The organism is Brevundimonas sp. Marseille-Q4549 (assembly GCF_976940555.1).
This window is the reverse complement of sequence record NZ_CDRHXG010000001.1, coordinates 55,390-272,773: the sequence shown is the minus strand read 5'-3', so window position 1 is coordinate 272,773 and position 217,384 is coordinate 55,390. Positions and strand designations below refer to the sequence as shown.

The 217,384-nt window shown below is 67.7% G+C and carries 230 protein-coding genes, 3 tRNA genes, 1 other RNA gene, 3 pseudogenes and 1 riboswitch (1 of these 238 cut by a window edge); of the genes and pseudogenes, 108 read left to right on the top strand and 129 right to left on the bottom strand.

Annotated elements, in window-relative coordinates; genetic code table 11:
* The 3 genes from ACWPV3_RS01465 to ACWPV3_RS01455 form a co-directional block, all read left to right on the top strand.
* A protein-coding gene (locus ACWPV3_RS01465) for an acyltransferase family protein (RefSeq protein WP_453976553.1) crosses the window boundary here: on the top strand, positions 1-809 show its 3' portion. Its footprint begins 406 nt before the window's first position; only the last 809 of its 1,215 coding nucleotides appear in the window; its start codon lies beyond the left edge, outside the window; the stop codon is at positions 807-809.
* Positions 810-872: 63 nt separating this feature from the next.
* Positions 873-1,511, top strand: a complete 639-nt coding sequence (locus ACWPV3_RS01460; RefSeq protein ID WP_453976552.1) for a hypothetical protein — start codon at positions 873-875, stop codon at positions 1,509-1,511.
* Between the two features lie 3 nt (positions 1,512-1,514).
* Complete coding sequence (locus ACWPV3_RS01455) at positions 1,515-1,817, top strand: winged helix-turn-helix domain-containing protein (protein WP_292087021.1); 303 nt, start codon at positions 1,515-1,517, stop codon at positions 1,815-1,817.
* A gap of 12 nt (positions 1,818-1,829) precedes the next feature.
* Here the strand turns inward: ACWPV3_RS01455 and ACWPV3_RS01450 are convergent, their stop codons facing one another.
* Positions 1,830-2,216: a GreA/GreB family elongation factor gene (locus ACWPV3_RS01450; RefSeq protein ID WP_292087022.1), complete on the bottom strand. Its 387-nt coding sequence runs from the start codon at positions 2,214-2,216 to the stop codon at positions 1,830-1,832.
* A 197-nt stretch (positions 2,217-2,413) separates the two neighbouring features.
* Between ACWPV3_RS01450 and folP the strand changes: the two genes are divergently transcribed.
* From folP to ACWPV3_RS01425, 5 genes are all read left to right on the top strand, one after another.
* Positions 2,414-3,241, top strand: coding sequence for a dihydropteroate synthase (gene folP, locus ACWPV3_RS01445; protein WP_453976551.1), 828 nt, complete (start codon positions 2,414-2,416; stop codon positions 3,239-3,241).
* 65 nt (positions 3,242-3,306) lie between these two features.
* Positions 3,307-3,663 (top strand): DMT family protein, encoded by a 357-nt coding sequence (locus ACWPV3_RS01440; protein ID WP_292087031.1) that lies wholly within the window; start codon positions 3,307-3,309, stop codon positions 3,661-3,663.
* A 42-nt stretch (positions 3,664-3,705) separates the two neighbouring features.
* Positions 3,706-4,050, top strand: a complete 345-nt coding sequence (locus ACWPV3_RS01435) for a DMT family transporter (protein ID WP_292087025.1) — start codon at positions 3,706-3,708, stop codon at positions 4,048-4,050.
* The gene (gene thiD, locus ACWPV3_RS01430) at positions 4,047-4,847 is read left to right on the top strand and encodes a bifunctional hydroxymethylpyrimidine kinase/phosphomethylpyrimidine kinase (RefSeq protein WP_292180352.1); all 801 of its coding nucleotides are present in this window, start codon (positions 4,047-4,049) and stop codon (positions 4,845-4,847) included. The genes ACWPV3_RS01435 and thiD overlap by 4 nt, the downstream gene beginning before the upstream one ends.
* The gene (locus tag ACWPV3_RS01425) at positions 4,844-5,419 is read left to right on the top strand and encodes a nucleotidyltransferase family protein (protein WP_453976550.1); all 576 of its coding nucleotides are present in this window, start codon (positions 4,844-4,846) and stop codon (positions 5,417-5,419) included. The genes thiD and ACWPV3_RS01425 overlap by 4 nt, the downstream gene beginning before the upstream one ends.
* 15 nt (positions 5,420-5,434) lie before the next feature.
* Here ACWPV3_RS01425 and ACWPV3_RS01420 read toward each other — a convergent pair whose 3' ends face one another.
* On the bottom strand, positions 5,435-5,824 hold the full coding sequence (locus ACWPV3_RS01420) for a DUF983 domain-containing protein (protein ID WP_292089161.1): 390 nt from the start codon (positions 5,822-5,824) through the stop codon (positions 5,435-5,437).
* A gap of 122 nt (positions 5,825-5,946) precedes the next feature.
* Between ACWPV3_RS01420 and ACWPV3_RS01415 the strand changes: the two genes are divergently transcribed.
* Positions 5,947-8,787 (top strand): tetratricopeptide repeat protein, encoded by a 2,841-nt coding sequence (locus tag ACWPV3_RS01415; protein WP_453976549.1) that lies wholly within the window; start codon positions 5,947-5,949, stop codon positions 8,785-8,787.
* Between the two features lie 89 nt (positions 8,788-8,876).
* Here ACWPV3_RS01415 and ACWPV3_RS01410 read toward each other — a convergent pair whose 3' ends face one another.
* The 3 genes from ACWPV3_RS01410 to ACWPV3_RS01400 all read right to left on the bottom strand — a co-directional run bounded on the left by ACWPV3_RS01410 (position 8,877) and on the right by ACWPV3_RS01400 (position 10,354).
* Positions 8,877-9,155 carry an HU family DNA-binding protein gene (locus ACWPV3_RS01410; protein ID WP_292089163.1) on the bottom strand — a complete coding sequence of 93 codons (279 nt, stop codon included), beginning with the start codon at positions 9,153-9,155 and terminating at the stop codon, positions 8,877-8,879.
* Between the two features lie 114 nt (positions 9,156-9,269).
* Positions 9,270-10,082 carry a flagellar type III secretion system pore protein FliP gene (fliP, locus tag ACWPV3_RS01405; RefSeq protein ID WP_453976548.1) on the bottom strand — a complete coding sequence of 271 codons (813 nt, stop codon included), beginning with the start codon at positions 10,080-10,082 and terminating at the stop codon, positions 9,270-9,272.
* The gene (locus tag ACWPV3_RS01400; protein ID WP_292089165.1) at positions 10,079-10,354 is read right to left on the bottom strand and encodes a flagellar biosynthetic protein FliO; all 276 of its coding nucleotides are present in this window, start codon (positions 10,352-10,354) and stop codon (positions 10,079-10,081) included. Before ACWPV3_RS01400 ends, fliP begins: the two co-directional genes overlap by 4 nt.
* Before the next feature lie 143 nt (positions 10,355-10,497).
* Here ACWPV3_RS01400 and flgB point away from each other — a divergent pair, with 143 nt between their 5' ends.
* The 3 genes from flgB to ACWPV3_RS01385 are packed head-to-tail and all read left to right on the top strand — an operon-like array spanning position 10,498 to position 11,665.
* A complete protein-coding gene (gene flgB, locus ACWPV3_RS01395; RefSeq protein WP_292089166.1) occupies positions 10,498-10,905 on the top strand; it encodes a flagellar basal body rod protein FlgB in 408 nt (135 codons plus the stop codon).
* Positions 10,906-10,952: 47 nt separating this feature from the next.
* Positions 10,953-11,339, top strand: coding sequence for a flagellar basal body rod protein FlgC (gene flgC / locus ACWPV3_RS01390; RefSeq protein WP_292089235.1), 387 nt, complete (start codon positions 10,953-10,955; stop codon positions 11,337-11,339).
* A gap of 11 nt (positions 11,340-11,350) precedes the next feature.
* Entirely contained in the window at positions 11,351-11,665 is a 315-nt protein-coding gene (locus ACWPV3_RS01385) for a flagellar hook-basal body complex protein FliE (protein ID WP_312735795.1), read from the top strand.
* A 12-nt stretch (positions 11,666-11,677) separates the two neighbouring features.
* Here the strand turns inward: ACWPV3_RS01385 and ACWPV3_RS01380 are convergent, their stop codons facing one another.
* Both ACWPV3_RS01380 and ACWPV3_RS01375 read right to left on the bottom strand, forming a co-directional pair.
* Complete coding sequence (locus ACWPV3_RS01380) at positions 11,678-13,018, bottom strand: FAD/NAD(P)-binding protein (protein ID WP_453976547.1); 1,341 nt, start codon at positions 13,016-13,018, stop codon at positions 11,678-11,680.
* A 60-nt stretch (positions 13,019-13,078) separates the two neighbouring features.
* A complete protein-coding gene (locus ACWPV3_RS01375; protein ID WP_453976546.1) occupies positions 13,079-13,927 on the bottom strand; it encodes a WecB/TagA/CpsF family glycosyltransferase in 849 nt (282 codons plus the stop codon).
* Positions 13,928-14,116: 189 nt separating this feature from the next.
* Here ACWPV3_RS01375 and ACWPV3_RS01370 point away from each other — a divergent pair.
* From ACWPV3_RS01370 to ACWPV3_RS01335, 8 genes are all read left to right on the top strand, one after another.
* Positions 14,117-14,203, top strand: a tRNA-Leu gene (locus ACWPV3_RS01370).
* Between the two features lie 123 nt (positions 14,204-14,326).
* Positions 14,327-14,941: a ribonuclease D gene (locus tag ACWPV3_RS01365; protein WP_292180377.1), complete on the top strand. Its 615-nt coding sequence runs from the start codon at positions 14,327-14,329 to the stop codon at positions 14,939-14,941.
* Between the two features lie 7 nt (positions 14,942-14,948).
* Positions 14,949-15,608, top strand: coding sequence for an LPS export ABC transporter periplasmic protein LptC (gene lptC / locus ACWPV3_RS01360; RefSeq protein WP_312735788.1), 660 nt, complete (start codon positions 14,949-14,951; stop codon positions 15,606-15,608).
* Positions 15,605-16,108, top strand: a complete 504-nt coding sequence (locus tag ACWPV3_RS01355; RefSeq protein ID WP_292180384.1) for an LptA/OstA family protein — start codon at positions 15,605-15,607, stop codon at positions 16,106-16,108. Before lptC ends, ACWPV3_RS01355 begins: the two co-directional genes overlap by 4 nt.
* A 9-nt stretch (positions 16,109-16,117) precedes the next feature.
* A complete protein-coding gene (lptB, locus tag ACWPV3_RS01350) occupies positions 16,118-16,909 on the top strand; it encodes an LPS export ABC transporter ATP-binding protein (protein WP_312735784.1) in 792 nt (263 codons plus the stop codon).
* Positions 16,910-17,028: 119 nt separating this feature from the next.
* Positions 17,029-18,531 carry an RNA polymerase factor sigma-54 gene (gene rpoN / locus ACWPV3_RS01345; protein ID WP_453976545.1) on the top strand — a complete coding sequence of 501 codons (1,503 nt, stop codon included), beginning with the start codon at positions 17,029-17,031 and terminating at the stop codon, positions 18,529-18,531.
* Positions 18,532-18,594: 63 nt separating this feature from the next.
* Positions 18,595-19,251 (top strand): ribosome hibernation-promoting factor, HPF/YfiA family, encoded by a 657-nt coding sequence (gene hpf, locus ACWPV3_RS01340; protein ID WP_292089178.1) that lies wholly within the window; start codon positions 18,595-18,597, stop codon positions 19,249-19,251.
* A gap of 126 nt (positions 19,252-19,377) precedes the next feature.
* The gene (locus tag ACWPV3_RS01335) at positions 19,378-19,845 is read left to right on the top strand and encodes a PTS sugar transporter subunit IIA (RefSeq protein ID WP_292089180.1); all 468 of its coding nucleotides are present in this window, start codon (positions 19,378-19,380) and stop codon (positions 19,843-19,845) included.
* 12 nt (positions 19,846-19,857) lie between these two features.
* Here the strand turns inward: ACWPV3_RS01335 and ACWPV3_RS01330 are convergent, their stop codons facing one another.
* From ACWPV3_RS01330 to ACWPV3_RS01310, 5 genes are all read right to left on the bottom strand, one after another.
* Positions 19,858-20,115 carry a DUF1150 domain-containing protein gene (locus ACWPV3_RS01330; protein ID WP_292089182.1) on the bottom strand — a complete coding sequence of 86 codons (258 nt, stop codon included), beginning with the start codon at positions 20,113-20,115 and terminating at the stop codon, positions 19,858-19,860.
* Positions 20,116-20,174: 59 nt separating this feature from the next.
* Positions 20,175-20,597, bottom strand: a complete 423-nt coding sequence (locus tag ACWPV3_RS01325) for an Hsp20 family protein (RefSeq protein WP_292089183.1) — start codon at positions 20,595-20,597, stop codon at positions 20,175-20,177.
* Positions 20,598-20,900: 303 nt separating this feature from the next.
* On the bottom strand, positions 20,901-22,229 hold the full coding sequence (locus ACWPV3_RS01320) for an ammonium transporter (RefSeq protein ID WP_453976544.1): 1,329 nt from the start codon (positions 22,227-22,229) through the stop codon (positions 20,901-20,903).
* Positions 22,230-22,263: 34 nt separating this feature from the next.
* Positions 22,264-26,775, bottom strand: coding sequence for a glutamate synthase large subunit (gene gltB, locus ACWPV3_RS01315; protein WP_453976543.1), 4,512 nt, complete (start codon positions 26,773-26,775; stop codon positions 22,264-22,266).
* Positions 26,772-28,199 (bottom strand): NAD(P)-dependent oxidoreductase, encoded by a 1,428-nt coding sequence (locus ACWPV3_RS01310; protein ID WP_453976542.1) that lies wholly within the window; start codon positions 28,197-28,199, stop codon positions 26,772-26,774. The genes gltB and ACWPV3_RS01310 overlap by 4 nt, the downstream gene beginning before the upstream one ends.
* Positions 28,200-28,423: 224 nt before the next feature.
* On the opposite strand from ACWPV3_RS01310, the gene ACWPV3_RS01305 reads away from it, so the two are divergent.
* Positions 28,424-30,853: a membrane-bound PQQ-dependent dehydrogenase, glucose/quinate/shikimate family gene (locus tag ACWPV3_RS01305; RefSeq protein WP_453976541.1), complete on the top strand. Its 2,430-nt coding sequence runs from the start codon at positions 28,424-28,426 to the stop codon at positions 30,851-30,853.
* Between the two features lie 97 nt (positions 30,854-30,950).
* Here the strand turns inward: ACWPV3_RS01305 and ACWPV3_RS01300 are convergent, their stop codons facing one another.
* A complete protein-coding gene (locus ACWPV3_RS01300) occupies positions 30,951-32,213 on the bottom strand; it encodes a glutamate-5-semialdehyde dehydrogenase (protein ID WP_453976540.1) in 1,263 nt (420 codons plus the stop codon).
* Complete coding sequence (proB, locus tag ACWPV3_RS01295) at positions 32,210-33,343, bottom strand: glutamate 5-kinase (RefSeq protein WP_453978482.1); 1,134 nt, start codon at positions 33,341-33,343, stop codon at positions 32,210-32,212. Before proB ends, ACWPV3_RS01300 begins: the two co-directional genes overlap by 4 nt.
* A gap of 133 nt (positions 33,344-33,476) precedes the next feature.
* Here proB and ACWPV3_RS01290 point away from each other — a divergent pair, with 133 nt between their 5' ends.
* The 4 genes from ACWPV3_RS01290 to ACWPV3_RS01275 all read left to right on the top strand — a co-directional run bounded on the left by ACWPV3_RS01290 (position 33,477) and on the right by ACWPV3_RS01275 (position 38,908).
* Positions 33,477-34,235, top strand: coding sequence for a ZIP family metal transporter (locus tag ACWPV3_RS01290; protein WP_453976539.1), 759 nt, complete (start codon positions 33,477-33,479; stop codon positions 34,233-34,235).
* A gap of 231 nt (positions 34,236-34,466) precedes the next feature.
* Complete coding sequence (locus ACWPV3_RS01285; protein ID WP_453976538.1) at positions 34,467-36,704, top strand: glycoside hydrolase family 3 N-terminal domain-containing protein; 2,238 nt, start codon at positions 34,467-34,469, stop codon at positions 36,702-36,704.
* 94 nt (positions 36,705-36,798) lie between these two features.
* Entirely contained in the window at positions 36,799-37,959 is a 1,161-nt protein-coding gene (gene carA, locus ACWPV3_RS01280; protein ID WP_453976537.1) for a glutamine-hydrolyzing carbamoyl-phosphate synthase small subunit, read from the top strand.
* 4 nt (positions 37,960-37,963) lie between these two features.
* A complete protein-coding gene (locus ACWPV3_RS01275) occupies positions 37,964-38,908 on the top strand; it encodes a hypothetical protein (RefSeq protein ID WP_453976536.1) in 945 nt (314 codons plus the stop codon).
* A 13-nt stretch (positions 38,909-38,921) separates the two neighbouring features.
* On the opposite strand, the gene ACWPV3_RS01270 is transcribed toward ACWPV3_RS01275, so the two are convergent.
* The 4 genes from ACWPV3_RS01270 to metX all read right to left on the bottom strand — a co-directional run bounded on the left by ACWPV3_RS01270 (position 38,922) and on the right by metX (position 41,749).
* A complete protein-coding gene (locus ACWPV3_RS01270) occupies positions 38,922-39,188 on the bottom strand; it encodes a hypothetical protein (protein ID WP_453976535.1) in 267 nt (88 codons plus the stop codon).
* A 206-nt stretch (positions 39,189-39,394) separates the two neighbouring features.
* Positions 39,395-39,469 (bottom strand) — tRNA-Glu (locus tag ACWPV3_RS01265).
* Between the two features lie 52 nt (positions 39,470-39,521).
* Entirely contained in the window at positions 39,522-40,700 is a 1,179-nt protein-coding gene (metB, locus tag ACWPV3_RS01260; RefSeq protein ID WP_453976534.1) for a cystathionine gamma-synthase, read from the bottom strand.
* Positions 40,697-41,749, bottom strand: a complete 1,053-nt coding sequence (gene metX, locus ACWPV3_RS01255) for a homoserine O-succinyltransferase MetX (protein ID WP_453976533.1) — start codon at positions 41,747-41,749, stop codon at positions 40,697-40,699. Before metX ends, metB begins: the two co-directional genes overlap by 4 nt.
* 79 nt (positions 41,750-41,828) lie before the next feature.
* A riboswitch (SAM riboswitch) is annotated at positions 41,829-41,942 on the bottom strand.
* Between the two features lie 187 nt (positions 41,943-42,129).
* Here metX and ACWPV3_RS01250 point away from each other — a divergent pair.
* The 4 genes from ACWPV3_RS01250 to ACWPV3_RS01235 all read left to right on the top strand — a co-directional run bounded on the left by ACWPV3_RS01250 (position 42,130) and on the right by ACWPV3_RS01235 (position 45,525).
* Positions 42,130-42,276, top strand: coding sequence for a hypothetical protein (locus ACWPV3_RS01250; RefSeq protein WP_453976532.1), 147 nt, complete (start codon positions 42,130-42,132; stop codon positions 42,274-42,276).
* 104 nt (positions 42,277-42,380) lie between these two features.
* The gene (locus tag ACWPV3_RS01245) at positions 42,381-44,129 is read left to right on the top strand and encodes an amino acid kinase family protein (RefSeq protein ID WP_453976531.1); all 1,749 of its coding nucleotides are present in this window, start codon (positions 42,381-42,383) and stop codon (positions 44,127-44,129) included.
* Positions 44,130-44,133: 4 nt separating this feature from the next.
* On the top strand, positions 44,134-45,099 hold the full coding sequence (thrB, locus tag ACWPV3_RS01240) for a homoserine kinase (RefSeq protein ID WP_453976530.1): 966 nt from the start codon (positions 44,134-44,136) through the stop codon (positions 45,097-45,099).
* A 111-nt stretch (positions 45,100-45,210) separates the two neighbouring features.
* On the top strand, positions 45,211-45,525 hold the full coding sequence (locus ACWPV3_RS01235) for a CsbD family protein (RefSeq protein ID WP_292089212.1): 315 nt from the start codon (positions 45,211-45,213) through the stop codon (positions 45,523-45,525).
* Between the two features lie 8 nt (positions 45,526-45,533).
* Here ACWPV3_RS01235 and thrC read toward each other — a convergent pair whose 3' ends face one another.
* The gene (gene thrC / locus ACWPV3_RS01230; RefSeq protein ID WP_453976529.1) at positions 45,534-46,928 is read right to left on the bottom strand and encodes a threonine synthase; all 1,395 of its coding nucleotides are present in this window, start codon (positions 46,926-46,928) and stop codon (positions 45,534-45,536) included.
* A gap of 176 nt (positions 46,929-47,104) precedes the next feature.
* Between thrC and ACWPV3_RS01225 the strand changes: the two genes are divergently transcribed.
* On the top strand, positions 47,105-48,061 hold the full coding sequence (locus ACWPV3_RS01225; RefSeq protein WP_453976528.1) for an aspartyl protease family protein: 957 nt from the start codon (positions 47,105-47,107) through the stop codon (positions 48,059-48,061).
* Positions 48,062-48,067: 6 nt separating this feature from the next.
* On the opposite strand, the gene pgm is transcribed toward ACWPV3_RS01225, so the two are convergent.
* From pgm to ACWPV3_RS01200, 5 genes are all read right to left on the bottom strand, one after another.
* The gene (gene pgm, locus ACWPV3_RS01220; RefSeq protein WP_453976527.1) at positions 48,068-49,705 is read right to left on the bottom strand and encodes a phosphoglucomutase (alpha-D-glucose-1,6-bisphosphate-dependent); all 1,638 of its coding nucleotides are present in this window, start codon (positions 49,703-49,705) and stop codon (positions 48,068-48,070) included.
* Between the two features lie 29 nt (positions 49,706-49,734).
* The gene (ypfJ, locus tag ACWPV3_RS01215) at positions 49,735-50,586 is read right to left on the bottom strand and encodes a KPN_02809 family neutral zinc metallopeptidase (protein ID WP_292089216.1); all 852 of its coding nucleotides are present in this window, start codon (positions 50,584-50,586) and stop codon (positions 49,735-49,737) included.
* Between the two features lie 65 nt (positions 50,587-50,651).
* Positions 50,652-51,053: a hypothetical protein gene (locus ACWPV3_RS01210; RefSeq protein WP_453976526.1), complete on the bottom strand. Its 402-nt coding sequence runs from the start codon at positions 51,051-51,053 to the stop codon at positions 50,652-50,654.
* Positions 51,054-51,176: 123 nt separating this feature from the next.
* Positions 51,177-51,827 (bottom strand): class I SAM-dependent methyltransferase, encoded by a 651-nt coding sequence (locus ACWPV3_RS01205; RefSeq protein ID WP_453976525.1) that lies wholly within the window; start codon positions 51,825-51,827, stop codon positions 51,177-51,179.
* Positions 51,824-52,795 (bottom strand): fatty acid desaturase family protein, encoded by a 972-nt coding sequence (locus tag ACWPV3_RS01200; protein WP_453976524.1) that lies wholly within the window; start codon positions 52,793-52,795, stop codon positions 51,824-51,826. Before ACWPV3_RS01200 ends, ACWPV3_RS01205 begins: the two co-directional genes overlap by 4 nt.
* A 129-nt stretch (positions 52,796-52,924) precedes the next feature.
* Here ACWPV3_RS01200 and ACWPV3_RS01195 point away from each other — a divergent pair, with 129 nt between their 5' ends.
* The 3 genes from ACWPV3_RS01195 to ACWPV3_RS01185 are packed head-to-tail and all read left to right on the top strand — an operon-like array spanning position 52,925 to position 54,487.
* On the top strand, positions 52,925-53,329 hold the full coding sequence (locus ACWPV3_RS01195) for a hypothetical protein (protein ID WP_292089220.1): 405 nt from the start codon (positions 52,925-52,927) through the stop codon (positions 53,327-53,329).
* Positions 53,326-53,526: a helix-turn-helix transcriptional regulator gene (locus ACWPV3_RS01190; protein ID WP_292180460.1), complete on the top strand. Its 201-nt coding sequence runs from the start codon at positions 53,326-53,328 to the stop codon at positions 53,524-53,526. Before ACWPV3_RS01195 ends, ACWPV3_RS01190 begins: the two co-directional genes overlap by 4 nt.
* Before the next feature lie 37 nt (positions 53,527-53,563).
* A complete protein-coding gene (locus ACWPV3_RS01185) occupies positions 53,564-54,487 on the top strand; it encodes an alpha/beta fold hydrolase (RefSeq protein WP_453976523.1) in 924 nt (307 codons plus the stop codon).
* A 9-nt stretch (positions 54,488-54,496) separates the two neighbouring features.
* On the opposite strand, the gene ACWPV3_RS01180 is transcribed toward ACWPV3_RS01185, so the two are convergent.
* The 5 genes from ACWPV3_RS01180 to ACWPV3_RS01160 all read right to left on the bottom strand — a co-directional run bounded on the left by ACWPV3_RS01180 (position 54,497) and on the right by ACWPV3_RS01160 (position 58,258).
* Positions 54,497-55,321 (bottom strand): DUF3298 and DUF4163 domain-containing protein, encoded by an 825-nt coding sequence (locus tag ACWPV3_RS01180; protein ID WP_453976522.1) that lies wholly within the window; start codon positions 55,319-55,321, stop codon positions 54,497-54,499.
* 42 nt (positions 55,322-55,363) lie between these two features.
* Positions 55,364-56,398: a UbiA family prenyltransferase gene (locus ACWPV3_RS01175; protein WP_453976521.1), complete on the bottom strand. Its 1,035-nt coding sequence runs from the start codon at positions 56,396-56,398 to the stop codon at positions 55,364-55,366.
* Between the two features lie 116 nt (positions 56,399-56,514).
* On the bottom strand, positions 56,515-57,297 hold the full coding sequence (locus tag ACWPV3_RS01170) for a GIN domain-containing protein (RefSeq protein WP_292180470.1): 783 nt from the start codon (positions 57,295-57,297) through the stop codon (positions 56,515-56,517).
* Positions 57,294-57,887 (bottom strand): DUF1700 domain-containing protein, encoded by a 594-nt coding sequence (locus tag ACWPV3_RS01165; protein ID WP_453976520.1) that lies wholly within the window; start codon positions 57,885-57,887, stop codon positions 57,294-57,296. The genes ACWPV3_RS01170 and ACWPV3_RS01165 overlap by 4 nt, the downstream gene beginning before the upstream one ends.
* On the bottom strand, positions 57,884-58,258 hold the full coding sequence (locus tag ACWPV3_RS01160; protein WP_292180476.1) for a PadR family transcriptional regulator: 375 nt from the start codon (positions 58,256-58,258) through the stop codon (positions 57,884-57,886). The genes ACWPV3_RS01165 and ACWPV3_RS01160 overlap by 4 nt, the downstream gene beginning before the upstream one ends.
* A gap of 297 nt (positions 58,259-58,555) precedes the next feature.
* Here ACWPV3_RS01160 and coxB point away from each other — a divergent pair, with 297 nt between their 5' ends.
* The 11 genes from coxB (at position 58,556) to ACWPV3_RS01105 (ending at position 67,407) form a co-directional block, all read left to right on the top strand.
* Positions 58,556-59,524 carry a cytochrome c oxidase subunit II gene (coxB, locus tag ACWPV3_RS01155; protein ID WP_453976519.1) on the top strand — a complete coding sequence of 323 codons (969 nt, stop codon included), beginning with the start codon at positions 58,556-58,558 and terminating at the stop codon, positions 59,522-59,524.
* Between the two features lie 15 nt (positions 59,525-59,539).
* Entirely contained in the window at positions 59,540-61,222 is a 1,683-nt protein-coding gene (gene ctaD, locus ACWPV3_RS01150; protein WP_453976518.1) for a cytochrome c oxidase subunit I, read from the top strand.
* 85 nt (positions 61,223-61,307) lie between these two features.
* A complete protein-coding gene (gene cyoE / locus ACWPV3_RS01145; RefSeq protein ID WP_292086637.1) occupies positions 61,308-62,297 on the top strand; it encodes a heme o synthase in 990 nt (329 codons plus the stop codon).
* Positions 62,298-62,300: 3 nt separating this feature from the next.
* A complete protein-coding gene (locus ACWPV3_RS01140; protein ID WP_292180485.1) occupies positions 62,301-62,471 on the top strand; it encodes a hypothetical protein in 171 nt (56 codons plus the stop codon).
* Positions 62,468-63,004, top strand: a complete 537-nt coding sequence (locus tag ACWPV3_RS01135) for a cytochrome c oxidase assembly protein (protein ID WP_292180488.1) — start codon at positions 62,468-62,470, stop codon at positions 63,002-63,004. Before ACWPV3_RS01140 ends, ACWPV3_RS01135 begins: the two co-directional genes overlap by 4 nt.
* On the top strand, positions 63,004-63,462 hold the full coding sequence (locus tag ACWPV3_RS01130) for an NUDIX domain-containing protein (protein ID WP_453976517.1): 459 nt from the start codon (positions 63,004-63,006) through the stop codon (positions 63,460-63,462). The genes ACWPV3_RS01135 and ACWPV3_RS01130 overlap by 1 nt, the downstream gene beginning before the upstream one ends.
* A gap of 46 nt (positions 63,463-63,508) precedes the next feature.
* A complete protein-coding gene (locus ACWPV3_RS01125) occupies positions 63,509-64,417 on the top strand; it encodes a cytochrome c oxidase subunit 3 (protein ID WP_453976516.1) in 909 nt (302 codons plus the stop codon).
* On the top strand, positions 64,414-64,815 hold the full coding sequence (locus ACWPV3_RS01120) for a DUF983 domain-containing protein (RefSeq protein ID WP_453976515.1): 402 nt from the start codon (positions 64,414-64,416) through the stop codon (positions 64,813-64,815). The genes ACWPV3_RS01125 and ACWPV3_RS01120 overlap by 4 nt, the downstream gene beginning before the upstream one ends.
* Complete coding sequence (locus ACWPV3_RS01115) at positions 64,812-65,525, top strand: SURF1 family protein (RefSeq protein WP_453976514.1); 714 nt, start codon at positions 64,812-64,814, stop codon at positions 65,523-65,525. The genes ACWPV3_RS01120 and ACWPV3_RS01115 overlap by 4 nt, the downstream gene beginning before the upstream one ends.
* Before the next feature lie 50 nt (positions 65,526-65,575).
* On the top strand, positions 65,576-66,787 hold the full coding sequence (locus ACWPV3_RS01110; protein ID WP_453976513.1) for a M16 family metallopeptidase: 1,212 nt from the start codon (positions 65,576-65,578) through the stop codon (positions 66,785-66,787).
* Positions 66,788-66,852: 65 nt separating this feature from the next.
* Positions 66,853-67,407, top strand: coding sequence for an NADPH-dependent FMN reductase (locus tag ACWPV3_RS01105; RefSeq protein WP_453976512.1), 555 nt, complete (start codon positions 66,853-66,855; stop codon positions 67,405-67,407).
* A gap of 67 nt (positions 67,408-67,474) precedes the next feature.
* On the opposite strand, the gene ACWPV3_RS01100 is transcribed toward ACWPV3_RS01105, so the two are convergent.
* On the bottom strand, positions 67,475-67,987 hold the full coding sequence (locus ACWPV3_RS01100) for an SMI1/KNR4 family protein (RefSeq protein WP_313452454.1): 513 nt from the start codon (positions 67,985-67,987) through the stop codon (positions 67,475-67,477).
* Between the two features lie 152 nt (positions 67,988-68,139).
* A complete protein-coding gene (locus ACWPV3_RS01095; protein WP_166622634.1) occupies positions 68,140-68,352 on the bottom strand; it encodes a cold-shock protein in 213 nt (70 codons plus the stop codon).
* 236 nt (positions 68,353-68,588) lie between these two features.
* On the opposite strand from ACWPV3_RS01095, the gene ACWPV3_RS01090 reads away from it, so the two are divergent.
* Positions 68,589-68,780 carry a hypothetical protein gene (locus ACWPV3_RS01090; protein ID WP_292086649.1) on the top strand — a complete coding sequence of 64 codons (192 nt, stop codon included), beginning with the start codon at positions 68,589-68,591 and terminating at the stop codon, positions 68,778-68,780.
* Between the two features lie 7 nt (positions 68,781-68,787).
* Here the strand turns inward: ACWPV3_RS01090 and ACWPV3_RS01085 are convergent, their stop codons facing one another.
* The 3 genes from ACWPV3_RS01085 to ACWPV3_RS01075 all read right to left on the bottom strand — a co-directional run bounded on the left by ACWPV3_RS01085 (position 68,788) and on the right by ACWPV3_RS01075 (position 72,330).
* Positions 68,788-69,966, bottom strand: coding sequence for a DUF1501 domain-containing protein (locus ACWPV3_RS01085; protein WP_453976511.1), 1,179 nt, complete (start codon positions 69,964-69,966; stop codon positions 68,788-68,790).
* A complete protein-coding gene (locus ACWPV3_RS01080) occupies positions 69,963-71,375 on the bottom strand; it encodes a DUF1800 domain-containing protein (RefSeq protein WP_453976510.1) in 1,413 nt (470 codons plus the stop codon). The genes ACWPV3_RS01085 and ACWPV3_RS01080 overlap by 4 nt, the downstream gene beginning before the upstream one ends.
* Positions 71,376-71,493: 118 nt before the next feature.
* Complete coding sequence (locus ACWPV3_RS01075; protein WP_453976509.1) at positions 71,494-72,330, bottom strand: metal-dependent hydrolase; 837 nt, start codon at positions 72,328-72,330, stop codon at positions 71,494-71,496.
* 65 nt (positions 72,331-72,395) lie between these two features.
* On the opposite strand from ACWPV3_RS01075, the gene ACWPV3_RS01070 reads away from it, so the two are divergent.
* The 4 genes from ACWPV3_RS01070 to ACWPV3_RS01055 are packed head-to-tail and all read left to right on the top strand — an operon-like array spanning position 72,396 to position 77,021.
* Positions 72,396-72,971, top strand: a complete 576-nt coding sequence (locus ACWPV3_RS01070; RefSeq protein WP_453976508.1) for a TetR/AcrR family transcriptional regulator — start codon at positions 72,396-72,398, stop codon at positions 72,969-72,971.
* 35 nt (positions 72,972-73,006) lie between these two features.
* The gene (locus tag ACWPV3_RS01065) at positions 73,007-73,612 is read left to right on the top strand and encodes a GNAT family N-acetyltransferase (RefSeq protein ID WP_292086656.1); all 606 of its coding nucleotides are present in this window, start codon (positions 73,007-73,009) and stop codon (positions 73,610-73,612) included.
* A 15-nt stretch (positions 73,613-73,627) separates the two neighbouring features.
* Complete coding sequence (locus ACWPV3_RS01060; RefSeq protein WP_292086657.1) at positions 73,628-75,295, top strand: putative bifunctional diguanylate cyclase/phosphodiesterase; 1,668 nt, start codon at positions 73,628-73,630, stop codon at positions 75,293-75,295.
* A gap of 25 nt (positions 75,296-75,320) precedes the next feature.
* The gene (locus ACWPV3_RS01055) at positions 75,321-77,021 is read left to right on the top strand and encodes a bifunctional protein-serine/threonine kinase/phosphatase (protein ID WP_453976507.1); all 1,701 of its coding nucleotides are present in this window, start codon (positions 75,321-75,323) and stop codon (positions 77,019-77,021) included.
* A gap of 39 nt (positions 77,022-77,060) precedes the next feature.
* On the opposite strand, the gene ACWPV3_RS01050 is transcribed toward ACWPV3_RS01055, so the two are convergent.
* Positions 77,061-77,630: a YqgE/AlgH family protein gene (locus ACWPV3_RS01050; protein ID WP_453976506.1), complete on the bottom strand. Its 570-nt coding sequence runs from the start codon at positions 77,628-77,630 to the stop codon at positions 77,061-77,063.
* 147 nt (positions 77,631-77,777) lie between these two features.
* Here ACWPV3_RS01050 and ACWPV3_RS01045 point away from each other — a divergent pair, with 147 nt between their 5' ends.
* Complete coding sequence (locus tag ACWPV3_RS01045; protein ID WP_292180529.1) at positions 77,778-78,263, top strand: peroxiredoxin; 486 nt, start codon at positions 77,778-77,780, stop codon at positions 78,261-78,263.
* A 48-nt stretch (positions 78,264-78,311) separates the two neighbouring features.
* Complete coding sequence (locus tag ACWPV3_RS01040; protein ID WP_292086661.1) at positions 78,312-78,743, top strand: very short patch repair endonuclease; 432 nt, start codon at positions 78,312-78,314, stop codon at positions 78,741-78,743.
* Here ACWPV3_RS01040 and ACWPV3_RS01035 read toward each other — a convergent pair.
* The 5 genes from ACWPV3_RS01035 to ACWPV3_RS01015 all read right to left on the bottom strand — a co-directional run bounded on the left by ACWPV3_RS01035 (position 78,719) and on the right by ACWPV3_RS01015 (position 83,440).
* Positions 78,719-80,656, bottom strand: coding sequence for a hybrid sensor histidine kinase/response regulator (locus tag ACWPV3_RS01035; RefSeq protein ID WP_453976505.1), 1,938 nt, complete (start codon positions 80,654-80,656; stop codon positions 78,719-78,721). The two genes, ACWPV3_RS01040 and ACWPV3_RS01035, sit on opposite strands and share 25 nt — an antisense overlap.
* A gap of 69 nt (positions 80,657-80,725) precedes the next feature.
* Positions 80,726-81,772 (bottom strand): quinone-dependent dihydroorotate dehydrogenase, encoded by a 1,047-nt coding sequence (locus ACWPV3_RS01030; protein ID WP_453976504.1) that lies wholly within the window; start codon positions 81,770-81,772, stop codon positions 80,726-80,728.
* Positions 81,769-82,113 carry a DUF952 domain-containing protein gene (locus ACWPV3_RS01025; RefSeq protein ID WP_453976503.1) on the bottom strand — a complete coding sequence of 115 codons (345 nt, stop codon included), beginning with the start codon at positions 82,111-82,113 and terminating at the stop codon, positions 81,769-81,771. Before ACWPV3_RS01025 ends, ACWPV3_RS01030 begins: the two co-directional genes overlap by 4 nt.
* On the bottom strand, positions 82,110-82,631 hold the full coding sequence (locus tag ACWPV3_RS01020) for a SixA phosphatase family protein (RefSeq protein WP_453976502.1): 522 nt from the start codon (positions 82,629-82,631) through the stop codon (positions 82,110-82,112). The genes ACWPV3_RS01025 and ACWPV3_RS01020 overlap by 4 nt, the downstream gene beginning before the upstream one ends.
* 74 nt (positions 82,632-82,705) lie before the next feature.
* Positions 82,706-83,440, bottom strand: a complete 735-nt coding sequence (locus ACWPV3_RS01015) for a methyltransferase domain-containing protein (RefSeq protein ID WP_453976501.1) — start codon at positions 83,438-83,440, stop codon at positions 82,706-82,708.
* A 47-nt stretch (positions 83,441-83,487) separates the two neighbouring features.
* Here ACWPV3_RS01015 and gloB point away from each other — a divergent pair, with 47 nt between their 5' ends.
* Positions 83,488-84,216, top strand: a complete 729-nt coding sequence (gene gloB / locus ACWPV3_RS01010) for a hydroxyacylglutathione hydrolase (protein WP_453976500.1) — start codon at positions 83,488-83,490, stop codon at positions 84,214-84,216.
* On the opposite strand, the gene ACWPV3_RS01005 is transcribed toward gloB, so the two are convergent.
* The 11 genes and pseudogenes from ACWPV3_RS01005 to ACWPV3_RS00955 form a co-directional block, all read right to left on the bottom strand.
* The gene (locus tag ACWPV3_RS01005) at positions 84,206-84,928 is read right to left on the bottom strand and encodes a DUF4908 domain-containing protein (RefSeq protein ID WP_453976499.1); all 723 of its coding nucleotides are present in this window, start codon (positions 84,926-84,928) and stop codon (positions 84,206-84,208) included. The genes gloB and ACWPV3_RS01005 overlap by 11 nt on opposite strands.
* 100 nt (positions 84,929-85,028) lie before the next feature.
* Positions 85,029-85,754: an acetoacetyl-CoA reductase gene (gene phbB / locus ACWPV3_RS01000; RefSeq protein WP_292086670.1), complete on the bottom strand. Its 726-nt coding sequence runs from the start codon at positions 85,752-85,754 to the stop codon at positions 85,029-85,031.
* Between the two features lie 128 nt (positions 85,755-85,882).
* Positions 85,883-86,944 carry an NAD(P)-dependent alcohol dehydrogenase gene (locus ACWPV3_RS00995; protein WP_453976498.1) on the bottom strand — a complete coding sequence of 354 codons (1,062 nt, stop codon included), beginning with the start codon at positions 86,942-86,944 and terminating at the stop codon, positions 85,883-85,885.
* Positions 86,945-87,019: 75 nt separating this feature from the next.
* Positions 87,020-87,430: pseudogene (locus tag ACWPV3_RS00990) on the bottom strand (DUF72 domain-containing protein); the annotation flags it as partial.
* A 417-nt stretch (positions 87,431-87,847) separates the two neighbouring features.
* Positions 87,848-88,171, bottom strand: a complete 324-nt coding sequence (locus ACWPV3_RS00985) for a hypothetical protein (RefSeq protein ID WP_291539647.1) — start codon at positions 88,169-88,171, stop codon at positions 87,848-87,850.
* Positions 88,165-88,470 (bottom strand): hypothetical protein, encoded by a 306-nt coding sequence (locus ACWPV3_RS00980; protein WP_291539644.1) that lies wholly within the window; start codon positions 88,468-88,470, stop codon positions 88,165-88,167. The genes ACWPV3_RS00985 and ACWPV3_RS00980 overlap by 7 nt, the downstream gene beginning before the upstream one ends.
* Positions 88,471-88,477: 7 nt before the next feature.
* Positions 88,478-88,624 carry a hypothetical protein gene (locus ACWPV3_RS00975; RefSeq protein ID WP_291539642.1) on the bottom strand — a complete coding sequence of 49 codons (147 nt, stop codon included), beginning with the start codon at positions 88,622-88,624 and terminating at the stop codon, positions 88,478-88,480.
* The gene (locus ACWPV3_RS00970) at positions 88,624-88,941 is read right to left on the bottom strand and encodes a hypothetical protein (protein ID WP_453976497.1); all 318 of its coding nucleotides are present in this window, start codon (positions 88,939-88,941) and stop codon (positions 88,624-88,626) included. The genes ACWPV3_RS00975 and ACWPV3_RS00970 overlap by 1 nt, the downstream gene beginning before the upstream one ends.
* On the bottom strand, positions 88,938-89,432 hold the full coding sequence (locus ACWPV3_RS00965) for a hypothetical protein (protein ID WP_291539639.1): 495 nt from the start codon (positions 89,430-89,432) through the stop codon (positions 88,938-88,940). Before ACWPV3_RS00965 ends, ACWPV3_RS00970 begins: the two co-directional genes overlap by 4 nt.
* Positions 89,433-89,512: 80 nt before the next feature.
* Complete coding sequence (locus ACWPV3_RS00960; protein WP_291539636.1) at positions 89,513-89,878, bottom strand: hypothetical protein; 366 nt, start codon at positions 89,876-89,878, stop codon at positions 89,513-89,515.
* A gap of 341 nt (positions 89,879-90,219) precedes the next feature.
* The gene (locus ACWPV3_RS00955; protein ID WP_453976496.1) at positions 90,220-90,612 is read right to left on the bottom strand and encodes a hypothetical protein; all 393 of its coding nucleotides are present in this window, start codon (positions 90,610-90,612) and stop codon (positions 90,220-90,222) included.
* 177 nt (positions 90,613-90,789) lie between these two features.
* Between ACWPV3_RS00955 and ACWPV3_RS00950 the strand changes: the two genes are divergently transcribed.
* On the top strand, positions 90,790-91,482 hold the full coding sequence (locus tag ACWPV3_RS00950) for a hypothetical protein (RefSeq protein ID WP_291539632.1): 693 nt from the start codon (positions 90,790-90,792) through the stop codon (positions 91,480-91,482).
* Between the two features lie 131 nt (positions 91,483-91,613).
* Here the strand turns inward: ACWPV3_RS00950 and ACWPV3_RS00945 are convergent, their stop codons facing one another.
* Entirely contained in the window at positions 91,614-91,805 is a 192-nt protein-coding gene (locus ACWPV3_RS00945; RefSeq protein WP_453976495.1) for a hypothetical protein, read from the bottom strand.
* Positions 91,802-92,032, bottom strand: a complete 231-nt coding sequence (locus ACWPV3_RS00940) for a DUF6626 family protein (protein ID WP_453976494.1) — start codon at positions 92,030-92,032, stop codon at positions 91,802-91,804. Before ACWPV3_RS00940 ends, ACWPV3_RS00945 begins: the two co-directional genes overlap by 4 nt.
* Positions 92,033-92,147: 115 nt before the next feature.
* Between ACWPV3_RS00940 and ACWPV3_RS00935 the strand changes: the two genes are divergently transcribed.
* Positions 92,148-92,930 carry an HNH endonuclease gene (locus ACWPV3_RS00935; RefSeq protein ID WP_453976493.1) on the top strand — a complete coding sequence of 261 codons (783 nt, stop codon included), beginning with the start codon at positions 92,148-92,150 and terminating at the stop codon, positions 92,928-92,930.
* Here ACWPV3_RS00935 and ACWPV3_RS00930 read toward each other — a convergent pair.
* The 5 genes from ACWPV3_RS00930 to ACWPV3_RS00910 all read right to left on the bottom strand — a co-directional run bounded on the left by ACWPV3_RS00930 (position 92,927) and on the right by ACWPV3_RS00910 (position 97,578).
* Positions 92,927-93,883 (bottom strand): DNA cytosine methyltransferase, encoded by a 957-nt coding sequence (locus ACWPV3_RS00930; protein WP_453976492.1) that lies wholly within the window; start codon positions 93,881-93,883, stop codon positions 92,927-92,929. The two genes, ACWPV3_RS00935 and ACWPV3_RS00930, sit on opposite strands and share 4 nt — an antisense overlap.
* Before the next feature lie 87 nt (positions 93,884-93,970).
* Positions 93,971-94,966, bottom strand: coding sequence for a hypothetical protein (locus ACWPV3_RS00925; RefSeq protein ID WP_453976491.1), 996 nt, complete (start codon positions 94,964-94,966; stop codon positions 93,971-93,973).
* Positions 94,959-95,333, bottom strand: coding sequence for a hypothetical protein (locus ACWPV3_RS00920; RefSeq protein WP_453976490.1), 375 nt, complete (start codon positions 95,331-95,333; stop codon positions 94,959-94,961). Before ACWPV3_RS00920 ends, ACWPV3_RS00925 begins: the two co-directional genes overlap by 8 nt.
* A gap of 659 nt (positions 95,334-95,992) precedes the next feature.
* Complete coding sequence (locus tag ACWPV3_RS00915; RefSeq protein WP_453976489.1) at positions 95,993-96,265, bottom strand: hypothetical protein; 273 nt, start codon at positions 96,263-96,265, stop codon at positions 95,993-95,995.
* Positions 96,265-97,578, bottom strand: a complete 1,314-nt coding sequence (locus ACWPV3_RS00910) for a hypothetical protein (protein ID WP_453976488.1) — start codon at positions 97,576-97,578, stop codon at positions 96,265-96,267. The genes ACWPV3_RS00915 and ACWPV3_RS00910 overlap by 1 nt, the downstream gene beginning before the upstream one ends.
* 806 nt (positions 97,579-98,384) lie before the next feature.
* Here ACWPV3_RS00910 and ACWPV3_RS00905 point away from each other — a divergent pair.
* Positions 98,385-98,963, top strand: coding sequence for a recombinase family protein (locus tag ACWPV3_RS00905; RefSeq protein ID WP_453976487.1), 579 nt, complete (start codon positions 98,385-98,387; stop codon positions 98,961-98,963).
* Positions 98,964-99,038: 75 nt separating this feature from the next.
* On the opposite strand, the gene ACWPV3_RS00900 is transcribed toward ACWPV3_RS00905, so the two are convergent.
* Positions 99,039-99,263: a hypothetical protein gene (locus tag ACWPV3_RS00900; protein WP_162790550.1), complete on the bottom strand. Its 225-nt coding sequence runs from the start codon at positions 99,261-99,263 to the stop codon at positions 99,039-99,041.
* A gap of 136 nt (positions 99,264-99,399) precedes the next feature.
* Here ACWPV3_RS00900 and ACWPV3_RS00895 point away from each other — a divergent pair, with 136 nt between their 5' ends.
* Together ACWPV3_RS00895 and ACWPV3_RS00890 are read left to right on the top strand one after the other, a co-directional pair.
* Positions 99,400-99,774 (top strand): LexA family protein, encoded by a 375-nt coding sequence (locus tag ACWPV3_RS00895; protein WP_453976486.1) that lies wholly within the window; start codon positions 99,400-99,402, stop codon positions 99,772-99,774.
* Entirely contained in the window at positions 99,774-101,015 is a 1,242-nt protein-coding gene (locus ACWPV3_RS00890; RefSeq protein ID WP_453976485.1) for a Y-family DNA polymerase, read from the top strand. Before ACWPV3_RS00895 ends, ACWPV3_RS00890 begins: the two co-directional genes overlap by 1 nt.
* 4 nt (positions 101,016-101,019) lie before the next feature.
* Here the strand turns inward: ACWPV3_RS00890 and ACWPV3_RS00885 are convergent, their stop codons facing one another.
* The 8 genes and pseudogenes from ACWPV3_RS00885 to ACWPV3_RS00850 form a co-directional block, all read right to left on the bottom strand.
* On the bottom strand, positions 101,020-101,232 hold the full coding sequence (locus ACWPV3_RS00885) for a hypothetical protein (protein WP_114815859.1): 213 nt from the start codon (positions 101,230-101,232) through the stop codon (positions 101,020-101,022).
* A 326-nt stretch (positions 101,233-101,558) separates the two neighbouring features.
* The gene (locus tag ACWPV3_RS00880) at positions 101,559-101,774 is read right to left on the bottom strand and encodes a hypothetical protein (RefSeq protein ID WP_114815860.1); all 216 of its coding nucleotides are present in this window, start codon (positions 101,772-101,774) and stop codon (positions 101,559-101,561) included.
* A gap of 38 nt (positions 101,775-101,812) precedes the next feature.
* Positions 101,813-102,457, bottom strand: coding sequence for an SOS response-associated peptidase (locus ACWPV3_RS00875; protein WP_114815861.1), 645 nt, complete (start codon positions 102,455-102,457; stop codon positions 101,813-101,815).
* Positions 102,457-102,816: a helix-turn-helix domain-containing protein gene (locus ACWPV3_RS00870; RefSeq protein WP_211305941.1), complete on the bottom strand. Its 360-nt coding sequence runs from the start codon at positions 102,814-102,816 to the stop codon at positions 102,457-102,459. The genes ACWPV3_RS00875 and ACWPV3_RS00870 overlap by 1 nt, the downstream gene beginning before the upstream one ends.
* 42 nt (positions 102,817-102,858) lie before the next feature.
* Positions 102,859-103,593: a 3'-5' exonuclease gene (locus ACWPV3_RS00865; RefSeq protein WP_162790551.1), complete on the bottom strand. Its 735-nt coding sequence runs from the start codon at positions 103,591-103,593 to the stop codon at positions 102,859-102,861.
* 101 nt (positions 103,594-103,694) lie between these two features.
* Entirely contained in the window at positions 103,695-105,329 is a 1,635-nt protein-coding gene (locus ACWPV3_RS00860) for a recombinase family protein (RefSeq protein ID WP_114815864.1), read from the bottom strand.
* 39 nt (positions 105,330-105,368) lie between these two features.
* A pseudogene (locus tag ACWPV3_RS00855) lies at positions 105,369-105,710 on the bottom strand (DUF72 domain-containing protein); the annotation flags it as partial.
* Positions 105,711-105,813: 103 nt separating this feature from the next.
* Complete coding sequence (locus tag ACWPV3_RS00850; protein WP_312735673.1) at positions 105,814-106,464, bottom strand: hypothetical protein; 651 nt, start codon at positions 106,462-106,464, stop codon at positions 105,814-105,816.
* Between the two features lie 80 nt (positions 106,465-106,544).
* On the opposite strand from ACWPV3_RS00850, the gene ACWPV3_RS00845 reads away from it, so the two are divergent.
* Positions 106,545-107,300, top strand: coding sequence for a hypothetical protein (locus tag ACWPV3_RS00845; RefSeq protein ID WP_453976484.1), 756 nt, complete (start codon positions 106,545-106,547; stop codon positions 107,298-107,300).
* A 3-nt stretch (positions 107,301-107,303) separates the two neighbouring features.
* Here the strand turns inward: ACWPV3_RS00845 and ACWPV3_RS00840 are convergent, their stop codons facing one another.
* The 3 genes from ACWPV3_RS00840 to ACWPV3_RS00830 all read right to left on the bottom strand — a co-directional run bounded on the left by ACWPV3_RS00840 (position 107,304) and on the right by ACWPV3_RS00830 (position 109,799).
* Positions 107,304-108,665, bottom strand: coding sequence for a glutamate--cysteine ligase (locus tag ACWPV3_RS00840; protein WP_453976483.1), 1,362 nt, complete (start codon positions 108,663-108,665; stop codon positions 107,304-107,306).
* A 68-nt stretch (positions 108,666-108,733) separates the two neighbouring features.
* Positions 108,734-109,453, bottom strand: coding sequence for a 16S rRNA (uracil(1498)-N(3))-methyltransferase (locus tag ACWPV3_RS00835; protein ID WP_453976482.1), 720 nt, complete (start codon positions 109,451-109,453; stop codon positions 108,734-108,736).
* A gap of 55 nt (positions 109,454-109,508) precedes the next feature.
* Positions 109,509-109,799 (bottom strand): winged helix-turn-helix transcriptional regulator, encoded by a 291-nt coding sequence (locus ACWPV3_RS00830; protein WP_453976481.1) that lies wholly within the window; start codon positions 109,797-109,799, stop codon positions 109,509-109,511.
* A gap of 130 nt (positions 109,800-109,929) precedes the next feature.
* Between ACWPV3_RS00830 and ACWPV3_RS00825 the strand changes: the two genes are divergently transcribed.
* Together ACWPV3_RS00825 and ACWPV3_RS00820 are read left to right on the top strand one after the other, a co-directional pair.
* Positions 109,930-110,259, top strand: coding sequence for a nuclear transport factor 2 family protein (locus ACWPV3_RS00825; RefSeq protein WP_453976480.1), 330 nt, complete (start codon positions 109,930-109,932; stop codon positions 110,257-110,259).
* Positions 110,256-111,053 carry an SDR family oxidoreductase gene (locus ACWPV3_RS00820; protein WP_453976479.1) on the top strand — a complete coding sequence of 266 codons (798 nt, stop codon included), beginning with the start codon at positions 110,256-110,258 and terminating at the stop codon, positions 111,051-111,053. The genes ACWPV3_RS00825 and ACWPV3_RS00820 overlap by 4 nt, the downstream gene beginning before the upstream one ends.
* A gap of 7 nt (positions 111,054-111,060) precedes the next feature.
* Here the strand turns inward: ACWPV3_RS00820 and ACWPV3_RS00815 are convergent, their stop codons facing one another.
* The 8 genes from ACWPV3_RS00815 to ACWPV3_RS00780 form a co-directional block, all read right to left on the bottom strand.
* Positions 111,061-112,224 carry an acyl-CoA dehydrogenase family protein gene (locus ACWPV3_RS00815; protein ID WP_453976478.1) on the bottom strand — a complete coding sequence of 388 codons (1,164 nt, stop codon included), beginning with the start codon at positions 112,222-112,224 and terminating at the stop codon, positions 111,061-111,063.
* 177 nt (positions 112,225-112,401) lie between these two features.
* Positions 112,402-114,186, bottom strand: a complete 1,785-nt coding sequence (locus tag ACWPV3_RS00810; protein WP_453976477.1) for an acyl-CoA dehydrogenase C-terminal domain-containing protein — start codon at positions 114,184-114,186, stop codon at positions 112,402-112,404.
* A 3-nt stretch (positions 114,187-114,189) separates the two neighbouring features.
* Positions 114,190-114,669, bottom strand: a complete 480-nt coding sequence (locus ACWPV3_RS00805) for a MerR family transcriptional regulator (RefSeq protein ID WP_087120466.1) — start codon at positions 114,667-114,669, stop codon at positions 114,190-114,192.
* A gap of 172 nt (positions 114,670-114,841) precedes the next feature.
* Positions 114,842-115,270: a DoxX family protein gene (locus tag ACWPV3_RS00800; protein ID WP_313454008.1), complete on the bottom strand. Its 429-nt coding sequence runs from the start codon at positions 115,268-115,270 to the stop codon at positions 114,842-114,844.
* 193 nt (positions 115,271-115,463) lie between these two features.
* Complete coding sequence (locus ACWPV3_RS00795) at positions 115,464-116,423, bottom strand: TraB/GumN family protein (protein ID WP_453976476.1); 960 nt, start codon at positions 116,421-116,423, stop codon at positions 115,464-115,466.
* A 54-nt stretch (positions 116,424-116,477) separates the two neighbouring features.
* Complete coding sequence (locus tag ACWPV3_RS00790; protein ID WP_292086683.1) at positions 116,478-116,675, bottom strand: helix-turn-helix transcriptional regulator; 198 nt, start codon at positions 116,673-116,675, stop codon at positions 116,478-116,480.
* On the bottom strand, positions 116,672-117,115 hold the full coding sequence (locus ACWPV3_RS00785; RefSeq protein ID WP_453976475.1) for a hypothetical protein: 444 nt from the start codon (positions 117,113-117,115) through the stop codon (positions 116,672-116,674). Before ACWPV3_RS00785 ends, ACWPV3_RS00790 begins: the two co-directional genes overlap by 4 nt.
* Positions 117,116-117,237: 122 nt before the next feature.
* Complete coding sequence (locus ACWPV3_RS00780; protein WP_313454003.1) at positions 117,238-118,695, bottom strand: protein adenylyltransferase SelO; 1,458 nt, start codon at positions 118,693-118,695, stop codon at positions 117,238-117,240.
* A 331-nt stretch (positions 118,696-119,026) separates the two neighbouring features.
* On the opposite strand from ACWPV3_RS00780, the gene nhaA reads away from it, so the two are divergent.
* The 3 genes from nhaA to ACWPV3_RS00765 all read left to right on the top strand — a co-directional run bounded on the left by nhaA (position 119,027) and on the right by ACWPV3_RS00765 (position 123,638).
* The gene (gene nhaA / locus ACWPV3_RS00775; protein WP_292086686.1) at positions 119,027-120,208 is read left to right on the top strand and encodes a Na+/H+ antiporter NhaA; all 1,182 of its coding nucleotides are present in this window, start codon (positions 119,027-119,029) and stop codon (positions 120,206-120,208) included.
* Between the two features lie 240 nt (positions 120,209-120,448).
* Positions 120,449-123,070 carry a TonB-dependent receptor gene (locus tag ACWPV3_RS00770; RefSeq protein WP_453976474.1) on the top strand — a complete coding sequence of 874 codons (2,622 nt, stop codon included), beginning with the start codon at positions 120,449-120,451 and terminating at the stop codon, positions 123,068-123,070.
* Positions 123,071-123,305: 235 nt separating this feature from the next.
* Positions 123,306-123,638, top strand: a complete 333-nt coding sequence (locus tag ACWPV3_RS00765; RefSeq protein WP_453976473.1) for a DMT family transporter — start codon at positions 123,306-123,308, stop codon at positions 123,636-123,638.
* A gap of 58 nt (positions 123,639-123,696) precedes the next feature.
* Here the strand turns inward: ACWPV3_RS00765 and ACWPV3_RS00760 are convergent, their stop codons facing one another.
* Positions 123,697-126,789, bottom strand: coding sequence for an efflux RND transporter permease subunit (locus tag ACWPV3_RS00760; RefSeq protein ID WP_453976472.1), 3,093 nt, complete (start codon positions 126,787-126,789; stop codon positions 123,697-123,699).
* Between the two features lie 9 nt (positions 126,790-126,798).
* Entirely contained in the window at positions 126,799-127,938 is a 1,140-nt protein-coding gene (locus tag ACWPV3_RS00755; RefSeq protein WP_313454759.1) for an efflux RND transporter periplasmic adaptor subunit, read from the bottom strand.
* Positions 127,939-128,131: 193 nt separating this feature from the next.
* Here ACWPV3_RS00755 and lepA point away from each other — a divergent pair, with 193 nt between their 5' ends.
* Positions 128,132-129,940 (top strand): translation elongation factor 4, encoded by a 1,809-nt coding sequence (gene lepA, locus ACWPV3_RS00750; RefSeq protein WP_453976471.1) that lies wholly within the window; start codon positions 128,132-128,134, stop codon positions 129,938-129,940.
* Positions 129,941-130,000: 60 nt separating this feature from the next.
* Here lepA and ACWPV3_RS00745 read toward each other — a convergent pair whose 3' ends face one another.
* On the bottom strand, positions 130,001-130,543 hold the full coding sequence (locus ACWPV3_RS00745; RefSeq protein WP_453976470.1) for a hypothetical protein: 543 nt from the start codon (positions 130,541-130,543) through the stop codon (positions 130,001-130,003).
* 172 nt (positions 130,544-130,715) lie between these two features.
* On the opposite strand from ACWPV3_RS00745, the gene ACWPV3_RS00740 reads away from it, so the two are divergent.
* On the top strand, positions 130,716-131,492 hold the full coding sequence (locus tag ACWPV3_RS00740) for a hypothetical protein (RefSeq protein ID WP_453976469.1): 777 nt from the start codon (positions 130,716-130,718) through the stop codon (positions 131,490-131,492).
* Between the two features lie 8 nt (positions 131,493-131,500).
* Here the strand turns inward: ACWPV3_RS00740 and ACWPV3_RS00735 are convergent, their stop codons facing one another.
* The 4 genes from ACWPV3_RS00735 to uvrB are packed head-to-tail and all read right to left on the bottom strand — an operon-like array spanning position 131,501 to position 136,507.
* On the bottom strand, positions 131,501-132,286 hold the full coding sequence (locus ACWPV3_RS00735) for a DpnI domain-containing protein (RefSeq protein WP_453976468.1): 786 nt from the start codon (positions 132,284-132,286) through the stop codon (positions 131,501-131,503).
* 14 nt (positions 132,287-132,300) lie between these two features.
* On the bottom strand, positions 132,301-132,879 hold the full coding sequence (locus ACWPV3_RS00730; protein ID WP_453976467.1) for a hypothetical protein: 579 nt from the start codon (positions 132,877-132,879) through the stop codon (positions 132,301-132,303).
* A complete protein-coding gene (locus ACWPV3_RS00725) occupies positions 132,869-134,224 on the bottom strand; it encodes an AAA family ATPase (RefSeq protein ID WP_453976466.1) in 1,356 nt (451 codons plus the stop codon). Before ACWPV3_RS00725 ends, ACWPV3_RS00730 begins: the two co-directional genes overlap by 11 nt.
* A gap of 57 nt (positions 134,225-134,281) precedes the next feature.
* Positions 134,282-136,507, bottom strand: a complete 2,226-nt coding sequence (uvrB, locus tag ACWPV3_RS00720) for an excinuclease ABC subunit UvrB (protein WP_453978481.1) — start codon at positions 136,505-136,507, stop codon at positions 134,282-134,284.
* Between the two features lie 329 nt (positions 136,508-136,836).
* Here uvrB and ACWPV3_RS00715 point away from each other — a divergent pair, with 329 nt between their 5' ends.
* The 6 genes from ACWPV3_RS00715 (at position 136,837) to ACWPV3_RS00690 (ending at position 142,353) form a co-directional block, all read left to right on the top strand.
* The gene (locus ACWPV3_RS00715; protein WP_409411753.1) at positions 136,837-137,175 is read left to right on the top strand and encodes a PadR family transcriptional regulator; all 339 of its coding nucleotides are present in this window, start codon (positions 136,837-136,839) and stop codon (positions 137,173-137,175) included.
* Positions 137,176-137,201: 26 nt separating this feature from the next.
* Complete coding sequence (locus ACWPV3_RS00710; RefSeq protein WP_453976465.1) at positions 137,202-138,329, top strand: HAAS signaling domain-containing protein; 1,128 nt, start codon at positions 137,202-137,204, stop codon at positions 138,327-138,329.
* Positions 138,330-138,400: 71 nt separating this feature from the next.
* On the top strand, positions 138,401-140,176 hold the full coding sequence (locus tag ACWPV3_RS00705; protein WP_453976464.1) for an SLC13 family permease: 1,776 nt from the start codon (positions 138,401-138,403) through the stop codon (positions 140,174-140,176).
* Between the two features lie 81 nt (positions 140,177-140,257).
* A complete protein-coding gene (locus ACWPV3_RS00700; protein ID WP_453976463.1) occupies positions 140,258-141,361 on the top strand; it encodes a bifunctional transcriptional activator/DNA repair enzyme AdaA in 1,104 nt (367 codons plus the stop codon).
* The gene (locus tag ACWPV3_RS00695) at positions 141,345-141,875 is read left to right on the top strand and encodes a methylated-DNA--[protein]-cysteine S-methyltransferase (RefSeq protein WP_453976462.1); all 531 of its coding nucleotides are present in this window, start codon (positions 141,345-141,347) and stop codon (positions 141,873-141,875) included. Before ACWPV3_RS00700 ends, ACWPV3_RS00695 begins: the two co-directional genes overlap by 17 nt.
* Before the next feature lie 79 nt (positions 141,876-141,954).
* Positions 141,955-142,353: a host attachment family protein gene (locus ACWPV3_RS00690; RefSeq protein WP_292086701.1), complete on the top strand. Its 399-nt coding sequence runs from the start codon at positions 141,955-141,957 to the stop codon at positions 142,351-142,353.
* A 6-nt stretch (positions 142,354-142,359) separates the two neighbouring features.
* On the opposite strand, the gene ilvA is transcribed toward ACWPV3_RS00690, so the two are convergent.
* Both ilvA and ACWPV3_RS00680 read right to left on the bottom strand, forming a co-directional pair.
* Entirely contained in the window at positions 142,360-143,874 is a 1,515-nt protein-coding gene (ilvA, locus tag ACWPV3_RS00685) for a threonine ammonia-lyase, biosynthetic (RefSeq protein WP_453976461.1), read from the bottom strand.
* 95 nt (positions 143,875-143,969) lie between these two features.
* Complete coding sequence (locus ACWPV3_RS00680; RefSeq protein ID WP_313452157.1) at positions 143,970-144,305, bottom strand: GIY-YIG nuclease family protein; 336 nt, start codon at positions 144,303-144,305, stop codon at positions 143,970-143,972.
* Positions 144,306-144,454: 149 nt separating this feature from the next.
* On the opposite strand from ACWPV3_RS00680, the gene nadA reads away from it, so the two are divergent.
* The 5 genes from nadA (at position 144,455) to ACWPV3_RS00655 (ending at position 149,059) form a co-directional block, all read left to right on the top strand.
* Positions 144,455-145,534: a quinolinate synthase NadA gene (gene nadA / locus ACWPV3_RS00675; protein ID WP_312736687.1), complete on the top strand. Its 1,080-nt coding sequence runs from the start codon at positions 144,455-144,457 to the stop codon at positions 145,532-145,534.
* Between the two features lie 58 nt (positions 145,535-145,592).
* On the top strand, positions 145,593-146,435 hold the full coding sequence (locus ACWPV3_RS00670) for a metalloprotease (RefSeq protein ID WP_453976460.1): 843 nt from the start codon (positions 145,593-145,595) through the stop codon (positions 146,433-146,435).
* Complete coding sequence (locus ACWPV3_RS00665; RefSeq protein WP_453976459.1) at positions 146,432-147,958, top strand: L-aspartate oxidase; 1,527 nt, start codon at positions 146,432-146,434, stop codon at positions 147,956-147,958. The genes ACWPV3_RS00670 and ACWPV3_RS00665 overlap by 4 nt, the downstream gene beginning before the upstream one ends.
* On the top strand, positions 147,955-148,815 hold the full coding sequence (gene nadC, locus ACWPV3_RS00660) for a carboxylating nicotinate-nucleotide diphosphorylase (RefSeq protein ID WP_312736690.1): 861 nt from the start codon (positions 147,955-147,957) through the stop codon (positions 148,813-148,815). Before ACWPV3_RS00665 ends, nadC begins: the two co-directional genes overlap by 4 nt.
* 61 nt (positions 148,816-148,876) lie before the next feature.
* Complete coding sequence (locus tag ACWPV3_RS00655; RefSeq protein WP_292086709.1) at positions 148,877-149,059, top strand: hypothetical protein; 183 nt, start codon at positions 148,877-148,879, stop codon at positions 149,057-149,059.
* 4 nt (positions 149,060-149,063) lie between these two features.
* On the opposite strand, the gene ACWPV3_RS00650 is transcribed toward ACWPV3_RS00655, so the two are convergent.
* Positions 149,064-150,170 carry a cell wall hydrolase gene (locus ACWPV3_RS00650; RefSeq protein WP_453976458.1) on the bottom strand — a complete coding sequence of 369 codons (1,107 nt, stop codon included), beginning with the start codon at positions 150,168-150,170 and terminating at the stop codon, positions 149,064-149,066.
* A 443-nt stretch (positions 150,171-150,613) separates the two neighbouring features.
* Here ACWPV3_RS00650 and ACWPV3_RS00645 point away from each other — a divergent pair, with 443 nt between their 5' ends.
* The 3 genes from ACWPV3_RS00645 to ACWPV3_RS00635 all read left to right on the top strand — a co-directional run bounded on the left by ACWPV3_RS00645 (position 150,614) and on the right by ACWPV3_RS00635 (position 152,760).
* Positions 150,614-150,808 (top strand): hypothetical protein, encoded by a 195-nt coding sequence (locus ACWPV3_RS00645; RefSeq protein WP_292086712.1) that lies wholly within the window; start codon positions 150,614-150,616, stop codon positions 150,806-150,808.
* 239 nt (positions 150,809-151,047) lie between these two features.
* Positions 151,048-151,404 carry a DUF6481 family protein gene (locus ACWPV3_RS00640; protein WP_292086713.1) on the top strand — a complete coding sequence of 119 codons (357 nt, stop codon included), beginning with the start codon at positions 151,048-151,050 and terminating at the stop codon, positions 151,402-151,404.
* 180 nt (positions 151,405-151,584) lie between these two features.
* On the top strand, positions 151,585-152,760 hold the full coding sequence (locus ACWPV3_RS00635) for a cell wall hydrolase (RefSeq protein WP_453976457.1): 1,176 nt from the start codon (positions 151,585-151,587) through the stop codon (positions 152,758-152,760).
* 21 nt (positions 152,761-152,781) lie between these two features.
* Here the strand turns inward: ACWPV3_RS00635 and trxB are convergent, their stop codons facing one another.
* Positions 152,782-153,789 carry a thioredoxin-disulfide reductase gene (trxB, locus tag ACWPV3_RS00630; protein ID WP_292086715.1) on the bottom strand — a complete coding sequence of 336 codons (1,008 nt, stop codon included), beginning with the start codon at positions 153,787-153,789 and terminating at the stop codon, positions 152,782-152,784.
* Between the two features lie 69 nt (positions 153,790-153,858).
* Here trxB and ACWPV3_RS00625 point away from each other — a divergent pair, with 69 nt between their 5' ends.
* Complete coding sequence (locus ACWPV3_RS00625; protein ID WP_292086717.1) at positions 153,859-154,071, top strand: hypothetical protein; 213 nt, start codon at positions 153,859-153,861, stop codon at positions 154,069-154,071.
* Positions 154,072-154,203: 132 nt separating this feature from the next.
* On the opposite strand, the gene ACWPV3_RS00620 is transcribed toward ACWPV3_RS00625, so the two are convergent.
* From ACWPV3_RS00620 to ACWPV3_RS00600, 5 genes are all read right to left on the bottom strand, one after another.
* A complete protein-coding gene (locus tag ACWPV3_RS00620) occupies positions 154,204-155,175 on the bottom strand; it encodes a mitochondrial fission ELM1 family protein (RefSeq protein ID WP_453976456.1) in 972 nt (323 codons plus the stop codon).
* A gap of 51 nt (positions 155,176-155,226) precedes the next feature.
* Entirely contained in the window at positions 155,227-155,700 is a 474-nt protein-coding gene (greA, locus tag ACWPV3_RS00615) for a transcription elongation factor GreA (RefSeq protein ID WP_292180684.1), read from the bottom strand.
* Between the two features lie 156 nt (positions 155,701-155,856).
* Complete coding sequence (locus tag ACWPV3_RS00610; protein ID WP_453976455.1) at positions 155,857-156,057, bottom strand: hypothetical protein; 201 nt, start codon at positions 156,055-156,057, stop codon at positions 155,857-155,859.
* Between the two features lie 52 nt (positions 156,058-156,109).
* The gene (locus ACWPV3_RS00605; protein ID WP_453976454.1) at positions 156,110-156,775 is read right to left on the bottom strand and encodes a glutathione S-transferase family protein; all 666 of its coding nucleotides are present in this window, start codon (positions 156,773-156,775) and stop codon (positions 156,110-156,112) included.
* Positions 156,776-156,831: 56 nt separating this feature from the next.
* Positions 156,832-157,053 carry a cysteine protease gene (locus ACWPV3_RS00600; RefSeq protein WP_453976453.1) on the bottom strand — a complete coding sequence of 74 codons (222 nt, stop codon included), beginning with the start codon at positions 157,051-157,053 and terminating at the stop codon, positions 156,832-156,834.
* A 141-nt stretch (positions 157,054-157,194) separates the two neighbouring features.
* On the opposite strand from ACWPV3_RS00600, the gene ACWPV3_RS00595 reads away from it, so the two are divergent.
* Positions 157,195-158,487 (top strand): dicarboxylate/amino acid:cation symporter, encoded by a 1,293-nt coding sequence (locus ACWPV3_RS00595; protein ID WP_453976452.1) that lies wholly within the window; start codon positions 157,195-157,197, stop codon positions 158,485-158,487.
* On the opposite strand, the gene ACWPV3_RS00590 is transcribed toward ACWPV3_RS00595, so the two are convergent.
* From ACWPV3_RS00590 to ACWPV3_RS00580, 3 genes are all read right to left on the bottom strand, one after another.
* On the bottom strand, positions 158,458-159,075 hold the full coding sequence (locus ACWPV3_RS00590; protein WP_453976451.1) for an SLATT domain-containing protein: 618 nt from the start codon (positions 159,073-159,075) through the stop codon (positions 158,458-158,460). The two genes, ACWPV3_RS00595 and ACWPV3_RS00590, sit on opposite strands and share 30 nt — an antisense overlap.
* 88 nt (positions 159,076-159,163) lie before the next feature.
* Positions 159,164-162,463: a carbamoyl-phosphate synthase large subunit gene (gene carB, locus ACWPV3_RS00585; RefSeq protein WP_453976450.1), complete on the bottom strand. Its 3,300-nt coding sequence runs from the start codon at positions 162,461-162,463 to the stop codon at positions 159,164-159,166.
* 25 nt (positions 162,464-162,488) lie between these two features.
* Positions 162,489-162,806, bottom strand: a complete 318-nt coding sequence (locus ACWPV3_RS00580; RefSeq protein WP_453976449.1) for a hypothetical protein — start codon at positions 162,804-162,806, stop codon at positions 162,489-162,491.
* A 405-nt stretch (positions 162,807-163,211) separates the two neighbouring features.
* Between ACWPV3_RS00580 and ACWPV3_RS00575 the strand changes: the two genes are divergently transcribed.
* Positions 163,212-166,178 carry a TonB-dependent receptor plug domain-containing protein gene (locus ACWPV3_RS00575; protein WP_453976448.1) on the top strand — a complete coding sequence of 989 codons (2,967 nt, stop codon included), beginning with the start codon at positions 163,212-163,214 and terminating at the stop codon, positions 166,176-166,178.
* Positions 166,179-166,230: 52 nt separating this feature from the next.
* Here the strand turns inward: ACWPV3_RS00575 and ACWPV3_RS00570 are convergent, their stop codons facing one another.
* The gene (locus ACWPV3_RS00570) at positions 166,231-166,929 is read right to left on the bottom strand and encodes an HAD family hydrolase (RefSeq protein ID WP_453976447.1); all 699 of its coding nucleotides are present in this window, start codon (positions 166,927-166,929) and stop codon (positions 166,231-166,233) included.
* 111 nt (positions 166,930-167,040) lie between these two features.
* On the opposite strand from ACWPV3_RS00570, the gene ACWPV3_RS00565 reads away from it, so the two are divergent.
* A complete protein-coding gene (locus tag ACWPV3_RS00565; RefSeq protein WP_453976446.1) occupies positions 167,041-168,348 on the top strand; it encodes a S41 family peptidase in 1,308 nt (435 codons plus the stop codon).
* Positions 168,349-168,355: 7 nt separating this feature from the next.
* Here the strand turns inward: ACWPV3_RS00565 and ACWPV3_RS00560 are convergent, their stop codons facing one another.
* The 5 genes from ACWPV3_RS00560 to tkt form a co-directional block, all read right to left on the bottom strand.
* Positions 168,356-168,589, bottom strand: coding sequence for a YbdD/YjiX family protein (locus ACWPV3_RS00560; RefSeq protein WP_312736297.1), 234 nt, complete (start codon positions 168,587-168,589; stop codon positions 168,356-168,358).
* Positions 168,582-170,669 (bottom strand): carbon starvation CstA family protein, encoded by a 2,088-nt coding sequence (locus ACWPV3_RS00555; RefSeq protein WP_453976445.1) that lies wholly within the window; start codon positions 170,667-170,669, stop codon positions 168,582-168,584. The genes ACWPV3_RS00560 and ACWPV3_RS00555 overlap by 8 nt, the downstream gene beginning before the upstream one ends.
* Positions 170,670-170,780: 111 nt before the next feature.
* Entirely contained in the window at positions 170,781-171,977 is a 1,197-nt protein-coding gene (gene purT / locus ACWPV3_RS00550) for a formate-dependent phosphoribosylglycinamide formyltransferase (RefSeq protein WP_453976444.1), read from the bottom strand.
* On the bottom strand, positions 171,974-172,363 hold the full coding sequence (locus tag ACWPV3_RS00545) for a VOC family protein (protein WP_453976442.1): 390 nt from the start codon (positions 172,361-172,363) through the stop codon (positions 171,974-171,976). Before ACWPV3_RS00545 ends, purT begins: the two co-directional genes overlap by 4 nt.
* Positions 172,364-172,367: 4 nt before the next feature.
* A complete protein-coding gene (gene tkt, locus ACWPV3_RS00540; RefSeq protein WP_453976441.1) occupies positions 172,368-174,359 on the bottom strand; it encodes a transketolase in 1,992 nt (663 codons plus the stop codon).
* Positions 174,360-174,454: 95 nt separating this feature from the next.
* Between tkt and ACWPV3_RS00535 the strand changes: the two genes are divergently transcribed.
* The 5 genes from ACWPV3_RS00535 (at position 174,455) to ACWPV3_RS00515 (ending at position 176,780) form a co-directional block, all read left to right on the top strand.
* Positions 174,455-174,712: a hypothetical protein gene (locus tag ACWPV3_RS00535; protein WP_453976440.1), complete on the top strand. Its 258-nt coding sequence runs from the start codon at positions 174,455-174,457 to the stop codon at positions 174,710-174,712.
* Complete coding sequence (locus ACWPV3_RS00530) at positions 174,712-175,047, top strand: cell division protein ZapA (protein ID WP_312736306.1); 336 nt, start codon at positions 174,712-174,714, stop codon at positions 175,045-175,047. The genes ACWPV3_RS00535 and ACWPV3_RS00530 overlap by 1 nt, the downstream gene beginning before the upstream one ends.
* A gap of 52 nt (positions 175,048-175,099) precedes the next feature.
* Positions 175,100-175,260, top strand: a non-coding RNA gene (ssrS, locus tag ACWPV3_RS00525) — 6S RNA.
* Between the two features lie 139 nt (positions 175,261-175,399).
* A complete protein-coding gene (locus ACWPV3_RS00520) occupies positions 175,400-175,948 on the top strand; it encodes a 5-formyltetrahydrofolate cyclo-ligase (protein WP_453976439.1) in 549 nt (182 codons plus the stop codon).
* A gap of 10 nt (positions 175,949-175,958) precedes the next feature.
* Positions 175,959-176,780, top strand: coding sequence for a TIGR00282 family metallophosphoesterase (locus ACWPV3_RS00515; RefSeq protein ID WP_313452120.1), 822 nt, complete (start codon positions 175,959-175,961; stop codon positions 176,778-176,780).
* Here ACWPV3_RS00515 and ACWPV3_RS00510 read toward each other — a convergent pair.
* The 4 genes from ACWPV3_RS00510 to purL form a co-directional block, all read right to left on the bottom strand.
* Positions 176,759-177,769 (bottom strand): glycosyltransferase family 4 protein, encoded by a 1,011-nt coding sequence (locus ACWPV3_RS00510; protein ID WP_453978480.1) that lies wholly within the window; start codon positions 177,767-177,769, stop codon positions 176,759-176,761. The two genes, ACWPV3_RS00515 and ACWPV3_RS00510, sit on opposite strands and share 22 nt — an antisense overlap.
* Positions 177,770-177,924: 155 nt before the next feature.
* Positions 177,925-179,313 (bottom strand): cytochrome P450, encoded by a 1,389-nt coding sequence (locus ACWPV3_RS00505; RefSeq protein ID WP_453976438.1) that lies wholly within the window; start codon positions 179,311-179,313, stop codon positions 177,925-177,927.
* Between the two features lie 48 nt (positions 179,314-179,361).
* On the bottom strand, positions 179,362-179,694 hold the full coding sequence (locus tag ACWPV3_RS00500; protein ID WP_313452117.1) for a DUF305 domain-containing protein: 333 nt from the start codon (positions 179,692-179,694) through the stop codon (positions 179,362-179,364).
* The gene (gene purL, locus ACWPV3_RS00495; protein WP_453976437.1) at positions 179,691-181,907 is read right to left on the bottom strand and encodes a phosphoribosylformylglycinamidine synthase subunit PurL; all 2,217 of its coding nucleotides are present in this window, start codon (positions 181,905-181,907) and stop codon (positions 179,691-179,693) included. The genes ACWPV3_RS00500 and purL overlap by 4 nt, the downstream gene beginning before the upstream one ends.
* Positions 181,908-182,005: 98 nt before the next feature.
* On the opposite strand from purL, the gene ACWPV3_RS00490 reads away from it, so the two are divergent.
* On the top strand, positions 182,006-182,386 hold the full coding sequence (locus tag ACWPV3_RS00490) for a hypothetical protein (RefSeq protein WP_313453937.1): 381 nt from the start codon (positions 182,006-182,008) through the stop codon (positions 182,384-182,386).
* 131 nt (positions 182,387-182,517) lie between these two features.
* Here the strand turns inward: ACWPV3_RS00490 and ACWPV3_RS00485 are convergent, their stop codons facing one another.
* Complete coding sequence (locus tag ACWPV3_RS00485) at positions 182,518-183,312, bottom strand: hypothetical protein (RefSeq protein WP_313453936.1); 795 nt, start codon at positions 183,310-183,312, stop codon at positions 182,518-182,520.
* Positions 183,313-183,431: 119 nt separating this feature from the next.
* On the opposite strand from ACWPV3_RS00485, the gene ACWPV3_RS00480 reads away from it, so the two are divergent.
* Both ACWPV3_RS00480 and ACWPV3_RS00475 read left to right on the top strand, forming a co-directional pair.
* Positions 183,432-183,842: a hypothetical protein gene (locus ACWPV3_RS00480; protein ID WP_313453935.1), complete on the top strand. Its 411-nt coding sequence runs from the start codon at positions 183,432-183,434 to the stop codon at positions 183,840-183,842.
* Positions 183,843-183,895: 53 nt separating this feature from the next.
* Positions 183,896-184,099, top strand: a complete 204-nt coding sequence (locus tag ACWPV3_RS00475) for a hypothetical protein (protein ID WP_313453934.1) — start codon at positions 183,896-183,898, stop codon at positions 184,097-184,099.
* A 6-nt stretch (positions 184,100-184,105) separates the two neighbouring features.
* On the opposite strand, the gene purQ is transcribed toward ACWPV3_RS00475, so the two are convergent.
* From purQ to ACWPV3_RS00450, 5 genes are all read right to left on the bottom strand, one after another.
* Positions 184,106-184,768 carry a phosphoribosylformylglycinamidine synthase subunit PurQ gene (purQ, locus tag ACWPV3_RS00470; protein WP_292086746.1) on the bottom strand — a complete coding sequence of 221 codons (663 nt, stop codon included), beginning with the start codon at positions 184,766-184,768 and terminating at the stop codon, positions 184,106-184,108.
* A 47-nt stretch (positions 184,769-184,815) separates the two neighbouring features.
* Positions 184,816-184,998: a hypothetical protein gene (locus tag ACWPV3_RS00465; protein WP_292086747.1), complete on the bottom strand. Its 183-nt coding sequence runs from the start codon at positions 184,996-184,998 to the stop codon at positions 184,816-184,818.
* A 108-nt stretch (positions 184,999-185,106) separates the two neighbouring features.
* The gene (locus ACWPV3_RS00460) at positions 185,107-186,315 is read right to left on the bottom strand and encodes an MFS transporter (RefSeq protein ID WP_453976435.1); all 1,209 of its coding nucleotides are present in this window, start codon (positions 186,313-186,315) and stop codon (positions 185,107-185,109) included.
* 104 nt (positions 186,316-186,419) lie between these two features.
* Entirely contained in the window at positions 186,420-186,644 is a 225-nt protein-coding gene (locus tag ACWPV3_RS00455; protein WP_453976434.1) for a hypothetical protein, read from the bottom strand.
* A gap of 8 nt (positions 186,645-186,652) precedes the next feature.
* Positions 186,653-187,135, bottom strand: coding sequence for a YbhB/YbcL family Raf kinase inhibitor-like protein (locus ACWPV3_RS00450; protein WP_453976433.1), 483 nt, complete (start codon positions 187,133-187,135; stop codon positions 186,653-186,655).
* A 114-nt stretch (positions 187,136-187,249) separates the two neighbouring features.
* On the opposite strand from ACWPV3_RS00450, the gene ACWPV3_RS00445 reads away from it, so the two are divergent.
* On the top strand, positions 187,250-188,434 hold the full coding sequence (locus ACWPV3_RS00445) for a class I SAM-dependent methyltransferase (RefSeq protein ID WP_453976432.1): 1,185 nt from the start codon (positions 187,250-187,252) through the stop codon (positions 188,432-188,434).
* On the opposite strand, the gene ACWPV3_RS00440 is transcribed toward ACWPV3_RS00445, so the two are convergent.
* The 3 genes from ACWPV3_RS00440 to purC are packed head-to-tail and all read right to left on the bottom strand — an operon-like array spanning position 188,398 to position 189,884.
* Positions 188,398-188,871, bottom strand: a complete 474-nt coding sequence (locus ACWPV3_RS00440; protein ID WP_453976431.1) for a hypothetical protein — start codon at positions 188,869-188,871, stop codon at positions 188,398-188,400. The two genes, ACWPV3_RS00445 and ACWPV3_RS00440, sit on opposite strands and share 37 nt — an antisense overlap.
* Positions 188,872-188,874: 3 nt before the next feature.
* Positions 188,875-189,126: a phosphoribosylformylglycinamidine synthase subunit PurS gene (gene purS / locus ACWPV3_RS00435; protein WP_453976430.1), complete on the bottom strand. Its 252-nt coding sequence runs from the start codon at positions 189,124-189,126 to the stop codon at positions 188,875-188,877.
* Positions 189,126-189,884, bottom strand: coding sequence for a phosphoribosylaminoimidazolesuccinocarboxamide synthase (gene purC / locus ACWPV3_RS00430; protein WP_292180777.1), 759 nt, complete (start codon positions 189,882-189,884; stop codon positions 189,126-189,128). The genes purS and purC overlap by 1 nt, the downstream gene beginning before the upstream one ends.
* Before the next feature lie 273 nt (positions 189,885-190,157).
* On the opposite strand from purC, the gene ACWPV3_RS00425 reads away from it, so the two are divergent.
* Positions 190,158-190,481, top strand: coding sequence for a DUF1476 domain-containing protein (locus ACWPV3_RS00425; protein ID WP_453978479.1), 324 nt, complete (start codon positions 190,158-190,160; stop codon positions 190,479-190,481).
* 179 nt (positions 190,482-190,660) lie between these two features.
* On the opposite strand, the gene ACWPV3_RS00420 is transcribed toward ACWPV3_RS00425, so the two are convergent.
* Genes ACWPV3_RS00420 through purB form a run of 3 tightly spaced genes read right to left on the bottom strand, consistent with a single transcriptional unit; the run spans position 190,661 to position 193,219 of the window.
* Complete coding sequence (locus ACWPV3_RS00420) at positions 190,661-191,188, bottom strand: DNA-deoxyinosine glycosylase (RefSeq protein ID WP_453976428.1); 528 nt, start codon at positions 191,186-191,188, stop codon at positions 190,661-190,663.
* On the bottom strand, positions 191,185-191,916 hold the full coding sequence (locus tag ACWPV3_RS00415; protein WP_453976427.1) for a 2OG-Fe(II) oxygenase: 732 nt from the start codon (positions 191,914-191,916) through the stop codon (positions 191,185-191,187). Before ACWPV3_RS00415 ends, ACWPV3_RS00420 begins: the two co-directional genes overlap by 4 nt.
* A gap of 4 nt (positions 191,917-191,920) precedes the next feature.
* Complete coding sequence (purB, locus tag ACWPV3_RS00410) at positions 191,921-193,219, bottom strand: adenylosuccinate lyase (protein WP_453976425.1); 1,299 nt, start codon at positions 193,217-193,219, stop codon at positions 191,921-191,923.
* A 168-nt stretch (positions 193,220-193,387) separates the two neighbouring features.
* On the opposite strand from purB, the gene ACWPV3_RS00405 reads away from it, so the two are divergent.
* Entirely contained in the window at positions 193,388-193,708 is a 321-nt protein-coding gene (locus ACWPV3_RS00405; RefSeq protein WP_453976423.1) for a DMT family transporter, read from the top strand.
* Between the two features lie 120 nt (positions 193,709-193,828).
* Positions 193,829-193,975, top strand: coding sequence for a hypothetical protein (locus ACWPV3_RS00400; RefSeq protein WP_292180798.1), 147 nt, complete (start codon positions 193,829-193,831; stop codon positions 193,973-193,975).
* Positions 193,976-193,979: 4 nt separating this feature from the next.
* Here ACWPV3_RS00400 and ACWPV3_RS00395 read toward each other — a convergent pair whose 3' ends face one another.
* Together ACWPV3_RS00395 and ACWPV3_RS00390 are read right to left on the bottom strand one after the other, a co-directional pair.
* Positions 193,980-195,644 (bottom strand): lytic transglycosylase domain-containing protein, encoded by a 1,665-nt coding sequence (locus ACWPV3_RS00395; RefSeq protein WP_453976422.1) that lies wholly within the window; start codon positions 195,642-195,644, stop codon positions 193,980-193,982.
* 129 nt (positions 195,645-195,773) lie between these two features.
* Positions 195,774-196,586, bottom strand: a complete 813-nt coding sequence (locus ACWPV3_RS00390; protein WP_453976421.1) for a uracil-DNA glycosylase — start codon at positions 196,584-196,586, stop codon at positions 195,774-195,776.
* 195 nt (positions 196,587-196,781) lie between these two features.
* Between ACWPV3_RS00390 and ACWPV3_RS00385 the strand changes: the two genes are divergently transcribed.
* The 5 genes from ACWPV3_RS00385 to glyS all read left to right on the top strand — a co-directional run bounded on the left by ACWPV3_RS00385 (position 196,782) and on the right by glyS (position 204,341).
* Positions 196,782-198,437, top strand: coding sequence for an electron transfer flavoprotein-ubiquinone oxidoreductase (locus tag ACWPV3_RS00385; protein WP_453978478.1), 1,656 nt, complete (start codon positions 196,782-196,784; stop codon positions 198,435-198,437).
* Positions 198,438-198,503: 66 nt separating this feature from the next.
* Positions 198,504-200,321 (top strand): tetratricopeptide repeat protein, encoded by a 1,818-nt coding sequence (locus ACWPV3_RS00380; protein WP_453976420.1) that lies wholly within the window; start codon positions 198,504-198,506, stop codon positions 200,319-200,321.
* Between the two features lie 4 nt (positions 200,322-200,325).
* A complete protein-coding gene (locus ACWPV3_RS00375) occupies positions 200,326-201,228 on the top strand; it encodes a 4-(cytidine 5'-diphospho)-2-C-methyl-D-erythritol kinase (protein ID WP_453976419.1) in 903 nt (300 codons plus the stop codon).
* 39 nt (positions 201,229-201,267) lie between these two features.
* The gene (locus ACWPV3_RS00370; protein WP_453976418.1) at positions 201,268-202,161 is read left to right on the top strand and encodes a glycine--tRNA ligase subunit alpha; all 894 of its coding nucleotides are present in this window, start codon (positions 201,268-201,270) and stop codon (positions 202,159-202,161) included.
* Positions 202,161-204,341, top strand: coding sequence for a glycine--tRNA ligase subunit beta (gene glyS / locus ACWPV3_RS00365; RefSeq protein WP_453976416.1), 2,181 nt, complete (start codon positions 202,161-202,163; stop codon positions 204,339-204,341). Before ACWPV3_RS00370 ends, glyS begins: the two co-directional genes overlap by 1 nt.
* Positions 204,342-204,415: 74 nt before the next feature.
* Here the strand turns inward: glyS and prmC are convergent, their stop codons facing one another.
* Positions 204,416-205,330: a peptide chain release factor N(5)-glutamine methyltransferase gene (gene prmC, locus ACWPV3_RS00360; protein WP_453976415.1), complete on the bottom strand. Its 915-nt coding sequence runs from the start codon at positions 205,328-205,330 to the stop codon at positions 204,416-204,418.
* 87 nt (positions 205,331-205,417) lie between these two features.
* On the opposite strand from prmC, the gene ACWPV3_RS00355 reads away from it, so the two are divergent.
* The gene (locus ACWPV3_RS00355; RefSeq protein ID WP_453976413.1) at positions 205,418-206,707 is read left to right on the top strand and encodes a YihY/virulence factor BrkB family protein; all 1,290 of its coding nucleotides are present in this window, start codon (positions 205,418-205,420) and stop codon (positions 206,705-206,707) included.
* 12 nt (positions 206,708-206,719) lie between these two features.
* Here ACWPV3_RS00355 and hslU read toward each other — a convergent pair whose 3' ends face one another.
* Positions 206,720-208,021, bottom strand: coding sequence for an ATP-dependent protease ATPase subunit HslU (gene hslU / locus ACWPV3_RS00350; RefSeq protein WP_453976412.1), 1,302 nt, complete (start codon positions 208,019-208,021; stop codon positions 206,720-206,722).
* Between the two features lie 126 nt (positions 208,022-208,147).
* Positions 208,148-208,708, bottom strand: coding sequence for an inorganic diphosphatase (gene ppa, locus ACWPV3_RS00345; protein ID WP_453976410.1), 561 nt, complete (start codon positions 208,706-208,708; stop codon positions 208,148-208,150).
* 139 nt (positions 208,709-208,847) lie between these two features.
* Here ppa and ACWPV3_RS00340 point away from each other — a divergent pair.
* Together ACWPV3_RS00340 and ACWPV3_RS00335 are read left to right on the top strand one after the other, a co-directional pair.
* Positions 208,848-209,069, top strand: a pseudogene (locus ACWPV3_RS00340) (DUF599 family protein); the annotation flags it as partial.
* Between the two features lie 70 nt (positions 209,070-209,139).
* On the top strand, positions 209,140-209,529 hold the full coding sequence (locus ACWPV3_RS00335; RefSeq protein ID WP_453976409.1) for a DUF599 family protein: 390 nt from the start codon (positions 209,140-209,142) through the stop codon (positions 209,527-209,529).
* 245 nt (positions 209,530-209,774) lie between these two features.
* Here ACWPV3_RS00335 and ACWPV3_RS00330 read toward each other — a convergent pair whose 3' ends face one another.
* Entirely contained in the window at positions 209,775-210,599 is an 825-nt protein-coding gene (locus ACWPV3_RS00330) for an N-formylglutamate amidohydrolase (protein ID WP_453976408.1), read from the bottom strand.
* A 125-nt stretch (positions 210,600-210,724) separates the two neighbouring features.
* Between ACWPV3_RS00330 and cpdR the strand changes: the two genes are divergently transcribed.
* The 3 genes from cpdR (at position 210,725) to ACWPV3_RS00315 (ending at position 212,460) form a co-directional block, all read left to right on the top strand.
* Positions 210,725-211,081: a cell cycle two-component system response regulator CpdR gene (cpdR, locus tag ACWPV3_RS00325; protein WP_292086775.1), complete on the top strand. Its 357-nt coding sequence runs from the start codon at positions 210,725-210,727 to the stop codon at positions 211,079-211,081.
* A gap of 124 nt (positions 211,082-211,205) precedes the next feature.
* A tRNA-Val gene (locus ACWPV3_RS00320) sits at positions 211,206-211,280 on the top strand.
* A 220-nt stretch (positions 211,281-211,500) separates the two neighbouring features.
* Positions 211,501-212,460 carry a Dyp-type peroxidase gene (locus ACWPV3_RS00315; RefSeq protein WP_453976407.1) on the top strand — a complete coding sequence of 320 codons (960 nt, stop codon included), beginning with the start codon at positions 211,501-211,503 and terminating at the stop codon, positions 212,458-212,460.
* A gap of 31 nt (positions 212,461-212,491) precedes the next feature.
* Here the strand turns inward: ACWPV3_RS00315 and ACWPV3_RS00310 are convergent, their stop codons facing one another.
* A complete protein-coding gene (locus tag ACWPV3_RS00310; RefSeq protein WP_292086789.1) occupies positions 212,492-212,821 on the bottom strand; it encodes a DUF1491 family protein in 330 nt (109 codons plus the stop codon).
* A 55-nt stretch (positions 212,822-212,876) separates the two neighbouring features.
* On the opposite strand from ACWPV3_RS00310, the gene ACWPV3_RS00305 reads away from it, so the two are divergent.
* Positions 212,877-213,749 carry a hypothetical protein gene (locus ACWPV3_RS00305; RefSeq protein ID WP_453976406.1) on the top strand — a complete coding sequence of 291 codons (873 nt, stop codon included), beginning with the start codon at positions 212,877-212,879 and terminating at the stop codon, positions 213,747-213,749.
* Here ACWPV3_RS00305 and ACWPV3_RS00300 read toward each other — a convergent pair.
* Positions 213,746-215,482 carry a sensor histidine kinase gene (locus ACWPV3_RS00300; RefSeq protein WP_453976405.1) on the bottom strand — a complete coding sequence of 579 codons (1,737 nt, stop codon included), beginning with the start codon at positions 215,480-215,482 and terminating at the stop codon, positions 213,746-213,748. The two genes, ACWPV3_RS00305 and ACWPV3_RS00300, sit on opposite strands and share 4 nt — an antisense overlap.
* 161 nt (positions 215,483-215,643) lie before the next feature.
* Between ACWPV3_RS00300 and ACWPV3_RS00295 the strand changes: the two genes are divergently transcribed.
* Entirely contained in the window at positions 215,644-216,081 is a 438-nt protein-coding gene (locus ACWPV3_RS00295; protein ID WP_453978477.1) for a SufE family protein, read from the top strand.
* A 7-nt stretch (positions 216,082-216,088) separates the two neighbouring features.
* On the opposite strand, the gene ACWPV3_RS00290 is transcribed toward ACWPV3_RS00295, so the two are convergent.
* Entirely contained in the window at positions 216,089-216,811 is a 723-nt protein-coding gene (locus ACWPV3_RS00290) for a DUF6456 domain-containing protein (RefSeq protein ID WP_453976404.1), read from the bottom strand.
* Entirely contained in the window at positions 216,808-217,164 is a 357-nt protein-coding gene (locus tag ACWPV3_RS00285) for a chromosomal replication initiator DnaA (RefSeq protein WP_453976403.1), read from the bottom strand. The genes ACWPV3_RS00290 and ACWPV3_RS00285 overlap by 4 nt, the downstream gene beginning before the upstream one ends.
* Positions 217,165-217,384: the final 220 nt, after the last annotated feature.

Genomic DNA, 217,384 nt, shown 5'->3' with positions numbered 1-217,384 from the left:
GGACCGACGTTCCCCTGACCCATCTGTGGTTCCTCTGGGTGCTGCTGATCTTCTATGCGGCCTTGCTCATACTGCGCGCGGCCTTCGGGGCGCTGGACCGCAAGGGCGACGGCGCGCGGGCGCTGGATCGCCTGACCGCGGGACTGACCGGGCCATGGGGGCCGTTGGTGCTGGGCGCGCCCGTGGCGGTCGCCCTGTGGCTGGAGCCGAACTGGATCGCCTTCTTCGGCGTGCCGACGCCGGACCACGGCCTGATCCCCAACGCCGCCGCCCTGGTCGGCTTCGGCACGGCGTTCGGTTTCGGCGTGCTGCTGGACCGCCGGCGCGACCTGCTGGGCCGCATCCAGGCTTGGACGCCCGCCTGTCTGGGGCTGGCCCTGGTCGTGGGCGCGATGGCCCTGATGCTGGCGGGCGGACCCGATCCGCGCCTGACGCCCCTGACCGATCCGTCGATCAAGGCGGCTGCGGCGGCGGCTTTCGGCGTGGCGACCTTCGCCTCGGTCTTCGCCGCCGTGGGGCTGGCGATGCGGTTCGCCTCGGGCCGCAGCGCCGTGCGGCGCTATCTCTCGGACGCCTCCTACTGGGTCTATATCGTCCATCTGCCGCTGGTGCTGACGGGACAGGTCCTGGTGCAGGACTGGACCCTGCCGTGGGCCGTCAAGCTGATCCTGGTCGTCTCGGGCGTCCTGGCCGTCTCTATCGCCAGCTACGAACTGCTGATCCGTCACAGCTTCATGGGGCGCTGGCTGAACGGCCGCCGCGTGCCCTGGAGGAGGGCCCCACGACCCGTGTTCGCCCCCGCCGAATAGCTTGCCAACCCCGGCGGCTGCGTCCATCCGGAAAGGCAGCCGCGTCGCGCCAGGAATCACCCGATGACCGACAAGTCCCGCACGCCCGAAGCCGACCTCGCCTTCATGCGCTCCATCGTCGAGGGCAGCGGGCGACCGCCGATGACCCTGACCGTCTGCTATCTGGCGGGCGGGCTGCTGTACGGCCTTCAGTGCCTGTTTCACGTCGGGCAGGTGCTGGGACTGATCCGCTGGCCCGATCCGGCCAACCTGGCCTTCGTGGTCGGGATCAGCGTCGCCTTTCTGGCGGTCCTGACCTGGGCGATCCTGAGGGACCGCAAGGCCGGTCCGGCCAATCGAGGGCCGCTGGCCACGCGGGTGACGAGCGCGGCCTTCAGCGCCACCGGCATGGCCAACGCGGCCGTGGTGATCGTCTTCGCCGTGGGGGCGATCCGGGATCGGGACTTCGCCGTCTGGCTCTATTACGCCGCCATCGTCTTCGCCCTTCAGTCGGCGGCCTGGTATGTGGCCTGGGTGTTGAAGAAGAAGGGCTGGATGCTGGCGGTGTCGCTGGGCGGATGGGTCACGGCGGTGGCCCTGGGCCTGCTGGTGCGCCAGCCGGTCGCCTATCTGGGCGTCTGCACCGTGGCGCTGTTCCTGCTGTTCGCCCTGCCGGGGTGGGCCCTGTTCCGCGACGCCCGCGCGGGCGCCAAGGCGGCCTGAACCATGGGGTTGGCCGATTTCGGACGGATCGACGAGGTCATCCACGGCCGCATGCGGCTGGGGATCATGGTCTATCTGGCCGATGTCGAGGCGGCCGACTTCACCGAACTGAAGACGGTGCTGGAGGCGACCCAAGGCAATCTGTCGGTCCACATCAAGAAGCTGGAGGAGGCCGGCTATGTCGCCGTCGCCAAGAGCTTCGTGAACAATCGGCCCCTGACGCGCGTGTCGATCACCCCGGCCGGCCGCACGGCCTTCGCCGCCTATCTGGAGGCCCTGGGCGGCCTGATCGGCGGCAAGGGCTGAGGCCCGCGCGGCTCAACCGTCCTCGGGCTCCTCGATCCGCACCAGGGTCAGGCGGCGTTCGGCGCCGGACGGATCGGTCCAGGCGATGGTGCGCCCCTCGGCCAGGCCGATCAGGCCCGCCCCGACGTGCGACAGGATCGAGACCTTGCCGGCGTCGATGTCGGCGTCCTGGGGCATGACGATCTGGATGCGGCGCGGGGTTTCCGAGCGGCCGTCGACATAATGCAGCCAGCGATACAGCGGAGCGCCGCGCGCGGGGCGGCCCTCGGGTTCGACCACGGCGCGATCCAGTTCCTGTTGCAGCAGGCCGGCGACGCCGGCGCCGGGCATGTCGCCGACCAGACGGCTGAGACGGTCGTGATCGGCGGCGCCGATATAGATCTTGGGACGAGGGGACATGGGGATGCTCTGATGCGGACGGATGGACGCAGGCGCGGCGTCGCGGCCATCGGGAAGGGAAGGGGGGAAGAGGCGCCCGGAACGGGGCGAAGGGCGCGCGGCCGTTCCGGGTCAGTCGCCTGCGACGAGGCGTCCCGCGTGGGAAAGGCGTCGAGCCTGGCTGACGAAACGAGCGATCACGGCTAGAGGCTGGTCCCATGCGACGCGAAAGTCAAACCGACGGGCGACCCCTGGTCATGGGGATCGTCAACGTCACCCCCGACAGCTTTTCGGACGGGGGGCGGTTCACCTCGACGGGGGCGGCGGTCGAGCGGGCGATGCGGCTGGTCGCGGACGGGGCGGACGTGCTGGACGTCGGCGGGGAAAGCACCCGGCCGGGCGCGCTGCCGGTCGGCACGGCCGAGGAGATCGGCAGGACGGCGCCGGTGATCGCCGCCCTGCGCGCCCGCTGGGACGGACCGATCAGCATCGACACGATGAAGCCGGCCGTGGCGCGCGCCGCCGTCGCCGCCGGGGCGACGATGTGGAACGACGTGACCGCCCTGACGCACGCGCCGGACAGCGCGGCGGTCGCGGCCGAACTGGGCTGCGACCTGGTGCTGATGCACATGAAGGGCGAGCCCCGAACGATGCAGGCCGACCCGAGATACGACGATGTGGCGGGCGAGGTGCGGGACTATCTGGCCGTGCGCGCCCAGGCGGCGACGGCGGCGGGCGTGGCGCGCGAGCGGATCTGGCTGGACCCCGGCGTCGGCTTCGGCAAGACAGCGGCGCATAATCTGATCCTGACCGCGCGACTGGACGTTCTGGTCGATCTGGGCTTTCCGGTCCTGTACGCGGCCAGCCGCAAGCGGTTGATCCAGGCGGTCGATCCGACGGCGACGGAGGCCGGCGACCGGCTGGGCGGCTCCCTGGCCCTGGCGCTGGAAGCGGCGCGGCGCGGGGCGCGCATGGTGCGGGTCCACGACGTGCGCGAAACGGTGCAAGCCCTTAAGCTTCAGGCGGCGGTGACGGCGGCGGGGTGAAGACCCGCGACCTGGCGTCGCAGCTGGGCTATGGCGATGGAAGACCCTCGCAACAGTCCCGATCCATGCCCCTGAACCCCTATATCGCCCCCATCGTCATGCTGGTCCTGTCGAACGTCTTCATGACCTTCGCCTGGTACGGCCACCTGAAGTTCGACCACAAGCCGCTGTGGCTCCTGGTCATCGCCAGCTGGGGCATCGCCTTCTTCGAGTACTGGCTGGCGGTGCCGGCCAACCGGATCGGCCATCAGGTCTATTCGACGGCCGAGCTGAAGACGATGCAGGAGGTGATCACCCTGATCGTCTTCGCCGGGTTTTCGGTGCTGTATCTGGGCGAGAAGCTGACGGTGAACCATCTGGTCGGCTTCGCCTTCATCGCCCTGGGCGCCTTCTTCATCTTCAAGGGGCCGCTGGGCGGCTGATCGCGGCTTGCCCTGATCGACGGGCTGCGCCATCTGAGCCGCATGTCCTGGGTCATGTCGATCAATCCGTGGGCGACGCTGATGGTCGCCGGTCTGCTGGAGGTCCTGTGGGCTTCGGGCCTGAAGACCGTCGGCCTGAACCGGCCGCTGACGTCGCTGGGCGTCGGCGTGGCGCTGGCCGGCAGCATGATCCTGCTGTGGGTCGCCACGCAAAAGCTGCCCATCGGCACGGCCTATGCGGTGTGGACCGGCATCGGCGCGGTCGGGGCGGCGGTGGTGGGCGTGCTGGTCCATGGCGAGCCGGCGACGGTGGTCAGGGCCGTGTGCATCCTGCTGATCGTGGCGGGCATCGTCGGTTTGAAACTGTTTTCGGGAGCGGCGGCATGAGCGCGCTTCATCGAGGTCGGGTGTTGATCCTGGCGGGCTCCGACAGCGGCGGCGGCGCGGGGGTTCAGGCCGACATCAAGGCCGTGACGATGATGGGCGGGTTCGCCGCCACGGCCATCACCGCCATCACGGTGCAGAACACCCTGGGGGTCCATGGGGTCCATCCTCTGCCGCTGGATCTGATCGCGGCTCAGGCGCGGGCGGTGCTGGAGGATATCGGGACCGATGCGGTCAAGACCGGCATGCTGGGCTCGGTCGAGGTGGTGGAGACGGTCGCGGCCCTGCTGGACGAGGCGGACGCCCCCGCGGTGGTCGATCCCGTCATGATCGCCAAGGGCGGGGCGTCCCTGCTGCCGGATGCGGCGGTGGAGGCGGTGAAATCGCTGATGATCCCGCGCGCGGCCCTGCTGACGCCCAATGCGCCCGAGGCCGAGGCCCTGACGGGGCTGTCGGTGCGCGACCTGGATGGTCAGCGGCGGGCGGGGGAGGCCCTGTTGGCATTGGGCGCCCGGGCGGTGCTGATGAAGGGCGGCCATGTGGACGGACCGACGGTGATCGACCTGTTGATGACCCCGGACGGCGAGACGGCGCTGGAGGCCGAACGGATCGACACCCGCCACACCCACGGCACGGGCTGCACCCTGGCCAGCGCGTGCGCGGCGGGGCTGGCGCTGGGCCGGCCGCTGGAGGTCGCGGTCGCGGAAGCCTGGGCCTATGTCGGAGAGGCGATCCGCCGCGCGCCGGGCCTGGGCGGCGGTCACGGCCCGCTGGACCACGGCTGGCCGGTGCGGGGATGAGCGATCTGGAGACCGAACTGGTCGCCATCGTGCGCGCCGATCCGGGCCTGATGCAGGTGCTGACCACGGTGCGGGCGTTGGACCTGCCCGATTGGCGACTGGTGTCCGGCGCCGTCTATCAGGCAGTGTGGAACTCCAAGACGGGACGGCCGCACGGCTATGGCGTCAAGGACTACGACCTGGCCTATTTCGACGGCTCGGACCTGTCCTACGAGGCCGAGGACATGGTCATCCAACGCGTCGCCTCAGCCTTCGACGACCCGCTGCGCAGCCAGGTCGAGGTGCGGAACCAGGCGCGGGTGCATCTGTGGTTCCAGAGCCGCTTCGGCGAACCTTACGAGGCCCTGACCTCGACCGATCAGGCGCTGGAACGGTTCGTGGCGCCGACGTTTGCGGTGGGGGTGCGGCTGGAGGCGGACGACCGGATCACGGTCGCGGCGCCGTTCGGGCTGGAGGACGTCTTCGCCCTGACGATCCGGCCCAATCCGAACCGGCCGCGCGCCAGGGGCTGGGCCAAGGTCGTCGAAAGCGCCCGGGGCCGCTGGCCCGAACTGACGGTGATCGAAGCCTAGAGCCTGAATCAGGCTCTAGTAGGGGCCGTGCTTGCCGTTGGAGGAGAACTCGGGCGGGGCGGCCTTGTGGACGTATTGTTCGGCGACCAGCCAGGCCTTGAACGGGCGCAGGCAGCCCATGCACATCGCCACCAGGATCGGCAGGGTCACGACCGCATGGACCCAGATGGGCGGGTGGACGATGAAATCGAACGCCATCAACAGGATCATGCCGACCAGGCCGACCGCCGTCATGACGAAGAAGGCCGGGCCGTCCGCCGGATCGGCGAAGCCGTAGCTGAGGCCGCATTCGGGACATTCGGTCCTGAGCGTCAGATAGCCCTTGAACAGGGCGCCCTTGCCGCAACGCGGGCACCGGCAGGCCAGGCCGGTCTTCAGGGTGCTGAGGCGCGGATAGTCGGTCATGAGGGCACTATGCGCGTTCGAGGCGGGATTGTCGCGTGGGCGACTTGTCCAAGGCGAGGTCGGTTCGCGGGCGAACGCGGTTAACCGCGATTAAAGGGCTTTCGGGGCATGGGTCGCGGGATATGTCCGGGGCTCCGCACAGCAAGCGCATCCTGAAGACGACCGTGGCCGCCGCCGCGGCCGGCGCCGTCGCCTTTGCGCCCCTGGCCCCCCTGGCCCAGGAGGCCGGGCGCGGGCGCGACCCCCTGTCGATCAATATCGGCCAGAATGCGGAGTTCACCCGGGTCGAATTCGGCGGCGTCATCGGCGTGCGGTCGCGCGTCAGCCGCGACGGCGACAAGGTGGTGGTGCGGCTGGGCGTCAGCGCGGCGCCCGATGTTTCGCGCCTGAGGGTCGATCCGCCGCCGGCGGTGAAGGCGGTCGAGACGCGCATGGCGCGCGGCGGCGGCACGGATCTGGTCATCACCCTGGCGCCGGGCGCCGAGGCCCGCTCGGGCGTGGCGGACGGGGCGGTCTGGCTGAATCTCTATGCGCCGGGCAAGGCGCCCGAGACGACCGAGGCGGCAAGGCCCGCGACCCGGTCGGTCGTGCCGGTAAGCGCGGTCTCCAGCGCCGAGAAGACGGTCCTGACCTTCCAGTGGGGCGCGCCGGTCGGCGCCGCCGTCTTCCGCCGGGGCGAGGCGGTCTGGATCGTGTTCGACGCCGCCGCGCGGATGGACATGACGGGCGCCAAGGCCCTGGGCCCGGCCAAGGACGCGCGCTGGGCGGCGGGGCCGGACTACACCGCCGTGCGGGTCGCGGCGCCGGACGGTCTGGCGGTCTCGGCCCAGGGCCAGGGCGGGACCTGGACCGTGACCATCGGCGGGGCGACGCCCGAGGCCCAGGGGGTCGAGGTCGGCCGGGCCGACGACGGCTCTCCGGCCCTGGTGGCGCGCATGGCCGGAGCGACCAAGGCGATCTGGCTGACCGATCCGTTGGTCGGGGACCGATTCGCGGCGGTCACGGCCCTGGCACCCGGAAAAGGGTTCGCGGGCGAACGCTCCACCATCGATCTGACCCTGATCCCCACCGCCCAAGGCTTGGCCGTCGAGACGCCGACCGACGATCTGAAGGTGGAGGCCGCCGGCGATCTGGTCACGATCAGCCGGCCGAACGGCCTGACCCTGTCGCCGCCGTCCGCCGCTCTGGAGACGGGCGATCAGGGGGCGGACGCGCCCCGGCGGGCGTCGCATCCCGCCCTGATCCTGGACGAATGGGCCGCCCTGGGCGAGGCGGGCTTTTCCGACCGCTATCGCCGCCTTCAGGATGCGGCCGCGCAGGAGACCCTGGCGGCCGACGACAATCCCCGCGCGCCGATCGAGGCGCGACTGGCCCTGGCGCGCTTCCTGGTCGGATCGAACCTGAACTACGAGGCGATCGGCGTGCTGAACGCCCTGATCGCCAAGGCGCCGAACCTTCAGGGCGAGCCCGAGGTGCGGGGTCTGCGCGGCGCGGCCCGCGTCGGTGTCGGCCGGCTGGAGGAGGCCCAGGCCGACTTCGCCATCGGCGGCCTGTCCGACGATTCGTCCGCCCGCGTCTGGCAGGGCTATATCGCCGCCGAACAGGGCGACTGGGAGGGGGCGCGGCGCAACTTCGCCGCCGGCGCCACGGCCATCGACAGCTTTCCCAAGGTCTGGCGCGCGCGGTTCGGCACGGCCCACGCGCTGGCGGCGGTGGAGCTGGGCGACCTGCCCGCCGCGCAGAAACTGCTTGCTTATGTGTTCAGCCAGGACGCCCCGGCGGCCGACCAGTTGACGGCGCGGCTGGTGCAGGCGCGGCTGTTCGACCTGACGGGCGACAAGGATCGGGCGCTGGGAATCTACAAGGCCGTGTCGCGCGCCTCTCTGGACGGGATCGCCACCCCCGCCAAGCTGGGGGCCGTGACCCTGGAGCTGGACAAGGGGGCCATCAACCCCGACCAGGCGGCCCAGCGGCTGGAGCAGCTGAAGTGGCGCTGGCGCGGCGACGCCACCGAACTGGCGGTGATCCGCAAACTGTCAGACATCTATCTGAAACAGGGCCGCTATCGCGAGGCGCTGGACGCACTGCGCAGCGCCGGCAAGCGGATGGCGGGCGTGCCTGGCGCGACCGAGATCCAGGCGGACCAGTCCAACGCCTTCCGCGCCCTGTTCCTGGACGGCGCGGCCGACGGGCTTCAGCCGGTGCCGGCCCTGGCCCTGTTCTACGACTTCCGCGAACTGACGCCCATCGGGGCCGACGGGGACGAGATGGTGCGCCGCCTGTCGCGCCGCCTGATCGACGTCGATCTGCTGGACCAGGCCGCCGAGCTTCTGAAGCATCAGGTGGACGAGCGGCTGGACGGCGTGGCCAAGGCCCAGGTCGCCACCAACCTGGCCACCGTCTATCTGATGGACCGCCAGCCCGAGAAGGCGTTGCAGGCCATATGGGGGTCGCGCACCACCCTGCTGCCGGCGGCCATGAACAGCGAGCGGCGCGCGCTGGAGGCCCGCGCCCTGATGGACCTGGGCCGGTTCGACCATGCGCTGGAGGTGCTGGACAAGGACCAGTCGCCCCCGGCGCGCGAGGTGCGGGCCGACATCTTCTGGAAACAGCAGAAGTGGGGCGAGGCGGCCCCGATCTACGAGGCGCGGCTGGGCGACCGCTACAAGACCGCGACGCCGTTGACGCCGGCCGAGGAAAGCTGGCTGATCCGCACGGGCGTGGGCTATTCCCTGGCGGGCGACCGGGCCGCGCTGCAAAGGTTGAACGGACGTTATGCGTCCTTCGTCGCCGGGGCGCGGTCGGGCGCGGCGATCCGCGTGGCGCTGGACGACAATCTGTCGGGCGTGGCGGGCGCGGGCGACTTCGCCAATCTGTCCAGCCAGGCCGACACCTTCATCGGCTGGGTCAACAGCGCCAAACAGGCCTTCCGCCAGGACGCCCAGGCCAAGCCCGCCTCCTGATCCATCGCCGGAAACGAAAACGGGCGGAGACCGCGTCGCGATCTCCGCCCGTCATGCTTTGATCGATCCCGTCTGGGACCGAAAAAGGCTTAGCCGTTGACGGCGTCCTTCAGCGGCTTGGAGACGCGGAAGCGGACGGCCTTGGAGGCGGCGATCTTGATGGTCGCGCCGGTGGCCGGGTTGCGGCCTTCGCGCTCGGCGCGCTCGGCGGTGTCGAAGACGCCCAGGTTCGAGATGCGGACGTCGCCGCCCGACTTCAGGGACTTGTGGATGTTCTCGACGATGGCCGTCAGAACCTTGCCGGCGTCGGCCTGCGAGACACCGGCGTCCTTGGCGACGGCGGCGATCAGTTCGGCTTGAGTGGTCATAAGAAGCGTTTCCAGTGTTATTCGCCCGATTCAAGGCGAGGACCGGGGGATCAACACGGATTTTGCGCGGCATTGCAAGCGCCGATGCAGCGGAAACGCCAGCAGGGCCGGGGATTATCCGGTTCCGGACGCCCGCTGGAAGCTCTCGACCAGACTGCCCGCGACCAGTCTCCAGCCGTCCACCAGCACGAAGAAGATCAGCTTGAACGGCAGGGACACCACCACCGGCGGCAGCATCATCATGCCCATGGACATCAAGACGCTGGCCACCACCAGATCGATCACAAGGAACGGAACGAAAAGGAGAAATCCGATTTCGAAGGCCTTCTTCAGCTCGCTGATCATGAAGGCCGGGGTGACGACGCGCAGGGGCAATTCCTGCAGGTTCTGAGGGGGCTGAATCTTGCTGAGCCGGGTGAACAGGGCCAGGTCGCCGCGGTCCACCTGGGCCAGCATGAAAGTCTTCACAGGTTCGGACGCCGCATCGAACGCCTGAGGCAGTTCCATCTGCTGATCCATCAGCGGGCGGACGCCCGAATCATAGGCGTCCTGCCAGGTCGGGGCCATGACGATGGCGCTGAGGAACAGGGACAGGGAGATCAGCACGGCGTTCGGCGGCGACTGCTGAAGCCCCAGGGCGGTGCGCAGCAGCGACAGGACGACGACGATCCGCACGAAGCTGGTCGTCATGATGACGATGGACGGCGCCAGGGACAGCACGGTCATCAGCCCGACCAGCTGGACCACCCGCTGGGTCAGGCCCGCGCCGGAGCCCAGGTCGATGTTGATGGCCGATCCGCCCTGGGCCGCCTGCTGGGCCAGGGCGGCGACGGGCCAGGCCAGACAGACCAGGGTGGTGAACAGCGACAGGACCGCCGCGCGCTTCAGCTCGGGGCCGGTCGGTCTGACGAACAGGGCGGGTTTCATTGGCCGCCTCCGACCTGACGCGGTTCGATCAGTTCGCGCCCCTCGCCCAGCAGGATCAGCCGCTCCTCCTCGTCGACGCGCACCAGGACCAGGCGACGGGCGGGGTCCAGGACCAGGGTCTCCACCACCTGAAGACGGCGGGCGCCGCGCTCGGCGTTCAGACGGGCCAGAAGCTGAGGCGCGTAGCGGCGCGTGGCCCAGGCGACCAGGCCGATCAGCCCCAGGGTGAAGGCCAGGCCGAAGACGGCGCGGGCGAGATCGAGAAAATTCATACGCTGAGAGGCCCCGCGCAAATCGCGCCGATGGGCGAAGTCTTAACCACCACGGTTAACGAGGCGTTGAGATAAGGGCCTGTTAACCATGCAGGCGGCATTTTCTGCCCATCGCGCGCATCCGCGTCGCACGGGAGACCGCCATGGGCGTCGCCGACATACCGCTGCTGGGCCAGATCAAGGGCCGTCTGAACTGGCTGGACGCGCGCCAGCGGGTCATCGCCGAGAACGTGGCCAACGCCGACACGCCCGGCTTCGTCGGCCGCGACCTGAAGCAGCCGGCCGATTTCGCCGCCGCCCTGAGGAACGGCGGGGGCCTGCAGATGGCGCGCACCAATGCGGCCCATATCGCGCCCGCCAGGCCCTCGGTCCGGTTCGATCAGACCAAGGCGCCCGATTCGGAAACCACGCTGGACGGCAATTCGGTGGTGGTCGAAGAGCAGATGCTGAAGATGGCCGAGAGCCGCATGGCCTATGACGCCGCCATCGGCTTCTACCAGAAGTCCATGTCCATGATCCGCATGGCCGCCCGCAAGCCCGGCGCCAGCTGAGAAAGGCCTGACCCATGCCCGACACCGTCCCCCCGTCGAACAGCGCCATGGCCGTCGCCGCCTCCGCCCTCAAGGCGCAGCAGTCGCGGATGCGCGTCATCGCCGAGAACATCGCCAACGCCCAGTCGACCGCCCGCACGGCGGGGGGCGAGCCCTATCGCCGCCAGATCCCGGTGTTCCAGGCGCGCGAGGTGGACGGGGCGACGGGGGTGGCCCTGGCCGAGGTGCGGCCCGACCGCAGCGACTTCAAGATGGACTACGACCCGTCCCACCCGGCCGCGAACGCCCAAGGCTATGTGATGCGGCCCAATGTCGACACCCTGGTCGAGGCCATGGACATGCGCGAGGCCCAGCGCGCCTACGAGGCCAATCTGAACGTCATCGAGACTGCGCGGTCGATGGACAGCCGCACCCTCGACATCATCAAGCGCTGAGGGTCTAGGCCATGAATCCGATGATGGCCGCCAGGGCCTACGCCGCCGTTCAGGGCGGGGGCATGCCGACCGGGCTGTCGGGCGCGGCGCCGGCGCCCGGCGCGGGCGACGGCGGCTTCGCCGACCTGGTCAAGACCGCCATGACCGACATGGCCCAGCAGTCGCGCGCGGCCGAGACCCAGATGACCCGTTCGGTCCAGGGTCAGGGCAATCTGATCGACGTGGTGACGGCGCTGAGCTCGGCCGAGGCGTCGCTGGAGACGGTGATCTCGGTCCGCGACCAGGTGATCTCGGCCTACAAGGAAATCATGGCGATGCCGCTGTAGGGCGGCTCCCGCTCAGGCCGTCATGTCGGCCGTCACGCGACGGGCCAGGTCCAGGGCTGCGCCGCGTAGATCGGGCACGGCCGTGATCTCCCACGCCGCGCCGCGCGTCAGGGGGCCGATGGCGTAGAGGCCGGGGACCGGGCGGCCCGCGACGTCCAGCGGCCGACCCGCTTCGTCGACCGCCAGCCCCAGCCCCAGGGGATCGGGCTGGATCAGGCCCTTGGCCAGAAGATTGCGGATCAGGGGTCGGGTGCTGCGCTCCACCGCGCTGAGGGGGCCGGTGCAGTTGACGACCAGGTCGAAGCCTTCGCAGACCGCGTCCCGGCCGCCGCGCGGACGCCAGCAGACCTGAGCGCCCGTGTCCGTCAAATGGCTTTCGGTCAGGCGGCCGGCGTGGATCGTCAGGTCGCCTGTCGCCCGCAGGGCCTCGACCTGGGCGGCGATGGTCGGCGCCAGGCGATGGCGATGCACGTCCCACAGCGGGCGCAGATGGCGCAGGAAGCGGGACCGCTCGACCGGGGTCCAGCCCCGCCACAGGTCGCGGGCGACGCGTCGCAGCCGGTCGAACACGGCGCGCCAGTCCTGACGCGCCGAGGCCGCCCGCACCTGGGCCAGGACCTGCGACGGCCCGCCGGAAAAGACGTCGTCGGTGGGCGGATGAACCTCGACCGAATGGGCGCGTGGGACCAGGCCCCGGCGCGACAGGGCGACGAACCGGCGGCCGGGCGCGCGCAAGGAAAGGACTGTGTCCACCATGGTCAGGCCGGTCCCGATCACCAGGATGCGGCGGGCGTCGGCCATGCTGCGCGGGTTCAGCGCCCAGGGGTTCTCGACATAGAGGGCGGAGGTGCGCAGGGCCGGATCGATCCCCGGGGGCGTTCCCGGCTCCAGATTGCCCAAGGCCAGGACCACGGCGTCGGCGGCGACCGGCCCGTCCGAGGTCGAGACGATCCAGCCCTCGGCCGTGCGGTCCAGGGCCAGGGCTTCGGCCGGCGTCAGGGTCAGTCGGCCGTCTGCCTTAGCGAGGGCCCGGTCCCGGATCGCGGCCAGATAGTCGCCGTACAGGCCGCGACCGATGAAGTCGTGCGGCGCGGGGGCCTGATCGCGGGCGGCGACCCAGTCGGCCAGGTCGTCCGGCCGATCCGGAAAGGCGCTCATATTATCCAGGCGCACGTTCAGCAGATGGCCGGGAGCGCGGGTGTCATAGGCGACGCCGCGCCCGAAGACGGGGCGCCGCTCGATCAGGGTGACGCGCAGGTCCACCGACAGGGCCGTCAGGTGCACGGCCGTCATCAGGCCGCTGAAACCGGCGCCGATCACCGCGACGTGCGGGTGTTTCCGATCCGGCGTCATCCAGCCTCCGTCTTCGATCGGGCGCACAATGACGAAGCCGACGGCGGATGGCGAGAGGCGTCAGGCGCGGCGGCCTCGTCGGGCCGCGCGGATGTCGGCGACGATCAGGGGCAGCAGGAACCAGGGCTCGACGCAGTAGCGGACGAACAGGCGCTTCGGGTCGTGGAACAGGCGATAGGCCCATTCGATCCCTGCTCGGCCCATCCAGCGAGGCGCGGCCTTCTGCGCTCCGGCCTCATAGTCGAAGGCGGCGCCGACCGACAGGACCACACAAGGCGGCAGGGCGTCGAAATGGTCGGCGATCCACAACTCCTGGCGCGGCATGCCCATGCCGACGAACAGGACGTGGGGTCTGAACGCCGCGACCTGGGCCAGGACGGCCGCGTTGTCGGCCGAACCGGGCGCGGCGTCGAAATAGCCATGGCGGGTCTCGATCTCGGCGCCCGGATAGCGGGTCGCCAGCTTCGCCGCCGCCGCCTCGCCCACGCCGGGGGCGCCGCCGATCGACAGGACGCGCCAGCCCTTGCGGTCGGCCAGGCTCCAGAAATGATCGCGCCAGTCCAGATAGGTGCAGCGGTGAAAGGCGCGGCTGTGCAGGCCCAGGACGCGCGAGAACCACAGCAGGGGGGTGGAATCGACCTCCACCATGTCGGCGCGGTCGTAGAAGGCCTGAAGTTCGGGTCGCCGCGTCAGCAGATAGAGGCTGTGCAGATTGTGATTGGCGATCAGGCTCCTGCGCGCCTCCGCCACGGCCAGTTGGAGGTGGTGCATCACCTCCTCGGGCCTGACCAGATCCATCGCCTGACCCAGCAGACGCACGCGTTCGTGCGCCCGGCGCGCCTTGCGATAGGCCTGGCGCGGGGCGGCGCGGCGGTCGCGCGCGGCGGAAGACGGGGACGTCGACGACATGCGACGGGTCTAGCCGACAGCCCCTCAAGACGCGGTAAGGGAACAGGCTTAATCGACGTTCAGACGGCCAAAGGCGCCGCTTGCGGAAGAAATCGGCGTCCAGACGAAAATCCCTGTTGACCCCGCCCGGACCCTCCCTTAGAGGTCCGCGCCTTCCCGATGGAAACGCCGCAAGGCGGGGCCGACGGGGCCCAGATGGCGGAATTGGTAGACGCGCTGGCTTCAGGTGCCAGTGGCTTAACGGCCGTGGAGGTTCGAGTCCTCTTCTGGGCACCATCTTTCAGACGGCGCCGCATCGAACGATGCGGCGCCGTTGTTGTTTCGGCCTATCGAAACCCGCACGTCGCTCGACTGCTTGAGGCCGTTTCGCGCAGCGCCCTGGCCGTGTAAGAACCCCGCATGACTGTCTATCTGCATGAGGGCGACCTGCCCGACGATCTGGATCTGGGGCCCGAGGTCGCCGTCGATTCCGAGACCATGGGCCTGCGCTTCCGGCGCGATCCGCTGTGCGTGGTGCAGTTGTCGTCCGGCGACGGGAACGCCCATGTCGTGCGGATGCGCCGCCCCGGCTATGACTGTCCCAATCTGAAGCGGCTGCTGGCCGACCCCAAGGTGCTGAAGATCTTCCACTTCGGGCGTTTCGACATCGCCATGTTCCAGCTTCATCTGGGCGTCGAGACGCGGCCTGTCTATTGCACCAAGATCGCCTCCAGGCTGGCGCGCACCTATACCGACCGGCACGGCCTGAAGGACGTGGTGCGCGAGACCGTGGGGGTGGACCTGTCCAAGGCCCAGCAGTCGTCCGACTGGGGCGCGGCGGAACTGAGCCAGGCGCAGCTGGATTACGCGGCGTCGGACGTCCTTTATCTGCATGCGGCCAAGGCGCGGCTGGACCAGATGCTGGCGCGGGAAGGCCGCGCCGAACTGGCGGCCAAATGCTTCGACTTCCTGCCGACCCGGTCGGCCCTCGATCTCGCCGGTTGGGACGAGGTCGACATTTTCGCCCACAGCTGAGGCGCGCTTGACCGAACCCGGCGAACAGTCCCGCATCGAGGCCGACGAGGCCCGCGTCGCCCTGGCCGGCGAACGCTGGCGCGCGCGCTCGCGCCGGGTGAAGCTGTACCGCCGCGTGCTGCCCATCGTCATCCTGGTGCTGGCGGGCGGCGCCCTGACCTGGACGGTGTTCCGCACCGTCATGTCGGGGGTGGAGCGCAAGGCCAGCCAGAGCCAGGAGGTGCGGCTGGACAAGCCCCTGTTCCATGGCCAGGACGCGCAGGGCCGCGCCTTCACCGTCGGGGCGCAGGGGGCGATCCGCGATCCCAGGACCGGCCAGTTCCGCCTGATGGGGCCGGCGCTGAGGCTGAACCTGGGCGGGCGCAAGGTGACGGAACTGACCGCCGACGGCGGGACCTACAACGAGCAGGCGCGCACCGTGACCATCGGTCCGAACGTGAAGATTTCGGACGGCGGCAGCGGCTTCGTCCTCACCACGCCCGAGGCGGTGGTCGACACCAACACCGGAATCGTCACCGGTTCAAAGGGCGTTCAGGGTGTCGGCCCTATTGGAACCATCAACGCTTCGTCCTATGCGATCTATGATCAGGGACGGCGGGTGGTTTTCAACGGCTCCGGCGACACCAAGATAAGCGGGACCATCAATCCCTCGGGATCAGGCGAATGACGGCGATGACATCGAAAATCCTGGCGGGGGTCGCGGCCCTGACGGTCCTGGCCCTGCCGGCGGTGGGCGACGCCCAAAGCACGAGCCGCAGCATGGCTTCGAACCAGCCGATCGCCTTCGGCGCCGACAGCGGCGAACAGACCGCCGAGCGCATCACCCTGCGCGGTCGCGCCGAGGTGACGCAGGGTCAGAACCGCATCCGCGCCGACGCCATCACCCTGTACCGCAAGGCTTCGGGCGATCCGGACCGGGTGGAGGCGACGGGCAAGGTCTATTTCGTGACCCCGACCCAGTCGATGCGCGGCGACCGCGCCGTCTACGCCATCGGGACCGGAGAGGTGGTGGTCACGGGCGACGTCGTCCTGACCCAGGGGCAGAACGTGCTGACCGGCGGGCGACTGACCTACAATGTGAACACCGACGCCGCGACCATGGCCGGGGCGCCGCGCGGGGCGGCCGGCAACCGGATCCAGGGCGTCTTCTACCCCAGCAGCAACTGAGTTCCCGACTTGGCGCGCAAGGAGCTTTCCGCACTGAACAGGGACGAACCGGCGACCCCGCCGGTCGAGGTCCCGACGCGCGCCGAAAAGGGCCTGCGGGTGCGCAACATCGCCCGCGCCTTCGGACCGCGCCAGGTGGTGCGCGACGTCTCCCTGACCGTCCAGCGCGGCGAGGTGGCCGGTCTGCTGGGGCCGAACGGCGCCGGCAAGACCACCTGTTTCTACATGATCACCGGCCTGATCCCGCCGGATTCGGGCAGCATCTGGCTGGACGGCGAGGACATCACCGCCCAGCCCATGTATCAGCGCGCCCGCATGGGCCTGGGCTATCTGGCGCAGGAAGCCTCCATCTTCCGCGGCATGACGGTGGAGCAGAACGTCAAGGCGGTGGTCGAGCTGAACTATCCGCCCAGCCAGATCGCGGCCGAGACCAACCGCCTGCTGGACGAACTGAACATCGAGCATCTGCGCCAGGCGCGGGCCACGGCCCTGTCGGGCGGCGAGCGGCGGCGGGTGGAGATCGCGCGCGCCCTGGCCGGGCGGCCGTCCTTCATCCTGCTGGACGAGCCGTTCGCCGGCATCGACCCCTTGGCCATCGCCGACATCCGCTCGGTGATCCGCTATCTGGCCGCGCAAGGGATCGGGGTGCTGATCACCGACCACAATGTGCGCGAGACGCTGGACATCACTGATCGGGTCTCGATCATCTCCAGCGGGTCCGTGCTGTTCGAGGGCACGGCCGAGGAGGCGGTGCACGATCCCGATGTCCGCCGGGTCTATCTGGGCGAAAACTACGTCTGATCCGCGTATGGGCGGTCCTGCAGCGACCGCGCGCCCTGTTTGTCGGACGTTAACCCCTCTGGCGACATTGTGCTCCAGCAAGTTCCGGGCCAGTTGGGCGCCGGGCGGGGTTCAGGGACGTGATCGGGCAGAGGTTAGAGGTCAGACAGGGGCAGGGGCTGGTCATCACGCCCCAGCTGCAGCAGGCGATCAAGCTGCTGCAACTGTCGAATCTCGAACTGGAGGACTTCGTCGAGGCCGAGCTGGAACGCAATCCCCTGCTGCAGCGCGACGAGCCGGAGGGCGACGGCGCCGAGGCGGTCGAGACGGCCTCGGCGGCCTCGGCGGACGCCGAGATGACCTTTGGCGACGGGGTGGGGGGCGAAGCCGCCTCGGCCCTGGACGCCGGATCGGACGATGTCTACGGCGACGCCGCGCCGGGCGAACGCACCAGCGACCGCATGACCGACGAGGCCCAGCCGGGGCTGTCCGACTGGTCCAGCGCGGGCAAGGGCGGTCAGGTGTTCGAGGGCGAGGGCGACCGGCCCGACACCCATGAACCGACCCTGTGGGAACATCTGCAGGCCCAGGCCTCGTCGGCCGGCTTTTCGGCGGCGGATCACGGCATCGCCCTGACCCTGATCGACGCGACGGACGAGGGCGGCTATCTGCGCGGCGAACTGACCGAGTTCGCGGATCGGCTGGGCGTGCCGCTGGAACGGATCGAGGCGGTGCTGGCGGTCTGCCACGGCTTCGAACCGACCGGGATCATGGCGCGTTCCGTGCCCGAATGCCTGAAGCTGCAACTGATGGAGCGCAACCGGTTCGATCCGGCCATGGGGGCGCTGCTGGACAATCTGGACCTTTTGGCGCGGCGCGACTTGGCGGGGCTGAGAAAGGTTTGCGGCGTCGACGCCGAGGACCTGTCCGAGATGATCGCCGAACTGAAGGGTCTGACGCCGCGTCCGGGCGCGGGCTTCGGCGGGGAACCGGCCCAGACGGTGGTGCCCGACGTCCATGTGCGGCCCGATCCGGCCGGCGGCTGGCGGGTGGAGCTGAACGCCGACACCCTGCCGCGTCTGCTGGTGGACAAGCGCTATCACGGCCTGGTCCAGGCCGGGGCGCGGTCGGACGTGGAAAAGACCTTCGTTGCGGACTGCGCGGCCCAGGCCAACTGGCTGGTCAAGTCGCTGGATCAGCGGGCCAAGACCATATTGAAGGTGTCGTCCGAGATCGTGCGCCAGCAGGACGCCTTCTTCGCCTTCGGGGTGGAGTTCCTGCGGCCGCTGAATCTGAAGACGGTGGCGGACGCCATCGGCATGCACGAATCGACCGTCAGCCGCGTCACCTCGAACAAATATGTCGCCACGCCGCGCGGGGTGTTCGAGCTGAAATTCTTCTTCACCGCCGCCATCCAGTCGGTGGACGGGGCGGCGTCCCATTCGGCCGAAGCCGTCCGTCACCGGATCAAGACCATGATCGACGGCGAGGGGCTGGGGGGCGACGTTTTGTCCGACGACCGGATCGTCGAAATCCTGAAGGAATCCGGCATCGACATCGCCCGCCGGACGGTCGCCAAATACCGGGAAGCCTTGAGGATTCCGTCCTCGGTCGAACGTCGCCGGATGCTGCGCGTCGCCTGACAAGCGTGACCACAAAACCGTGATCCGATTGACACCAAAGCGGGACCGGCGCGTTCTATCGGCATGCAAGTCCAAGTCAGCGGCAAGCAAGTGGATGTCGGCGAAGCGTTAGGCTCGCGCATCTCCCAGGAACTCGAAGACGGGGTCGGAAAATACTTCGCCCGCGGCGGTGACGACGCCGAGGTCGTGGTGTCCAAGGACGGCCATGGCTTCAAGGTGGACTGTTGGGTCCGCCTGGCGTCGGGCCAGACCCTGGTCACGACCGGATTCGGCGGCGACGCCCATTCGGCCTTCACCGAGGCGCTGGATCGGCTGGAAACGCGGGTGCGTCGCTACAAGCGCCGCCTGAAGGATCACCATATCGGGCCCAAGGGCCTGTCGCCCGAGAAGACCGAGAACGCCGCCCGCGAAGTCGCCCGCAGCATCGTGCTGCGGGACCCCGACAGCGTGGATGACGACGCCTTCGGCGCGGCCGGCGAAGACGACGGCCCGCCGCCGGTGGGCATGGTCATCGCCGAGACCGAACACGAAATCCGCACCATCACGGTCGGACGGGCGGTTCTGGAGCTGGACATGACGGGCTATCCGGTCGTGCTGTTCCGCAATGCGGCGCACGGCGGCCTTTCGGTCGTCTATCGCCGGCCCGACGGCAATGTGGGCTGGATCGATCCGGAACGGACCAAGGCTTCCAACGGCCACGCCAACGGCGCGGCGCACTGAGATCGACCCACCGGCGCGCCCATCGCGGCGCGCCGGGCTTTCCTCGGCCCTTGCGGCTCAGTTTGACTTCGGCGCGGGACGCTCTAAAGGGGCGCTCGCGCGAGGTTGCGTGTGTGAGGTTGTCCCATGGACATCAGTGATCTGCTCGCCGCCAACGGCGTGGTCCTGCGCGGAGGCGCGTCCTCCAAGCGCCAGGCTCTGCACGCCGTGGCCGAGGCGGCCTCTCACGTCCTGAACATCGACGACGCCCGCATTTTCGAAGCCCTGATGGAGCGCGAGGCCCTGGGCTCGACCGGCCTGGGCTCGGGCGTGGCCGTGCCGCATGCGCGTCTGCGCGACATCGAGCGGGTGACGGGCGTCTTCGTGCGGCTGGATACGCCGGTGGCGTTCGACGCCGTCGACGACCGGCCGGTCGATCTGTTGTTCGCCCTGTTCGCCCCGCCCAAGGACGGGGCCGAGCATCTGCGCGCCCTGGCGGCGGTGTCGCGCGCCCTGCGCTCTTCGGAACTGCGCGAGCAACTGCGTCAGGCCCGCACGACCGACGCCGTCCGCGCCCTGTTCGTCAAGGATCAGCCGGCCACCACCGCCGCCTGAGGGCGTCGCCCTCTAGTGGACCGACACGGGCTCCAGCTCATGAGCCACGGCGGCGGCGAAGGCGGTGTCGCGGTCCAGCATGACGGCCAAACGCTCTCCATCAGCGCCATGCACGGCGTAGAGGGATTGGTCGGGATCCAGATCGACGGCGCCGTCCTTGAACTGAACCTGTTGGTTGAACAGGTCCGAGGCCTTCACCTCGCGCACATACACCAGATCGGGGGCGCCCAGACCGGCGAAATCTTCCTTGGTCATCATCATCGGCGTCATAAGACCGCCTCCTTCATTTTGACAACGCCCGGATCGCCGGGCGGTTCGACGGCCGCGTCTCAGCCGGCCGTGATGGGTATGCGCCGCACGGTCCGCTCGGCTTCCGGCCGAATCAGATCGATGTGCAGCAGGCCGTGTTCCAGCCGCGCGCCCTGGACTTCCAGACCGTCGGCCAGGACGAAGCTGCGGACGAAGCCACGCCCCGCGATGCCGCGATGCAGAAAGGCCTGTTCGGTCCTGGCCGCCTCGTCGCGCTTGCCGGCGATGGTCAGTTGGCGGTCTTCCAGGGTGATGGTCAGCTCCTCGGGCGAAAAGCCCGCGACGGCCAGGCTGATCCGCACGCCGGTGCGGCCGATCTGTTCGACATTGTAGGGCGGATAGCTCTCGGCCGCGGCCTTGGCGGCGCGGTCGATCAGGGCGCGGGTGTGGTCGAAGCCCAAAAGGAAGGGGCTGTCGAACAGGAGGGTGCGAGGCGTCGTCATCTGGGGTCCTTGCAAGAAAGCGACCGGCGGCCGGTCCCCCGCAATCGGCAAGACCGTCCATCACAGATGAAGATGGGGGCTGGCCGGGGCGGGATCAACTCTTGGGCGCCCGTCGTCCCCAATCCCGTCGTCCCCAATCCCGTCATCTCCAGTCCCGTCATCCTCGGGCTCGACCCGAGGATCAGGCGCGCAGTCGCTCATACCGAGAAGCGGCGCAAGGCTGGGCCTCGCTTCCAGCGCAAGGCGGTCGATGGTCCGGTCCTCGGGTCGAGCCCGAGGATGACGGACGGGGCTAAGGCGCCCCTAGTGGATGGCTTCGCCGTGCTGGGTGTAGTCCAGCCCCTCGACCTCCTGATCCTTGCTGACGCGCAGGCCGGTGGTGAACTTGCAGATCATCAGGACGACGAAGGTGCCGACCGCGCTCCAGGCGATGGCGCCCAGGAGGCCCACGGCCTGTTTCCAGACGGCGGCGCCCTCGGCCAGGGCGTTGACGCTGGTGGTGGCGAACAGGCCGGTCAAAAGGGCGCCGACGACGCCGCCGACCCCATGCACGCCGAAGGCGTCCAGACTGTCGTCGTATTTCAGCGCATGCTTCAGCCATACCGCGCCCGCGTAGCAGGCCGGGCCGGCGATCAGGCCGATGAAGAAGGCGCCTTTGGGATCGACGAAGCCGGCGGCGGGGGTGATGGCGACCAGACCGCCGACGACGCCGGACAACAGGCCCAGCAGGGTGGGACGCTTACGGTCGAACCATTCGATCGTCATCCAGCCCAGGGCGGCGGCCCCGGCGGCGAGAATGGTGTTGAAGGCGGCGACGGCGGCCAGGGCGTCGGCGGCCCCGGCCGATCCGGCGTTGAAGCCCAGCCAGCCGACCAAGAGCAGGCCGGTGCCGATGGCGCTATAGGCCAGGTTGGCGGGGGCCATGTTGTCGCGTCCGAAGCCGTGACGCGGCCCCAGCACCAGGGCGCAGACCAGGCCGGCGATCCCGGCGTTGACGTGGACGACCGCGCCGCCCGCGAAGTCGAGCACGCCCAGCCCGCCAAGATAGCCGCCGCCCCAGACCTGATGACAGATCGGCGCATAGACGATCAGGTGCCACAGACCAAAGAACAGCAGGCTGGCCGAGAACTTCATCCGCTCGGCGAAGGCGCCGGCGATCAGGGCCGGGGTGATGATGGCGAAGGTCATCTGGAAGGCGACGAACAGCAGTTCGGGCAGACCGGGCAGCAGGGCGTTGGCCGTCTGCATCGTCACCCCGTTCAGGAAGGCCGCCTGCACCCCGCCGATGACGCCGTCGACGACGCCCGGCCCCCGACCGAACGACAGGCTGTAGCCGACCAGGAACCACAGCACCGAGACGATGGCGAAGGCGGCCGCCGACTGGGCGATGACGCTGATGATGTTCTTCTTCCTGACCATGCCGCCGTAGAACAGCGCCAGGCCCGGCAGGGTCATCAGGAGGACCAGGGCCGTGGAGGTCAGAATCCAGGCCGTCGCCGCCCCGTCCAGCACCAGCGGCGCCTGATGGGGCAGAAGGGCGGGCGCGGCCCAGGCTGGCGAGGACAGGGCTGGAGACGCCGCGAACGCCGCCCCCGCGGCGAGAGAGGCGGCGAGGGCGGCGGGTCGGGTCATGCGGCGGTCTCGGGCAGGAGAGAGGAAAACCAGGTCAGGCGGAGGTCTTGAGCCGTTCCGACCGGGCGACGATCTCGGTCAGGGGGGCGATGCGGACGAAGCGTTGCAGGCTGGCGTCCCAATCGCTCAGCAGACGCCGCGCCAGGGGCGAGGCGGTCGCCGCCAGATGGGCCTCGATCAGGCCCTTCAGACGTTCGGCCGCCGCATCGTCCAGATCGGCGACGCCCGCCAGATCGCCGTTCAGCGCGCGTTCGGCGGCGCCCGGCTGGTCCAGCACGAACAACTCGCCGCCGCTCATGCCCGCCGCCAGGTTCCAGCCGACCGGACCCAGAACGACCACGCGGCCGCCGGTCATATATTCGCAGCCGTGCGCGCCCAGACCCTCGACCACGGCTTCCGCGCCCGAGTTCCTGACCGCGAATCGCTCGCCCGCCGCGCCGGCGACGAACAGGCGGCCGGAGGTCGCGCCGTACAGGGTGGTGTTGCCGCAGATCAGCTGGTCCTCGCGCCATTCCGGTGTGCGGACCGAGATTTCGGCGCCCGACAGACCCTTGCCGACATAGTCGTTGGCCTCGCCCGTCAGGTGCAGTTCCAGACCCTTGGCCGCGAAGGCGCCGAAGCTCTGGCCCGCGATGCCTTCCAGACGCAGCTTCAGCCGCCCGGCAGGCCCCTGCGCGCCGAAGCGCCGCACGATGGCGGACGACAGGGCGGCGCCGACCGTGCGCTGGGTGTTGTTCAGCGGATAGGACAGTTCCAGCGTCTGGCCGCGATCCAGGAAGCGGACGGCGTCCTTCAGCACCCGCGCGTCCAGGCTTTCGGCGATGGGCTTGCGGGCCGTCTTGTCGGCCCATTTGCCGGCCGCGCCCTCGTCCACCTGAACCAGCAGGGGGTTCAGGTCCAGATCGTCCAGATGCGAGCCGCCGCGACGCACCTGACGCAGCAGGTCGGTGCGGCCGATGATCTCGTCCATCGTCCGGGCGCCGATCGAGGCCAGAATTTCGCGCGTCTCCTCGGCGATGAAGGTGAACAGATTGACCACCTTGTCCGGGGTGCCGGTGAACTTCTCGCGCAGCCGCTCGTCCTGGGAGCAGACGCCGACGGGGCAGGTGTTGGAATGGCACTGGCGCACCATCAGACAGCCCATTGCGATCAGGGCGGCGGTGCCGACGCCGTATTCCTCGGCCCCCAGCATGGCGGCGATGACCACGTCGCGGCCGGTGCGGACCCCGCCGTCGGTCCTCAGCGTCACTGAGCCGCGCAGATTGTTCAGCGTCAGCACCTGATGGGCCTCGGCCAAACCGATCTCCCACGGCAGGCCGGCGTGCTTGATCGAGGTCTGAGGCGAGGCGCCTGTGCCGCCGTTGTGGCCGGCGATCAGGATGGCGTCGGCGTTGGCCTTGGCCACCCCGGAGGCGATGGCGCCGATGCCCGAGGCGGACACCAGCTTCACCGTCACCCGCGCATCGGGGTTGATGGCCTTCAGGTCGTAGATGAGCTGGGCCAGGTCCTCGATCGAATAGATGTCGTGGTGCGGCGGCGGGCTGATCAGGGTCGTGCCGGGCACGGCGTGGCGCATCCGGGCGATGAATTCCGTGACCTTGAAGCCGGGCAGCTGGCCGCCCTCGCCGGGCTTGGCGCCCTGGGCCACCTTGATCTCGATCTCGCGGCACTGGTTCAGATATTCGGCAGTGACGCCGAACCGGCCCGAGGCCACTTGCTTGACCGCCGAGTTGGCGTCGTCGCCGTTCGGGCGCGGGTGATACCGTTCCGGATCCTCGCCGCCCTCGCCCGAGACCGAGCGGGCGCCGATGCGGTTCATGGCGATGTTCAGCGTCTCGTGCGCCTCTGGCCCCAGGGCGCCCAGCGACATGGCCTGGGTCAGGAAGCGGCGGCGGATGTCCGACACGCTCTCGACCTGGTCCAGAGGAATGGGCGTGCCTTCGCGGAAGTCCAGCAGGTCGCGCAGGGACAGGTCGGCCTGGGCGCGGACGACCTCGGAGAACTGCTTGAAGCGGCGATAGTCGCCGCGGTTGCAGGCGTCCTGCAGCAGGTGGATGGTCTTGGCCTCATGGGCGTGGGCCTCGCCGCCCGCGCGAATCTTGAAGAAGCCGCCGATGGCGGGCGAGGGCACGGCCTCGCCCCAGGCCACCTTGTGCCGCTTCATCGCCGCCTGCTCCAGACCGGCCAGGCCGATGCCGGAGATGCGTGACGGGGCGCCGGGGAAGAACTCGGCCGTCAGGGCCCGCGACAGGCCCAGCACCTCGAACTCGCAGCCGCCGCGATAGGCGGAGATGACGCTGATCCCCTTCTTGGCCAAGGTCTTCAGCAGGCCCGCCTCGATACCGGCCTTGTAGTTCAGACAGGCGTCGCGCAGCGTCAGGCCGGGATACAGGCCCCGGTCCAGACGCTCCTGGAACAGGTCCTGGGCCAGCCAGGCGTTGACGGTGGTGGCGCCCACCCCGACCAGGACGGCGAACCCGTGCGGGTCCAGCGTCTCGGCGGTGCGGACCACGATCGAGCAGTAGGAGCGCAGACCGGCCTTGGTCAGGCGGCCGTGGACCCCGGCCGTGGCCAGGATCATCGGCGCGGCCAGACGATCCGCCGATCCGTGCTGGTCGGTCAGGACGATCAGGGCGGCGCCGTCGCGGGCGGCGGCCTCGGCCTCGTCCATGATGCGGTCCAGGGCGGCGCGCAGACCGGCGCCGGGGCGGGCGTCGTCGGTCGGCAGGGCGTAGCTGCAGTCGATGACCACGGTCGAACCGGCGCCGACCGTCTCGATCATCCGCTCGTACATGCCGTTGGTCAGGACCGGGCTGTCCAGCACGAAGACGTCGGTCTGGGCCTCTTCCTCGGCCAGGATATTGCCCAGGTTCTTGAACCGGGTCTTCAGACTCATGGCGCCCGCTTCACGCAGCGGGTCGATGGGCGGGTTCGTCACCTGCGAGAAGTTCTGGCGGAAATAATGGCTCAGCGGACGCGGCAGGGCCGACAGGACGGCGGGCGGGGCGTCGTCGCCCATGGAGCCGACCGCCTCCTTGCCGTCGCGCACCAGGGCGTCCAGCAGCAGGTCCAGATCCTCGCGGCTGTAGCCGGCGGCGATCTGACGGCGGGTCAGGGCCTCGCCCGAGGCCGAGCGCGGTTCCGGCCCTGGGCCGATGATCGGCTCCAGATCGACCATATTGTCCAGCCACGCCTCATAGGGGTGGGCGGCGGACAGGGCGTCGATGGCCTCATGCTCGTCATAGACGCGGCCATGCTTCAGATCGACGGCGATCAGCTTGCCGGGGCCGATGTGCAGGCGGCGCTTCACCCGGCTTTCGGGAATCGGCACCAGACCGGCCTCGGACCCCGCCATCAGCAGGCCGTCGACGGTCTCGACGGCGCGCAGGGGACGCAGGCCGTTGCGGTCCTTGCCCGCCACGATCCAGCGGCCGTCGGCGGCGCAGATGGCGGCCGGGCCGTCCCACGGCTCCATCACCGCATTGCAATAGGCGTAGAAGGCCCGGTGTTCGGCGGGCATGACCACATCGTCCTTGGCCCAGGCTTCGGGGATCAGCAGGGCCTTGGCCATCGGTGCGGGGCGACCGGCATGGACCAGCACCTCCATGACGTTGTCGAGCGCGGCAGAGTCCGATCCGCCCGGCTGGACCACCGGCTTGACCTCGCGGTCGCGGTCGCCGAAGGCGCCGGCCGCCATGCGGATCTCGTGCGACTTCATCCAATTCAGATTGCCCTTCAGCGTATTGATCTCGCCGTTGTGGGCCAACATGCGGAAGGGCTGGGCCAGCTTCCATTCGGGGAAGGTGTTGGTCGAATAGCGCTGGTGGAAGACGGCGTAGGCCGAGACGAAACGCGGGTCTTCCAGATCGGGATACAGGTCGCCCAGCAGTTCGGCGCGCACCATGCCCTTGTAGGCGATGGAGCGGGCGGACAGGGTGCAGATATAGACGCCCGCCAGGTTCTCGGTCTTGACCGTCTTCTCGATGCGGCGGCGGCACAGATACAGTTCCCGCTCCAGCGCCTCGCCGTCCAGCGGCCGGCCTGCGTCGTCCAGCGGCGGGGCCAGCATGATCTGTTCGATCTCGGGCCGGGTCGCGCCGGCCTTGGTTCCCACGACCGACAGGTCGATGGGCGTCTGGCGCCAGCCATAGATCCAGAATCCGCCGCGCAGGGCCTCGGTCTCGACGATGGCGCGGGCGCGGTCCTGGGCGCCCAGGTCGGTGCGCGGCAGGAAGACCTGGCCGACGCAGATCGGCCCAGGACGCAGGGACTGGCCGATGGAGGCCACCTGTTCGGCGAAGAAGCCTTGCGGCAGTTCGGCCATGATGCCCGCGCCGTCGCCTGACAGGCCGTCGGGATCGACCGCGCCCCGGTGGGCCACGGCCTTCAGGCTGCGGATCGCATAGTCGACCACGTCGCGGCGCGGCGTGCCGTCGATGGAGCAGACCAGGCCCACGCCGCAGGCGTCGCGTTCCGAGCTGCGGTCATAGGCGTTTGCGGCTTCCAGCCGGTCGCGGGTTTCGTTGTAGGTGTCTAACCAGGTCATGCCGCGACCTCCTCGGTGCGGGTCTTGAAGTAGCGGTCGATCTCGGCGGCGGCGTCCTGGCCTTCGCGGACGGCCCAGACGACCAGGGAGGCGCCGCGCACCGCATCGCCGGCGGCGAAGACGCCGGGCAGGCTGGTGGCGAAGCTGACCGAGCCCACCTTGATCGTGCCGTCATCACGCAGGCGCAAGTTCGGCTCATGCGCCGCGAACGGCTCGGGCGAGAAGCCCAGCGCCTCGATGACGATGTCGGCCGGCACGTCGAAGTCGGCGCCGGGGACGGGCACGATGTCGCGACGCTGACCCGGAGCGGCCTCGGTCAACTGCATCCGCGCGGCGCGGACGCCCGTGACCTTGTCACCCTGCGACAGCAGGGCCTTGGGCGCGCCCAGCCATTCGAAGACGACGCCTTCCTCTTCCGCATTGATCACTTCACGGGCCGAGCCGGGCATGTTCTCGCGGTCGCGGCGATAGAGGCAGGTGACGCTGGCCGCGCCCTGACGGATGGCGGTGCGGACGCAGTCCATGGCGGTGTCGCCGCCGCCGATCACGACCACCCGCTTGCCGCGCGCCTCGTGCCAGCCGTCCTGTTCGGCGTCGCCCAGGTCGCGGCGGTTCTGATGCGTCAGATAGGACAGGGCCTCGACCGTCGAATCCGGCCCGCGACCGGGCGCCGACAGGATGCGCGGCTGATAGACGCCCATGGCCAGAAGCACGACGTCATGGCGATCGCGCAACTCGGTCAGGGTGACGTCCTTGCCGACCTCGCAGCCCAGCACGAAGCGGACGCCGCCCTCGGCCAGACGATCCACGCGGCGCTGGACCACGTGCTTCTCCAGCTTGAAGCCGGGGATGCCGTAGATCAGCAGGCCGCCCGCGCGGTCGTGCCGGTCATAGACCGTGACCTGATAGCCTTCGGAACGCAGCCGGTCGGCGGCGGCCAGGCCGGCCGGACCCGCGCCGACGATCCCCACGGTCTCGCCGCGTTCGGCGGCGGGGCGGATGGGTTCGACCCAGCCCTTCTCCCACGCCTGATCGCCCAGCCAGGCCTCGACCGAGCCGATGGTCACGGCGTCCCAGCCGGACTGGTTCAGGGTGCAGCCGCCCTCGCACAGCCGGTCCTGCGGGCAGATGCGGCCGCAGATTTCGGGCATGGTCGAGGTCTGGGACGACACGCGCCAGGCTTCGCGCGCCTCGTTCTCGGCCGACAGACGAAGCCAGTCGGGAATGTTGTTCTGAAGCGGGCAGGCGTTCTGGCAGAACGGCACGCCGCAGTCGGTGCAGCGCGACGCCTGTTTCTCGGCCGTCTCGGTCGAGGGCGGCATCGTGATCTCTCCGAACCCGCGCGCGCGCAGCTCGGCCGAGGCCTTGGACAGGCGGCGGGGTTCGACGACGAATGTCCCGCCTTGCTTCAGGGTCTTATGCATGTCTCGCATATGCCGCAAAGCCAGGCGTAAAGGCAAATATTATCGTATTATCGGGAGTTTGCCGGAAAAAATAGCAATAAACATCCTTTCATTTTCTAAAAATCGGAGGATCGTGCCGAAATCGCGTTGTGCGGGGCAACAGGATTTTGGTTCCGTGGTGCGACATTAGGAACCAGCCCCATATTGGTGCGTTGGCAGGTTCTAACCTAGACAGGAGCTCGACCATGCCGCGTTGGACCACCCCCGCCAGCCTGGGCGGCTGGCTGACCCTGCTTCTGGGGATCGTGCTGGCGGTCATCGGCGTGGTGCTGACCGTCGGCGGGGCTCAGCTCATGATGCTGGGCGGCTCCTGGTACTATCTGCTCGCGGGCCTGGGGCTGATCGTCTCGGGCCTTTTGCTTGTCTATCGGGATGTGCGCGGGGCCTGGCTTTACGGCGCGATCTTTCTTCTGACCCTGGTCTGGGCGTTGTGGGAGCGGGGTCTGAACGGTTGGGCGCTGATCCCGCGCCTGGTCGGGCCGCTGGTCCTGATGTTCCTGGTCCTGGCGACCTTGCCGGTGCTGAAACCCGGCAAGGGCAAGCGTGCAGGGCTGGCGGCGATCGGCGTGGCCCTCGCCACGGTGGTGTTCGGTTTCGCGGTCGGCCAGGTCAACCGGCCCGGCGTCGACAGCCCCGTGCCGGGGCCGCGCGGTCCGTTCGGCGATCCGGCCCTGACCAAGGCGGGGATGGACTGGCCGGCCTATGGCGGCTCGGACGCCGCCCAACGCTATTCGCCGCTGACCCAGATCAACAAGGACAATGTGGGGCAGCTGCAGCGTGCCTGGACCTTCCGCACCGGCGATCTGCCGGGCGAACGCTGGGGCGCCGAGACGACGCCGCTGAAGATCGGGAACACCGTCTATCTCTGCTCGGCGCGCAACAAGATGTTCGCCCTGGACGCCGCCACCGGTCAGCAGAAGTGGGCCTATGATCCCAAGGTGCCGGACGACCAGATCCCCTATACGGCCGCCTGCCGGGGCGTGACCTATTACGCCGTGCCGAACGTCGATCAGGCCCAGCCCTGCGCCACCCGTGTGATCGAAGGCACGCTGGACGGCCGCATCATCGCCGTGGACGCCAGGACCGGCGCGCCCTGCCCGGCCTTCGGAACCAATGGCGCGGTCAGCATCAAGGAAGGGATGGGCAATCCCTACCCCGGCATGGTGTCGATCACCTCGGCGCCGGTCATCGTGCGCGGCGTCATCGTCACCGGACATCAGGTGCTGGACGGGCAGAAGCGCTGGAACGCGTCCGGCGTGATCCAGGGTTATGACGCCGTGACAGGCAAGCTGCGCTTCGCTTGGGACATGATGCGGCCCGACATCACGACCGCCCCGCCGGCGGGTCAGACCTATACCCCCGGCACGCCGAACATGTGGACGACGGCGACGGGCGACGAGGCCCTGGGCCTGGTCTATCTGCCGATGGGCAACTCGGCCGCGGACTATTATTCCAGCCTGCGCCGTCCAGCCGAGGATCAGTATTCCAGCGCCCTGGTCGCGCTGGACGTCACGACCGGCAAGCCGCGCTGGAGCTATCAGACGGTGCGCCGCGACGTTTGGGACTATGATCTGGGCTCGCAGGTCACGCTGGTGGACCTGCCGACCGGCGGCGGCGTGACCCCGGCGGTCATCCTGCCGTCCAAGCGGGGCGAGATCTTCGTGCTGGATCGCCGCACGGGCCAGCCGCTGCACGGCGTCGAGGACCGGATGGCGCCCGGCGGCGGGGTCGAACCGGCCCAGCGCGCGCGGACCCAGCCCTATTCCCTGTTCAACAGCCTGGCCAAGCCGGTCCTGACCGAGCGGGACATGTGGGGCATGTCGCCCATCGACCAGATGATCTGCCGCATCCAGTTCAAGAAGGCGTCCTACGAGGGCGAGTTCACCGCCCCCACGGTCGACCGTCGCTGGATCCAATACCCTGGCTACAACGGCGGCTCGGATTGGGGCAGCGTCGCCCTGGACCCCCGCCGTGGCGTGATCGTCGCCAACTATAACGACATGCCCAACTACAATCGCCTGGTGCCCCGCGCCGTGGCCGACAAGCTGGGCTGGTTCTCGCGCGACGACCCCCGCTACATCCAGCGCGAGAAGGAACTGGCCAACCGGGGCGGCAATCTGTCCAAGGCCGAGGGCGCGGGCGATCCGCAGGAGGGCGTGCCCTACGCCATCGACGTCAACGCCGGCTGGCGCCTGCCGTTTACGGGTCTGCTGTGCAAACAGCCTCCCTATGGCGGCATCCGCGCCATCGACGTGGTCAGCGGCCGGACCCTGTGGGACCGCCCGTTCGGCACGGCGCGCAAGAACGGACCGTTCGGCATCCCCTCGATGTTGCCGCTGGAGATCGGCACGCCCAACAACGGCGGCTCGGTGGTCACGGCGGGCGGGCTGATCTTCATCGCCTCGGCGACCGACGACCTGATCCGCGCCATCGACATCGAGACCGGCAAGACGATCTGGTCCGACGTCCTGCCCGCCGGCGGCCAGGCCAATCCGATGATCTACGAGCAGGATGGCCGCCAGTATCTGGTGATCGTCGCCGCCGGCCATCACTTCATGCAGACGCCGGAGGGCGATTACGTCATCGCCTATGCCCTACCCAAGGGCAGGGCATAGGCCTTCTTGCCGGGCCTATCGCGCTTCGCGCTGCTTGAGGCCGAGATGAAATGAGAGACGAAGAGCCGGAGGCGGAAACGCTTCCGGCTTTTCGCTGTCAGGGCCGGGTCTGGCCCTGGCCGCGCACGACGTATTTGTAGGTGGTCAACTGTTCGGCGCCGACGGGGCCGCGCGCGTGGAGGCGGTTGGTGGAAATGCCGATTTCGCCGCCGAAGCCGAACTCGCCGCCGTCGGCGAACTGGGTCGAGGCGTTGATCAGGACGATGGCGCTGTCGATCCGGGCGGCGAACCGTTCGGCAGCCTCAGCGTCGGTGGCGACGATGGCCTCGGTGTGGCCCGAGCCGTAGCGGGCGATGTGGTCGACGGCGGCGTCCATGTCCGCGACGACGCGGACGGCCAGGATGGGGGCCAGATATTCGGTCAGCCAGTCGGCCTCGACCGCCGCGACCATGCCGGGGACCAGGGCTTGCGCCTCGGCGTCGCCGCGCAGTTCGCAGCCGGCGGCGATCAGGTCGGCGGCGACGGGGGGCAGCAGGCGCCGGGCCGCCGCCCGGTCCACCAGCAGGGTCTCGGTGGCGCCGCAGACCGAGACGCGCCGCATCTTGGCGTTCAGCACCAGGGCGCGGGCCGTCTCCAGATCGGCCGATTGGTGCAGATAGGTGTGGTTCAGCCCCTCCAGATGGCTGAGAACCGCCGTCCGCGCCTCGGTCTGGACGCGGGCGACCAGGCTCTTGCCGCCGCGCGGCACGATGACGTCGATGGCGCCGTCCAGCCCGGTCAGCATCAGGCCCACCGCCGCGCGATCCGGCGTGTCGACCAACTGCACCGCATCGGCGGGCAGACCGGCCTCGGCCAGGGCTTCGGCGATCACGGTCGCGATGGCCAGGGACGACTGCAGACAGTCCGAACCACAGCGCAGGATGGCCGCATTGCCCGAGCGGATGCACAGGGCGGCGGCGTCCGCGGTGACGTTGGGCCGGCTTTCATAGATCACGCCCAGCACGCCGATGGGGGTGCGGACGCGGGCGATGTCCAGGCCGTTGGCGGGGGTCCAGCGTTCGGTCTCGACCCCCAGCGGATCGGGCACGGCGGCGATGGTCGCGACGGCCTGGACCATGCCGGTGATGCGGGCGGGGCTCAGCGACAGCCGGTCGATCAGGGCCTCGCTCATGCCGCCCGCGCGGGCGGCCGCCACGTCGCGGGCGTTGGCGGCCAGGATGTCGGTTTCGGCCGCCGCGAGCCCTTCGGACAGGGCGGTCAGGGCGCGGGTGCGGGCGGCGGCCGGGGCTTCGCGCAGGGCCGTGGCGGCGGCGCGGGCGCGGCGGCCCATCTCCAGCATGGAGGTCGAAAGGTCGGTCATCGGTCGTCCAGCACCATGTCGTCGCGGTGGATCAGAACAGAGGCGCCGCGATAGCCCAGCACGGCCTCGATCTCGTCGGAGCGGCGGCCCCGAATACGGGCGGCCTCGTCCGCCGCATAGGCGGCCAGGCCCACGCCGACGGCCCGGCCATCGGCGTCGATCAGGCGCACGCAGTCGCCCTTTTCGAAGGCGCCGGACAGAGCGGCGACCCCGGCGGACAGCAGGCTCTTTCCGGCGCGCAGGGCGGCGACGGCGCCGGGGTCCAGCGTCAGGGTTCCGGTCGGCGACAGACTGCCGGCGATCCACTGTTTGTAGGCGGCCATCGGCCCGTCGGGCGCGGCGATCAGGGTGGCGCGGGCGCCGTCGCGAATGGCGCTCAGCGGCGAAAGCGTCTGGCCCGAGGCGATCAGGGTGGCGCAACCGGCCGAGCGCGCGATCTGGGCCGCCGCCAGCTTGGTGGCCATGCCGCCGGTTCCCACACCCGCATCGGCGTTGGCGCCCCCGCCCATGGCCAGGATGTCGGGGGTCAGGCTCTCGATCAGCGGCAGGTGGGCGGCGTTCGCGTCGCGTCGCGGGTCGGCGGTGTAGAGGCCGTCCACATCCGACAGCAGGACCAGCAGGTCCGCCCGCGCCAGCTGGGCCGTGCGCGCCGCCAGGCGGTCGTTGTCGCCGTAACGGATTTCCTCGGTCGCCACCGTGTCGTTCTCGTTGACGATGGGCACGACCCCGTGGGCCAGAAGCGCCTGGACGGTGGCGCGGGCGTTCAGCCACCGCCTACGGCGTTCGGTGTCGTCGCGGGTCAGCAGCACCTGGCCGGCGATCAGGCCGTGCGGCTCCAGCGCGGCGGACCAGGCGGCCATCAGCAGCGACTGACCGACCGAGGCCGCCGCCTGCTTGTCCTCCAGCCGCGCGCCCAGGTCCGGCAGGCGGCCCCGGCCCAGGGCGATGGAGCCGGAAGAGACGACGATCACCTCGCGCGCCCTGGCCCTCAGCGCGGCGATATCGGCGGCCATGGCCGTCAGCCAGTCGCGCGTCGGCCGCCGCGTCTCGGCGTCGATCAGCAGGGACGAGCCGATCTTGACCACGATGCGGCGCGCGCCGTCCAGGGCGGAGGCGGCGTCTAGGGTCAGGGGCTGGGCGGCGGCGGACGACATGACGGTGTCTCTAACGCGCGCTTTACCGCTTGTCTCTTGCCGCGTCGCACCGCAATGCAGGCGGATGATGGAATCCCTTTTCCCTGCCTCCGGCGGTTTGGCCCCGATCATGGCCGGAACGCTGGGCAGTCTGGCGGCGGGCATGATGACGGCGGTGGGGGCGGTCCCGCTGCTGTTCTTCCGCAAGCCGGGGGTGCAGACCCAGAGCGCCCTGCTGGGCTTCGCCGCCGGGGTCATGCTGGCGGCGTCCTTCTTTTCGCTGATCATTCCCGGCGTGGAGGTGCTGGAGGCGGGCGGCGCGGGGCAGGCGGCGGCCGCCGGGGTCATGGCGACGGCGGTGCTGATCGGGGCGGCGGTGATCGGCCTGATGAACCGTTTCGCGCCGGTCGACATGCTGGCCATCGGGCCGGCGGGATCGCGCCACCTGTCGCGGCGCATCTGGCTGTTCATCATCGCCATCACCCTGCACAACTTTCCCGAGGGGGCGGCGGTGGGTGTCAGCTTCGGCGGCGGCGACATGCATCAGGGCCTGTCCACGGCCATCGGCATCGGCATCCAGAACATGCCGGAGGGCTTAGCCGTGTCGGCGGCGATGGCGACCCTGGGCTATGGACGCTGGCCGGCCTTTCTGGCGGCGCTGGCGTCCGGTCTGGTCGAGCCGGTGGGCGGCCTGATCGGGGCCAGCGTGGTGGATATGGTTCCCGGCGCCCTGCCGTGGGGCCTGGGTCTGGCGGCGGGAGCCATGATCTATGTCGTCACCGCCGAGATCATTCCCGAGACCCGCGAACAGTCCAAAGGCGAAGGGTCGATGATCGGCCTGATGATCGGCCTGGTCGGGATGATGTTTCTGGACATCGCTCTGGGATGAAGGCGCGTGGGAGGTGAAAACATAGCCGACCGACGTTCGACTGTTACATCATTTACATCGCCGCCAGGGGTTGAACCGGGCGGGTCCGGAAGGCTAGGCCAAGACTTCGCCTCGTCCAGAGACCCCCGGAGCGCCATGACAAAGACGCGACCCCTCAAGACCGCGGCTTCCCGTAGAAATTTCCTGTCTGGCCTGGGTCTTCTGACCCTGATGGGCGCCGGAGTCTTCCCCATGCCTGCTTCCGCTGAAATCGCTCGTACCGTTCAACGTCATCGCCAGCGGATCGAGGATCTGATCGCGGCCATGACCGTGGAGGAGAAGGCGGGGCAGCTGAACCTGCTGGCTGATCCCTTCCGCTGGATGCCGACAGCGGTGAACCCGCTGGACGGCACGGGCGACCCGGCGCGCGTCACCGCCCTGATCCGCGAGGGCAAGGTCGGGTCGCTGTTCAACGGCATCGGCGCCGAGGCGGGCCGTCGCATCCAGCGCGTCGCGATGGAGGAATCGCGGCTGAAGATTCCGCTGCTGTTCGCCGCCGACGTGATCCACGGCTTGTCGACCATCTTCCCGGTGCCCCTGGCCGAGGCGGCGGCGTTCGACACCGAACTGGCGTACCGGACCGCGCGGGCGGCGGCGATGGAGACGGCCGCCTCGGCCGTTCACCAGACCTATGCCCCCATGGTGGACGTGGCGCGCGACCAGCGCTGGGGCCGCAATGTCGAGGGCGCGGGCGAGGACGTTCTGCTGAACAATCTGCTGGCGGCAGCGCGGGTGCGCGGCTTCCAGGGCGAAAAGGGGCTGGACGACCGCGACGCCGTCCTGGCCACGGCCAAGCACATGGCCGGCTATTCCGCCGCGATGGGCGGGGTCGAATACAACACCACCGACATGAGCGAGCAGACGCTGCGCGGGGTCTTCCTGCCGCCGTTCAAGGCGGCGGTGGACGCGGGCTGTCTGTCGATCATGAGCGCCTTCAACGATGTGAACGGAGTGCCGGCGTCGGGCAGCCGACGCCTGCTGACCGACATCCTGCGCGGCGAATGGGGCTTCGAAGGGTTCGTGGTCTCCGACTACACCTCCGAGCAGGAACTGATCGCCCACGGCTTCGCCGAGGACGGCCGCGACGCCGCACGACTGGCGTTCAACGCCGGGGTGGACGTGTCGATGGTGTCGGGCCTTTACATGCAGCATCTGCCCGGCCTCGTGGCCTCGGGCGAGGTGTCGATGGCGCGGCTGGACGAGGCGGTGCGCCGCGTTCTGCACGTCAAGGCGGCCCTGGGCCTGTTCGACGACCCCTATCGCGGCACGGACCCGGTGCGCGAAAAGGCGCTGGTCGGGTCGAGCGACCATATCGCCCTGTCGCGGGAAGCCGGCCGCAAGTCGGTGGTCCTGCTGAAGAACCAGGGCGGTCTGCTGCCGCTGAAGAAGAGCCAGAAGATCGCCCTCATCGGCCCGTTCGCGGACGATGTGGACAATGTCTGGGGGCCGTGGACCATCTGGGGCGATCCCGCGCGCCGCATCTCGCTGGAGGCGGGTTTCCGCGCGGCGATGAGCGATCCGCGGAACCTGACGATCGCGCGCGGTTCGGGCGTCGAGACGCCGCTGAACGGCGGCATCGAGCAGGCCGTCGCCGCCGCCCGCGACGCCGAGGTCATCGTCCTGGCCATCGGCGAATCCACCAATATGTCGGGCGAGGCCCAGTCGCGCACCGAGATCGTCGTGCCGGCGCCGCAAATGGCCCTGGTCGACGCCATGGCGGCCCTGAACAAGCCGATGGTCGTCCTGCTGCGCAACGGGCGGGCCCTGGCGCTGGAGGGCAATGTGAAGAACGCCCAGGCCATCGTCGTGACCTGGTTCCTGGGCGAGCAGATGGGCAACGCCGTCGCGGACGTGATCTTCGGCGACCACGGCCCGTCGGGACGCCTGCCGATCAGCTTTCCGCACAAGTCGGGCCAGCAGCCCTATTCCTACGACCGCAAGACGACGGGCCGGCCCGCCAACCCCGATCTGGCCAGCGAGGAATACAAGGCCCGCTACCGCGAGACGACCAATACGGCGCTCTATCCGTTCGGCTTCGGCCTCGGCTACGGCGACGTGACCTATGGCCCCATCGAGATGGAGAGCGACGTCCTGCCCTGGACCGGGACGCTGGACCTGGCCGTGACCGTGACCAACGCCGGTCCGCACCCGGCCGAGGAGCTGGTGCAGCTCTATATCCACGACCGCGTCGCCAGCCTGACCCAGCCAGGGCGGCTGCTGAAGGACTTCAAGCGCGTGAGCTTGAAGCCGGGCGAGAGCCAGAAGGTGCGCTTCACCCTGAACGCCCGCCAACTGGGCTTCATCGGGGCGGACGAGACCTATAGGATCGAGCCGGGCCTGTTCGACGTCTGGCTGGCGCCCCATGCACAGGGCGGGGTCACGGCGACCTTCCGCCTGGACGGCCCCCCGTCGATCAGCGACGGGCGTTGAACCTTGCGTTGACGGGGAAGGCCGCAGGGCTTAACGACGCCGCCGTTTGCCTTCGGCCGTCTTTCGGGCCGGATTCGAGTTTAGGAGCGCGCCCATGACGACGACGATTCTTCCGGGCGCGACCGGCGTTCTGGCGCTTGCGGACGGCACCATCCTGCAGGGGATCGGCGTCGGCGCCGTGGGTTCGGCCCTGGGCGAGGTGGTCTTCAACACCGCCATGACCGGCTATCAGGAAATCCTGACCGACCCGTCCTATATGAGCCAGATCCTGGCCTTCACCTTCCCGCACATCGGCAATGTCGGCACGAACGTCGAAGACATCGAACAGATGGGCGGCGGGTCCGACACCTCGGCGCGCGGCGCCATCTTCCGCGACGTCCCGACCGATCCGGCCAACTATCGCTCCGACGCCAGCTTCGACGACTGGATGAAGCGGCGCGGCGTGGTCGGTCTGGCGGGCGTCGACACCCGCGCCCTGACCAAGATCATCCGCGACAAGGGCGCCCCCCATGCGGTGATCGCCCACGATCCCGAGGGCAATTTCGATCTGGACGCCCTGGTCGCCCAGGCACGGGCCTGGACCGGCCTGGTCGGCCTGGACCTGGCCAAGCGCGCCTCGACGCTGCAGGCGTTCGACTGGGACGAGGGGCTGTGGGAATGGCCGGATGGGCATCCCCGGACCGTGGGTCGCAAGGCGGTGGTGGTCATCGACTATGGGGTGAAGCGCAACATCCTGCGCGCCCTGGCCTCGACCGGCGCCAAGATCACCGTGGTTCCCGCGACGACGACGGCGGAAGAGATTCTGGCCCGCAATCCCGACGGCGTGGTCCTGTCGAACGGTCCGGGCGATCCGGCCGCGACCGGCGAATACGCCGTGCCCGAGATCCAGAAGCTGGTCGCCAGCGGCAAGCCTCTGATGGGCATCTGCCTGGGCCACCAGATGCTGGCTTTGGCCTTGGGCGCGAAGACGGTGAAGATGGAGCAGGGCCACCACGGCGCCAACCATCCGGTCAAGGACCTGACCACCGGCAAGGTCGAGATCGTGTCGATGAACCACGGCTTCACCGTGGACCGCGACAGCCTGCCCGAGGCCGTGACCGAAACCCACGTCAGCCTGTTCGACGGCACCAACTGCGGAATCGCGGTCAAGGACAAGCCGATCTTCAGCGTCCAGCACCACCCCGAGGCCTCGCCCGGACCGACCGACAGCCTGTATCTGTTCGATCGTTTCGCCGAACTGATGGGCGACCGCTGAGGCCATGAAACAGGGGGCGGCGCGGTCGGACTATCTGGACTGGCTGGCCCAGGCGCTGGCGGCGACGCAAGCGTTCGAACCCCTGCCGGACGGGGACGTGGTTGTCGGCTACGCCACCGGCTACGACGCCGCCGACATCGCCCCCTTCGTCCTGTCGCTGCGGGCGGTGTTCGATGGGCCGGTCGCCCTGGTGGTCGATGACGAACCGGATTTGCGCGCCTTTCTGACCCAGAACGGCGTCACCGCCGTCGACGCGCCCGTCTGGCGCGGTTGGGCGCCGCATCCGGTGATGCAGCGGTTCGTGGCCTTCGCCGGCCTGCTGGGCGACCGGCCGGGCGCGGCCCTGGCCTGCGACGTGCGCGACGTGATCTTCCAGGCCCCGCCGTTTGCGCCCGCGCCGCAGGGGCTGGAGGCCTTCGTGGAGGCGGACGGGCCGCTGGCCGAGCACGCCTTCAACATGAAATATCTGCGCGCCCTGTTCGGCGAGGGGCTGGCCGCCGCCGTCGCGGACCGGCCCTGTCTGTGCGTGGGAACCCTGGTCGGGACGCGGGTCGAGGTCGCACGCCTGTCGCGGCTGATCCTGTCGCTGGCGGCCACGCCCCGGTCCGAGATCGGCGGGGCCTTCGGCGCGGACCAGGCGGCCTTCAACCTGGCGGTCCATCAGGGACTGGTCTCGTCGAGCATCCAGCCCAACTACGGCCGGGTCGCCACCCTGGGGCTGACGCCGGGCGAGCGGCTGGCGTTCGTCGACGGCCGGGTCGTCAATCCGGACGGCACGGCCAGCCCCATCGTCCACCAGCACGACCGCCATCCGCATCTGGACGCGCCGGTCCACGCCCGCTGGGGCGGAGGACTGGAGCATCGCAAGCGGGTGCGGCCGAAGTCGGCGGGTCAGAAGTGGGCCAAGATGAAGGCCTCGCTGCGACGCCGCACGCCCGAACTGCGCTGATCTGGCGCTTGATCTAGGGCAGGGGAGCGAAGCTGCGCTCTTCGCGCAGGGCGCTGGCCTTTCGTACCGCAAGCGGCGCGGCGTGCAGCCAGTAGTCGGCGTCGTCCAGGCGGCGCTCTCGGCGGCGCTCCAGTCCGCGCATGCGGCGCAAGGCGGCGTTTTCAAGCAGGCGCGCATGCAGGGCGCGGGGCGACAGTTCGGCGATGGCGGGAGAGCCGGGGACGGCGACGGCGTCGGGGCCTTGGGGCTCCACCGCCGGGCGGGCGATGGCGATGAACATGGATGTCTCGGGTCAGGAGGGGAGAGCGCTTCTGCGCCGAGGTAACGTGGGATTAACCACAGTCCCTGTGGATAGTTCCGGACTGCGTCCGAAAAAAGTCCGTGAATCGAAAGACTTACCGCCGCGATCCGAACAAAATGGTTACTGAAATCTTAATCCGTGATCGGAGCGAAAGCTCGACGATGACCGGAGAAAGACGGCGCCGGTGGCAGTCCCTAGGGGAATCGAACCCCTCTTTTCAGGTTGAAAACCTGACGTCCTAACCGATAGACGAAGGGACCGCGGCCGGGGCGGCGCATTTGCCCCGGTTCGGTCCCTCCTGCAAGCGAAAAATTACGCCGCTTCCGCCTTCGCCGGGACGAGGGCGTCCAGCGCCGGGAACAGGTCGGCGATCAGATCCTCGACATGCTCCAGTCCGACCGACAGCCGCACGAGGCCGTCGCCGATCCCGGCCGTGGCGCGCTGTTCCGGCGTCATGGCGGCGTGGGTCATGGTGGCGGGGTGGGCGATCAGGCTTTCGACCCCGCCCAGCGATTCGGCCAGGGTGAAGATCTCCAGCGTCTCGACCAGTTCGCGCACGGCCTCCGTGCCGCCGTTCAGCTCGAAGCTGAGCATGGCGCCGGGACCGGCCTGCTGGGTCGCGACCAGGGCGTGGTTGGGGTGGGACTTCAGGCCCGGATAGTGGACGGCCTTGACGGCAGGGTGGGCGCTCAGCCGCTCGGCGATCTTGCCGGCCGTGGCCTGCTGGCGCTCGATGCGGGCGAACAGGGTGCGCACGCCCCGCAGGGTCAGATAGGCGTCGAACGGCGAGCCGGTCACGCCGGTGCAGTTGGCCCACCAGGCCAGGGTCTGGTGATCCTCGGCGTCGGCCGAGATGACCGCGCCGCCGACCACGTCCGAATGGCCGTTGATGAATTTGGTGGTCGAGTGGACCACGAAGTCGGCGCCCAGCTTGATCGGGTTCTGCAGCGCCGGCGACAGGAAGGTGTTGTCGCACACGACCTTGGCGCCCGCCGCATGGGCGCGGGTGCAGATGTCGGCGACATCGACCAGACGCAGCAGGGGGTTGGACGGGGTCTCGACCAGCACCAGCTTGGGCTTCAGCGCCAGCGCCTTCTCCAGGGCCTCCGGATCGCCCTGATCGACCAGCAGCAGCTCGAAATGGCCCTGGCGCGCGCGGGCGTTCAGCAGGCGACAGGTGCCGCCGTAGCAGTCGTGCGGCGCGATCAGCAGGTCGCCCGGCTGAAGCAGGGTCAGGGGCAGGTCGACGGCGGCCATGCCGGTGGCGGTGATGACGGCGCCGGCGCCGCCTTCCAGCTCGGCCAAGGTCTCGGCCAGCACGTCGCGCGTCGGATTGCCCGAGCGGCTGTAGTCGTATTTCCGCTTCTGGTCGAAACCGGCGAACGAATAGTTGGACGACAGATAGAGCGGCGGCATGACCGCGCCGTGGGCCGTGTCCGTATCCACGCCCGTGCGGGCGGCGATGGTGTGCGGATTGGCGATACGGGTCATGCTTTGATGTCCTTGAAGGCGGCGCGGAGGATGTCGCCGACGAAGGCGTCCTCCTTCAGAAAGGCGTCGTGGCCATAGAGGGAGGGCGCCTCGACGAAGCGCCACAGGGTCGGCAACCGCGCGGCCAGTTCGCGGATGTCGTCGATCGGCACCAGCCGGTCGGAGGTGAAGCCGATCAGGGTGACGGGGGTTTTGATCTTCTCCGGGGTCACGCTGTGGCGGTCCAGGGAATCGGACATCGATAGCCAGCGGGCCGGGGTGGTGTGGGTCCGGTAAGCCTGGCCCCGCGCCGTCAGATAGTCGCAGACGGGATAGGCGCCGCCGACGGCCGCGGGCGCGGTGGTGTCGAAGCGGTCGTGGAACTCCTCGGCCGTGCGATAGGTGGTCATGGCCAGTTCGCGGGCCAGGGCGACGCCCTCCTCCGGGCGGCCGGTGGCGACGGCGAACTGCAGGATGCGGCGCTGGATGCCGCGCCAGGCGGTGGCCTGGGGATGGGCGCGGTGGGCGGCCGAGACGACGATCAGCTGATCGGCCCAGTCGGGATAAAGCTCGGCGAAGGCCAGGCCGATCATGCCGCCGTAGGAGCAGCCGACGAAGGCGGCGACGCGCTCGATCTTCAGATGGTTCAGCACCAGGGCCAGCAGGCGGGCCTGGTCATGGGTGGTGATGGTGACGGGCGTGTCCGAGAACTCGGCCCCCGGCGCGAAATCGACGGCCAGAACCTGATAGCGTGACAGGTCGATGGGGCCGCGCACCGACACGGCGCCCGACCACCAGCCCAAGCCGTTGGTCTCGGTGCGATGGACGAAACGTCCCGCCGAGATGCCGCCGGCGACGACGACGACCGGCGCCCCGGCCCGACCGTGCAGGCGGCCCACGATATTGGGCTGGCTCAGCTTTTCGCCCGAGGCCAGGCGGAAGTCGGCGGGGATGGGGACGATGACGTCGCGGGCGCCGCCGCGTTCGCGAACCGGCGCGGCGACGGGGGCGTCGAGCGGCTGGGGCCGACAGAAGGGCTCTTCAAGCAGGGATGTTTCAGCCAGGGTCATCAATCGTCGTCCGCATCGTTCTCGCCCAGCAAGGTCTCGATGCGGTGACAGATCGTGGAGCGTCGCCTCGCCGATGCTCCACTCATCTCTCGCGGTCCCGAAGGACCCCGCAGGAGTTGGCACCGTTTCGGGCGGAACCCGATGGTTGCCCCGGCGTCAAAGGGCCTAATCCCTCAGCCGGTCTTGATGAGTGACTTTACGTTGATCAAACGGGCGGCGCCGGTCAAGCGGAAAATTCCACCTTTATCGCGGTGTTGCGTGGGTGCATCGGGTGCGAAATGGATGAAAATGGTCGCGTCGTGAAAAAATCATCCAAGCCTGCTTGACAGACCAGGGGTGCGCCAATCACCCTAGGCCAAGATTTCAACCGGACCCGTCCCGTGCCGCAGCGCTCGTTCATCGTCGAAGTTTCCACCGTCGCCGGCTTCGCCGCGACGGCCTTCGGCATGGGCGCGATCCTCGGTGGAACCATTATCGGCGGCACGACCGGCACCACCACCATGCCCAGACGGGCGGGACGAGTTTAGCGCGCCGAACACAGGCGACCGCAGAACCCGAACCCCGCCCGGTCCGCCAGGCGGGGTTTTTCTTTTCACCCCACGCTCCCCATCCAGAACTCCGAGAAATCCCGATGTCCGCCTCCCTCGCCGTCGTAGAGAAACCCGAACCGCTCGATCCCGACCATCTGCGGGCGCCCGAACCCGCCGCCGAGGTGGTGGTGCTGAAGTTCGGATCGTCCATCCTGCGCAGCCCGGCGGAGGCGCCCCTGGTCGCCTCGGCCGTCTACGGCCATGTGCGGGCGGGACGGAAGGTGGTTGCGGTGGTCTCGGCCTTCGGCGGGGCGACCGACCGGCTGCTGGGCGAGGCAAGGGCGCTGGGCCTGGCCCATTCCAACGACCTGCTGCCCGGATACGTGGCCCTGGGCGAGGAGAAGTCGGCGGCTTTGGTCGCCATCGCCTGCGACCGGATCGGCCTGGACGCCTGCGCCCTGTCGGTCAGGGAGTTGGGCATCGTGGCGGAGGGCGAGCCGGAACATTCGCGCCCCTGCGGCCTGCGGCCCGACCATCTGAAACAGGCGCTGGACCGGCACGAAGTGGTGGTGGTCCCCGGCTTCGGCGCGGTCCGGCCTGACGGCAAGGTGGCCCTGTTGGGACGCGGCGGATCGGACCTGACGGCGGTGTTCCTGGCGGCCGAACTGGGGCTGAAGAAGGTGCGGCTGGTCAAGGACGTGGACGGCCTCTACGACCACGATCCCAACGACAAGAGCGCCCCGGCCCTGCGCTATCGCCGGGCGTCCTGGGACGTGGCGCGCAAGCTTGGCGGCGCCCTGGTCCAGCACGACGCCATCGACCTGGGCGAAAGCCGGGGGGTGGAGATCGAGGTGGCGGCGCTGGACCGGGCGGACGGCACGGTCATCGGCGCAAGGTCGGCGCCCCCCGGCCCGGCCCCGGCCCTGCCGCCGCTGAAGGTGGCGGTCGCCGGCTGCGGCGTGGTCGGCGGCGGGGTGCTGGGTCGGCTGCTGGTCGATCCGCGCTACGACGTGGTGGGCGTGCTGGTGCGCAATCCGAACAAGGCGCGCGACGTGGCCTGTCCGGCCTCGCTGTTCACGGCCAGCGCCGAGGATCTGCTGTCGCGCAAGCCCGACATCGTGCTGGAGGCCCTGTCCGAGGGCGAGGCGGGCCATGCGGTGATCCGCGCCGCGCTGGAGGCCGGCTGCGACGTGGCCAGCGCCAACAAACAGGCGGTCAGTCGCGATCCCGGCGGCCTGCAGGCGCTGGCGAAACAGCATGGCCGGCGCGTCTTCTGGTCGGCCTCGGTCGGCGGCGGCTCGCCGATGATCGAGACGGTGCGCGCGGCCCGCGCGGCGGGCGAGGTGGTCGGTTTCGAGGCGGTGCTGAACGGCACGGTCAACTTCATGCTGGAGCGGCTGGGCGACGGCGCGGCCTTCGCCGAGGCCCTAGCCGACGCCCGCGCGGCGGGCTTCGCCGAGGAAGATCCGTCGGCGGATCTGGAAGGGCTGGATGCGGCGGCCAAGGTGCGGCTGTTGTGCCACGAAGCCTTCGGCCGCTCGCCGGACGGCGAGGTGTCGCGCGACGCCCTGTCCGAGACGACCTCGGCCGACGGCGGGGTTCGCCAGATCGGCGCCGCCCATCTGAAGGACGGGGTGGTGACGCCGTCGGTGCGGCTGACGGCGGACCACGGTGATCCCCTGTTCTCGGGCCTGCGCGGCGAGGGCAATGCGCTGAAGGTCTATGGCGCCGACGGGCGGGTGTGGCGGTGCCGGGGACGCGGCGCCGGGCGCTGGGCCACGACCGAGAGCATCATGGCGGATCTGGCCGAGATCGTGCGCGCGCGTCGCGCCGATGCGGGACTGAACTAGGGTCATGGCCATCTTCACCCCCGTCAGCCTGGCCCAGGCCAGGGCGTTCCTGCTCGGCTACGACATCGGTCGGCCCGTGTCGCTGACCGCCATCGCCGAGGGGGTGGAGAACACCAACTATCGACTGGACACGGTGCGGGACGGCGTGGCCCGGCGGTTCGTCCTGACCCTGTTCGAGGGGCGGACCGACGCGGCCTCCCTGCCGTTCTGCCTGGGGCTGACGGCGCATCTGGCCGGGCGCGGCTTTTCCTGCCCCATGCCCGTCGAGGATCGGGCGGGACAGTGGCTGGGTCAACTGAACGGCCGGGCGGCGGCGGTGATCGAATGGAAGACCGGCGCCTGGCTGAGGGCGCCGGGCGAGGCGGATCAGGCGGCGGCGGGCGCGGTCCTGGCGCAACTGCATCTGGCGGCGGCCGACTTTCCGTTGCGGCGGGCCAATCCGGTGGGGCCGGCGGCCTGGCGGCGGCTGGCGGATCGGTGCGCCGAGGGCGTCGCGCGCGCCTCCGACACGGATCGGGGTCTGCTGAAACAGGTGGAGGCGGGGCTGGCGCGGCTGGGTGATCCGTTCACGGACGATCTGCCGGGCGGGGCGATCCACGCCGACTATTTCCCCGACAATGTGCTGTTCGAGAACGGGGCGGTTTCGGCCGTCATCGACTTCTATTTCGGCTGCGACGGCGCCTTCGCCTATGATCTGGCCATCGCCCTGTCGGCCTGGGGGTTCGACGCCGAAGGGCGGGCGCAGCCGCAGGCCCTGGCCGCCTTCCAGCGCGGCTACGAGGCCGTGCGGCCCCTGAGCGCGGTCGAGCGGGCGGCCCTGCCGCGTCTCGGCGAAGCGGCGGCGCTGCGGTTTACGGCGACCCGTCTGCACGACCGCATCTTCCACGATCCGGCCAATCTGGTGACGCCCAAGGACCCGGCCGTCTTCCTGCGCCGTCTGGACCACTGGCGGGCGGTGGAGCCGGCCTGAAAGCAGGGTTGAAATCGGGGCGGCGCCGAAGCCTTTCTGGAACCGAAAGCGGAACCGGGATTTTGATGTGCAACGGCGAAAAGCGCCGCACTTCTCCCCGAGGATGACATCATGACCGACGAACAGATCAACGGCGCCGCTGCGCAGGTGCAGGGCAAGGCGCAGAAGGCTTTCGGTAATCTGGTCGGCGACCAGAAGATGCAGGTCGAAGGCGCCTTCAACGACGCCAAGGGCCGCTCGCTGGAGACCTTCGGCAAGGCCATGGACGCCATCGACCGCCTGGTGGAAAAGGCGCCCGCCGATTACCGCGACAAGGCCCGCACCGTCGCGGCCGAGGCGCGCAAGCGTCCGCTGGTCACGACCCTGTCGGTCGCCGGCGCCGGCCTTTTGCTGCTCAAGATGCTGACCGGCGGCAAGCGCCGCTGAGGTCGGGCCTATTGTCGGCCTGAAAAGGCCGCCACGGCGTCCAGTGTCGCCTCAAGCGTTCCATCCACGACCGTCAACCGCTCGGGCCGGTCGCCCAGGGCGGCGATGACGTTTGCGGGTTCGGGTTCGAAGCTCAGGACGTCGGAGACGAAGGCGCCGAACTTGGACGGGTGGGCGGTGGACAGGGCCACGACCGGCCCCTTGGCGCGGTCCTGGCGGCGCGCGGCGGCCAGGGCGACGGCCGTGTGCGGACAGACGACGCGGCCCCAGGTCTCATAGGCGTGGGCGATTTCGGCGCGGGTCTCGTCCTCGTCGATGGAGACGGCGGAAACCTCGGACCGCAGGGCGGCCAGCAGCGCCGGATCGAAGGCGACGGCGCCGTCGCGGGCGAAGGTTTCGAACACCGCGCGGGTGGCCTCGGCGTCGCGGCCGGTCGCCTCGAACACCAGGCGTTCGAAGTTGGAGGGGGCCTGGACGTCCATGGAGACGCTGCCGCTCTCGACCGCCGCGCGGCGCGAATACAGGCCGTCGTTGAGGGCGCGGGCCAGGGCGTCGTTCTGATTGACCGCGGCGACGAAGCCGTTGGAGGGCAGGCCCATCCGGGTCGCGGCGATGCCGGCGAAGGCGTCGCCGAAATTGCCGGTCGGCACCACGAAGGTCGCCGCCCGACCCAGTTGGGCGGTGGCGGAGACATAGTAGGGGATCTGGCCCGCCAGCCGCGCCCAGTTGATCGAATTGACCGACGACAGGCGGCCGCGCTCGCGCAGGGAGGGCTCGGCCAGCAGGCCCTTCACCAGACGCTGGCAGTCGTCGAAATCGCCGCGCACGGCCAGGTTCAGGACATTGTCCGCCTGAACCGTCGTCATCTGTTTGCGCTGGATCGGCGAGACGCGATCCAGCGGGTGCAGCACGACCAGATCGACCGACTTCGCCCCGGCGAAGGCGCGCACGGCGGCGGCGCCGGTGTCGCCCGAGGTGGCGGTCAGGATGGTCAGCCGCTCGCCCGAGGCGGACAGGGCCTCGTCCGTCAGGGCCGCGACCAGCTGCATGGCCAGATCCTTGAAGGCGGCGGTCGGGCCGTGGAACAGCTCCAGCACGAACAGGCCCGGCTCCAGCTCGACCAGGGGCGTCACCAGCGGATGGTCGAAGCCGGCCGTCAGGCGATCCAGCGCCCGGTCCAGCGCGCCCGCCGGCAGGACGTCGCCGACGAAGGGCGACATGGCCTGAAGGGCGATGCGTTTATAGTCCGCCGCGCCGGTCCACGCCTCGGGCGACAGGGTCGGCCAGGCGGTCGGCATGTAGAGGCCGCCGTCGGGCGCGATGCCGCGCAGCAGGGCGTCGGAGAAATCGGTTTCGGGCGAGAGGCCGCGGGTGGAGACGTAGCGGGCGCTGGAGGTGCTCATGACGGCCTTGGTCCTAGCCAGCGCGGGCGGCGGCGTCACCCCGTTTGTGGTCGAAAGGGGATGTTTTTGGCGGCTGTGGCGGCTCTGCGCCCGGTGCGGGACAATTTCCATGCCGTAGAGCGCCTGCGACCTCGGCTGCGCTGGCGCCTGTCGCCGATGCGGTCCATGTCAGGGGCATGAGACGACGCGATCTTCTGATCCGGCTGGGCCTGGTCGCCGGCGCAGCGGGCGGGACCTGGTGGGTGCGCGACCATGTCGTATGGCGTCGTCCAACGGCGGCGTTCGCGGACGGGCCGACCGATTGGCTGCCCTATGCCGAGGCGCGGGCGACGACCCCCACCCTGGCGTTGAGCGTCAACGGCCGACCGGTGCGGGCGCTGGTGGATTCGGGCGCGCAATATTCGGCGGTGGATCGGTCGCTGGTGCAGCAGTTGGGCCTGACCCATCTGTTCGACATCCCCATGGTCGCCTATGGCGTCGGCGGCGGGGCGCAGATGGGAAGGGGCGCGACGCTTGACGTGGCGGTCGGGGCAGGCGGCAAGGCCCTGCGGCTGGATGGACTGCGCGCCGCGATCCTGGACCTGGGACCGCTGGCGGGCGACGCCGGCCTGGGCGCCGGTCTGATCCTGGGGCAGGACGTGCTGGCCGAACTGGTGCTGGAGCTGGACGCCCAGGCCCGCCGGTTGCGGTTCGCGCCACGCGCCGGCTGGACGCCGCCGCCGGCCCTGACCGCCTTGCCCGTGCGGCGCGCGGGTCGGGCGCTGCAGACGATGATCACGGTCGAGGGCGCGACGGTGGAGGCGGTGGTGGACACCGGCGCCTCGGCCCTTCTGGCCCTGACGCGAGACGCGGCCCAGGGCGTCGGTCTGCTGGACGGGCGCGAGCGGCGGGCCGGCCGCAGCATCGTCCTGGGCGGGATGATCCGGGCCGAGACGGTTCGCGTCCGCACCCTGACCATCGGCGACGAACTGTACCGTCGGGCCGAGGTGGCCATCTATGAGGACGTGCCCGTGCCCGGTTTTCCACGCGCCCTGGTCGGCATGGCCGCCTTCGCCGAGCGTCGCATGGCGATGGACCTGAGCCGGCCGGGCCTGTGGAGCGAACGGCCGCTGGATCTTACGGTCGGGTCCTGATCCCCATCACCCCGCCAGGGCGGCGTCCACGACCGCCCTGGCCTCGGCCTGGACAGCCGCCAGGTGGTCGGCGCCCAGGAAGGATTCGGCGTAGATCTTGTAGACGTCCTCGGTGCCCGAAGGGCGGGCGGCGAACCAGGCGTCCCGGGTCACGACCTTCAGTCCGCCGATGGGTTCGCCGTTGCCGGGCGCCGTGGTCAGGATATCGACGATGGGCTGACCGGCCAGGGCGGTTGCGGTCACGTCGGCGGGCGACAGGGCGGCCAGGCGCGCCTTCTGCGCCCGCGTCGCGGGGGCGTCCATCCGGGCGTAAGCGGGCGCGCCGTATCGGTCGGTCAGGTCGGCGTAGAGGCGGCTGGCGCTCTGGCCCGTGCGACCCTGGATCTCGGCCGCCAGCAGGCACAGCAGCAGCCCGTCCTTGTCGGTTGTCCAGACCGTGCCGTCGCGCCGCAGGAAGGACGCTCCGGCCGACTCCTCGCCGCCGAACCCGACCGAGCCGTCCAGCAGGCCCGGCACGAAATGCTTGAAACCCACCGGCGTCTCCACCAGCCGGCGGCCCAGACCCGCGACCACCCGGTCGATCATGGAAGAGGACACCAGCGTCTTGCCGACCCCGACCTGCGCCCCCCAGCCGGGCCGGTTCTGGAACAGATAGGCGATGGCGGCCGCCAGGAAGTGGTTGGGGTTCATCAGTCCGCCGTCGGGGGTGACGATCCCGTGCCGGTCGGCGTCCGCGTCATTGCCGAAGGCCAGATCGTAGCGCGCCTGCCCCTGCATCATGCCGATCAGATTGGCCATGGCCGCGGGCGACGAACAGTCCATGCGAATCTTGCCGTCCGTATCCAGCGGCATGAAGGCCCAGCGCGGATCGACCGTCTGGTTGACGACCGTCAGGTCCAGGCCATGCCGCTCGGCGATCGCGCCCCAATAGGCGACGGCCGCGCCGCCCAGGGGATCGGCGGCGATCCGCACGCCGGCCTCGCGCACGACGTCCAGGTCCAGCACGCTGGGCAGGTCGTCGACGTAGGCGGCCAGGAAGTCGAACCGGCCGGCCGTCGCATAGGCCTGGGCGAACGGGACGCGGCGCACCTCGGTCAGGCCGCCCTCGATCAACTGGTTGGCGCGGGCGGCGATGGCGGCGGTGGCCTCGCTCCCGGCCGGGCCGCCCGAGGGGGGATTGTATTTGATGCCGCCGTCGCGGGGCGGATTGTGCGACGGGGTGATCAGGACGCCGTCGGCCTGACGTGTGTTGGCCCGATTGTGGGTCAATATGGCGTGGGACACAGCGGGGGTGGGGGTGAAGCCGTCGCGGGCGTCGATCAGCACCTGAACGCCATTGGCGACCAGCACCTCCAGCGTGGAGCGGAAGGCCGGTTCGGACAGGGCGTGGGTGTCGCGCCCCAGGAACAGAGGACCGTCGATTCCCTGCGCCGCGCGGTATTCGGCGACCGCCTGGGCGATGGCCAGGATGTGGGCCTGGTTGAAGGCGCCGTCCAGACTGGACCCCCGGTGGCCCGAGGTGCCGAAGACCACCCGCTGCTGGGGCTCGGTCATGTCGGGCTGGACCGTTTCATAGGCGCCCAGCAGGGCGTCCAGGTCGATCAGGTCTTCGGGGCGGGCCGTCCGGCCGGCGCGTTCGTGCATCGTCAGTCAATCGTTGGAAAAGGGGCGGCTCAGGCGCCGCTGAAGGTGTCGCAGGACGCGGGATCGCCCGACTGATAGCCGCGCTGAAGCCATTCGACCCGCTGGGCCGAGGAGCCGTGGGTGAAGCTTTCGGGCGAGACCCGGCCGCCGGCGCGGCGTTGCAGGGTGTCGTCGCCGATGGCCTGGGCGGTCTTCATGCCTTCCTCGATGTCGCCGGGCTCCAGCGCCACCTTGCCGTTCGACACGGCGGCGGCGTTCTTGGCCCAGACACCGGCGTAGCAGTCGGCCTGAAGCTCCAGCGCCACGGAATACTGGTTGGCCTCGCCCTGACCGCGCGCGCGTTGCTGGGCGCGGCGGACCTGTTCGGACGTGCCGGTCAGGGTCTGGACGTGATGGCCGAACTCATGGGCGATGACATAGGCGCGGGCGAAGTCGGCGCCCGATGCGCCCAACTGGCTCTCCATCTCCTGCCAGAAGCCCAGGTCCAGATAGACCGTCTGATCGTTGGGGCAGTAGAAGGGGCCCATGGCCGACTGGCCCATGCCGCAGCCGGTCGGGGTGCCCTGTTCGTAGATCACGACCTTGGGCGGGGTATAGCCGCGCAGCTTCTGCGACCAGACATCGTTGACGTTGGCGCCGATGACATCGACGAAGCGGCCGGCCTGATCCTGGGGCGTGCCGACCTTGCCTTGCTGTTCGGTGGCGCCGACGCCGCCCATCTGGCTGGCCAGTTGGGTCGTGGTGGACGGGTCGATGCCGAAGACGAAATAGCCGATCAGGGCCAATATGCCGACGCCGATGCCGCCGCCCGCGATGGCGCCGCCGCCCAGTCCGCGCCGATCCTCAACCCCGCCGCCTGTCCGTCCGTCTTGCCAGCGCATGATCGCTCCCCTCGCTTCGTTCCGCCCAAGCTAGGCCTGAACGCGGGGGGAAGGGAAGGGATGCGTCAGGGTTTGCGATCCAGCCAGGCGTCGATCTGGCCGAATCCTTGCGCGGCCGCCTGGCCGCGGGCGGCCGTCGCCTGGCGCAGGGCGCGTTCCTGCTCGGGACTGTAGAGCGGGCGGATCGGTCCGGTCGATGTCGGCGGCGTTGCGGCCTGGCGCGCGGCCTCCAGATCGCGCAGGCGCAGCTGAGTCTCGGTCTGCTGGCTGGCGGCCAGGGCGGCGCCGGCCTGGGCCTGGGCGCGCAGCCGCTCGGTCTCGTAGCGGTGCTGATCGGCGATGGCCGCCGGCGCGCCGCCGACATAGGGGACGTAGGGCGCGCCATAGGGATTGGGCGCAGGTGGGACCTGCGCCGCGACCGGCGTCGCCGCAGCAGCCAGGACCGACAGGATCAGGGCCTTCCTCATGATCCCGACATGGGGCCGAGGACGGCTTGCGCCAAGCGGAGCCGCGCCCCTTTCCGGCGGGGGCTGGCCCACCTTAAGTTCCGGGTTCGTCCTGCGCAGGGCTCGGAACGACGCCCGGCATGTTCAGGGCATGGCCCAGACGGAGGACCGCTTGATCTCCTGGTCCTCCAGCTCCCGCGTCGTGGGCACCCGGTATTCGGCGAGGAAATCCAGGCCCGTGCGCGGGAAATAGGTGCGGCCCGGGTCGCCGATCAGGACGCGCGTCCCCCTGGCCCGCGCCTGGGCCAGCCAGGCCAGGACGGCCTCGGTCATCGGGCGTTCGTAGCAGATGTCGCCGGCGCAGATGACCTCGACCTCGGGCGGGGCGCTGTCCAGCAGGTCGGTCTGGGTGAAGGCCAGCGCCACGCCGTTGGCCTGGGCGTTGGCGGCGACGGCGGCCTGGCAGAAGGGGTCGATGTCGGCGCACAGGACCGAGGCCGCGCCCGCCTTCATCGCCGCGACGCCGACCAGGCCCGAACCGGCGGCGAAGTCCAGCACCCGTTTGCCGGCGACCTCGTGCGGGTGGTCCAGGAGGTAGCGGCTCAGCGCTTGGCCGCCCGCCCAGGCGAAGGCCCAGAAGGGCGGCGGCACGCCCATTTCACCCAGCTCCTCCTCGGTCAGGCGCCAGATCGGGGTGATCTCGTCGGCCAGCCAAAGGGAAATCTCGGGCGCATGCGACACGGGCTGCAGCCGGGTGTGGCTGCGGATGAAGGCGGCGGGATCGGAGACGGTCACGGGGCGGGGCGCGTCGTCACGGTTCGCAGCACGTCCAGATAGCCGGGCGCCACCTCCATCGCCCTGCCTTGCGGCCTGGCGTGCACGGCGCGGTGCAGGGCCGGCAGCTTCCAGCAGGGGACATGCATGAACAGATGATGCTCGGCGTGGAAATTGACCCAATAGGGGGCGATGAAGGCGCGCTCCCACCAGCGGGCGCGAGTGGTGCGGGCGGCGCGAAAGGCGTCATCGGTTCCGCCCTCGACACAGGCGTGTTCGGCGATGTTCCTCAGCCGCGTGACCATCGGAAACCAGGTCGCCATCGGCAAGAGCCAAAGCACGAAGAAGGCCCACCACAGGCCGGCGGCGACGAATCCGGCCAGCAGCAGGAGGTTGACGATCAGGAAGGGCAGGACGGACCGACCCGTGACGATGGACTCATAGTCGTGGGCGGCCTCGACCATTCCCTTTGCGCCGCCGCCCTCCGGGCGGTTTGAGCGCGCCTGGGCCAGGGGCAGGAGAATCCGCTGTTTGAAGAAGGTCTGGCCCGTCAGGTCGCGGATCAGCTTGCGCCGCAGGGAGGCGGGCGTGACGGGGAAGGGCGCCGACAGCATCCGGTCCGGGTCCTCGGGCTGCTGGACGAAGCGGTGATGGCGCAGGTGATAGGGGCGATAGGCCTTCAGACTGGCGCCGATCGGCACGGCGCACAGCCAGTGACCGAGGAAATCGTTCAGGCGCGCGTTGCGGGACAGGCCGCCGTGCGCCGCCTCGTGCATCAATATGGCCAGGCCCAGTTGGCGCGTGCCGACGATCATCACGCACAGCGGGATCAGCCAGGGAAGGACGACGCCCGCCGTCACGGCCAGGGCGATCACCGCCCAGCAATGCAGCACCAGCAGCGGCCCGACCCAGGCGGATCGGCTCTGGAACGGACGCCACTCCTGGGGCGTGAACAGGGTCGCAGGCGCGATGCGCGGGGCGGCGGGCATGGCGTCAGTCTAACCTCAAGCCCGACGGGCGAACAGTCGTGCGAAGATGTGGGGCGCGCCTGACATAAAGTCAGGTTGACATGACATTTCTGCTGTGTCAGGTTCGCCTTACACAAACGGGAGGTCGCCATGTTGGCTCTGGGTAAATCGAAGACGCAGGCGGGGCGGCGGTATGTGATCCGCACCCTGGCGTTCATGGGCGGCTATCTGGCTGTCAACACCGCCGCCATCTTCGGGGCGTTCGACGACATTCGCAGCCCGGTCGCGGCCTGGGCCCTGGCCCTGGTGGTCGCCGCGCCGGTCGCGGGTCAGATCTGGGCGACCCTGGCCCTGATGAAGGAATCCGACGAATTCGTGCGCGCCCTGATCGCCAAACAGTTCATCGTCTCCGCCGGCGTGGCCATGGCCCTGTTCTCGGCCTGGGGTTTCGGCGAAAGCTACGCTGGCGCGCCCCACGCCCAGGGTTGGCTGATCTATCCGCTCTTCTGGGCTGTCTATGGCGTGGTGTCGCCCTTCATCCGGAGCAGCCGATGAAGAATCGCCTGAAATTGTTGCGGGTCGAGCGCGGCTGGACCCAGGAACAGCTGGGCCAGGCGCTGGGCGTCTCCCGCCAGGCGGTGATCGCGCTGGAGACCGAACGGCACGATCCGTCCCTGGACCTGGCCTACCGCATCGCCGCCGTTTTCGAGCGCCCGGTGGAAGACATCTTCGAGAACCCGCATTCGGGCTGACCAAAAAGTCAGAATAACCTTACAATTGGAGACGACCATGATGAACGTGCGTAATCGCGCGCGGCCGATGCTGCGCGCCCTGTTCTTCGCTTCCGCCCTGGCCATGACCGCCGCTCCCGGGGCGGCGGCCGCCGAACCGGCGACGGCTGCGGCGCCCTTCGTCTCGGACCGGTTGTCGGTCGAGGTCGTCGGCCAGGGGCCGGACCTGATCCTGATTCCCGGCCTGGCCTCCTCGCGCGAGGTTTGGCGGGCGACGGCGGATCGGCTGAAGGCGAACCACCGGGTGCATCTGGTGCAGTTGTCGGGCTTCGCCGGCCAGGCCTGGACACACGGCGACGGCGCCTTCGTCCAGCCCGAGGTGGACGAACTGGCGCGCTATATCCGCCAGGCGGGTCTGGTCCGTCCTGCGGTGATCGGCCATTCGATGGGCGGGCTCAGCGGTCTCATGCTGGCGCAGCAGCACCCCGAACTGGTCGGGCGGTTGATGACGGTCGATTCCCTGCCCTTCTACAGCGCCCTGTTCGGACCGACGGCGACGGCCGAGACGGCCCGGCCGTTCGCGGACCAGGCGGCGGCGCAGATTCTGGGCGCCGACGCCACGGCCTATCGCGCCCAGCAGACGGCCGCCGCCCAGGGCCTGTCGCGCGACCCGGCGGAACAGGCCCGCATCGTCGACTGGTCGATGGCCAGCGACCGCCACGCCGTCGCCGCCGCGATCCGCGACGTCATGACCACCGACGCCCGGCCAAAGCTGGCGGCCATGACGACCCCGGTCACCGCCCTCTACGCCGCCGACGCCGACGGCGGCGCGCCCGCAGCCGTGGCCGACGCGATGTGGACGCGCGAATATTCCACCCTGCCAGGCGCGACCCTGACGCGGGTGGACGGCAGCCGTCATTTCATCATGGCCGATCAGCCCCGGCGGTTCGCCGAGGCCGTGGACCGGTTCCTGGCGGACTGATCCGACCGATCAGCCGTTGGTCGGCGTCACATCCCCCGCCTTGACCGGCGCGCCGCCGAACTGGTCGGCATAGGCGGGGGCCAGCAGGGTGCGGAAGGCCGACTGCGGCAGGGCGATCCAGTAGTCGCCGTCCGAATGCGGCCCGATCTGATAGGAATCGAGCAGGAAGGTGATCCCGCCGATCTTGCCCGGTTCGGACCCCGGCGTCAGGATGAAGGGCGTGGCCGAGGCCTTGGGGCAGGTCCACATCTTGCCGCCCAGGGTCGCCGGCTCCGAGCCCGGCGAGCGGGCCTGTTTGGCGGCGTTGGCGGCGGCGCACAGGGCCTTGTCCAGGGCGGACGTGTCCGGCCCTGCGCGGAACAGGTCAGCGAAGCCCAGCGGGCGTTTGGCCGTCTTGTCCCAGATGACCCCGCCATAGGTGACGTTGGGATGGGCGCCGCCCGTGTCCTCGAAATTGGTGCGGGCCAGGCTGATCAGCCTGGGCGTTTCGCCGCCGGGCGAATAGGTGACGGTGCGCTCATAAGGACGATCGCCGCCCCCGGCCTCGCTGAGATCGGCCTGGGCGCCCTCGGCGAACTGGCCCAGTTCGCGCACGCCGGCGTCGTACAGGGCCCCGCGCAGGCCGGGCGCGGTCTTGACCCCCTCGGGCAGGGTCAGTTTGACGGTGGCGTAGGGCGTCTTGGCGTCATAGGCCAGCGGTCCGTCCCCGGTCGCTGCGGCGGGCGCGGGGGCCGGCTGGGCGGGCTTGGCCTTGTCCTCGCGGCGCTGGCAGGCGGCCAGGGCCGCGGCGATGGCGATGGTGGTCAGCAGGATCTTTGCGGGGGAGGAGCGCATGCTTTTCAGTTCCTATCGCGGGGGACGCTGGGAAGGGTGACGTCAGATCGGCCAGAGAGCGCCCAGGCCGATGGCGAAAAACAGGACGAAGCCCGCCTCTCGGTTCGACCGGAACAGTTTCAAGGCCAGGCCGCCGTCGGCCGGATCGATCCGTCGCGTCTGCAGCGCCAGGTGGACGGCGTAGGCGGCGAGACCCATCCAGAACAGCGGTCCCAGCCCGGCCGCCAGCCCCGCCAGGGCGGCGAAAACCACGGCCAGGGCGTAGAAGACGGCGACCCCCGGCCGCACGGCCGAGGCCAGCCGCCGCGCCGAGGACTTGACCCCGACCATGGCGTCGTCCTCGATGTCCTGAAGCGCATAGATGGTGTCGTAGCCCAGGGTCCAGAAGACGCCGCCGATCCAAAGCAACAGCGCGGGCAGATAGGCCTGCCAGGCCAGGGCGACCGCATAGCCGCTGTCGCTGGCCGGGGACCACAGGAAGGGGCGGAACTCGCCCGCCAGGTCGGAGGGCAGCAAAAGGGCGGCGGCCGCCAGGGGCAGGGCGGCGGCGAACCCCATCAGGGCGCCCCAGTTGAAGGTCAGGCCCAGCCAGGCCTGGGGCCACCAGGTGATCCGCTTCATGAAGGGATAGGCCGCGACCAAGGCCAGCGATCCCACGCCCAGCAGGATCGCAACGGTCGGCAGGGTCAAGAGGATCATGAGGCTGATCAGGCTGCACCCCACGACGAAGGCCCAGGCCTGTTTCACCGTGATCCGGCCCGACGGAATGGGTCGCTGGGCCGTGCGCGCCACCTTGGCGTCGAAGTCGCGGTCGACGATGTCGTTGAAGGCGCAGCCCGCCGCCCGCATCAGACAGGCGCCGACGCCGAAGCCGACGAACAGCCACAGATCATACAGTCCCGGCGCCTGCCGATACTGCGCCAGGGCCAGGGCGATCCCCTGCCAGCCGGGCAGCAGCAGCAGCCAGACGCCGATGGGCCGGTCGAACCGTCCCAGCTTCAGCCAGGGTTTGAGCCCCTCGGGCGCATGGCGATCCACCCAGTTGGCGCCGGCGTCGGGGAGGGGGGCGAACGTCATGCGGCGCAGGTTAGCGGCGAATGCGGCGGGGGTGAAGGCTTGGAGGGCGAAACGAAAAAGGGGCCGGACGAAACCGGCCCCTTCGACATCGCAATCGCCGGCCTCCCTGCGCGGGTTCAGTTCTGATGAACCTCGCCCGAGCCGGAGATGCTGCTGTTCAGCTTGGCCGGGCGCAGGGCCAGGTTGACGTCGCCCGAGCCGTCGATCGAGACATCCACGGTTCCTGTGGCGGCGACCGTCGCCTCGCCCGAGCCGGCGATGTCGATCCGGGCGTCCTTCAGCGTCAGACGGGCCAGGTCGGCGTCGCCCGAACCGGCGATGTCCAGGCTCAGCCGATCGGCCCGACCCGAGGCCGTGACGTCGCTCGATCCCGACAGGTCCAGCGCCAGGGACGGCTGGTCATAGTCGCGGATCGTCAGGTCGCCCGAGCCGTTGGCCACGAAACGGTTCACCTTGGGCGCGGTGATCACCACCTTCAGTTCGTCGCGCTCCGACCGGGCGGAGAAGTTGCCGTTCTTCCAGCCGAAGACGACCCGTTCGTCGCCTTCGCCCAGGTCCAGGCGACCGTCGACCAGCCGGACCCTGTCGGTCAGACCCTTGGGGCCGGTGATGACGACGGTGTCGGCGTCGCCCTGGACATATTCGACGTCGATGCTGGAATCGACGGTCAGGGTCTCGCCGCCGGCCCAGGTCAGGGTGCGGGTGGTGAAGGGCCCCAGATCGTCGGTCCCGCCGCCCTTGACCCGTTCGAAGCGGACGCTTTCGCCGTTGTCGTCCTTGAAGGTCCAGGCCCAGCCGTGGCGCTGCAGGTCGTGGCCGCCGAGGGCCAGCGAACCGCCTACGGTGACGACGCACAGCACCAGGGCGGCGCCGGCGATGATGAACAGGGTGCGGATCATGCCGAGACTCCCGGGACAGGGGTGGATTGAGCGGGTTCCAGCGCCGGCTTCAGCAGGCGGTAGTGCAGGCGGGCGAACCAGACGACGCCGTTGACCAGCCAGATGGTGAAGATGGCGCACAGGGCGCCGATGAAGACGCCGCCGGCCATCAGGCCCAGGCCCATCAGGATCGCGGCGAACGGCCCGCCGGGGAAGCCGGCGAAGGGTCCGGCGACCATGAGCGCCCCGCCCCCGACGAACAGGCCGATGGCGGCCATGAAGAAGCCGAACACGGCCCCGACCACGCCCATCAGGATGGGCAGCAGGATCAGGATGTCGATGGCCCCAAGGCCCAGCACGGCGAAGACGGCGCCGGCGGCGGCCGACGGGTTCTTCTCCTGGCGCCAGCGCTGGATGCCGGCCTCGGCCTTCAGTTCGCGGGCCAGGCGGTCAGGATCGCCCAGGGCGGCCGCGACCTCGGCCTCGGTGCGGCCGGCGGCCAGGCCGTCGTCGAAATGGGTTTCGTAATCGGCGACGATGTCGTTCGCCGTGGTGGTCGTCAGGCCGACCAGACCGTTCTTGAGACGGGCGATGAATTCGGCGCGCGTCATTGTGGCGTCCCCTCCGGTTGAGCAACGGGCTCTTGGATCGTGGTTTGCGGCGCATTCGACACGACGGCGTCGACGGCGGCGGTGAAGGCCGACCATTCGGCGGTCTGGGCGGCCAGGGCCGCGCGTCCCGTCTCGGTCAGGCGATAGTATTTCCGGGACGGCCCGGACGAGGATTCGACCAGATAGGTCTCGACCTGGCCCTCGGCCTGCATCCGCCGCATCAGGGGGTAGATGGTGCCTTCCCCCATGTCGATGGCGTCCGAAAGCCGGCTGGCGATCTCGTAGGCGTAGCTGTCCGCCCGGTTCAGAAGGGCCAGGACGCACAGACCCAGCACCCCCTTCTTCAGCTGTATCTCGATGGTTTCAGGCACCTCGATCTCTCCCTGTGACAGGAATTGGATACGGCAAGGTATCTTGTGACGCAAGGTAGCTGTCGAAACATGACAGCGATTTAATCGTGGCGCTTACCCGCCGGGCTTGCGGCGGCTTTGCGGCCTGATCGGCGTTGATCGCTTGGCAAGGCCAGAACGATCCGATAGGTGATCGCCAAAGCGCCGGGCGTGGGAATCGCGCCAGCGTGACAGTTGCGATTCGTTCGCAAGCGTCTGCTGAATAACGGTTTTATGGGGAAGACTCCTATGGGGATGGGCAAGCGAGCCCGAGGGACGATGAAGGGCGCCGTCGGCGCCGCGTCTTCGATCGTGCTGGGGGCCGGTCTGGCGATGGTCGCCGCGGCGCCGACGTGGGCGCAGGACCTGATGGGTCAGCCGACGCCGGGCGGCATCGGCCTGCAGCCGGCCGCCTCGCCGCTGAAGCACGACGCGCACTTCTTCCACGACGTGATCCTGCTGCCGATCATCGTCGGCATCACCCTTCTGGTGCTGGGCCTGCTGACCTGGATCGTCTTCCGCTACAACAAGAAGGCCAATCCGACGCCCGCGCGCTGGAGCCACAACACCACGATCGAGGTGATCTGGACGGTCCTGCCGGTCGTGATCCTGGTCTTCATCTCCCTGTTCTCGTTCCGCCTGCTGTTCGCCTATCACGACATGCCGCGCCCGGACCTGACGGTGAAGGTGACGGGCAACCAGTGGAACTGGGCCTATGAATATCCGGACCAGGGCGTGGCGGAATATGTCTCCAACATGCTGCCGGAAGACCAGCTGGCCTCGCGCGGCCTGCCGCACAGCCTGTATCGCCTGGCCGCGACCGAGCCGATGGTGGTTCCGGTCGGCAAGACGGTGCAACTGGTCATCACCGCCTCGGACGTGATCCACGCCGTCGCCCTGCCGGCCTTCGGTCTGAAGACCGACGCCGTGCCCGGCCGCATCAACACCACCTGGTTCAAGGCCGAACGCACCGGCGTCTTCTACGGCCAGTGCTCGGAACTGTGCGGCGTCGACCACGCCTTCATGCCGATCGAGATCCATGTCGTCAGCCAGGCCGAGTTCGAGCGCTGGATCGCCTCCAAGGGCGGCTCCATGACGCCCAAGGCCGCCGCGCCCGCCGCCCCCGCGGCTGCGCCGGCCGAAGCCCCGGCCGCCGACGCCGCCGCTGTCGCGACCCCGGCGGCGACGCCCGCCGCGACGACCCAACCCGTTCCCGCCGCGGCGCCCGCCGCGCCGGCCGCCCAGTAAGAGGCGAACATATCCATGGCTGACGCTATCCTCACCCGCGACGCCGCCCACGCCGGGCACGCCCACCACGATCACCACGATCACAAGGTCGGATTCTTCACCCGCTGGTTCCTGTCCACCAACCACAAGGACATCGGCACCCTGTACCTGCTGTTCGCCATCATGGCGGGCGTGGTCGGCGGCGCCCTGTCGGGTCTGATCCGCTGGGAACTGGCCGAGCCGGGCATCCAGATCTTCAAGGAAGGCTCCTCGATCCAGCTGCTGGGCCTCGTCGAGCAGTCCAAGCACGGCTACAACGCCGTCGTCACGGCCCACGCCCTGATCATGATCTTCTTCATGGTCATGCCCGCCATGATCGGCGGCTTCGGCAACTGGTTCGTGCCCATCATGATCGGCGCGCCGGACATGGCCTTCCCGCGCATGAACAACATCTCGTTCTGGCTGCTGGTCGCCGCCTGGTGTCTGCTGATCCTGTCGATGTTCGTCGACGGCGGGCCGGGCAAGGGCTTCGGCGGCGGCTGGACGGCCTATCCGCCCCTGTCGACCGTCGGCCACGTCGGTCCGGCCTTCGACCTGGCCATCTTCGCCCTGCACGTCGCGGGCGCCAGCTCGATCCTGGGCGCGATCAACTTCATCACCACCATCCTGAACATGCGCGCGCCGGGCATGACCCTGCACCGGATGCCGCTGTTCGCCTGGTCGGTGCTGATCACCGCCTTCCTGCTGCTGCTGTCGCTGCCCGTCCTGGCCGGCGCCATCACCATGCTGCTGACCGACCGCAACTTCCACACCCACTTCTTCGATCCGGCCGGCGGCGGCGACCCGATCATGTACCAGCACCTGTTCTGGTTCTTCGGCCACCCGGAAGTGTACATCCTGATCCTGCCGGGCTTCGGCATCATCAGCCACATCGTCTCGACCTTCTCCAAGAAGCCGGTGTTCGGCTATCTGGCCATGGCCTACGCCATGGTGGCCATCGGCTTCGTCGGCTTCGTCGTGTGGGCGCACCACATGTACACGGTCGGCATGAGCGTGAACCTGCGCGCCTATTTCATCGCCGCGACCATGATCATCGCGGTGCCGACGGGGGTGAAGATCTTCAGCTGGATCGCCACCATGTGGGGCGGCTCCATCAGCTTCAAGACGCCCATGCTGTGGGCGATCGGCTTCATCTTCCTGTTCACCGTCGGCGGCGTGACCGGCGTGGTCCTGTCCAACGCCGGCATCGATTACAGCCTGCACGACACCTATTACGTGGTTGCCCACTTCCACTACGTTCTGTCGCTGGGCGCCGTCTTCGCCATCTTCGCGGGCTTCTACTACTGGTTCGAGAAGATGTTCGGGGTGAAGTACAACGAGTTCCTGGGCGCGACCCACTTCTGGATCATGTTCGTGGGCGTGAACCTGATCTTCTTCCCGCAGCACTTCCTGGGTCTGCAGGGTATGCCGCGCCGCTATATCGACTATCCGGACGCCTTCACCCTGTGGAACCACATTTCGTCGATCGGCTATGTCATCACCATCGTCGGCGTGGCCGTCTTCCTGATCATGCTGCTGGAAGCCGCCATCCGTCGCCGCCCGGGCGTCGCCAACCCCTGGGGAGAGGGCGCCACGACCCTGGAGTGGACCCTGTCCTCGCCGCCCCCGACCCACCAGTTCAACGAACTGCCGGTGGTCAAGGGCGACGACGGCCACTGATCCTGTTCACAGACCGACAGCGGGCCGCTCTTTCCATCGGAAGGGGCGGCCTTCTGCTTTTGGGTGTGCTATGCCGCGCGCGCAGATGACCGAAGTTCACACCCCCGCCGAGGCCCCGACCCAGGAGCGCCCCCTTATCTCCACCGCCCAGCCGGAAGACTTCTTCCAGCTGTTGAAGCCGCGCGTCATGTCGCTGGTGGTCTTCACCGCCGCGACCGGCCTGGTCGTGGCGCCGGGGTCGATGAACCCCTTCGCCGCCGCCATCGCCATCCTGTGCATCGCCGTCGGCGCGGGCGCGGCGGGCGCGCTGAACATGGCGCTGGAGGGCGAGACCGACGCCCTGATGCGGCGCACGCGCGGCCGCCCGGTCGCGGCGGGACGTGTCCGTAAAAACGATGCGATGGCCTTCGGCGTGGTGCTGAGCCTGTTTTCGGTCATGCTGCTGGGCATGAACGCCAATTGGCTGGCGGCGGGGCTGCTGGCCCTGACCATCGTCTATTACGCCGGCTTCTACACCCTGCTGCTGAAGCGGCGGACGCCCCAGAACATCGTCATCGGCGGCGCGGCCGGCGCCTTTCCGCCGGTGATCGGCTGGGCCGCCGCGACCGGCCATGCGCCGTGGCAGGCCTGGCTGCTGTTCCTGATCATCTTCCTGTGGACCCCGCCGCACAGCTGGGCCCTGGCCCTGTATTCGGCTGGCGACTACGCCAAGGCGGGGATTCCGATGATGCCGGTGGCGCGCGGGGCCAGATCCACCCGTCTGCAAATTCTGATCTACAGCCTGGTGTTCGTGCCGGTGGCGATCCTGCCCGGCGTGACGGGTCTGGGCGGCGCGATCTATCTGGCCGTCTCGATCCTGGGCGGGATCGGCTTTCTGGGCCTGGCGCTGCGGCTCTATCGCTCGCGCGCCGGGGACGAACCCGACAAGGTCGAAGCCGTGGGACGCGAGGCCGCATTGTACGACGTCCGCGCCCAGGCCAAACCGGCGCGTGACCTGTTCGCCTTTTCCATCCTCTATCTGATGGCGCTGTTCTCGGCGCTGCTGATCGAGGCCCTGTCCGGTCTGGGAGCGTAAACCATGCGTCTGACGCCCGAAGAACTGCGCGCGCGCAAACGCCGCAACGTCTGGATCGCCCTGGCGCTGGTCGCCTTCATCGTCCTGGTCTTCGCCACCACCGTCATCCGCCTGCAACAGAACCAGGCCGACGAGCGGGCGCTGCGCGACGCGGTCGAAGGCGCGCCCCTATGAAACCGGCGCGCAAGAACATGATCGCCGTCATCTGCGTGCTGACGGTGATGGGGATGACGGGCGCGGCCTTCGCCGCCGTGCCCCTGTACCGGATGTTCTGCCAGGTCACGGGCTTCGACGGCACGACCATGCGGGCCGACAAGGCGCCCGACACGGTGCTGGATCAGACCGTCACGGTGCGGTTCGACACCAATGTGCGCGGCGTCCCCATGACCTTCCGCGCCGAAAGCCCGACCCAGCGCGTGCGGATCGGCGAGACGGGCCTGGCCTATTTCGACGTGACCAACACCTCGGACAGGCCGATCCAGGTTCGGGCCAGCTACAATGTCTCGCCCGAACAGACGGGGCCCTATTTCCAGAAGCTTCAGTGTTTCTGCTTCACCGACCAGACCCTGGCGGCGGGCGAGACGCGCCAGTTCCCGGTCCAGTATTTCATCGCCCCCGAACTGGCGACCGACCGCGAGGCCCAGGGCGCGCGCGACATCACCCTGAGCTACACCTTCTTCCCGTCGGTCGACGCGCCCAAGGCGTGATGGGGCGTCCCGGCGTCGATTTTCCCGGCGTCGGCTGCGGCCTGGTCGTCCAGCGCCCCGACGGGCGGGTGCTGCTTTACCGGCGGTTGAAGGCGCCCGAGGCCGGGTTCTGGACCATCGTCGGCGGCAAGGTCGATCCCATGGAGCCCAGCCGGGAGGCCGCCCGCCGCGAGGCCGGGGAAGAAAGCGGCCTGACGATCGGCGCGGTCGATTTCCTGTGCCTGGCCGAAGCGATTCTGCCCGCCGACCGCCAGCACTGGATCTCGATGATCTATGTCACGCACGACTTCGCCGGAGAGGCGCGTCTGAGCGAACCCGACGCCTTTTCGGACGTGGGCTGGTTCGATCCCGACAGGCCGCCCCAGCCCCTGTCGGTCTTCACCGCCCAGGCCTTTGCGGCGCTGAAAAAGGCGGAAAGGCGGCGCCCCTCTGGCGCGGCGAAAAAGGGGACGCTATAGCCGGAAGCAAAGGCGACTCCATCGCCCGCCGACAGGGAAGAAACGCATGGCCGATGCGCACGCTGCTCCGCAGCACGACTACCACCTGGTGCCGCCCAGCCCGTGGCCGCTGCTGTCTTCCATCGGCGCGACCATCATGTTCATCGGCGCCGTCATCTGGATGAAGGGCCTGGCCCCCGCCGACGGCGGTCCGATCGCCGCCAACCTCCTGGCCCAGGGCAAGCCGGCCGTCTTCTTCGCCGGCCTGGCGGGGGTGCTGGTCTCGGCCTTCGGCTGGTGGTCGGACGTGATCAAGGAATCCAAGGGCGGCGACCACACCCCGGTCGTGTCCCTGGGTCTGCGCTACGGCATGATCCTGTTCATCGCGTCCGAGGTGATGTTCTTCGTCGCCTTCTTCTGGATGTTCTTCGACATGGCCCTGTTCCATGAATCGCGCGCCCTGACGCCGGAAGTCGGGACCTGGGCCGACACGGCCAAGGCCTGGTCGACCTGGCCGCCCAAGGGGGTCGAGGTCCTGTCGCCCTGGCAATTGCCGCTGCTGAACACCGTGACCCTGCTGCTCTCGGGCTGCACCGTCACCTGGGCGCACCACGCGATCCAGGTCGACGACCGCAAGGGCGCCAAGATCGCCCTGGGGCTGACCGTGGCGCTGGGCGTGCTGTTCACCTGCGTCCAGGCCTATGAGTACCACCACATCCTGCACGAGCACCTGTTCTTCAACGAAGAGGCCGTGAACTCGGGCCTGTACGGCTCGATCTTCTTCATGGCGACGGGCTTCCACGGCTTCCACGTTCTGATCGGGACCATCTTCCTGACGGTCTGCCTGATCCGTCTGCTGGCCGGGGACTTCACCCCCAAGAAGCATTTCGGTTTCGAGGCGGCGGCCTGGTACTGGCACTTCGTGGACGTGGTCTGGCTGTTCCTGTTCGCCTTCGTCTACGTCGTCTTCGGTTGATCGAAGACAGAACCGAGGATGCAGAGGCGGCGCGGGACGAGTCATCGTCCCGCGCCGTCGCCGTTTGCGCCGACTCCGTGCGGGCGGGCCTTCGGGGGCGTTGTCCGCGCTGCGGTCAGGGGGCGCTGTTCGACGGCTTCCTGAAGGTCCGGCCCGCCTGCACCGCCTGCGGGCTGGACTATTCGACCATTCAGACCGGCGACGGCCCCGCGAGCTTCATCATGCAGATCGCGGGCTTTCTGGTCGGGTTTTCGGCCCTGTTCGTCGAGATCAAATTCCATCCGCCGATGTGGGTGCATCTGGTCGTCTGGCTGCCGCTGGTCGTGGTCCTGTCCCTGGCCCTGATGCGGCCGGGCCGGGGGCTGATGATCGCCCTGCAATACCGGAATCAGCGATGAAGCGTTTCCCCTGGATGCTGACCGTCGCGACGGCCGCCGCCCTGGTCCTTCTGATCGGCCTGGGCGTGTGGCAGGTCGAGCGGCTGAGGTGGAAGGAAGGTCTGATCGCGGCGGCCGAGGCGGCGGCGGCGAAACCGCCCGCGCCCTTGGCCGACGTTCTGGCCGACGCCGGGCGTGGGGGAGGGCTGGAGTTCCGCAAGGTCCTGATGGTGTGCCGGGGCCTGGCGACGGCGCCCTATGTCGAGCTTCAGACCATACACGACGGGACGCCCGGCGTGCGGCTGGTGTCGGCCTGTCGGCCCGAGGGAGAGGCTTTCACCGTGCTGGTGGACCGGGGCTTCGTCGCCGACACGATCTCGGCCCGGCCCCCGGTGATGGAGACGACCCTGCCGCTGGTCCTGGTCGGCGAGTTCCGTTCGGTCCCCCCGCCCGGCGCCTTGTCGCCGGCGCCGCGCGACGGCCGCTTCTACGCTCGCGACACGGCGGCGATGGCCGAGGCCCTGCATGTCGCCGGTCCGCTGCGGCCCGAGGCGGTGTACGCCCTGACCGCGACCAATCCGGAGTTCGGGGCGCTGACGCCGTCGGCGCCGCCGGCGGCCTTTTCCAACAATCATTTCGGCTACGCCCTGACCTGGTTCGGACTGGCGATCGCGCTGGTCGGCTTCTATGTGGCGCTGCTTCGTCGGCGATCGAAGAAAGACCTGTCCTGAGCGCGCAACTGCACACCCTGTCCAACGGCGTCCGCGTCGTCTGCGATCCCATGCCCGGCCTGAAGACCCTGGCCGTCGTCGTCACCGTCAAGGGCGGCGCGCGCTGGGAGGCCGAGGACCGCTCGGGCTGGTCGCACCTGCTGGAGCATCTGGTGTTCAAGGGCGCGGGCGACATGGCCGCGCGCGAGATCGTCGAGCGGATCGAGGCCGAGGGCGGAAACATCAACGCCTCCACCGGCTATGAACGCACCAGTTTCGAGGTGCGCGCCCTGGACGGCTCTCTGCCGCTGGCGATGCAGGTGCTGTCGGACCTGGTGTTCCGTCCCACGCTCGATCCCGCCGAGATCGAGCGCGAGAAGGACGTGGTCGCCCAGGAGATCGCCGAGGCCTTCGATACGCCCGACGACCATGTGTTCGAAATGGTCCAGACCCGCGCCTTCGCCGGCCAGCCGCTGGGCCGGCCGATCCTGGGCTCGATCGCCAGCCTGAAGCCCGCGGACAAGGCCAGCGTCGAGGCATGGCGCGCGCGGCTGTATTCGCCCGACCGAATGGTGGTCGCGGTGTCCGGCGCGGTGGAGGAGGGCGCGTTGCTGGCCCTGGCCGAGCGCTGGTTCGGCGCTGCGGTCGCGACCCCGGCCGATGCCCCGGCCCCCGCCGTCTTCGTCGGCGGTCACGCCAGGCTGACGCGCAAGATCGAACAGGCCAATCTGGTGTTCCAGCTGCCGGGTCTCGCCGCGACCGACCCCGCCCTGTCCGCCAAGCGGCTGTTCACCGAAATCCTGGGCGGCGGCATGGCCTCGCGCCTGTTCCAGAGCGCGCGCGAGATGCGGGGCCTAGCCTACGCCATCGACGCCTATCAGGAGCCGTATCAGGACGCGGGGGTCCTTGGGGTCTACGCCGGAGCGGCGGCCGAGCGCGCCAGGGAGCTGGCCGAGGTCTGCGCCCACGAGGTCCGGGGCCTGGCCGAGACGGGGCCGACGCCCGCCGAACTGTCGCGCGCCAAGGCGGTGATGAAGGCCGGTCTTTGGATGTCGGACGAAAACCCGATGAGCCGCGCGGGCCGCAACGCCGCCCAGACCCTGATCTTCGGCGCGCCGCGCTCCAGCCCCGACCTGACCGAAGAGCTGGAAGGCCAGACGATCGAGGATGTGCGCGCCGTCGGCGCCCGCCTGCTGGCGTCGGGCCAGACGGCCAGCGCGGTGCTGGGCCCCAAGGCGGCGGCTGCGGCAGGCGAGACCTTCGCCACGATCCTGTTCCCCTGAATTTTACGGGAACGCGCGGCGGCCCTCTCGGGTTATGCTGACGCTTTCAAACCCCGGAGACACCCATGTCCGTCCGCGTCGCCCTGATCGTCGGCAGCCTGCGCAAGGGCTCCTATTCGCGCGCCATCGGCATGGCGATGAAGGAGATCGCCGCGCCGGGCCTGGACCTGGTCCCGGTCGAGATCGGCGACCTGCCCCTGTACGACCCCGACCTGGACAATGACGCGCCGCCCCCAGCCTGGACCCGCTTCCGGGGCGAGGTGGCTGCGACCCAGGCGGTTCTGTTCGTTACGCCCGAATACAACCGCTCCATCCCCGGCGCCCTGAAGAACGCCCTGGACGTCGGCTCACGCCCCTATGGCCACAGCATCTGGCAGGGCAAGCCCGCCGCCATCGTCAGCGTCTCGCCCGGCGCCGTCGCGGCTTTCGGCGCCAACCACCACCTGCGCCAGCCGCTGGTGTTCCTGAACATGCCGACGATGCAGCAACCCGAGGCCTATATCGGCAACGTCGCCGACCTGCTGGACGAGAACGGCAAGCTGAAGAAGGACGACACCAAGGCCTTCCTGAAAAGCTTCACGGACGCCTTCGCCGCCTGGATCGACAAGACGAAGGCGTGAGGCGCTTTGCCTAAGTCGGAATGACGGCGTGGACGCAGTTTCCCTTCCGACTTTTTCCCTCCCGACTTTAGCCGCCACTGCGGCGGACCATTTCAGACCAGAAATCGATTTCTCGAGGGTTTCCGTCCAAGCCTTTGGGCCCCAACCCGTTCTCTTCCCGATCAATGTAGTCGAGAAGGTCCGCGCCAAAATGGATGATATCTGATTGGTAGACCGAGAAGACCGGATTGCCAGCTTGCAAAGGTGTAGCAGGCAGATATCTGTGTCCGAAGATCGGAATGAGCTTGGGTGCACGGCTTAATACGTCTCGGAGAACCTCAGCCCGCTCATCTTCCTTAGCCGGTCGCTCTCCCCACTCCGACCACCAAAGTCCATTTTCTTCCACATCGAAGAGCAAGCCCTCAAACGGCCAAGCCATTTGGGACCGCACCATTGTTTCGTTATTCCAATCGGTCCCGCCGACCGGCCGTCGATCGAGCAATAGATCAGTGAGGTCCGGTGGGAAGGTGACGCGGAACTGCAACTGCGCTCTTTCGAGTTCAGCCGCCGTGTAGCCTGTGGTCCAAGTTATCGCGGCCATGGCCGAACCTAACGTCCGCATCGCTGCTGGCCAATGGTCGCTTTCCAGTCCCAGACGTTCGAAACGGCGCTTCCGCGATCCAACAGAACCCAGAATTGAAAACGGCGGCTCCGTGAGGAGCCGCCGTCGCCAGTTCAGCGGTGAGGCTGAATTCAGCCGACCGTTTGCAGCTGGCCAGCCGATTCCTTGCCCGAACGCTTGTCGCGTTCCAGCTCGTAGGAAACCTTCTGGTTTTCGTCCAGGCCGCGCAGGCCGGCGGCTTCGACGGCCGAGATGTGGACGAAGACGTCCTTGCCGCCGTCGTCGGGTTGGATGAAGCCGTAACCCTTGGTCGGGTTGAACCATTTGACAGTGCCGGTAGCCATTTTGAGACCTCCGCTAGAAGTTGACCGAGGGAACGCCCCTGCGGCCTGTCGGGTCTGAATGGGATCGGCCTGGACTCATGCGTTCGCAAGGAGAGTGGGCGTTACGCAGAGAGATCGACGAGGCTCATAAGCGCAGGCTTTCGCGGCAAAAGCAAGACGCGGGGCGTTCGGGCGACTTGGCGACGGAACGGCCCCGCTTCCAAGACGTTGTCAGGGTTCACGAAAGGTCTTCCCTCATGAACCGCACACATGTGGTCGAGCGCGCCTACCAGCTTGCCCGGACCCCCGAATGTCTGAACACCGGCGATGTGGTGAAGGCCCTGTCGGCCGAAGGCTATTCGAACGCCGACATCTCGCACTTTCAGGGCGCGTCGATCCGAGCCGATCTGAACCGCATCTGCAAGGCGACGGCGGCCCAGGCGGCCTGATCCCGCCTTAGGCCAGCCCGGACAGAACCGGGGCCTCGGCCGCGCTGTCGGGAAAGACGCGGGCGTCCAGCGCGGCGCGGTCGATCCCCATATGATCGCGCAGGACGCCCTTGAACACCGAGCGGATGTCCAGGGTCGGGCGCAGGTCGCGATCCTCGAACAGCCGACCCTGGGCCAGGGTCGGCCAATCGCCGACCGGCCCGCCACGCTTCAGGGCGCCGCCCGCCAGCAGAAGGGACGAGGCCGTGCCGTGGTCGGTGCCTTGGGTGCCGTTGGCGTGGGCGGTGCGGCCGAACTCGGTGGCGACCACCACCAGGGTGCGACGCCAGTCGTCGCCCAGTCCCGTCATCAGTCCGGCCGTCAGTTGGTCGAGGCCGGTCAGGCGCGTCTGCAGTTGCGCCTTCTGGCCGGCGTGGGTGTCCCAGCCGTCCAATGAGACGGCGACGATGTCGGCGCCCTCCGGTCCCGTCATCAGCCGGGCCACCGCCGCCCCCAGGGCGCGCGCGTCGTTGCGGCGCACTGACCCGTCGCCCGAGGCTTCGGCCTGGGCTTCGGTCGCCAGGCCCCGCATCAGGTTCGGTCCCAGCAGCGGATCGTCGGCGTAGAGGTCCTGGAGCCTCAGGGCCAGCCGGTCGTCGGGCCGCACCTGGCCGCCGGGCGACCAACTGGACACGGCCGCGTTCCCCCGCAGGATCAGCGGCGTCTGGGCGCCGATGGACAGACCTTTCAGCGGCTGCCCGCCGGCGGCGACGATGGCGCGGTTCAGCCAGCCGTCCTCCTGGCGACGCAGGGTGGCCGCGCCGTTCTCCAGCACGTCCTGCGCCTCGAAGTGGGAGCGGATGCGCACGGGCAGGGCGACGGCCGGGGCGAAGCGCAACTGCCCTTGACCATAAAGGTCATGCAGCCCCGTCAGGGCCGGGTGCAGGCCGAAACCGTCGCCGAGGGGCAGGGCGCCGTCCGGCTGTCCCGGCGGGGGCACGGCCAGGCCGCCGCGCAGGGGAACATAGTCGGCGTCGCCATAGGGCGGGGTGACGGACAGGCCGTCCATGGCCCCGCGCGCGATCAGAACGACCAGTTTGGGCCGGGCGGTGGGCGACAGGGCCGAGACGCGCCCAGCGAAGGCCAGGCTGATTCCGGCGGCGGCCCCGCCCAGCAAGGCGCGGCGATTGAGGGCGATGGGGGTCATCGGCGCTGAAACTCCGGCGACATGAACAGGAGGGCGAGGGCTTCGGGGCGGCTTTCGGCGCGGGCGATGGTCTGTCGGGTGCGCTCGCTCATGCGGTCGCCCAGGGCGTCGACGGCGACCTGGACGGGATCGGCCGTCCGCGCGCTGTCGGCCATGGCGCGTGACCAGTCCAGCCGCTTGACCAGGGCGTCCGGCCCGGCCCAGTCTCCGGCCGTGTCGGGCCAGCCTTCTGGCGAGGGCGGCGAGAACGGCGGCTGGCCCATGGCGATCAGGGCTTGACGCAACGGCTGAAGCCGCTGGGGCGCCACGCCCAGGGCGCGATGCGCCGACATCACGAACTCATAGGGCGTCTTCACCTTGGCCGGCTGGGGCGTCCAGGTCTCGGGCGCGGCGGCCAGGGCGTGGGCCACCTGGGCCAGGTCGCCGCCCGTGCGGGTCCAGGTCTGCTCCAGCCGCGCCGTCAGGGCCGGGGGCGGATCGTCGGCGACGAAGTGAGCCGCGATCCGGTGCGACAGACGCCGCGCCGTGGCTGGATGGCGGGCCAGGTCGCGCAGGATCGCCTGACCCTGGGCCAGGCCCGGCTGGCGATAGGTCCTGCCCATGACGGTGCGGGCGCCCGGCTCATGCACATTGGCGCGGAACAGGAAGGCGCCGGTGACGCCATCGTCTCGGTCACGGGCGTTCGGCGTGGACCAGCCGGTCAGGGCGCGCGCCAGTTCGGTCACGTCGCCCTGGGTGTAGCCGCCGTCGACGCCGACGGTGTGCAACTCCATCATCTCGCGCGCCAGATTCTCGTTCAGACCGGCCGAACGGCGTCGCCCGGCGGGGCTGTCCGGCCCGATCGAGCGCGCCTGATCCAGATAGAACAGCATGGCCGGATGCTGTTCGGCGGCAAGGGCCAGGTCCTCGAACCGGCCGAAGACGTGGGGGCGGATCGCCTCGCGCTCGAACTGGTCGGCGAAGGCGCCGGCGTCGAACTTGACCAGGGAGACGGTGAACAGGTTCGACCAGAACAGGGCCCACCGTTCGGCGAAGCCGTCCTCGGTCGTGGCGGCGAGCCGGGCGCGGGCCAGGAAGGCCTGGGCGGTGTCGTCGGCGATGGCGCGCCGCGCCGCCTGTCGCGCCTCGCGCCGGGCCTGGGCCGTGGGATCGACGGCGCCGGGCGTGGGAGAAGCCGCCGCGTCCGGGCGCATCGCCGCTCGGGGCGCGGCGGCTCGATAGTCCTGAAGTTGGTCCAGCCGCTGGGCCGCGTCGGGAAAGTCGCCAGGCGGCTGGGGCGCGCCCTGGGGCCGGATCTGGGCCGCCAGCCAGTCGCTCGGATCGGGCGCGACGCGCGCGATCTCGCCGGGCCGGGCGCCCAGGCCCAGCCGGGTCAGGGCCAGGGCGGCGTCATGCGCGGATGCAGCCATTACGATCTCCTCGTCGCCCCGAGGAGTGTAACGCGCCGGCCCGAAAACTCCGTCGCCGGCCTTCACCGACGTCAGAAGAAATTCGGTCGTCCGATCAGGTGGCCAGCCAGACGGCCTGTCAGGCGGCTTGGGCCAAGCCCGTCTCAGCCTCGGCGATCAGGTTGCGGTCGTCCACCTGCCACGGATGGAAGTCGGGCTTGTAGAAGGCCAGATAGTCCCCGATCATCCGACGATACAGACCCGGCTTCAGCCACAGCCAGCGAAACAGGCCAAGACGGGCCTTCCAGCCGACGACGCCGTCCTGCTTCAGCAGCATCAACGTCGTCTCGCGCACGGTCCGTGTGAACAGAAGCGTCGTCAGGGCCATGGCCCAGCGACGGATGCGCCACCGTTTCAACGGGCCGAGGTCGCGGGCGGCGTGCAGGAAGACGTCATAGGCCACGCCCTTGTGCTCGATCTCCTCGATGGCGTGCCAACGCCACAGACGGGCCAGGTCGGCGGGCGCGCCCTTCAACAGGTCCGGATCGGCCAGCAGCCGATGGGCGAAGGCGGCGGTGAAATGCTCCAGCGCCATGGTCGCCGCCAGCTGGGCCAGGGCCGGACGCGCGCGGGCGATGTCGAGACGGGCGGTGACATAGGCCTCGATCTCGGCGGTGTCGTAGCCGGCGCGTTCGGTGATGGCGTTGAAGGCCATGTGTTCGCGGGTATGGGCGCCCTCCTGAATCGTGAAGGCGCGGATGTCCGCGGCCAGGGCCGGGGGCGCGTCCTTGGCGAACCGCTTGACCGACTGGATGAAGAACCTCTCGCCGTCGGGGAAGGTCAGGCTGAGGGCGTTCATCACGGCGGTGCCGAACGGGTCGCCGTTCAGCCACCAGCGTGGCGTCGGAGCCTCGCGGTCGATATGCAGGTCACGCGGCTTGATCTGGAGGTCGGCGGGGGTGGCGGATTTCGCCATGGGTCTGCTCCTCGATTTCGGGACCAGAATGGAGTTAACTGACATTGATGTCAACTAATGGTCCGGTGAGGCGGCGTCGCGGGGCGGTGGCGCGCGAAGAGGCGCTGGAGGCGGCGCGCGACCTCCTGCTGTCCGGCGGGCCGGCGGCTGTGACGCTGAAGGCGGTGGGCGAACGGATGGGCGTGGGGCACGCCAATCTGATCCACCATTTCGGCTCGGCGGCCGGGCTGCAGGGCGCGCTGATGGATGCGATGGTGCGCGATCTGGCGCAGCGCATCGAGGCCGGCCTGAGCGACGGCCGCGAGGGCGTGGACCCGGAACGGCTGATGACCGTGGTGTTCGACGCCTTCGGCAAGGGCGGGGCCTCGCAGATGGCCGCCTGGCTGGCCCTGGCGCGCGAACAGGGGCGGGCGGAAAGTTTCGCCCAGGTGGTCCGCGACCTGGCCGACCGGCTGGCGGCGATGGCGCCGGACGACCCCTGCGCGGCGGAACGGGCGCGGTCCCTGGTCATGACAGCGGCCTATATGGCCTTCGCCGAGGGACTGATCGGCGACATACTGACGCCCATGCTGGACGCGCCCGAAGGCCTGGGGCGCGCCCTGGCCCTGAAGTTGACGGCGACCGTCTTGGCGGAACCGTGAGTGCAGGCCACACTCATCCTGTTGTATGAGGCGTCATGGCCCTGTTGGACTGGATGAGCGATGTGGCCGGGCCCGTGGTCCGGGGCGACGGGGTGCTGCTGCGCCCGCCGCGCGCGGCCGACCATGCCGCCTGGTCGGTCCTGCGCGACGGCTCGCGCGACTATCTCCAGCCCTGGGAGCCGGCCTGGCCCGACGACGACCTGACCAAGGCCGCCTTTCGCCGCCGCCTGTCGATCTATGCGCGCGAGATGGAGTTGGGCAACGCCTGGCCCTTCTTCGTCTTCATCGACGAGGGGCGCACCCTGGTCGGCGCCGTGACCCTGTCGAACGTGCGGCGCGGCGTGGCCGAAACGGGGACCCTGGGCTACTGGATCGGCCGGCCCTTCGCGGGACGTGGTCACACCACCGCAGCGGTGCGCGGCGTGGTCGGCTTCGCCTTCGACCGGGTCAAGCTGCATCGGCTGGAGGCGGCCTGCCTGCCGACCAATCTGGCTTCGCGCCGGGTGCTTGAGAAATCGGGCTTTCGCAACGAGGGCCGGGCCCGGGCTTATTTGAAAATTAACGGCGAGTGGGCAGACCATCTCCTGTTCGGCCTCGTCGAGGACGAGTTCGATCGCACCGGCCGCGACCCGTCGTCGTGAGGGAAGAGTGACGCCTTGAATACGCGAGCCCGATCCCTGGCCTGGGACGCGACGACCGCCATAGAGGCGCTCGCGGCCGCCGACACGGCCCTGTGGATCTGGACGCCGTCCGAGGATCAGATTCGGTTCACGGGCGCGACGCGCGCCCTGGGCCTGGGGCCGCTGGCGCCGGAATGTTCGGGCGCGGGCTTCGTCGCCCTGGCCCTGCCCCAGGACCGGTCGCTGGCCGAACAGATGCTGAAGCCCAAGGCCGAGGGGACCGAGGTGGTCGTGCGTCTGCGCATGCGCGGGTCCGAGACCTGCCTGTGGCGCGGCGTCTGGCTGGAGGACGGCCTGCGCGCCGCCGGCGTCGTCGCGCTGGAGACGCGGCTGGCGGGGCTGGAGCGCGACGTTCTGACGGGCCTCCTGGATCGGCGCGCCTTCCTGGCCCGCATCGCCGAGGTGCTGACCAAGCCGGGCGAATACGAACTGGTCGTGGGCGACGTGGATCGTCTGCGGCGGTTGAACGAGGCCCTGGGTCACGAACGCACCGACCTGGTCCTGTCGGCCCTGGCCTCGCGCCTGGCCGCCGCCTTCCCCCAGGACGCCTCGGCCGCCCGCATCGGCGAGGACGAGTTCGCCATCATCGTGCCCAAGACCGCCGCCCACACCAGCTATCGCGTGCGCGAGGCGCTGGAACAGCCGCTGCGCGTCGCCGGTTTCGACATCTATCCGACCGTCTCGATCGGCGCCTTGGTGGTCGAAGGCGGCCCCGACGCCCCCGATGCGGCCGAGCTGCTGCGCCGGGTCGAACTGGCGGTGGAATCGGCCAAGGCCGCGGGGCGTGGCGGATCGGCCGCCTATGGCCGGGCGCTGGAAAGCGACAGCCTCAGCCGTCTGGCGTTGGAGGCGGACCTGAGAAACGCCTTCGTGCGCGGCGAGATCGTGCCCTTCTTCCAGCCTATCGTGAACCTGAACACCGGGGCGGTCGCCGGCTTCGAGGCCCTGGCGCGCTGGCGTCACCCGCGTCGCGGCCTGGTGCCGCCGGACGAGTTCCTGGGCCTGACCGCCGACCTGGGCATGATGAACGAACTGGGCCTTCTGATGATGACCCAGTCGGCCCGGCAGCTGGCCGAGTGGCTGGAGCGTCACCCCCTGGCCGGCCGCCTGTTCTGCAGCGTCAATCTGTCGGTCGGCGAGATCGAACGCCCGCACCTGTGCGAGGACGTGGCCCGCGTCATCAAGGAAAGCGGCCTGCCGCGCGGCGCGCTGAAGCTGGAAGTCACCGAAGGCGACATCATGCGCGACACCGAGCGGGCGGCCGAGGTGCTGCAGTCGCTGAAGGACGTCGGGGCGTCGCTGGCGCTGGACGATTTCGGCACCGGCTTTTCGTCCCTGTCCTATCTGGCGCGCCTGCCGTTCGACACGCTGAAGATCGACCGCTATTTCGTGCTGACGATGAACAAGGACGAGGGCTCGGCCAAGATCGTCAAGTCGGTGGTCAACCTGGGCCGCGACCTGTCGCTGGAGGTCGTCGCCGAGGGGGTGGAGAACGCCGAACTGGCCCGGCTGCTGCTGGAGGCCCAGTGTCATTACGGCCAGGGCTTCGGCTACGCCCCCGCCCTGCCCGCGCAGGAGGCCGAGGTCTATCTGGCCGAAAGCCTGGCCGACGGCTCGGCGCCGATCAAGCAGCGGTCGGCCTGAGGTCGGATCCGATGGTGGTCCGCCCGTGACCGACGCCCGACTGGAAATCGCCGCAGGCTTCGCGACCGCCCAGGGACCGAAGGCCGACAATCAGGATTTCGGCGGCGTCCACATCGGCACGGCGGCCGAGCAGCGCGAACATGGGGTGGTCGCCGTCATCGCCGACGGAGTTTCGGGCTCCAGGGCCGGTCGGATGGCGGCCGAGCTGACGACACGCAGCTTCATCGACGGCTATCTGGACCAGAACCCGTTGAACGGCATCGCCCCGAACGGGATCAAGGCGCTGAGGGGCTTTAACCGCTGGCTCCACGCCAAGGGGCGCAGCGACCCGGCCATGGAGGCGGCGGCCACCACCTTCACCGCCCTGATCCTGCGCGGGCGCGAGGCGACGGCCCTGCACGTCGGCGACAGCCGCGCCTGGCATTTCCGCGACGGCGTCCTGACCCGGCTGACCGAGGATCACACCCGCGCCCAGCAGGGTCTGAGCCATGTGCTTTACCGCGCGGTGGGCATAGAGGCGGACGTCAAGCTGGACGTGCGCCAGGTCCGGCTGGAGCCGCACGACCGGCTGCTTCTGACCACCGATGGGGTGCATGGAGTGCTGACGGACGCCGTCATCGCCGGACTATTGGCGCGGCGCGGATCGCCGGACGCCGACGCACGCGCCCTCCTGGCCGAGGTCGAGGCGGCGGGCGCGCGCGACAACGCCACCGCCATCGTCATCGACGTGGTCCGCACCGGCGCGCCGGACTGGGAGGCGATCACCGCCGAGGCGGAAGGTTTGGCTATCCTGCCCCCGCCCGAAACGGGCGAGGTCGTGGACGGCTTTCAACTGCAGCGGCTGGTGGCGGACGGGCGATACACGCGCCTGTTCCTGGCCAAGGATACGCTGGGCGAACATGGGGCCGTGGTGCTGAAGTTCCCCAAGCCCGCCGTGGTGTCCGAACGCGGCGCGCGCACCGCCTTCCTGCGCGAGGCCTTCATCGGCCGCCGCATCGACAATCCCTTCGTCGGCAAGGTCCTGACCCTGGATCCCGGCCGGCAGAGTCGTCTTTATATCGCCCAGCCCTTCTACGCGGGGCGGACCCTGCATGCGCGGCTGGCCGACGAAGGGCCGCTGGAGATCGCCGAGGGCGTCGCCGTGGCGCTGAAGCTGGCGCGCGCGGTGTCGAGCCTGCACCGGGCGGGCGTCACCCATCGCGACATCAAGCCCGACAATGTGATCCTGGAGGGGAACGGCGGACTGAAGCTGGTGGACCTGGGCGTCGCGCGTCTGCGTCAGGCCGAGGAGTTCGCCGAGGCCGAGGCGCCCGGAACCGCCGGCTACAAGGCGCCCGAGATGTATGCGGGGCAGAGCGGCGATCCCGCCACCGACCAGTTCGCCCTGGGCGTGACCCTGTATCGGCTGTTCACGGCGACCTATCCCTGGGGGGCGGTCGATCCGGCCGACGCCCCGCGTTTCGACCGGGCGCCGACCCCCGCCTCGCGGCGGCGGCCCGACATGCCGGCCTGGCTGGAGGCCGCCCTGATGCGCGCCGTCGCGGTCGATCCGAACGAGCGGTTCGAGGACGTCGAGGAGCTGATCCATGTGCTGGAGACGGGCAGCGCCGTCGCCGCCCCGCCGCCGCGCCGGCTGTCGCTGATCGAACGCGATCCGGTGCGGTTCTGGCAGGGCGTCAGCCTGATCCTGCTGCTGGCCTTCCTGATCTCGATGGCGACGCGCTGAGGCGCGTCGCGCCTGCTTCATGCCGGGCTCAGGCCTGTCTCAGGCGCGGCCGCCCTGGCTGGACAGCATGGCGGCATCCACGCCCAGTTGAGCCAGGGCGCGGGTCCATTTGGAGCCATGGTCGGCGTCGAAGATCAGGTCCAGGTCCGCTTCGGCCGTCAGCCAGACGTTTTCGGCCAATTCGTCCTCCAACTGGCCCTCGCCCCAGCCGGCGTAACCCAGCAACAGGGCCGAGCGGCGCGGGCCGCCCACGTCGTCGGTCATGGCCGCCAGGGCCTCGCGCGTGCCCGTCATGGCCAGGCCGTCGCCAAAGGCCAGGCTGTCGTCCCCGATCATCCAGTCGTCGGTGTGCAGGACAAAGCCGCGCTCGCGCTCGACCGGTCCGCCCATCAGCACGGCGCGGCCGATGGACTGATCGGGGGCGGGGGCGTCCAGCTTGTCCAGAACTGTCTTGAGGTCAACGCCCGGCGCGGGCCGATCCAGCCTCAGGCCCATGGCGTGATCGGGGCCGTGGGCGCAGATCAGGATGACGGCGTGTTCGAATCGGGGATCGCCGATGCCGGGCATGGCGACCAGCAGTCGGCCGGTCAGGGAGGGGACTTCGCTCATGGTCCCCGCATCATCGGGTCGGAAACGGGCGGACGCAAGGCGAAGGGAACGATCGGGCGTCTGGGCGCTTGCGGTCACGGCCCCAGCTTCTATGTGTCGCAGGCGCTGTTCCATTTTCCGGACCCCAACCCCGCGCGGAGATCCCTCATGACCATCCAGATCGGCGATCGCATTCCCGACACCACCCTGGCCCAGGCCACGGCCGATGGGCCCAAGCCCGTCAGCACCGCCGATGTCTTCGCGGGCAAGACCGTGGCCCTGTTCGCCGTGCCCGGCGCCTTCACCCCGACCTGTTCGGCCCGCCACCTGCCGGGCTTCAAGGACCATCTGGCCGACATCAAGGGCAAGGGCGTCGACACTGTGGCCTGCATCTCGGTCAACGACGCCTTCGTCATGAAGGCCTGGGCCGAAAACCAGGGCATCACGGACGACAGCATCGTCATGCTGGCCGACGGTAACGGCGACCTGACGCGCGCCCTGGGCCTGGTGCTGGACGGCACGGGCTTCGGTCTGGGCGAGCGGTCGCAACGCTATTCGATGCTGGTTAAGGACGGCGTCGTGACCCAGTTGAACATCGAGCAGGGCGGCGAGTTCAAGGTCTCGTCGGCCGAGCACCTGCTGGCGCAGCTCTAAAGTGGATCAATCCACGCTATCGCTTCGCTACTTGAGCGTGGATTGATCGTGAATACCGATGTGTTCAGCCCGGAGAAGCGCAGCGCCGTGATGCGTCGCGTGAAGGGGCGGGATACGTCGCCGGAACTGGCCGTGCGCGCCATCCTGCGCGCGGCCGGGATCGGCTATCGGCTGGGCGGCTGCGGCCTGCCCGGTCGGCCGGACGTGGTGATGAAGGGCCGCCGCACGGTCGTCTTCGTCCACGGCTGTTTCTGGCACGGCCACGATTGCGCGCGCGGATCGCGCAAGCCCAAGGCCAACGCCGAATACTGGACCGCAAAGATCGACCGCAACCGCGCCCGCGACGCCCGTGTCGAGGCCGGCCTGATCCTGGCGGGCTGGCGGGTGCTGAGCGTGTGGGAATGCGAACTGCGCGAACCCGGCTTCGCCGCGCGCCTGACGGCGGCCGTCAAGGCTCAGGCCGCCTCGTCGGCCGCCTGAGCGTCGATCTCGGACAGGACGTGCTGCAGGGCGCCCAGCAGGGCCGGCGGCGTAAGGGGCTTGGACACGAAATAGGCCATGCCCGCCGCCTGACAGGCGGCGATGTCCTCGGGCGCCGTGTCGGCCGTGACCGCGATCACCGGGGTGCGGGCGTTGGGGCCGTCGCCGGCGCGCAGTCGGCGGGTCGTCTCGCGGCCGTCCAGCTCGGGCATCCGCACATCCATGAAGATGACGTCGAAGACCGTCTCGGCGCAGCGGTCCAGGGCGATCATCCCGTCGGCGGCGGTGGTGATCTCGCACCCCAGCGGCTGGAGGATCAGCTGCACCGCGCGGCGGTTGATGTCGTGATCGTCCACCACCAGCAGGCGTAGGGGCCGGTCTTCGTCTTCCTGTGGTTCGCCCTCGGCGGCGCTCTCGGCAGGCGACGGCGGGACGGCGGGTTCGATTTTCGGTTCGACCGCAGCCGGCGCGGGTGGGGCGACGGGCGGAGCCGCGGGCGCGAGGGGCTGGTTCGGCGCGACCAGGGCGCGGGCGACCGCCAGGCGGCTCTCGTCCAGCCCTTCGATCGGGGTCTCGGCCACGGCCGTGGCGGCGCCCGCCGCCAGGAACAGGGAGACGGTGAACCGCGCGCCCTGGCCGGGGGCGCTGCGGGCCGTCAGCCGGCCGCCCATCAGCTCCACCAGATCGCGGCTGATGGCCAGACCCAGTCCGCTGCCGCCGTGGCGCGCGCTGACGCCCTCCTGGGTCTGGTCGAACGGGTTGAACAGGCGGGTCAGCTGGTCGGTCGACATGCCCGGCCCGGTGTCGGCCACCTCGATCAGCATCAGATAGCCGCCGGGCTCCTCGCTCCAGGCGTCCAGCCGCACGGTGATCGTGCCCGCCTCGGTGAACTTGACGGCGTTGGAAATCAGATTGTTCAGAACCTGGCGCAGCCGCATGGGATCGCCGCGCACCGCGCGCGGAACCCCGCCCGTGCTTTCCAGCCGCAGCTTCAGCCCCTTGGCTTCGACCGGCCCGCGCCACAGCCGGATTGTCTGGGCCAGCAGCTTGCGCAGGTCGAAATCGACGGTCTCGACCGTCATCCGTCCGGCGCCGATCTTGGAATGGTCCAGCAGGTCGTCCAGCAGGGCCTTCATCATCAGGCCGGCGTCGGTGATCAGATCGACATTGGCGCGCGTCTGCGCGTCATGGTTCTGAATCTCGGCCGCCCCGGTCAATATGGCGCCGATGGGGGTGCGCAGGTCGTGGCCGACGGCGGCCAGGAAGACGGTGTGGGCGGCCAGATCCTGTTCCGCCTTCAGCCGCAGACGATCTGCCTCGGCCTTGGCGCTCAACCCCTTCTCGATGGCTTCGCTCATCTTGCGCCAGCCCAGGACGATGTAGAGGAAGAAGGCGGCGACGGCGGCCGTGGCGCCGATGACCAGAGAGGCCGGCGCGTCATAGGCCGCCGCGCTCATCGGGATGGCCGCCATGTAGAAGAAATAGGGCGCGACATTGGCGATCAGGATCGCCTTGGAACGCGGCGTGTTGATCATGACGAACAGCAAAGCCGCCGGTGTGATCAGGGCCGCGCAGATGGCCCCGGCCGCACCGCCGGTCAGCCACATCGGCACGGACAGGAAGCCGAAGAACAGGGCGCCGGACGAAATGGCCGCCAGACCCAGCGCCTTGCGCCAGCGTGGCAGGACCGCCGGCGTCGCCCGCGCCGCCGGACTGAAGATCACCTGCTCCAAGAGCTGGATCGCGATATAGATCGCCGCCCAAAGCAGGCTGCCGGTCCAGCCGATCAGCGGACTGACGACCATGGCGATGGCCACGCCCATGGCCGCGCGCTGAGGCAGGGCCGCGCGCCGCTGACGCAGGGCCACGGTCCAGACCGCGTCGTCGTTATCGAGCTCGGTGCTCTTGGTCATGCAATGTCCCGACCGCGCGCCCTCAGGGTTCGCCTTCGAACATTGTGCGCAGGGGTGACTAACGCTCCGTCAACGGGCGGCGCCGACCGCCTCGGACACGGCGGAAAAACCGTCGGCGCGCAGACGATCCGCCAGATCGCGCTTGATGCGGCCGACCAGGCCCGCCCCTTGGTAGATCAGGGCGGAATAGATCTGCACCGCCGTCGCGCCCAGCCGGATGCGGGCGTAGGCCTCGGCCCCGCTGTCGACGCCGCCGACCGCGATCAGCGGCAGGCGACCTTGGGCGGCCTCGGCGGCGGCGCGAAGGGCCTTTTCGGCGAAGGGGCGGATCGGCGCGCCCGACAGGCCGCCGGCTTCCTGCGCCTGGGGCGAACGCAAGGTCTCGGGCCGTTCCAGCGTGGTGTTGGACACGATGAGGCCGTCGATCTGGTGGGCCAGCGACGCCTCCACGATCATGCCGATCTCGTCGGCGATCAGGTCGGGCGCGATCTTCAGGAAGACGGGCACGCGCCGGGGGGCTGCGGCGGGGCGGGCGGCGTCGATGCGGCCCAGCAGATCGTCCAACTGCGCGCGGCCCTGAAGCGCGCGCAGGCCCGGCGTATTGGGCGAAGAGATGTTGACGGTGAAATAGGAGGCGCGGCCGGCCAGCCTGGTCAGACCCGCGACATAGTCCGCCGCCTTGTCCTCCGTGTCCTTGTTGGCCCCCAGATTGGCGCCGACGACGACGCCGGACGGGCGCCGATCCAACCGGGCGGCGAAGGCGTCCAGGCCGGCGTTGTTGAAACCCATCCGGTTGATGATCGCCCGGTCCTCGCTCAGGCGGAACAGGCGGGGCCGGGGATTGCCGGGCTGGGGCCGCGGCGTGACCGAGCCGCATTCCACGAACCCGAACCCCAGCCGCGACAGGCCGCGCAGCGCCTCGCCGTTCTTGTCCAGCCCGGCGGCCAGGCCGACCGGATTGGGCAGGTCCAGACCCGCCAGCCGGGTGCGCAGGATCGGATCGTCGGCGCGCGCGGGCGGCAACGGCAGGACCGACAGTCCCTTGATCGCCAGGCGGTGGGCCTGTTCCGGGTCCATCCGGCGCAGCAGGGCGCCGCCCAGATCGATCACGCTCATCGACCGTCCTCGAACCGCATCTCGCCTTCGACCGTCACGGAAAAGGCGCGCGACGCCGTGACCGCCGCGACGGGCAGGGGCGCATACAGATGTGGAAACAAGGCCCCGCCGCGCGACGGCTCCCACACCAGTTCGTCTTCGAAGCGGCTCAGGTCCACGCTCAGCAGCAGCAGGTCCGACCGCCCGGCGAAATGCTTTAGCGCCGTCTCGGCCAGCTGATCCTGGGTCGACATATGGATGTAGCCGTCGGCGAGATCGACCGGCGCGCCCTCGTAGCGGCCCTCGGCGACGGCCGCGCGCCATTCGGCCGCGTCCACGATCTTGTAGGCGATCTCGGTCATCCGGCGTCGCTCAAGAACTGGGGGCCCAAGGATTGGGGCGTCAGGAAGCCTTCATAGGCGCAGCGTCCCGCCACATCGACGGTGAAGACGGCCGCCGCCCCCGTCGGAAACCCGCCCGCCAGCCGGTCGGTCACGGCGGGCGAGGCGGCGCTTTCCGTCAGATATTCGACCGCCAGAACATGGACGCCCGGATTGTGCGCCAGGATCAGCAGGCAGCCGGCCTCTTCCTCGCTGTTCTCCACGAACCGGCGCAGGGTGTCGGCCGAGGCGTTGTACAGGGCGGGCTCGTCGCGCACCTCCACATCGCCCAGGGCGTCGTGCATCTGGGCCCAGGTCTGGCGCGTGCGCGTCGCGGTCGAGACCAGGGCCAGGTCTGGGCGCAGGCCGCGTTCGGCCAGGGCGCGTCCCATCAGGGCGGCGTCGCGCAGGCCCGTTTCAGACAGGGCGCGCGCCTCGTCCCCGCCGGCGGGGGCCGAAGGCTGGGCCTGGGCGTGGCGCATCAGGATCAGTCGGTGCATGACCCTCGCCATAAGGCGGTTCGCCTTCGCCGAACAGATGGGACGGCGCACAACTCCGCGTCAATCCAGAGGACTCAGTCCGGGGGTGCGGCGGTCTGGGCGACCGGCTGTGGCGTCAGGGCGGGCTTGGCGACCCGCTGGGCCTGGCCGCTGGGTCGGATGCGGGCATAGGCCTGGCGCGTGGCCTCCAGCAGGATCAGCCCCGCCGCGCCTGGCGCGACATGGCGGCCGATCTGTTCGAACCCGTCGGCCAGGGGCAGCAGCGGCTCCCACGGCGGCGCATACAGGGTCTGGGACCAGGCCACGGGCTCCAGCCCAGCCTCGCGCACCAGCCGCTCCAACTGGCGACGAGTGAAGGGCCGACCGTGGCCGAAGGGGGTGTTGTCCGCCCGCGCCCACAGGCCGCCGCGCGCCGCCGCCGCCAGGATGATCCGACCGGTGGGCGCCAGCGCCCGCACGGCTTCCAGAAGCAGCACCGCCGGATCGTCGGCCTCTTCCAGCGCATGGACCAAAAGAATGCGGTCGAAGGCGCCGGCGACGAAGGGCAGGCGGCGGTCGTCCACCAGCAGGGTGCGGTTGCGTCCCACGGTCGGCCATTGTTCGACACCCTGGCCGCCCGGCATGGCCGCGACCACGCGCCGCGCGCCGACGAAGGCGTCCAGCCACGGGGTCGCGTAACCCAGGCCCAGCACGTCGCAGTTGGTCGCCTCGCCCCAGGCGTCCTCCAGCCGCCGGGCCAGCAGCCGCCGCGCCAGGGCGCCGGTCGGCTCGCCGTAGAAGGTCCGAAGCTCGTCGATGCTGCGCCGCATGGTCGCCACTATAGGCCGGGGATCGTCGGTCCTGCTAGGATGCCGCCATGACCCTGGATGTCCATCTGTTCCCGTGCCGCAGCGACAACTACGGCTTTCTGATCCGCGATGCGGCGACCGGCGTGGTCGCCACGGTCGATACGCCCGACGCCGACCGGATTCTCCACGCGCTTCAAGGGTTGGGCTGGGGCCGGCTGGATCTGATCCTGAACACCCACTGGCACCCCGACCATACCGAGGGCAATGCACGGCTCAAGGCCGAAACAGGCTGTGAAATCATCGGGCCGGAAGAGGTCGCCCGCGTCGCCCCCCTGGACCGGGCGGTCGGGGACGGCGACCTCGTCCAGGTCGGCGACACCCAGTTCCAGGTCACGGCGACGCCGGGTCACACCCTGGGTCACGTCGTTTATCGCTCGGCGGCGGACGACCTGGCCTTCGTCGGCGACACCCTGTTCGCCCTGGGCTGCGGCCGCCTGTTCGAGGGCACGGCCGAACAGATGTTTGACAGCCTGCAGCGGTTGAAGGCCTGGCCTGATCGGACCGTGCTGTGGTGCGCCCACGAATATACGGCCTCGAACGCCCGCTTCACCCTCAGCCTGGACGACCGGCCCGAGACCCGCGCCCATGCCGAGGCGATCTTCGCGGCGCGTGACCGGGGCGAACCCACGGTGCCGACGCGACTGGACGTAGAGCTGCGGTTCAACCCCTTCCTGACGGCGACGAGCGCCGAGGAATTCGCCGCGCGCCGGGCGGCCAAGGACGGCTTCAGCGGCTGAGCACGTCGTCGGCGACCAAACGCACGATGCGGGCCGAGGACGGCCGGCCCGCGACCCCGGCGCCGGGCTCGATGATGATCCGCAGCGTGCCGTTTCGGAAGCTGGACTGGCTGACGCGGCCCTGGTCCGACACTTCGATGCGGCGGATCTTGTCGGCCTCGCGTCGCAGATTGGGCGAGCGCGCCATGCGGGCCACGGCGTCGATGGCCGTCGACAGGGCGTCGGCCGCCACGGCCTCTGACCCCGGCTGGATGTCCACGTCCACCACCACCAGCCGGCCCAGGGTGCGGCTGGCCCGGTCGCTCTGTCGGACGATGTAGTTCCACATCTGCATCGGCGTCAGGCCCGGCGACGCCAGGGGCGCGGCCTCGCCCGCCTGGGACACCGGCGAGCCTTGCGGCGCCGTGGTGGTGTAAAGGGTCAGGCCGCCGTCCGCCGTGACCCGCAGAACCTGATCGCCGTTGTCGTTGCGATAGATGATGTCGCCGCGCGGGGCGGGCGTGGGACGCAGCACCCAGATCTCGGTCGAGCGGTCGAACCGCAGCAGAGGCCGGGCCCCCGTCACATCCAGGGTGAACCCCTGACCCGTTCCCGCGACATAGCGGGCCGAGGGCGGCAGGCTGCGACGGGTCTGGGCCTGGCTTTCGGTTGGAACCAGGACGGGCGCGACGGCGCACAGGCTGGCGCCCCCCGCGACGGCGACGAACGCCATCGCGGTCAGGAGCGGCGATTTTTTCGCCCTGACCGATCCCGTCAACTTCATGGAAGAACGGATGAAAGCCGCGCGCGGCGGATTTTGGGCGAAGGTCGCCTCAACCCACCAGGTACTGACCGCCGTTCAGCGACAGGGTGCAGCCTGTGACATATCCGGCACGCTCCCCCACCAGCCAGGACACCATGTCGGCAATCTCCTCGCCCTTGCCCAGGCGGCCGACGGGAATCTGGCTGACGATGGAGTCCAGCACCTTGGGATCCATGGCGCCCACCATTTCGGTGTCGATATAGCCGGGCGCGATGCAGTTCACGGTCACGCCCTTGCGCGCATTCTCCAGCGCCAGCGCCTTGGTGAAGCCGATCATCCCGGCCTTGGCGGCGGAATAGTTGGTCTGGCCGATCTGACCCTTCTGACCGTTGATCGAGGAGATGTTGACGATCCGCCCGTGGCCCCGGTCGCGCATGCCGTTGATGACCTGGCGGGTCATGTTGAAGACACTGTCCATATTGACGCGGATGACGTCGGACCACTGGTCGTGGCTCATCTTGTGGAAGAAGCCGTCGCGGGTGATGCCGGCGTTGTTGACCAGGATGTCGATCGGCCCCAGTTCGGCCTCCACGACGCCCACGGCGCGGGCGCAGTCGTCGAAGCTGCCGACATTGCCCTTCACGACCATGACCCCCAGGGCCTTGGCCGTCGCCTGGGCCGCCTCGTCGTTGCCGGAATAGCCGGCGGCGACCTGGAAGCCGTCCTCATGCAGCCGCTGGACGATCGCCTTGCCGATGCCCCGGGTTCCGCCCGTTACGAAAGCCACGCGCGCCATGTCGTCTCCTGTCCCTTGCCGGCCCTTTGCGGGCCTTGTCGATGTTCAGGATTAACTCGCGAGGCGGCGCGCGCAAGGCGTGAATCTGACGCGGCGGAAGTTTCACGCTCCCGTCGCCTTCCGGTCCGTCAGGCGGCCAGCCTCTCCATGTCGATGACGAAGCGATAGCGCACGTCGGACTTCAGCATCCGCTCGTAGGCTTGGTTGATCTGATCGGGCGCGATGGTTTCGATGTCGCAAACGATCCCGTGCTCGGCGCAGAAATCCAGCATCTCCTGCGTCTCGCGGATGCCGCCGATCAGCGAGCCAGCGATGCGCCGCCGCCGCCACAGCAGGGGCAGGGCGAAGACCGGCAGGCCCTCGGTCGTCAGGCCCAGCATGATCATGGTCCCGTCGCGGGCCAGCAACTGAACATGGCTGGCGATCTCGTGCGTCGCCGAAACCGTGTTGATGATCAGGTCGAATTTTTCGGCCGCCGCCTTCATCGCGTCCTTGTCGGAGTTGATCAGGAAGTGTTTGGCGCCCATCCGCTCGGCGTCCGCCTTCTTGCGGTCCGAGGTGGACAGCACCGTCACCTCCGCCCCCATGGCCGCCGCCAGCTTGACCGCCATATGGCCCAGACCGCCCAGGCCGATGACCGCGACCTTCGATCCCGGCCCGATCTTCCATTCCTTCAGCGGCGAATAGGTGGTGATGCCCGCGCACAGCAGGGGCGCGGCCGCATCCAGCGGCAGGTTGTCGGGGATGGACAGGACGAAATGCTGATCGACGGTGATGTGGTCGGAATAGCCGCCCTGGGTGATCGGCTCGGCCGTGCCGCCCTTCCTGTCCTTGCCGCCATAGGTGCCGGTGAAGCCGGGGACGCAATATTGCTCGACGCCTTCCTGGCAGGAGGCGCACTCGCGGCAGCTGTCGACCATGCAGCCGACGCCGACGCGGTCGCCTTCCTTGAAACGGGTGACGTTCGATCCCACCGCCTTGACCACGCCCGCGATCTCGTGGCCCGGCACCAGGGGATAGGTGGATCGGCCGGTCTCGCTGCGCGCGGCGTGCAGGTCGGAATGGCAGACGCCGCAGTATTTGACGTCGATCAGCACATCGTCCGGGCCCGGATCGCGACGCTCGAAACTGTAGGGCGTCAGTGGTTTGTCGGCGGCGGTCGCGGCGAAGGCGCGTGTGGCGATCGGCATGGGAAGTCCTTCAAATTGGGACGGGCGGCAAGGCCTGGATGCGCCGCCGGCTGAACGGGCGCAAGGCGGTTCGGCCTATTTCAGCTTGGCGATCAGCGCCTGGGCCGCCGCCGGGTTCCGCACCTTGGCCCCCGAGATGAAATAGGCGAAGACCTCGCCGCGTTTGGCCCAGCCGCGGGCTTGATCCGCCACGGCGTCCAGTTCGGCGCCGGTCATGCCGGTCGGCTCGTCCTCGCGGCTGGACATCAGGCGGGCGTATCGAAAGTCAGATGTTTCCTCGTCGATCTGGGGCCAGGTCGGCTCCTCGTCGTCCACCGCATAGACGATGGCCGCCCCATATTTTCGGGCCAGGTCATGGAACTGCTCGGTGGCGAAGGTGGGGTTCCTGACCTCCAGCGCATGACGCAGCCGCACTCCGTCCTTCTCGGGCGGCAACAGTTTCAGAAAGCCCTCGAAATCCTCGGCATCGAACTTCTTCGTGCCCATGACATGAAATACTATTAGCAGCGTCAAGAAAAACAGCGCTTTCAGGCGGGTTGAGACCGGACCCAGTATGCTGGTCTTCGGTGTTATGCCGCTCTCTATGAGGCTTACCAGCGCGAGCGCTAGAACAAGACGGCTGTCGAGGACGCCCGCCAATCGTTTCGCAGACCTTCACTCGTTGACCGTTGGCCGCGACCCTCCAAATACCCCAGAGAGCCGCGCACAGGCCTCTCATGGGCGTTCTGGCTCACGACCACGATCAACCCGTTCCGTGCCTTCAGAGACGCGCTGAGAGCCATTCTTCGCGGCTAACGGAAGGCCGGGGGCGAACGCCGTTGGAGGATATGTTCCAACGAGGATCAGCAGGTCGATCACCCGAAGACGAAATCCTGTCAGCAGATGTCGGGAAGACGACCATCCTCAGCTTTTCACCGAGCGATCTTTGGTCAGCTTGACCAGATGGAATTGCGCGCTGGGATTCCAACTCGCAAAGTTTTCGCGGTGGACCTTCCCCCAGCCTTGAACGGCATCGTCCTTGGTCCGGTAGAAGCTGATCCGGTCGTAGCCTTCCGGGTGGACCTGCTGCTTCCAGATCACGGCCCACCGGCTCAAACCATTGTCCGCTTGGAACACCTCGCCTTCGAACTCTCCCCACCATCCGGGTTCTTTGGCTTTGGTGGCTCTGCGTTTGCTCTTAGCCAGTTCGACCGGATTGCCGGTGATGTCGCGGAAGGGGATCACCACTCGACCCCTTCTGAGTGGCCATGACAGACGATGTTGTAATCCTCTGACCCTTCCTCGACCATGTTCAGATTGGCGAGACGCGGGTCGCCCATGCTCCCGATGTGGGTCTTGCCATTCGCCGATTTCTCTTCCGACATCTCGCGACACCAATCCTCTCCATCGGAGGATAGGAGGCTGATCATCACCGGGCGACCGCTGCCGTCCTTGTGGGTAACATCGATGGTGTAGCCTTGCTCGATGGCCAAATGGATGACCTCGCCGAGCGTGATGGTTTCAGCCGAAACGTATGCGTTGGCCATGATGTTTTCAGTCCTGACGAGTTTGCGACGCGCGCCCGAGGTTCGCCTTGCGACGTGCCCAAGCGGCTTTAGCGATGGCAGATCGTTTGCGGCTGTCCGCTCCCCGAACTTGCTGTTCGGCCATCGCGCGGATGGCTTGGAACACGTCTTCCATCACGCGGTCTCCCACGGCCAAGGCCCGTAGTTCTTGCGGCATGTGTGCTCGTCCCACATGCTCAATACGTTCGGAGGCAAACCGTCGCTGATGTCGTCGTCAGCGAAAATCCGCATCCCAATCGGGACCGAATATTCAGGAACGTAGACCGCCATGAGAGGCTGGCTCCCATGATCTTTGGGCGGCACGAAGCACCGGTTCGGAAGCAGCGCGTCAAGCTGCTCCCAATAGACTTCGTGGTTGTTGACCAGCCACAAGTGGACCTTCGACGGCTGCGACATCGCAGCCCGAGCGGCTTCCATTTCGTCGCCGGTCATGCGGCTTCCTTCCCGGTCACATGGGCCAGCGCCGCCTTAAGGTAGGCGACCTGATCTTCCAGCTTGGCCTTGTCCGCATGGAGTTCGCCGTTGCGGCGGATGATCTGTTTGACCTCCCACTGGAGACGCTTGGACCAGCGATCAGTCACCTCTTCTTGGGTGTCCATGCTCTCGGTTGACCAACGCCATGTGTAGCCCTCAGGTGGCTGACCGCCCCGGCTATCTGCCAGCGTCTTGAGAGTTTTTTCGGCCGTCTTCTCCCACATCCGCGCGACTGATCGCGCGCCGTCGCGCTCGCTGATCGCCCCGGTGAGAAGTTCATACCGCCCATAGCCAGCGGCAAAAGTCGTAGACATTTTATGGGGGTCCAAGCCCAAGCCCACGACTTTGCGCTGAAGGCCGCGAGCGTCGGCGAGGATCGCGGTGTCGTCATTTGCGACGAGCATTCGGCGAAGGATCGTGGTCAGCAGGATTTCGTCGGCGGGGGTCATGATCGTTATCACTCCTTGGTTTATCGGCTTCATTCAGCGCTTAGAAAACGCGATTGAGACGGTCGCAGCACGGGTGGGCATCACGCGACCCTCCGGTCTATGGCGAGGTTGGCGATGCGCTCAGCTTCCTGACGCAGGGCCTCGCCTTCGGCTGCGAGGGTCATGGCTCGATCTTCGAGGCTGCGGCCCAGTCGGATCAGCTTCTCCACATCGGCGCGGAAGACGACGGTGGCCTCGTTCTGATCCGGGCCGAAGAATTCGTCTCTGATGTCGCTAACCCATACGCGGGGCACATCGAGCTTCGCCGCAACAGTGGCGTCGGAAGCATCTCCGGCGTATCCAATGTCTGTGTAGCAGGCGGTGATTTCATCCAGCACGCGGCGGCGGTCTTCACGGGTCGGCTGACGCACTTCTGGGCGAGGGTTGTTGGTGACGAGGCGGGGCATTGGTTCGACTCCTTTGTTGTTGGAAACAGGTTGCGGACTTTGCGGCGGATTGACCGGCGGCAGCGGCACTACGACAGCGAGATTGGCGACCGCCCGATGGGCTTTGGCCTTTCCGAAGCGCGGGTTGCACTTCGGACAGAGGTCGTGGGTTCGGGAGTGGCCGACACTCCAACCGCGTCGCCGAAACGCTTGGTTGGCGACTGCCGGGGGCGCAGAGGCGCCGCTAATCACAAGGTAATCGTGGGCGCGACAGTCAGCGCAGGTGATTTGGACGTGCGGCTGCTTTCGCCCGTCATCGCCACGCTCGCGCGAGACAACGGCATATGCTTCGCGTCCGCTCATTACGCCACCGTCCCTTCACGCCGCTTCATTGCCTTCCGAGCACGCTTCAGGGCGGCCCTATTGATTCTCTCGAAATCAGCAGCGGATGCTTGAGGTTCGGGCGTGATCTTGACACCCGTCAGCCGGTCGATTTCCCGACCCATGAACCGTTCATCTTCTGCGCTAGGACGCGGCGTTGAAGTCCAGACAAACAGCGGCTCACCGGACGGATGTCCGTCAAAAACCCATTGAGTGATAACCTGATCATCTGCATACGCAGACGCAACGCGCTTGCCGATTTCAGGAGCGCAGGGTTCTTTGATGTGAAACCACGCACGACCCGAAGGCAGGCGACCCATGTCATCAATGTTGATACCGGCAATGCCATCGGCGTAGTGAAAAAAGTATTTCATCGTATCTCCCATCATTTCTGCTTCGCCGATCTGGCGTTGCTCTTCGGTGGGTGGATACTCACAAATACACGCGCGCCATTGCCATATGACAGCAACGGCGAAAACTATGCCAAACTATGACACTGGCGGCTTTTCTGTTGTTAACGGGGCGTTAACTGCGGGTTGATCAGGTCAGGCATGGCCGCGAGAACCTATTTCCCCACGGACCTGCTGGGACAATCTAACGTCTGCGACGTGCTCGGCATTAGCCAGCGAACCCTTGCGCGGCGCTTTGAGCACCACACGGCCACCAACGACGCCTCGAAAATTCCCCCGTTCATCAAGGTCGGGAAGCAGCGGCGCTGGCGGTATGACTATCTGCTACTGTTCAGGGACAATGCGACCACCCTTCGCGGGTATCTTGAAGGCGGCTACCCACCTCGGGGCGATGAGATTGAGCATCAATCCACATCCGATACTCTGCCGCCGCTCGGCGTTGCCCTCGGACTCATTTCCGGCTGGAAGGAGCAGGAGCGGTGGCGACGCGCCAGCGACATCCTGACGCGCAAAGCTTTCCGCACCACCGGCGAGATGCGCTTCAAAGACTTATGCTATCTGTATGATCCTCAATGGAACGATCCCACAGATCAGGAAGTCGAAGCGTTCACCCGAAACATCGAGCTAGAGACAAAGGCTGTTTTTCTTGAAATCGGCCTGCCTTGGATTAAGTCATTCGCTGATCGCGATGAGCAATATCACACGATGTTAGCTGCAAAGAACGCCATTGCTGCCGCATTGAGAAACTTGTTTAAGGATGAGAAGCGATGGCGCGAGAGAGCCGAGGTGGGCGACTATGAAGCAGATATGCCAATGATGCCGCCAGCCGCGTGATCCGCACAATCATTATCCATCTGAACGGTCCTCCGACCGGATCGTCCACGCAACCCTCGCGGCGAGGATTCAGTCGCTCTTCCCAGACCCCGACCACTTTGGCGACTGAGCGTCATCCTCGGTCGGGTCCTTCAGATCGGCTCGTCAAAGCGCGCGACTACCGCCGGGGGCGCCGAGGCGAGGAGCTTTTCGAGCTTGGCCGTATGGGCGCGACATCGTGCCTCCAACAGGTCATGCTGGTCAGACAGCCACCCCTCCGGCAGTTCTCCCCGTTTATAGCCTTCCAGATCGTCCACGCCGAACAGCAGATCATCGCCGTTCATCGCCGTGCCTCCGGCTTCAACCACAGCACCGACCAAGCGACCCTTGCCGCGAGCATCAGACGACCTTCCCGCCAGAGGGTCTGGAAAAGGTCGATTAGCGCGTCGGCTGAAGGGCCTCGGCCAGATCGAAGGCAGATGTAGTTTTCGGCTCGACCCAGCCATGCGCTGCTGAAGTGTCGTTGAGAGTCGGTCAGGCCGCGTTCGAAAAAGTGCTGATAGATGTCCATACCGGAGGCTTTCGTTTCCGGTATTTATCCAGATCGAGGTTTCGCGTTCCGCCATTCCATTCCTTCTCGACCAAACCCAGATTAAGGTTAACGCCGAATCGGGTTTGGATTTCTCATGGCGACTGCGGCGAAGAAGCTTGGTGCGATACACCACAAAATCCTCGACCTGCTGAAGGCAAATCCCGCCGGTCTGACCATCTACGATATAAGAGATCAGATCGCCGATCTCGATGTCCAACAGCACCTCGACAAACGGGTGAGGGAGCTTCGCTACACGCACAAGGTGCCGCTACGCAGGGTCGGCGGGAGGGCCGTCTACGTCTATGAGGGCGAGCGTCTGGAAGGGCTATCTGACGGCGGCCAGATCAGTTCTGCCTTACGGGCGAAGCTACTGCACGCCGCGCATGGCAAATGTCAGATGTGCGGCCGAACGATAGCGGATGACGACATCAAACTTGAGATTGACCACAAAATTCCGCGCAACTGGGGCGGCCTTACGGTTGAGGAAAACCTCTGGGCCATCTGTGGCCTTTGCAACGGAGGAAAGCGGGATTTCTTCGCGACGTTCAACGACGAGGAGATGACCCGCATCCTCGCCAAGGACAGTGTTTACGAACGTATTTCGGAGACCCTTCGCATCTACGAAGGTAGCCCTACGCCAGCTTGGCTTCTTCAGTTCGTCGCTAACGCGGACGACTTTCAAGAGGATTGGCAGAAACGTCTTCGGGAACTGCGATATCCGGTTATCGGGTATGAGATCGCTGCTACGCGGCACAAGAATCCCAATGGAAAATGGGAAGCGGCTTACACACTGCGCGAGTGGAAACCGCTTCCTGACAATCATAAATTCTTAATCAAGGAATTTGAGCGCGCGAACCGGCAGTCCCGCCCGGCTTAACCGTAAGCTCTGTGCACAACTGATTGGTTGAGGACAGCAGCGATCTGCGAGGAAACTGCCTTGGCGACTGGCGGCGGGAAGGCATTGCCTACTTGCCGATATGCAGCAGTTTTTCTGCCAGCGAACTTCCAGTCATTCGGAAATCCTTGAATCCTCGCCACCATCTCGACCGTTAGGCGGGGGGTGCCAACGAAGTCGCGCGCAGGAGCAGCGTCAGCGATGCCCATGCCATCGACGCCAAGAGATGCCCAAGCCTTTTTGGCGCGGGTGGGGCCAAGGTCTGGGCCGCCATGCTTCTTTGACCCGCCCACCAAAGTTGGCGCGATCTCATTGGCCCCTTCCTTCCACTTTTTCGCGCCACGCCACCCATTTGACGACATCAAATCGTAGAGCGTGTCGCCGACAGTCGGAGGGTTGTGAGCATCGACAGCGGGCCACTCAAACCGGTCTGCGATTTCGGACTTAAGCGCAATGATTGCAACGCGGGGGCGGAGTTGCGGGACGCCGAAATCAGATGCGTTTAGGAGGCGCCACTCCGTGGTGTATCCAAGTTTAGTCAGTTGTGTCCGAAGGTGTTCTCGGTAATCCTCGAAAACTGCATCGAGAAAGCCACGGACATTCTCGATCATGACTGCGCGCGGCCGTATCTCGTCCACCAGACGAAGCGCGGTGGGAAACAGGTTGCGCTCGTCTCGCTCACCCAACTGTTTGCCAGCCACTGAAAACGGCGGACACGGCAGACCTCCAGCGAGGAGATCGACCCCCTTAAACGGCCTACCATCGAATTCTACGAGATCGCCTTCGTGCACGCCCCACTCTGGACGATTCAGCCGGAGCGTTTCGCAGCACCAGTTATCAACTTCGACAGCAGCCGAATGGTCGAAACCGGCCTGTTCGAGGCCAAGAGCTTGACCGCCCGCTCCCGCACACATTTCAACTGATGTAAGACGCATGGTTCACCCCGAATCGCGTAAGCGCACCAAGGCAGATGTGCCTCGTGCTTGAGGGAAAGTCGAACACAAAGGGAACGGTCGCGGCATTTATGCGGCCCACTCCAGTTCGCCGGTGAATCGGCGGTAGCTCTTCCAACCATCGCCACCGCCCGCTTCGTCGATGCGAGGAATGCCGATCTGGTCGCACTTCGCCTCCACCTCCGATAACAGGGCCAGCGGGACAGGGCGGTTTCGGTCGATGTGGACCTCGCGCAGAAGCCAGCGGTTTCGAAGGGTCATAGGTCGGAATTCCACAAGGCATTCGCTGCGAAACTCGGCCACAGCCATCTTCCCCGCCGCCACGTCGGCCAGACGGTGAGCGAGGCAGTTCCGGTATTTCCGTCCAGCTTCCAGCAGGTCACGCATGGAGGCGAGCGGCCGGAGTTCGTTGTCGCCCTCGGACACAGGGTGAAGCGGCAACCGGTCCGCCCGGCGAAGGAATCGGTCGAGCAGTCTGGGCAGCGAGGAGGTCGGCCCCATGCGGGCGATAGCTTCCGCTACCACCTCGCCAGATGCCTTCGAGTTTACGGACTGGATAAAGGCCACAGCCTTGTTGAACGTCATGGCCTCGGCGCCGGAGTCGATGCGGTCGAGTGTGTGGGCATGGCGCCATCGCGGATCGAGCGCGAGCAAGACCTCCAGCTTCCGGCAGGTGATCCGCCCGGAGGCGCGTAGGGCCTCGGCACCGCGCACATCGTCGCAGGTGAGGAAGTCGTAGAGGGCGAGATAGTCCTTGGCCCGAGGCAGCGGCCGTTCCCCGATCTGCGTCAGGAGACCGGGGAGGCCATCCGGCACGTCACCGAAGCCGTGGCGCAGAATGTCCTTCGCGCGTCCATGGCGGACGACCTCTGCGAATGAGTGCGGGAGGAGGTCGGCGTGGGCTTCGATAACACCGCCCTTTACCTCACGCGCCGCCAGCGTAGCGAAGATCGCCTGACGACGCGCCGGAGCCGCCGTGAGCACGCGAGACAAGATGCCCGGCACTTCATCGTCGAGCTTCACCAGAGCGTCGGTGCTCCATCCCAGAAGCCCGCCCTCACGCATTGAAGCGCTCCCATGGGAAGCGGCCTTGGCCTTGCGCGTTTGGTGCGGTCTGGAAGGCAACCCAGCGCCATTTCCGGGTTTCGCCGGGGGTGGTGCAGTGGTCAAAGACGATACGCTGTGGCTCGTTGGTGATGTCGTTCAGGATCGCCTTAATCGCGATTGCTTCAGGGACCACCACGGGAACGGTGATCTCCCCGTCAGCTTCCGCCGGTGGGCTGATGAACAGCCATTCGGTCGTGCTGATCCACTGGTGAGGCCCGGCGACATCGTTGAGGAAAACTTCGAGTTCGAGACCGTCGATCTCACCCGCCTCGTCAACGTTGGCGCGCACAGCAAGACATCGCAGCGGGGCTTCTTCCGGTGCCATTCAACCTCCTTTTCTGGGGAGGTTTCAGGGTCTCATGAAAGCTGAGTCCGTCAACCAGATCGGCGAAGATGTCGGCAGTCTCGCTCGACCGTTAGGAGGACGTTTCCGCTGACTGTGGTGAACTCTGGCGATGAGAATGGGATCGAATGTCTTGCGCTTCCGCCGCTCGCCGAAAAGTCGGAACAAGCGGTCGAAAGTGAAGTTCGCGGGCGCTGTCGTCCTCATCGCCGGATTTGCCTTCATCACCACATTGATGTGGCCTCGCTCGGCTGATTTGGTGTCGGCGCAGGTGTCTGGACCGGCCTACGACTTCGCTTGTGATGTTGCCTATGTGAACGACGGCGACACTCTTCGATGTCAGGACGGCACGCGGGTTCGGCTCCACGCCATCGCCGCTCGTGAGACTGACGGATCGTGTTCGCCGGGACACCCGTGCCCGACTGCCTCGGCCGCAGCGAGCACAGCCGCCCTTACTCGGCTGGCTGGAAGTAGGATCACCTGCATTCGCATTGGGCAGAGCTACGAAAGAGTGACCGCGATCTGCCACAACACATCAGGCGTCGAGATCAATTGCGCCATGGTCGAGAGCGGCGCGGCGTTGATCTGGGACCGCTTCAACCGACAGAGACCGATTTGCCGGTCTTGAAGAGGCCGCCCCGTCAACAGGGCGGCTCGTCTGGTTCATGAGCCACTCCAAATTGCCCTCCCAGCAAACTCCCCCCAGAAACGTCGATGGTCAGCCCCAGCCGACGCCGCTGCTCGGCGTAGTGAAGTCGAGCGGTCTCCGCTTCGCTCACGGCGCCGTTGATGCGGTAGCTCAGGGCCTCGATCTGATCGACCAGCATGTCGATGCACTTCTCCTGCACATCAAGACGCATTTGGGCATCGTCCAGCGCTGCGGCCAACATCGCGTTGATCTCCTCCTGCGACATCACGCTGCCGCCTTCCGCGCACGGTAGTCAGCCGCCCGTTCAGCGGCCGTCTTCGGCACCTTCAACGGATCGGCCTTCCGCCCGGGTTTGGCCTTCTTGTAGGTCAGTCCGAGGTCGATGAAGTTCAACGAAGTGCGGAAGGGAAAGCCCGCCGCCCTGAAGTAGTCGGCAAGGAAGGTCGCTTGCTCTTTGTCATAGACCGTGACCGTCACCGGCCGAACATCGTCGGGCATACGCAGGGACGACCGGAAGACGATCTGGATCAGGTCTTCGAATTCGCGATCTCGACGAACTGCCTCATAGTCCAACAGTCCGCCCGTCATTGCGGCGAAGACCTTGTTCTCCGCGTCGCTGGCCTTGGCGCTGTAGAGGACCGAGCACTCGGTCAGGAACCGGTATTTGTTCGACCCTGCGATTTTGGGCGAGACCTGCTCACCCGGCAGTCTGAGATCACCCCGCCTCTTATTGACCGCCCAGTAATGCTGGTCAGCGGTGGCATTATCCCGAACCCACTTCGACCATGCCGCAACGGCTCGGCGGCCCGCATCCGTTTCCCCGAAGAAGGTCGAACCGGCGCGGTGATCGTCCGCAACGTAGTTGATCGTCAGGTCGCGGCCCTTCCACGCGAGGCCCTGTCCAATCGAAAGAGGCTTCCACGACACGTTGCCGTGCAGCGCCGTCGTCAGCCGATAGGTGATGAGACTGGTGAAGCTGTTGGCGAGGACCACGGCTCGGTCGTAGACCGCCAGTTCAGTCACGTCCCAGATGCTGAAGTAGGTCAGACGTTGGCGGTGCTGGAGTTCTTCCCATGCTTCCAGATTGACGACGGCGCCGCCGCGTTGAACTCGATTGTGCAGCGCTGCGACCGGCCGAGTGAGGTCGTCGGCCGCAAGATCGCGAGACGAGGGCGCGTCGGCCTTGGCCAGCAGCTTGGAGTAGCCCTTGGCGAAAGGCTCCAGATTGTAGGTCGCCTCCCAGAACGGCGTGGAGGCACCAAGGTCGAACGATCCCGAGGACCAGACCTTTGGGTCTTCGTCGATGATGATTGACCAGCCACGCCCCTCGACGACGAAGTGATCTACCATCTTCATCGCCTCGTGGGTGATGATGACGACAACATGCTCCTCGTCGCTGGAGCGTTCGATCATCAGCGGGAAGTCGCGGGAGACGACATTGCCCGCCTTGCTGGACAACGAGCGGATGGCGATGAAGCGACCGGCCTCAGCGGCTTCTTCCGCGATGAGGCTATGACGTCTGTCAAACTCCTCCGTGCGATCCACCGCGTAGATGTAGCGGCCGGGCGTCCGCCCCATGTGTTGAACCGCCCACGTCGTCTTTCCAGCGCCACATGCTGCGCTGCTGTAGTAAATATCCTGATTGTGCATTAGAGATTAGAACCGGGCCGAGACCCCTATGCCTTCGGCTGTATCTCTACTTATAACGGATATGGGCCGAACTGCATTATTAATCGCGTTTCGAATGATCGAAAGAGGCCGTCACGGGCGCACCCCGTCACATCATTACTCTAATGGTCTTTAGAGGATTGGCGTGACGCGCTTGAGCGCCATTCCAATCCTTGTTTGCGGATACATTGCGCTGCGCTACGCGCAACGGCGCCTCGCCTTCGATCACGGCCTCCCGGCGAAGGGCCGCTCGGCCTATCGAAGCCAAGTCGCTCCATTGGGAACTGGATGGGGTCGAGGAACCCGGCTCTTTCCCCGATCAACGCGAAAGCAAGGCAACGAAGAGATCGGCCGCCTTCGCCGATCTCGAAGTTGCTGGCGGCGCCGGAAGGCGTCGGCGACATCGCTGGGCTGCTACGTTTCAGTTCGAGCACGTCATTCGACAGCGGAGGCTTCCGATGTCCTTCGGTCGAGACCCCAACTTTCTGATGGTCGCCAAGCGACCGGGTGGGTGCGCCAGTGACGCCCCGTCCAGAAATGGGTGAGCAGATCGCAGCCAGTTTCCAGTCTCGCAGAAGGTATACTTCTGACAGATGTCGATCAGTGGGTCTGGAAGCCTCTCGTTAATCATCAGATATGGATGACAGACTCTCCGAATACCGTATCCTGAAATCTATCTCCGACAACGCGGGGCTTTCAGGGGTTTTCGGAAACGGATGCTAATCGGATATTCGAGGTGCTCGGCTCGCGGGCAAAATCATGGGTCGCAGATCGACGCGCTGGAGAAGGCGGGGTGCGAGCGCATCTTCGTCGAGACCGCTTCCGGCACGCGCAGTGATCGGCCGCAGCTAACCGAGCTTCTCGACTTCGCCCGGCCCGGAGATACCGTGGTTGTCCTGCGGCTCGACCGTCTCGCCCGTGATGTCCGCCAAATCCTCGATCTCGTCGATCAGTTCACCCGCCGCGATATCGGGCTGAAGTCATTGAGCGAGGCCATCGACAGCACCACCCCCAGCGGTCGGCTTGCGGTCCACACCTTGGCAGCGCTCGGACAGTATGAAGTCGAACAGAAACGTCTCGCCTGTGAAGCCGGGCGGAAGGCCGCGATTGCCCGTGGTCGTCTCGGTGGCCGCCCCAAGGCTATGGACGAGACCAAGCTTAAAATCGCTAAGGCGCTGATGGCCGACGATCAGCTTTCGATGTCGGAGATCGCCCGTCAGGTGGGGGTGGCGCCGAGCACGTTGTATCGAACGGTGCCGGGTGGCCGTGCCGCATTGGGCCAGCCAGTCGCTTAGACGGACGGCCATGTATCCAAAGCGTGATCGAGCGGAACTTTGGTTGATTGCCTTGTTGGTTCTGGCGACGGTCGTTCAGGCGGGCTTCGTAATTGCGTCTTGACTGGACTGATCTGCTGAGAGGTCTTCGACGCTGATGTCCGTCAACGGCCCGAAATAGTCTGCTGGGCCTCCCGCACGCATTACCATTGCCGCATACTTTTCGGGCCACACGGCTATGGAGGCCGCTTCTGCCGCCTCGCGCGCCGATTTACGGGCCTTGGCAGCTTCACGGATGACGTCGAACTTTGCCTGATTCACCGTCATACCTCCTTGCATCCGCCTTGGTGAACCTACGCGAAAATCCTTGAGAGAATGTAGCTGACGGCTCGCTCGCCTGTGGAGATGTAACCAAACTGCTTTCCCCCCAATCAAATGTTCCCCATACGTTCTCATTATGAGCGAGAGGGCATATCGGGGCGACGAGACGACGGGCTTCCAAAGCCCTGCACAGGACCACATCGAAGGCGTGCCCGATCTCGCTGAGCTTCTGGAGCTACGTCGGCCTCAGCGATACGCAGTCAGGGTCAAAGGCGAGGGACTGCGAAAGCGCGGCATCCACGGTGGCGACATTCTCGTGGTCAACACCGACGCGGAGCCACGGTCTGGCAAGGTCTGCGTCGCCTTCTTGCACGGCGATGTCGTGCTTGCGGTCCTTACGGAGAAGGATGGCCAATGGTGGCTGGAGCCTTCGAACCAAACGCCCCAGCCCTTGTCCGACGACACCGAGGTCTGGGCCATGATCGCCGCGCTGGTTCGGACGGATGTCTGATGTTCGGCCTAATCGACGGCAACAACTTCTACGTCTCCTGCGAGCGGGCCTTTGACCCGACGCTCATTGGCAAGCCGGTGATCGTGCTGTCGAACAACGACGGCTGCGCCATAGCGCGCTCTGCCGAGAGCAAGGCCCTCGGGATCAAGATGGGTGAGGTCTGGCACCTTTCGAAGCGGAAGCCAGAGTATCGGAACGTCATCGCGAAAAGCTCGAACTACGCTTTGTATGGCGACATGAGCCGCCGCGTTTTCGAAGTTTTGTCCGACCATTTCCAGAGGGTCGAACCCTACAGCATCGACGAGATGTTCTTGGACCTGACGCAGTTCGCCCGCGTGGACTACTGCCGCCGCGTCCGAGATAGCGTCCGCCAGATCACCAAGATTCCAACATGCATCGGCATCGGGCCGACGAAGACGCTGGCGAAGTTGGCGAACAAGCACGCCAAGGGCGGGCCGACCGGCGTATCTGATTTCAGTGATCTCGACGCCCGCCGTCAGGGGTTTGCCGAAATGCCAATCGGCGAAATCTGGGGCGTGGGGGGCGCCAGTCAAACGAAGCTGAACAACCTCGGCATCCATACGGTCGAGCAGTTCGCAGCGCTCCCGTCCGCCAGCGTCAGGAAACTCATGCCCGTCACCGGCCAGCGGACCCATGCCGAACTCAACGGCGTGTCCTGTATGCCGCTGACCCTCGCTCCCGATCAGAAGCAAACGGTGGCGGTGACGCGGATGTTCGGGCGCCCGGTTGAGACGTGGGAGGACATGCGCGAGGCACTAGCGGCCCACGCTGCACGCGCTGCGGAGAAGTGTCGCAAGCATGGGCTGGTGGCCAATGCGATGCAGGTGTTCTTCCACACGCATCCGCACAACGGCGATCCTTGGTATCATGGCCAGCGTTCGTTTGAGATCGAGCCGACTGCGGACAGTTTCGCGATCATAGGTCAGGCCGTCGCAGCGGGCCGGTCGATGTGGAAGCCCGACACGCGCTACGCCAAGGCCGGGGTGATCCTGCTGGACCTTCAGGCAGAGGCTGATGCGCCCCGCGACCTCCTGCCGACCGTCGATCCGATCAAGTCCGAGAAGCTGATGACGGCGCTGGATTCCGTGAACGCGAAGTTTGGACGGGGGACATTGCGGCCGGGCGGGATACGCCCGGTGAAGCCGTGGTCCACGCGGGCGAACAATCGGTCACCTCGATTCACGACGCGGTTCACCGAACTGATGGAAGTGCGAGCGTAGACCGCTAGACGGGGATGATCTCGGCACAGTCGTAGAGCTTGTTTTCATCGAGCCGGGGGAACAGCGCGAAGTCGCGAACCGTCATGTCCTGAAGGGACGCAACGAACCGGTCGAACTCCTGTTCGAAACCAAGCCTCGGGTGGATCGTCCACGAGCCGTCACGCTCGCGGGAAAAGTAGACCTCACCATCTTTCTGCAAGTCGGCGAATGTAATCATTCGACAATTTTAAGCGTAGCGCGAGCGCGATGCAAATATGGCAGCGCTTCGTTCCGTATTAAGATCAAGCTGCGCCAGAACCCCAAGTTCGTTTGGGGGTTGGGAGGGAATGTCGTCTGAAGTAAAAAGCTTACGAGAACAATCTGTTCGCTTTCGTGCATTGTCCCGGTGGGTAACGGACGCCCAGACGCTGGCGGCTATTGAAGGGCATTGCGATGACCTAGATCGCCGTGCTGCTGGACTCGAATGTGGCGCATCTATTGCCGCCAAATCGGACGAGCCGGACGACAACGCGGTGTCCGCGAACCTTCAGGCGGACGGCGCGATCAGTTCAGCCGCATGACCTCGGCCGACGCATAGAACCCGGCTGGCCCCATCTTCGGGAAGATGGCGAACCCGCGATCCTCAACCTCGTAGAGGTGCGCGACGAGCGTATCGAACTCTTCCTCACAGTCTGGCCGAGGCTGGATCAGGATCGCTCCTGCCAGCGGAACCACGATGTGGATGTCACTACCGGCGGCGAGATCGTCGAAAGAAACCATGGGTCGCAATATCGCAAACTGTGTTGATCGTCATCGAGTCAGCCGACCACGAACCGTTCTGGCCGCACCGCCGCGAACAAGTCACGAGCGTCTACGGAAGGGTTCAGCCACGCTTCCCAATTGTGCGGGTTGAGGATGACCGGCGCCCGCGTGTGATAGTCGCCCATCCATCCTTCCGATGGTCCGGTGAGGATCGTGAACGATCCGAACTCCCCCGCATCAGGAGTGATGACGCGATCCCATAGCCCGGCGAACCATAGGAGATCGCCATCGGTCCGAGCGAAGCGGTGTTTGATCTTGGCTCCCTTACTGCCGGTCCATTCGAACCATGCGCTTGCAGGGATGATGCAGCGGCGTTTGGCATACGCCTCACGGAAGGTGGAGGTGCCAGCGCAGGTCTCGGATCGTGCGTTGAAGGTCGAGAGCTTGAAACCGTCGTCTCTGCCCTTCTCCGTATCCTTGAGAGGCTTGCCCGACCGCCAGAAGGGCACGAGGCCCCATCGCATCCTTTCGACCACCCAGCCGTCGCTTTCCAGCCGTGCAGTGGTTTGCATGGTCGTGGGACGAACATCGTCGTCGGGCTGGAGGTTCAGGGGTGGCGTGGTGACGGGCGCGATGGTGGAGAGAGCCTCATGGATTTCGGCCCATGTGAATTTCCCGGTTGTCTCGAACCGCCCGCACATTACCGCTTCACGAACTCGCGGATCATGGCGACGACCGCATCGCGTTCCGCGTCTCGAAGCTTCCCCCAGAGTTTCAGGATAGTGCGTTCAGATACGCTGCTGCCGCTTGGGTCGGGGTCATCATAGAGGTCCGCGACGCTGCACTTGAGAGCCTCGGCAACCCTGACCATAGCAGCCGCCGACACTCGGTTGGTGCCCCGCTCATATTTCTGAACTTGCTGGAAGGTGACGCCTATTGCGTGACCAAGATCGGCCTGTGTCAGCCCGGCCTTCTCACGACGGGTGCGGACAGTCTTTCCAATTTGGAGATCGATCTCTGATGCGACGTTTGTAGGCATTGTTCGCGTATAGCGCGACACTTCGGCTCAACCAATCCGCGAGTTGCGATCAGGGCCGAAGCGTCACGCCACGAGGAATGCAAGGTGCGGTCGTTCACTTATGCGTGCCCGAATGAACGAGGTAAGGTCAGCTTCGCTCTCCGACATCTGTTCTGGCGTGATAGCGCCACGGAAGAGTTCGTAGCGGAGCCAAACCCGGTAGGTGTTCACGACATCAGTCTCGCCGTAGTCGGCGCATTCTTGAATGCGACCTGCTCGGACGTGCTCCCAGACCTTTGAACCATCAATCCCATCGGGCTTTCCGGGCAATCCCATCATTTTGCACAGGTCATCCAGCGATGCCTTGGCGTTCGACTGGAAGCTGGCAAGTTCGTCACACAGATCGACGTGGGCCTGATCGTAGCGCTTGAAGTAGGGCCGGGAGGTCAGACCCGATGCCGCGATCCCGTTGACCATCGCCCGATATCGCAAGACAGGCAGATCGAAACCGTTTCCGTTGAAGGTGACGAGCGTCGGCCGGAGGGTGTCCACGCGGGCGGCAAAAGCCGAGATCAGATCAATCTCGGCCCGCTCCCCAATATGTGGGGCGCCGAGTGATTTGACGCGCCAGACGCCATCGACGCGCTCGGCCACGAGGGCGGCAAGCACGGCAACCTTGTGGAGCGGAAGCTTGGGGAATTTGTCGCCAAGGATTTCGACAGCCTCATCGTCGGTGAGGGCTTCGCGGCCGTGAAGGCGGGCGAGCGTCTCCGTGCAGGGAACAGTTTCAAGGTCGAAGACGATGGCGTGCTGGCTCAAGAGACCTCCGGGTTGGGAAGGGGGCATTGTCGCCCAAAGAATCGTTATGTCATCCAGATTTCTACTACTGCCGTCTCGCCATTTGCTCCCCCGACACGACTCTAAATCATCGTGGTTTTCGTCCAAGTGGCGCTCATTTCAAGTTCTTTGCGGGTGATCGGCCGCCTATCTTCGACGTCGAGTTCAGCGTAAATTTCATCGTTAACGAACCAGCCTTTGCCGTTTGACAGAATGTAGAGGCCACCTTCGACTGGCATGATCGTGTCATAGAGCGCCAAAAGAATTGCATTCGCCTTCGCCCGGTTTCGGTAGATGTCTTCGGTGTCTTCGTCGCGAAGGCTATCCATCCATTTCGCCGCCTCTTCGACCGCATCAACACCAACCATCCGGGTCTGGTGTTTCAGCATGGTCCGAAGGTCTTCGATCAATTTGTCCAGTTTGGACGCTTCGGCTTGGCGTTCAGCCAAGCGGATGCGCGTCGAACTGACGTCCTCGCCTCGTTCGGCAGCTTCGATGGTATCATTGAGGTTGTCGATCTTGACCTGAATGGCACGGCGAGCGGACAGCTTGTGCGTCAGGTCCGTTTGATCTGGTAGGGGTTGAGCCGCTTCCATCCGGGCTTCCATAAGGAAAACGGTCAGCCATTCTTCGACATCAGAACACAGGTAGGTCTGACGGTTGTCGCAGTTCTGTTTGCGGTTGGCCTGATAGCATCGGAAGGATCGGACACGGGCCGAGTTCGGGTGGTTCGTGACGACGAGCGTCCCGCCGCATGCCTCACATTTACCCATCCCCATGATAAGGTTTGGGAACCGCTTCCCTCTACGACCTGCGCCTCCTCCACGTTTGTTTCGCAAGGCGATCATCGCCTGCGCGCGGTCGAAGGTCTCTTCGTCAACGACCTTCGGATAATAGTTAGGGATCGGGTCACCGTCAGGCTGGCGAAGCATCCGCTTATGCGCGCGCTGGCTGGTTAGGGTCGGTTGATAGAACCCCATTACCGAGGGTGACCGGAGGATGGTGAGGACATAGCCTTGATGCCAGCCGTCCGATCCGGCGACGAAGGGTTCCACCTTGTTGGCGTTCAGCCGTTGGGCGATGGCCGTGATCCCAAGCCCGTCGATGCACTCGGCGAAGATGCCCCGGATGATGTCGGCCCGGTCGCCGATCAGGTCAAAGTGCTTGGTCCGCTCGTTGAAGACGGTCCACGCCGGTCCACGGCGGGAGAGCTTCTTACCGGTTAGGCGAGCTTCCTCACGCTTCTCAGCCCAAGCCTTTGCGACTTTACGGGTCCGTTCCTTATTCTCGTTGTGGGAGTTGGACATCGTGAACAACGCCCGCATCAGTTCAAGGGACGTCGAGTGTTTGTGGTAAACCTCGCCATCGACCAGAGTGACGACGTTGACGCCTTTCCGAATAATCGACGTCAGAAGGTGAAGGGCTTCGCTCTCGATCTCGCGGGTCAGTCGCGAGAATTCATCGACAAGAAGGTAATCGCCCGACCGGATGGTCCCGGCCTCTATCATGTTCAAAAGAACGCCGAGCTTGCCCGTCTCGCGATGAAGACCGACCGACGCTGATATCCCGCGATCCACAAACGTAGGGTCAAACTCGATGTCGGGATGCTCTTCAGCCCATTCGAGCGCCGCTGCTAACTGGCGCCGTAGACCGTCGCCCTTCAATTGCGCGCGGGTGCTGATCCGGCTGTAGGCGTAGGCTGTTGGCTTCTTAACCATACTCGCTCATACCACGAGCGAAATAATAGTCATCCATGTTATGAACTGCCAGTTGATCGGCCCCAGCTTGTCGCCCAGTTCGGTCAGGCCCTGGGACAGGAATTTGTCGAAGCTCTCGCCGCCGTCGGATAAAACCTTGCGATTGGTGCAGTATCGGCTGGCCTTGACCGCGAACACGAACCCGTCCGGCGTCTCGTCGCGCCATTTGCGCCAGCTGTCGGGCTTGAAGGTCGAATAGTAGGTGCCGTTGATCTCGATCGAAGTCAGTTTTGACGCGGCGTATTCCAGCTCCCGCTTCTGCACCAACCCCTCGGGATAGAAGACCCCGCGCCACGGCTCGAAGGTCCAGCCGCCGACGCCGATGTGGATGGAACCTGACATGGTCGCGCCTCTTTGATCACCGCTGGAATGGTCACTCAGTCGATACTGCAGCCGGCGAGGCGAGGAAACGCCTCGCGGTTTTAGCGCCTGATCGACAGGGCGGTCACGGGGCCGCGGGCTGCGACGGCGTCGTCGAGGCGGCGGGCGATGAAGCTTCATTCAGGCTGTTGGCCGCCATCTGCTGCGGCAGAGCAATGCTGAAGGCCGCCAGGGCGATGTATATGGCGACGTGCAGCCCGACCGTCGTGGCGAACAGCCAGGCGCGGCGTGTCAGGGCCGCAGGCACGATCAGCGCTAGATACAGCAACTGGTTCTGGCCATAGATGAGCAACAGGTGCGTGGCGTCCGCCTGCCCCCATTTCATACAGACCGTCGCCCCGGTCATCAGCAGATTGGTCAGCACCAGCAACAGCAGCACGGCCCGCTTGTTGGCCCAGAAATGCTGGTCCAGGCTGGTGACCTGGTCTTCGGCGTCGGGGAAAATCAGGCTGGCGGCGATGAAATAGATCAGCGCGACCACAAGCCCCGCCACCAGCAGGCCATAGCTGTAGGGGGCGTTATTGAAACTGACCCAGGCCGAGTCCCAGAAGGTGACGATGTCCAGCGCCGCGAACACCGCCAGAAGCGGCGTCTTCCAGCCGATGGGTATGGATTTGCGATGCTTGAAGGCGCGGGCGGCGCCCGTGGCCATGACAGCGACCGACAGACCCAGGATCAGGCCGTAAAAACTGAAAAAGAACTCGAACGCAGTCACTACCGCTCACCCCCATGACGAACCGCAGCCTTATCCATCGTTGCGACGTTTCGTCACCAGAAATCCGTTAGGCTGCTGTGATGATCCTGCCTGTCCTTTTGTCCGCCCTGCTGCAAGCCGGAACCGCGTCGTCTGTCGACGCTCAGTTTCAACCGCTGAAACTTGGCGACGACGACGCCTGCACCGCCGATGGCCGCTGGTGCGTGGTGCTGGTGGAGGGCAGGCAAGGAGACGAGAACACGGTGCGGCCCGTGGTTCTCGCTGCGGGCTCCGCCCGGACGGATGCGACGCGCGCCGTCAGTTATGGGCAGGAAAGCTATCAGCCCTGGCGCGGCTTGATGCCGTTGGCGGATGGTGGGTTTCTGGCCGGCGTCGATGTGGGCGCCAGCGCCATGTATTCCGGCGGCGGGGGACAGTCGTCGACGGTGGCGTTGTACCGTCTGGATGCGGCGGGCGACGCGACAGGCGGGCCGGTTCTGACCGTACCGGTTCTGTCCTCCCTGCTGATCCGCGCCTGTTTCGGTGAAAAGGACATGGCGCAGCGCGCCGGGGCCTGTCACGACGAATATAGTTTCGAGGCCAAGCTGACGGCGGCGCCGGACGCCGGGTCTGGCGGCATGCCGACCCTGATCTATGCGACGACGGCGACCGCCTATCCGCGCGGGGTTTCGCGGTCCAAGGACTCGCTGGAGAACCCGCCGCTGAAGCCAGCGGATCTGGTCGCCGCGCGTGATCCGACCTGCAGTTTCGAGCGGCGCTTCACCTTCGATACGGCGGCCGGCGTATATCAGCCGGATCGTCCCTTGCCGGACTGCTCGGACTATACGGTCCCGTGAGGTTCAGTAGGCGAAGTCGGCGTAGATGCGTTTCACGTCGCCCTGCCAGGCGCCGTGATACAGGTCCAGCAGGCGTTCGGCCGGAGTGATCCCGCTGTCGGCGATGTCTTCCAGTTCCGACAGATAGCCGCGCTCGTCCACCATGCCGCCCGAGAATCTGGCGCGGTTCTTCAGCCCCTGTTTGGCGATGGCGACCAGGTCGACGGCGATGTCGCGCACGCTGCGGCCCGCGACTTCCGCTTTCAGACCCAGGCGGGTCACGTCGCGGCGCAGGCGTTCGTGGTCGGCGATGTCCCAGTCCTTGACCAGGTCCCATGCGGCGGCCAGCGACGGGGCGTCATACAGGACCCCGGCCCACAGGGCGGGCAGGGCGCAGATGCGGCTCCACGGTCCGCCGTCGGCGCCGCGCATCTCCAGATAGGCCTTCAGCCGCACCTCGGGGAAGAGGGTGGTCAGATGGTCGTTCCAGTCCTTGATCGTCGGATATTCGCCGGGCAGGGCGGGCAGTTTCCCGACCTGGAAGTCGCGGAACGACTGGCCCGAGGCGTCCACGTATTTCCCGCCACGCTTGGCGAAATACATCGGCGTATCCAGCGCATAGTCGGCGTAGCGTTCGAAGCCGAAGCCGTCCTCGAACACGAAGCCCAGCATCCCGGTGCGGTCGGCGTCGGTGTCGGTCCAGACATTGGCGCGGGCCGACAGGAAGCCGTTGGGCCGCCCCTCGGTGAAGGGGCTGTTGGCGAACAGGGCGGTGGCGATGGGTTGCAGCGCCAGGGAGGTGCGGAACTTGGCTACCATGTCAGCCTCGCTGTCGAAGTCGAGGTTCGCCTGGATGGTGCAGGTGCGCAGCATCATGTCCAGGCCCAGCGACCCGACCTTGGGCATATAGGCGCGCATGATGTCGTAGCGGCCCTTGGGCATCACGGGGATCTGGTCGCGCCGCCACAGGGGGTCGAAGCCCAGGCCCAGGAAGCCGACGCCGATCTGGTCGGCCACCTGCTTGACCTCCATCAGATGCTGGCCGGTCTCGTTGCAGATGTCGTGGATGGTCAGGAGCGGCGCGCCCGAAAGCTCCAGCTGGCCGCCCGGCTCCAGGCTGACCGAGGCGACGAAGCCTTCGGCGTTCCTGCGCTCCAGACCGATCAGGACGCCGTTCTCTTCCACGCGAGACCAGCCGAACCGCTGCAGGCCCTCCAGCATGGCCTCGATGCCGCCGGGCCCCTCATAGGCGGGGCGTTCCAATCCGGTCTTGTGAAAGCCGAACTTCTCGTGTTCGGCGCCGATCCGCCACTGGTCCTTGGGCTTGGCGCCCTTGGCCATGGCCTCGATCAGAGCGTCTCTGGAAAGCGGCGCGTTCTCGGCCATCTGTAATCCCTGCTGTCGCGGCTAGATGGCGGCTAATGGGGCGTTCCTCAAGAGGACGAGCGGAGTATTTAACGGTCCCAATCGCCGACCGCCGCCTGCCACAGGGTCATGGCGGCGATGGCGGCCGTGTCGGCGCGCAGGATGCGTGGGCCCAGGGAAACTGCGGTGGTGAAGGGCAGGGACCGCAGCCGCTCGCCCTCTTCCGGCGAGAAGCCGCCCTCCGGCCCGATCAGGATGGACCAGGGTCCAGCGCCGGCTGCGGCAAGCGCTGAAACGGCCGGCGCGCCGCCGGTCTCGTCGCAGAACATCAGCCGCCGATCCGCCTCCCAGCCGTCCAGCAGGGCGTCCAGCCTGATCGGGTCGTCCACGGCGGGCACGTCCAGACGCCCGGTCTGTTCGGCGGCCTCCTCGGCGATGGCGTCCAGCCGGTCCAGACGGATGCGGTCGGCGTTGGTGCGTTTGGTCAGGACCAGCCGCACCCGGCGCGCGCCCAGTTCGGCGGCCTTTTCCACGATGGTCTCGACGCGGGCCTTTTTCACCACCGCCACGATCAGCTCCAGATCGGGGCCGAAGCTCTGGGGCCGCACCTGTTCCTCGGCCCGCAGGATGACGCCCTTCTTCAGCACCTCGGCTATGGTGCAGCGCCACTCGCCGTCGCGCCCGTTGAACACCAGCAGCGCGTCCCCGACCTTCAGCCGCATGACCTGGGTCAGATAGCGCGACTGGTCGAGCGTGGGGGCAAGCGGGGCGCCCGGCGTCATGGGCTGGGGAAGGTGCAGACGGATCATGGCGTGGAAATAATGCGCTTCGCCGCAGCACGATACCTCTACGGCCAGGGCGCGCTCACTCGACCGGGCGGTTCTCGGCCCAGGTCAGAATGGCGTCCAGGGCCGGGCAGAGCGCCAGGCCCCAGGGGGTCAGCCTGTATTCCACCCGGGGCGGCACCTCGGGGTAGACGATGCGCTGGACGACGCCATCGCTTTCCAATTGGCGCAATTGCTGGATCAGCATTTTCTGGGACACGGCGGGGATGGCGCGTTCCAACTGTGAAAAGCGCAGGGCGTCGCCGCTGAACAGATGGAACAGGATCAGCATCTTCCACCGACCCTCCAGAATACGGAACGCGGTGGTCACCCCCTCGGCGGCGGTCAGGGGTGTGTGTTGTGACTTACCTTCAGGTGAGTACCTGACTTTTTCGTCTGTTCTTGTCATTTTTTCAGCCTAGGCTCACCTCGTCTCCAGCTCAAACGTATGGAGATCAGACATGCCAACCGAAACACCGGCGCCCATCCGGGCCTATTTCGACGCGGTCGAGGATGGCCGCACCGACGACATCGCCGCCGCATTCGCTGCCGATGGCGAGGTTCGTGACGAGCGGGCGGTGCACCGGGGGCGCGAGGCGATCGCGGCGTGGGCCGCCGACACCCTGCAGCGCTATCAGATGCGCAACGAGGTTTTGTCCGAACGCCAGGACGCTGGCGCCCATGTCGTCGTCGCCCGCGTCACGGGGACCTTTCCCGGCAGCCCGGTGGATTTCACCTACAGCTTCACACTCGGTGTTCAGGGCATCCAGGCGCTGGAGATCAGCCTGTGAGCGCGCCTGTCTTCCGCGTGGATCCGACCGAGTTCGCAGGCCGGACGGTGCTGGTCACCGGCGGCACCAAGGGCGCCGGTCTGGCCATTGCCGAGCGCCTTTCGGCCGCCGGGGCACAGGTCGTGACCTCGGCCCGATCCGCGCCGCAGGAGGCGGGCCCGCGCCGGTTTGTCGCCGCCGACCTGACGACGATCCAGGGTGTCGACGCCTTGGTCGCGGCCTTGGGCGATGAGGCGGCGCAGCTCGACGCGATCATCCACGTCCTGGGGGGATCCAGCGCGCCGGGCGGCGGTTTCACGGCGCTGGACGATGCAGCCTGGCGGGCGGAGCTGGACCTGAACCTGATGCCAGCCGTGCGGCTGGACCGCGCGCTTGTGCCCGGCATGGTCCGGCGCGGGCGGGGCGTGGTCATCCACGTCTCCAGCATCCAGCGCGAACTGCCGCTGCCGGAATCCACGACCGCCTACGCGGCGGCCAAGGCGGCGCTGTCCACCTATTCCAAGGCCCTGTCCAAGGAAGTCGGCCCCAAGGGCGTTCGGGTGGTGTCCGTCGCGCCGGGATGGATCAACACGTCTGCGTCACAGGCGCTGGTGTCGCGTATCGCCGAAGCTCAGGGCTCTGACGAGGAGACGGCGCGCCAGACGATCCTGGACGGTCTGGGCGGCATACCCATCGGCCGGCCGGCCTGGCCCGAAGAGGTCGCCGAGCTGGTCGCCTTCCTGGCGTCGGACCGGGCCGGATCCATTCACGGGGTGGAATACCGGATCGACGGCGGGACTGTGCCCACCGTCTGATCGGCCGTCAGAGCGTCCGCGCGATCAGCAGTTTCATGATCTCGTTGGTGCCGCCGTAGATGCGCTGGACGCGGGCGTCCTTGTACAGCTGGGCGATCGGGTATTCGTTCATATAGCCATAGCCGCCGAACAGCTGGAGCATCTCGTCGATGGTCTCCCCCTGGATGTCCGTCACCCAGTATTTGGCCATGGAGGCTGTGGCGGCGTCCAGCTGGCCCTTCAGGTGCAGGCCGATGCAGTGGTCGACGAAGACCTTGGCGACGGTCAGCTTGGTCTTGACCTCGGCCAGTTTGAACTGGGTGTTCTGGAAGTCGATGATCGACTTGCCGAAGGCCTTGCGCTCCTTGACGTAGGCGATGGTGGCCTCCAGCCCGCGCTCGGCGGCGGCGACGCCCTGGACGGCGATGTTCAGGCGTTCCTGCGGCAGTTGCTGCATCAGCTGGACGAAGCCCTGGCCCTCGACCCCGCCGATGATGTTGTCGCCCGGAACCTTGACGTCGTTGAAGAACAGTTCGGAGGTGTCGTTGGCCTCCATGCCGATCTTGTGCAGGTTGCGGCCGCGTTCGAAGCCTTCCGCCCCGTCCGTCTCGACCACGATCAGCGACGTGCCTTTCGATCCCTGCGACGGGTCGGTCTTGGCCACCACGATGATCAGATTGGCCAGCTGGCCGTTGGTGATGAAGGTCTTGGAGCCGTTGACCACATAGCCATTGCCGGACTGGATGGCGGTGGTCTTCACCCCCTGCAGGTCGGACCCGGCGCCCGGCTCGGTCATGGCGATGGCGCCGACCAGTTCGCCGGATTGCAGACGCGGCAGCCAGCGCTGCTTCTGCTCCTCGGTGCCGTAGTGCCAGATGTAGGGCATCACGATCGCATTGTGCAGCGAGATGCCGAAATGGTCCGCGCCCTTCCAGCCCAGCTGGCGCATCAGCACGACCTCGTGGCGATAGTCGCCGCCGAAACCGCCGTCCTCTTCCGGCAGCGACAGGCCCAGCAGACCCGCATCGCCCGCGTCGTTCCACAGCTGGCGCGGCACGGAGGAATCGGCGATCCACTTCTGCACCTTGTCCAGCGGCGCGTGCTCGTCGATCCACTTGCCGACGCTGTCCGAGAAGAGGGTGATCTCCTCTTCACGCATGAAGTCGGGGTCGGGGCTGTTGAGGACGTTCATGGGGTGATCCGGCTTTCTCCCTCCCCGTTCGGGAGGGTGGCCGCGCAGCGGCCGGGTGGGGGCGGCGGGACGAAGCGTCGCAGGAAGAAGGGGGATTGCGTGGCCGCCCCCACCCGGTCTCCGCTTCGCTTCGACCACCCTCCCCCGCAGGGGGAGGGAGATGTGCGTGCGGCGTCCTCAGAACGCCTCGGCCGGCATGGCCATCAGGACGTCGGCGCCGGTCTTCATCTTCTTAAGATGGGCCTCCGCGTCGGGCAGGATGCGCTCGACGAAGTAGCGGCCGGTCTGAAGCTTGGTGGCGTAATAGGGATCGGTCGAACCGGCTTCGACCTGGGCTTGAGCCACCTTGGCCATCTGCGCCCACATATAGGCCAGGGCCGTCAGGCCGAAGACGTTCAGATAGTCGGTCGAGGCGGCGCCGGCGTTGTCCGGATTGGCCATGCCGTTCTGCATCAGCCACATGGTGCCGTCCTGAAGCTTGGCCTTGGCGTCGGCCAGGCCCTCGACGAAGGGCTTGATCGCCTCATTGCCGCTGTTCTCGGCCACGAAGGCGTCGATCTCGCCGAACCAGGTCATGATGGCGCGGCCGCCGTTGGCGGGCAGCTTGCGGCCGACCAGGTCCAGCGCCTGGATGCCGTTGGCGCCTTCATAGATCATGGTGATCCGCGCATCGCGCAGATACTGGCTGGCGGGGAAGTGTTCGGTATAGCCCGACCCGCCGTGGACCTGCATGGCCAGGGACGCGACGTGGAAGCCCTTGTCGGTCAGATAGGCCTTCAGCACCGGCGTCAGCAGGCCCATGTAGTCCTTGGCCTTGGTCGCCACGGCCTCGTCTTCCGACTTCTCCAGATCGGCGTGAAGCGCGGTCCACAGGATGAAGGCCTGGCCGCCTTCGACGAAGGCGCGGGCCTCCAGCAGCATGCGGCGCACGTCGGGGTGGACGATGATCGGGTCGGCGGGACCGTCCGGGTTCTTCGGTCCGGTCAGGCTGCGGCCCTGCAGGCGGTCCTTGGCGAATTCCACGGCGGCCTGATAGGCGGCGGTGCCGATGGCCAGGCCTTGCAGGCCGGTGCCCAAGCGGGCCTCGTTCATGACCACGAACATATTGTTCATGCCGCGGCCTTCGTCGCCCAGCAGCCAGCCCTTGGCGCCGTCATATTGCATGACGCAGGTGGCGTTGCCGTGGATGCCCATCTTCTCCTCCAGGCCCACGCACTGCAGCGTGTTGCGCTCGCCCAGAGAACCGTCGTCATTCACCAGATATTTGGGCACCACGAACAGCGACAGGCCCTTGATGCCCGGCTGGGCGCCTTCGATCCGCGCCAGGACGGTGTGGATGATGTTGTCCGAGAAGTCGTGCTCGCCCGCCGAAATCCAGATCTTCTGGCCGGTGATGGAGAAGCTGCCGTCGTCGTTGCGCACGGCCTTGGTGCGCACCATGCCCAGGTCGGTGCCGCACTGGGGCTCGGTCAGGTTCATCGTGCCCGACCATTCGCCCGACACCATCTTGGGCAGGTATTTGGCCTTGATCTCGTCCGAGGCGCTGGCGTGGATGCCAGCGTAGGCCGAGGCCGTCAGTCCCGGATACATCGAGAACGCCGCCGAGGCGCCCGCCGTCATTTGACCGAAGGCCGAGGCCACGACGCTGGGCATGCCCTGGCCGCCGTATTCCGGATCGGCCGCCAGCGCCATCCAGCCCGCTTCGGACATGGCCTTGTAGGCTTCCTTCCAGCCCTTGGGTCCGGTCACGACGCCGCCCTCGGCCCAGTGACAGCCCTCCTTGTCGCCCGGATTGTTGATCGGGGCGATCACTTCGTTGGCGAACTTTGCGCCCTCTTCCAGAATCTGGTCGACCAGATCCGAAGAGACGTCCTGAAAGCCCGGCTGATTGGTGTAGCGGTCGATCTCCAGCACTTCGTTCAGGATGAAGGTGAAGTCGCGGACAGGCGCCTTGTAGGCCATGAGTTACGCTCTTGCTTTGAAGGGGTGGTGGTCGTGGTTGAGGCGCGACTTCAGCAGCCGCTCATAGTCTTCCGCGCCCGGCAGCAGGTCGGGGCGGTGTTCGGACAGTTTGGACTCCATCCAGGCGCAGGCGGTCTCCGCCGTCTCGATGGCGCCTTCGATGTCTTCCAGCTGCTGCTTCAGCGCCGCGATCTGGGCGCGGTGGCGGACCAGGGCCACGGCCATCTGGTGGACGTTGTGGTCCTTCTGATCATAGAGATCCATCATGTCCTGGATCTCCTGCAGGGTGAAGCCGATGCGGCGCCCCCTCAGGATCAGCTTCAGCCGGGCGCGGTCGCGGGCGTCATAGACCCGCGTCTGACCCTTTCGCGCCGGGGTCAGAAGGCCTTTGTCCTCATAGAAACGCAAGGCGCGCGCCGTGGCGCCGAACTCGCGGCACAACTGGCGGATGGAGTAGGTGCGGTGGTCGTCGGCTGTGGCCATGCGCCGACCATAACTTGACGTGCGGGTAAAGGGAAGAGTTTACGCGCGCGTAAAGGTAAGCTTTTTCGACGCCCGTCTTTTCGCGCAAAAAGAAGCCCGGAACCTGGGGAGGTTCCGGGCGCGATCCGCCGGACGGGAGGGGGAGAGGGCCCGGCGGTCGAACTTGTGCGGTTCAGCCGCGGCGACGGCCCAGCAGAACCGGAACGGTCAGGGCGAGCAGAACCAGATTGACCAGGGCCAGGCCCAGGTCGTGGTTCACCGCATGGACGCTCAGCATTGCGGCTTCCATCACGGTCAGGCCCAGGGCGGAGACCAGAAGCAGCGGCCGGCCCACGCGCCAGGAGACCAGCGGGCTCAGCACGCCCAGCGCCAGCACCAGCTCGACCACGCCCAGGCCGCGCACCATGTTCACCGGCGCCACGGCCGGCCAACCCATCAGGGCGATCAGATTGCTCATCGGCTCGGTCAGCTTGGCGTAGCCGGCGGCGATGAAGAACATCGCGATCCACCCCTGCAGGGTCCACAGGGCGATGTTGCGATAGGCGGCGCGGCTGCGCGCCTGAGCCGTGGATTGGGCGGCGGGAAGGGTGGTGGTCGTCATGGGGAGGGCCTGATTCGTAACAGTCGCGATATCGGATCGCTCGGGTCCGTCCGCAAGGGGGATATAGCGGCGCTTTCGATATTTGTCATCCGTCGATGACATCAGCTGATGACATCAGCTGATGACTTTGTGTTACGAGCGGACGGGGCGGCCCGATGTCGCCGGCCGCCCCGTCCTTTTCCACCCCGACGCCCTACTGTCTGACGACGGAAATTCCTTTCGCCGCCAGCAACTGCTGCAGGCTGTCGTCGCCCGCCAGGTGGGCGGCGCCGACGGCGATGAAGCTGACGCCCGAACCCTTCAGCAGGTTTTCGGTCTGGTTCGCCCAGTCGGCGTTGCGTTTGGCCAGGAAGATCTGGTGGACCTCTTCCGATATGCCGCGCCCGTTCTCGAACGCGAACCGGTCCATCGCCGCGACATCCCCCGCGCTCCAGCCTGCGACGGCGCGCTCCATCTGGTCGGCGGCGGTCGAATAGGTCGCCAGATAGCTGCGCAGATAGGTCATCTGGCCCTCGTCGCTCATCCGCGCCAGGCCGCCGATCTGCTGATCCAGCGTCTCCAGCCCGTGGATGGGCTTGCCCGCCGCCAGCGCCCGGGCGCGCAGGTTCAGCTCGACCCCGTTTTCCGGCAGGAAGCCGGCGGCCTTCAGCGGGCCGGTGGCGATCATCAGTGCGGCGAACCAGGGGCGGGCGGGATCGATCTGCTGCGGGCTCAGGCCCACGGCGCGGACCGCCGTGTCCAGGGGCGCCTGCTCCTGCGGGGTCAGCCAGCTTGACAGGGGCTTGTCCGGCGACATGGCGTAGTGCTGGAACAGCGGGCCAAGCACGGACTGGTCGTCGGGATCGGTCACTTCGAACCAGACGTCCGAGGCGCTGTCGAAGGCGGCGTCGACCTTGTCCGAGCCCCAGGCCGCGCCGGTCTTCAGCATATGGATCGTGCCGTACAGATAGATGGTCGAGTCCGCGTCTCGGATGGCCCACAGGGCCGGACCGTCTCCGGCGGCGCGGGCGACGGGGGCGGGGGCTGCGGGCGTTTCGGCGGCGTGGGCGTCCACGGCCAGGAAGGCGACGCTGGCGGCCAGGCCCACGGCGACGCCGAAGCCGATGGATTGCAGGCGCGAGGCGGCGCGCCCCAGAGCGATCTGGAAGTTCATGGTCTTGTTCCTTGGTGTTTGAGGGTGTTTCGGACGGCGACGCAGGCCGCCGGATCAGACGGCGAAGAGGTCTTCGACCGGATGGTTCAGGGCGCGGGCCAGACGGACCGCCAGAGGCAGGGATGGGGTGTAGAGGCCGGATTCAAGGGCGTGCAGGGTCAGGCGCGAGACGCCGATCTGACCGGCCAGTTGTGCGACCGAAAGACTTTGACGGCTTCGCAGATCACGCACCCGGTTGTTGAGCGGCTTCATGCCCGCGCCCGGTGGACCAGCCAGGCGACGCCGTAGCCGACGGCCTGTCCGCCCAGCAGGCAAAGGAAGCCGAACAGGGCCCAGGCGGCGGGGCGGTCGGACAGGGGCTGCGGCGCGATCGGCATGCCCGTGGCCAGGACGACCAGCAGGGCGACGGCGCCCAGCAGGATGCCGAAGTTGCCGCCATGCCACCAGGCCTTGCGGTGGATCTGGCGCTGGACCTCGGTCAGGTCGCGCCACCACACGGTCGAATGCCAGATGACGGCCAGAACGACCCCGGCGCCCAGCAGAAAAGCGCCCAGCGGGGGCGGCGCGCCCAGGGCCTGAGGCCAGAAGGGCGTCGCGGCGGTGATGGTCGCGCCAACCACGATGAGGGCGGCCAGGCTCGGCGTGACATTGTCGCGGCTCGGCGTGGCCTTGGTGATGTGTTGTTCGTTCATGACAAGCTCCCCTGTCGTTGTGACAAGTTAGCTTTACGTCTCAGTGCGGCTTTTGGTCAAGCATATTTTACATCACGACAAAGAAACTTTCCAAAAGGCTGGTTTCCTTGGCTGAGGCCGCTTCATTTGTCGAAGCCCCAGGCCGTCCGGGCCGCCTCTAGCCGGGCCAGTTTGGCGTTCAGGGGCGACCAGTCGTCGTCGGCCGCGATGGCGGACCAGATCGTCTCGACCTCGTCGATCAGCATCTCTTCCGGCTCGCGCGCGGCGAACATTGGATGTTCCAGCCGTTCGATCCGGTCCGGCTCATGCTCCATCAGGGCGAAGCGGAAGGCGTCGAAGGCCTCGCCCTGATACAGTTTCGCGCGCGGTCCCGACAGGGCGCGGGCCGAGGAGGCGAAGCCGCCGAACCAGTCGAAGAACAGCGGCTCCCACCGCATCGCCTCGCCGCCTTCGCGCAGCAGGGCCAGGGTCGCATCCACCAGCCGCTGATCCGCCGCCTCGCCCAGGCTGTGGACCCCCAGCCGCATCAGGAAGGCGGCGCGCAGTTCGCGGATATAGGCGGGACCGAAGCCGTTCAGGGCGTCGGCCAGAAGTTTCGGCTCCGACACCACGGCGAGACAGCTGGCCAGCTGCGTCAGGTTCCAGAACACCGCCTCGGGCTGACGCGCGAAGGCGTACAGGCCGCCGTGGTCGAAATAGGCGGCGGTGAAGCCGGGCTGATAGGCGGGCAGGAACCGCCACGGCCCATAGTCGAAGCTCTCGCCCGTGACGTTCAGATTGTCGGTGTTCAGCACCCCATGCACGAACCCCGCCGCGATCCAGCGCGCGGTCAGCCGGGCCGAGGCGGCGGTGATCGCCTGCATCAGGCCGGGAACGTCGCCGGGCGCGACCTCGGGGTGATACAGGCTGCGGACGTGTTCGATCAGAGTCTCGATCTGGTCGGGGCGGTTGATGTAGGCGGCGCGCTGGAACGTCCCGAACCGCACATGGCTGTGCGACAGCCGCACCAGGACGGCGGAGCGCGTCGGCGACGGCTCGTCCCCCCTTTCCAGCGCCTCGCCGGTTTCGATCAGGGACAGGGCGCGGCTGGTGGGAACCCCTTGCGCCTCCAGCATGGCCGCCGCCAGCACCTCGCGCACCCCGCCCTTCAGCGTCAGCCGCCCGTCGCCGTCGCGCGACCAGGGGGTGCGGCCAGAGCCCTTGGTGCCCAGGTCGAGCAGTCGTCCTTGGGCGCTATCGCTCGCGACGCGGTCGCTCGCTGCTTGAGCGCGAGGCGTCTCCCGCATCTGCGCCGCCAGGAAACCGCGCCCGTCGCCCAGATCGGGATTGTAATGGCGGAACTGATGCCCGTGATAGCGCATGGCGACCGGGCCGGGCTGGCCGGGCAGGGGATCGAACCGGCCGAAGGCGGCGATCCATTCCTCATCCGTCAGCGTCTCCAGCCCGACTTCGGCGGCGGCCCGGTCATTGCGGAACCGCAGGATCGTCTGGGGAAAGTCCGCCGCCTTCACCGCGTCGGAATAGTCCGGGCCAAGGTCGAAGAAGCGTGGGTCGGGGCGATAGGCGGGGGAGACGGGCATGGCGGACTAGGTGCGTGTCCGAGAGGAGGAGCGCAACCTTTACCGCGTCCTTCCGGGGCTGAGCGTCGCGAAGAACCCGGAACCCAGGAGGACGAGGCGAACGCCGGCCGCATCAGGCGCCGCAGACGCCTTCTGGGTTCCGGGTTCGTCCTGCGGACGCCCCGGAATGACGACCGAAAGGGTGGCGAGGCCGGGCCATGTCTTCTATTCTCCGCCCCAGAGATCAGGTCGCCCCGCGCGGCCAGGCCGCGTCGCGCCCGCGACGAATCCGGTCCGACGCCCGTCGATAACCTGGCGTCACGACAGCTCAGTTCTTTGATCGGAGGTCGCCGTGGCGCGCAAACTGACCCTGGATTTCCTCAAGACCGAGGCGGCTTCCGGCCTGGCCCTGGCCTTGGCCGCCGTCGCGGCCCTGATCGTCGCCAACTCTCCCTGGTCGGCCGACTATTTCGCCTGGCTGAAGAGCTATCATGTCCTGCAGATCGGCCCCATCCGGCTGGAGGAGACGATCTCCGACTGGATCAAGGAAGGTCTGATGGCGATCTTCTTCCTCGTAGTGGGGCTGGAGATCAAATACGAGATCGTGCGCGGCGAACTCAGCGATCCGAAGAAGCTGGCCACCCCGGTCCTGGCGGCGTTGGGCGGCATGGCGGGGCCGGCGGCGGTCTATTTCCTGCTGACGGGCGCCATCGGCGCGCCGCATCAGGGCTGGCCCATTCCGCTGGCGACCGACATCGCCTTCGCCCTGGCCGTCTTCGGCTTCGTGGGCAAGGGGCTGCCGTCGTCGTTGCGCGTCTTCCTGCTGACCCTGGCCATCGTCGACGACCTGGGCGCCATCGCCCTGATCGGCCTGCTGTTCAGCGAGGGCGCGAACTGGACGCCGCTGCTGTGGGCGTTGGGCGCTCTGATGCTCGGCGGCCTGGTCGCCCGACGGATTCGCATCCCCGCCCCGTTCTGGGTGCTGGGCTTCGCCCTGGTCTGGTATCTGACGGTCCTGTCGGGGCTCAGCACCTCTCTGACCGCCGTGGCCTTCGCCCTGATCGTGCCCATCAAGCCCCGCGCCGAGGATCATCAGAGCCCGCTGAAGGAGGCGATGCACGACCTGCATCCGTGGAACGCCTTCTTGATCCTGCCGCTCTTCGCCTTCGCCAAGGCGGGGGTCTCCTTCGCCGGGCTGTCGCTGGACCAGGCCTTCGCCCCCCTGGTCGTCGCCATCGCCCTGGGCCTGTTCGTCGGCAAGCAGATCGGTGTCTTCGGCCTGGCCTGGCTGGCTTCGGCGCTCAAGATCGGCGCCCGGCCGACGGGCGCCAGCTGGCTGCAGGTCTATGGGGTGGCCCTGCTGTGCGGCGTCGGCTTCACCATGAGCCTGTTCATCGGCGTCCTGGCCTTCCCCGGCGCGGTCGACAGCCCCGAGCAGATCGAGGTCAAGCTGGGGGTTATCGGCGGCTCCCTTCTGTCGGCCGTCGCGGCGGCCGTGGTCTTGGGTCTGGCCGGGCGGCGTCGAGGGGCCTGAAACCCCGCGAAATCGGGCAAATACTGACCTTACGTCAGGGTTTTCTGTCGCTTCACCGACACACAAGGGCGATTGTGCGGCGAAAAATCGTCGCGGCGAACAACGCTCGCTTGTCGCTGGGGCCGAAGCGCGCTTAGCCTTCGCCTTACTGAACGTCCCTCCACGCAGAGGGGCGTCGATTGGGAACAGGAAACCGCCGCGATCGCCCGTCGATCGCCGGCTCGAGCCGGGAGGACGCCTATGCGCCGCAACCATCACCTCAGAACCACCGTGTCCGCCGCCGTCGTCGGCGCCGTCGTGTTCGGCTTCGCCGGCGTCGCCGCCGCCCAGGAAGCGCCCACGACCATCGACGACATCATCGTCACCGCCCAGAAGCGCGAACAGAGCCTGCAGGACGTGCCGATCGTGGTCACGACCCTGTCGCAGGAACTGCTGCAGGGCGCGGGCGTCCAGGACATCAAGGATCTGCAGATCCTGACGCCGGGCATGACCGTCACCTCGACCCAGTCCGAAGCCTCCACCACCGTGCGCATCCGCGGCGCCGGCACCGTCGGCGACAACCCCGGCCTGGAAAGCTCGGTCGGCGTGGTGATCGACGGCGTCTATCGCTCGCGCAACTCGGTCGGCTTCGGCGACCTGGGCGAACTGAGCCGCATCGAGGTGCTGAAGGGCCCGCAAGGCACCCTGTTCGGCAAGAACACCTCGGCCGGCGTCATCAACATCATCACCGAACGTCCCTCGTTCGACCCCTCGATCTCGGCGGAACTGACCGGCGGCAACTACGGCGCCTGGGGCGGTTCGGTCTCGGTGACGGGCGGCCTGACCGACACCATCGCCGGACGCCTGTTCGTGGCGCACCGCGAGCGCGACGGCTTCTACGACGTGAACGACGGCGACGGACCCAACACCCGCAAGGACGACGGCACCCAGAACTTCTGGACCGGCCGCGGCCAGCTGCTGATCCTGCCCAGCGACCAGGTGTCGGTCCGCCTGATCGCCGATTACACCAAGCGCGACGAATACTGCTGCGCCGCCGTCCAGACCCGCGTCGGTCAGACCCAGCCCTTCATCGCCGCCCTGACCGCGCCGAACGGTCCCGGCCAGACGCCGCCGAACGCGACCTTCGGTCCGGTGCCCTTCTCGCGCCAGGCCTATTCCAACCGCGAGACGCCGCAGACGATGGAGGACATGGGCCTGTCGGCGGAAGCCACCATCGACTTCCCCAGCATCAACGCCACACTGACGTCCCAGACCTCGTGGCGCGACTGGTCGTTCCAGCAGGGCATGGACCTGGACTACACCGGCGCCGACATCCTGTACCGCGCCAACGACGGCTCGAACGGCTATGGCGTCGACAACCTGACCCAGGAATTCCGCCTGGCGGGCACGACGGACAGGTTCGACTGGCTGGTTGGCCTGTTCGCCACGCGCGAGGGCGTCTATCGCGACGACAGCTATGTCTATGGCTCGGACTACAACGGCTTCGTCTCCTTCCTGCTGACGGCGACGGTGCCGGCGACCTTCGGCGGCCCCAGCCCGTCGCGCACGGGCTGCTTCACCAATCCGCAAGGGTTCGCGGTCGGCACCAGCGGCCCGCTGTTGGGCCAGCCGCTCTGCGTCCTGGGCCTGGCTCCGCCCAGCGCGACCGCGCCGGTGTTCACGGCCGGCAAGGCCTATGAGGACCACTATTCGCAGAAGTCGGAATCGGTGGCCGTCTTCACCAACAACACCTGGCGCGTGACCGACGCCTTCGACATCAACCTGGGCCTGCGCTACACCTACGACAGCAAGCGCCTGCTGGGGCTTCAGGACAATCTGGGCGCCAACGGTTCCGTCTGCGGCGGCGCCTTGGCCAACCAGAATCCGGCCAACCGCCTGCCCGGCACGGTGGCGACCCCGGCCGCAGCGCTGGGCCTGCTGTGCCTGCCCTGGTCGAACCCGCTCTACGACAATCGCGCCATCTCCGAGAAGTTCAGCGACACGGATCTGAGCGGCACGATCAAGGCGTCCTACCGCTTCAACCCCTCGATCATGGTCTATGGTTCGTATGCGCGCGGCTACAAGGGCGCGGGCTACAATATGGACCGGGTGCAGACGGGCGTGACGCCGGACGCCTCGCTGTTCTTCAAGGCCGAGACCGTCGACAGCTACGAGGCGGGGGTCAAGACGACCCTGTTCAACCGCACCATGTTGCTGAACGTCACCTACTTCGACCAGAAGTTCGAGAACTTCCAGCTGAACACCTTCCTGGGCACCGCCTTCGTGGTGGAATCGATCCCGGAGCTGCGGTCCAAGGGCGTCGACGCCGACATGGTGTGGTTCACCCCGGTCGAAGGTCTGTCGTTCCAGGGCGGCGTCACCTACACCGACGCCAAATACGGGAACTTCACCGCCGCCGACATGTCCAGCCCGGGTCGTTTCCCCCAGCTGTCGCTGCTGCCGGGCGCGCGGGCATCCTTCGCCCCGGAATGGTCGCTGACCGGCGCCCTGGCGTTCGATCGTGAACTGGGCGGCGGCCTGCGGGGCGGGTTCAACCTGTCGGCCAAATATTCGACCGAATACAACACCGGCTCGGATTTGCTGCCCTACAAGAACCAGGAGGCATTCACCGTGGTCAACGGCCGCGTTTCGATCGGTTCGGCCGACGAGCGCTGGACGGTGGATGTCTGGGCCCAGAACCTGCTGGACGAGGAGTACACCCAGGTGGGCTTCGCCGCCCCGCTGCAGGGCACGGCCTTCACCAACACCGCGACGCCCCAGCCGAACGGCACCTACTACAACCAGGCCACCGACACGGCGACCTACAACGCCTACCTGGGCGCCCCGCGCACCTGGGGCGTGACCCTGAAGGTCAAATACTGATCGCCCGGCCCCAGGGCTGAACGACGAAGGGCCGACCGGGAAACCGGCCGGCCCTTTTCTTTGAAAACGTGTCAGGCGAGGAAACGCCCGTTCTCGCAAGCGGCTCGAAATTCGGCTTTCGACCCGTCGCAGCCGTTGCCTACGCAACTGGATTAGGAACAGGTTTAATGCAGGTCCGAATTATGCCGCAATCGGTGTGGTAGCCGGTCTGGCTCCTCAGCTTGGAGCAGGATAGATGAAAGCTTACGTTTTTTTGTTTTTGGCCATCCTTTGCGAAGTGGCCGCCAGTTCGACAGCTACGCGCACAGACGGATTTACAAGGCTCTTTCCTAGCCTAGTTTCAGGCGGTCTCTATCTCGCTGCATTGGTTTTCTTCGCCCAGACTCTCAAGACCATCCCGCTCGGGGTCGGCTACGCAATATGGTCCGGCGCGGGAATAACGTTGGTAGCCCTGTCGTCAGTTTTCATCCTGAAGCAAAAGCTCGATCTTCCGGCGATCATTGGTCTCTCGATGATCGTAGGTGGTGGGGTCCTGATCCAAGGGTTTTCAAAGTCCATCTCCCACTGACGAAAGTCCGCTTCCCACCCATTGCGGACCCTCTACAGGTCCGCAATGAGGATCGACCTCATTCCACCAACGGCGCCTGCTTCGGCTTGGCCAGCTCGCGTTGCCCCGCCGTCTTGCGGTGCAGGATGCGGCGGCCCCAGCCGGCGACGTCGTCGACGATGGTGAAGATGGCCGGGATGTAGAGCAGGGACAGGAAGGTCGAGGAGATCAGCCCGCCCAACACGGCGATGGCCATGGGCGAGCGGAACTGGACGTCGGCGCCCACCCCCATGGCGATGGGCACCATGCCGGCCCCCATGGCGAAGGTGGTCATCAGGATCGGGCGCGCGCGCTTGTGCGCCGCGTCCAGAATGGCCTCGCGCCGCGGCATGCCGCCCCGCTCGGCCATGATGACGTAATCCACCAGCAGGATGGAGTTCTTCGCCGCGATCCCCATCAGCATCAGCACCCCGATCAGGGCCGACATGGAGAAGTTGGCGCCGCCGATGGCCAGGGCGATGAAGGCGCCCCCGATGGCCAGGGGCAGAGCCGCCATGATGGTGATCGGATAGGCGAAGCTTTTGAACAGCAGCGTCAGCACCGCATACATCAACAGTATGCCCGAGGCGAAGGCGACGCCGAAGCCCATCAGCATCTCCTGGATGAACTCGGCGTCGCCGGCCGGGACCTGGCGCACCCCTGCGGGCAGGGTCTTGACCGCCGGCAGCTTCTGCACCGCCGTTCCGGCCGCGCCGGTGGTGATGCCGTCCAGCTCCGCGCTGATTGAGGCGACGCGCGACCGGTCCTGGCGGCTGACGGTCGCGGGGCCGGCGCCGAACTGGATGTCGGCGACCGCGCTCAGCGGCACGTTCCCGCCGTGGTTCGTCGGCACCCGCAGGTTCTGCAGGACAGTCAGATCCTCGCGCGCGGCCTCGGTCAGTTGCAGGCGGATCGGGATCTGGCGGTCGCCCAGATTGTATTTGGGCAGGTTCTGGTCCACGTCGCCGATGGTGGCGACCCGCACGGCCTGGGAGATGGCGCCGGCGGACACGCCCGCCAGGGCCGCCTCGTCCGGACGCGGCGTGACCAGGATTTCAGGCCGCGCGATGGCGGCGGAGTTGACGATGTTGGCCAGGCCAGGAACGCCGCGCATCTCTTCCTCGACCTTGCGGGCCGCGGCGGTCAGGGTGTCGGGATTGTCGCCCAGGATCGAGAAGGTGTAGCTGGTGCCGTCGCCGGGACCGCCGCCCTGCTGGGCGATGCCGGCGCGGATGCGGGCGCCGGGAATCTTCTTCAACTCGTCCACCATGACGCGGGCGAAGGCCTGCTGGCTCAGCGCCCGGTCGCCCTTGGGCGTCAGGTCGGCATAGACATTGGCCTGGTTCACGTCCTGGCCGCCGACGGCGGCGTAGACCGAGATCACCTCGGGCCGGGCCTCCAGCTTGCGCGTCACCTGCTGCACGACGGCGTCGGTCTCGCGCAGGGTCGCGCCGGGCGGCAACTCCACCTGGAAGGCGGCGCGGGCCGTGTCGCCGGGCGACATGAACTCGAAGGACATCTTGGCGACCACGGCCGTCGCGACCGAGGCGATCAGGAACAGGATGCCGATGACGAAGACCTTCCACCGGTTGCCCAGCGACCAGCGCAGCGCCTTCAGATAGCCGCCCATCCAGAACGGATCCTTGTCCTCGTGATGGGTGTGTTTGAGGATGTAGGCGGCCATCAGCGGCGTCAGGGTCCGCGCCACCAGCAGCGAGAAGGCCACCGAGACACAGGCCGCCAGGGCGAAGGCCTTGAAGAACTGGCCGATGATGCCCGGCATGAAGCCGACCGGCGCGAAGACCGCGATGATGGTGGCCGTGGTCGCCACCACCGCCAGACCGATTTCGTCGGCGGCTTCCAAGGAGGCGTCGTAGGGCGGCTTTCCGTCCCGCATGTGCCGGACGATGTTCTCGATCTCCACGATGGCGTCGTCGACCAGGATGCCGATGGTCAGGGACAGGGCCAGAAGGGTCACGACGTTCAGCGACTGATCCAGCGGCCCCAGGATGGCGAAGGTCGGGATCAGCGACATCGGCATGGCCGTCGCCGCGATGAAGGTGGCGCGCCAGTCGCGCAGGAAGATGAAGACGATGATCACCGCCAGAACGGCGCCCAGCAGCAGGGCCTCCAGCGAGGCGATGTAGCTTTCCTCGATTTCCTCGACGCTGGCGGTGACTTGCTGGATCGTCAGTTCGGGATGGGCTTCGTCGATCCGCTTGACCTCGGCCCGGACCTTGTCGGCGACCTTGACCTCGCTGGCCTCGCGCGACCGCAGGAAGTTGAAGGTCACGGCCTCCTGGCCGTTGTAGCGGGCCAGGCGGCGCGGCTCGCTCCACTTGTCCTCGACGGTTCCCAGGCTATCCAGGCGCACGGTCTTGCCGTCGCCCAGCGGCACCAGGGTCTCGCGCAACTGCTGCACGGAGGCGGCCGAGCCCAGGGTGCGGATGGCGCGTTCCGATCCGGCGATGGTGACGCGGCCGCCGGGCAGGTTGTTGTTCACATTGGTCAGGGCCTGGCTGACCTGGGCGGCGGTGACGCCGTAGGCGGCTAGGCGCTGCGGGTCCAGTTCGACGCGAATTTCGCGATCGACGCCGCCGGAACGGTTGACCTGGCCGACCCCGCCCAGGGCCAGAAGCGACCGGCTCATCTCGTTGTCGATGAACCAGCTGATCTGTTCCGGCGACATGGTGGGCGATCGCACGACATAGGTGATCAGCGCGTCGCCGGTGATGTCGATGCGCTGGACCGTCGGCTCCTGCATGTCCTGGGGCAGGGTGGCGCGCACGCCGCTCATGGCGTTGCGCACGTCGTTGGTGGCGCGTTCGGTATCGGTGCCCAGTTCAAACTCGATGGTGGTGGTGGAGACCCCGTCCGAGACGTTGGAATAGATGTGGCGCACGCCCGACAGGCCGGCGATCGAATCCTCGATCGGGCGCGTGACCTGAACCTCCATCTCGGCCGGCGCGGCGCCGGGCCGGGCGGCGGTGACGGCGACCAGCGGGAAGTCGATGTCGGGGTTGCTGTTGATCCGCATCCCCATGAAGCCGGTCACGCCGCTGAGCGTCAGCAGGAGGAACAGCAGGATGATGGGAATGGGATTCTTGATCGCCCAGGACGAGATCTGGTTCATGATCGGGTCCTATTTGGCGGCGGGCTGGACGGCCGGGCGCGCGGGGGCTTGCGGCGCGGCTTGCGAGACGGTGACGCGGTCGCCTTCGTTCAGGAAGCCGGCGCCGTCGACGATGACGCGGGCGCCGACGGCGACGCCGTCCACGGCCGTCTGGGCGTCGGTGCGCGAGAGCACCGTCACCGGCTGGAAATGCACCGAACTGTCGGCGTTCAGCAGAAAGACGCCAGACTTGTTGTTGCGATAGAGCACCGCCCCGGTCGGCACCGTCGTGGCGGGCTGATCGCCGACGGCGATGTCGGCGCGGGCGAACATGCCCGGACGCAGTTGCGACCCGGCCGCCAGGGAGACGCGGGCCAGACCCAGGCGGGTGGCGGCGTCCACTTCGGGCGTGACGATGCGGACCGTGCCGGTGGTCCGGCCGGCCTCGCTTGAGGTGACGATCGCCGACTGGCCCGCGCGCACCAGCCCCAGCTGGGTTTCAGGCACCTGGGCGTCCAGTTCCAGACGGCCGTCGCGCACCATGCGGAACAGTTCGGACCCGGCGGCGATGATCTGGCCCTTGGTCACGCTGCGGCGGACGATCAGGCCGCTGACGGGCGCGCGGATGGTGGCCTGGGACAGGCGGGTGCGGGTTTCCGACAGGGCGGCGCGGGCCGAGGCCAGGTTGGCGGTCGAGGCGCGCTGGTTGGCCAGGGCCGTGTCCAGCGACGCCTGGCTGAGGAAGCCGCGCTGCTTCAACTCCTGCGCCCGGGCCAGGGCGGCGTCGTCGCGCGCGGCGTTGGCCTCGGCGGTCTGCACCGCCGCCTGCTGCTGCTGCAGCTGGGCGCGCAGCAGGACGTCGTTCATCTGCACCAGCGGCTGGCCCTGGCGGACATAGGAGCCTTCATCGACATAGAGGGCGACGGCGGTCAGGCCGCCGGTCTCGGCGCCCACCGGCACCTCTTCCCAGGCCGAGACAGTGCCCGAGGCGGTGACGGTCCGGTTCAGGTCGGTCTGGGTCACGGTGACGGCGGTGACGGTCTGGCGCGAGCCGCCGGCCGCCTTTTCCTCGCGCTTCTTGTCGTCGCCGTGGCCTCCGCAGCCGGCCAACAGCAGCGTGGACAGGGCGACGGCGCTCAGGCTCAGGGCGGTTCGGGTCGTCTTGGACACGGGGGCGTTCCTCGTTGCAGGCGAGACGGACCGCCGGCGCGAGCCGGACGGCGAGGGCGGTTTCATACAATGTCCGCACCTCGCCTCAAACGGCGAAAACGATTGTTGCAAAGGCTTAATCTTACGCGGCGCGAACCGTGGACTCCGGCCCCCACTCTGGCCCCGGCAACGCGCGCGTGATAGGGGCGCGCGGATGACGACTCCTCCCACTTCCAACATCCGCAACTTCAGCGTGGTGGCCCACATCGACCACGGCAAGTCGACCCTGTCCGACCGGCTGATCCAGTTCACCGGCGGCCTGTCGGCGCGCGAGATGTCGGAGCAGGTCTTGGACAATATGGAGATCGAGCAGGAGCGCGGGATCACCATCAAGGCCCAGACGGTGCGCTTGAACTACAAGGCCAAGGACGGGCAGGACTATGTCCTGAACCTGATGGACACGCCCGGCCACGTCGACTTCGCCTACGAGGTCAGCCGGTCGCTGGCCGCGTGCGAGGGCTCGCTGCTGGTCGTGGACGCCTCGCAAGGCGTGGAGGCCCAGACCCTGGCCAATGTCTATCAGGCCATCGACAACAACCACGAGATCGTCCCGGTCCTGAACAAGATCGACCTGCCGGCCGCCGAGCCCGAGCGGGTCAAGGCCCAGATCGAGGAGGTCATCGGCCTGGACGCCTCCGACGCCGTCGAATGTTCGGCCAAGTCGGGCCTGGGCATCGAGGACGTGCTGGAGGCCATCGTCACCCGCCTGCCGGCCCCAAAAGGCGACATCGACGCCCCGCTGAAGGCCATGCTGGTCGACGCCTGGTACGACCCCTATCTGGGCGTGGTCCTGCTGGTGCGGGTCTTCGACGGCGTGCTGAAGACCGGCCAGCGCATCAAGATGATGCAGTCCGGCTCGACCCACCTGGTCGACCGCGTCGGCGTCTTCCTGCCCAAGAACACCCCGGTCGAGAGCCTGGGCCCGGGCGAGATCGGCTTCATCACCGCCCAGATCAAGGAGGTCGCCCACGCCGCCGTCGGCGACACCATCACCGACGAGAAGAAGTCGACCGCTGAACCGCTGAAGGGCTTCAAGGAGGTCCAGTCGGTGGTCTTCTGCGGCCTGTTCCCGGTGGACGCCGCCGACTTCGAGGACCTGCGCGCCGCCATCGGCAAGCTGCGTCTGAATGACGCCAGCTTCACCTATGAGATGGAATCCAGCGCGGCCCTGGGCTTCGGCTTCCGCTGCGGCTTTCTGGGTCTGCTGCACCTGGAGATCATTCAGGAACGTCTCAGCCGCGAGTTCAACCTCGATCTGATCGCGACGGCGCCGTCGGTGGTTTACAAGATCCACTTGCGCGACGGGACCGAGATGGACCTGCACAATCCGGCCGACCTGCCCGACGTGATGCAGATCGAGACCATCGCCGAGCCCTGGATCAAGGCCACCATCCTGACGCCGGACGAATATCTGGGCGGGGTCATCAAGCTGTGTCAGGACCGTCGCGGCCAGCAGATCGAACTGTCCTACGTCGGCAACCGGGCGATGGTGGTCTATGAACTGCCGCTGAACGAGGTGGTGTTCGACTTCTACGACCGGCTGAAGTCGATCTCCAAGGGCTACGCCTCGTTCGACTACGAGATCACCGACTACAAGGTCGGCGACCTGGTGAAGATGTCCATCCTGGTCAACGGCGAGCCTGTCGACGCCCTGTCCATGCTGGTCCACCGCGCCCGCGCCGAGACACGCGGCCGGGGCATGGTCGAGAAGATGAAGGAGCTGATCCCGCCCCACCTGTTCCAGATCCCGATCCAGGCGGCCATCGGCGGCAAGATCATCGCCCGCGAAACCGTCCGCGCCCTGAGGAAGGACGTGACCTCCAAATGCTACGGCGGCGACGCCACCCGCAAGAAGAAGCTCCTGGAAAAGCAGAAGGCCGGCAAGAAGCGCATGCGCCAGTTCGGCAAGGTCGAAATCCCGCAGGAAGCCTTCATCGCCGCCCTGAAGATGGACGAGGATTGATCACAAGCGCGACCCTCTCCCTCCCCGGAACGGGGAGGGAGAGGTGTTGCGCCAAGCCCCTCAAATCTCCACCCCCGCCGGCAGGCCCAGCTCCTCCCGCAACTCTTGCGGATGCAGCCGCGCCATCTCTTCGTCCAGCGTCTCCAGCGGCCGCAACGTCCCGTCCTCGCGCCAAAAGACCTCGGCCCAGGGGGGGCCCGCCTCGATCGCCCGGGCCCGGTCCCGCCCCGTCGCCTGCGGCCCCAGATGCTCGGCCCGCCAGTGGTACAGCCACGGAATATGCCAATGCGGCGCCTGGGTCAGCCGTTCTTCCGTCATCGCCTGCACCAGACATTCGGCCAGGTCCCGCGCGTCGCTCAGCCGCCGCGCGAACGCCGCCCGCTGGATTTCGGCGTATCGCGCCCAGCCCTCCACCGGCTCGGGCCTGGGGTCGTCGGGCCTCAGCCGTCGCCAGCCTTCCGCGGCCCGTCGCCGCCACAGATTGGCCAGCCCCACGTCATAGCGTCGCGCCAGGGCGGCGCCGGTCTCCCCGCGCTCCCAGCATCGGCGCACCTCGGCCCAGGTCTCTTCCGAACGGAACTTGGCGCGTGTCGAATAGGTCATGGTCCGACCCTGCCGCCCGCCTGCGCCATCTTTGGCCGCAATCCCGGCGCCTTCAGCGATTGCGCGCCCAGCCGGGGCCTTGCGCCCCTATCGCCCTCAGGGATTTCGGTGACTTAGGCGTCCAAATCCGTCTTTTGCGCGCCTGGGTCCGCGACCGGTCGATACTGGACGGATGGAAAAGCGCCCCCACACCCGCCATCCCGCCCCCGTCTGGGACGCCGCCCGCGCCACCTATCTGACCGGCCAGACCCTGTCCGACGTGGCCCTGGCCCACGGACTGAACCTTCACACCGTGCGCGCCCGCGCCACGCGCCAGGGCTGGTCCCGCGCCCGCGCCCAGGCCGCCGCCGCCGCCGATCTGCTGCCCGATCCCTTATCCGATGCGTCGCCCCAGCCGGGGCCGACCTCCGGCCCCGCCGCCCCCGCGCTGGACGCGCCCGACCCGGACGCGCACGACCTGGCCCAGGCGGCCACGCGGGCCTCGGCCCAGGCCATGCGGGCGGGCGACTGGAGCCGCGCCCACGCCCTGGCGGGCCTGGCCGAACGCTATCGCAAACTGGCCGGGTCGGACGACGCCCGCCACAAGGCCCTGACGCCCGACACCGCCCCGCTGCAGCTGGTGGCCGACATCCTGATGGACGAGGGGCTGGCGAACCGCCGCCTGGCCCTGAACAACCTCAAGGACCCGCCCTGTCCGACCAAGATCGCCTATCAGGACTGGGACAGCCGACGCAGCCGCGTCAGCCGCAATTTCCACTTCACCCTGGTCTACCGCCGCGCCGCCTGCGAACGCTATATCGACCTGCTGGAACGGGCCCTGACCGCCGCCGGCCTGCCCCTGCCCGACGAACCGGACCAGAACCGCCGCCTGCGCCTGGGCCTGGACGTGCGCGTGGGCGACACCATCATGTCGCACCAGGCGTATCAGGAGCGGTTGGGGGAGGAGTAGGGGGCCGCTCAGACCCGCCGATAGACGCCGCGCCCATCGAAGGCCAACCAGCCCCGGTCGCGCAGCACCTGAAGCTGTTGCCTGATCTTGGGCCGGACATTGTTGTTGCCGGGATAGAGCGCCGCCAGCGCCGCTTCGTGGGCATAGACCTCATCCAGGGTGAACTCGGGTCTCCCTATCGCCTCGACCGTCTTCATCACGGCCAGCAGCCAGCCGCGCGCGTTCAGCCCGGCGTCCCTTAGAAAGAGGGTGCTGCGCCACTGGTCCAGCACCGACGCCTTGGGCACGTGCAGCCCGTCGCGGATCAACGGAATGCGCCCCGCCGCCGGAACCTGGCCGATCAAGATATTGCAGCCCTGCCAGCCCGCCCGGCGGGCGTTCGGTCCCAGCGGCCTGCGCGGCTCTATGATCGCATTGGTGAAGAAGTGGCGCGGCACCACGATCAGGTCGGTGACGCGGGTGCGGCCCCTGTCATAGGCCATGACCAGCAGGCTGGGATTGTTGCGCGCCTCAAGGCGCGCGGTCATCGCGCCAAAGGCGCCGTTCACGACCTTCGGCCCAAGGCGTCCCCGTTTCGCCTTCAGCTCATACTCCTCGGCGCAGTTCGGGCAGCCGAAGTCCGCGACGGGCGAGTTGTTGGGGAAGGGGCGCAGCGCCTCGGCGCCGCAGCTGGGACAGAAGGCGTTGGCGGCGATCCAGCCTTCGGTCAGGACGCGGGCGTTCTGCGACGCGCTGACATAGACGGCGGCCTCTTCGGCGAAGCCGAGCGGCCTCCTGAGATCGTCTTCGGCCATGCCCTTGCCGCGAACTAATAATTTCCGGTGCCTAACCAAGCGCAAGGGAGGACGATTTGATCTAGAAAACTTGCTGCACTGGGGCTGTTATTACGGATAACTGAATGATCGCATGATCGAAGTATCGCGGGTCCATCCGTAGATTCAAAGTATTTCTTCTTCTGAGATGCAAAAAGCCCTTTCAGGATACCTTTTCCTGGTCGTCCTTCGTATTCATACGTGTAAGCCTGGATGCCCAAATAATTCACGATTGCTGCGGGGTCGGCAAGCATCCAGTTTTCAATCATCTTATCGGGCGCTCCAAACAAAAAATTACTAATGTCGAGGTCCATTGATACGCATTCTGCCCTAACACTTTTGATCAGTTCTTCAGAAGATTCAGGTCGAGCTTCGCGATCAAATAAGATGTAGAAAGCTCTTGCCCTGTTAGTCCAAGGCTTTGTGAGCGCTACAATACGCGCGGCAATGACTCTATGGGGCACTTTTTTTCCGTTTGTGCCAAGAGACCAAACCCTCATGCCAGGGCAAATAGACTGTATGAAACGTTGTTCACACTGACCTTCAACAATGAATATGCAGTCCTTAGTTTGCATTCAGTGCGCCTGAACTAAGATAGAAACCTAGGCCAAACCCGGTTTCATTTATCTGATCGAGAATATCATCTGGGCGATCTACGCGGCATGCTACTGTCTTGCCACTATCGGCATTAACGATGATTAGCTCTGACGGAAAGCACTCATTCAATACGGTCTCGCTATGAGTCGAAACAAAGACGAAATCATCATTTGTTGGCTCAAAAACGGTCCGAAGAATGCTCACAAACTCGCGTTGCATGCTCGGATGGAGAAAATTCTCGGGCTCCTCAAGGGCGGATATAGATGCGCGAGTCAGTAGGGCGGAAACTAGCGCCAGCCATTTTACAGTTCCGTCACTAGCTGAGTTTAGTGGTATACGAAGTGTTGTTGGTTGATTTGCGATTTCAATAAATGCGATGCGCTTTCCGACGTCGAACCGAGTCTCAACAGACAAGTCGATTATCGTTGGATTAACAAGGCGGGTGAACGCCTTAATGTCCTCAAAAACCTTGGCGAAATTCGCGGAGGGTCGAAAGCCAGCGGCGGCCAAATTTCGAGAGGTTGACCTTGCTGACTGCAAAGATTGAAGCGTAGCAGCGATCCCGCGACCGTCAGGATCTATGCCAGGTCCTCTAGCGAGGTCGTCTGACTGTTTCGCCTCGCTTGGGTTGACGTTTAACGTGTAGCCGCGAGTAAGGTCGAACGTGATGTGTGCAACGTCTTCAAAATAGCGCCTCGCTTGCGAAAGTATTGACTTGGCGGGGCCTTCGTTTCTTACCATGTCACGGGTAAGGACCTTAGACATGTCTGCCAGGGAGGGGGACTCACCCTCTGCATAATACAGGCGATCAGGTCTCTGAGTTCCCGATATCGTAATGAGCGGGTTGAGAAGACGCTCTTCTCGATCTCTATGAGCCTCTATACGTAGAATAGCCTCGTCGTCATCGGTAAAAAGATTTAGTGTTTGACCCCGCCTTCTGTCGGAATGCTTGTATTCCAAAAGTTCTGTCGCAATATAAAGTTCAGAATTATTATTATCTAGGGAGACGGTGGCGCTATATCGATAAACCAGTCGCGTATGAGTCCGCCGCGCTCCGGGCTTGATTTCGCCATTCACCGAGAACGTGAGCCACGAGCGATCGGTGTTTGTGGTTTCCCGACTGAAAACAGCGGTTGAACCGCCAGCGCGAGCCACGGCGACATGGGCGTCCTTTAGGATCAGGTCGGAAACGAACCCCAGAAACGAAATGATGTTCGTTTTTCCTGAGCCGTTTGGTCCCACGAGAATGTTTACACCCGGACGAATTGTTAACTCGGTCCCATGGAGAGAGCGGTAACCAGTGATCTCCATCCGGGTCAGCATCTTATAACCTTTGTTCGATTCGCCGTGTGATTGCTAGCTATCCTGACGGCAGATTGTTTACCGCCCCTTCCTGAACCGCTCCGCCTTCTCCGCCGCCGCCTGGGCGCGCCATTTCTTCGGCGCGGACTTGTCGACCGCTTCCCCCGCGCCGGTCAGGGCTTCGTTGGCGAACTCCAGGTCCATCAGCTTCATGCGCTTGATCTCGTCGCGCAGGCGGGCGGCTTCTTCGAACTCCAGGTTGGAGGCGGCCTCGCGCATCCGGCCTTCCAGGTCGCGCAGGGCGGCCTGGAAGTTGGAGCCGACGAAGGGCTTGGAGGCCTCGGCGACGCCGGGGCGGGTCAGGCGGTCCAGTTCGCGGGACTCATAGGGGCTCTCCAGGATTTCCTTGATGTCGCGCTTGACGCTTTCGGGCGTGATGCCGTGTTCGAGGTTGTAGGCCTGCTGGCGTTCGCGCCTGCGGTCCGTCTCGGCGATGGCGCGTTCCATCGAGCCGGTCATGCGATCGGCGTACAGGATGACGCGGCCGTCCACGTTGCGGGCGGCGCGGCCGATGGTCTGGATCAGGGAGGTCTCGGAGCGCAGGAAGCCCTCCTTGTCCGCGTCCAGAATGGCGACCAGGCCGCATTCGGGGATGTCCAGCCCCTCGCGCAGCAGGTTGATGCCGATCAGGCAGTCGAAGGTCCCCAGCCGCAGGTCGCGCAGGATCTCGATCCGCTCCAGCGTATCGACGTCGGAGTGCATGTAGCGGACGCGAACGCCCTGTTCGTGCATATATTCGGTCAGGTCCTCGGCCATCTTCTTGGTCAGGGTCGTGACCAGGCTGCGATAGCCGCGCGCCGTCGTGGCCTTGACCTCGTCAATGACGTCGTCGACCTGGTTGCGGGTCTTGCCGCTGACCGGGCGGATCTCGACCGGCGGGTCGATCAGGCCGGTGGGGCGGATCACCTGCTCCACGAAGACGCCGCCGGCGCGCTCCATCTCCCACGGGCCGGGGGTGGCGCTGACGTGAACCGTCTGGGGCCGCATGGCGTCCCATTCCTCGAACTTCAGCGGTCTGTTGTCGATGCAGGAGGGCAGGCGGAAGCCGTATTCCGCCAGCGTCGACTTGCGGCGGTAGTCGCCCCGGAACATGCCGTTGATCTGGCCGATGGTGACGTGGCTTTCGTCCACGAACAGCAGGGCGTTGTCGGGGATGTATTCGAAGAAGGTCGGCGGCGGCTCGCCCGGCGCGCGGCCGGTCAGCCAGCGGCTGTAGTTCTCGATCCCGGCGCAGCTGCCGGTGGCCTCCATCATCTCCAAGTCGAAGCGGGTGCGCTGCTCAAGCCGTTGCGCCTCCAGCAGCTTGCCGTTCTCGATCATCCAGTCCAGCGTCTCCTTCAGCTCGGCCTTGATGCCCTGGGTCGCCTGGTTCAGCGTCGGGCGCGGGGTGACATAGTGGCTGGCGGCGTAGACGGTGATCTCGGTCAGGTCGGCGGTCTTCTTGCCGGTCAGGGGATCGAACTCCTGGATCGCCTCCAGCTCGTCCCCGAACAGGCTGATGCGCCAGGCCCGGTCCTCCAGGTGGACGGGGAAGATTTCGATCACGTCGCCGCGCTTCCTGAACATCCCCCGGTCGAAGTTCAGGTCGTTGCGCTTGTACTGCAACGCGATCAGATCGGCCCTCAGCTTCGCCTCGTCGATCTGGTCCCCCACCTTCAGGGTGAAGGTCATCGCCGTATAAGTCTCCACCGACCCGATGCCGTAGATGCAGCTGACCGAGGCGACAACGATCACGTCGTCGCGTTCGAGGATCGCGCGGGTCGCCGAGTGGCGCATCCGGTCGATCTGCTCGTTTATGGACGAGTCTTTTTCGATGTAAGTGTCTGTTCTTGGAACATAAGCTTCCGGTTGATAATAGTCGTAGTAGCTGACGAAATATTCGACCGCATTGTCTGGGAAGAAGGCCTTGAACTCGGAGTAGAGCTGGGCGGCCAGGGTCTTGTTCGGAGCCAGGATCAGGGCCGGACGCTGGGTCTGTTCGATCACCTTGGCCATGGTGAAGGTCTTGCCCGAGCCTGTGACGCCCAGCAGCACCTGATCCCGGTCGCCCGCCTGGGCCTGGGCCACCAGTTCGGCGATGGCGGCGGGCTGGTCGCCTGCGGGGGTGTATTTTGTCTCCAGCCGGAACCGGCCGCCCTTCTTGGTTCCCTCGCGCGAGGGACGGTGCGGAACCCAGTCGGCGGGGGCGGCGACCGGCTCCTCCGGCGTCAGGCGCGGGCCGGCGACGGGGGCGAACATCGGCATCTTGCCCGTATCGCGGATGAAGGTCGCCGCCGCCTCCCGCACGCCGGGATCGGGCACGTGGACGGGCTTTGCGGGCTTTGCAGCGGTGGGCTTCGGCGTCGAAGAACGGTTCATGAACAGAACTTAGTGCGTGAGGGCGTGTCCCGCCATAGCGTCGCCGGGGCGCGAGGGGCGCCTGGGATCAGAAGGCCGCGAAGGACGCCGCCTCCACTGTGACCTGTTCGACCGGTCGCAGAGCAGGTCTCCATCCACAAGATCGACTGCGTCTTGACTCTCTCGCACAGTATGTCTCATACACTGTGTGTCACACACTATGTGGCGCACGGAGAATGGACGTGAGCCAGGACGAGGAACTGCTGTTCGAGAGTTTGCGGCTGGAGTTGCGGCGGGGATCGTTGATCCTGGCCGTGCTGGCCAGTCTGAGGCGCGAGCAATACGGCTATTCGCTGCGGGTCGCCCTGGGCGAGGTCGGGGTCGAGATGGAGGAGAGCACCCTCTATCCGCTGCTACGCCGGCTGGAGAGCCAGGGGCTGCTGGACAGCGAATGGCGCGAGGAAGAGCGGCGCAAGAAGCGGTTCTACCGCCTGTCGCCGCGCGGCGAGGCGATGCTGGCGCGGCTGGCGGCGGAATGGCGCGGCCTGTCGGCCTCGCTGGAGAAAATGCTGTGAACAACGGGATCGAAGGAGGGACCGGGATGGACCTGGTGGAACGCTATCTGAACGCCGTGGCGGCGCAGCTGCCCAAAGAGGCGCGCGACGACATCGTCGCCGAACTGCGCGACGAGATCATGGGGCGGATCGAGGCCCTGGAGGCGCGGCTGGGCCGGCCGGCGACCGAGGCCGAGGTCGAGGCCCTGCTGCGCGAAGTGGGCCATCCCCTGACGGTGGCTGCGCGCTATCGGCCCGGCCCGCAGGCCCTGATCGGACCCGAGCTTTACCCCTGGTGGTGGTTCGCGGTGAAGGTGGCGCTGATGGTCCTGGTCTGCGTGACGGTGCTGGGCGCCGTGGCGCGGGTGGCGGCCGGCGACATGATGGTGGGACAGGCTCTGGGCCAGGCCATCGGCGGCTTCATCAGCGGGGCGGCGACCCTGATCGGGGTGATCACCGTCGTCGGCTTCGTGTTCGAACGCCAGGCCAGGAAGCCGAAATTCATCAGCGAATGGCGGGTCAAGGACCTGGGCCTGTTCGAGATCGCCAATCTGGACGCCGAGACCTGGGGCGAACGACTGGCCAAGAGCGACTTCGGGCGCGATTTCGGGAGCGACTGCGGCGGCGACGGCCCCAAGGCCCGCACCGGCCGTCAGGTGCGGGATCGAGCCAAGATGTCCCCCGTCGCCGGGGCGGCGGCCAGCGCCATCGGCTGGACGGTGCTGCTGCTGTGGTGGACGGGGCTGACGCCGCTGACGACCGTGCGGCCGGACGAACTGGCGGGCGTGATCGACGGCGTCGACTATGGGACGCTGCTGGCCCAGGTGGTGCGCGCCGCCTATTGGCCGGTGATCGTCTTCGCCGCCGCGCGGATCGTCTTCGACGTGACGCGGGCGGTCCTGGGCGCGCCGGTGCGGTTCACGGCCCTGGGCGATCTGGCCTTCGGCGCGGCCTCGGCCTGGGCGTCCTGGTGGCTGTTCTTCTGGTCGCCGTTCAGTCCCCTGATCCGGGTGGCGACCCCGGCCGAGTTCTGGCAGCGCGTCGCCGACATGTTCAGCCACGGCGGCTTCCCCGTCGCCACCATCCTGATGGTGGGCGTGGTCTGGGCCTTCATCGCAGAGGTCTTCCGCATGATCCGCGCCCTGGCGCGCCTGGCGGTCGGCCGCGAATGCTGAGGGATTGAACCTGCGGCCCGCGCCGTCGTTAGGAGCGATGGCGGCGCGGGACCGCAGGGGGCCTACAAGACGTGACATTGCAGCAGGGTTTGGCGTTCGGCCTGGTGGGTCTGACGGTGGCGGCCTTCATCTGGGGCCGTTTTCGCTATGATCTGGTCGCCGCCGTCGCATTAGCGGTTGGACTGGCCATCGGGGTGATCCCGGCCAAGGACGCCTTTTCCGGCTTCGCCAACGATGTGACGGTGATCATCGCCTGCGCCCTGGTGGTGTCGGCCGCCTTCGCCCGCTCCGGCATCGTCGAGATGGCGCTGAAGGGAATCCTGCCGCATCTGAAGACCGAGCAGGCCCAGGTTCCCGTCCTGACGACGGCGACGACGGTGCTGTCCATGGTGACGAAGAACGTCGGGGCCCTGGCCATCATGATGCCGGTGGCGATGCAGGTCAGCCGCCGGACCGGGACCAAGTCGTCGCGCCTGCTGATGCCCATGGCCTTCGGCGCCATGGCCGGCGGCATGGTGACGCTGGTCGGGACGGCGCCGAACATCCTGGTCGCGGAGGTGCGCCAGGACATGACGGGTCAGCCCTTCGCCCTGTTCGACTATGCGCCCGTGGGTCTGGTGCTGACGGCGGCGGCCCTGCTGTTCCTGGCCTTCGGCTATCGGCTTTTGCCCAAAGATCGGACCGGAAGCCTGGGCCTGTCGGCGGCCCTGTCGTCCAACGCCTATCTGACCGAGGCCCAGGCGCCCGAGGACTGGACGCTGGCGCCGATGACGATTTCAGCCCTTGTCGCCCTGGCGCCGGACGAGGTGTCGGTGACGGCCCTGATCCGCGGCGGCAAGCGCAAGGCCCGCCCGCGCGGCAACACCCTGATCCAGCCCGGCGACACCCTGTTGATCCGCGGAGACCATGCGGCGTTGGAGCGGTTCATCGACGCGGCGAAGCTGAAGCTGGTGCGCGGGGATCGGCCGGTGCTGCTGGATCAGGCCAAGGACGAGGTCAATCTGGTCGAGGTGGTGATCGGCGCCGCCTCTTCGCTGAATGGTCAGACGGTGCGGTCCCTGGATCTGTACGGCCAGTACGGGCTGAACCTTCTGGGCGTGTCGCGCAGCGGTTACGAACTGACCCAGCATCTAAGGACCGCCAGGCTGCAGGCCGGGGACGTGCTGCTGCTGCAGGGGGCGGAATCGGCCATGCCGACGCTGCTGGCGCAACTGGGCCTGCTGCCGCTTGCGGAACGCGAGGTGCGGCTGGGCGGGACGCGCCGCAAGTTTCTGCCGGCCCTGGTTCTGGCGACAGCCATGATTCTGGTGGGGCTGGGCCTGGTTCCTGTCGCCATCGCCTTCTTCGGCGCGGCGGTGGCCATTGTGGCTCTGGGGGGCTTGCGGATGCGCGAGGCCTACGCCGCCCTGGACGGGCCGTTGCTGGTCCTGATCGCGGCCCTGATCCCCGTGTCGGACGCCATCCAGCAGACGGGCGGCGCCGATCTGATCGCCGGGCTGTTGAAGTCGGTGGTGCAGGGGATTCCGCCCGTGGCGGCCGTGGCGGGCATGATGTTCGCCGCCATGGCGGTGACGCCCTTCCTGAACAACGCCGCGACGGTTCTGGTGGTGGCGCCGATCGCCGCGACCCTGGCGCAGCAGCTGGGCTATAGGCCCGATCCCTTCCTGATGGCGGTGGCGGTCGGGGCGGCGTGCGATTTCCTGACCCCCATAGGCCACCAGTGCAACACCCTGGTCATGGGGCCGGGCGGCTACAAGTTTTCGGACTATCCGCGTCTGGGTCTGCCGCTGAGCCTTCTGGTCCTCGTCATCGGTCCGCCGACCATCCTGCTGTTCTGGCCGATGTGACATCGCCTCTCTGAGCCGCGGACCTCATCCAGGTCCGAAAACCGCGAGACAAGCCGGGCCGCAGCGCCCATTCTGCGGGCCATGGAACCGGTCCGCGAACAGACTCTGGATCAGGACGCCTGCTGGCGCGCGCTGGCGGCGCGGGACGCCCGGTTCGACGGGCGGTTCTTCACGGCGGTGGTGTCGACGGGAATCTATTGTCGGCCCGTGTGCCCGGCGCGCACCCCCCGGCGCGAGAACGTCGTCTTTCACCCCAGCGCGGCCTCGGCCGAGGCGGCGGGGTTTCGCGCCTGTCTGCGCTGTCGGCCCGAGACGGCGCCCGAGATGGGCGCCTGGCGCGGCACGTCCAACACCGTCAGCCGCGCCCTGGCTCTGATAGAGGCGGGGGCGCTGGACGGCGGCGACGCCGAGGCCCTGGCCGCGCGGCTGGGGGTGGGGGAGCGGCACCTGCGCCGCCTGTTTCGAAAACATCTGGGCGCCGCCCCCGTCAGCGTAGCCCAGACGCGGCGCGTGCTGCTGGCCAAACAGCTGATCCACGACAGCGACCTGTCGATGGCCCAGGTGGCGATGGCCTCGGGCTTCGGCAGCGTGCGACGGTTCAACGAGACCTTCCAGGCGCTGTACGGGCGGCCGCCGTCCGATCTGCGTCGTCGGCGGGTCGAGGGGGAGGGCGCCGAGGCGGTGCGCCTGGGCCTGACCTACCGGCCGCCCTATGACTGGACGGCGATGACGACGGCCCTGGCCGCGCGGGCCGACGCGGATGAATGGGTCGCGGATGGGGTCTGGACCCGTCGCCTGCGCCGGGCCGTCGACCAGACGGACGGGGCGGTGTCGGTCGCGGCGGGCGCGCCGGGCAGGGTGCGGGTCGAGGCGCGGATCGACGATCTGAAGGCCCTGCCGGGGGTGCTGGCGCGGGTGCGGCGGGTGTTCGACCTGGCCGCCGATCCCGAGGCCATCCTGCACGATATGGCGCAGGATCCTGTCCTGGCCGAGGCGGTGAAGCGCCGGCCGGGTCTGCGGCCGCCCGGCGACTGGCTGGACGCGGCGCTGGACGACCCCAGCGACCGTCTGGAAACGCGCGACCCACAGCTTTTGGCGCGCGCCGAACGATGGCGGCCCTGGCGCGCCTACGGCGCCCTGTACTGGACCCTGATCGAGGAGGGACGAGATGCCCAAGCCGCCTGAAACCCTGAACCTGATCCTGGATCGCCTCGCCTCGCCGGTGGGCGAAGTGCTGCTGGTCGTCGACGCCGGAGGCGCGGTGCGGGCGCTGGATTTCCACGATTACGAGGACCGGCTGCGACGGCTGCTGCGCCTGCACTATGGCGCGGTCGTTTTGACGGAAGGCCGCGCGCCGGAGGCCGTGCGCCGGGCGCTAGAGGCCTATTTCGCCGGCGACCTGGCGGCGTTCAACGACGTTCGGGTGGAGACAGGCGGCACGGTCTTTCAGCGGGCCGTGTGGCGGGCGCTGCGCGACATTCCCGCGGGGGAAACGCGCACCTATGGTCAACTGGCCCAGGCGGTCGGGTCGCCCAAGGCGGTGCGGGCGGTGGGTCTGGCCAACGGCGCGAACCCGGTGGGGGTCATCGTGCCCTGCCACCGGGTGATCGGCGCGAACGGAACCCTGACCGGATACGCCGGCGGTCTGGAGCGCAAACGCTGGCTGCTGGCGCACGAGACGGCCGGGCGGCTGCTGTAGAACGCGCCTGCGACCTTGGAGCCAGGCAACGCCCTGGAGCCCGGTTCGTTACCCTGAGCCACAACAGGAGAACCGAAGCATGAAACTGTCCAAAGGCGCGCTGGTGGCGGTGGTCGATGGCGAAAAGCTGGCCTTGTTCCGCAACGAAGGCGGGGTCGAGATCAGGCTGAAGGCCATCGAAAATCCCCCCATCGAGGACCGGGTCTCCGGCTCGGCCGGGCGGCGCTCCAGCGAAGCCAATCCGGACAACGACACCCAGGCTGAGGACGGCTTCGCCATGGGCGTGGCCCAGGTGCTGAACAAATGGGTCGTCACCAACAGGATCGACGAACTGCTGGTCATCGCCGCGCCCAAGACCCTGGGCGAACTGCGCAAGCACTGGCACAAGGATCTGCAGGCCAAACTGGCTGGGGAGATCGCCAAGGACCTGACCGGCCATTCGACCGATCAGATCGCGGCTGCCGTGGAGAAGGCCTGATCGCGTTCAGCCGCCGTCCAGAAAGCGGCGGCAGGCCGGGTTCAGCGTCTCGTCCACATAGGGATAGCCCAGGACCGCCAGGGCGGCGGTCAATTGATCCTGTTCCTGGGGCGGCACGCTGATCCCGGCCAGCACCCGGCCCACGTCGTCGCCGTGATTGCGATAATGGAACAGGGTCAGGGCCCAGGCGGGCTGGAGGCTGTTCAGGAACCGCAGGAAGGCGCCCGGCCGCTCGGGGAACTGGAAGCGCAGGATGCGTTCGTGCGGCAGGCCGCTGGCCCGGCCGCCGACCATGTAGCGAACGTGCAGCTTGGCCGTCTCGTTGTCGCTCATGTCCTCGACGACGTATCCGCCGGCGGTCAGGCGGGCGATCAGGTCCTCGCGTTCCTTTGCGCCGTTCCGCAGGGCCACGCCGACGAAGATCTGGGCCTGGCCGTCGGCGGACCAGCGATAGTTGAACTCCGTCACCGACCGGCCGTCCAGGCTGTCGAGAAAGCGGCGATAGTCGTCGCGGTCGTCCTTCATGCTGACGGCCAGAAGCGCCTCGGCGCCCTCGCCGATCTCGGCCCGTTCGGCGACATGGCGCAGCCGGTCGAAGTTGACGTTGGCGCCCGAGTTGACGGCGATCAGCGAGCCCGCGCCAGGATGGGCGGCGGCCCAGGCCTTCAGCCCCGCCAGGGCCACCGCGCCCGACGGTTCGGCGATGGCGCGGCTGTCGTCGAAGATGTCCTTGATCGCCGCGCAGATGGCGTCGGTGTCGACCAGGACGATCTCGTCCAGCAGATCGCGGCACAGGTCGAAGGTCTGCTGGCCCGCCCGGCGCACCGCCACCCCGTCGGCGAACAGACCCACCTCGTTCAGGGTGACGACCTCGCCCGCGTCGAGCGCCGACTTCATCGTGGGGGCGTCGACCGGCTCCACCCCGATCACGCGCGTCTCGGGGCGCAGGAATTTGACGATGGCGGCGACCCCGGCGGCCAGGCCCCCGCCGCCAATGGGGACGAAGACGGCCTCGATCGGATCGGCGTGCTGACGCGCGATCTCCAGCCCCACCGTCCCCTGGCCGGCGATCACCTCGGGATCGTCGAAGGGGTGGATGAAGGCCGCGCCGGTCTGGCTCTCCAGATGACGGGCGTGGGCGTAGGCTTCGTCGAAGCTGTCGCCGTGCAGCACCACTTCGCCGCCCAGGGCCCGCACCGCCGCCACCTTGATGCCCGGCGTGGTCGTGGGCATGACGATGGTCGCGGCGATATCGCGTCGCGCGGCCGCCAGGGCCACCCCTTGCGCGTGATTGCCGGCCGAGGCGCAGATCACGCCGCGCGCCAGATCGGCCTCCGACAGGCTGGCGATCTTGTTGTAGGCGCCGCGAATCTTGAACGAGAAGACCGGTTGCAGGTCCTCGCGTTTCAGCAGCACGGGGCGGTCCAGTCGCGCCGACAGGCGACGCAGCGGGTCGAGCGGGGTCTCCTCCGCCACGTCATAGACGCGGGCGGTCAGGATGCGGCGGATGGTGTCTTGCACGTTTCTATCGAGTTTCAGGCGCTGGCGAGAGTGAACGTGTCGATAGGGGGCGTGACCAGTCAGGTCGAGCAAAAATATGCCAGCCACGGCCCGTTTTAGAGCGGGCGCGCCGAGAGCCGGCGGGTCCACAGCGCCGCGCGCCGCTTCAGCTCGTCCTTCTGCGCCATGTCCGACAGGTCGGGCGACAGGCGATCCAGCTGCTCGAAGCGGAAATCCTCGGGCTGGTGCGCCGTCCACGCCCGTTGCAGATCGGCGTGCGGGCAGGACCCGAGCTTCAGCGTGAACCAAAGGCCGTTCTGGTGGGTGTCGATATGCCGGCTTTGACCCACCCAGGCTTCGCCGGTCGCGGTGCACTGCACGGCGAAGACGCCGGCGATGGTCGGCTGTTCCTTGTAGGCGGCGATCAGGGTCTTGCGGTGTTCGGCGTTCACAACGGCCTCCATTTCATCCGGGTGAAATAGACGATAATTATATCCGGGTAAATAGCTGGCCTAAACTTCTCCCTTGCGCCGCACGGTCAAGAGCCTACATTGATCCCGCTTATGCTAGATTTGAGCATAAGGGTCGGGAGGAGACGGTCATGGCGGACGGCGCGTTCGGACTGACGAAGGAATTGGCGCAGGAGACCGCGCCTGTCTGGGCCAAGGTCAAGGATCACGTCACCCCCTTGGAATGGCCCGAGCAGGCGCGGCTGATCAGCGAGATCAACCGGCTGAAACGCGAGCGCGACGCCGTGATCCTGGCCCACAACTATATGACGCCCGAAATCTTCCATGGCGTCGGCGACTATGTCGGCGACAGCCTGGGCCTGGCCAAGGAGGCCGCACGGTCGGACGCGAAGATCATCGTCCAGGCGGGCGTCCACTTCATGGCCGAGACGTCCAAGATCCTGTCGCCGGAAAAGACCGTGCTGATCCCCGATCTGCGCGCGGGCTGTTCGCTGGCCTCCTCGATCACGGGGGCGGACGTGCGGCTGATCAAGCAGCGCTATCCGGGCCTGCCGGTCATCACCTATGTCAATACGACCGCCGAGGTGAAGGCCGAGACCGACATCTGCTGCACCAGCGCCAACGCCGTGCAGGTGGTGGAATGGGCGGCGAAGGAATGGGGCGTGGACCGCGTCATCCTGATCCCCGACGAGTTCCTGGCGCGCAATGTCGCGGCCCAGACGACGGTGGGGATCATCGCCTGGAAGGGCCATTGCGAGGTCCACAAACGCTTCACCGCCCAGGACATCGCCGACATGCGCGACGCCTGGCCCGACGCCGAGGTTCTGGCCCATCCCGAATGCCCCGAGGAGATCCTGGCGGCGTCCGACTTCGCCGGATCGACGGCGGCTATGACCGACTATGTCGAGCAGCGCAAACCCAAGCGGGTGGTGCTGATCACCGAATGTTCGATGGCGTCCAACATCAAGGGCGACGTGCCCAGCGTGGAGTTCGTCGGCCCCTGCAACCTGTGCCCGCACATGAAGCGGATCACGCTGCAGAACATCCACGACTGTCTGGTGAACCTGCAGTTCGAGGTGACGGTGCCCGAGGAGATGATCGAGCGCGGGCGTCTGGCGGTGCAGCGGATGATCGACCTGCCGCCGCCCGCCGTCCCGGCGCGCTACGACATGGTCAAGGCGCGGCATCATGTGGACGTGGAGCTGATCTGACGGCGGCGCGGCGATCGGTCCCCTGGTCGGGACTTCGCCGCGCGCCCATCTGGACGCCATGAGCGACATCGAAACCTCCCCCCGAAAGCCCGGCCCCTGGGACGCGACGCCTGCGCCCAGCCCCGCGCGCGACACCGTTACGGATTCCGCCGTCGTCGAGCCGGCCGAGAAGGATCAGAGCCTGGTCTGGGCCCTGATCTCCACCGGCCTGATGGCGGGCTTCCTGTGGTGGATCAGCGGCAGCGTGGTGGTGGCCGCCGCCGTCCTGGTCGGCCTGTTCGTGCACGAGGCGGGCCACGTCCTGGCGATGAACCGGCTGGGGATGGGGCCGGCGCGAATCTACATCATTCCCTTCCTGGGCGGCCTGGCCAAGGCGCGGCGCGCGCCGAAGAGCGAATGGCACGGTGTGCTGGTGGCGTTGGCGGGACCGGCCTTCGGGCTTCTGGCCATGATCCCGTTCGTGGCGGTCGGCCTGGCCTTGCGACAGCCGGAATGGCTGGCCGGCGCCTTTTTCGTCGCCCTGCTGAATCTGGTGAACCTGGTTCCCGCCCCGCCGCTGGACGGGTCCAAGGCGTTGGGGCCGGTGCTGACGCGGGTTCATCCGCGGCTGGAGCAGGCGGTCCTGCTGATCATCGGGGCGTTGGTGGTGGTCTGGGGCCTGACGACGGGCCGTTACATCCTGGCGGCGTTCCTGGCCCTGTCGGTCTTCGCGCATCTGAAGCGCGGGGTCTGGCGCGCGGCCTGGGGCACGCTGAGCTGGCCCGAGGCGGGACGCAGCCTGGTGCTGTATCTGCTGGTGCTGATCCTGTGCGCCGGCGCCGCGCTGGGGGCGCTTTTGCCGATGACCGAGGGCGACCCGGCGGCCGCCGTGCGGCTGGGCCTGCGCTATCTGGGAGTTTGACGATGAACCGCATCCGACATGACGGGCCGCTGGTCGTCGGGGCCGGACTGGCGGGCCTGTCGGCCGCGCTGGAGGCGGCCAAGGCCGGGGCCAAGGTTCTGGTGATCACGCCCGAACCCCTGCTGAACGCCTGCTCCTCGGCCTGGGCGCAGGGCGGGATGGCGGCGGCCCTGACGCCGCAGGATTCGCCCCAACGCCACGCCCAGGACACCCAGGCGGCCGGCGCCGGCCTGGTCGAGGTCGAGGCGACGCGCGTCCTGACCGAACACGGGCGCGAGACGGTGGAATGGCTGGCCGCCCTGGGCGCGCCCTTCGACCGCGACGCCCAGGGCGGCTTCGCCGTCAGCCTGGAGGCGGCCCACGCCGTGCCGCGCGTCGCCCGCGTCGGCGGCGACGGCGCCGGACGCGCCATACTGACCGCCGTGGTCGCGGCCGTGCGGGCGGAAAAGGCGATCGCCGTCTGGGACGACGCGCGGCTGAAGGCCCTGGCGCGCGACGCGGACGGCCGGGTGGTCGGCGCGGTGATCGCGCGCGGTCCCGACGCCAGGCCGACCCTGGTGACGGCGACCGCCGTCGTCCTGGCCACGGGCGGCGCCGGCGGCCTGTTCGCCGCCACCACCACGCCCTCGGCGCTGAAGGGGGAGGGGATGGCCCTGGCGGCCCTGGCGGGGGCGGAGATCCTGGACCCCGAGTTCGTGCAGTTCCACCCCACCGCCCTGGACGTCGGGATCGACCCGGCCCCCCTGGCGACCGAGGCCCTGCGCGGCGAGGGCGCGCGGCTGATCGACGGGGAGGGGCGTTTTCTGCTGGGGGCCGAGGACGACGCCGACCTGAAGCCGCGCGACGTGGTGGCCCGCGCCGTCCATGCGGCCCGAGCCTCCGGGCGCGGCGCCTATCTGGATGCGCGCACGGCGGTGGGCGAGGCGTTTCCGCACGAGTTTCCCGCCGTCTTCGCCGCCTGCATGCGCGCCGGACTGGACCCGCGCGTCAGCCCCATGCCGGTCATGGCGGCCTGCCATTATCATATGGGCGGGATCGCCGCCGACGCGGACGGCCGCACGACCCTGCCGGGCCTGTATGCGGTGGGGGAATGCGCGGCCACGGGGGTGCACGGCGCCAACCGGCTGGCCTCCAACTCCCTGCTGGAAGCGGCGACCTTCGGGCGGCGCGCGGGGCGGGCAGTCGCGGGGGAGCGAGGCGGGGACAAGCCCCAGCCGACGCCGGACCTGCCTGATCTGCCGGAACCCGCCATGGGCGAACTGCGCGCGGCCATGACGGCCCACTGCGGCGTGGTGCGCGACGCGCAGGGGCTGACGGCGCTGCTGGCCCTGATCGACCGGCTGGAGGCGCGGCACGGCCCGGCGGCGGCCCTGCTGGCGGCGCGCCTGATCGCCCAGGCCGCGCTGGATCGGCGCGAGAGCCGGGGCGGCCATTACCGGTCGGACTATCCCCAGACCGCCGCGCGGGCCGAACACACGCGGGTGCGGCTGGTCCGCCCCGCCGAACTGGAGGCGGCGGAATGAGCCGGAAACTGCCGGACCTGCTGATCGAGCCGGTCGTGCGCCGGGCCCTGGCGGAAGACCTGGGCCGGGCCGGCGATGTGACCGCTGCGGCCTGTATTCCCGAGGGCGCACGAATGAAGGCGGCCTTCGTCGCGCGCAAGCCCGGCGTTCTGGCGGGGATCGACGCGGTGCGCCTGGCCGTTCTGGCCCTGGACCCGAAGGCGCACATCGAACTGCGCCTCGAGGACGGCGCGGCCTTCGACGCGGGCGCCGTGCTGGCGGTGGTGGAGGCGGACGCCCGCGCCTTTCTGTCGGCCGAGCGGACGGCCCTGAACCTGGTCGGGCGGCTCAGCGGCGTGGCGACCCTGACGCGGACCTATGTCCAGGCGGTCCAGGGCACGGACGCCCGCATCGCCGATACGCGCAAGACCACGCCGGGCCTGCGTGCGCTGGAGAAGCACGCCGTGGCCTGCGGTGGGGGTATGAACCACCGCTTCGGCCTGGATGACGCCATCCTGATCAAGGACAACCACGTCGCCGTCTGCGGGGGCGTGGCCCAGGCCGTGCGCCGCGCCCGCGCCTTCGCCCCGCACCTGATGAAGGTGGAGGTCGAGGTCGATGGACTGGATCAGCTGGACCAGGTGCTGGCCCTGATCGACGAAGGCGCGGCGCCCGACGTCGTGATGCTGGACAACTTCAGCCTGGCCGATCTGCGGACGGCGGTGGCGCGGGTGGCCGGCCGGCTGGTCCTGGAGGCGTCCGGCGGGGTCGATCTGACGACGGTGCGCGCCATTGCCGAGACGGGGGTGGACGTGATCTCGGTCGGCGCCCTGACCCATTCCGCGCCCGTGCTGGACATCGGCCTGGACGCCTTCTGAGGTCAGGCGGGGAACGGCTTCAGGGACGAGACGTTCACCCTCTGATCAACGGAGGGATGTCATGTCCAAGATGCCGAAAACGCCGCCGGATCAGCTCAGCTCCGGCCATCCGCGACCGGAAGAGGGACACGAAACCCGACATGATCGGGAGACCGAACTCGAACAGGGTTCCGAGGCCAATCTGAAGGAAGAAGGCCGGTTCGGGAACATGGAGCAGAACGTCACCTACCGACGCCGGTCCTGACGTTTCAGACGGGGTTGGCTTCGCCCTCGACCTTGGCGACAACCGCAGCGCGGCTGGCGCGGACCGGCGCAGTCGATGCGGGCTGGGCTGCGGCGGGACCTGGGGTGGAGACAGGGTGCGACGCCGCAGGCGTCGGCGCCTTGGGCTTGTCCTGAGCCACGACGGCGGAATAGGCGACAGGCTGCGGTTGAGGAGTCTCGGCCTCTGTGCGGTCGACGGCGTGGATCAGGCGCGGCTCATCCGCGGCGGTCGATGGTCGCGCGGCATAGGTGAAGGCGCTGCTGGACCCCGAACGACCGCCGAAACGATAGAACAGATGGCTGCCGATCTGGCTGACCTGGATCAGCGAGCCGCGCCAGCCGGGCGACACGTTGGTGGTGTGGAAGTGGGTGGCGGACCCCACGGCGGCGAAGACCGAGCCGGACAGGGCGCCGGAGGCCACGGCGCGGGCGCGGTCCCAGGCCGCCTGGTTGACCCGACCACGCATCGCGCCCGAACAGGTGAAAGAAAACTGGCAGCCCGTGCTGCGCGCCGCGCCCTGGAAGACGACGCCGCAGACGGTCTTGGGGAAGGCGGGGTGGCGAACGCGGTTCAGGACCACCTGGGCCACCGCCTTCATGCCGTCGCGGCCTTCGCCGCGGGCTTCGTAATAGACGGCCTGGGTCAGGCAATCCAGATCGCGGCTGGCGTCCAGGGCGTGACCCAGTTGGAAGGGGCTGGCGGGCGTCGGCGCCGTCAGGCTGGCGCGGCGCAGGTCGTTCGGGGCGCGGAGTTGTTCAAGGCGGGCCGACAGCAGTTCCGCCTGGCGGTCGCGCTCGGCGGCGCCGGCGCTGACATAGGGATCGTGGCGTCGGGCGATCGACAGGGCGCTGGCGTCCAGCCCGCCGGCCGCGGCGGCCAGGGCTTCTTCGGTGAAGCCGGCGGAGGTCGCGCCCTGAATCTGTTCGGCCTGGGCGCGCAGCGTCGTCGCGCGCGCCGCCGTCCCGCCCAGATAGGCGCACCCGATCGCCAGTCCCACCAGACCGCCAAAGGCCGCCGCCGCCGTCATGGGTTTGATCCTGGCCACATGATCGGCGCGCGAAACGGCGCGCGTCTGCGAGGAATGCGACAACGAGTTAGTCCTGTTAAGCAGGGCGAGAAACGCAGCCCCCGGGGGTAGTCTTGCCGGCCGGGCGACGAAAACGTCGCGCTCCAGCCTGCGAAATCCGGCGCTCGGCTCACTGGCCCGGGCGTCGAGGACGGGCCTTTAGCCAGCCCTTTATGTTGGAAATGTGGCTGATTCGCAATTGGGCGATCAGGTGTCAGAAACGATTGGACATTTTCCAGATCAGCGTGACGTTGTGGCTGAAATCGGACGGAAAATCCGATGAATATCTATCGAATACTGTATTATAAATCGTTTCATCTTGTGGCAGTAACATAGAATTATGAGACATAAGCTTTTTCGTATATGTTGGATGTTTAAGAATGTGGCGCATGCGTCCTTTTCGACCTGATGACTGGAACGAAACGCGGTCGTCGGCGTTCAAGCGCGGCTATTAGGGAGAAGTCGTGATGTCTCGCATGAAACCCGCCGCCGTCCTGGCCGTCGTTTCCGTTATCACCTTGGGTCTGTCCGCCTGTGGCGCGACGGTCGAACAGAAGGCCGCGACGGGCGCGGTCGCCGGCGCCGTCGTCGGCGGTCCTGTCGGCGCGGCGGTCGGCGGCGCGGCCGGCACGGCGGTCGGCCAGGCGCAAAAGCCCAGGTAGGGGCCGATCCCGCGCGCCTTGTCCCGGGGGCGGGCGCGACCTATCTGCATCAGTGGCGGCGATCCCTGGCCGAAATCGTCGCCCAAACCCCGTCTCTGAATGATTTCGCCGCGGCGAACCTTGATTTCGGCGCGGGTTTCGGCTTTGTCCGGCCCGCTTCGGGCCGTGCGTGCGTGTTTTCGCCGCCTGATTTCCGACGGCCGCTTTGGGCCGCCCCATAAGGAACCTATCGCTTTCGCATGAAAGATCTGAAGACCGGATTCACCGACCGCCTGACCGCCCAGCAGGAAGCCAAGAAGGCCCTGCTCGCCAAGTTCAAGCCCAAGCCCGCCGCTCCCGATCCCGAGTTCGAACGTCTCGCCGAAAAGCGGGCCGCAGAAAAGGAGGCCCTGCGTCAGCAGCACGAACTGGCCAAGGCCGAGCTGCGCCGCGAGAAGGCCGAGAAGGAAGCTGCGCGCCTGGCCGCGGAAATGGCCGCTCAGGAAGCGATCGACGCCGAAAAGCGCGCCGACCGGAAGGCGCGCAAACAACTGACCAAGGAAGAGCAGAAGGCCAAGCGGGACGCCCGCTACGCCGCACGCAAGGCGCGCCGCTAAGGTGGACAGTCTTTCCGGGATCGACGCGCCGAGGGCTTCTTCGGCGCGTTTTTCTTTGGACGGCGTCCTGGGCGCGCCATAACGCCGATCCGCCAGGGCCTGAAAACGGCCCACAAGTTCGGCCATTGCATCGTTACGGCGGCGTTCTCATTTGAAGGCGTCGCCTCTTGCGGATTTGGAATGACCCTGACGCGGTGGACATTGGTGTGGCGGACGCTGAAGCGTTCGGCGGCGGCCCTGCCGGCCGTCGGCGCCGTGCTGGGCGTCGCCCTGGCCGCCGGGTCGACCGAACGCCCCGACATCGACCGCACCGCCGAGGCCGTGGCCCGGATCACCGGCGGCGATCTGGGCGGCAAGGGCCTGTCGGCGCTCGAGGCGCGGCTGAGCCCGTCGCAACTGGCCCTGGCGCAACGTCATGACCCGCGCCTGCTGCAACCCGCCCTCTATGGCCTGACGCCGGGGTGGGAAAGCCTGACCCTGGCGGGCAAGCCCTCGCTGGACCTGGGCAAGACCGGGCTGGAAGCCCAGCGGCTGAACGCGGCGGTTCCCACGGCGGTCGGCGCCCTGCGGCCCGCCCTGCCGTTCGTCTTCAAGGGCGGGGCCGAGGATCGCCGTCGCGCCGTGCGCTGCCTGACCCAGGCCGTCTATTTCGAGGCGGCGCTGGAACCGGACGCCGGCCAGGCCGCCGTGGCGCAGGTAGTGCTGAACCGCGTGCGCGATCCCAACTACGCCGACACCGTCTGCGGCGTGGTGTTCGAAGGCGCCGAGCGGACGACCGGCTGCCAGTTCAGCTTCACCTGCGACGGTTCCCTGGCTCAGACGCCCGTGCCCTGGGCGTGGGATCGCGCCCGCAAGGTGGCCGAACGCGCCCTGAACGGCGCCGTGGCCCAGCAGGTCGGGACGGCGACCCACTATCATGCCGACTATGTCCATCCCTGGTGGGCCCCGACGGTGGCCAAGGTGACGCAGATCGGGGCGCACATCTTCTATCGCTGGAAGGGTTTCGCCGGTGAAACCGCCGCCTTCCGCAACGCCTATGGCGGGCATGAGCCGGCGATCGACGAGGCGCGCTTCGCCAAGGCGCGCCTGCCGGCCCTTCAGGCCGGTCAGGCCACGGGCGGCGCCGATCCGAATGCGGTCGGTTCCGGCGCGCCGATGAAGACGGTGGAGATCGATGGTCATCAGCGCGTGGTGGGCGTGGTCAGCCTGGGCGGACGCCGCCTGCCGACGCGCGAGGAGGTGGCCGCCATCAACGCCCGCCTGTCGACGATGGAGGCGCCCAAACCCGCCGCCCAGCCGGCGCCGGAAGGCGTGACGCCGATGGAGGTCGAAGAGGTCGGCCGGCCCGCGCGCTGACCCCGAGGCGGGGTCGGTCCCCTACCAGACGCCGATCTTCTCGGCCTCGGCGTGGCTGATGGGGTGGTGGGCCTTGGCGTGGTCTTCTTCGGCGAGGAAACGAGCGGCCTCAAGCGCGGCCATGCAGCCCATGCCGGCGGCGGTGACAGCCTGGCGATAGACGTCGTCGGTGACGTCGCCGGCGGCCCAGACCCCCTCGATCGCGGTGGAGGCCGTGCCGGGCTTGACCCGCAGATAGCCGCCCGAGTTGGTTTCCAGCTGGCCCTTGAACAGTTCCGACGACGGGGCGTGGCCGATGGCGATGAAGACGCCGTCGGCGGGGATTTCGCGGGTCGAGCCGTCCTTGACGTTCTTCAGCCGGACGCCCGTGACGTTGCGGGCGATGCCGTCCACCACGCCGACGATCTCCTCGATGGCGACGTCCCAGATCACCTCGACCTTGGGGTTGGCGAACAGGCGGTCCTGCAGGATTTTCTCGGCGCGGAACTCATCGCGGCGGTGAACGACCGTGACCTTGGAGGCGAAGTTGGTCAGGAACAGCGCCTCTTCGACCGCCGTATTGCCGCCGCCGACGACCACGACCTGCTTGCCGCGATAGAAGAAGCCGTCGCAGGTGGCGCAGGCCGAGACGCCGAAGCCCTGATAGGCGGCCTCCGACTCCAGCCCCAGCCACTTGGCCTGGGCGCCGGTGGAGATGATGACCGTCTCGGCCAGAATCTCGTCGCCGCCGTCCAGCTTCAGCCGGAACGGACGCTGGGACAGGTCGGCGGAGGTGACGATGTCGTGGATGACCTCGGTGCCGACATGCAGGGCCTGGGCCTGCATCTGCTCCATCAGCCACGGACCCTGGATAGTCTCGGCGAAGCCGGGATAGTTCTCGACGTCGGTGGTGATGGTCAGCTGGCCGCCGGGCTGGATGCCGGCGATGACGACGGGGTTCAGCGAGGCGCGCGCCGCATAGATGGCGGCGGTCCAGCCGGCGGGGCCGGAACCGATGATGGCGACGCGGACGGTTCTGGGAGTGCTCATGGCGCCTATTTAGGGGCTGATTCCTTTTCGCGCGATGCTAGTCTTGTCGGGCGAGCACGGGAGTGGGGAATGAACAAGAAAGCGGCGGCTTTCCTGCCCATCGGAATCGGGGTCGGGGTTTCGATCGGAACAGCCTTGGGGTTGGCGCTGGACAATCTGGCCCTGGGGATCGCGCTGGGCGTCGCCATCGGCTCGGGCCTCGGTGTCGCGGGCATGGGCGCCGCCCAGGCCAGGTCCGGGAAGGAAGAGGATTCGGACGACAAGGGCGGCGGGGCCGCCTGAGCGCCGCCTTTTTTGAGTGCACTTTCGTGCACTTTTTTGCGATCCATTCTCACCGTGCCGTCCAGCCAGGAGATGGGCTTCAGGTCACGCCTGCGTCAGGATTGGGCGGGGCGAGACCGGCTTGCGGTGAATTCAGCGCGTCCGCATCGCCTCCAGCACCGCGCGGGCGGCGCGGTCGGTTTCGGCGAGGGGGGCGTAAGTCCAGGGGATCAGCGCGCCGTCGAACGGCCGGGCGGCGCCGCGCGAACGCAGGTCGTCGTGCAGGCGGGCGAACTTGCCGGCGCGCTTCAGCGGGACCATCGGCAGGATGTGAACCGGCTTGCCCGTCGAGGCGGCCTCGGCGGCCATGTTGGCGCTGTCCTCTGTGACCAGCACATGATCGGCGTAATGCAGGAAGCCGAACAGGGGGTTGTCGCCCGTCCCGTCCCAGATCCAGCCGGGCAGGGCGGACAGTCGCGTGGTCATGGCCGCCTTGGCCAACTCCGGCGTGCGGCGCGAGAAGGTCAGCATCAGCGAACCGCCCGCCGTCCGCACGGCGTCCGCGATCCGGTCGGCCAGGGCGGCGGCGTGGTCGGGGGGCAGGTCGAAGGCCTTTGACCGACCGCCGATCAGGACCGCAATGCGCGGATGGGGCAGGGGGGCGATCCGGTCGGCGAAGGCGGGGGCGGCGTCGGCGATCCGCTGCGGCGTGATGCGGTGCGGCGAGCCGGTGATCTCGAAGACATTGTCGCCCGACAGGCCGTCGTGGGCGGGCGCCACGATCATGTCGTAGCGGGCGTTGGCCCAGCGTGGGTCCTGGGTCTGGACCACGAAGGTCTTGCCGCCGCTCCACTGTTTCACCCGTGTCGAAAGGGGCAGGGTGGCGCGGCCCGTCGCGATCCACAGGTCGGGCCAGGGGGCGGCGAGGGCGTCGGAGGACGGGTCCAGCATCGCCCGCGTCTTCAACGCCGAGGGCAGGCGGTCGAACGGCGCGCGCCAGCGGATGTGCTTGGTGGTGATTTCGGCCGGGGTCAGACGCTGCACCGCCTCGGCCAGGCCCAGGGCCTGGTTCTCGATCCCGGCGCGGCCGTCCGAGACGACCCAGATAGAGAGGGGATCAGCCATCGCGCCTCCCTCCCCGGCCCGGGGAGGGAGATAAGGCGTAGGCGGGTCGGCCTATTTCCACTCGACCTTGAGGATTTCGTAGGCCTTCACGCCGCCGGGGGTGTTGACCTCGACCACGTCGCCGACCTCCTTGGAGATCATGGCGCGGGCGATGGGGGAGGCGATGGAGATCTTGCCCTTCTTCACGTCGGCTTCGTGTTCGCCGACGATCTGATAGCGGGCCTCTTCCTCGGTGTCCTCGTCCACCACGGTGACGGTGGCGCCGAACTTGACCTGGTTTCCCGACAGTTTGGACACGTCGATGACCTGGGCGCGGCTGATCTTGTCCTCGATCTCGGCGATCTGGCCCTCGATCCAGCCCTGCCGCTCCTTAGCCGCATGATACTCGGCGTTTTCGGACAGGTCGCCGTGTTCGCGGGCCTCGGAAATGGCCGCGATCACGCTGGGCCTTTCCACCGACTTCAATTGCTTCAGTTGATCGTCGAGGGTGCGATAACCCTCGGCCGTCATCGGCACTTTTTCCATTGTGTCGTGATTTTTCTTATTCGCCCAGAGACTGGAAAGACGCGGAGTAGGCACACAAAAGGCCGCGGGGCGGGCGCGGCCGGGCATCAAAACTAGGGCAAACAGGGTCGGAATTCAAGGGTTGTCGTCGCAACTCCCGCGCGTGGATGTCGTGGGTCAGGCGCGGATGCGCGGCTCCGGCTTGCGCTCGCGGTGCAGAACGCCCTTGATCAGGCTGAGGGCCAGCCAGGCGATGGCCGCCAGGCCCAGGATCATGAACAGGCCCGACAGCAGGACGGCGCCGGCCGCCATGAAGGCCAGGACGAAGGCGATGGCCGCGCCTAGCGCGGCGACGATCTGAAGGGTTTTGAGGCGCATGAAGCGTTAACGCCTCACGGGGCGTCCGGTTGCCCCGAATTGCCCCGAACCGTCAGGCGTAGGCGTAGGGACCGCCGCGTTCCAGCGCCCGACGATAGGCGGGGCGGGCGTGGATGCGCGACAGGAAGGCTCTGAGCCGCGGGCGGTCTGCGGGATCGAAGGCCCGGTCGGCTCCGGCCTCGACCGGAAAGCTCATCATGATGTCGGCGGCCGTGAATTGATCGCCGGCGAACCATTCGGACCGCGCCAGTTCAGCCTCCCAGAAGCCGACGTGATCGCGAAGCTGGGGATCGACGAAGCCGGCGATGGCCTTGTCCGATATCTGCTTGACCAGGGGGCGCATCAGGCCCGGCGCCCGGCGCGGCAGAAGGCCGAACACCAGCTTCAGCAGAAGCGGCGGCATGGCCGATCCTTCGGCGTAGTGCAGCCAATAGGTGAAGCGGCGGGCGTCTTCGGTCCCCGCCGCCGGACGCAGACGGCCATCACCATAGGCGTCCAGCAGATATTCGACGATGGCGCCGGTTTCGGCCACGGTCACATCGCCGTCCTGGATCACCGGCGACTTGCCCAGGGGGTGGATGGCGCGCAGCGCCGCCGGCGCCAGCCGACTGCGGGCGTCGCGTTCATAGCGCACGACCTCGTAGGGCAGGCCCAACTCCTCCAGCAGCCACAAGACGCGCTGGGAGCGGCTGTCGTTCAGATGGTGGACCTTGATCATGGGGGCGCTCCGTTGGACGGCGGACTATCAGGCGCCCCGACAGCCAAAGTCGAGCCCTATCGAGGGGTGCGGCCGCTCCATCGCGCCTGGCGTTGGGGGCGGGGCGGGGGCGGGGGCGTCGCCGCGCCGGCGCGGCCGCGCTCGCGACGGCTGCGCCACACCTCATAGGCCAGGGTGGCCAGGGCCAGCTTGCCGGCGTGACGGCCGGCCAGACGGCGTCCCCCCTTTGACAGCAGTAGGCCGCCGAGCATGGGAACCAGCTTGTGAAGTCGGGACATGGGAATCTCCTTCGGAGCCTATAAGTCTGGGCCTGTAACGCGCAGGTTGGGCGGCCGGTTCTCGGTGCGGCGATTTGAACTGACGACAGGATGCAGAAGGTTTGGCGCGCGCGACGTGCGAAGCAGTGCTACGCCAGAGCCATGAGCCGTTCCCGTTTCGCCGCCTTCTTCACCTCACTGAGCTTCTTCGTCATCGTGGCCCTGGTCGCCGGGGTGGCGGCCGGCGCCGCGGCCCAAAACGCCCACGCCCCCTGGCTGACCGCCGCCCTGGGCGCGCTGGAGGGGCTGGGCCAGGTCTGGCTGAACGCCCTTCGGATGACGGTGATGCCGCTGGTCTTCAGCCTTCTGGTCACGGGGATCGTCTCCATCGCCGATGCGGCGGCGACCGGGCGGATCGCCGCGCGCTCCTTGGTGGTGTTCGGCCTGATGCTGGTCGCGGCGACGGTCTATGCGATCCTGGCGGGCCTGGGCCTGCTGACCCTGTGGCCCATCGATCCCGAGGCCGGGCGCGCGATGCTGGCGGGGATTCCGTCCGATGCGGCGGCCGCCGTGGGCCGGGCCGCGCAGACGAACGCACTGGACGCCTTCCTGTCCAGCCTGGCGCCGTCCAACGTCATCAAGGCGGCGGCCGACGACGGCGTGCTGGCGGTGGTGGTCTTCGCCGTGGCTTTTGGATTTGCGGCCACGCGTATCCGCGCCGATCTGCGGCGGCCCCTGGCGGGCTTCTTCGAGGCTGTGGCCGAGACCATGGTGGTGATCGTCCATTGGGTGCTGCTGGCCGCGCCCTTCGGAGTGTTCGCCCTGGCTCTGGGCGTGGGGCTGCGCGCCGGTCTGGGGGTGGCGGGCACGCTGGCCCATTATGTCGCCATCCTGTGCCTGAGCCAGATCGGCCTGATCCTGCTGATCTATGTCGCCGTGACCCTGTGGGGCCGCATCTCCCTGGCCCGGTTCGCGCGCGCCGCCGCCCCGGCCCAGGTGGTGGCGGTCTCGACCCAGTCGTCCCTGGCCAGCCTGCCGGTGATGATCGAGCGGGCGCGCGACTGGCTGGGCGTGCCCCAGGCCTCCGCGGGCCTCGTTCTGCCGCTGGCGGTGGCGGTGTTCCGCATCACCAGCCCGGTCGCCAACCTGGGGGTCTGCCTCTATGTGGCGCAGTTGAACGGGATCGAGCTGGGGCTGGGCGCCCTGGTGGCGGGCGGGCTGACGGCCATCGCCGTCTCCATCGCCTCGGTCGGCCTGCCGGGCCAGGTCAGCTTCTTCGCCAGCATCGGGCCGATCTGCCTGGCCATGGGCCTGCCCATCGGCGTCCTGCCCATCCTCCTGGCGGTGGAGGTCGTACCCGACATCTTCCGCACCGTCGGCAACGTCACCGCCGACCTGGCCGCGACCAGGATCGTGGCGGGGGAGTCAGCTAACCGAATTGCCGAAAAACAATAGACCAAACCCAATAGCTATTGGCGGCAATAAGATTGCGAGAACTGGCCAAAAATACATATCAAATGCAAGTTTGAATTTGATCCGCTTCGCATCACTTGGATGCGTTTTCTCGATCCCGATCATGGCATTTTGGAAATCTATTCCATCATGATTATACGGACAGGAATCCATGATTGCTGCATATTTTGATTCAAACTCCGAGTTATTTGGAGCTGGGCCTTTATTGTTTACATGTTCATGAGCAATTATTTTATACTGCTGATATAGGTTTGTAACTCGCTTTGCATTATCATGCAAATATTTTCCTCTCACAACGTCTTCACTAAATGCGGAATAAACGCTGAGGGCTACTACGAATACCGATGAAACAATAGATACAAATCCTATAACGTTCCTTACGTCAGCGCGCATATTTGGGAAAAAATTCGGTGCTATGCTTAGGGCGATCACATATATTGAAAAAACAACTAGAGAGATGCTATGCCAGCGATAACGCTTAGCGAGGCGTTCCGCTGCGTTGAAGCGCGATGCCCTTAGCTTCGACATCGTGCTCAACAGCGGATATTTTAACCAAAGTTCTTGAGCCATGTCCCTTTCCCTCTTGCGGTTGCAAAGAGGAGGTATAGCGAACAACTCTGCGATGCAATGATCGCCTACTTTTAAGCAGATTTGGCGGTCAGGCGTAGTCCTGGATCGCCTTCACATCCAGGTCGCCGGCCTTGATGGCGCCGATGGCCTGGGCCGCCGCAAGCGCGCCGGCGGTGGTGGTGTAGTAGGGGATCTTCATCATCAGGGCGGTGCGGCGCAGGGAGAAGCTGTCCTGCAGCGACTGTTTGCCCGAGGTGGTGTTGAAGACCAGCTGGACCTCGCCGTTCTTCATGGCGTCCACGATGTGCGGGCGGCCTTCCAGCACCTTCTTGACCAGGCCGACGTCCAGCCCCTGTTCCGTCAGATAGGCGTGTGTGCCGCCGGTGGCGATCAGGGTGAAACCCTCGGCCAGCAGGGTCCGGGCCGCGTCCAGGATGAAGGGCTTGTCCTCGTCCTTGACCGAGATGAAGGCGCAGCCCGAGGTCGGCAGGGTGACGCCGCCGCCGATCTGGGACTTGGCGAAGGCGCGGGCGAAGGCGGGGGCCATGTCGGCCTCGCCCTCGCGTTTCCAGTCCAGACCCATGACCTCGCCGGTCGAACGCATTTCCGGGCCCAGGATGGTGTCGACCCCGGCGAAGCGGGCGAACGGGAAGACCGCCTCCTTGACCGCGATATGGTCATACGGCCTGTCGGTCAGGCCGAAGGATTTCAGCGGAACGCCCGCCATGACCTTGGCGGCGATGGCGGCGATGGGCTGGCCGATGGTCTTGGCCACGAAGGGCGCCGTGCGGCTGGCGCGCGGGTTCACCTCCAGCACGAAGATGCGCGGGTTTTCGCCGTGCGGCTCCTCGATGGCGAACTGCACGTTCATCAGGCCGCGCACCTTCAGGGCCTTGGCCATTTCGGTGGTCTGGCGCTTCAGCTCGTCCACGATCTCGGGCCGCAGCGAGAAGGGCGGCATGGAGCAGGCGCTGTCGCCCGAGTGGACCCCGGCCTCCTCGATATGTTCCAGCACGCCGGCGACGAAGACCGTCTCGTCGTCGCACAGGGCGTCCACGTCGACCTCGGTGGCGCGGTTCAGATAGTGGTCGATCAGGACGGGATCGTCGCCCGAGACGCGCATGGCCTCGTGGACGTAGCGGTCCAACTGCTCCCGGTCGTGGACGATCATCATGCCGCGACCGCCCAGGACGTAGGAGGGGCGCAGGACGACGGGATAGCCGACCTCTTCGGCCTTTTGCGCGGCCTCCTCGGCCGAACGGGCCAGGGCGTTGGGCGGCTGGCGCAGGCCGATGCCCTCCAGCATCTGCTGGAAGCGTTCGCGGTCCTCGGCCAGGTCGATGGAGTCGACGGAGGTGCCCAGCACCGGAATGCCGTCGTCCTGAAGCGCATGGGCCAGCTTCAGCGGGGTCTGGCCGCCGAACTGGACGACGCAGCCGATCAGTTCGCCGTTCGCGCGTTCGACCTCGATCAGCTCCAGCACGTCTTCGGCCGTCAGCGGCTCGAAATACAGGCGGTCCGAGGTGTCGTAGTCGGTCGAAACCGTCTCGGGGTTGCAGTTGACCATGATCGACTCGACGCCGATCTGGTCGAAGGCGAAGGCCGCGTGGCAGCAGCAGTAGTCGAACTCGATCCCCTGGCCGATCCGGTTGGGGCCGCCGCCCAGGATGATGGCCTTCTTGCGATCCGACGGCGCGCTCTCGCACTCGGGAATCTGGCCCAGCGCCCCGGTCTCATAGGTCGAATACATATAGGCGGTGGCGCTGGCGAACTCGGCGGCGCAGGTGTCGATGCGTTTGAACACCGGGCGGACGTTCAGACCACGACGGGCCAGACGCACGGATTTTTCCGTGGACCCGACAAGATGGGCCAGGCGGGCGTCGGAGAAGCCCTTGGCCTTCAGGCGGCGGAACTCGGTCGGGTCGGTCGGCAGGCCCTTGACCCGGACGTGGCCTTCCTCGCGCACGATGTCGGCGATCTGGCGCAGGAACCACGGCTCATAGGCGCAGGCGGCGTGGACCTCATCCACCGACAGGCCGTGGCGGAAGGCCTGGGCGATGACGCGGATGCGGTCGGGCGTCGGCACGCCCAGCGCCCGCACCACGGCGGCGCGGGCGGTCGCGTCATCGGCGGCCCCGGCGACGCCCTCGATCTCGATCTCGTCGAAGCCGTCCAGGCCCGTCTCCAGCCCGCGCAGGGCCTTCTGCATCGATTCCTGGAAGGTGCGGCCGATGGCCATGACCTCGCCCACCGACTTCATCGAGGTGCCCAGCAGGGGCTCGGAGCCGGGATATTTCTCGAAGGCGAAGCGCGGGATCTTGGTGACGACATAGTCGATCGACGGCTCGAACGACGCCGGCGTGACCTGGGTGATGTCGTTCTGAAGCTCGTCCAGCGTATAGCCGACCGCCAGACGCGCCGCGACCTTGGCGATGGGGAAGCCGGTGGCCTTGGACGCCAGGGCCGAGGAGCGCGACACGCGCGGGTTCATCTCGATCACGACCATGCGGCCGTCGGCGGGATTGATGGCCCACTGGACGTTCGATCCGCCCGTCTCCACGCCGATCTCGCGCAGGACGTTGATCGAGCCGGTCCGCATCCGCTGATATTCCTTGTCCGTCAGCGTCAGGGCCGGGGCGACGGTGATCGAGTCGCCCGTGTGGACGCCCATCGGATCGACGTTCTCGATGGAGCAGATGATGATGCAGTTGTCCGCCGTGTCGCGGACGACCTCCATCTCATATTCCTTCCAGCCCAGAACCGACTCTTCGATCAGCACCTCGGTGGTCGGCGACAGGTCCAGACCGCGCAGGACGATCTCCTCGAACTCCTCGCGGTTATAGGCGATGCCGCCGCCGGTGCCGGCCAGGGTGAAGGACGGGCGGATCACGGCGGGCAGGCCGACGAACTCCAGCCCCTCCAGCGCCTCCTCCATCGAATGGGCGGCCTTGGAGCGCGGGCTCTCCAGACCCAGCTTGTCCATGGCGTCGCGGAACTTCTGCCGGTCCTCGGCCTTGTCGATGACCTCGGCCTTGGCGCCGATCATCTCGACCCCGTGGCGGGCCAGGGCGCCCGATTCATGCAGGGCCAGCGCCGTGTTCAGCGCCGTCTGGCCGCCCATGGTGGGCAAGAGGGCGTCGGGCTTTTCCTTGATGATGATCTTCTCGACCATCTCGGGCGTGATCGGCTCGATATAGGTGGCGTCGGCCACCTCCGGGTCGGTCATGATGGTGGCGGGGTTCGAATTGACCAGGATGACCCGGTAGCCTTCCGCCTTCAGCGCCTTGCAGGCCTGAACGCCGGAATAGTCGAACTCGCACGCCTGGCCGATGACGATCGGGCCGGCGCCGATGATGAGGATGGACTTGATGTCTGTGCGCTTGGGCATCGCCAGCTCTTCTTCTTATTGAACGCTAATGGGTCACGACCGCGCATTCCCAGCCGTCGTAGTCCAGCTGGAAGGCCGCGGCCCAGGTCTGCATCATGGCCGAGACGGGCGCGAAACTGTCCGCATCGACCGCCATGGTGGTCTCGAGAATGGTCATGTCGCCTTCGCCGCGCGCGATGAAGCCGGCGCGACTCGCCACCTCGCACAGGTCGCCGTGTCCGTCCTCGTCGCCCAGGAAGTAGAACAGGGTGTGGCGCGGGGTCACGCCGCTGTCGCCCTTCTCGGCCAGCGCCGCGCGCACCATGGCGTCGCGTTCGTCATGACTGATGTGCGAAGCGTCCAAGAGACTGCGCCGTCCTTCATTCCTGCGCGCGCAAGAAGCCGCCGCAGAGCCTGGCCCTGCGACACCTGCGCCGTGTTGTCGGTTAAGCGGCCCGTTTAGAGAGGGAGGGGCGGGGGGGCAACTGGAAACGTCGCGCAGCACGATATCGATGTTCGATCGGACGCTACTGAGGCATAAAGACGTTTCGAAAAGGCCGGTAACGCATACAAAAAGTCGAGAATCTGCCTGCTTGTGTCCAGTGTGTCACGGTTATATCACACTTAAGGCTTGGGTGGGGCGCTTCAATGGCTCTAGTCTGCGCACTCTTCAGGCGTGTGCCTGAACTTCACTTGGTGTCCCCCGCGCCGAATAGTTAGTAAGAGGTTCTCCTTGACGTATCGACGTTCACGGCTGCTTGCCGGCAGCATGCTTTCCGCCCTTGGCCTCGTCGCGGCCTTCCCGGCCATGGCCCAGCAGACGCCGCCGCCGGCCTCCAGCCAGGACGACGCCGTCACCGTGTCGGAAGTCGTCGTCACCGGCACGCGTCTGCGTCGACCCAGTTTCCAGGGCACCAACCCCGTTGCGTCGGTTACGGGCGAGTCGCTGCAACTGGCCGGCGTCACCAATGTGACCGACTTCCTGACGGATCAGCCTGCGCTGGTGGGCTCGACCACGCTTCAGGACAACTCCAACGCCGCCAACCGCGGTTCGGTGGGGCTGAATCTCCTGGATCTTCGCAACCTGGGTTCTCAACGGACTCTGGTTCTGGTGAACGGCCGTCGTCACGTCGCCTCGGAAGCGGGATCGTCTTCTGTTGACATCAACACGATCCCGGTGGCGCTGATCGATCGCATCGACGTCATGACGGGCGGCGCCTCGGCCGTATATGGGGCCGATGGGGTGTCCGGCGTCGTCAACTTCGTGCTCAAGCAGAACTTCGAGGGCGTTGACGCCCGCGCCCAATATGGCTGGTCGGAAAACGGCGGCGGCGAGAACAGTTTTGTCAGCGTGCTGGCCGGCCACAACTTCGCCGACGGAAAGGCCAACCTGACCTTCGGCGTAGAGCATTCGAAGACTGAACGCCTGGCGCGCGAGGACCGCGAATTCTCCAGCCTCGCAGGGTCGGAGAACGTCGTGGTCAATCCCGACTACACCGGCGCTCCGGGCCAGTATCGCCGCATCTTCGCGCGCAACGTCCGCTACATCGACACCTCGCCGGGCGGATCGGTCTACACCAATCTCGATTTCTCGGATTCGTTGTCGGGCGTGGACTTCAACGGCGACGGAACGCCCTTCCGTGACGGTATCTACACCAGCGGCTTCTCGATGATCGGCGGCGATGGTTCCCAGACCGCCGCGTACCAGACGGACCTTATTCCGGAACTGGAACGTACGTCGCTGAACGCCACCTTCAACCTCGAGCTGACGCCCAATCATCATTTCTTCGGCGAAGCCAAATATGTGAACACCAAGACCCAGTTCCAGTCGCAGCCCACCTTCGACTACGGTCTGTTCATCCCCATCGACAATCCGTTCATTCCGGATTCGATCCGGGCCGCCGCGACGGCGCCCGACGGCATCGCAAATGCGATCGACGGCGTGATCATGGCGCGGGACAACTTCGATCTCGGCGACATTCTTCGTGACGTGGAACGCGAGACCTACCGCGCCGTGGTGGGCTTCCGCGGCGACATCAACGACCACCTCTCCTATGAAGCGTCGCTGAACTATGGCCGCACGATCGAGAACAACAACGAACTGAACAACCGCATCAACGAGCGGTGGTTCGCCGCGATCGACGCCGTGCGCGCGCCCAATGGCGACATCGTTTGCCGATCCAATCTGGATCCGAACGCCATCCCGCTCGGCGAATACCCCGGTTTCGGCTCGCCCTTCGACGCCTCGACCTGGGGTACGACCTTCACGCCTGGCGCCAACTCGGGCTGTCAGCCGCTGAATCTCTTCGGACAGGGCAAGAATAAGCAAGAGGCCCTGGATTGGGTGCTGACCCAGTCGGCGTCCAAGGATCGTGTCGAGCAATTTGTGTTCAACGCCTTCATTTCAGGCGACACCGGCGCCTTCTTCAACCTGCCGGGCGGTCCCGTGTCCTTCTCTCTCGGCACGGAGTATCGCCGGGAAGAGGCGCGTTCCATGGTTTCGGCCGATGAACGGCTAGCCGCTCAACTTGGCTACAACGTCACCTGGCTTGGTCAAGGCACCGATCTGTCCGGCGAATTCGACGTGACGGAGGTCTTTGGCGAACTGTCGCTGCCGCTGCTGGCGGACCTGCCTTTCGTCAAGAGCCTGACGATCGATGGCGCCTATCGATATTCGGACTATTCGACGGCGGGCAAGACGGACAGCTACAAGGTGGGCCTGCTGTGGGCCGTCAATGACTCGGTGTTCCTGCGCGGCACCGGCGCGCGTTCCGTGCGGGCGCCGAACATCTCGGAACTGTTCCTGCCGCTGTCCCAGACCTATGCGAGCCTGGGCGATCCCTGCGATGTCAACGCCTATCAAAACGGGATCAATCCGGCGGTTCGCGAAGCGAACTGCCGTGCGGCCCTGGGACTGGGACCGAACGACGCGTACAACTTCAACAACACGACCTCTTCTTCGGTCGAAGGCGTGATCGGCGGAAATCGCAATCTGCAGCCGGAAGAGGCCGACACCATCACCGGCGGCTTCGTCCTGACGCCGACCTTCCTGCCCGGCTTCTCGCTGGCGCTGGACTACTATGACATCAAGTTGTCGAACGCGATCCAGTTCTTCTCGGCCCAGAGCATCGTCAACAAGTGCTACGACCTGCCCCAGCCGAACCAGTTCTGCGCGCTGCTGACACGCGATCCGTCCACGAAATTCATCGATTCGTTCCAGCAGTTCGGCGTCAATGTCGCCGAGTACCGGACGTCGGGCTGGGATCTGACCGTGGACTACCGGATCGACCCGGCGAACTTTGGCGTCAAGCGGGATATCGGCACCTTCCGTATCGGCGTCACCGCCAACAAGCTCGACAAGCTGGAGTTCATCGAGGATCCGTCGGATCCGCTGAGCGCCGACGACACCGTTGGGCAGGCGCGCGTTCCGAAGTGGCAGGCGAATGCGGACGTGACCTGGGAATACCGCAACCTGCTTGTGAACTACGGCTACAACTGGTTCGAGAAGACCCGTCGCTACGAAGGCGTGCCGGACGACTACATCGAGCCGCGCTACCGCTATCACGACGCGCGTTCGACGCATGACCTCCAGGTCCGTTATACGCTGCGGGATGACGTCAGCATCTACGGCGGCGTGAACAATATCGGCGATCAGAAACCGTCGCGCGGTCTGGTCGACTATCCGGTGAGCCCGCTGGGACGCTTCTTCTATGTGGGCGTGAATCTGAAGCGCTGATCGCGTTTCAGGACCTCTAGAAGGAAGGGCGGCTCGAAAGGGCCGCCCTTTTCTATGCCGTGATCGCGGCGATCCAGTCGGGCAGTTCGGCTATGCGGGCCAGGGAGACGTAGCGGGGTTCGTTCTCGGGGGCGTCGGCCAGTTCGTGGGCCCAGGTGACGGGGTAGGGGATGTGGACGCCGAAGGCGCCGGCGGCGATGGCGGGCAGGACGTCGGACTTCATGGAGTTTCCGGCCATCACCGCCTCGGCCGGGCCGGTGCCGTGGCGGCTGAAGACGCGGTCGTAGGTGGCGCGGTCTTTTTCGGAGACGATCTCGACCGCGGCGAACCGTTCGCCCAGGCCCGAGGCGGCCAGTTTGCGTTCCTGATCCAGAAGGTCGCCCTTGGTGATCAGGATCAGACGGTATCGGTCGGACAGTTCGGCGATGGTTTCGTCCACGCCGGGCAGGGTCTCGACCGGATGGGCCAGCATCTCGCGGCCGGCGGCCAGGATTTCGCGCACGACCTCGGGCGGGGCGCCGCCGTCGCACAGTTCCATCGCCGTCTCGATCATCGACAGGGTGAAGCCTTTGACGCCATAGCCGTAGAGCCGCAGATTCCGGCGCTCGACTTCGGCCAGGCGCGCCTCGATGGTCTCGGCGTCGCCGTGATCGTCCAGAAGGTCGACGAACCGCGCATGGGTCAGGCGGAAGATCGTCTCGTTGTGCCAAAGGGTGTCGTCGGCGTCGAGGCCGACCGTGGTGATGGGCATGGTCGTGGTCCGTGGTCTGGTTGCGCTCTTGGCGTGCGTCCGGGGCGAAGGCAAGGCGCGCCCCGGCTTCGTGACTTGCAGACGTGGCGGGGTTCGGCCAAGGCTGAGATCATGAACGGTCGCCCCTTCCTGCGCATGGTCGGCGTCCTGTCGCTGGGCCTGGCTCTGGCGGCGGGAGCGGCGGCGTCGCCACAGGCGCGCGGGAATCCGGCGCGCGGGGAGACGCAGGCCGTACGCCTTTCCGACATCGCGCGGACGCCGCCGTCGCCGGAGCGGGCGCGGCTGAACGCGCGGGTGTTCGACCGCGTCTGGAACGAGGTGCGCCGCGGCTATTACGACCCGCGACTGCATGGGGTGGACTGGGAGGCGGCGCGGGCGCGGTTCCGGCCCCAGGCCCTGGCGGCGGAGGACGAGCGCGACCTCTATCAGTCGATCAATGCGATGCTGGACCTGCTGGACGACGGTCACGCCGCCGCCAGTCCGCCCGCCGCCGTGCGCCGCCAGGACGCCCGCTACGCCCGGCGCGCCGTCATGGGCATGACCCTGATGCGGGGCGATGCGCCGGACGTCTGGACGGTGGAGCGGGTTCGGCCCGGCTCTCCGGCCGCGGCGGCGGAGGTTCAACTGGGGTGGACCCTGGACAGCATCGACGGGCGGTCGTGGTCGCCGGACGTGGAGACCTATGAGGGTCGGCCCGTGCGTCTGGCGCTGATCGACGAAGAGGGCGCGCGGCACGAGACGACCCTGGTTCCGCAGCTGATGGACGGGCCCGAGCCCTTCACCGCCGACGATTCCCATCCCGGCGTGCTGATCCTGACGGTCGAGCAATTCGACCAGGGGCTGGGGCGTTGGCTGGGGCAGGAGCTGGACGGCCTGCCGCCCGATGTCGGGGTGATCCTGGACCTGCGCGCCAATCCGGGCGGGCGGCTGTGGGAAGCCGAGTCCGTGCTGACCTGTTTCCTGCCGCGCGACCAGGTCTGGGCCACGCGCACGGGCCGGACGGGGCGGGCGGTGGTGCTGAGGGCCTCGGGCGACTGCGGCGGGCGACGTCAGCCGGCGCCCAATCCGGTCGCGGTCCTGGTGGACGGCGCCAGCCGCAGCGCGGCCGAACTGACGCCGGCGGCCCTTCAGGAGGCGGGGCGCGGCCTGGTCGTCGGCGAAAAGACGCCGGGCTCGGTCCTGATCGCCCAGGAGAGCGATCTGCCCGATGGCGGCCGGCTGACGCTGAGCCGGGCGGACTTCGTCACCGTGCGGGGCGTGCGGCTGGAAAAACGGGGCGTCACGCCCGACATCGCCGCGCCGCGCACCCTGGCCCAGCGCCGCGCCGGTCAGGATCCGGCGCTGGAGGCGGCCATCGCCGCCCTGCGACGTCCCCCGGCCGACAGAGCCCTGGCGCCGGATCGACGCGATGGCCTTTAGGTCGCCGTCAGCAGCAACGAAATCCTCCAGCCCCGCCGCCGAACCGGCGCTGTTCGTGCAGGCGGAAGAAGGCGACCTTGTCCAGGGGCGGCTGGTCCGGATGGGTCGCCTCGGCGTGGGCGACATAGGCGTCATAGTCCGGCTGGCCGATCATGGCGCCGGCCGTGCGCCGGACGCCGCGCCCCCAGCGGACGGCGGCGTCGCGGCACCGGCACAGCAGATCGTCGGAAACCTCAGGCACGGGCGACGTCCGCCGCTTCGTCGGACGCCGTCAGCGCGTGGCTCTCAGGATATTCGCGCACGGTCGGGCGGTTGTTCCGATAGGCCTTCAGGCAGGCCAGAACGCCATAGACCACCATGGTCAGCACCACGAACAGAAAGCCCGCCGTCAGGGCCGAGTTGACGTAGTCGTTGACCACGATCCGGTGCATGTCCGCCGCCGACCTGGCCGGGGCGATCAGATCGCCGGCGCCCAGGGCCTCCTGGTACTTTCTGGCGTGGGCCAGGAAGCCGATGCGGACGTCGGGGTGGAACAGCTTCTGGAAGCCGGCCGTCAGGGTGCAGATCAGCAGCCAGGTCGCGGGCAAAATCATGACCCAGGCGAACTTTTCGCGCTTCATCTTGAACAGAACGACCGTGCCCAGGATCAGGGCGACCGCCGCCAGCATCTGGTTGGCGATGCCGAACAGGGGCCACAGGCTGTTGATGCCGCCCAGCGGATCGACCACGCCCGTATAGAGGAAATAGCCCCACAGGCCGACCGTCAGGGCCGTGGCCACGACATTGGCGCCCCAGGACTTGGTCTCGCGCATCTTGGGAACCGCGACGCCCAGCAGGTCCTGGATCATGAAGCGGCAGACGCGGGTGCCCGCATCGACCGTGGTCAGGATGAACAGGGCCTCGAACAGGATGGCGAAGTGATACCAGAAGGCCATCATGGCCTTGCCGCCGATGACGCCCGACAGGATGTGGGCCATGCCGACCGCCAGCGTCGGGGCGCCGCCTGCGCGCGACAGGATGGAATGTTCGCCCACGTCGCGGGCCAGCTGCTCAAGCTCTCCGGGCGTGATGTGGAAGCCCCACTGGGCCACGGCGGCGGCGGCCGAGGCGGCGTCCTTGCCGATCACGGCGACCGGGCTGTTCATCGCGAAATAGACGGCCGGGTCCAGAACCGTGGCGGCGATCAGGGCCATGACCGCGACGAAGCTTTCGCACAGCATGGCGCCGTAGCCGATCATCGGGATCTGGGCTTCGTTCTCCAGCAGCTTGGGCGTGGTGCCAGACGAGATCAGGGCGTGGAAGCCCGACACGGCGCCGCAGGCGATGGTGATGAACAGGAAGGGGAACAGGGCGCCCGCGAAGACCGGGCCGGTGCCGTCGATGAAGGGGGTGACAGCCGGCATCTGCAAGTGCGGACGCACGATCAGTATGCCGATGGCCAGGGCCAGGATGGCGCCGATCTTCAGGAAGGTCGACAGATAGTCGCGCGGCGCCAGGAGCAGCCAGACCGGAATGACGGAGGCGATGAAGCCATAGACCATCATCAGGATCGCCAGGGTCGGGCCGGTCAGGGTGAAGGCCGGGCCCCAGAACGGGTCGGCCGCGACATGGCCGCCGCCGATGATGGCCAGGATCAGCAGGACCACCCCGATCACCGACACCTCGCCGACGCGGCCGGGGCGCAGGAAGCGGGTGTACAGGCCCATGAAGAGGGCGATGGGGATGGTGGCGGCGACGGTGAAGGTTCCCCACGGGCTTTCGGCCAGAGCCTTGACCACGACCAGGGCCAGAACCGCCAGGATGATGACCATGATCATCAGGACGCCCACCTGGGCGATGACGCCGGGGATATTGCCCATTTCGGTGCGGATCATGTCGCCCAGGGACTTGCCGTCGCGGCGCGTGGACATGAACAGGACCATCATGTCCTGAACCGCCCCCGCCAGCACCGCCCCGACCAGAATCCACAGCACACCGGGCAGGTAGCCCATCTGGGCGGCCAGCACCGGCCCGACCAGCGGTCCCGCGCCGGCGATGGCGGCGAAGTGGTGGCCGAACAGGACGTTCCTGGGCGTCGGCACATAGTCCAGCCCGTCGTTGCGGCGCATGGCCGGGGTCGGGCGCGCGGGGTTCAGCTGCAGGACCTTGCCCGCCAGATAGCGGGCGTAGAACCGATAGGCGATGGCGTAGGTGCAGACGGCGGCGACCACCATCCAGACCGCGCTGATGCTCTCGCCCTGATGCAGGGCGATGATCGCCAGCGACACGGCCCCCAGGATGGCGATGGCGCCGAAGATGATGGGTGTGCTCAGCTTGCCCACGACAGATCCCTCCCGACCGGCTGACTGCGGCCCTCATCCCCTGGTTTGCACCACAATGCGGCGCAAGGCCAATCGACGAAGTTCGTAAAGGCGGGGAAGAGACGAGGGGAGCTACGCCCGAACCACCTTCACACGCCCGGCCGCCTCGCGCGCGCGTTCGCGGGCTTCATCGACATCGGCGCCGCGGGCTGTGGCGACGCCCATGCGGCGGCGCTCATAGGCTTCGGGCTTGCCGAACAGGCGCAGGTCGGCGGTGGGGACCGACAGGGCCTCGGCGACGCCGTCGAACGCCACGCCCTGCGCCTCCAGGCCGCCGTAGATGACGGCGCTGGCGGCCGGTTCGCGCTGGGTCACATCGACCGGCAGCCCCAGGATGGCGCGGGCGTGCAGGGCGAATTCGCTCAGGGTCTGGCTGGCCAGAGTGACCAGGCCGGTGTCGTGCGGGCGGGGCGAGACTTCGGAGAACCAGACCTGATCACCCTTGACGAACAGTTCCACGCCGAAGACGCCGTAACCGCCCAGGGCGTCTGTCACCTTGCCAGCAATATCCTGCGAGGCGGCCAGGGCGGCCGCGCTCATGGCCTGGGGCTGCCAGCTCTCCACATAGTCGCCCTTGACCTGACGGTGGCCGATGGGGGCGCAGAAGGAGGTAGCGGTCTCGCCGTCGGCGCCGCGCGAGCGAACGGTCAGCAGGGTGATCTCGAAATCGAAGTCGATCCGGCCCTCGACGATGACGCGGGCGCCCGCGACCCGGCCGCTCTCCTGCGCATAGGTCCAGGCGTCGGCGATCTGATCGGGGTTCTCCACGAAGGACTGGCCCTTGCCCGAGGACGACATCACCGGCTTGACGAAGCAGGGATAGCCGACAGCCTGCGCCCCCGCCGCCAGCTCCTCGGCCGAGCCGGCGAAGGCGTAGGGACTGGTGGGCAGGCCAAGGTCTTCGGCGGCCAGTTTGCGAATGCCCTCGCGGTTCATGGTCAGCTGGACGGCCCGGGCGGTGGGGACCACGCGCGCCATGCCCGCCGCCTCGATGTCGACCAGAACATCGGTGGCGATGGCCTCGATCTCGGGCACGATGATGTGCGGCGCCTCGGCCAGGATGACGCCGTTCAGCACCTGGGCGTCGGTCATCGGAATGACGTGGCTGCGGTGCGCGACCTGCATGGCCGGGGCGTTCGGATAGCGGTCCACGGCGATGACCTCGCAGCCCAGCCGCTGAAGCTCGATCGCGACCTCCTTGCCCAGTTCGCCCGAGCCCAACAGCATGACGCGGACGGCGGTGTCGGAAAGCGGGGTGCCGAGTTTCATGGCGCGTCCTTGTATTGAATCAGGTCCCAGCCATTGCCGTAGAGGTCCTCGAAAACCGCGACCTTGCCATAGGGCTCGTCGCGCGGAGATTCGCGAAAGCGAACGCCGGCGGCTGAAAAGGCGGCGTGGTCGCGGTCGAAGTCGTCCGTCTCGAGGAACAGCCAGATCCGACCGCCGGCCTGATCCCCGATCCGGGCGACTTGCTCGGGCGTCGAGGCGCGCGCCAGGATCAGGCTGGTGTCGCCGCCGCGCGGCGTGACACGCACCCAGCGCTTCGTCCCCTGGTCGATATCGCCGTCCAGGACGAAGTCCAGCTTGCCGACGAAGAAGGCGATGGCCTCTTCATAGTCGCGGACCAGCAGGCTGACGGCGCCGAGGCGAGGCATGGGATCAGAGCCGCGCCTTGACCGCCGCCACGACGGCGTCCGAGGTGATGCCGAACTTCTCGTACAGGACCTCGGCCGGGGCCGAGGCGCCGAAGCCGGTCATGCCGATGAAGCCGCCGTCTTCGCCGATGAAGCGGTCCCAGCCCTGTCGGATCGCGGCCTCGACGGCGACGCGCACCGTGCCGCGCCCGATGACGGCGGCCTGATAGGCGGCGTCCTGCTGTTCGAACAGTTCGAAGCTGGGGACCGAGACGACGCGGGTGGGCGTGCCTTCGGCCTCCAGAACCTTGGCGGCGTCCAGCGCCAGGGCCAGTTCCGTGCCGGTGCCGAACAGCGTGACCTTGGCCTCGCCATTGGCGGCCTTGATCTCATAGGCCCCCTTGGCCGACAGGTTTTCGCCCGAGGCGACGGTGCGGACCGCCGGGGTCTTCTGGCGCGACAGGGCCAGGGCCGAGGGGGCGGTCCTGGTCTGAAGCGCGATCTGCCAGCACTCCATCGCCTCGACCGTGTCGGCGGGGCGGAAGACCAGAAGGTTCGGAATGGCGCGCAGGGCCGCCAGATGTTCGACCGGCTGGTGCGTCGGGCCGTCCTCGCCCAGACCGATGGAGTCGTGGGTCAGGACGTGGATGACGCGGACCCCCATCAGGGCGCCCAGGCGGATGGCCGGGCGGCTGTAGTCCGAAAACACCATGAAGGTGCCGCCATAGGGGATGACGCCGCCGTGCAGGGCCAGGCCGTTCATGGCGGCCGCCATGCCGAACTCGCGGATGCCCCAGTTGACGTAGCGACCTTCATAGGTCGGAGCGTCCAGGATCGGCGTGCCCTTGACGAAGGTGTTGTTCGAGCCGGTCAGGTCGGCCGAGCCGCCGACCAGTTCGGGAATGGCGGCGAACAGTTCGTCCAGCGCCGCGCCCGACGACTGGCGCGTGGCCTGGGCCGGTTGCGTCTCGATCAGTTCGGCGATCTTGGCGTTCAGGGCGTCGAAGGCGGCCTCCGGCAGGTCGCCCTTCATGGCGCGGGTGAAGTCGGCGGCCTGGGCCGAGGCGGCGAGGCGGGCCTCCCACTTCTTGCGGTCCTTCGATCCACGACGGCCGACCTTGCGCCAGGCCGACAGGATGTTTTCCGGCATTTCGAACGGGGCGTGGTCCCAGCCCAGGCCCAGACGGGTGGCGGCGATCTCGGCGGCGCCCAGGGCCGCGCCGTGGGTCTTGTGGCTGCCTTCCATGGTGGCGGCGCCCTTGCCGATCTTGGTCTTGCAGGCGATCAGGGTCGGCCTGTCCTGACGGATCGCCCACTGCATCGCCGACTTGATCGCCTTCATGTCGTGGCCGTCGACGGCCTTGACCGCCCAGCCGGCGGCCTTGAAGCGGGCCTTCTGGTCCACGGCGTCCGACAGCGAAACCTTGCCGTCGATGGTGATCTCGTTGTCGTCCCACAGCACGGTCAGCTTGTTCAGCTTATAGCGGCCGGCCAGAGCGATGGCCTCCTGCGACACGCCCTCCATCAGGCAGCCGTCGCCGGCGATGACCCAGGTGCGGTGATCGACCAGGTCGTCGCCGTATTTGGCGGCCAGATGCCGCTCGGCCATGGCGAAACCGACCGAGGTCGCCAGACCCTGACCCAGAGGGCCGGTCGTGACCTCGACGCCCGGCATATGGCCGTATTCCGGGTGGCCGGCGGTCTTGGAGCCCCACTGGCGGAAGTTCGACAGCTCTTCCTTGGTCGCGGCCTTGTAGCCGGTCAGGTGCAGCAGGGCGTAGATCAGCATCGAGCCGTGACCGGCCGACAGGATGAAGCGGTCGCGGTCGGCCCAGTCGGGGCGCGATGCATCGAACTTCAGGAACTTGGAAAACAGCACCGTCGCCACGTCGGCCATGCCCATCGGCATGCCGGGGTGTCCCGACTTGGCCTTTTCGACGCCGTCCATGGCGAGGACGCGGATGGCGTTGGCCATCTGCTCGGCGGTGGCCTTCGGTGCGGATTTGGCGTCGGTCACGATGAGACCTTTCGTCGGGATGCGGAATTTAAGAGGCGGCGCCGCTTTACCCCGACGCGCCGTCGGGTTCTATACGCAATCTGAAGGAGCGACCGATGGCAGACGCCACCACGGCCGCACGGGCGCGTATCGACCGCGCCCTGGCCGAACTGGAACGCAAGATTCTGGAGCTGAAGGCGCGGCCCGCCTCGGCGCCCGCCATCGCGGACGACGACCTGTTCGCGCCTCGACCGGCTGAGCAGCGCGAGGCCGAGCTGGAAGCCGCCGGCCGTGAGGCGTCGCAGGCCCTGGGCCGCGCGGCCCAGGCGGTGCGCGAGGTCCTGGCCGAAACCGTCGAAAGGCAGGCCGACTGATGGCCACAGTGACCGTGGAGGTGAACGGCCGCCCCTACGCCATCGGCTGCGCCGACGGGCAGGAAGAGCGCGTCCGCATCCTGGCCAAACAGTTCGACAACCAGGTGCGCCAGGTGGCCCAGGACGTCGGAAACGTGGGCGATCTGAGGCTGTTTCTGATGTCGGCCCTGATCCTGTCGGACGAACTGCACGAGGCGCGGCTGAACGGCGGCAAGGCGACCGCCCCCGCGCCTGCCAGCGCACCCGCATCCACCGCCGCCGCGACCCAGGACGGGGTCGCAGAAGCCCTGAACGCCGTCGCCGCCCGGATCGAGAAGATCGCGCAAAATATATGATGGCTCGCCGCTGGCGCGTTCGGTCGCGAGGCCCTATCTTGTCCGACGGCGGGTCATGCTGCGGCCCACGTCGAAGACAACATATCCTTCTGACCTTAATTCACTCTACGGGATCTGTCCCTGTCCGGGCTCGAGGGCCTGGGCATATGGAGCCCACCTGGCTACCCAGGTCGAGAGGATTTAAACGCTCTTCACGGTTCGCGCGGCGCCGCCACCTTCCGTCTTTTTGCGCTAACGCTTGCGACGCGGTCGCGCGCTGCTTGAGCGCGGCTGGTGCGCGTGTTCTCGGCGACTGAGTGCGTGTTTTGGGTTGTCGCTCGCGATTGAGCGCGCGGACGTTTCGGGAGGGCGGATGAGCCAGGACAAGCACGAACGCCGGTCCGCCGCACGGGCCTTGCGAAAGCGTCTGGCCGAGAGCGATCCGCTGGCGTCGCGTCGTGCGGCCGATCATGCCCGCGACCTGCCGCCAGCCCGGATCGTCGCCCTGTATCGCGCCATGGGGTCCGAGCTGGATACGGACGCCTTGGCTAAAGCGCTTGAGGCCGCGGGGCGTCGACTGTGTCTGCCGGTGGTGGTTCAACGCGATGCGCCGATGCAGTTTCGCGCCTGGGCGCCCGGCGAGCCGCTGGAACTGGACGCCGCCGGATGCCCCGCGCCCCTGCCGCTGGCCGAGATCGTCGATCCCGACCTGATCCTGACGCCGCTTCTGGCCTTCGACCGTTTCGGCGGGCGGCTGGGCCAGGGCGGCGGCTATTACGACCGCACCTTCGCCGAACGCCCTGACGCCCTGCGGATCGGTTTCGCCTATGCTGGACAGAAGGCCGAGCCGCTCAGACTGGAAGCCCACGACATTCGACTGCATGGCGTTCTGACCGAGAACGGCTATACGGCTTTCGAATGAGACACATCCAATGAGACTGGCCTTCTTCGGCGACGTCATCGGCAAGTCCGGCCGGGACGGGATCAGCGACCATCTTCCGGGCCTCAAGCGCGACCTGAAGCTGGATTTCGTGGTGGTGAACGCCGAGAATGCGGCGGGCGGTTTCGGCATCACCGAGAACACGGCGCGCGAGCTGTTCATGGCGGGCGCCGACTGTCTGACGCTGGGCAACCACAGTTGGGACCAGCGCGAGGCCCTGACCTATATCGTGCGCGAGCCGCGCCTGATCCGGCCGGCCAACTATCCGCGCCTGATGGATGCGCCGGGCGCCGGGGCCAATCTGTTCGAGACGGATACGGGGCGCACCGTTCTGGTCATGAACGTGCTGGGGCGGGTGCATATGGACCCGATGGACGATCCGTTCGGCGCGGTGGAGCGTGAACTGGCCGCCGCCCCCCTGGGCGCCGTCGCCGATGCGGTGATCGTGGACATGCACTGCGAGGCGACCTCGGAGAAGATGGCCATGGGCCATTTCTGCGACGGGCGGGCGTCGCTGGTCGTCGGCACCCACACCCACGTCCCGACCGCCGATTGCCAGATCTTGCCCGGCGGCACGGCCTATCAGACCGATGCGGGCGGCTGCTGCGACTATGACAGCGTCATCGGCAACGAGAAGGACGAGCCGCTGCGCCGCTTCACCACCCGGATTTCGGGCGGTCGATATACGCCGGCGTCGGGACCGGCGACGGTGTGCGGCGTGTTTGTCGAGACCGACGACCGCACCGGCCTGGCCACGCGGGTCGAGCCGATCCGCGTCGGCGGGCGACTGTCTCAGGCCGTGCCGGTCGTCTGACGCGCCAGGCGCCGAGCGATTACGGTCTGGCGCACGCCTTTGAGTTCGGCGGCACGACGTTGCGGCGTATGCGTCGCCAACACATAGGTCTGACCTGATCGCGCCAGGGCCAGCCGTTCGACGGGATTGCGAATCAGCCGATCCATCGCCGCCGCCAGCGTGTTGGGCGTGACCGCATCGACATAGAGGGCGTGGGGTCCGCTGGCCTCGCGCAAGCCGCCGCGTCCCGACGAGATCAGGGCTGCGCCTGCCGCATGAGCCTCGATCGCCGTGAGGCCGAACGGCTCGTCCCAGACCGATGGCGTCAGGGCGATGGCGGCCGTCTGAATCCGGCGGCGCACCTCGGCCAGGGGCGCCGACTTCAGCAACTCGAACCGCAGGCCATACCGCGCCAACGGTGCGACACGACCGGCCGCCCAGCGGGCGTGTTCGTCCCAGTCGTTCAGCATCAGGACGGCGCGCCAGTCGGGATGGGCGTCCAGAACGGCGGGCAGGGCGGCGCACAGCACATCGACGCCTTTCTCCCGCATGGCCCGTCCGGCGAAGGCGATCAGAGGCTGTCGATCCTCGGGCGAGGCCAGCCAGGGGGCGGCGTCGATGGGGTTGGGCACCGCGAACGCCCGGTCGTCCAAATCGGAGAAGGTGCGCGCGAAGGCGTCCCGCTCGGCCATGCTGACGAAGACCAGGCCGTCCAGCCGCTCATAGCGCGCCTTATAGCGCCAGCGGTCAACGGCATGGCGCGGCGGGCGCAGCGCGTTGTGCCGGTAGAGCAGATGGGGGGTGTCGGGCAGCGCCCGCTGCACCGCCAGCGCCTGTTTCACCTGTTGATGGTGTTCGATCACATCGGGTCGAAAGGCGCGCAGCCGTTCGATCAGAGCCGGCATTCGCGACCGGCCGACAGGCAGAGGATCGGCTTCGGCGACGTTGTGATCGTCGGCCCCGCCACAGCAGAAAATTCGCGTCTTGCTCCCCTGATCGACGCCCGCCATCGTCCGCACGACGGTCTCCATCGAGTTCGGCCGGGCTTCGGAAAATAGGCATCCCGGAGGAAGCAGGACGGCGGTGCGCAAGGCAGAGAGATTCCGTGGGAGGTCGTATAGCTTAGCCGCGCATCATGGCGATGAGACGACGATATGGGATCGGCTCAACTCTTCTTGCGTCGCGCCCTCAATCGCAGTCGCATCGGTTCGCGGCTGCGCAGGGTGATCTGATGGACCGGCCGGGGTTCGGCGGTGGTCAGGGCCTCGACCTCGGCGACGCGCAGGATGGCGGCAAGGGCGATCATCGCCTCCTGCAGGGCGAAGGCCGCGCCGATGCAGACGCGCGGTCCGGCGCTGAACGGGACGTAGGCGTAGCGATCGATGGCCTTGCGATTCTCGGGCAGGAAGCGCTCGGGCTTGAAGGCGTCTGGGTCGTCCCACAGCAGCTGATGACGCTGGAGGATCCACGGCGAGACGATCACTGTCGCCCCGGCCTTGATCGTCTGACCGCCGATCTCGTCGTCCGCCAGCGCCTTGCGCGCCATGGTCGGGGCGGGCGGGAACAGGCGCATCGTCTCCTCCAGCACCGCGCGGGTCCAGGGCAGGGCCTCGGCCCATTTGGGATTTTCGACGTCGAAACCGTCGGCCTCGGCCTGCACCTTGGCCAGATATTCGGGCTGGCGCGACAGCAGGTGCAGGGTCCAGCCCAGGGCGCGGGCCGTCGTCTCATGCCCCGCCAGGATGAAGGTCAGGATGTTGGCCGCAACCTCTTCGTCCGACAGGCCGGGGCCGCCGGTCTCGTCCCTGGCCAGCAGCAGGGCGCTGAGCAGATCGGCGGGCGGGGCGTCGCCGGCCTCGATCCGGGCGCGGCGGGCCTCGACCAGCCGTGTCACGCGCTGTTCGAAGAAGCGGGCCGAGCGGAAGCTGGCCAGACGGCCCAGGCGCGGCGCCCAGTCGGGCGCGCCCAGCACGTCCAGCGGATCGATGCGCGCGCCGTTGGCCAGAAACTGGTTCAGGGCGCGTTCGAATCCGCTCGCCTCGCCGCCCAGTTCGTCAGAGAACATGGTGGCCGACAGGATGTCGAAGGTCAGGCCCGACATCTCGGAATCGACGTCCAGCACCCGCCCGCGCGCCGACAGCGCCCAGGCGGCGACGCGGGCGTGACAGACCTCGGCCATGCGGGCGTTCAGGGTGGCCATCTTGGCCGGGGTGAACAGGGGCGCCAGGATGCGCCGGGCGCGGCGCCAGGTGTCGCCCTCGGTCAGCAGCAGGCCCTCGGCCAGCATCGGACCCAGCACCCGTTTCTGCAGTTCTCCCTTCTCGTAGTTGGCGGCGTTCTCGGTCAGGACGTGACGCACGCCCTCCGGGTGGCTGACCACCAGAACCTCGCCGAAGGCCGACTGGCCATAGATCTGCGGCTCGGTGAAATGCCGTTCGGACCACATGCGGATGGGGTCGCGCCAGCTGACCCACAGGAAGGGCAGCAACGACAGCGGCTTGCCCGTCCGGCGGGGCGGGATCGCGGGACGAAAGGGTGTTGTTCCGTCAGCCATGCCCCAACAGTTAGGCGCAGGGTGTGACCTTCGAAAGGCCCGGCCCGCCTATTGCGTCGCGGGCGTCCAGGCTTTCATCTCGGCGATCTCGCGGGTCCGGATGTCGATCACGGCCTGGGCCATGCGGCGGATTTCCGGGTCGCGGCTGTCGTGCAGGGCGATCCGGGCCATGGCGACGGCGCTCTCGTGGTGGGTGATCATCCTGGCGACATAGGCCTGATCGGCCGTCTGGCGGGCGGCCTCGGCCTCGGCCGTCGTGCGGGCCGCCGCCGCGTGATTGGCGGCGGATGTGTCGCGCAGCGCCTGCTGCACCGGATCGCCGCCGCCGTCGCAGGCCCCCAGCGTCAGGACGAGGGCGACGGGAACGGCGGCGCGGATCATGCCGCGTCGCCCAGCCAGCCGGGCATCCAGCCTTCGTGCCATTCGCGCAGATGGGCGACCGGGATGCTGAACAGTTCGCCCTTGTCGCCCTTGGAGGCGAAGGCGTCGCCGCCCGCATGGCCGACGACCGAAGCGTGCAGGCCGGCGGCCTGAGCCTTGGCGATCAGGGCGTCGGCGTCGGTCACGGCGACCAGGTAACGGGCCTGATCCTCGGCGAACAGGAAGATGTGGGCGTGCATCGCGCTGGAGGCGTCCAGAGTCACGCCGACGTCGGACGCCAGAACCAGATCTGCCGCGGCGCCGATCAGGCCGCCGTCGGACAGGTCGTGAACCACGGTCAGGTCGCCGCCCTCGATCAGGTCGCGCACGAAGTCGCCGGTCTTCTTTTCCAGCTTCAGATCGACGGGCGGCGGGGCGCCGTCCTCGCGGCCCAGAACCTCGCGTAGATAGAGGGAGGCGCCCAGTTCGCCGTTCGTCTGGCCGATCAGGACCAGCGCGTCGCCCTCGGCCATGCCGCCGAAGCCGGTGACGACGTCGTAGTTGGGCAGCAGGCCCACGGCGCCCACGGTCGGGGTCGGCGGAATGGCGACGCCGTTGGTCTCGTTATACAGCGACACGTTTCCGCTCACGACCGGGAAGACCAGTTCGCGGCAGGCCTCGGCCATGCCGTCGATGGCGCGCACGATCTGGCCCATGATCTCGGGGCGCTGCGGATTGCCGAAGTTCAGATTGTCGGTGATGGCGATGGGGCGGCTGCCCACGGCGGTCAGATTGCGCCAGGCCTCGGCCACGGCCTGTTTGCCGCCCTCATAGGGGTCGTTCTGGACATAGCGGGGGGTGCAGTCTGAGGTGACGGCCAGACCTTTGTCCGTGCCATGCACACGCACCACGCCGGCGTCGGCGCCGGTCGAGGAATCCTGAAGCGTGTCGGCCATGACGTGGCGGTCGTACTGCTCCCAGATCCAGCGTTTCGACGCCATGTCGGGGCAGGCGACGACCTTCATCACCGCATCGGCCCAGTTCTCGGGCGCCGGGATGTTCGAGGGGCTCAGTTTCGGCTGCAACTCCGGCTGGACCCAGGGGCGGTCATACAGGGGCGCGTCGTCGAACAGGGGCGCCAGCGGCACGTCGCACACCGTCTCGCCGTGGTGCGTCAGCACCAGATGGCCCGTGTCGGTGGTCTTGCCGATGATGGCGAAGTCCAGGCCCCATTTCTGGAAGATGCGATAGCCGACGTCCTCATAGCCGGGCTTCAGCACCGCCAGCATCCGCTCCTGGCTTTCCGACAGCATCATCTCATAGGCCGTCATGCCGGTTTCGCGCTGGGGCACCTTGTCCAGGTTCAGTTCGATGCCGACGCCGCCCTTGCCCGCCATTTCGACGGAGGAGGAGGTCAGGCCCGCCGCGCCCATGTCCTGAATGGCGGCGACGGCGCCGGACGCCATCAGCTCCAGCGTCGCCTCGATCAGCAGTTTTTCGGCGAAGGGGTCGCCGACCTGGACCGTGGGGCGTTTGGCCTCCGACTCGTCGTCGAACTCGGTCGAGGACATGGTGGCGCCGTGGATGCCGTCGCGGCCGGTCTTGGAGCCGAAATAGACCACGTCGTGGCCCGCTTCCGGCGCGGCCGAATAATAGATCTCGTCGGCGCGGGCCAGGCCGACGCACATGGCGTTGACCAGGATGTTGCCGTTGTAGCCCTTGTGGAAGTTGGTCTCGCCCGCGACCGTCGGCACGCCGACGCAGTTGCCGTAACCGCCGATGCCGGCGACCACGCCCTTGACCAGACGTTTCGATTTTTCGTGGCTGGGATCGCCGAATCGCAAGGCGTTCAGCAGGGCCACCGGACGGGCGCCCATGGTGAAGACGTCGCGCATGATGCCGCCCACGCCCGTCGCCGCGCCCTGATAGGGTTCGATGTAGGAGGGGTGGTTGTGGCTCTCCATCTTGAAGATGCAGGCGTCGCCGTCGTCGATGTCGATGACGCCCGCGTTCTCGCCCGGCCCGCAGATGACGCGCTCGCCGGTCGTGGGGAACTTGCCCAGGTGGATCTTGGAGGATTTGTAGGAGCAGTGCTCGGACCACATGACCGAGAAGACACCCAGTTCGACATGGTTCGGCTCGCGCCCCAGCCGGTCCAGGACGACCTGATATTCGTTCGGGGCCAGACCGTACTCGGCGGCCAATTCAGACATGGTCTTTTGCGGAGCGCTCATGGGCGGCGCTTCTAGCCGCAGATGGGGCGAATGTCAGCCCGCCGGAACATCGAAGATCGTCGGCGGTTGAGTCCGGCGAACCTGAACAGGAGGCTTTCATGACCGACCCCGCACACGATTCCGCCGCCGCCCGCGACGCCGCCGACCGTCCCGAGATCGCCGCAGACGACGCCGGCGCCTCCGCCCTGGCCGAAGCGGCCCAGAAGGAGGTCGAGCGCGACGCGGCCTATCAGGAGGGCAAGGGTCTGGGCGCGGACCCGCGCCACATCGTCCCGGCCGAGGGTCGGCAGATGGATCGATCCAACGATCCCGCCGTCACCCGCGACCTGGATGTCTCGGCGCCCGAGGCGGCGCTGCGCAGCCGCCAGCGCCTGACCGGCTCGGCTGTCGGCGTCGGCAGCGTGGGCTTCGACGATACGGGCGCCTTCGACGTCGGCCGGGACGACCACGACCCGCAGGACGATCCGATCGTGTCCTAGAGCCTGATCCGTTGAGGAGGAATCGCTACGCGATTCCGCCGATGCGGTGAATCAGGCTCCAGATATGAGCGAGAGCCTGATTCACGCTTCAGCCGGAACCGCAGTGCGGTTCCGTCTAAAACGATCAGCCTCTAGCGTTCGACGCCGGGCCGCAGCCGGAAGCTGAGAAGCACGCCGCCAAGCAGCAGGACGACGGCGGCGCCCAGGGCGGTGAAGGCGACCACGGGCTTGCCGTCCGCCTGTTCCGCCACGAAGGCGCCCAGGAGCCCCCAGGCGGCGGGCAGGGGATAGGCCAGGGTTCGCAAGACCGCCGTCACCCCCAGGGCGACCGCCGTGGTCGCCACGATGGCGACAATGGCCCAGCCCTGGGGCGACAGGGCGTCGGGCAGGGCCTGGAAGGCCGTCGCCGTGGTGATCAGGTTCAGCGGCGCGGCGACCGTCAGCCATCCGGCCAGAGCCGCCAAGGGCCAGACCAGGAAGATGCGATCCCCCTCGAACCGGCCCAGACTGCGGATGCTGCGCGAATAGGTCAGCAGCGGCGCCAGCAGCGAGACCAGCGCCGCGAAGATGATAATGACGCTGGCCGCCTTCAGGTTCAGCGCGGCGATGACAATCCACAGGCCGATGCCGAAGAAGGCGACGATGGAGGGCAGACCCATGCGGGTGATCAGATCGCTCTCGCCGGTCTGGGGCAGGACCTGGCGGATCGCATAGGCCAGAATTCCCAGATAGATCAGGCCCCAGATCGAAAAGGCGTAACCGGCCACGCGCAGGGTCGTGTTTCCGTCTGCGGCGAACTCGGCCTGGTTCAGGCCGAGGCCGGCCAGATTTTGAACGATGGGGGCGACGACGGCGAAGACGGCGGCGGCCAGGACGACCAGGCGGCGTGTGCGCTGGCCGGGGGTGGGGCGAATGATCGAGGACATTGAGGCTTCCGATGCGGCGCGGTTTGATAGGGTTACGCGTCTGGAGGGCGTTAGGTTCACGCGGACGGGCGGAAAAGTGAAGCTTGCATCGTGACGGCGTCGTCGTCTCTCATGCGCGCATGAGGCGGATATCCACACGGCGCGGCGTTTTCGGCCTGTTCGCGGGCGTTGCGGCTCTGGGCTTGGCCTGTGCGGTCGCGGCCCAGACCCGCGTTGCGCCCGCTTCCGGCGACGCGCGGCTGGACACCGCCGCCCAGACGGCGTGGCAGCGCGTTCGCCAGGCCCTGACGCCCGCGCAACAGGCCAATGAGGCGCGGGCCTTCATGGCCGCCCTGGCGACGGCGAATGGACAGCGCGTGGTTCCGGCGATGGACGCGCGCGATCTCGCTTCGGGGCGCACCGTGGCTCTGGACGATCCGGCCCTGCAGCAGCGGCCGCAGGCGCACGAGGTGACGGTGAGCGTCGGCGGCCAGTTTCTGACCTTTCGCCCCTTGTCTCGGGCCAGTTTGGACGCTCTTCTCGGGCGTTAGCGGGAACCGGCGGTCCCTCCGTCTGTTGACGCCGCATACCCAAGGAGTTCGCCATGACCGACACCGACGACGATATGCCCCCTTCCCTGGCCGAAGAGGTCGAGGCCAATCTGGCCATCGAGCAGGGCCTGGGCGTCGGCGCCCGCGAACTGGCCGCCCAGAACGAGCCGGGTGAGAAGGCGTTCGACAACGAGGAGGACGTGGACGACGCAGCGGCCGACCTGTCGGACGGCCGGGCCCAGATCAAGGAGATCTGAGGCGGCTCAGGCTGCGGCGTAGATGCTTTGGAACAGCGTCGCGCCGTCGGCCGACCCCAGTTCGGCCTCGAAGGCGCGGTCGGGGTGGGGCATCATGCCCAGGACGTTGCCGCGCGCGTTCTGAATGCCGGCGATGGCGTTGACCGAGCCGTTGGGGTTGTCGACGTAGCGGAACACGACCTGGCCCTCGCCCTCGATGCGGGCCAGGGTCTCGGCGTCGGCGAAGAAGTTTCCGTCGCCGTTGCCTTGGGTCATGACGACCTCGCGCTGGCCCTGATAACCGGCGGTGAAGCGGGTCTGGCCGTTGGCCACGGTCAGGGCGATGGGCTTGCACACGTACTTCAGCCCCTGATTGCGCAGCAGGGCGCCGGGCAGCATTCCGGCCTCACACAGGATCTGGAAGCCGTTGCAGATGCCGACCACGGCGACGCCATTGTCAGCCGCCTGCTTGACCGCCTGCATCACCGGCGACTGGGCCGCCATGGCGCCGCAGCGCAGATAGTCGCCATAGGAGAAGCCGCCGGGAATGACGATCAGGTCCAGCCCCTGGGGCAGTTCCGTCTCGGCGTGCCAGACCATGCTGACGGGCTCGCCCGTGGAGCGTTCGACGGCGACCTTGCAGTCGCGGTCGCAGTTGGAACCGGGGAAGACGATGACGGCGGCGCTCATGGCGCGGGCCTTTAGCACCGATCCGTCGGCCTGTCAGGTCCGTGGGATCAGTCCAGACTTTCCAACAACGAGGACACCCGCGCCAGTATCGCCTGACGTCTGTCGTCGCGGGGCGGCAGGGTCAGCGCCTCATGCAGATCGTCCAGCGCGATATGGATCTGATTGGCGGTCTGGGCGGGCCGTCGCCCTTCCTCGAGGTCCAGCGCCATCCGCCCGATTCGTTCAAGCAACTCATCCGCCACCACGCCCCAGCCTCATGCAATCTATAATTGCAGAATAGACTAACACTGGCGTGTGCGGGCTCCAAGCGGGTCGCCCGTTCGACAGATCAAAGAGCCTCAGACGCGGCGGCGGCCGGTCAGCCAGGCGACCACGAAGATGGCGAAGCCGCCCAGCGACAGCCCCACGCCGACCCAGGCGGTCGAGGTCCAGCCCAGGCCGGCGGCGATGGCCATTCCACCCAGCAGGGGGCCGATGGCGTTGGCGGTGTTGAAGGCCGAATGGTTCAGCGCTGCGGCCAGCGTCTGGGCGTCGCCGGCCACATCCATCAACCGCGTCTGAAGGATGGCCCCCAGACCACCTCCGCCGCCGATCAGGAAGACCACGACCATAAGCGCCCAGACGTTCGAGGCCGCGAAGGGATAGAGCGACAGGGCGGCCGCGCTCCACAACAGCACGCCGCCCGCCGCCGGAAAGCCGATGCGGTCGGCGGCCCAGGCGCCCAGGATGTTGCCCAGGAACATGCCGACCCCGAATACGGCGAAGACCCAGGGCAGGACCTCCGGCCCCACGCCCGTCACCGCCTGAAGCGTCGAGGCCAGATAGGCGTAAACGGCGAACATGCCGCCGAAGCCGATGGCGCCCACGCCAAGGGTCAGCCAGACCTGCCCGCGCTTCAGGGCGCCCAGTTCGCGCCAGGGGCTGGCGTCGGCGTGGGCCGGATCGCGTGGCGCGAACAGGGCGACCAGGGCCATGGTCGCGACCGCCAGGACGCCGACGATGGCGAAGGTCCAGCGCCAGCCGTGGGCGTGGCTGACGATATTGGCGAAGGGCACGCCGATGATGGTGGCGATCGTCAACCCCATCAGGATCGTGGAGACGGCGCGGGTGCGGTATTCCAGCGGTACGGTGGAGGCCGCGACCAGGGCCGCGACGCCGAAATAGGCCCCGTGCGGCAGACCGCTGAGGAAGCGGAAGACCAGCATCCACGGATAGCTGGGCGCCAGGGCGCTGAGAATGTTGCCGACGGCGAACAGGGCCATGAAACCGATCAGCAGCAGCCAACGCGGCAGGCGCGCGCCCAGGACGGCCAGGATCGGCGCGCCCACCACCACACCTGCCGCGTAGGCGCTGATGACATGACCGGCGGTCGGCGCATCCACGCCCAGGCCGGCGGCGAAGTCCGGCAGGATGCTCATGGCCGCGAACTCGGTCACGCCGATGGCGAAACCGCCCATCGCCAGGGCGATCAGGACCAGCGCCACCTTGCCGGCGGTCAAGGGGGGATGAAGGCTGTCGCGGTCGGCCGCCGCGTCGCAGGACGCCATGAGTTTCACCGGGGAGGATGAGGATTGTGCGATGCAACATAAGGCTGCGTCTTTCGGCGGCAACCTTGGCCGGTCGCACTCCGCATCACGCTTTGTATCGCGTCCTACGCGGTCAGGCCCGCCTTGATGCGAGGATGGGAGACCGACAAGCCAAGGGACTGGGCCGCGTACAACTCCAGCAACAGGCGGTCCTCGTCGTCCTGATAGAAGACATAGACGGCGGCGCGGTCGGGCAGGCGCGCCCGCGTCAATGGACGCAACGGCCGGGCCATCAGGTCGCGAAACAACTCTGGCAGCGTCGTCAGCTTGGCGTCGGCCGTGTCGGTCATGCCCCGGATCAACCGCCCCTGTTTTCGTAGGTCGCGGTGATCGAGGCCTTGGCCAGGGTGTGGAAATGCAGGTTGAAGCCGAACACGGCGCCGGAATCGTCCGCCGTCACGTTCAGGCTTTCGACGTCCACGGCGAAGACGGTGAAGACATAGTGGTGCAGCCCATGGCCCGCAGGCGGGGCGGCGCCGCCGAAACCGGCCTGTCCGAAATCTGTGCGTCCCTGGATCGCGCCCTTGGGCAGGTCGCCGCCTCTCGAGCCCGCGCCCGCCGCCAATTCGGTCACGTCGGCGGGGATGTTGGCGACCGTCCAGTGCCAGAATCCCGATCCGGTCGGGGCGTCGGGGTCGTAGCAGGTGACGGCGTAGCTGCGCGTTCCCTCCGGCGCGCCCGACCAAGACAGCTGGGGCGAGACATTGCCCTTGGCCAGGACCTGGGCGTCAGGCAGGACGCCGCCGTCCTGGATGTCGGTGGAGGCGAGGGTGAAGCTCATGACGTTTTTTCTCCGGGACAAGGGCGGCGTTTGAACGGATGATCATTATCATCGTTGCCTGATCGGCGGCTGTCACCTGTTGTCTCGCCGCGCAGTCATCGGGAGCAAGCCGCCATGTTGCAATCCCTGCTGGACCGGACCTTTCGCACCCGCGCCGTGGCGGTCAGGCTGCCGGACGGGCGAACCCTGACGGCCGGGCCCGGCGAACCCGAACTGACCGCCGTGATCGAGACCCGCAAGGCGCTGGCGGCCATCGCCGCCGACCCGGAACTGAGGCTGGGCGAAGCCTGTATGGACGGCGCCTTCCGCATCGAGGGCGGCGACATCTACGACTTCATGGCCCTGGCGGCGTCGCAACTGTCGCGGCAGGATCGGCCGCTCGGGTTGGGGTGGCGCATTCGCCGGGCGATGGAGCAGGCCAACGACCGCCGCCACGCCCGGGCCAACGTCCACCACCACTACGATCTGACGGTCGATTTCTATCGGCTGTTCCTCGATCCGGACCTTCAGTACTCCTGCGCCTATTTCGAGACGCCGGGGGCCACGCTGGAGCAGGCGCAGGCCGCCAAGAAGCGGCGGCTGATCGACAAGCTGGTCCTGTCGCCGGGTCACAGGGCGCTGGACATCGGCTGCGGCTGGGGCGGTCTGGGCCTGTCGCTGGCCCGCGCGGGCGCGCGTGTCACGGGCGTCACCCTGTCCACCGAACAGCATCGCACGGCGAACGAACGGGCGGCGGCCGAGGGGCTGTCGGACCGGGCCGACTTTCGGCTTCAGGACTATCGCGACCTGGACGGGCCGTTCGACCGCATCGTCTCGGTCGGCATGTTCGAACACGTCGGCGCGCCGAACTATCAGGCGTATTTCGACACGGTCGCCCGGCTGCTGACCGACGACGGCGTGGCGGTGATCCATTCCATCGGCCGCAAGGGTCCGCCCAGCCGCACCCAGCCGTGGATCCGCAAATACATCTTTCCCGGCGGCTATATCCCGGCCCTGTCGGAGGTGTTTCCCGCCATCGAGCGGTCGGGCCTGTGGGTCACGGACATGGAGGTCCTGCGCCTGCACTACGCCGAGACGCTGCGGGCGTGGCGCGAACGGTTCCTGGCCCGCCGCGACGAAGCCCTGGCCATGTACGACGACCGCTTCTGCCGGATGTGGGAGTTCTATCTCGCCGTCAGCGAGGTGGCCTTCCGCGAACTGGGGCAGATGGTGTTCCAGCTGCAACTGACCAGGCGGCCCGACGCGGTTCCGCTGACGCGGGACTATCTGTGTCGTTCATCGGCGGGCGGCGGGGAATAGCGCCAACTGACCGTGGGCGACTGCAGCCGATCCGAAGAGCAGAGATAGCAGGGTTCCTCGGCGTTCAGCAGGCGGTCGAAAGCGTCGTAAGCCTGCATTTCGAGATCGAACGCCGCCTTGTCGCCGAACCCGCAGCCGTTGGAATCGATGATCATCCCTTCGCTGGTCGGGAAAACCTGTCTGACGAAGATGGCCGGGTGCGCAGGGTGGCTCGGCAAGGTCACGAGATACAGGCGATTCTGCCGATCGTCTCGATAGGTGCTCGACCCGCGCGGGTGTCGAGAGACGACCAGGCCTGGGTTGGCGTCCAGTTCGGCGACCAGCGCCCTGAACCCGAGGGCGCAATCCATCTGCGGCCCGATCTCGCGTGCCGGCGCCGGCTTCTCTGCGCAGCCGAACAGCAAAAGGGCCGCCCCGATGATCGGCGCGGGCCTCACGACTTATGCGACCTCGATGCGGTAGCTTTCGATCACCGTATTGGCGAGCAGTTGCTCGCACATCTTTCTGGCTTCGGCTTCAGGGTCTTCGACGCCGGCCAGGTCGAACTCGATCAGCTTGCCGACGCGGGCGTTGGAGACGCCGGGCCAGCCCAGGCCCTGCAGGGCGCCTTCGACGGCCTTGCCCTGGACGTCCAGGACGCCGGGCTTGAGGAAGACGTGAACCTTGACCTTGCTTGAATCGGCGGGGGCCATCAGTGCAGTCCTCCCTGGATCACGGTGGGCATGCCCTTCATGATCCCCAGGCGGCGCGCCACTTCCGAATAGCTCTCGATCACATTGCCCAGGTCGCGGCGGAAACGGTCCTTGTCCAGCTTCTCGCCGGTCGTGGCGTCCCACAGGCGGCAGCTGTCGGGGCTGATCTCGTCGGCCAGGATCACGCGGCTGAAGTCGTTTTCCCAGACGCGGCCGAACTCGATCTTGAAATCGACCAAGGTGATGCCGACCGCGCCGAACATGCCCGACAGATAGTCGTTCACCCGCACCGTCATGGCCAGGATGTCGTCCAGCTCCTGGGTCGAGGCCCAGTTGAAGGCGGTGATATGCTCTTCCGTGACCATCGGGTCGTTGAGCTCGTCCTTCTTGTAGTAGAATTCGATGATCGAGCGGGGCAGGGGCGTGCCTTCCTCGATGCCCAGGCGCTGGCTCATCGAACCGGCGACGATGTTGCGGCAGACCACTTCCAGCGGAATGATCTCGACTTCGCGGATCAGTTGCTCGCGCAGGTTCAGCCGCTTGATGAAGTGGTTGGTCACGCCGATGCCGTTCAGGCGCGACATGATGAATTCGCTGATCTGGTTGTTGATGACGCCCTTGCCTTCCAGGACCGCCTTCTTCTGGGCGTTGAAGGCGGTGGCGTCGTCCTTGAAATACTGGATCAGGGTGCCGGGCTCGGGCCCTTCGTACAGAATCTTGGCCTTGCCCTCGTAGAGCTTCTTGCGTTTGGTGTTCATCGTCCGTCCCGCCTTACGGGCGCCCTCAGAAACAAAAATCGCGCGGCCATGATGGAGGGGAAGTCCCGATCCTGGCGGCGCGTTTCGGAATCGCTCGGGCAGTCAATCTCGTTCGGCGTCTCCTTAGCCGAAGGCGGCCCTGGATACAAATGAGGATGGCTTGCGTGTGGACAGGCCGCCTCGGCCCGCGACAGGCGGTTGCGTTCGCGGGTGGTGGAGCTATAGACGGCGCTTGCCCCGGAGTTTGGCGGGGTGCGGAACATGCTGAGCGACATGACGACCTTCGACGATCGGGAAAAGGCTTTCGAAGCCAAGTTCGCCCTCGATCAGGAGCAGGAATTCAAGGCCATCGCCCGGCGCAACAAGATGCTGGGCCTGTGGGCCGCCGAGAAGATGGGCCTGTCGAGCGAGAGCGCCGAGCAATACGCCGCCGCCGTCGTGCGCGCCGATTTCGAACAGCCGGGCGACGAGGACGTCTTCCGCAAGGTCGCCGGCGACTTCAAGGGCGCCGGCCTGGCGGTGTCCGAAGGCGAGATTCGTTCCAAGATCGACGAACTGGCTTCCATCGCGCGCGAGGAAATCCGCGCCGGCGAATAAGATATTCGGCCTTCGGGCCGTTCAAGACGTCGAAAGGGCCGCACCCGGGGGAAAGTGCGGCCCTTTCTTTTTCGCCGGGGACGTTGGGGGATGTCTCACCCGGCATACTCTGCGTCTCGCGCCCTTGAAGAACACCGACGCTCGAATTTGGTTTCAGGGCGATCCCTGCCGGGGCGAATTTATTTTCGCGCGCTGGCTGGCGCGAGAAACGGCGTCAAGGCGGCCCATCGCTCAGCCTTCGTCGGCAGGGGCGCGGCATGGGCGGGGCTAGACGACGGCAGGTCGATCAGGACGACGTCTTCGACGCGGTTCAGGATGCGCCGACCCAGCCGCGCGGCCAGTCCGCCATTGAAGGCGACGGCCCGCAGCCTCGGCAGGCTTTCGACCAGTCCGATAAGATCGGCCGCTTCGGGCGAGCGGATCGCCGCGTCCAGACTGCCCGACCGTTTGGCCGAGGCGATCACGTCCCACAGGCCGACGCCTCGCGCCTTCAACCGGTCCAGCCTGGCTTCATAGGGCAGGGCGGGCAGGTCTTCGTCCATCGCCCCGCCGATCAGCCGCCAGAAGCCGTTGCGCGGATGGGCGTAATACTGGGCGGCGCTCAAGGACGCCTCGCCCGGAAGACTGCCCAGGATCAGAAGCCGGGCGGCGGCGTCGACGGCCGGTTCGAAGGCGCGCTTGCGCGGCTCGATGGGCGGATGCGTCACTTGACCGGCGGATCGTCGCGCAGCCAGCCGGTGATCGAGCGGCGTTTGCCGTCCGCATAGCTGGCCACCTGAGCGACCGAGTGGTTGCGCGGCGTCCGGAACACCGTCCAGACGTTGAAGCCCGGCTTGAAGCCGCGCTCGATGTCGCCCGCCGCATCGTGGAACAGCAGCTGGCCGCCCCAGTCGGGCCGCCAGTCGCGCGTCAGGCCCAGCGTATAGGCCGCGCGGCGCTGCCCTTCGCCGGTGTCGTCGTGCAGGGTCAGGAAGTCGCCGGGCCGGAACCAGGTCGCCTGGGCGTCGATCTTGGTCACGCCCGCCTCGCCCGTCACCGCCTTGGCGAATTCCATGAAGGGCGTGTCGTTGAAGAACTGCAGCAGGACGTGGGTGGCGTGCCCCTGATCCCGGCCCGACAGGAAGGCCTTGATGATCGGATAGGCCAGATAGACGAAGGAGAAGCCGTCGCCCGCCTGATGCAGGGCGGCCTGGATGCGGCGGCCCAATTCGTCGCGTCCCAGGGCCGCGATCTCCTGCGGCGAGAAAAGCTTGCCGCCTTCGGGCGTCTTCAGCGACAGGCTCCAGGTCGTGTCGTGCTCCAGCGCCAGCGCCAGCCATTCGGCGCTGTCCGGATCCAGCAGGTCAGCCACCTGCACCACGCCGTCGCGCGCATAGGCCGCCGCATAGTCGCGGGGATCGAGCCGGGGGTTCAGCCGGATCGCGCGCTCGCTCACGGCGTCAGGCCCCGAACACCCGCTCGAACACCACGTCCACGTTCTTGGTGTGGTAGCCGAGGTCGAACAGGGCCTCCAGGTCGGCCTCGGGCAGGGTGACGCGCGGGTCGGCCTTCAGGAAATCGATGAAGCGGCCCTCGCCGCGCCAGACCTTCATGGCGTTCTCCTGGACCGCCGCATAGGCGTCTTCTCTGGAGATGCCCGCTTGGGTCAGGGCCAGCATGACCCGTTGCGAGAAGACCAGGCCGCCCAGGCGGTCCAGGTTCTTCTGCATGTTCTCAGGGTACACGTTCAGACGCTCGATCACGCCCGCCAGCCGGTGCAGGGCGAAGTCCAGGTGGATGGTGGCGTCCGGGCCGATGCCGCGCTCGACCGAGGAATGGCTGATGTCCCGCTCGTGCCACAGGGCGACGTTCTCCATCGCGGGCGTCACGGCCGAGCGGACCAGACGGGCCAGGCCGGTCAGGTTCTCGGTCAGGATCGGGTTGCGCTTGTGCGGCATGGCCGACGAGCCCTTCTGGCCCTTGTCGAAGAACTCCTCGGCTTCGAGGACTTCGGTGCGCTGAAGGTGGCGGATCTCCACGGCCAGACGCTCGACCGAGGAGGCGACGACGCCCAGGGCGGCGAAATAGGCGGCGTGACGGTCGCGCGGGATCACTTGGGTCGAGACCGGCTCGACGCTGAGGCCCATCTGGTCGGCGACATATTGCTCCACCGCCGGATCGACGTTGGCGAAGGTGCCGACGGCGCCGGAGATGGCGCAGGTGGCGATCTCCTCGCGCGCCGTGACCAGACGGCGGCGCGCCCGCTGGAATTCGGCGTGATAGCCGGCCAGCTTCAGGCCGAAGGTCACGGGCTCGGCGTGGATGCCGTGGCTGCGACCGACGGTGACGGTGTATTTGTGTTCCTTGGCGCGGGTCTCCAGCGCCGCCAGGACGCGGTCGACGCCATCCAGCAGAAGGTCGGTCGAACGCGCCAGCTGCACCGCGAAACAGGTGTCCAGCACGTCCGACGAGGTCATGCCCTGGTGCAGGAAGCGGGCCTCTTCGCCCACGATCTCGGACACATGGGTCAGGAAGGCGATGACGTCGTGTTTGGTGGTGCGTTCGATCTCATCGATGCGGTCGGCGTCGAAGGTCGCGTCCTTGCCCTTGGCCCAGATGGCCTCGGCCGATTCCTTGGGAATCACGCCCAGTTCCGCCATCTTGGTAGCGGCGTGGGCCTCGATCTCGAACCAGATCTTGTACTTGGTCTCTTGCGACCAGATGGCGACGGCGTCGGGGCGGGAATAGCGCGTGATCATGGACGCGTCGTGTCGGTCGCACCGGGGATGGAGTCAAGGTTCGCCGCGCCCATGCGTTGACTTTGGCGGCGGATGTCCCAGATTGGGCGCGCTTTCAGCGAGGACGACCTCCCCCTATCGGGCCTGAACGCCGGGACGACCCGGCCGCCATGCAGAGGAGTCGTCGTCATGGCCTGGGTTTATCTTTTCGCCGCCGGTGTTCTCGAAGTCGTCTGGGCCTTTCTGATGAAGGCGTCGGCGGGCTTCACCCGTCCCTGGCCGACGGCCGGCATGATCATCTTCATGATCGGCTCCTTCGGCCTGTTGTCGCTGTCGATGCGGACCCTGCCGCTGGGCACGGCCTATGCGATCTGGACAGGGATCGGCGCCGTCGGCGCGTTCGCGGTCGGGGCGCTGGTCCTGGGCGAACCGCTGACGCCGCTCAGAATCGCGGGCGTGGCTCTGGTGGCGTCCGGCCTGATCGTGCTGAAACTGGCGTCCAGTCACTGATCTCCTCCGCAACGGGAACGCCTCGGAATTAAGCCGTCGGCAACCATCGCCGCTGACGCGCGATTAATCGCACGGCGTTATCTTGATCCTTTCGAATGATCGCGCCCAGGAGAACGGCTGATGACGGCCCCGGTGCTGCAGACCCGCCAGACCGCGCCCGCCGCGCGTCGCGCGCCGGGCCGGCTGTTGAACGCCGTGACGGGCTATGCTCTGGCCGCCCTGGTCAGCGCCGCCGTCTGGGCGTTGCTGCTCTCGGCTCTCTTCTAGACGTTCAGCGCGCGCCGGCGTCCGTCGGCGCCTGGGCGACCAGGACCGGTTCCGCCTGGGGCGGCGGGGCCACATAGTCCAGCGCGATCGGCGCCAGGGTCGCGCCCGAGGCCACGGCGTCCAGCGTGTTCAGCGGCGCGCCTTGCATCCGCTGATAGATCCAGTAGCTGGCCACGACCTTTTCGACGTATTCGCGGGCCTGCGGCACGTCGATCGTCTCGATCAGCAACAGGGGGTCGGCGTCCGGCCCCAGCTTGCGCACCGCCGCCAGCATCGGCCCCGGTCCCGCGTTATAGGAGGCCACGGCCCGCAGCAGATCACCCCGGAACGCCGGCAGCGACAGCATCCGGTTCACATAGGCCTGCCCCAGTTTCAGATTGACCGAGGGGTCGAACAGGCGCGTCGGGTTGGACACGAAGCCGCGATCGCCCGTCATCTCGGCCGCCGTGGTCGGCATGACCTGCATCAGCCCATAGGCGCCGGCGCCGGACCGGGCGGTCGGGTTGAAGTCGGTCTCCTTGCGGATCAGGGCGTAGACCAGCGACTTCTCGATGATGAAGCCGCCCTCGGGCTGAAGCTCCGGCATGGCGTAGCGCGTGGCGTCGATCCGGGCGACGTCGGAGCCAGAGCCCGGAACCAGCGTGCGGGCCAGGGCCGACCACAGGCGCGCGGCGTCGCCGGCGGCGGTGCGCAGGCCAGAGCGCAACTCGCTGTCGCCGTCCGCGCGCCGTCCGACCTCGTAGAAGGCGACGGTGCGCCGGGCGCGCGGGTCGCTCTGGACGAAGGCCTCCAGCTCGCGCGGGTCTACGCCGCTGGAGGCGCTGAAGACGGCGCGCTGCAATCGGGGTTCGGCCTGATAGGGACGGGGGCCCTGGTTCTCGATGGCCGGCTCCTCGCCCAGGCGACGCAGGGCGATCTGGCCATAGAAGGTGGCGGGCCACTGGGCGGCCAGGCGCAGATATTCGGTCACGCGGTCCTGGCGGCCGGACTGGGCGGCGGCGCGCGCGGTCCAGAAGGCGGCGCCGGCGCGGACCCAGGGGTCTTCGGTCGGATCGTTCGCCACCCGGTCGAAGGCGGCGAAGGCTTCGTGGAACTGGCCCAGGCGCCATTCCGCCAGGCCGACCGTCCACCAGTCGCCGATCTGACGGCCGATGGCCGAGGCGCCGGTCAGGTCGTCGTTGTTGTAGGCGACGCGCGCCGCCTTCATCGGGTCCAGGACGGGGCCGCCGCCGGTCACGGCGTTGACGACGCTGTTCCAGGTCCGCTCCAGAAGGCCGGCGGGCTTGATCGGTTCGGGCGCGCCGTCAGGCCGCCGCTTCAGGGCCAGGGCGTAGACCCGGTCCGCGCACGGCAGGTCCGAATAGTCATGCAGCCAGGCGGCCAGCTCGTCGTAGGTGGCGGCGTAGTCGGGGTGGAACAGCCGTTCGAACTCGACCTGGCCCAGCAGCACGCGGTCCTGGGCCTGGCGGGCCGAGGTGCGGGCGGTTTCCAGATCGCCGCGTCGCAGGGCGTCGAAGGCGGTGGTGTAGGACAGTCGGTCCGCCGAACTGAGGGCGGTGGGGCGGCCCGACCCGGACGTCGAGGCGGAACCCGAGGCGGCGTCGCCCGTTGCGTCGTAGGGCGTCTCGGCGACTGCCGCGCGCCCGGCCGCGCAAAGGGCGAGAATCATCGTCGACGCAAACAGGGCGCGGCGGATAGTGAGCAATGCGGCGGCCCCCTCGTTGGCGGCGGCCCGGCCTGTCTCGACTCAGGCGGGGTCCGTGTGGCGATCGGTCGTCAGCATGGAAACATGCCGCAATCAGTCGTGATCCTCAACCGAGTCCGTTTCAAGGCGAACCGCCAGCGAAAGCAGATCGCTCCAGACCTGGCGCTTGGCCTGGGGCTGACGCAGCAGGAAGGCGGGATGCAGGGTCGGCATGACGGGGGCTGACACGGCCCCTTCAGGCAGACGCCATTCCTTCCACTGGCCGCGCAGCTTCATGATGCCCTCTTCGACCTGAAGCACCGACTTGGACGAGGCGGCGCCCAGCAACAGCACCGCCCTGGGCTTCAAAAGGGCGAAGGTCCGCTCGACGAAGGGAGCGCAGACGGCCTGTTCCTGAGGGGTGGGGGCGCGGTTGCCGGGCGGACGCCAGAAGACGGTGTTGGTGATGAAGACCTTGTCCGTCAGGCCCGCCGCCGCCAGCATCCGGTCCAGCAGCTGACCCGCCTTGCCCACGAAGGGCTGGCCGATCCGGTCCTCGTCCGCGCCGGGACCTTCACCGATGACCAGGACCGGGGCGTTGGGATTGCCGCGCCCGAACACCGACTGGGTCGCGCCCATGCCGCGCAGGGGGCAGCCCTGGAAGGCGGCGACGGCGGCGGCCAGGTCCTGAAGCGTCGCCGCGCCGGCCGCCAGATGACGCGCCTCGGCCAGGGCGTCGGCGCCCACGGCCCCTGACAGCGGTGTGACCACCGAGGCGGTGGCGCGTTGCACCGCCTTGACGGCCGGCGGCGGGGCGATGTGGGTATGATCGACCGGCGCCTCGCCATAGCAGGCGTCCACCCCCGCATCCCGCCAGAAGGCGAGCAGGCTTTCGACTGCAGCGATGTCATGGGGTTGCGCGTTCATGTCTCGGGCTACCGATAAGCCTTGACCGCCCTCGCGTCACCTTCCGATAAGCGGCATAACCACACGGACAACCGGGATTCAGGGGAAACCATGGCCGAAGACGCCATCGAAGGCGGCGCGGAAAACGCCCGTCAGGAAGCCATCATCGACAATCTGGCGCCGATCGAGGCCTTGGAGGGCGTCGAGCGCGAGGTCATGGACTACGACGTGGTGATCGTCGGCGGCGGCCCGGCCGGCCTGTCGGCGGCCATCCGTCTGAAGCAGCGCGCGGAAAAGGACGGCAAGGACATCAGCGTCGCCGTGCTGGAAAAGGCGGCCGAGGTGGGCGGACATATCCTGTCGGGCGCCGTGATCGATCCCAAGGCGCTGAACGAACTGTTCCCCGACTGGCGGGAACGCGGCGCGCCGCTGGAGACGCCGGTGACGAAGGACCGCTTCCTGCTGCTGGGACCGCAGGGATCGGCGCCCCTGCCGATGCCGCTGATGCCGCCCTTCATGCACAATCACGGCTGCTACATCGCCTCGCTGGGCAATGTCACGCGCTGGCTGGGCGAACAGGCCGAGGCGTTGGGCGTCGAGGTCTATCCCGGCATGGCCGCCAGCCATGTCGTTTGGGAAGAAGAGACCGGACGGGTCAAGGGCGTCGTCGCCGGGGTCTTCGGCATCGACCGCGAGGGCAAGCCGACCGACGACTTCCAGCCGGGCATCGAACTTCACGGCAAATATGTCTTCATCGCAGAGGGCGTGCGCGGCTCCTTGGCCAAGACCATCATCGCCAAGCACAAGCTTCAGGACGGCAAGTCGCCCCAGAAATACGGCATCGGCCTGAAGGAGCTGTGGCAGGTGCCCGCCGAGCAGCACCAGCCGGGCCTGGCCCAGCACACGACCGGCTGGCCGCTGGATGAACATACCGGCGGCGGCAGCTTCCTGTATCATTTCGGCGACCGCTATGTGGCTGTCGGATACGTCGTGCACCTGAACTACAAGAACCCCTTCCTGTCGCCGTTCGACGAGTTCCAGCGCTTCAAGCACCACCCCGAGATCGCCCAGCACCTGGAGGGTGGAACACGCATCTCCTACGGCGCGCGCGCCATCACCGAGGGCGGCCTGCAGTCCATCCCGAAGCTGAGCTTCCCCGGCGGCGTCCTGATCGGCTGTTCGGCCGGCTTCGTGAACGTGCCCCGCATCAAGGGCAGTCACAACGCCATGAAGACCGGCATGCTGGCCGCCGACGCCGCCTATGACGCCGTGCAGGCCGGGCGCGCGGGCGACGAACTGGTCGAATACCAGGCCGCCTTCGAAAAGAGCTGGGTCTATAAGGAGCTGTCCGTCGTCCGGAACGCCAAGCCCCTGTTGTCCAGGTTCGGCACGACGCTGGGCGGGGCGCTGGGCATGTTCGACATGTGGTGCCGCACCCTCTTGGGCGGTTGGTCCCCGATCCCGACGCTGAAGCACGAGAAGACGGACGCGGCCTCGACGGAGCCGGCGGCGAACCACAAGGCGATCAAATATCCCAAGCCGGACGGCAAGCTGTCGTTCGACAAGCTGTCGTCGGTGTTCATCTCCAACACCAACCATGCCGAGGACCAGCCGGCCCACCTGAAGCTGCTGGATCCGTCGATCCCGATCCTCGTCAACCTGCCCAAATACGGCGAGCCGGCGCGGCTGTACTGCCCGGCCGGCGTGTACGAGGTCGTCTATGGCGACGAGGCGGCCAAGGCCGATCCGCGCTTCGTGATCAACGCCCAGAACTGCGTCCACTGCAAAACCTGCGACATCAAGGATCCGTCGCAGAACATCGTCTGGACCACGCCCGAAGGCGGCGGCGGTCCCAACTATCCGAACATGTGAGCAAAGCGGGCGGGAGGCGGCGTCGCGCCCCTTGCCCGTGGCGGGAAAAGCGTGAAGGGTCGGGCCATGATCGCCTTCCCCTTGCGCGCCCGCCGTTCCCGTCTGTTCGCCGCGTCCCTGTCGGTTCTGGCCCTGGTCGCCGCCGGCGGCGCCGTGGCGCAGGAAGCTCCTGCCGATCAAGCACCGGCCGCGCCCGAGCCGCATGTCGTCATCGCCGAGCCGGACAAGGCGCCGGAAGAGCCCGCCGCGCCGCCGATCCCCGCGGTCTGGGCCCCCGTGCCGACCGACGCCGACGGCGCCAGCGCCTATGGCCTCTATCTGGCGGGCAAGCTGGCGTTGATGCGGGGCGAAGGGGCGGTCGGCGCCGACTTCCTGGCCCGCGCCAACCGCCTGACGCCGGAACAGCCGCGCGTGCGCGAACAGGCCTTCACCGCCGCCCTTCTGACCGGCGATCTGGACGTGGCGGCGGCCCTGGCGCCCAGCGACGGATCGCCCGCCTTCGTCGAGGCGGGGCGTCTGGTCCAGACCGTCCAGGCCTTCGTCCATGGCGACGCCCGCGCGGCCGACGCCGTCCTGAACCAGCCCATCGGCGCGCCTCACGCCCGCGCCGGGATCATGATCACGCCGTGGATCGCGGCGGCGGCGGGCGACTGGACCCGCGCCCTGCAACCCGCGCCGACCACGGCCGACCCCCTGACCCTGGCCATCGCCCGCGTCAGCCGCGCCAGTCTGCTGGAGCGGCGCCGCGACTACGCCGGGGCCGAGGCCGAACTGAAGGGACTGGCGGATGCTCCGACGATCGGCGCCCTGTTCAAACGCCCTTACGGCGAGTTCCTGGAGCGACGGCGTCGCCGACCCGAGGCCATCGCCCTGTATCAGGCGGGCCTGACGGCCAATCCGGACGACACCGGCCTGAAACGCGCCCTGGCCCGCGCCCAGGCCGGCGAGCGCCCGCCCGCCCTGCCGACCTTCCGCGCAGGGGCGGCGCAAGGCCTGACCACCGCCGCCTTCCAGGCCGCCAACGAACGCGGCAACGAATTCGCCGCCGTCTATCTGCGGCTGGCGCTGAACCTGGAATACGACGACACCACCCAATACACCCTGGCGCAGATGCTCTCGCGCGCCGGGCTGAATTCGGCGGCGCGCGCGGCCCTGGAGCGGATCGGGCCGGACGATGCGGCCGTCTACGCCGCCGCCCGCGCCGAACTGGCCTCCAGCTACGCCCAGGAGGGGCAGGACCAGGCGGCCCTGACCGAACTGCGCCGCGCCGCCGCCGCCCTGCCGGCCGATCCGCGCATCGCCCTGATGCTGGCCGGGCAACTGGTGCAGTTGAAGGATTACGACGCGGCCCTGACCCTGTTGAACGGGCCGCTGCTGAACACCGCCCAGCAGCCGTCCAGCGCCCGCTTCCTGCGCGGCGCGACCTATGAGGCGATGAACCGCATTCCCGAGGCGGAGGCCGAGCTGTGGGCCGCGCTTCAATCCGCGCCAAACGACGCCAACACACTGAACTATCTCGGCTATCTGTGGGTGGACAAGGGGTTGAGGGTGCAGCAGGGGGCCGACATGATCGCCCGCGCCCATGCGCTGGAGCCGAACAACGGCCATATCGAGGACTCGCTGGGCTGGGCCCAGTATCGCCAGGGCCAGTTCGACACGGCCGTGACCACCCTGGAGCAGGCGGTGGACAAGGAGCCTGCCAACGCCGAGATCAACGACCACCTGGGCGACGCCTACTGGCGGGTGGGCCGGCGGCGGGAGGCGGGCTGGCTGTGGAACCGCGTCCTGACCCTGGATCCCGACGCCGAACGCCGCGCCGAGGTGGAACGCAAGATCGCCCAGGGACTGGACGATGCCCCGGCTCCGACCGGCGTCTCCAACTAGGGTCATGCGGTCCAGCGATTCCGCGACGGTCCTGGCCCCGGCCAAGATCAACCTGTTCCTGCATGTCGGCGCGCCGGACGCCGAGGGCTATCATCCGCTGGCCAGTCTGGTCGCCTTCGCCGATGTGGGCGACCGGGTGACGGTCGAACCGGCCGGGCGGCTGTCGCTGTCGGTCACGGGGCCGTTCGGCGACGGGCTGGCGGGACCGGACAATCTGATCCTGAGAGCGCTGCGGGCCTTGGGGGAGGCGACCGGAACGGGCGAACCGCCGCTGAAGGTGAAGCTGGACAAGCGACTGCCCGTCGCGGCGGGGCTGGGCGGCGGATCGTCCGACGCCGGGGCGGCGCTGAAGCTGGCGCGCGCCGTGCTGAAGCTGGACATCGAAGAGACGGGGCTGGAGGCCGTCGCCGGACAGATCGGGGCCGACGGCCCCATGTGCCTGCGCGCCCGTTCCGCCTGGGCCGAGGGGCGGGGCGACGTCCTGACCGAGGCGCCCGACCTGCCGATCCTGCCCGCCATCCTGTTCAATCCAGGCGCGCCTTCCCCGACCGGCGCCGTCTATCGCGCCTATGACGACGGGCCGATCAGGGGCGTCGCCCAGCCTGCGCCGCCCGCCGATTGGTCCGTCGCCGCCGTCATCGACTGGCTGGCGGCCCAGCGGAACGATCTGGAGACCCCGGCCCTGGCCCTGACGCCCGTGATCGGACAGGCCTTGGCCGTTATGGCCGATGCGCCCGGCGTCGAACTGGCGCGGATGTCCGGTTCGGGCGCCACGGTCTTCGGCCTTTGCCGCACGGTCGAGGCGGCCGAGGCGGCGGCGCGGGCGCTGGGCGCCGCCTGGCCCGGCGCCTGGGTCCGCGCGACCCGGCTGGGCGGCGGTTCCCCCCCAAACGATCATGCTCTATAGCTCCGCCGTCCCGATTTTCAGCCTCTTTCCGAGCCCGATTTGACCACCCCGACCGAGCCGCTCGCGTTTCAGGACCTGATCCTGACCCTTCACCGCTACTGGGGCGATCAGGGCTGCGCCATCCTGCAACCCTATGACATCGAGGTGGGGGCGGGGACGCTGCACCCCGCGACCGTCCTGCGCGCCCTGGGCCAGAAGCCGTGGAAGGCCGCCTATGTCCAGCCCAGCCGCCGCCCCGGCGACGGCCGCTATGGCGAAAACCCTAACCGGCTCCAGCATTATTATCAGTATCAGGTCATCCTGAAGCCGAACCCGGACAATCTTCAGGACCTGTATCTGGGTTCGCTGAAGGCCATCGGCATCGATCCGAAACTGCACGACATCCGCTTCGTCGAGGACGACTGGGAAAATCCCACCGTCGGCGCCTGGGGCCTGGGGTGGGAGGTCTGGTGCGACGGGATGGAGGTGACGCAGTTCACCTATTTCCAGGGCGTCGGCGGCATCGAGGTCGATGTGGTGTCGGGCGAGCTGACCTACGGGCTGGAACGCCTGGCCATGTATGTTCAGGGCGTCGACAACGTCTATGATCTGAAGTTCAACAAGGAGGGTCTGACCTACGGCGACGTCTTCCTGGAGAACGAGCGCCAGCAGTCGGCGGCCAACTTCCACGGCTATGACGTGGACGGGCTGAAGCGCCGGTTCGAGGACATGGTCGCCGAGGTGCAACGCCTGCTCGACATGCGCGGGCCGCAGGATCAGCCGCTGGTCCTGCCCGCCTATGACCAGGTGCTGAAGGCCAGCCACCTGTTCAACCTGATGGATGCGCGCGGCGCCATCGCCGTCGCCGAACGCCAAAGCTACATCGGCCGCATCCGCGAACTCTGCAAAGCCTGCGCCCTCGCTTACGTCGAACAAGAGCGGAAAACCGCCTGATGCCCCAACTCCTCCTCGAAATCTTCTCCGAAGAAATCCCCGCCCGGATGCAGCAGGGCGCCGCGCGCGACCTGGAGCGGATGGCGTCCGAGCGGCTGAAGGCCGCCGGCCTGACCTGGGACGCCCTGACGACCTACGCCGGGCCGCGCCGCCTGACGCTGGTGATCGACGGCCTGCCCGCCGCCACGCCCGACCGCGAGGAAGAGGTCAAGGGCCCCAAGGTCTCGGCCCCGCCCCAGGCGCTGGAGGGCTTCCTGAGGAAGACGGGCCTGACCCGCGAAGCGCTGGTGGAGCGCGACGGCGTCCTGTTCGCCGTCCTGTCGTCCAAGGGGCGCGCGACCGCCGATCTGGTCGCCGAGACGGTCGATCAGATCGTGCGCGCCTTCCCCTGGCCCAAGTCGATGCGCTGGGGAACCGGAACCCTGCGCTGGGTGCGGCCGATCAAACGCATCCTGTGCCTGTTCGACGGCAAGGTGGTTCCGTTCGAGATCGACGGGATCGCATCCGATGCGATCACCGAGGGGCACCGCTTCATGGGCTCGGGCGCACCCTTGCGGGTCAGCGACTTCGCCGACTACCGCGCCCAGTTGGAGAAGAATTTCGTCCTGATCGACGTGGCCGACCGCAAGCTGCGCATTCTGGAGCAGGCCAGGGCCGCCTGCGCCGCGCGGAGTCTGGTTCTGGTCGATGACGACGGCCTGCTGGACGAGGTGGCGGGTCTGGCCGAATGGCCGACCCCGATCCTGGGCGACATGGACCCGCAGTTTCTGGCCCTGCCGCCGGAAGTCGTGCGTCTGTCGATGAAGGTCCACCAGAAGTATTTCGCCGTCCGCGATCCGGCGCGCGAAGGCCTGGCGCCCAACTTCCTGGTCGTCGCCAATGTCGAGGCGACCGACGGCGGCAAGGCCCTGGCCGCCGGCAACAGCCGCGTGCTGAGCGCCCGCCTGAACGACGCCCGCTTCTTCTGGGACGAGGACCAGAAGGTCGGCTTCAAGGTTTGGAACGAGAAGCTGTCCGGCGTCACCTTCCACGCCAAACTGGGCACATTGGCCGAGCGCGTCGAACGCATCGCGGCGCTTGCCCGCGAGATCGCCCCCCTGGTCGGCGCCGACGCCGATCAGGCCGAAACCGCCGCCCGCCTGTCCAAGGCCGATCTGGCCAGCGGCATGGTGGGCGAGTTCCCTGAGCTTCAGGGGATCATGGGCGGCTATTACGCCCGTCTGGCCGGATACTCCGACGCCGTCGCCGACGCCGTGCGCGACCACTACAAGCCCCAAGGCCCCGCCGACACGGTCCCGACCGCCCCGGTCACGGTCGCCGTCGCTCTGGCGGACAAGCTGGACACATTGGTCGGCTTCTTCGCCATCGACGAGAAGCCCACGGGCTCAAAGGACCCGTTCGCGCTGCGGAGAGCGGCGCTGGGCGTGATCCGGTTGGTGCTAGAGAATGGGGTGCGGGCTCCGTTGAGAAGAGTGCTCATTGAAAGCGTTTTTGGACTGACGAATGTCAGCCGCACCTTGGATGTGTTGCACCGCTTTGAAGACGGCGGTGTGTCCACGTCTGGCGTCAGCGTTTCCAACGAACTCACCGATCAGAAGGTGGTCGGCCTGCAGTTGACCCGAGGCAGCGGCGAACTCGCTGCGCCTGTCGTCGTGTCTGGTGATCTTCTCGCCTTCTTTGCCGACCGCCTGACCGTCCTGCTGCGGGACCAAGGCCAACGCCACGACCTCGTCGCCGCCGTCTTCGCTTTGGGCGACGACGACCTCGTCCGCATCGTGCGTCGGGTGGAGGCGCTGGCCGCGTTCCTCGCCACCGACGACGGGGCCAATCTGCTGGCCGGCTACAAGCGCGCCTCTAACATCCTGCGCGCCGAGGAGAAGAAGGGGCCGCTGCCCACCGGCATGGTTCAGACCGGCCTGCCCAATCAGCCCGAGGCCGAGACCACCCTGGCCTTCGCCGTCGGCGCCGCCCGCAACGCCGTCGAGGCCGCGCTGGAGACCGAGGACTTCGCCGCCGCCATGACGGCCTTGGCGCGCCTCCGCGCGCCGGTGGACCGCTTCTTCGAAGACGTAATGGTCAACTCCGACGTCCCGGCCGAGCGCGAGAACCGGCTGAAGCTGCTGGGCCAGGTGCGCGACGTCATGGGCCGCGTCGCCGACTTCGGCCAGATCGCAGGCTGATCGCGGGTTGAACGAAAACGCCTCCCTGCGCGGGCGGGGAGGCGGCTTTCATCGGGCGATCCTCAGTCCGCCCCTCAGTCCTGCGGGATCGGATTGGTGCGCGGGTCCGGGCCGTTGGTGACGACGCGGTCGCGGTCGCCCAGGTCCTTGATGATCTTGACGTCGGTGAAGCCGGCTTCCTCGAACAGGGCCTTGACCTGCGGTCCCTGGTCCCAGCCGATCTCGACCGCGAAGACGCCCAAAGGCTTCAGGATGCGCCGGATCTCGGGCGCCAGGTCGCGGTAGGCCTGAAGCCCGTCCGGGCCGCCGTCCAGCGCCAGATGCGGATCGTGGTCGCGCACCTCGGGGTCCAGGCCAGCGATATGGTCGGTCGGGATATAGGGCGGATTGGACAGGACCAGGTCGAAGCTGGCGTCGCCGAAGCCCGCCGCCCATTCGGTGCGCAGGAAGGACGCCCGGCCGTTCAGGTCCAGGTTGGCGGCGTTCTCCTTGGCCACGGCCAGGGCCTCGGGCGAGATGTCGGTGCCGACCCCCTGCGCCGCCGGCCGCTCGGCCAGCAGGGCCAGAAGGATGGCGCCCGAGCCGGTGCCCAGGTCTATGGCGCTGAACGCCTCGTTCCTGGCGAAGGCCAACAGGCTGACGTCCAGCAGGGTCTCGGTGTCGGGCCGGGGGCTGAGCACGTCGGGCGTGACGTTCAGCATGATCTTCCAGAAGCCCTTCTTGCCGACGATGCGCGACACGGGTTCGCGCCGCAGGCGCCGGTCGATCATGGCGTCATAGGCGGCGCTCTGTTCGGCGGTGACGACGCGATAGGGATCGGTCAGAATGTCGGTGCGGCTGGCGCCGGTGGCGGCTTCCAGCAACAGGCGGGCGTCGATGGCCGGGCTATCGATCCGGCCGTCCTTCAGCCGCGCCTGGGCGGCCTTCCAGACGGTCAGCAGGGTCGAGGCGCCGTCGGTCGGCTTGGGCGTGATGGGTTCGGTGGTCATGAAGGGTGAGTGGGGCTTTATGGGCATGAATTCAAGAAGCCAGCGGATATCCGGGAACGTCGGACCAGCTTCGCCGTTCGCGTCCTGATGAAGACCTCCCCCTCTCGCCTCGCCGATCTGATCGGTCGTTTCACGCCCGGTCGACGCGCCCTGAAGGCGGCCGGAAAAGGCGGCGCGGGTCTGTGGGCCTATGTCGCCGCCGCGGCGGGCGGGCTGGCGGCCGGGGCCGGGGCGGCGCACCTGCTCTATAGTCAGGGTTACAGGTTCGGCGTCGAACTGCGCCCCGAACGGCCCGAGCCTCTGCCGCCCGCGCCGCCGACGCCCGAAGACTACGAGGCCAGGGAGCCGGGCCGGGGGCGCCTGGCCGAACGCCCGCACCACATTCCTCGAAAGGGCTGGACCGACATCCTGTGGCGCGCCGCCGCCTCCTATTTCGGGGATCGGGTGGGGTTCGTGGCGGGGGGCGTGACCTTCTTCACCCTGTTGTCGCTGTTTCCGCTGCTGGGTTCGTTCGTGACCCTGTACGGCCTGTTCGCCGATCCGGCCAAGGCGTGGGAGCGGCTGCAGTTCCTCTATGCCCTGCTGCCCGACAGCATCGCCGAATTCCTGGGCGCGCAGATGCAGCGTCTGGCCGAGAACTCCAGCGGTCAGCTGACCTTCACCCTGATCTGGACCCTGGCCCTGTCGCTGTGGACGGCCAACGGGGCGGTGAAGATGCTCTTCTACGGAATCAACGTCGCCTATCACGAGGTCGAGAAGCGCAACATCGTCCACTACAACCTGTTGTGCATGGCGTTCACGGTCGGGGCGCTTCTGTCGGTGCTGCTGACCTCGGCCCTGGTGGTGGGGGTGCCGGTGGTCGTGCATCTGTTCGGACTGGAAGAGGAATGGGGCCTGTTCGCGCCCCTGCGCTGGCCGCTGCTTCTGACCGGCTATGTCTGCGCCCTGATGCTGATCTATCGTTACGGGCCTTGCCGGCAGAAGGCGCGCTGGCGCTGGCTGACGCCGGGGGCCGTGTTTTCCGCCAGCCTCAGCCTGATCCTGTCGTTGGCCTTCAGCTGGTATCTGAACACCTTCGTCCGAACCGACAGCTATGGGCCGCTGGCGGCGATGATGGGCTTCCTGTTGTGGACCTGGCTGTCGGTGCAGGTGATCCTGATGGGGGCGTCGCTGAACGCCGAGATCGAGCATCAGACCGCGGTGGACACCACCACCGGCAAGCCCCAGCCGATCGGACAGCGCGGGGCCATGGTGGCCGATCACGTCGGCGCGCGGCGCGGCAACCCCGCCGCCCTGGCCTTCACCCAGCGCCAGATGGAGGCGGCGGCCGACCGGTTGCTGCGTCGCCGTTCGCGCGCCGACCGCCGTCGCGTGTGAGGGCGCGCGCCCCTAGAGGATGAACCGGCTCAGATCCACGTCCTTGGTCAGGGCGCCCAGCCTTTCGCGCACGGCTTCGCCGTCGAAGGTCACGGTCTGGCCCGACAGGTCCGAAGCCTTGAAGCTGGTCTCCTCCAGCACCCGCTCCAGCACGGTCTGAAGCCGCCGCGCGCCGATGTTCTCGACCGCGCTGTTGGCCGCCACCGCCGCATCGGCCATGGCCTCCACCGCATCGTCGGTGAAGGTCAGGGTCACGTCCTCGGTCGCCAGAAGCGCCTGGTTCTGACGGATCAGATTGGCCTCGGGCTCGGTCAGGATGCGCTTGAAGTCGTCGCGCGTCAGGGCCTTCAGCTCGACCCGGATCGGCAGCCGCCCCTGCAGCTCGGGCAGCAGGTCCGAAGGCTTGGCGACATGGAAGGCGCCCGAGGCGATAAACAGCACGTGGTCGGTCTTCACCGGCCCGTATTTGGTCGAGACCGTGGTGCCCTCGATCAGGGGCAGGAGGTCGCGCTGCACCCCCTCGCGCGACACGTCGGCGCCGGATGCGCCCTGGCGTGCCGCGACCTTGTCGATCTCGTCCAGGAAGACGATGCCCTCGTTCTCGGCCAGTTTCAGCGCCTCCTGCGTCAGGCTGTCCTGATCCAGCAGCTTGTCGCCCTCTTCGGCGATCAGGGGCGCGGTGGCGTCGCGCACAGTAAGCTTGACGGTCCTGGTGCGCCCGCCGCCCATCTTGCCCAGCATCTCCGACAGGTTCAGCAGGCCGACGTTGCCGCCGCCGGGAATGTCCAGGCCCTGGATCGGAGAGGCGGTGTCCGCCAGCGCGATCTCGATCTCCTTGTCGTCCAGTTCTCCGGCGCGCAGCTTCTTTCGGAAACTGTCGCGCGTCGCCGGCCCCGCGCCGGGTCCGACCAGGGCGTCCAAGATCCGGTCCTCGGCGGCGGCCTCGGCCTTGGCCCGCACGTCGCCGCGCCGGCGCTCGCGAACCATGATCAGGGCGCTTTCGACCAGGTCGCGCACGATCTGATCCACGTCGCGGCCGACATAGCCGACCTCGGTGAACTTGGTCGCCTCGACCTTCAGGAAGGGCGAGCCGGCCAGCTTGGCCAGCCGCCGTGCGATCTCGGTCTTGCCCACGCCCGTCGGGCCGATCATCAGGATGTTCTTGGGCGTCACCTCGTCGCGCAGGTCGTCCGGCACGCGCTTCCTGCGCCAGCGATTGCGCAGGGCCACGGCCACGGCGCGCTTGGCGTCGTTCTGCCCGATGATGTGGCGGTCCAGCTCGGAGACGATCTCGCGGGGGGTCAGTTCAGTCATGCGGTGCAGATAGTAGGTCGTGACGCAGAGCGGGAGGGGCGGGGCGCCGCAGTCCGCCGCCGCTCAGCAAAAAGGCGCCCTCCAGCCGGAGAGCGCCTTTGATGCATCAGCCAGTATCGCCCCGGATCAGGCGGCGTTGGCGGCCTTGTTCTTGGCCAGCTTGTCCTGGTGGGCCTGCATGCCCTTGGCGATCAGGTCGGCGGCCTCTCCGGCGTCGCCCCAGCCCTGGACCGTGACCGACTTGCCCTTCTCCAGGTCCTTGTAGCGGGTGAAGAAGTGCTCGATCTGCTCGATCAGGATGGTGGGAAGCTGACGGTAGCTGGCGATCTCGGTGTAATAGGGGTTCAGCTTGTCGACCGGCACGGCCAGGATCTTCTCGTCGCCGCCGGCCTCGTCCACCATCTTCAGCACGCCGATGGGGCGCGAACGGATGACGCAGCCCGGCACCACCGGCGTCGGGTTCAGCACGATCACGTCGCACGGGTCGCCATCGTCCGACAGGGTGTGGGGCACGAAGCCGTAGTTGCCCGGATAATACATGGCCGTGTGCAGGAAGCGGTCGACGAACAGGGCGCCCGATTCCTTGTCCATCTCGTACTTCACCGGCAGGCCCCCTTGCGGGATTTCGATGATGACGTTGATGTCCCAGGGGGCGTTCGGGCCGACCGGAATGGCGTCGAGGTTCATGGCGGGTCTTTGCTGCGACTGCGAAATTCGAAAAGGCGATGGGTGATAGGCTTGTCGGCTCGTCACGGCAAGCACGACCTTCCGTCGAAGGCCAGGGCCGGACTTGCGCCGGGCCGCGTCATCGGTGACATGATGGACCATGAGCTTGATCGACTGGGCGGCCCTGGCGCTCTTCTTCGCCAGCTGGCTGGGTTACAACTCCATCCTGGGCCTCATCGGCCGCAGGGGCGGCTCGCTGAACGCCGACATGGCCTACATCCGCACGGTGTGGATGCAGTCCATGACCCATCGCGAGCTGAAGCTGGTCGACAGCCAGTTGATGGGCCATTCCATCAACTCGGCCTCCTTTTTCGCCTCGACCAACCTGCTGCTGATCGCGGCGGTGGCCGGCGCTGTTCGGCGGCGAGAACGCGCTGAAGGGATTCGCCGCCGTGGGCGCCGAAAGCGTGCCCACCCGTCTGCTGGAGGCCAAGCTGGCCCTGGTGCTGGTCTGCCTGACGCGCGGCTTCCTGGATTTCATCTGGGCGCTGCGCCAGATGAACTACACCCTGGCCCTGATCGGCTCGGCCCCCGAACTGCATTCCAAGACCGATCGCAAGGCCTTCAGCGAGGCGGCGGGCCAGTTGCTGAACCCCGCGCTCAGCGCCTTCAGCCAGGGCGTTCGGGGCTACTATTTCGCCCTGGCCGCCGCCGCCTGGCTGTTCGGCCCGCTGTGGCTGGCCCTGGGCGTGGTGTCGTCCTTCGGCCTGCTGCTCTATCGGCAGGAGGCGTCGCCGGCCGCGCGGGCCATCCGCAATGCGCGGCGTCTGCTGACGGACTGAGGATACTGCAACTGCGAAGGATGACGCGCCGTCATTGCGGCTTCAGCGCCGCGAAACCGGTTACACCGCCGATTTTCGTAACATGGCGTGACCATCGCCGGGTCAGATCGGCCTTGACCCATTGTGCATCGCAACCTAGATTGGTCTTCGACGCCTGAGGGCGTCTTGCCCTTCCTGGGCGTTTCCTCCCTATAGACTTTCATGCCGCACCTTCGGGTGCGGCTTTTTTTTGATCCGTCCACCCTTCAGGCGGCCCAATCCTCCGCGCACAGGGCCGCGATGACGCGCGACACAGTCCGGCGCGTCAGGTCGAAGGTCGCATTGGGCCTCAGGGTCGCCTCGTCCAGATAGAGGCCCCGGCTGATCTCGATCTGGATCGCCTCGAATCCCGCCTCGGGCCGGCCCCACACCTGGGTGGACCAGCCGCCGGCGTAGGGCAGGTTCAGCGACACTCGCCACCCCGCCGCCTGGAACAGGTCGCGCAGCCGCCGCGTCAGGCGCGCCCGACAGGCCGACCCGTGCCGGTCGCCCAGCACGACCTCGGCGCCGGCCGCGCGCGTCGGCATCGAATGCCAGTCGATCAGCACCGCCCGGCCCTGCCGTTCCCGCGCCGTGTGCATCAGCTGGGCCAGCGCCGCGTGATAGGGTCCGTGGACCGTCTCGATCCGACGCCGCGCCTCGTCCAGCGTCAGCCGCCGATCATAGAGGGCGCGCCCGTCTCCGGTCAGGCGCGGCATGACGCCGTAGCCGGCGGCGGTCTTGGCCCCGACCGGCCCTTGGGCCCCCTCGATCAGCGCGGGATCCAGTTCGTCCGGATCGCGGTTCAGATCGACATAGGCCCGCCCGAGCCGCCCGACGATCAGGGGCGCGCCGTGGCGGGGGCCGTCCGCGACCAGCTGCGCCACCAGGGCGTCCTCGGCGCTTCTCAGGCTGTGGATCGACAGATCGCCCGCCGCGCCCATGTCGTCGGGATAAAGGTCCCCCGAATGGGGAGAGCTGAACACCAGGGCGCCCGCCGCGCGGTGCGGGGGCGGTTGGGTGATCGAAAAGGTCTCGCCCGCGTCGGTCATGCCTTCGCATAGACGGTTTCCGCACAGAAGAAAGCGGCCGGGTGTTGCGGCGGATCGTTGAATTTCATCGCCGGTTTACGCTTATGCCCCTAGCCTGCGGGTCGATTTCAAGGGACCTTCTCCGCATGGCGCGCATCCTCCTGGCCGAAGACGACAGTTCGTTGCGCGGCTTCCTGACCCGGGCGCTGGAGCGCGCCGGCCATCAGGTCATCGACTGCGAGAACGGCGACGACGCCATCGACGCCCTGGAGCACGGCCCCTACGACCTTCTGCTGACCGACATCGTCATGCCGGGCGCCGACGGGATCGAGGTGGCGCGCGTCGCCGCCGCCCGCCAGCCGGGCCTGCGCATCATGTTCATCACCGGCTTCGCCGCCGTCGCCCTGACCGCCGCCCAGGCCTCGCCCGAGGCGAAGGTCCTGTCCAAGCCCGTCCACCTGCGCGACCTGGTCAACGAAGTCGAACGGATGGTCGCCGCCTGACGCTTGTTTCGGCAGGGATTTTTCAGAAATCTCGCCGTGGCGGTCAAAGCCGCTTGATGCCGACGGATCGGGCCGCTATACGACCCGCCTTCCCGCTCTCGAACCCATCGAGAGCCGCCACGGCGGACGCGTAGCTCAGCGGGAGAGCACTACGTTGACATCGTAGGGGTCACAGGTTCAATCCCTGTCGCGTCCACCATTTCTTTCAATGATCTAAGGGCATTGAAGGAAGCGACCTCCCCGAAAACCCCACCACAAACGCGCTATCGTAGGCTCGCCCGCGTCGCCGCCGGAGCCAGTTCGACGTCGCGCCCTCTCGTTTGCGGGGGGGACGACGCAGCGGCCCGGCCTGATGTAGGATCGTCGGACGCCGGGTGAATCACCCGCGTCTTGCGGTGGTCTGGTCGAAAGGAAAAGGCGTGACGGGGAACAGTTGGGAAAGGGTGCCGATCGATGCGCAGAGCGTCGGGGCGCCGTTGTCGCATGCGGCGATCTTCCTGGTCCTGAAGGTGGAAACGGGCGATGACGCCCTGGCCAAGGTCCGTTCCACGCTGGGCGATGTCGAGGACCTGGTGAAGACGGTCGGGTTTCGCGACCTGTCCGCCCGCCTGTCGTGCATCGTCGGCGTCGGCAGCGACCTGTGGGACCGGTTGAGCCCCGGGCGCCGTCCCAGCGAGCTGAAGCCGTTCACGCCCATCGCCGGCGACCCGCACCACGCCCCGTCGACGCCCGGTGACCTGTTGTTCCACATCCGCGCCGAACGGCCCGACATCTGTTTCGAGTTCGAGCGTATCCTGCTTCAGACGCTGGGCGCCGCGGTGTCCCTGGTCGATGAGGTGAACGGCTTCCGCTATTTTGACGCGCGCGACCTCTTGGGCTTCGTCGACGGCACGGCGAACCCCGACGGCCCCGACATCGCCGCCTCGACCCTGATCGGCGACGAGGACCCGGATTTTCGCGGCGGAAGCTATGTCGTGGTTCAGAAATACCTGCACGACATGGCGGCCTGGGGCGGCGTCTCCACCGCCTTGCAGGAAGAGATCATCGGCCGCACCAAGATCGACAATATCGAGCTGGACGACGACGCCGCGCCGCGCAAGTCGCACAAGACCCTGGCCACCATCGTCGACGCCGAGGGGGTCGAGCACGACATCCTGCGCGACAATATGCCGTTCGGCCGCGCGGGCCATGGCGAGTTCGGCACCTATTTCATCGGCTATTCCCGCCGTCTTTGGGTGATCGAGAAGATGCTCCAGCGCATGTTCGTGGGCGAACCGGCCGGCGCCTACGACCGGCTGCTGGACTTCTCGACGCCGCAAACGGGCGTGACCTTCTTCGCCCCTTCACGCGGTCTGCTTCAGAGGCTGTCGGGCGGCTGAGCGGTCGGAGCCGTTCGCAAGCCGTCGCGGATCAGTCCTGCACCTTTTCCGTGATGAAGTGGCGGCCCTGGCGGTCCTCGATCTCGACCACCCACAGGTCGGGGTCGTAGCCGCGCTGGCGGGCGACATAGGCGTCCAGCTCGCTTTCGCTGTCGCTGACGACGGGCTGGATCCACAGCCGGTCGCCGTCTGGACCGAAGGCTTCGGTATAGAGGCGGGCGGTTCGGGTCGAGGTGTCGAACACCTTGACGATGACCGAGCCGGCGCGCGCGTCGCCCTTGTTGACCACGGTCGCATAGGCGCCTTCGATCTCGGCGCGGCGGATCAGGGCGCCGACCCACAGGTCGCTGGATAGAAGCAATTCGCTAACCCTGCTCGAACACGGAACCCCAACCCTGCGCATCTAGGGTAGGGGCATGAGGATAGGCCCTTCCCCCCGTCGAACCCAAGCGCGCTTTTCGGCGCTGCTGTCGGCCGTGCTGATCGCAGGCGTTCCGGCGACCGCCCTGGCCGGCCCGGCGGACAGGTATTACGAGCGCAGCTTCGTCGTCGCCGCCCACCAGCGTTGCAACCTGTTCCAGCCTCAGCTGGCCGCCGCCCTGAACGCCGCCGCCTGGCAGGCGCGCGGCGCGGCCCTGCGCGCCGGCGCCGACGACCGCCAGATGGCCGAGACCGCCGCCCGCGCCCGCGCCCGCGCGGCGACCACCCCTTGCGCCTCCGGCGACCTGAAGCTGGTCAAGGGCCGGGTGGAGACCGCCTTCGCCGGCTGGTCGCGCACCGCCCGCATGGTGTTCCCGGGCCAGAGGGCCGACTGGACGGCCGACCGCGCCGCCTACGCCCGCCCCACCTGGCGGCTGGTTCAGACCGGCCGCACCGGCGCCTCGCCCGTCAGCATCGGGGTGGTCGGCGGCCTGAACCGGCCGGATCAACTGGCGGCCGTGGTGTCCTGGCAGGGGCGCTCGCGTCCCACCGGCGTTCGTCTGGTGTTGCGCGACAAGACGGTCGCGCCACGCCCCTGGCTGGCGCGCGACCTGCCGCCGGTCGCCCAGCGACGCGTCTTCTGGGCCGCCGGCGTGACCGACGCCGAAGAGAGCCTGCTGCCCGAAGGGCGCGAGGCGGCCCAGACCTGGACCTTCCCCGCCGCCGCCGCCGACGCCCTGTCAGGCCTGGACCCGCGCGAGGTCTTCACGGTCGAGTTCGTCTTCCGCGACGGCAGCGCGACCCGCTCGGTCTTCGAAGCCGGCGACTTCGCCGCCGGCCGCGCCTTCCTGGCGATGGGACGCGTTTAGGCCTCGGCCTTCGTGACAGGCGCTTCCGCTTCCCCCTCCGCCGGTTCGAACGGCAGGGTGGGGGGCGAGCGGACGGGCAGGCGGACGACGATGGCCGTGCCTTCGCCCAGGGTGCTGTCGATGGTCATGCGGCCGCCGTGCAGCTCGGTCAGGCTGCGCACCAGGGACAGGCCCAGGCCGGTCCCTTGCGCCTTCTGGTCGGCGCCGCCGGCCTGTTCGAACGGGCGGCCCAGGCGTTGCAGGTCCTCGGGCGCGATGCCGACGCCGGTGTCGGACACCGCCAGCTCCAGGTCCGGGCCGACGCCGTCCAGGGTCGCCGTCACCGCCCCGCCGGCCGGGGTGAACTTGACCGCATTGGACAGCAGATTCAGCGCGATCTGTTTCAGGGCGCGCGGATCGGCGTGGACCGGCAGGGCCTGCGTCGGCAGGACGGCGGCCAGATGCACGCCCTTCTCGTCGGCCTGCAGCCGCAGCAGGGCCACGGCGGCCGAAACCGCGTCGCGCGCGTCGAAGTCGGACAGGGCCAGCTGATAGCGTTCGGCCTCGATCTTGGCCATGTCCAGCACGTCGTTGATCAGGTCCAGCAGATGGCCGCCGGCCTGGTGGATGGATTCGGCATAGTCAGCGTAGCGGTCGGGCAGGGGGCCGAACAGGCGCTGGCGCATGATGTCGGCGAAGCCCAGCACGGCGTTCAATGGGGTGCGCAGTTCGTGGCTCATATTGGCCAGGAAGCGGGTCTTGCCCGCGCTCTGGGCCTCCGCCTCGGCGCGGGCGTTCTCCAGCATCAGTTCGCGGGCGAACTGGGCCGTGCCGTCGAAGGCCTGGGCGATCAGGCGAGGCGGTTCGTCGGGCCGATCGAACCGTCGCAGGATCAGAACCACCCGCCGATCCAGGGCGGTGCGGGGGGTGAACAGGATCTCGGTCGGCTGGCTGGCGAAGGCGCGCGACAGGGCCGCCGACACGGCCGGACGATCCGGCGCATGGACGGCGGCGACCAGACCCTGATCCGCCAGGGCCGAAACCGACAGGGCCGGGGGGGCGGCGCCCCAGTGGGCCGTGGCGCGGCCCGCCGTGTCCAGCACCAGGGTCAGGGCCGGTTGGTCGCCGAGGAGGGCGGTCAGGCGGGCGCTGTCGGCCTCGGCGGCGGTCAGGCGGCGGCGGCGCTCGCCCCAGGTCAGGCGCAGGGCGGCGATCAGGGCGATCAGGACCAGAAGGCCGGAGGCAGCGGCCAGCGCCGGCGCGGCCGCAGGGGTCGGGTTGACCCAGGCCGAGATCAGCCCCGACAGCAGGGGCAGGATCACGGCGACGGCGCCCAGCCGCGTCAGCCGGTCGTCGCCGACGCGGGCGTGGTCCAGGGCGATCCCCGCGGTCAGCGGCAGCAGCACAAGGCCCGGAACCGGCCCGGTCGCCCCGCCCGTCAGTCCGGCCGCCGCCGTCGCCGCCAGCAGCCACCCCCCCATGACCAGGAACCGCAGGCCGGCGGTGTCGCGCGCCATCAGGACCACGCCCAGCACGCCGGGCAGGGCCGTCAGCAGAAGGGCGGTCTGGGTCGTCGGCGCCAGGATCGCGCCCGGAAGGGTATGGGCGATCAGGGCCGCCAGGCTGACCATCACGGCCCAGCCGGCGTGCCAGATGGCGACCAGGGAGGCGCCCGACCCCCGCTCGGGCGGCAGGGCGCGCGCATCGGCGATGCGGCGGTCCTCCTGAAAGCGATGGTGCTGGTGAATGTTCAAACGACGGGCTGTGGTTCTTTCCGGGGATCAAACTACCCCTGGCCTTGAGTCGGCGCGAGGCCGCTCCCCCCTCGGGCGACTTTCCCGGCGACGTTCACCATGAATTTCAGGGGACAAAGCCGATGGTTGTCGTTAACGGCCGCCCGGCCTATCTGGCGCCCATGACCGCGCGCACGCCCCCGACCGACACCCTGGACCAGACCCTGGCCGACCTGGCCGAGGATTTCGACCTGCTGGGCGACTGGGAGCAACGGATCGAATACGTCATCGAACTGGGCAAGGGCCTGGCGCCGTTGGACGCGGCCGACCGGATCGAGGCGAACAAGGTGCCGGGCTGCGCGGCCCAGGTCTGGCTGGCGACGACGCAGGACGACGGACGGCTGTGGTTCGCCGCCGACAGCGACAGCGCCCTGTCCAAGGGCAATATCGCCCTGCTGCTGAAACTCTATTCCGGCCGCACGCCGGCCGAGATCCTGGCCTTCGACGCCCGCGCGGCGCTGGATCGTCTGGGCCTGCCCGCGGCCCTGACCCGCCAGCGCGCCAACGGCCTGAACAGCATGGTGGGCCGCATCCGCGAGGCGGCGCTGGCCGCGGGGTGAGGCGAGCTCACCCGATCCCATAGTGTTCGGCCAGCGCCTGGAGCCCCTGTTTCAGCAGGGTCTTGCCCTGGCGGCGGCGCAGGCCCAGCCCCGTCTCGGCCAGTTTCAGGCTGTCGCCGTGGACGCAGATGCGGTTCAGGATCGGGCGCAGGCGCGGACCGGCGGCGGCCAGGGCCGCCTCGACCCGGCGCGCGGCGGACAGGGCGCGGTCGCCTGGCTCGGCCCGGCCGGCGCCCCAGGCCGCTCCGCCCGAGCCGGCGCGGGGCAGGGCGTCCCAGCGCATGGTCAGGGCCGCGCCGCACATCGCCGCCTCGGCCTCGGCGCGCAACCGTTCGCCGGCGGCGGCCTCGGCCGGCGTCAGCCATGGGCGGCCGGATACGTCCTTGCGCCGCGCCAGCCAGGCGATCGGGCTTTCGCCCAGGTTGGCGGTCTTGCGGACCAGGCGGCCGGCCTCGTCGATCAGGTCGCGCTCGCCCGCGATCAGGCCGGGCCGGCCAGCCGGGGGGCTGTTCCCGTGCGCGACTGCGGCGCGCGCGATCCAGCCGCCCTGGGCGCGCGGGCTCAGTCCGGGGCGGACGACCAGGGCGCGGAACGCGGCCTCGTCCAGGGTCAGGCTGATCCGGCCGCGCCGGTCCGGCCCCAGCCGCAGCGCATAGGTCGCTCCTTCCGCGCCCAGCCAGGCGCCGGGGCGGGCCAGCAGGGCGCGCGCCCGTTCGACCGCCCGGCTCATGGCGCCAACTCGCAGGCGGGCGCGTGATAGAGGTCCTGGATACAGGTCTCCAGCCGGCTCAGCAGGTCGTCGACGGCCTTGCGGTCCCGCTCGTCCTCCGCCCAGCGGCAGGCGCTGCTCGCCGTGGCCCGGTTCATGCCGAACACATGGGCCACCCGCTCCAGCGTCCAGCCGAAGGCGATGTGCGACAGATACATGGCCAGCCAGCGCGCGCGCGAACTGCGGGGATCCAGCCGTCCCCCGCCCACCATCCGCTCCGGCCGCGTTCCCGTCCGGGCCGCCACCAGATGCACGGCCAGGCCCGCCTTGACCCGATCCTCCTCGCTGACCGGAACCCGATACTCCTCCAACATGACGCCCTCTCGTTTCGATCATCCGACGGCGCTCATTCTGAAGCCGTCTGAACCTGCAATAGGAATAACATCCTATTCAACGTCAGAAGCGGTCGTGACGCCTTGGAATACCTCAGGTTGCGTCGGCGCGATTGGGCGGCTCGCAGGGCGCGAGCCTGCGCGGGCGGACGTCATGGTTAATAAATTTCGAATCGTTGACTCGCGACTCTCGACGCCGATT

Coding starts and splice junctions, on each gene's coding strand:
- ACWPV3_RS01460 (WP_453976552.1), top strand. CDS start 873: ATGACCGACAAGTCCCGCACGCCCGAAGCCGACCTCGCCTTCATGCGC.
- ACWPV3_RS01455 (WP_292087021.1), top strand. CDS start 1,515: ATGGGGTTGGCCGATTTCGGACGGATCGACGAGGTCATCCACGGCCGC.
- ACWPV3_RS01450 (WP_292087022.1), bottom strand. CDS start 2,216: ATGTCCCCTCGTCCCAAGATCTATATCGGCGCCGCCGATCACGACCGT.
- folP (WP_453976551.1), top strand. CDS start 2,414: ATGCGACGCGAAAGTCAAACCGACGGGCGACCCCTGGTCATGGGGATC.
- ACWPV3_RS01440 (WP_292087031.1), top strand. CDS start 3,307: ATGCCCCTGAACCCCTATATCGCCCCCATCGTCATGCTGGTCCTGTCG.
- ACWPV3_RS01435 (WP_292087025.1), top strand. CDS start 3,706: ATGTCCTGGGTCATGTCGATCAATCCGTGGGCGACGCTGATGGTCGCC.
- thiD (WP_292180352.1), top strand. CDS start 4,047: ATGAGCGCGCTTCATCGAGGTCGGGTGTTGATCCTGGCGGGCTCCGAC.
- ACWPV3_RS01425 (WP_453976550.1), top strand. CDS start 4,844: ATGAGCGATCTGGAGACCGAACTGGTCGCCATCGTGCGCGCCGATCCG.
- ACWPV3_RS01420 (WP_292089161.1), bottom strand. CDS start 5,824: ATGACCGACTATCCGCGCCTCAGCACCCTGAAGACCGGCCTGGCCTGC.
- ACWPV3_RS01415 (WP_453976549.1), top strand. CDS start 5,947: ATGTCCGGGGCTCCGCACAGCAAGCGCATCCTGAAGACGACCGTGGCC.
- ACWPV3_RS01410 (WP_292089163.1), bottom strand. CDS start 9,155: ATGACCACTCAAGCCGAACTGATCGCCGCCGTCGCCAAGGACGCCGGT.
- fliP (WP_453976548.1), bottom strand. CDS start 10,082: ATGAAACCCGCCCTGTTCGTCAGACCGACCGGCCCCGAGCTGAAGCGC.
- ACWPV3_RS01400 (WP_292089165.1), bottom strand. CDS start 10,354: ATGAATTTTCTCGATCTCGCCCGCGCCGTCTTCGGCCTGGCCTTCACC.
- flgB (WP_292089166.1), top strand. CDS start 10,498: ATGGGCGTCGCCGACATACCGCTGCTGGGCCAGATCAAGGGCCGTCTG.
- flgC (WP_292089235.1), top strand. CDS start 10,953: ATGGCCGTCGCCGCCTCCGCCCTCAAGGCGCAGCAGTCGCGGATGCGC.
- ACWPV3_RS01385 (WP_312735795.1), top strand. CDS start 11,351: ATGAATCCGATGATGGCCGCCAGGGCCTACGCCGCCGTTCAGGGCGGG.
- ACWPV3_RS01380 (WP_453976547.1), bottom strand. CDS start 13,018: ATGACGCCGGATCGGAAACACCCGCACGTCGCGGTGATCGGCGCCGGT.
- ACWPV3_RS01375 (WP_453976546.1), bottom strand. CDS start 13,927: ATGTCGTCGACGTCCCCGTCTTCCGCCGCGCGCGACCGCCGCGCCGCC.
- ACWPV3_RS01365 (WP_292180377.1), top strand. CDS start 14,327: ATGACTGTCTATCTGCATGAGGGCGACCTGCCCGACGATCTGGATCTG.
- ACWPV3_RS01355 (WP_292180384.1), top strand. CDS start 15,605: ATGACGGCGATGACATCGAAAATCCTGGCGGGGGTCGCGGCCCTGACG.
- hpf (WP_292089178.1), top strand. CDS start 18,595: ATGCAAGTCCAAGTCAGCGGCAAGCAAGTGGATGTCGGCGAAGCGTTA.
- ACWPV3_RS01335 (WP_292089180.1), top strand. CDS start 19,378: ATGGACATCAGTGATCTGCTCGCCGCCAACGGCGTGGTCCTGCGCGGA.
- ACWPV3_RS01330 (WP_292089182.1), bottom strand. CDS start 20,115: ATGACGCCGATGATGATGACCAAGGAAGATTTCGCCGGTCTGGGCGCC.
- ACWPV3_RS01325 (WP_292089183.1), bottom strand. CDS start 20,597: ATGACGACGCCTCGCACCCTCCTGTTCGACAGCCCCTTCCTTTTGGGC.
- ACWPV3_RS01320 (WP_453976544.1), bottom strand. CDS start 22,229: ATGACCCGACCCGCCGCCCTCGCCGCCTCTCTCGCCGCGGGGGCGGCG.
- gltB (WP_453976543.1), bottom strand. CDS start 26,775: ATGACCTGGTTAGACACCTACAACGAAACCCGCGACCGGCTGGAAGCC.
- ACWPV3_RS01310 (WP_453976542.1), bottom strand. CDS start 28,199: ATGCATAAGACCCTGAAGCAAGGCGGGACATTCGTCGTCGAACCCCGC.
- ACWPV3_RS01305 (WP_453976541.1), top strand. CDS start 28,424: ATGCCGCGTTGGACCACCCCCGCCAGCCTGGGCGGCTGGCTGACCCTG.
- ACWPV3_RS01300 (WP_453976540.1), bottom strand. CDS start 32,213: ATGACCGACCTTTCGACCTCCATGCTGGAGATGGGCCGCCGCGCCCGC.
- ACWPV3_RS01290 (WP_453976539.1), top strand. CDS start 33,477: ATGGCCGGAACGCTGGGCAGTCTGGCGGCGGGCATGATGACGGCGGTG.
- ACWPV3_RS01285 (WP_453976538.1), top strand. CDS start 34,467: ATGCCTGCTTCCGCTGAAATCGCTCGTACCGTTCAACGTCATCGCCAG.
- carA (WP_453976537.1), top strand. CDS start 36,799: ATGACGACGACGATTCTTCCGGGCGCGACCGGCGTTCTGGCGCTTGCG.
- ACWPV3_RS01275 (WP_453976536.1), top strand. CDS start 37,964: ATGAAACAGGGGGCGGCGCGGTCGGACTATCTGGACTGGCTGGCCCAG.
- ACWPV3_RS01270 (WP_453976535.1), bottom strand. CDS start 39,188: ATGTTCATCGCCATCGCCCGCCCGGCGGTGGAGCCCCAAGGCCCCGAC.
- metB (WP_453976534.1), bottom strand. CDS start 40,700: ATGACCCGTATCGCCAATCCGCACACCATCGCCGCCCGCACGGGCGTG.
- metX (WP_453976533.1), bottom strand. CDS start 41,749: ATGACCCTGGCTGAAACATCCCTGCTTGAAGAGCCCTTCTGTCGGCCC.
- ACWPV3_RS01245 (WP_453976531.1), top strand. CDS start 42,381: ATGTCCGCCTCCCTCGCCGTCGTAGAGAAACCCGAACCGCTCGATCCC.
- thrB (WP_453976530.1), top strand. CDS start 44,134: ATGGCCATCTTCACCCCCGTCAGCCTGGCCCAGGCCAGGGCGTTCCTG.
- ACWPV3_RS01235 (WP_292089212.1), top strand. CDS start 45,211: ATGACCGACGAACAGATCAACGGCGCCGCTGCGCAGGTGCAGGGCAAG.
- thrC (WP_453976529.1), bottom strand. CDS start 46,928: ATGAGCACCTCCAGCGCCCGCTACGTCTCCACCCGCGGCCTCTCGCCC.
- ACWPV3_RS01225 (WP_453976528.1), top strand. CDS start 47,105: ATGAGACGACGCGATCTTCTGATCCGGCTGGGCCTGGTCGCCGGCGCA.
- pgm (WP_453976527.1), bottom strand. CDS start 49,705: ATGCACGAACGCGCCGGCCGGACGGCCCGCCCCGAAGACCTGATCGAC.
- ypfJ (WP_292089216.1), bottom strand. CDS start 50,586: ATGCGCTGGCAAGACGGACGGACAGGCGGCGGGGTTGAGGATCGGCGC.
- ACWPV3_RS01210 (WP_453976526.1), bottom strand. CDS start 51,053: ATGAGGAAGGCCCTGATCCTGTCGGTCCTGGCTGCTGCGGCGACGCCG.
- ACWPV3_RS01200 (WP_453976524.1), bottom strand. CDS start 52,795: ATGCCCGCCGCCCCGCGCATCGCGCCTGCGACCCTGTTCACGCCCCAG.
- ACWPV3_RS01195 (WP_292089220.1), top strand. CDS start 52,925: ATGTTGGCTCTGGGTAAATCGAAGACGCAGGCGGGGCGGCGGTATGTG.
- ACWPV3_RS01190 (WP_292180460.1), top strand. CDS start 53,326: ATGAAGAATCGCCTGAAATTGTTGCGGGTCGAGCGCGGCTGGACCCAG.
- ACWPV3_RS01185 (WP_453976523.1), top strand. CDS start 53,564: ATGATGAACGTGCGTAATCGCGCGCGGCCGATGCTGCGCGCCCTGTTC.
- ACWPV3_RS01180 (WP_453976522.1), bottom strand. CDS start 55,321: ATGCGCTCCTCCCCCGCAAAGATCCTGCTGACCACCATCGCCATCGCC.
- ACWPV3_RS01175 (WP_453976521.1), bottom strand. CDS start 56,398: ATGACGTTCGCCCCCCTCCCCGACGCCGGCGCCAACTGGGTGGATCGC.
- ACWPV3_RS01170 (WP_292180470.1), bottom strand. CDS start 57,297: ATGATCCGCACCCTGTTCATCATCGCCGGCGCCGCCCTGGTGCTGTGC.
- ACWPV3_RS01165 (WP_453976520.1), bottom strand. CDS start 57,887: ATGACGCGCGCCGAATTCATCGCCCGTCTCAAGAACGGTCTGGTCGGC.
- coxB (WP_453976519.1), top strand. CDS start 58,556: ATGAAGGGCGCCGTCGGCGCCGCGTCTTCGATCGTGCTGGGGGCCGGT.
- ctaD (WP_453976518.1), top strand. CDS start 59,540: ATGGCTGACGCTATCCTCACCCGCGACGCCGCCCACGCCGGGCACGCC.
- cyoE (WP_292086637.1), top strand. CDS start 61,308: ATGACCGAAGTTCACACCCCCGCCGAGGCCCCGACCCAGGAGCGCCCC.
- ACWPV3_RS01140 (WP_292180485.1), top strand. CDS start 62,301: ATGCGTCTGACGCCCGAAGAACTGCGCGCGCGCAAACGCCGCAACGTC.
- ACWPV3_RS01135 (WP_292180488.1), top strand. CDS start 62,468: ATGAAACCGGCGCGCAAGAACATGATCGCCGTCATCTGCGTGCTGACG.
- ACWPV3_RS01130 (WP_453976517.1), top strand. CDS start 63,004: ATGGGGCGTCCCGGCGTCGATTTTCCCGGCGTCGGCTGCGGCCTGGTC.
- ACWPV3_RS01125 (WP_453976516.1), top strand. CDS start 63,509: ATGGCCGATGCGCACGCTGCTCCGCAGCACGACTACCACCTGGTGCCG.
- ACWPV3_RS01115 (WP_453976514.1), top strand. CDS start 64,812: ATGAAGCGTTTCCCCTGGATGCTGACCGTCGCGACGGCCGCCGCCCTG.
- ACWPV3_RS01110 (WP_453976513.1), top strand. CDS start 65,576: ATGCCCGGCCTGAAGACCCTGGCCGTCGTCGTCACCGTCAAGGGCGGC.
- ACWPV3_RS01105 (WP_453976512.1), top strand. CDS start 66,853: ATGTCCGTCCGCGTCGCCCTGATCGTCGGCAGCCTGCGCAAGGGCTCC.
- ACWPV3_RS01100 (WP_313452454.1), bottom strand. CDS start 67,987: ATGGCCGCGATAACTTGGACCACAGGCTACACGGCGGCTGAACTCGAA.
- ACWPV3_RS01095 (WP_166622634.1), bottom strand. CDS start 68,352: ATGGCTACCGGCACTGTCAAATGGTTCAACCCGACCAAGGGTTACGGC.
- ACWPV3_RS01090 (WP_292086649.1), top strand. CDS start 68,589: ATGAACCGCACACATGTGGTCGAGCGCGCCTACCAGCTTGCCCGGACC.
- ACWPV3_RS01085 (WP_453976511.1), bottom strand. CDS start 69,966: ATGACCCCCATCGCCCTCAATCGCCGCGCCTTGCTGGGCGGGGCCGCC.
- ACWPV3_RS01080 (WP_453976510.1), bottom strand. CDS start 71,375: ATGGCTGCATCCGCGCATGACGCCGCCCTGGCCCTGACCCGGCTGGGC.
- ACWPV3_RS01075 (WP_453976509.1), bottom strand. CDS start 72,330: ATGGCGAAATCCGCCACCCCCGCCGACCTCCAGATCAAGCCGCGTGAC.
- ACWPV3_RS01065 (WP_292086656.1), top strand. CDS start 73,007: ATGGCCCTGTTGGACTGGATGAGCGATGTGGCCGGGCCCGTGGTCCGG.
- ACWPV3_RS01050 (WP_453976506.1), bottom strand. CDS start 77,630: ATGAGCGAAGTCCCCTCCCTGACCGGCCGACTGCTGGTCGCCATGCCC.
- ACWPV3_RS01045 (WP_292180529.1), top strand. CDS start 77,778: ATGACCATCCAGATCGGCGATCGCATTCCCGACACCACCCTGGCCCAG.
- ACWPV3_RS01035 (WP_453976505.1), bottom strand. CDS start 80,656: ATGACCAAGAGCACCGAGCTCGATAACGACGACGCGGTCTGGACCGTG.
- ACWPV3_RS01030 (WP_453976504.1), bottom strand. CDS start 81,772: ATGAGCGTGATCGATCTGGGCGGCGCCCTGCTGCGCCGGATGGACCCG.
- ACWPV3_RS01025 (WP_453976503.1), bottom strand. CDS start 82,113: ATGACCGAGATCGCCTACAAGATCGTGGACGCGGCCGAATGGCGCGCG.
- ACWPV3_RS01020 (WP_453976502.1), bottom strand. CDS start 82,631: ATGCACCGACTGATCCTGATGCGCCACGCCCAGGCCCAGCCTTCGGCC.
- ACWPV3_RS01015 (WP_453976501.1), bottom strand. CDS start 83,440: ATGCGGCGCAGCATCGACGAGCTTCGGACCTTCTACGGCGAGCCGACC.
- gloB (WP_453976500.1), top strand. CDS start 83,488: ATGACCCTGGATGTCCATCTGTTCCCGTGCCGCAGCGACAACTACGGC.
- ACWPV3_RS01005 (WP_453976499.1), bottom strand. CDS start 84,928: ATGGCGTTCGTCGCCGTCGCGGGGGGCGCCAGCCTGTGCGCCGTCGCG.
- phbB (WP_292086670.1), bottom strand. CDS start 85,754: ATGGCGCGCGTGGCTTTCGTAACGGGCGGAACCCGGGGCATCGGCAAG.
- ACWPV3_RS00995 (WP_453976498.1), bottom strand. CDS start 86,944: ATGCCGATCGCCACACGCGCCTTCGCCGCGACCGCCGCCGACAAACCA.
- ACWPV3_RS00980 (WP_291539644.1), bottom strand. CDS start 88,470: ATGGCCAACGCATACGTTTCGGCTGAAACCATCACGCTCGGCGAGGTC.
- ACWPV3_RS00975 (WP_291539642.1), bottom strand. CDS start 88,624: ATGGAAGACGTGTTCCAAGCCATCCGCGCGATGGCCGAACAGCAAGTT.
- ACWPV3_RS00970 (WP_453976497.1), bottom strand. CDS start 88,941: ATGACCGGCGACGAAATGGAAGCCGCTCGGGCTGCGATGTCGCAGCCG.
- ACWPV3_RS00965 (WP_291539639.1), bottom strand. CDS start 89,432: ATGACCCCCGCCGACGAAATCCTGCTGACCACGATCCTTCGCCGAATG.
- ACWPV3_RS00960 (WP_291539636.1), bottom strand. CDS start 89,878: ATGCCCCGCCTCGTCACCAACAACCCTCGCCCAGAAGTGCGTCAGCCG.
- ACWPV3_RS00955 (WP_453976496.1), bottom strand. CDS start 90,612: ATGAAATACTTTTTTCACTACGCCGATGGCATTGCCGGTATCAACATT.
- ACWPV3_RS00950 (WP_291539632.1), top strand. CDS start 90,790: ATGGCCGCGAGAACCTATTTCCCCACGGACCTGCTGGGACAATCTAAC.
- ACWPV3_RS00945 (WP_453976495.1), bottom strand. CDS start 91,805: ATGAACGGCGATGATCTGCTGTTCGGCGTGGACGATCTGGAAGGCTAT.
- ACWPV3_RS00940 (WP_453976494.1), bottom strand. CDS start 92,032: ATGGACATCTATCAGCACTTTTTCGAACGCGGCCTGACCGACTCTCAA.
- ACWPV3_RS00935 (WP_453976493.1), top strand. CDS start 92,148: ATGGCGACTGCGGCGAAGAAGCTTGGTGCGATACACCACAAAATCCTC.
- ACWPV3_RS00930 (WP_453976492.1), bottom strand. CDS start 93,883: ATGCGTCTTACATCAGTTGAAATGTGTGCGGGAGCGGGCGGTCAAGCT.
- ACWPV3_RS00925 (WP_453976491.1), bottom strand. CDS start 94,966: ATGCGTGAGGGCGGGCTTCTGGGATGGAGCACCGACGCTCTGGTGAAG.
- ACWPV3_RS00920 (WP_453976490.1), bottom strand. CDS start 95,333: ATGGCACCGGAAGAAGCCCCGCTGCGATGTCTTGCTGTGCGCGCCAAC.
- ACWPV3_RS00915 (WP_453976489.1), bottom strand. CDS start 96,265: ATGTCGCAGGAGGAGATCAACGCGATGTTGGCCGCAGCGCTGGACGAT.
- ACWPV3_RS00910 (WP_453976488.1), bottom strand. CDS start 97,578: ATGGGGCGGACGCCCGGCCGCTACATCTACGCGGTGGATCGCACGGAG.
- ACWPV3_RS00905 (WP_453976487.1), top strand. CDS start 98,385: ATGCTAATCGGATATTCGAGGTGCTCGGCTCGCGGGCAAAATCATGGG.
- ACWPV3_RS00895 (WP_453976486.1), top strand. CDS start 99,400: ATGAGCGAGAGGGCATATCGGGGCGACGAGACGACGGGCTTCCAAAGC.
- ACWPV3_RS00890 (WP_453976485.1), top strand. CDS start 99,774: ATGTTCGGCCTAATCGACGGCAACAACTTCTACGTCTCCTGCGAGCGG.
- ACWPV3_RS00885 (WP_114815859.1), bottom strand. CDS start 101,232: ATGATTACATTCGCCGACTTGCAGAAAGATGGTGAGGTCTACTTTTCC.
- ACWPV3_RS00880 (WP_114815860.1), bottom strand. CDS start 101,774: ATGGTTTCTTTCGACGATCTCGCCGCCGGTAGTGACATCCACATCGTG.
- ACWPV3_RS00875 (WP_114815861.1), bottom strand. CDS start 102,457: ATGTGCGGGCGGTTCGAGACAACCGGGAAATTCACATGGGCCGAAATC.
- ACWPV3_RS00860 (WP_114815864.1), bottom strand. CDS start 105,329: ATGGTTAAGAAGCCAACAGCCTACGCCTACAGCCGGATCAGCACCCGC.
- ACWPV3_RS00845 (WP_453976484.1), top strand. CDS start 106,545: ATGATCCTGCCTGTCCTTTTGTCCGCCCTGCTGCAAGCCGGAACCGCG.
- ACWPV3_RS00840 (WP_453976483.1), bottom strand. CDS start 108,665: ATGGCCGAGAACGCGCCGCTTTCCAGAGACGCTCTGATCGAGGCCATG.
- ACWPV3_RS00835 (WP_453976482.1), bottom strand. CDS start 109,453: ATGATCCGTCTGCACCTTCCCCAGCCCATGACGCCGGGCGCCCCGCTT.
- ACWPV3_RS00825 (WP_453976480.1), top strand. CDS start 109,930: ATGCCAACCGAAACACCGGCGCCCATCCGGGCCTATTTCGACGCGGTC.
- ACWPV3_RS00815 (WP_453976478.1), bottom strand. CDS start 112,224: ATGAACGTCCTCAACAGCCCCGACCCCGACTTCATGCGTGAAGAGGAG.
- ACWPV3_RS00810 (WP_453976477.1), bottom strand. CDS start 114,186: ATGGCCTACAAGGCGCCTGTCCGCGACTTCACCTTCATCCTGAACGAA.
- ACWPV3_RS00805 (WP_087120466.1), bottom strand. CDS start 114,669: ATGGCCACAGCCGACGACCACCGCACCTACTCCATCCGCCAGTTGTGC.
- ACWPV3_RS00800 (WP_313454008.1), bottom strand. CDS start 115,270: ATGACGACCACCACCCTTCCCGCCGCCCAATCCACGGCTCAGGCGCGC.
- ACWPV3_RS00795 (WP_453976476.1), bottom strand. CDS start 116,423: ATGAACTTCCAGATCGCTCTGGGGCGCGCCGCCTCGCGCCTGCAATCC.
- ACWPV3_RS00790 (WP_292086683.1), bottom strand. CDS start 116,675: ATGAAGCCGCTCAACAACCGGGTGCGTGATCTGCGAAGCCGTCAAAGT.
- ACWPV3_RS00785 (WP_453976475.1), bottom strand. CDS start 117,115: ATGAACGAACAACACATCACCAAGGCCACGCCGAGCCGCGACAATGTC.
- ACWPV3_RS00780 (WP_313454003.1), bottom strand. CDS start 118,695: ATGCCCGTCTCCCCCGCCTATCGCCCCGACCCACGCTTCTTCGACCTT.
- ACWPV3_RS00770 (WP_453976474.1), top strand. CDS start 120,449: ATGCGCCGCAACCATCACCTCAGAACCACCGTGTCCGCCGCCGTCGTC.
- ACWPV3_RS00765 (WP_453976473.1), top strand. CDS start 123,306: ATGAAAGCTTACGTTTTTTTGTTTTTGGCCATCCTTTGCGAAGTGGCC.
- ACWPV3_RS00760 (WP_453976472.1), bottom strand. CDS start 126,789: ATGAACCAGATCTCGTCCTGGGCGATCAAGAATCCCATTCCCATCATC.
- lepA (WP_453976471.1), top strand. CDS start 128,132: ATGACGACTCCTCCCACTTCCAACATCCGCAACTTCAGCGTGGTGGCC.
- ACWPV3_RS00745 (WP_453976470.1), bottom strand. CDS start 130,543: ATGACCTATTCGACACGCGCCAAGTTCCGTTCGGAAGAGACCTGGGCC.
- ACWPV3_RS00740 (WP_453976469.1), top strand. CDS start 130,716: ATGGAAAAGCGCCCCCACACCCGCCATCCCGCCCCCGTCTGGGACGCC.
- ACWPV3_RS00735 (WP_453976468.1), bottom strand. CDS start 132,286: ATGGCCGAAGACGATCTCAGGAGGCCGCTCGGCTTCGCCGAAGAGGCC.
- ACWPV3_RS00730 (WP_453976467.1), bottom strand. CDS start 132,879: ATGCAAACTAAGGACTGCATATTCATTGTTGAAGGTCAGTGTGAACAA.
- ACWPV3_RS00725 (WP_453976466.1), bottom strand. CDS start 134,224: ATGCTGACCCGGATGGAGATCACTGGTTACCGCTCTCTCCATGGGACC.
- uvrB (WP_453978481.1), bottom strand. CDS start 136,507: ATGCCGATGTTCGCCCCCGTCGCCGGCCCGCGCCTGACGCCGGAGGAG.
- ACWPV3_RS00715 (WP_409411753.1), top strand. CDS start 136,837: ATGGACGTGAGCCAGGACGAGGAACTGCTGTTCGAGAGTTTGCGGCTG.
- ACWPV3_RS00710 (WP_453976465.1), top strand. CDS start 137,202: ATGGACCTGGTGGAACGCTATCTGAACGCCGTGGCGGCGCAGCTGCCC.
- ACWPV3_RS00700 (WP_453976463.1), top strand. CDS start 140,258: ATGGAACCGGTCCGCGAACAGACTCTGGATCAGGACGCCTGCTGGCGC.
- ACWPV3_RS00695 (WP_453976462.1), top strand. CDS start 141,345: ATGCCCAAGCCGCCTGAAACCCTGAACCTGATCCTGGATCGCCTCGCC.
- ACWPV3_RS00690 (WP_292086701.1), top strand. CDS start 141,955: ATGAAACTGTCCAAAGGCGCGCTGGTGGCGGTGGTCGATGGCGAAAAG.
- nadA (WP_312736687.1), top strand. CDS start 144,455: ATGGCGGACGGCGCGTTCGGACTGACGAAGGAATTGGCGCAGGAGACC.
- ACWPV3_RS00670 (WP_453976460.1), top strand. CDS start 145,593: ATGAGCGACATCGAAACCTCCCCCCGAAAGCCCGGCCCCTGGGACGCG.
- nadC (WP_312736690.1), top strand. CDS start 147,955: ATGAGCCGGAAACTGCCGGACCTGCTGATCGAGCCGGTCGTGCGCCGG.
- ACWPV3_RS00655 (WP_292086709.1), top strand. CDS start 148,877: ATGTCCAAGATGCCGAAAACGCCGCCGGATCAGCTCAGCTCCGGCCAT.
- ACWPV3_RS00645 (WP_292086712.1), top strand. CDS start 150,614: ATGTCTCGCATGAAACCCGCCGCCGTCCTGGCCGTCGTTTCCGTTATC.
- ACWPV3_RS00640 (WP_292086713.1), top strand. CDS start 151,048: ATGAAAGATCTGAAGACCGGATTCACCGACCGCCTGACCGCCCAGCAG.
- ACWPV3_RS00635 (WP_453976457.1), top strand. CDS start 151,585: ATGACCCTGACGCGGTGGACATTGGTGTGGCGGACGCTGAAGCGTTCG.
- trxB (WP_292086715.1), bottom strand. CDS start 153,789: ATGAGCACTCCCAGAACCGTCCGCGTCGCCATCATCGGTTCCGGCCCC.
- ACWPV3_RS00625 (WP_292086717.1), top strand. CDS start 153,859: ATGAACAAGAAAGCGGCGGCTTTCCTGCCCATCGGAATCGGGGTCGGG.
- ACWPV3_RS00620 (WP_453976456.1), bottom strand. CDS start 155,175: ATGGCTGATCCCCTCTCTATCTGGGTCGTCTCGGACGGCCGCGCCGGG.
- greA (WP_292180684.1), bottom strand. CDS start 155,700: ATGGAAAAAGTGCCGATGACGGCCGAGGGTTATCGCACCCTCGACGAT.
- ACWPV3_RS00610 (WP_453976455.1), bottom strand. CDS start 156,057: ATGCGCCTCAAAACCCTTCAGATCGTCGCCGCGCTAGGCGCGGCCATC.
- ACWPV3_RS00605 (WP_453976454.1), bottom strand. CDS start 156,775: ATGATCAAGGTCCACCATCTGAACGACAGCCGCTCCCAGCGCGTCTTG.
- ACWPV3_RS00600 (WP_453976453.1), bottom strand. CDS start 157,053: ATGTCCCGACTTCACAAGCTGGTTCCCATGCTCGGCGGCCTACTGCTG.
- ACWPV3_RS00595 (WP_453976452.1), top strand. CDS start 157,195: ATGAGCCGTTCCCGTTTCGCCGCCTTCTTCACCTCACTGAGCTTCTTC.
- ACWPV3_RS00590 (WP_453976451.1), bottom strand. CDS start 159,075: ATGGCTCAAGAACTTTGGTTAAAATATCCGCTGTTGAGCACGATGTCG.
- carB (WP_453976450.1), bottom strand. CDS start 162,463: ATGCCCAAGCGCACAGACATCAAGTCCATCCTCATCATCGGCGCCGGC.
- ACWPV3_RS00575 (WP_453976448.1), top strand. CDS start 163,212: ATGCTTTCCGCCCTTGGCCTCGTCGCGGCCTTCCCGGCCATGGCCCAG.
- ACWPV3_RS00570 (WP_453976447.1), bottom strand. CDS start 166,929: ATGCCCATCACCACGGTCGGCCTCGACGCCGACGACACCCTTTGGCAC.
- ACWPV3_RS00565 (WP_453976446.1), top strand. CDS start 167,041: ATGAACGGTCGCCCCTTCCTGCGCATGGTCGGCGTCCTGTCGCTGGGC.
- purT (WP_453976444.1), bottom strand. CDS start 171,977: ATGAAACTCGGCACCCCGCTTTCCGACACCGCCGTCCGCGTCATGCTG.
- ACWPV3_RS00545 (WP_453976442.1), bottom strand. CDS start 172,363: ATGCCTCGCCTCGGCGCCGTCAGCCTGCTGGTCCGCGACTATGAAGAG.
- ACWPV3_RS00535 (WP_453976440.1), top strand. CDS start 174,455: ATGGCAGACGCCACCACGGCCGCACGGGCGCGTATCGACCGCGCCCTG.
- ACWPV3_RS00530 (WP_312736306.1), top strand. CDS start 174,712: ATGGCCACAGTGACCGTGGAGGTGAACGGCCGCCCCTACGCCATCGGC.
- ACWPV3_RS00520 (WP_453976439.1), top strand. CDS start 175,400: ATGAGCCAGGACAAGCACGAACGCCGGTCCGCCGCACGGGCCTTGCGA.
- ACWPV3_RS00515 (WP_313452120.1), top strand. CDS start 175,959: ATGAGACTGGCCTTCTTCGGCGACGTCATCGGCAAGTCCGGCCGGGAC.
- ACWPV3_RS00510 (WP_453978480.1), bottom strand. CDS start 177,769: ATGGCGGGCGTCGATCAGGGGAGCAAGACGCGAATTTTCTGCTGTGGC.
- ACWPV3_RS00505 (WP_453976438.1), bottom strand. CDS start 179,313: ATGGCTGACGGAACAACACCCTTTCGTCCCGCGATCCCGCCCCGCCGG.
- ACWPV3_RS00500 (WP_313452117.1), bottom strand. CDS start 179,694: ATGATCCGCGCCGCCGTTCCCGTCGCCCTCGTCCTGACGCTGGGGGCC.
- purL (WP_453976437.1), bottom strand. CDS start 181,907: ATGAGCGCTCCGCAAAAGACCATGTCTGAATTGGCCGCCGAGTACGGT.
- ACWPV3_RS00490 (WP_313453937.1), top strand. CDS start 182,006: ATGACCGACCCCGCACACGATTCCGCCGCCGCCCGCGACGCCGCCGAC.
- ACWPV3_RS00485 (WP_313453936.1), bottom strand. CDS start 183,312: ATGTCCTCGATCATTCGCCCCACCCCCGGCCAGCGCACACGCCGCCTG.
- ACWPV3_RS00480 (WP_313453935.1), top strand. CDS start 183,432: ATGAGGCGGATATCCACACGGCGCGGCGTTTTCGGCCTGTTCGCGGGC.
- ACWPV3_RS00475 (WP_313453934.1), top strand. CDS start 183,896: ATGACCGACACCGACGACGATATGCCCCCTTCCCTGGCCGAAGAGGTC.
- purQ (WP_292086746.1), bottom strand. CDS start 184,768: ATGAGCGCCGCCGTCATCGTCTTCCCCGGTTCCAACTGCGACCGCGAC.
- ACWPV3_RS00460 (WP_453976435.1), bottom strand. CDS start 186,315: ATGGCGTCCTGCGACGCGGCGGCCGACCGCGACAGCCTTCATCCCCCC.
- ACWPV3_RS00455 (WP_453976434.1), bottom strand. CDS start 186,644: ATGACCGACACGGCCGACGCCAAGCTGACGACGCTGCCAGAGTTGTTT.
- ACWPV3_RS00450 (WP_453976433.1), bottom strand. CDS start 187,135: ATGAGCTTCACCCTCGCCTCCACCGACATCCAGGACGGCGGCGTCCTG.
- ACWPV3_RS00445 (WP_453976432.1), top strand. CDS start 187,250: ATGTTGCAATCCCTGCTGGACCGGACCTTTCGCACCCGCGCCGTGGCG.
- purS (WP_453976430.1), bottom strand. CDS start 189,126: ATGGCCCCCGCCGATTCAAGCAAGGTCAAGGTTCACGTCTTCCTCAAG.
- purC (WP_292180777.1), bottom strand. CDS start 189,884: ATGAACACCAAACGCAAGAAGCTCTACGAGGGCAAGGCCAAGATTCTG.
- ACWPV3_RS00425 (WP_453978479.1), top strand. CDS start 190,158: ATGACGACCTTCGACGATCGGGAAAAGGCTTTCGAAGCCAAGTTCGCC.
- purB (WP_453976425.1), bottom strand. CDS start 193,219: ATGATCACGCGCTATTCCCGCCCCGACGCCGTCGCCATCTGGTCGCAA.
- ACWPV3_RS00405 (WP_453976423.1), top strand. CDS start 193,388: ATGGCCTGGGTTTATCTTTTCGCCGCCGGTGTTCTCGAAGTCGTCTGG.
- ACWPV3_RS00400 (WP_292180798.1), top strand. CDS start 193,829: ATGACGGCCCCGGTGCTGCAGACCCGCCAGACCGCGCCCGCCGCGCGT.
- ACWPV3_RS00395 (WP_453976422.1), bottom strand. CDS start 195,644: ATGATTCTCGCCCTTTGCGCGGCCGGGCGCGCGGCAGTCGCCGAGACG.
- ACWPV3_RS00390 (WP_453976421.1), bottom strand. CDS start 196,586: ATGAACGCGCAACCCCATGACATCGCTGCAGTCGAAAGCCTGCTCGCC.
- ACWPV3_RS00385 (WP_453978478.1), top strand. CDS start 196,782: ATGGACTACGACGTGGTGATCGTCGGCGGCGGCCCGGCCGGCCTGTCG.
- ACWPV3_RS00380 (WP_453976420.1), top strand. CDS start 198,504: ATGATCGCCTTCCCCTTGCGCGCCCGCCGTTCCCGTCTGTTCGCCGCG.
- ACWPV3_RS00375 (WP_453976419.1), top strand. CDS start 200,326: ATGCGGTCCAGCGATTCCGCGACGGTCCTGGCCCCGGCCAAGATCAAC.
- glyS (WP_453976416.1), top strand. CDS start 202,161: ATGCCCCAACTCCTCCTCGAAATCTTCTCCGAAGAAATCCCCGCCCGG.
- prmC (WP_453976415.1), bottom strand. CDS start 205,330: ATGACCACCGAACCCATCACGCCCAAGCCGACCGACGGCGCCTCGACC.
- ACWPV3_RS00355 (WP_453976413.1), top strand. CDS start 205,418: ATGAAGACCTCCCCCTCTCGCCTCGCCGATCTGATCGGTCGTTTCACG.
- hslU (WP_453976412.1), bottom strand. CDS start 208,021: ATGACTGAACTGACCCCCCGCGAGATCGTCTCCGAGCTGGACCGCCAC.
- ppa (WP_453976410.1), bottom strand. CDS start 208,708: ATGAACCTCGACGCCATTCCGGTCGGCCCGAACGCCCCCTGGGACATC.
- ACWPV3_RS00330 (WP_453976408.1), bottom strand. CDS start 210,599: ATGACCGACGCGGGCGAGACCTTTTCGATCACCCAACCGCCCCCGCAC.
- cpdR (WP_292086775.1), top strand. CDS start 210,725: ATGGCGCGCATCCTCCTGGCCGAAGACGACAGTTCGTTGCGCGGCTTC.
- ACWPV3_RS00305 (WP_453976406.1), top strand. CDS start 212,877: ATGAGGATAGGCCCTTCCCCCCGTCGAACCCAAGCGCGCTTTTCGGCG.
- ACWPV3_RS00295 (WP_453978477.1), top strand. CDS start 215,644: ATGACCGCGCGCACGCCCCCGACCGACACCCTGGACCAGACCCTGGCC.
- ACWPV3_RS00290 (WP_453976404.1), bottom strand. CDS start 216,811: ATGAGCCGGGCGGTCGAACGGGCGCGCGCCCTGCTGGCCCGCCCCGGC.
- ACWPV3_RS00285 (WP_453976403.1), bottom strand. CDS start 217,164: ATGTTGGAGGAGTATCGGGTTCCGGTCAGCGAGGAGGATCGGGTCAAG.